Annotated in this window: 207 protein-coding genes and 2 pseudogenes (1 of these 209 only partly in view); 123 read left to right on the top strand and 86 right to left on the bottom strand. The window is 72.7% G+C overall.

What is annotated here, in order from left to right; translation table 11 throughout:
• The 5 genes from AAH979_RS07975 to AAH979_RS07995 form a co-directional block, all read left to right on the top strand.
• Positions 1 to 1013, top strand: partial view of an acyl-CoA synthetase gene (locus AAH979_RS07975; RefSeq protein WP_346257397.1) — the 3' portion only. The gene continues 385 nt to the left of window position 1, outside the view; 1013 of the gene's 1398 nt are visible here — the last part of the coding sequence; its start codon lies off the left edge, out of view; the stop codon is at positions 1011 to 1013.
• 270 nt (positions 1014 to 1283) lie between these two features.
• Entirely contained in the window at positions 1284 to 2588 is a 1305-nt protein-coding gene (locus AAH979_RS07980; protein WP_346257398.1) for a radical SAM protein, read from the top strand.
• A 363-nt stretch (positions 2589 to 2951) separates the two neighbouring features.
• A complete protein-coding gene (locus tag AAH979_RS07985; protein WP_346257399.1) occupies positions 2952 to 6236 on the top strand; it encodes a BTAD domain-containing putative transcriptional regulator in 3285 nt (1094 codons plus the stop codon).
• A gap of 154 nt (positions 6237 to 6390) precedes the next feature.
• Complete coding sequence (locus tag AAH979_RS07990; protein WP_346257400.1) at positions 6391 to 7911, top strand: hypothetical protein; 1521 nt, start codon at positions 6391 to 6393, stop codon at positions 7909 to 7911.
• Between the two features lie 14 nt (positions 7912 to 7925).
• Positions 7926 to 8465 carry a hypothetical protein gene (locus AAH979_RS07995; protein WP_346257401.1) on the top strand — a complete coding sequence of 180 codons (540 nt, stop codon included), beginning with the start codon at positions 7926 to 7928 and terminating at the stop codon, positions 8463 to 8465.
• A 45-nt stretch (positions 8466 to 8510) separates the two neighbouring features.
• Here the strand turns inward: AAH979_RS07995 and AAH979_RS08000 are convergent, their stop codons facing one another.
• The 8 genes from AAH979_RS08000 to AAH979_RS08035 all read right to left on the bottom strand — a co-directional run bounded on the left by AAH979_RS08000 (position 8511) and on the right by AAH979_RS08035 (position 19257).
• Positions 8511 to 10034: a serine/threonine-protein kinase gene (locus AAH979_RS08000; RefSeq protein ID WP_346257402.1), complete on the bottom strand. Its 1524-nt coding sequence runs from the start codon at positions 10032 to 10034 to the stop codon at positions 8511 to 8513.
• Between the two features lie 178 nt (positions 10035 to 10212).
• Entirely contained in the window at positions 10213 to 12516 is a 2304-nt protein-coding gene (locus AAH979_RS08005; RefSeq protein WP_346257403.1) for an APC family permease, read from the bottom strand.
• Positions 12517 to 12676: 160 nt separating this feature from the next.
• The gene (locus AAH979_RS08010) at positions 12677 to 14518 is read right to left on the bottom strand and encodes an Hsp70 family protein (RefSeq protein WP_346257404.1); all 1842 of its coding nucleotides are present in this window, start codon (positions 14516 to 14518) and stop codon (positions 12677 to 12679) included.
• Between the two features lie 154 nt (positions 14519 to 14672).
• Positions 14673 to 15158: a hypothetical protein gene (locus AAH979_RS08015; protein ID WP_346257405.1), complete on the bottom strand. Its 486-nt coding sequence runs from the start codon at positions 15156 to 15158 to the stop codon at positions 14673 to 14675.
• Between the two features lie 157 nt (positions 15159 to 15315).
• Positions 15316 to 16539 carry a phosphotransferase gene (locus tag AAH979_RS08020; protein ID WP_346257406.1) on the bottom strand — a complete coding sequence of 408 codons (1224 nt, stop codon included), beginning with the start codon at positions 16537 to 16539 and terminating at the stop codon, positions 15316 to 15318.
• A 147-nt stretch (positions 16540 to 16686) separates the two neighbouring features.
• Entirely contained in the window at positions 16687 to 17346 is a 660-nt protein-coding gene (locus AAH979_RS08025) for a response regulator transcription factor (protein ID WP_346257407.1), read from the bottom strand.
• Complete coding sequence (locus AAH979_RS08030) at positions 17343 to 18842, bottom strand: HAMP domain-containing sensor histidine kinase (RefSeq protein WP_346257408.1); 1500 nt, start codon at positions 18840 to 18842, stop codon at positions 17343 to 17345. Before AAH979_RS08030 ends, AAH979_RS08025 begins: the two co-directional genes overlap by 4 nt.
• Complete coding sequence (locus AAH979_RS08035) at positions 18799 to 19257, bottom strand: hypothetical protein (RefSeq protein ID WP_346257409.1); 459 nt, start codon at positions 19255 to 19257, stop codon at positions 18799 to 18801. Before AAH979_RS08035 ends, AAH979_RS08030 begins: the two co-directional genes overlap by 44 nt.
• Before the next feature lie 476 nt (positions 19258 to 19733).
• Here AAH979_RS08035 and AAH979_RS08040 point away from each other — a divergent pair, with 476 nt between their 5' ends.
• Both AAH979_RS08040 and AAH979_RS08045 read left to right on the top strand, forming a co-directional pair.
• Positions 19734 to 20810: an LCP family protein gene (locus AAH979_RS08040; protein ID WP_346257410.1), complete on the top strand. Its 1077-nt coding sequence runs from the start codon at positions 19734 to 19736 to the stop codon at positions 20808 to 20810.
• Positions 20811 to 20896: 86 nt separating this feature from the next.
• Positions 20897 to 22474 (top strand): sugar transferase, encoded by a 1578-nt coding sequence (locus tag AAH979_RS08045; protein WP_346257411.1) that lies wholly within the window; start codon positions 20897 to 20899, stop codon positions 22472 to 22474.
• A 42-nt stretch (positions 22475 to 22516) separates the two neighbouring features.
• On the opposite strand, the gene AAH979_RS08050 is transcribed toward AAH979_RS08045, so the two are convergent.
• Both AAH979_RS08050 and AAH979_RS08055 read right to left on the bottom strand, forming a co-directional pair.
• Complete coding sequence (locus AAH979_RS08050; protein WP_346257412.1) at positions 22517 to 23761, bottom strand: DUF1501 domain-containing protein; 1245 nt, start codon at positions 23759 to 23761, stop codon at positions 22517 to 22519.
• 1 nt (position 23762) lies between these two features.
• Positions 23763 to 25031, bottom strand: a complete 1269-nt coding sequence (locus AAH979_RS08055; RefSeq protein ID WP_346257413.1) for a DUF1800 family protein — start codon at positions 25029 to 25031, stop codon at positions 23763 to 23765.
• A 249-nt stretch (positions 25032 to 25280) separates the two neighbouring features.
• Between AAH979_RS08055 and AAH979_RS08060 the strand changes: the two genes are divergently transcribed.
• Genes AAH979_RS08060 through AAH979_RS08085 form a run of 6 tightly spaced genes read left to right on the top strand, consistent with a single transcriptional unit; the run spans position 25281 to position 33010 of the window.
• Positions 25281 to 26522 (top strand): glycosyltransferase, encoded by a 1242-nt coding sequence (locus AAH979_RS08060; protein WP_346257414.1) that lies wholly within the window; start codon positions 25281 to 25283, stop codon positions 26520 to 26522.
• Complete coding sequence (locus AAH979_RS08065) at positions 26515 to 28053, top strand: O-antigen ligase family protein (protein ID WP_346257415.1); 1539 nt, start codon at positions 26515 to 26517, stop codon at positions 28051 to 28053. Before AAH979_RS08060 ends, AAH979_RS08065 begins: the two co-directional genes overlap by 8 nt.
• Positions 28007 to 29101: a glycosyltransferase gene (locus tag AAH979_RS08070; protein WP_346257416.1), complete on the top strand. Its 1095-nt coding sequence runs from the start codon at positions 28007 to 28009 to the stop codon at positions 29099 to 29101. Before AAH979_RS08065 ends, AAH979_RS08070 begins: the two co-directional genes overlap by 47 nt.
• Positions 29098 to 30291 carry a glycosyltransferase family 4 protein gene (locus tag AAH979_RS08075; protein WP_346257417.1) on the top strand — a complete coding sequence of 398 codons (1194 nt, stop codon included), beginning with the start codon at positions 29098 to 29100 and terminating at the stop codon, positions 30289 to 30291. Before AAH979_RS08070 ends, AAH979_RS08075 begins: the two co-directional genes overlap by 4 nt.
• Positions 30288 to 31847, top strand: coding sequence for a lipid II flippase MurJ (locus AAH979_RS08080; protein WP_346257418.1), 1560 nt, complete (start codon positions 30288 to 30290; stop codon positions 31845 to 31847). Before AAH979_RS08075 ends, AAH979_RS08080 begins: the two co-directional genes overlap by 4 nt.
• Entirely contained in the window at positions 31844 to 33010 is a 1167-nt protein-coding gene (locus AAH979_RS08085) for a glycosyltransferase (RefSeq protein ID WP_346257419.1), read from the top strand. The genes AAH979_RS08080 and AAH979_RS08085 overlap by 4 nt, the downstream gene beginning before the upstream one ends.
• 25 nt (positions 33011 to 33035) lie before the next feature.
• On the opposite strand, the gene AAH979_RS08090 is transcribed toward AAH979_RS08085, so the two are convergent.
• Positions 33036 to 34568, bottom strand: a complete 1533-nt coding sequence (locus AAH979_RS08090; RefSeq protein WP_346257420.1) for a hypothetical protein — start codon at positions 34566 to 34568, stop codon at positions 33036 to 33038.
• Positions 34569 to 34758: 190 nt separating this feature from the next.
• Positions 34759 to 35337: an alpha/beta hydrolase gene (locus AAH979_RS08095; protein ID WP_346257421.1), complete on the bottom strand. Its 579-nt coding sequence runs from the start codon at positions 35335 to 35337 to the stop codon at positions 34759 to 34761.
• 176 nt (positions 35338 to 35513) lie between these two features.
• Here AAH979_RS08095 and AAH979_RS08100 point away from each other — a divergent pair, with 176 nt between their 5' ends.
• Positions 35514 to 35717 (top strand): hypothetical protein, encoded by a 204-nt coding sequence (locus AAH979_RS08100; protein ID WP_346257422.1) that lies wholly within the window; start codon positions 35514 to 35516, stop codon positions 35715 to 35717.
• Positions 35718 to 35774: 57 nt separating this feature from the next.
• Here the strand turns inward: AAH979_RS08100 and AAH979_RS08105 are convergent, their stop codons facing one another.
• Complete coding sequence (locus tag AAH979_RS08105; protein WP_346257423.1) at positions 35775 to 36185, bottom strand: four-helix bundle copper-binding protein; 411 nt, start codon at positions 36183 to 36185, stop codon at positions 35775 to 35777.
• Between the two features lie 398 nt (positions 36186 to 36583).
• On the opposite strand from AAH979_RS08105, the gene AAH979_RS08110 reads away from it, so the two are divergent.
• From AAH979_RS08110 to chvE, 3 genes are all read left to right on the top strand, one after another.
• Positions 36584 to 37129, top strand: a complete 546-nt coding sequence (locus AAH979_RS08110; RefSeq protein ID WP_346257424.1) for a DUF523 domain-containing protein — start codon at positions 36584 to 36586, stop codon at positions 37127 to 37129.
• 237 nt (positions 37130 to 37366) lie between these two features.
• Complete coding sequence (gene araA / locus AAH979_RS08115) at positions 37367 to 38908, top strand: L-arabinose isomerase (protein ID WP_346257425.1); 1542 nt, start codon at positions 37367 to 37369, stop codon at positions 38906 to 38908.
• Positions 38909 to 39041: 133 nt separating this feature from the next.
• Positions 39042 to 40169, top strand: coding sequence for a multiple monosaccharide ABC transporter substrate-binding protein (gene chvE / locus AAH979_RS08120; protein WP_346257426.1), 1128 nt, complete (start codon positions 39042 to 39044; stop codon positions 40167 to 40169).
• 68 nt (positions 40170 to 40237) lie between these two features.
• On the opposite strand, the gene AAH979_RS08125 is transcribed toward chvE, so the two are convergent.
• On the bottom strand, positions 40238 to 41431 hold the full coding sequence (locus tag AAH979_RS08125) for a transposase (RefSeq protein ID WP_346257427.1): 1194 nt from the start codon (positions 41429 to 41431) through the stop codon (positions 40238 to 40240).
• A gap of 134 nt (positions 41432 to 41565) precedes the next feature.
• Between AAH979_RS08125 and mmsA the strand changes: the two genes are divergently transcribed.
• The 4 genes from mmsA (at position 41566) to AAH979_RS08145 (ending at position 47127) form a co-directional block, all read left to right on the top strand.
• Positions 41566 to 43182 (top strand): multiple monosaccharide ABC transporter ATP-binding protein, encoded by a 1617-nt coding sequence (mmsA, locus tag AAH979_RS08130; protein WP_346257428.1) that lies wholly within the window; start codon positions 41566 to 41568, stop codon positions 43180 to 43182.
• Positions 43183 to 43188: 6 nt separating this feature from the next.
• Complete coding sequence (mmsB, locus tag AAH979_RS08135) at positions 43189 to 44451, top strand: multiple monosaccharide ABC transporter permease (protein WP_346257429.1); 1263 nt, start codon at positions 43189 to 43191, stop codon at positions 44449 to 44451.
• 272 nt (positions 44452 to 44723) lie between these two features.
• Complete coding sequence (locus AAH979_RS08140) at positions 44724 to 45200, top strand: hypothetical protein (RefSeq protein WP_346257430.1); 477 nt, start codon at positions 44724 to 44726, stop codon at positions 45198 to 45200.
• A 118-nt stretch (positions 45201 to 45318) separates the two neighbouring features.
• Positions 45319 to 47127, top strand: a complete 1809-nt coding sequence (locus AAH979_RS08145; protein ID WP_346257431.1) for a glycoside hydrolase family 15 protein — start codon at positions 45319 to 45321, stop codon at positions 47125 to 47127.
• A gap of 76 nt (positions 47128 to 47203) precedes the next feature.
• Here AAH979_RS08145 and AAH979_RS08150 read toward each other — a convergent pair whose 3' ends face one another.
• Positions 47204 to 48004, bottom strand: coding sequence for an aminoglycoside adenylyltransferase domain-containing protein (locus AAH979_RS08150; RefSeq protein ID WP_346257432.1), 801 nt, complete (start codon positions 48002 to 48004; stop codon positions 47204 to 47206).
• 140 nt (positions 48005 to 48144) lie between these two features.
• On the opposite strand from AAH979_RS08150, the gene AAH979_RS08155 reads away from it, so the two are divergent.
• On the top strand, positions 48145 to 48624 hold the full coding sequence (locus AAH979_RS08155; RefSeq protein WP_346257433.1) for a hypothetical protein: 480 nt from the start codon (positions 48145 to 48147) through the stop codon (positions 48622 to 48624).
• A gap of 84 nt (positions 48625 to 48708) precedes the next feature.
• Here AAH979_RS08155 and AAH979_RS08160 read toward each other — a convergent pair whose 3' ends face one another.
• Entirely contained in the window at positions 48709 to 49503 is a 795-nt protein-coding gene (locus tag AAH979_RS08160; RefSeq protein WP_346257434.1) for an NAD-dependent deacylase, read from the bottom strand.
• A gap of 28 nt (positions 49504 to 49531) precedes the next feature.
• Between AAH979_RS08160 and AAH979_RS08165 the strand changes: the two genes are divergently transcribed.
• The 6 genes from AAH979_RS08165 (at position 49532) to AAH979_RS08190 (ending at position 52112) form a co-directional block, all read left to right on the top strand.
• Complete coding sequence (locus AAH979_RS08165; protein WP_346257435.1) at positions 49532 to 50509, top strand: histidine phosphatase family protein; 978 nt, start codon at positions 49532 to 49534, stop codon at positions 50507 to 50509.
• A 47-nt stretch (positions 50510 to 50556) separates the two neighbouring features.
• Positions 50557 to 50925, top strand: a complete 369-nt coding sequence (locus tag AAH979_RS08170) for a hypothetical protein (RefSeq protein ID WP_346257436.1) — start codon at positions 50557 to 50559, stop codon at positions 50923 to 50925.
• Complete coding sequence (locus AAH979_RS08175; RefSeq protein WP_346257437.1) at positions 50898 to 51053, top strand: helix-turn-helix domain-containing protein; 156 nt, start codon at positions 50898 to 50900, stop codon at positions 51051 to 51053. The genes AAH979_RS08170 and AAH979_RS08175 overlap by 28 nt, the downstream gene beginning before the upstream one ends.
• Positions 51054 to 51208: 155 nt before the next feature.
• Positions 51209 to 51688, top strand: a complete 480-nt coding sequence (locus AAH979_RS08180) for a DUF2975 domain-containing protein (protein ID WP_346257438.1) — start codon at positions 51209 to 51211, stop codon at positions 51686 to 51688.
• Entirely contained in the window at positions 51688 to 51951 is a 264-nt protein-coding gene (locus AAH979_RS08185) for a helix-turn-helix transcriptional regulator (RefSeq protein ID WP_346257439.1), read from the top strand. The genes AAH979_RS08180 and AAH979_RS08185 overlap by 1 nt, the downstream gene beginning before the upstream one ends.
• Positions 51948 to 52112, top strand: coding sequence for a hypothetical protein (locus AAH979_RS08190; protein ID WP_346257440.1), 165 nt, complete (start codon positions 51948 to 51950; stop codon positions 52110 to 52112). The genes AAH979_RS08185 and AAH979_RS08190 overlap by 4 nt, the downstream gene beginning before the upstream one ends.
• A 61-nt stretch (positions 52113 to 52173) precedes the next feature.
• On the opposite strand, the gene AAH979_RS08195 is transcribed toward AAH979_RS08190, so the two are convergent.
• On the bottom strand, positions 52174 to 52611 hold the full coding sequence (locus tag AAH979_RS08195) for an RpiB/LacA/LacB family sugar-phosphate isomerase (protein ID WP_346257441.1): 438 nt from the start codon (positions 52609 to 52611) through the stop codon (positions 52174 to 52176).
• Positions 52612 to 52933: 322 nt separating this feature from the next.
• On the opposite strand from AAH979_RS08195, the gene AAH979_RS08200 reads away from it, so the two are divergent.
• Positions 52934 to 53884 carry a GTP cyclohydrolase, FolE2/MptA family gene (locus tag AAH979_RS08200; protein ID WP_346257442.1) on the top strand — a complete coding sequence of 317 codons (951 nt, stop codon included), beginning with the start codon at positions 52934 to 52936 and terminating at the stop codon, positions 53882 to 53884.
• Between the two features lie 183 nt (positions 53885 to 54067).
• On the opposite strand, the gene AAH979_RS08205 is transcribed toward AAH979_RS08200, so the two are convergent.
• Positions 54068 to 54976: a DMT family transporter gene (locus AAH979_RS08205; protein ID WP_346257443.1), complete on the bottom strand. Its 909-nt coding sequence runs from the start codon at positions 54974 to 54976 to the stop codon at positions 54068 to 54070.
• A 22-nt stretch (positions 54977 to 54998) separates the two neighbouring features.
• Here AAH979_RS08205 and AAH979_RS08210 point away from each other — a divergent pair, with 22 nt between their 5' ends.
• Together AAH979_RS08210 and AAH979_RS08215 are read left to right on the top strand one after the other, a co-directional pair.
• Complete coding sequence (locus tag AAH979_RS08210) at positions 54999 to 56393, top strand: PLP-dependent aminotransferase family protein (protein WP_346257444.1); 1395 nt, start codon at positions 54999 to 55001, stop codon at positions 56391 to 56393.
• An 80-nt stretch (positions 56394 to 56473) separates the two neighbouring features.
• Entirely contained in the window at positions 56474 to 58360 is a 1887-nt protein-coding gene (locus AAH979_RS08215; protein WP_346257445.1) for an Hsp70 family protein, read from the top strand.
• Between the two features lie 251 nt (positions 58361 to 58611).
• Here AAH979_RS08215 and AAH979_RS08220 read toward each other — a convergent pair whose 3' ends face one another.
• On the bottom strand, positions 58612 to 59388 hold the full coding sequence (locus AAH979_RS08220) for an alpha/beta hydrolase (protein ID WP_346257446.1): 777 nt from the start codon (positions 59386 to 59388) through the stop codon (positions 58612 to 58614).
• Positions 59389 to 59602: 214 nt separating this feature from the next.
• On the opposite strand from AAH979_RS08220, the gene AAH979_RS08225 reads away from it, so the two are divergent.
• The gene (locus AAH979_RS08225) at positions 59603 to 60454 is read left to right on the top strand and encodes an alpha/beta hydrolase (protein ID WP_346257447.1); all 852 of its coding nucleotides are present in this window, start codon (positions 59603 to 59605) and stop codon (positions 60452 to 60454) included.
• 145 nt (positions 60455 to 60599) lie between these two features.
• Here the strand turns inward: AAH979_RS08225 and AAH979_RS08230 are convergent, their stop codons facing one another.
• The 4 genes from AAH979_RS08230 to AAH979_RS08245 form a co-directional block, all read right to left on the bottom strand.
• On the bottom strand, positions 60600 to 60827 hold the full coding sequence (locus AAH979_RS08230) for a ferredoxin (protein WP_346257448.1): 228 nt from the start codon (positions 60825 to 60827) through the stop codon (positions 60600 to 60602).
• Complete coding sequence (locus tag AAH979_RS08235) at positions 60824 to 62029, bottom strand: cytochrome P450 (RefSeq protein ID WP_346257449.1); 1206 nt, start codon at positions 62027 to 62029, stop codon at positions 60824 to 60826. The genes AAH979_RS08230 and AAH979_RS08235 overlap by 4 nt, the downstream gene beginning before the upstream one ends.
• 209 nt (positions 62030 to 62238) lie before the next feature.
• The gene (locus AAH979_RS08240; protein ID WP_346257450.1) at positions 62239 to 62883 is read right to left on the bottom strand and encodes a response regulator transcription factor; all 645 of its coding nucleotides are present in this window, start codon (positions 62881 to 62883) and stop codon (positions 62239 to 62241) included.
• Entirely contained in the window at positions 62835 to 64136 is a 1302-nt protein-coding gene (locus AAH979_RS08245) for a sensor histidine kinase (RefSeq protein WP_346257451.1), read from the bottom strand. The genes AAH979_RS08240 and AAH979_RS08245 overlap by 49 nt, the downstream gene beginning before the upstream one ends.
• A 282-nt stretch (positions 64137 to 64418) precedes the next feature.
• On the opposite strand from AAH979_RS08245, the gene AAH979_RS08250 reads away from it, so the two are divergent.
• Positions 64419 to 66545 (top strand): MMPL family transporter, encoded by a 2127-nt coding sequence (locus AAH979_RS08250; RefSeq protein ID WP_346257452.1) that lies wholly within the window; start codon positions 64419 to 64421, stop codon positions 66543 to 66545.
• 62 nt (positions 66546 to 66607) lie between these two features.
• Here the strand turns inward: AAH979_RS08250 and AAH979_RS08255 are convergent, their stop codons facing one another.
• From AAH979_RS08255 to AAH979_RS08280, 6 genes are all read right to left on the bottom strand, one after another.
• Positions 66608 to 67432 carry an RNA methyltransferase gene (locus AAH979_RS08255; RefSeq protein WP_346257597.1) on the bottom strand — a complete coding sequence of 275 codons (825 nt, stop codon included), beginning with the start codon at positions 67430 to 67432 and terminating at the stop codon, positions 66608 to 66610.
• Between the two features lie 167 nt (positions 67433 to 67599).
• On the bottom strand, positions 67600 to 69600 hold the full coding sequence (locus AAH979_RS08260; RefSeq protein ID WP_346257453.1) for an arabinofuranosyltransferase: 2001 nt from the start codon (positions 69598 to 69600) through the stop codon (positions 67600 to 67602).
• Positions 69601 to 69692: 92 nt separating this feature from the next.
• Positions 69693 to 70592 (bottom strand): carbohydrate ABC transporter permease, encoded by a 900-nt coding sequence (locus AAH979_RS08265; protein ID WP_346257454.1) that lies wholly within the window; start codon positions 70590 to 70592, stop codon positions 69693 to 69695.
• Positions 70589 to 71554, bottom strand: coding sequence for a sugar ABC transporter permease (locus AAH979_RS08270; protein ID WP_346257455.1), 966 nt, complete (start codon positions 71552 to 71554; stop codon positions 70589 to 70591). Before AAH979_RS08270 ends, AAH979_RS08265 begins: the two co-directional genes overlap by 4 nt.
• A gap of 54 nt (positions 71555 to 71608) precedes the next feature.
• Positions 71609 to 72898: an extracellular solute-binding protein gene (locus AAH979_RS08275; RefSeq protein WP_346257456.1), complete on the bottom strand. Its 1290-nt coding sequence runs from the start codon at positions 72896 to 72898 to the stop codon at positions 71609 to 71611.
• A 497-nt stretch (positions 72899 to 73395) separates the two neighbouring features.
• On the bottom strand, positions 73396 to 73788 hold the full coding sequence (locus AAH979_RS08280) for a DUF1992 domain-containing protein (protein WP_346257457.1): 393 nt from the start codon (positions 73786 to 73788) through the stop codon (positions 73396 to 73398).
• Between the two features lie 207 nt (positions 73789 to 73995).
• On the opposite strand from AAH979_RS08280, the gene AAH979_RS08285 reads away from it, so the two are divergent.
• The 3 genes from AAH979_RS08285 to AAH979_RS08295 all read left to right on the top strand — a co-directional run bounded on the left by AAH979_RS08285 (position 73996) and on the right by AAH979_RS08295 (position 77229).
• A complete protein-coding gene (locus AAH979_RS08285) occupies positions 73996 to 75183 on the top strand; it encodes a metallophosphoesterase (protein ID WP_346257458.1) in 1188 nt (395 codons plus the stop codon).
• Between the two features lie 85 nt (positions 75184 to 75268).
• Complete coding sequence (locus AAH979_RS08290; RefSeq protein ID WP_346257459.1) at positions 75269 to 75646, top strand: VOC family protein; 378 nt, start codon at positions 75269 to 75271, stop codon at positions 75644 to 75646.
• A 107-nt stretch (positions 75647 to 75753) separates the two neighbouring features.
• The gene (locus tag AAH979_RS08295) at positions 75754 to 77229 is read left to right on the top strand and encodes a hypothetical protein (RefSeq protein ID WP_346257460.1); all 1476 of its coding nucleotides are present in this window, start codon (positions 75754 to 75756) and stop codon (positions 77227 to 77229) included.
• 152 nt (positions 77230 to 77381) lie between these two features.
• On the opposite strand, the gene AAH979_RS08300 is transcribed toward AAH979_RS08295, so the two are convergent.
• Positions 77382 to 78089 carry a GntR family transcriptional regulator gene (locus tag AAH979_RS08300; RefSeq protein WP_346257461.1) on the bottom strand — a complete coding sequence of 236 codons (708 nt, stop codon included), beginning with the start codon at positions 78087 to 78089 and terminating at the stop codon, positions 77382 to 77384.
• Positions 78090 to 78238: 149 nt separating this feature from the next.
• Here AAH979_RS08300 and AAH979_RS08305 point away from each other — a divergent pair, with 149 nt between their 5' ends.
• The 12 genes from AAH979_RS08305 (at position 78239) to iolC (ending at position 89913) form a co-directional block, all read left to right on the top strand.
• Positions 78239 to 79000, top strand: coding sequence for a 5-oxoprolinase subunit PxpA (locus tag AAH979_RS08305; protein ID WP_346257462.1), 762 nt, complete (start codon positions 78239 to 78241; stop codon positions 78998 to 79000).
• Between the two features lie 224 nt (positions 79001 to 79224).
• On the top strand, positions 79225 to 80556 hold the full coding sequence (locus tag AAH979_RS08310; RefSeq protein WP_346257463.1) for a hypothetical protein: 1332 nt from the start codon (positions 79225 to 79227) through the stop codon (positions 80554 to 80556).
• 128 nt (positions 80557 to 80684) lie between these two features.
• Positions 80685 to 81956, top strand: a complete 1272-nt coding sequence (locus tag AAH979_RS08315) for an ABC transporter substrate-binding protein (protein WP_346257464.1) — start codon at positions 80685 to 80687, stop codon at positions 81954 to 81956.
• Between the two features lie 34 nt (positions 81957 to 81990).
• A complete protein-coding gene (locus AAH979_RS08320) occupies positions 81991 to 82851 on the top strand; it encodes a branched-chain amino acid ABC transporter permease (protein WP_346257465.1) in 861 nt (286 codons plus the stop codon).
• Between the two features lie 347 nt (positions 82852 to 83198).
• On the top strand, positions 83199 to 84284 hold the full coding sequence (locus AAH979_RS08325) for a branched-chain amino acid ABC transporter permease (RefSeq protein WP_346257466.1): 1086 nt from the start codon (positions 83199 to 83201) through the stop codon (positions 84282 to 84284).
• Between the two features lie 64 nt (positions 84285 to 84348).
• Positions 84349 to 85071 (top strand): ABC transporter ATP-binding protein, encoded by a 723-nt coding sequence (locus tag AAH979_RS08330; protein ID WP_346257467.1) that lies wholly within the window; start codon positions 84349 to 84351, stop codon positions 85069 to 85071.
• Positions 85072 to 85773: an ABC transporter ATP-binding protein gene (locus AAH979_RS08335; protein ID WP_346257468.1), complete on the top strand. Its 702-nt coding sequence runs from the start codon at positions 85072 to 85074 to the stop codon at positions 85771 to 85773.
• Positions 85774 to 85808: 35 nt separating this feature from the next.
• Positions 85809 to 86495, top strand: a complete 687-nt coding sequence (gene pxpB / locus AAH979_RS08340; protein ID WP_346257469.1) for a 5-oxoprolinase subunit PxpB — start codon at positions 85809 to 85811, stop codon at positions 86493 to 86495.
• A complete protein-coding gene (locus AAH979_RS08345) occupies positions 86492 to 87376 on the top strand; it encodes a biotin-dependent carboxyltransferase family protein (protein WP_346257470.1) in 885 nt (294 codons plus the stop codon). Before pxpB ends, AAH979_RS08345 begins: the two co-directional genes overlap by 4 nt.
• 110 nt (positions 87377 to 87486) lie before the next feature.
• Positions 87487 to 87918: a VOC family protein gene (locus AAH979_RS08350; RefSeq protein WP_346257471.1), complete on the top strand. Its 432-nt coding sequence runs from the start codon at positions 87487 to 87489 to the stop codon at positions 87916 to 87918.
• Between the two features lie 170 nt (positions 87919 to 88088).
• On the top strand, positions 88089 to 88835 hold the full coding sequence (locus tag AAH979_RS08355; protein ID WP_346257472.1) for a methyltransferase domain-containing protein: 747 nt from the start codon (positions 88089 to 88091) through the stop codon (positions 88833 to 88835).
• 121 nt (positions 88836 to 88956) lie between these two features.
• The gene (gene iolC, locus AAH979_RS08360; protein ID WP_346257473.1) at positions 88957 to 89913 is read left to right on the top strand and encodes a 5-dehydro-2-deoxygluconokinase; all 957 of its coding nucleotides are present in this window, start codon (positions 88957 to 88959) and stop codon (positions 89911 to 89913) included.
• Between the two features lie 4 nt (positions 89914 to 89917).
• On the opposite strand, the gene AAH979_RS08365 is transcribed toward iolC, so the two are convergent.
• Positions 89918 to 90589: a sulfotransferase family protein gene (locus AAH979_RS08365; protein WP_346257474.1), complete on the bottom strand. Its 672-nt coding sequence runs from the start codon at positions 90587 to 90589 to the stop codon at positions 89918 to 89920.
• An 85-nt stretch (positions 90590 to 90674) separates the two neighbouring features.
• Positions 90675 to 90848 (bottom strand): hypothetical protein, encoded by a 174-nt coding sequence (locus AAH979_RS08370; protein WP_346257475.1) that lies wholly within the window; start codon positions 90846 to 90848, stop codon positions 90675 to 90677.
• Between the two features lie 1031 nt (positions 90849 to 91879).
• Between AAH979_RS08370 and AAH979_RS08375 the strand changes: the two genes are divergently transcribed.
• From AAH979_RS08375 to AAH979_RS08385, 3 genes are all read left to right on the top strand, one after another.
• A complete protein-coding gene (locus AAH979_RS08375) occupies positions 91880 to 92365 on the top strand; it encodes a DUF5994 family protein (protein WP_346257476.1) in 486 nt (161 codons plus the stop codon).
• A 166-nt stretch (positions 92366 to 92531) separates the two neighbouring features.
• A complete protein-coding gene (locus AAH979_RS08380) occupies positions 92532 to 93143 on the top strand; it encodes a dihydrofolate reductase family protein (RefSeq protein ID WP_346257477.1) in 612 nt (203 codons plus the stop codon).
• A gap of 34 nt (positions 93144 to 93177) precedes the next feature.
• Positions 93178 to 94071 (top strand): alpha/beta hydrolase, encoded by an 894-nt coding sequence (locus tag AAH979_RS08385; RefSeq protein ID WP_346257478.1) that lies wholly within the window; start codon positions 93178 to 93180, stop codon positions 94069 to 94071.
• A 79-nt stretch (positions 94072 to 94150) separates the two neighbouring features.
• On the opposite strand, the gene AAH979_RS08390 is transcribed toward AAH979_RS08385, so the two are convergent.
• From AAH979_RS08390 to AAH979_RS08415, 6 genes are read right to left on the bottom strand one after another with little or no spacing between them, the layout of a single operon-like run.
• A complete protein-coding gene (locus AAH979_RS08390; RefSeq protein WP_346257479.1) occupies positions 94151 to 95218 on the bottom strand; it encodes a PmoA family protein in 1068 nt (355 codons plus the stop codon).
• Complete coding sequence (locus AAH979_RS08395; RefSeq protein ID WP_346257480.1) at positions 95215 to 96294, bottom strand: Gfo/Idh/MocA family oxidoreductase; 1080 nt, start codon at positions 96292 to 96294, stop codon at positions 95215 to 95217. The genes AAH979_RS08390 and AAH979_RS08395 overlap by 4 nt, the downstream gene beginning before the upstream one ends.
• Positions 96295 to 96326: 32 nt before the next feature.
• On the bottom strand, positions 96327 to 97079 hold the full coding sequence (locus tag AAH979_RS08400; protein ID WP_346257481.1) for a cupin domain-containing protein: 753 nt from the start codon (positions 97077 to 97079) through the stop codon (positions 96327 to 96329).
• Positions 97076 to 97999, bottom strand: a complete 924-nt coding sequence (locus AAH979_RS08405) for a PmoA family protein (RefSeq protein WP_346257482.1) — start codon at positions 97997 to 97999, stop codon at positions 97076 to 97078. Before AAH979_RS08405 ends, AAH979_RS08400 begins: the two co-directional genes overlap by 4 nt.
• A 47-nt stretch (positions 98000 to 98046) precedes the next feature.
• On the bottom strand, positions 98047 to 98361 hold the full coding sequence (locus AAH979_RS08410) for a hypothetical protein (protein ID WP_346257483.1): 315 nt from the start codon (positions 98359 to 98361) through the stop codon (positions 98047 to 98049).
• Between the two features lie 5 nt (positions 98362 to 98366).
• The gene (locus AAH979_RS08415; RefSeq protein WP_346257484.1) at positions 98367 to 98621 is read right to left on the bottom strand and encodes a hypothetical protein; all 255 of its coding nucleotides are present in this window, start codon (positions 98619 to 98621) and stop codon (positions 98367 to 98369) included.
• A 242-nt stretch (positions 98622 to 98863) separates the two neighbouring features.
• Here AAH979_RS08415 and AAH979_RS08420 point away from each other — a divergent pair, with 242 nt between their 5' ends.
• Complete coding sequence (locus AAH979_RS08420; protein ID WP_346257485.1) at positions 98864 to 99868, top strand: LacI family DNA-binding transcriptional regulator; 1005 nt, start codon at positions 98864 to 98866, stop codon at positions 99866 to 99868.
• 82 nt (positions 99869 to 99950) lie between these two features.
• Here AAH979_RS08420 and AAH979_RS08425 read toward each other — a convergent pair whose 3' ends face one another.
• The 4 genes from AAH979_RS08425 to AAH979_RS08440 all read right to left on the bottom strand — a co-directional run bounded on the left by AAH979_RS08425 (position 99951) and on the right by AAH979_RS08440 (position 103657).
• Positions 99951 to 100874 carry a bifunctional helix-turn-helix transcriptional regulator/GNAT family N-acetyltransferase gene (locus AAH979_RS08425; RefSeq protein ID WP_346257486.1) on the bottom strand — a complete coding sequence of 308 codons (924 nt, stop codon included), beginning with the start codon at positions 100872 to 100874 and terminating at the stop codon, positions 99951 to 99953.
• Positions 100875 to 100938: 64 nt separating this feature from the next.
• Entirely contained in the window at positions 100939 to 102288 is a 1350-nt protein-coding gene (locus AAH979_RS08430) for an NAD(P)/FAD-dependent oxidoreductase (RefSeq protein WP_346257487.1), read from the bottom strand.
• Complete coding sequence (locus AAH979_RS08435) at positions 102288 to 102632, bottom strand: TcmI family type II polyketide cyclase (protein ID WP_346257488.1); 345 nt, start codon at positions 102630 to 102632, stop codon at positions 102288 to 102290. Before AAH979_RS08435 ends, AAH979_RS08430 begins: the two co-directional genes overlap by 1 nt.
• Before the next feature lie 233 nt (positions 102633 to 102865).
• Positions 102866 to 103657, bottom strand: a complete 792-nt coding sequence (locus AAH979_RS08440; RefSeq protein ID WP_346257598.1) for a BTAD domain-containing putative transcriptional regulator — start codon at positions 103655 to 103657, stop codon at positions 102866 to 102868.
• 585 nt (positions 103658 to 104242) lie between these two features.
• On the opposite strand from AAH979_RS08440, the gene AAH979_RS08445 reads away from it, so the two are divergent.
• The 11 genes and pseudogenes from AAH979_RS08445 (at position 104243) to AAH979_RS08495 (ending at position 115617) form a co-directional block, all read left to right on the top strand.
• Positions 104243 to 104584 (top strand): TcmI family type II polyketide cyclase, encoded by a 342-nt coding sequence (locus AAH979_RS08445; RefSeq protein ID WP_346257489.1) that lies wholly within the window; start codon positions 104243 to 104245, stop codon positions 104582 to 104584.
• Positions 104581 to 106374, top strand: coding sequence for an acetyl-CoA carboxylase carboxyltransferase subunit alpha (locus AAH979_RS08450; protein ID WP_346257490.1), 1794 nt, complete (start codon positions 104581 to 104583; stop codon positions 106372 to 106374). Before AAH979_RS08445 ends, AAH979_RS08450 begins: the two co-directional genes overlap by 4 nt.
• A gap of 83 nt (positions 106375 to 106457) precedes the next feature.
• Positions 106458 to 107081 carry an acetyl-CoA carboxylase biotin carboxyl carrier protein gene (gene accB / locus AAH979_RS08455; RefSeq protein ID WP_346257491.1) on the top strand — a complete coding sequence of 208 codons (624 nt, stop codon included), beginning with the start codon at positions 106458 to 106460 and terminating at the stop codon, positions 107079 to 107081.
• Positions 107082 to 107100: 19 nt separating this feature from the next.
• Positions 107101 to 108603, top strand: coding sequence for an acetyl-CoA carboxylase biotin carboxylase subunit (locus tag AAH979_RS08460; RefSeq protein WP_346257492.1), 1503 nt, complete (start codon positions 107101 to 107103; stop codon positions 108601 to 108603).
• Positions 108600 to 109427 (top strand): SRPBCC family protein, encoded by an 828-nt coding sequence (locus AAH979_RS08465; protein ID WP_346257493.1) that lies wholly within the window; start codon positions 108600 to 108602, stop codon positions 109425 to 109427. The genes AAH979_RS08460 and AAH979_RS08465 overlap by 4 nt, the downstream gene beginning before the upstream one ends.
• A pseudogene (locus AAH979_RS08470) lies at positions 109420 to 109797 on the top strand (cupin domain-containing protein); the annotation flags it as partial. The gene AAH979_RS08465 and the pseudogene AAH979_RS08470, both read left to right, overlap by 8 nt.
• Positions 109798 to 109982: 185 nt before the next feature.
• Entirely contained in the window at positions 109983 to 111254 is a 1272-nt protein-coding gene (locus tag AAH979_RS08475) for a beta-ketoacyl-[acyl-carrier-protein] synthase family protein (protein WP_346257494.1), read from the top strand.
• Entirely contained in the window at positions 111251 to 112504 is a 1254-nt protein-coding gene (locus AAH979_RS08480; RefSeq protein ID WP_346257495.1) for a beta-ketoacyl synthase N-terminal-like domain-containing protein, read from the top strand. The genes AAH979_RS08475 and AAH979_RS08480 overlap by 4 nt, the downstream gene beginning before the upstream one ends.
• A 28-nt stretch (positions 112505 to 112532) precedes the next feature.
• Positions 112533 to 112847 carry an antibiotic biosynthesis monooxygenase family protein gene (locus AAH979_RS08485; RefSeq protein ID WP_318396411.1) on the top strand — a complete coding sequence of 105 codons (315 nt, stop codon included), beginning with the start codon at positions 112533 to 112535 and terminating at the stop codon, positions 112845 to 112847.
• Between the two features lie 118 nt (positions 112848 to 112965).
• Positions 112966 to 114390 (top strand): BNR repeat-containing protein, encoded by a 1425-nt coding sequence (locus AAH979_RS08490; RefSeq protein ID WP_346257496.1) that lies wholly within the window; start codon positions 112966 to 112968, stop codon positions 114388 to 114390.
• A 147-nt stretch (positions 114391 to 114537) separates the two neighbouring features.
• Positions 114538 to 115617, top strand: a complete 1080-nt coding sequence (locus AAH979_RS08495) for a GDSL-type esterase/lipase family protein (protein ID WP_346257497.1) — start codon at positions 114538 to 114540, stop codon at positions 115615 to 115617.
• A 207-nt stretch (positions 115618 to 115824) separates the two neighbouring features.
• Here AAH979_RS08495 and AAH979_RS08500 read toward each other — a convergent pair whose 3' ends face one another.
• Together AAH979_RS08500 and AAH979_RS08505 are read right to left on the bottom strand one after the other, a co-directional pair.
• Positions 115825 to 116070 carry a hypothetical protein gene (locus AAH979_RS08500; RefSeq protein WP_346257498.1) on the bottom strand — a complete coding sequence of 82 codons (246 nt, stop codon included), beginning with the start codon at positions 116068 to 116070 and terminating at the stop codon, positions 115825 to 115827.
• Between the two features lie 96 nt (positions 116071 to 116166).
• Entirely contained in the window at positions 116167 to 116472 is a 306-nt protein-coding gene (locus AAH979_RS08505; RefSeq protein WP_346257499.1) for a hypothetical protein, read from the bottom strand.
• Positions 116473 to 116723: 251 nt separating this feature from the next.
• Here AAH979_RS08505 and AAH979_RS08510 point away from each other — a divergent pair, with 251 nt between their 5' ends.
• Together AAH979_RS08510 and AAH979_RS08515 are read left to right on the top strand one after the other, a co-directional pair.
• Entirely contained in the window at positions 116724 to 117518 is a 795-nt protein-coding gene (locus AAH979_RS08510) for a helix-turn-helix transcriptional regulator (protein WP_346257500.1), read from the top strand.
• Complete coding sequence (locus AAH979_RS08515) at positions 117509 to 117697, top strand: DUF397 domain-containing protein (RefSeq protein WP_346257501.1); 189 nt, start codon at positions 117509 to 117511, stop codon at positions 117695 to 117697. The genes AAH979_RS08510 and AAH979_RS08515 overlap by 10 nt, the downstream gene beginning before the upstream one ends.
• 51 nt (positions 117698 to 117748) lie before the next feature.
• Here AAH979_RS08515 and AAH979_RS08520 read toward each other — a convergent pair whose 3' ends face one another.
• Positions 117749 to 119458, bottom strand: a complete 1710-nt coding sequence (locus AAH979_RS08520; protein WP_346257502.1) for a glycoside hydrolase family 43 protein — start codon at positions 119456 to 119458, stop codon at positions 117749 to 117751.
• A gap of 389 nt (positions 119459 to 119847) precedes the next feature.
• Between AAH979_RS08520 and AAH979_RS08525 the strand changes: the two genes are divergently transcribed.
• Both AAH979_RS08525 and AAH979_RS08530 read left to right on the top strand, forming a co-directional pair.
• Positions 119848 to 120843 (top strand): MBL fold metallo-hydrolase, encoded by a 996-nt coding sequence (locus AAH979_RS08525; RefSeq protein WP_346257503.1) that lies wholly within the window; start codon positions 119848 to 119850, stop codon positions 120841 to 120843.
• A gap of 48 nt (positions 120844 to 120891) precedes the next feature.
• Positions 120892 to 121554, top strand: a complete 663-nt coding sequence (locus AAH979_RS08530) for a DUF4232 domain-containing protein (protein WP_346257504.1) — start codon at positions 120892 to 120894, stop codon at positions 121552 to 121554.
• A gap of 123 nt (positions 121555 to 121677) precedes the next feature.
• Here the strand turns inward: AAH979_RS08530 and AAH979_RS08535 are convergent, their stop codons facing one another.
• From AAH979_RS08535 to AAH979_RS08545, 3 genes are all read right to left on the bottom strand, one after another.
• Positions 121678 to 123099, bottom strand: a complete 1422-nt coding sequence (locus tag AAH979_RS08535) for a glycosyl hydrolase family 18 protein (protein ID WP_346257505.1) — start codon at positions 123097 to 123099, stop codon at positions 121678 to 121680.
• A 413-nt stretch (positions 123100 to 123512) separates the two neighbouring features.
• Positions 123513 to 124097, bottom strand: coding sequence for a TetR family transcriptional regulator (locus AAH979_RS08540; RefSeq protein ID WP_346257506.1), 585 nt, complete (start codon positions 124095 to 124097; stop codon positions 123513 to 123515).
• Positions 124098 to 124107: 10 nt separating this feature from the next.
• Positions 124108 to 125103, bottom strand: a complete 996-nt coding sequence (locus tag AAH979_RS08545; RefSeq protein ID WP_346257507.1) for an aldo/keto reductase — start codon at positions 125101 to 125103, stop codon at positions 124108 to 124110.
• A 259-nt stretch (positions 125104 to 125362) separates the two neighbouring features.
• Here AAH979_RS08545 and AAH979_RS08550 point away from each other — a divergent pair, with 259 nt between their 5' ends.
• On the top strand, positions 125363 to 125680 hold the full coding sequence (locus AAH979_RS08550) for a DUF6582 domain-containing protein (RefSeq protein ID WP_346257508.1): 318 nt from the start codon (positions 125363 to 125365) through the stop codon (positions 125678 to 125680).
• Positions 125681 to 125705: 25 nt separating this feature from the next.
• On the opposite strand, the gene AAH979_RS08555 is transcribed toward AAH979_RS08550, so the two are convergent.
• A complete protein-coding gene (locus AAH979_RS08555) occupies positions 125706 to 126467 on the bottom strand; it encodes a zf-HC2 domain-containing protein (RefSeq protein WP_346257509.1) in 762 nt (253 codons plus the stop codon).
• 162 nt (positions 126468 to 126629) lie between these two features.
• Here AAH979_RS08555 and AAH979_RS08560 point away from each other — a divergent pair, with 162 nt between their 5' ends.
• Positions 126630 to 127211: a sigma-70 family RNA polymerase sigma factor gene (locus AAH979_RS08560; RefSeq protein ID WP_346257510.1), complete on the top strand. Its 582-nt coding sequence runs from the start codon at positions 126630 to 126632 to the stop codon at positions 127209 to 127211.
• 57 nt (positions 127212 to 127268) lie between these two features.
• Here AAH979_RS08560 and AAH979_RS08565 read toward each other — a convergent pair whose 3' ends face one another.
• The 3 genes from AAH979_RS08565 to AAH979_RS08575 form a co-directional block, all read right to left on the bottom strand.
• The gene (locus AAH979_RS08565; protein ID WP_346257511.1) at positions 127269 to 128723 is read right to left on the bottom strand and encodes an ATP-binding protein; all 1455 of its coding nucleotides are present in this window, start codon (positions 128721 to 128723) and stop codon (positions 127269 to 127271) included.
• A 68-nt stretch (positions 128724 to 128791) separates the two neighbouring features.
• Positions 128792 to 130450, bottom strand: a complete 1659-nt coding sequence (locus AAH979_RS08570) for an FAD-dependent oxidoreductase (RefSeq protein WP_346257512.1) — start codon at positions 130448 to 130450, stop codon at positions 128792 to 128794.
• 70 nt (positions 130451 to 130520) lie between these two features.
• The gene (locus AAH979_RS08575) at positions 130521 to 131576 is read right to left on the bottom strand and encodes a zinc-dependent alcohol dehydrogenase family protein (protein WP_346257513.1); all 1056 of its coding nucleotides are present in this window, start codon (positions 131574 to 131576) and stop codon (positions 130521 to 130523) included.
• A gap of 640 nt (positions 131577 to 132216) precedes the next feature.
• Here AAH979_RS08575 and AAH979_RS08580 point away from each other — a divergent pair.
• The 10 genes from AAH979_RS08580 to AAH979_RS08625 all read left to right on the top strand — a co-directional run bounded on the left by AAH979_RS08580 (position 132217) and on the right by AAH979_RS08625 (position 143856).
• Complete coding sequence (locus AAH979_RS08580; RefSeq protein ID WP_346257514.1) at positions 132217 to 133509, top strand: cytochrome P450; 1293 nt, start codon at positions 132217 to 132219, stop codon at positions 133507 to 133509.
• Between the two features lie 485 nt (positions 133510 to 133994).
• Entirely contained in the window at positions 133995 to 134648 is a 654-nt protein-coding gene (locus AAH979_RS08585; protein ID WP_346257515.1) for a helix-turn-helix transcriptional regulator, read from the top strand.
• A 310-nt stretch (positions 134649 to 134958) separates the two neighbouring features.
• Complete coding sequence (locus tag AAH979_RS08590; RefSeq protein ID WP_346257516.1) at positions 134959 to 137505, top strand: nitrate- and nitrite sensing domain-containing protein; 2547 nt, start codon at positions 134959 to 134961, stop codon at positions 137503 to 137505.
• 20 nt (positions 137506 to 137525) lie between these two features.
• Positions 137526 to 137903: a roadblock/LC7 domain-containing protein gene (locus tag AAH979_RS08595; protein WP_318396450.1), complete on the top strand. Its 378-nt coding sequence runs from the start codon at positions 137526 to 137528 to the stop codon at positions 137901 to 137903.
• 191 nt (positions 137904 to 138094) lie between these two features.
• Positions 138095 to 139294: an ABC transporter substrate-binding protein gene (locus AAH979_RS08600; RefSeq protein ID WP_346257517.1), complete on the top strand. Its 1200-nt coding sequence runs from the start codon at positions 138095 to 138097 to the stop codon at positions 139292 to 139294.
• Positions 139291 to 140208, top strand: coding sequence for a branched-chain amino acid ABC transporter permease (locus tag AAH979_RS08605; protein ID WP_346257518.1), 918 nt, complete (start codon positions 139291 to 139293; stop codon positions 140206 to 140208). The genes AAH979_RS08600 and AAH979_RS08605 overlap by 4 nt, the downstream gene beginning before the upstream one ends.
• The gene (locus tag AAH979_RS08610) at positions 140205 to 141266 is read left to right on the top strand and encodes a branched-chain amino acid ABC transporter permease (protein WP_346257519.1); all 1062 of its coding nucleotides are present in this window, start codon (positions 140205 to 140207) and stop codon (positions 141264 to 141266) included. The genes AAH979_RS08605 and AAH979_RS08610 overlap by 4 nt, the downstream gene beginning before the upstream one ends.
• The gene (locus AAH979_RS08615) at positions 141263 to 142009 is read left to right on the top strand and encodes an ABC transporter ATP-binding protein (RefSeq protein ID WP_346257520.1); all 747 of its coding nucleotides are present in this window, start codon (positions 141263 to 141265) and stop codon (positions 142007 to 142009) included. Before AAH979_RS08610 ends, AAH979_RS08615 begins: the two co-directional genes overlap by 4 nt.
• Positions 142009 to 142905, top strand: a complete 897-nt coding sequence (locus AAH979_RS08620) for an ABC transporter ATP-binding protein (RefSeq protein ID WP_346257521.1) — start codon at positions 142009 to 142011, stop codon at positions 142903 to 142905. Before AAH979_RS08615 ends, AAH979_RS08620 begins: the two co-directional genes overlap by 1 nt.
• A 135-nt stretch (positions 142906 to 143040) precedes the next feature.
• Positions 143041 to 143856, top strand: a complete 816-nt coding sequence (locus AAH979_RS08625) for a class I SAM-dependent methyltransferase (protein WP_346257522.1) — start codon at positions 143041 to 143043, stop codon at positions 143854 to 143856.
• A 338-nt stretch (positions 143857 to 144194) separates the two neighbouring features.
• Here AAH979_RS08625 and AAH979_RS08630 read toward each other — a convergent pair whose 3' ends face one another.
• Entirely contained in the window at positions 144195 to 144443 is a 249-nt protein-coding gene (locus AAH979_RS08630) for a hypothetical protein (RefSeq protein WP_346257523.1), read from the bottom strand.
• Positions 144444 to 144446: 3 nt separating this feature from the next.
• The gene (locus AAH979_RS08635; protein WP_346257524.1) at positions 144447 to 144806 is read right to left on the bottom strand and encodes a hypothetical protein; all 360 of its coding nucleotides are present in this window, start codon (positions 144804 to 144806) and stop codon (positions 144447 to 144449) included.
• A gap of 236 nt (positions 144807 to 145042) precedes the next feature.
• On the opposite strand from AAH979_RS08635, the gene AAH979_RS08640 reads away from it, so the two are divergent.
• The 4 genes from AAH979_RS08640 to AAH979_RS08655 all read left to right on the top strand — a co-directional run bounded on the left by AAH979_RS08640 (position 145043) and on the right by AAH979_RS08655 (position 147767).
• Positions 145043 to 145840 (top strand): helix-turn-helix transcriptional regulator, encoded by a 798-nt coding sequence (locus AAH979_RS08640; RefSeq protein WP_346257525.1) that lies wholly within the window; start codon positions 145043 to 145045, stop codon positions 145838 to 145840.
• Complete coding sequence (locus tag AAH979_RS08645; RefSeq protein ID WP_346257526.1) at positions 145827 to 146018, top strand: DUF397 domain-containing protein; 192 nt, start codon at positions 145827 to 145829, stop codon at positions 146016 to 146018. The genes AAH979_RS08640 and AAH979_RS08645 overlap by 14 nt, the downstream gene beginning before the upstream one ends.
• Before the next feature lie 164 nt (positions 146019 to 146182).
• Entirely contained in the window at positions 146183 to 146488 is a 306-nt protein-coding gene (locus tag AAH979_RS08650) for a hypothetical protein (RefSeq protein WP_346257527.1), read from the top strand.
• 382 nt (positions 146489 to 146870) lie between these two features.
• The gene (locus tag AAH979_RS08655) at positions 146871 to 147767 is read left to right on the top strand and encodes a hypothetical protein (RefSeq protein ID WP_346257528.1); all 897 of its coding nucleotides are present in this window, start codon (positions 146871 to 146873) and stop codon (positions 147765 to 147767) included.
• 61 nt (positions 147768 to 147828) lie between these two features.
• Here AAH979_RS08655 and AAH979_RS08660 read toward each other — a convergent pair whose 3' ends face one another.
• Positions 147829 to 148818, bottom strand: a complete 990-nt coding sequence (locus AAH979_RS08660; protein WP_346257529.1) for a glutathione S-transferase C-terminal domain-containing protein — start codon at positions 148816 to 148818, stop codon at positions 147829 to 147831.
• A gap of 366 nt (positions 148819 to 149184) precedes the next feature.
• Between AAH979_RS08660 and AAH979_RS08665 the strand changes: the two genes are divergently transcribed.
• The 3 genes from AAH979_RS08665 (at position 149185) to AAH979_RS08675 (ending at position 151042) form a co-directional block, all read left to right on the top strand.
• Complete coding sequence (locus AAH979_RS08665; protein WP_346257530.1) at positions 149185 to 150018, top strand: C1 family peptidase; 834 nt, start codon at positions 149185 to 149187, stop codon at positions 150016 to 150018.
• A 45-nt stretch (positions 150019 to 150063) separates the two neighbouring features.
• Positions 150064 to 150414: a protease inhibitor I42 family protein gene (locus AAH979_RS08670; protein WP_346257531.1), complete on the top strand. Its 351-nt coding sequence runs from the start codon at positions 150064 to 150066 to the stop codon at positions 150412 to 150414.
• 187 nt (positions 150415 to 150601) lie between these two features.
• Entirely contained in the window at positions 150602 to 151042 is a 441-nt protein-coding gene (locus AAH979_RS08675; RefSeq protein WP_346257532.1) for a DoxX family protein, read from the top strand.
• Between the two features lie 93 nt (positions 151043 to 151135).
• On the opposite strand, the gene AAH979_RS08680 is transcribed toward AAH979_RS08675, so the two are convergent.
• From AAH979_RS08680 to AAH979_RS08715, 8 genes are read right to left on the bottom strand one after another with little or no spacing between them, the layout of a single operon-like run.
• A complete protein-coding gene (locus tag AAH979_RS08680) occupies positions 151136 to 152308 on the bottom strand; it encodes a 4-hydroxybenzoate 3-monooxygenase (RefSeq protein ID WP_346257533.1) in 1173 nt (390 codons plus the stop codon).
• 50 nt (positions 152309 to 152358) lie between these two features.
• Complete coding sequence (locus tag AAH979_RS08685) at positions 152359 to 153672, bottom strand: MFS transporter (protein WP_346257534.1); 1314 nt, start codon at positions 153670 to 153672, stop codon at positions 152359 to 152361.
• Positions 153630 to 155090 carry a benzaldehyde dehydrogenase gene (locus AAH979_RS08690; protein WP_346257535.1) on the bottom strand — a complete coding sequence of 487 codons (1461 nt, stop codon included), beginning with the start codon at positions 155088 to 155090 and terminating at the stop codon, positions 153630 to 153632. The genes AAH979_RS08685 and AAH979_RS08690 overlap by 43 nt, the downstream gene beginning before the upstream one ends.
• A gap of 54 nt (positions 155091 to 155144) precedes the next feature.
• Positions 155145 to 156746 (bottom strand): thiamine pyrophosphate-binding protein, encoded by a 1602-nt coding sequence (locus AAH979_RS08695; RefSeq protein WP_346257536.1) that lies wholly within the window; start codon positions 156744 to 156746, stop codon positions 155145 to 155147.
• Positions 156743 to 157621 (bottom strand): ABC transporter ATP-binding protein, encoded by an 879-nt coding sequence (locus tag AAH979_RS08700; protein WP_346257537.1) that lies wholly within the window; start codon positions 157619 to 157621, stop codon positions 156743 to 156745. Before AAH979_RS08700 ends, AAH979_RS08695 begins: the two co-directional genes overlap by 4 nt.
• The gene (locus AAH979_RS08705; RefSeq protein ID WP_346257538.1) at positions 157618 to 158466 is read right to left on the bottom strand and encodes an ABC transporter permease; all 849 of its coding nucleotides are present in this window, start codon (positions 158464 to 158466) and stop codon (positions 157618 to 157620) included. Before AAH979_RS08705 ends, AAH979_RS08700 begins: the two co-directional genes overlap by 4 nt.
• A complete protein-coding gene (locus AAH979_RS08710) occupies positions 158463 to 159314 on the bottom strand; it encodes an ABC transporter permease (protein ID WP_346257539.1) in 852 nt (283 codons plus the stop codon). Before AAH979_RS08710 ends, AAH979_RS08705 begins: the two co-directional genes overlap by 4 nt.
• Complete coding sequence (locus AAH979_RS08715) at positions 159311 to 160270, bottom strand: ABC transporter substrate-binding protein (RefSeq protein WP_346257540.1); 960 nt, start codon at positions 160268 to 160270, stop codon at positions 159311 to 159313. The genes AAH979_RS08710 and AAH979_RS08715 overlap by 4 nt, the downstream gene beginning before the upstream one ends.
• Positions 160271 to 160635: 365 nt before the next feature.
• Here AAH979_RS08715 and AAH979_RS08720 point away from each other — a divergent pair, with 365 nt between their 5' ends.
• The 7 genes from AAH979_RS08720 to AAH979_RS08750 are packed head-to-tail and all read left to right on the top strand — an operon-like array spanning position 160636 to position 166790.
• Entirely contained in the window at positions 160636 to 161817 is a 1182-nt protein-coding gene (locus tag AAH979_RS08720; protein ID WP_346257541.1) for a thiolase family protein, read from the top strand.
• Positions 161818 to 161830: 13 nt separating this feature from the next.
• Entirely contained in the window at positions 161831 to 162616 is a 786-nt protein-coding gene (gene pcaH / locus AAH979_RS08725; RefSeq protein ID WP_346257542.1) for a protocatechuate 3,4-dioxygenase subunit beta, read from the top strand.
• On the top strand, positions 162609 to 163271 hold the full coding sequence (gene pcaG / locus AAH979_RS08730; RefSeq protein ID WP_346257543.1) for a protocatechuate 3,4-dioxygenase subunit alpha: 663 nt from the start codon (positions 162609 to 162611) through the stop codon (positions 163269 to 163271). The genes pcaH and pcaG overlap by 8 nt, the downstream gene beginning before the upstream one ends.
• Positions 163246 to 164697: a 3-carboxy-cis,cis-muconate cycloisomerase gene (pcaB, locus tag AAH979_RS08735; RefSeq protein ID WP_346257544.1), complete on the top strand. Its 1452-nt coding sequence runs from the start codon at positions 163246 to 163248 to the stop codon at positions 164695 to 164697. The genes pcaG and pcaB overlap by 26 nt, the downstream gene beginning before the upstream one ends.
• Positions 164694 to 165626 carry a 3-oxoadipate enol-lactonase gene (pcaD, locus tag AAH979_RS08740; protein WP_346257545.1) on the top strand — a complete coding sequence of 311 codons (933 nt, stop codon included), beginning with the start codon at positions 164694 to 164696 and terminating at the stop codon, positions 165624 to 165626. Before pcaB ends, pcaD begins: the two co-directional genes overlap by 4 nt.
• Positions 165619 to 165999: a 4-carboxymuconolactone decarboxylase gene (gene pcaC / locus AAH979_RS08745; protein WP_346257546.1), complete on the top strand. Its 381-nt coding sequence runs from the start codon at positions 165619 to 165621 to the stop codon at positions 165997 to 165999. The genes pcaD and pcaC overlap by 8 nt, the downstream gene beginning before the upstream one ends.
• A complete protein-coding gene (locus tag AAH979_RS08750) occupies positions 165996 to 166790 on the top strand; it encodes an IclR family transcriptional regulator (protein WP_346257547.1) in 795 nt (264 codons plus the stop codon). The genes pcaC and AAH979_RS08750 overlap by 4 nt, the downstream gene beginning before the upstream one ends.
• On the opposite strand, the gene AAH979_RS08755 is transcribed toward AAH979_RS08750, so the two are convergent.
• A complete protein-coding gene (locus AAH979_RS08755; RefSeq protein WP_346257548.1) occupies positions 166787 to 167395 on the bottom strand; it encodes a DUF1349 domain-containing protein in 609 nt (202 codons plus the stop codon). The genes AAH979_RS08750 and AAH979_RS08755 overlap by 4 nt on opposite strands.
• A 196-nt stretch (positions 167396 to 167591) precedes the next feature.
• Between AAH979_RS08755 and AAH979_RS08760 the strand changes: the two genes are divergently transcribed.
• Complete coding sequence (locus AAH979_RS08760) at positions 167592 to 168872, top strand: Ig-like domain-containing protein (RefSeq protein WP_346257549.1); 1281 nt, start codon at positions 167592 to 167594, stop codon at positions 168870 to 168872.
• A gap of 145 nt (positions 168873 to 169017) precedes the next feature.
• Here the strand turns inward: AAH979_RS08760 and AAH979_RS08765 are convergent, their stop codons facing one another.
• Together AAH979_RS08765 and AAH979_RS08770 are read right to left on the bottom strand one after the other, a co-directional pair.
• Positions 169018 to 169365 carry an Lsr2 family protein gene (locus AAH979_RS08765; protein WP_318401017.1) on the bottom strand — a complete coding sequence of 116 codons (348 nt, stop codon included), beginning with the start codon at positions 169363 to 169365 and terminating at the stop codon, positions 169018 to 169020.
• Between the two features lie 277 nt (positions 169366 to 169642).
• Positions 169643 to 170695, bottom strand: coding sequence for a LacI family DNA-binding transcriptional regulator (locus AAH979_RS08770; RefSeq protein ID WP_346257550.1), 1053 nt, complete (start codon positions 170693 to 170695; stop codon positions 169643 to 169645).
• Between the two features lie 339 nt (positions 170696 to 171034).
• Between AAH979_RS08770 and AAH979_RS08775 the strand changes: the two genes are divergently transcribed.
• The 7 genes from AAH979_RS08775 (at position 171035) to AAH979_RS08805 (ending at position 179200) form a co-directional block, all read left to right on the top strand.
• Complete coding sequence (locus AAH979_RS08775; RefSeq protein WP_346257599.1) at positions 171035 to 171979, top strand: ABC transporter substrate-binding protein; 945 nt, start codon at positions 171035 to 171037, stop codon at positions 171977 to 171979.
• 45 nt (positions 171980 to 172024) lie between these two features.
• Complete coding sequence (locus AAH979_RS08780) at positions 172025 to 173623, top strand: sugar ABC transporter ATP-binding protein (RefSeq protein ID WP_346257551.1); 1599 nt, start codon at positions 172025 to 172027, stop codon at positions 173621 to 173623.
• Positions 173623 to 174678: an ABC transporter permease gene (locus AAH979_RS08785; protein ID WP_346257552.1), complete on the top strand. Its 1056-nt coding sequence runs from the start codon at positions 173623 to 173625 to the stop codon at positions 174676 to 174678. The genes AAH979_RS08780 and AAH979_RS08785 overlap by 1 nt, the downstream gene beginning before the upstream one ends.
• Positions 174675 to 175673, top strand: a complete 999-nt coding sequence (gene yjfF, locus AAH979_RS08790; RefSeq protein WP_346257553.1) for a galactofuranose ABC transporter, permease protein YjfF — start codon at positions 174675 to 174677, stop codon at positions 175671 to 175673. The genes AAH979_RS08785 and yjfF overlap by 4 nt, the downstream gene beginning before the upstream one ends.
• Positions 175674 to 175844: 171 nt before the next feature.
• A complete protein-coding gene (gene araB, locus AAH979_RS08795; RefSeq protein WP_346257554.1) occupies positions 175845 to 177512 on the top strand; it encodes a ribulokinase in 1668 nt (555 codons plus the stop codon).
• Entirely contained in the window at positions 177509 to 178195 is a 687-nt protein-coding gene (locus tag AAH979_RS08800; protein WP_346257555.1) for an L-ribulose-5-phosphate 4-epimerase, read from the top strand. Before araB ends, AAH979_RS08800 begins: the two co-directional genes overlap by 4 nt.
• Before the next feature lie 144 nt (positions 178196 to 178339).
• On the top strand, positions 178340 to 179200 hold the full coding sequence (locus AAH979_RS08805; protein ID WP_346257556.1) for a 4'-phosphopantetheinyl transferase superfamily protein: 861 nt from the start codon (positions 178340 to 178342) through the stop codon (positions 179198 to 179200).
• Here AAH979_RS08805 and AAH979_RS08810 read toward each other — a convergent pair.
• Both AAH979_RS08810 and AAH979_RS08815 read right to left on the bottom strand, forming a co-directional pair.
• The gene (locus AAH979_RS08810) at positions 179165 to 179944 is read right to left on the bottom strand and encodes an LLM class flavin-dependent oxidoreductase (protein ID WP_346257557.1); all 780 of its coding nucleotides are present in this window, start codon (positions 179942 to 179944) and stop codon (positions 179165 to 179167) included. The genes AAH979_RS08805 and AAH979_RS08810 overlap by 36 nt on opposite strands.
• A 132-nt stretch (positions 179945 to 180076) precedes the next feature.
• Entirely contained in the window at positions 180077 to 180916 is an 840-nt protein-coding gene (locus AAH979_RS08815; RefSeq protein WP_346257558.1) for a hypothetical protein, read from the bottom strand.
• Between the two features lie 321 nt (positions 180917 to 181237).
• Here AAH979_RS08815 and AAH979_RS08820 point away from each other — a divergent pair, with 321 nt between their 5' ends.
• On the top strand, positions 181238 to 184516 hold the full coding sequence (locus AAH979_RS08820) for a BTAD domain-containing putative transcriptional regulator (protein ID WP_346257559.1): 3279 nt from the start codon (positions 181238 to 181240) through the stop codon (positions 184514 to 184516).
• A gap of 9 nt (positions 184517 to 184525) precedes the next feature.
• On the opposite strand, the gene AAH979_RS08825 is transcribed toward AAH979_RS08820, so the two are convergent.
• The gene (locus AAH979_RS08825; protein WP_346257560.1) at positions 184526 to 184837 is read right to left on the bottom strand and encodes a hypothetical protein; all 312 of its coding nucleotides are present in this window, start codon (positions 184835 to 184837) and stop codon (positions 184526 to 184528) included.
• A gap of 108 nt (positions 184838 to 184945) precedes the next feature.
• Positions 184946 to 186025 (bottom strand): LacI family DNA-binding transcriptional regulator, encoded by a 1080-nt coding sequence (locus AAH979_RS08830; RefSeq protein ID WP_346257561.1) that lies wholly within the window; start codon positions 186023 to 186025, stop codon positions 184946 to 184948.
• Between the two features lie 280 nt (positions 186026 to 186305).
• On the opposite strand from AAH979_RS08830, the gene AAH979_RS08835 reads away from it, so the two are divergent.
• Positions 186306 to 189260: an aminotransferase class I/II-fold pyridoxal phosphate-dependent enzyme gene (locus AAH979_RS08835; RefSeq protein WP_346257562.1), complete on the top strand. Its 2955-nt coding sequence runs from the start codon at positions 186306 to 186308 to the stop codon at positions 189258 to 189260.
• 41 nt (positions 189261 to 189301) lie between these two features.
• Here AAH979_RS08835 and AAH979_RS08840 read toward each other — a convergent pair whose 3' ends face one another.
• The gene (locus AAH979_RS08840) at positions 189302 to 189913 is read right to left on the bottom strand and encodes a LysR substrate-binding domain-containing protein (protein ID WP_346257563.1); all 612 of its coding nucleotides are present in this window, start codon (positions 189911 to 189913) and stop codon (positions 189302 to 189304) included.
• Here AAH979_RS08840 and AAH979_RS08845 point away from each other — a divergent pair.
• The gene (locus AAH979_RS08845) at positions 189848 to 190705 is read left to right on the top strand and encodes a kelch repeat-containing protein (protein WP_346257564.1); all 858 of its coding nucleotides are present in this window, start codon (positions 189848 to 189850) and stop codon (positions 190703 to 190705) included. The genes AAH979_RS08840 and AAH979_RS08845 overlap by 66 nt on opposite strands.
• 221 nt (positions 190706 to 190926) lie before the next feature.
• Here the strand turns inward: AAH979_RS08845 and AAH979_RS08850 are convergent, their stop codons facing one another.
• The 4 genes from AAH979_RS08850 to AAH979_RS08865 form a co-directional block, all read right to left on the bottom strand.
• A complete protein-coding gene (locus AAH979_RS08850) occupies positions 190927 to 191379 on the bottom strand; it encodes a hypothetical protein (protein WP_346257565.1) in 453 nt (150 codons plus the stop codon).
• A gap of 79 nt (positions 191380 to 191458) precedes the next feature.
• Positions 191459 to 192274, bottom strand: a complete 816-nt coding sequence (locus AAH979_RS08855; RefSeq protein WP_346257566.1) for a hypothetical protein — start codon at positions 192272 to 192274, stop codon at positions 191459 to 191461.
• A complete protein-coding gene (locus tag AAH979_RS08860; RefSeq protein ID WP_346257567.1) occupies positions 192271 to 192765 on the bottom strand; it encodes a SigE family RNA polymerase sigma factor in 495 nt (164 codons plus the stop codon). Before AAH979_RS08860 ends, AAH979_RS08855 begins: the two co-directional genes overlap by 4 nt.
• A gap of 209 nt (positions 192766 to 192974) precedes the next feature.
• On the bottom strand, positions 192975 to 194063 hold the full coding sequence (locus tag AAH979_RS08865) for an FAD-dependent oxidoreductase (protein ID WP_346257568.1): 1089 nt from the start codon (positions 194061 to 194063) through the stop codon (positions 192975 to 192977).
• A gap of 142 nt (positions 194064 to 194205) precedes the next feature.
• Here AAH979_RS08865 and AAH979_RS08870 point away from each other — a divergent pair, with 142 nt between their 5' ends.
• Together AAH979_RS08870 and AAH979_RS08875 are read left to right on the top strand one after the other, a co-directional pair.
• Complete coding sequence (locus AAH979_RS08870) at positions 194206 to 195060, top strand: helix-turn-helix transcriptional regulator (protein ID WP_346257569.1); 855 nt, start codon at positions 194206 to 194208, stop codon at positions 195058 to 195060.
• A gap of 47 nt (positions 195061 to 195107) precedes the next feature.
• Positions 195108 to 195623, top strand: a complete 516-nt coding sequence (locus tag AAH979_RS08875; protein ID WP_346257570.1) for a GNAT family protein — start codon at positions 195108 to 195110, stop codon at positions 195621 to 195623.
• A gap of 321 nt (positions 195624 to 195944) precedes the next feature.
• Here the strand turns inward: AAH979_RS08875 and AAH979_RS08880 are convergent, their stop codons facing one another.
• From AAH979_RS08880 to AAH979_RS08895, 4 genes are all read right to left on the bottom strand, one after another.
• A complete protein-coding gene (locus AAH979_RS08880) occupies positions 195945 to 196778 on the bottom strand; it encodes a type II CAAX endopeptidase family protein (protein WP_346257571.1) in 834 nt (277 codons plus the stop codon).
• A gap of 128 nt (positions 196779 to 196906) precedes the next feature.
• On the bottom strand, positions 196907 to 197437 hold the full coding sequence (locus AAH979_RS08885) for a DinB family protein (protein ID WP_346257572.1): 531 nt from the start codon (positions 197435 to 197437) through the stop codon (positions 196907 to 196909).
• Between the two features lie 81 nt (positions 197438 to 197518).
• A complete protein-coding gene (locus AAH979_RS08890; protein WP_346257573.1) occupies positions 197519 to 198022 on the bottom strand; it encodes a GNAT family N-acetyltransferase in 504 nt (167 codons plus the stop codon).
• A 133-nt stretch (positions 198023 to 198155) separates the two neighbouring features.
• Complete coding sequence (locus AAH979_RS08895) at positions 198156 to 198731, bottom strand: Clp protease N-terminal domain-containing protein (protein WP_346257574.1); 576 nt, start codon at positions 198729 to 198731, stop codon at positions 198156 to 198158.
• Between the two features lie 336 nt (positions 198732 to 199067).
• On the opposite strand from AAH979_RS08895, the gene AAH979_RS08900 reads away from it, so the two are divergent.
• Complete coding sequence (locus tag AAH979_RS08900) at positions 199068 to 200657, top strand: amidohydrolase family protein (protein ID WP_346257575.1); 1590 nt, start codon at positions 199068 to 199070, stop codon at positions 200655 to 200657.
• A 131-nt stretch (positions 200658 to 200788) separates the two neighbouring features.
• Here the strand turns inward: AAH979_RS08900 and AAH979_RS08905 are convergent, their stop codons facing one another.
• Positions 200789 to 201841 (bottom strand): LacI family DNA-binding transcriptional regulator, encoded by a 1053-nt coding sequence (locus AAH979_RS08905; protein ID WP_346257576.1) that lies wholly within the window; start codon positions 201839 to 201841, stop codon positions 200789 to 200791.
• 495 nt (positions 201842 to 202336) lie between these two features.
• On the opposite strand from AAH979_RS08905, the pseudogene AAH979_RS08910 reads away from it, so the two are divergent.
• The 5 genes and pseudogenes from AAH979_RS08910 to AAH979_RS08930 form a co-directional block, all read left to right on the top strand.
• Positions 202337 to 202822: pseudogene (locus AAH979_RS08910) on the top strand (snapalysin family zinc-dependent metalloprotease); the annotation flags it as partial.
• A gap of 448 nt (positions 202823 to 203270) precedes the next feature.
• Positions 203271 to 204632, top strand: coding sequence for a hypothetical protein (locus AAH979_RS08915; RefSeq protein WP_346257577.1), 1362 nt, complete (start codon positions 203271 to 203273; stop codon positions 204630 to 204632).
• A complete protein-coding gene (locus AAH979_RS08920; protein ID WP_346257578.1) occupies positions 204629 to 205621 on the top strand; it encodes a glutamate ABC transporter substrate-binding protein in 993 nt (330 codons plus the stop codon). Before AAH979_RS08915 ends, AAH979_RS08920 begins: the two co-directional genes overlap by 4 nt.
• 91 nt (positions 205622 to 205712) lie before the next feature.
• The gene (locus tag AAH979_RS08925) at positions 205713 to 207029 is read left to right on the top strand and encodes a hypothetical protein (RefSeq protein ID WP_346257579.1); all 1317 of its coding nucleotides are present in this window, start codon (positions 205713 to 205715) and stop codon (positions 207027 to 207029) included.
• A gap of 61 nt (positions 207030 to 207090) precedes the next feature.
• Positions 207091 to 207270, top strand: a complete 180-nt coding sequence (locus AAH979_RS08930) for a hypothetical protein (protein WP_346257580.1) — start codon at positions 207091 to 207093, stop codon at positions 207268 to 207270.
• Here the strand turns inward: AAH979_RS08930 and AAH979_RS08935 are convergent.
• A complete protein-coding gene (locus tag AAH979_RS08935; protein ID WP_346257581.1) occupies positions 207253 to 207591 on the bottom strand; it encodes a hypothetical protein in 339 nt (112 codons plus the stop codon). The genes AAH979_RS08930 and AAH979_RS08935 overlap by 18 nt on opposite strands.
• On the opposite strand from AAH979_RS08935, the gene AAH979_RS08940 reads away from it, so the two are divergent.
• From AAH979_RS08940 to AAH979_RS08960, 5 genes are all read left to right on the top strand, one after another.
• The gene (locus AAH979_RS08940; protein ID WP_346257582.1) at positions 207590 to 209740 is read left to right on the top strand and encodes a tetratricopeptide repeat protein; all 2151 of its coding nucleotides are present in this window, start codon (positions 207590 to 207592) and stop codon (positions 209738 to 209740) included. The two genes, AAH979_RS08935 and AAH979_RS08940, sit on opposite strands and share 2 nt — an antisense overlap.
• Positions 209737 to 211617 (top strand): protein phosphatase 2C domain-containing protein, encoded by a 1881-nt coding sequence (locus AAH979_RS08945; RefSeq protein ID WP_346257583.1) that lies wholly within the window; start codon positions 209737 to 209739, stop codon positions 211615 to 211617. Before AAH979_RS08940 ends, AAH979_RS08945 begins: the two co-directional genes overlap by 4 nt.
• Positions 211614 to 212906, top strand: coding sequence for a VWA domain-containing protein (locus tag AAH979_RS08950; RefSeq protein WP_346257584.1), 1293 nt, complete (start codon positions 211614 to 211616; stop codon positions 212904 to 212906). Before AAH979_RS08945 ends, AAH979_RS08950 begins: the two co-directional genes overlap by 4 nt.
• Positions 212907 to 212910: 4 nt before the next feature.
• Complete coding sequence (locus tag AAH979_RS08955) at positions 212911 to 213672, top strand: FHA domain-containing protein (protein ID WP_346257585.1); 762 nt, start codon at positions 212911 to 212913, stop codon at positions 213670 to 213672.
• Between the two features lie 297 nt (positions 213673 to 213969).
• Positions 213970 to 215823 (top strand): Xaa-Pro dipeptidyl-peptidase, encoded by a 1854-nt coding sequence (locus AAH979_RS08960; RefSeq protein WP_346257586.1) that lies wholly within the window; start codon positions 213970 to 213972, stop codon positions 215821 to 215823.
• A 107-nt stretch (positions 215824 to 215930) separates the two neighbouring features.
• Here the strand turns inward: AAH979_RS08960 and AAH979_RS08965 are convergent, their stop codons facing one another.
• On the bottom strand, positions 215931 to 216302 hold the full coding sequence (locus tag AAH979_RS08965; RefSeq protein ID WP_130462889.1) for an FKBP-type peptidyl-prolyl cis-trans isomerase: 372 nt from the start codon (positions 216300 to 216302) through the stop codon (positions 215931 to 215933).
• Positions 216303 to 216567: 265 nt separating this feature from the next.
• Between AAH979_RS08965 and AAH979_RS08970 the strand changes: the two genes are divergently transcribed.
• The 4 genes from AAH979_RS08970 (at position 216568) to AAH979_RS08985 (ending at position 221370) form a co-directional block, all read left to right on the top strand.
• A complete protein-coding gene (locus tag AAH979_RS08970; RefSeq protein WP_346257587.1) occupies positions 216568 to 217374 on the top strand; it encodes an SAM-dependent methyltransferase in 807 nt (268 codons plus the stop codon).
• Positions 217371 to 219527, top strand: coding sequence for an EAL domain-containing protein (locus tag AAH979_RS08975; protein WP_346257588.1), 2157 nt, complete (start codon positions 217371 to 217373; stop codon positions 219525 to 219527). The genes AAH979_RS08970 and AAH979_RS08975 overlap by 4 nt, the downstream gene beginning before the upstream one ends.
• Before the next feature lie 653 nt (positions 219528 to 220180).
• A complete protein-coding gene (gene erm, locus AAH979_RS08980) occupies positions 220181 to 220936 on the top strand; it encodes an ErmE/ErmH/ErmO/ErmR family 23S rRNA (adenine(2058)-N(6))-methyltransferase (RefSeq protein WP_346257600.1) in 756 nt (251 codons plus the stop codon).
• 224 nt (positions 220937 to 221160) lie between these two features.
• Complete coding sequence (locus AAH979_RS08985; RefSeq protein ID WP_346257589.1) at positions 221161 to 221370, top strand: hypothetical protein; 210 nt, start codon at positions 221161 to 221163, stop codon at positions 221368 to 221370.
• Between the two features lie 29 nt (positions 221371 to 221399).
• Here the strand turns inward: AAH979_RS08985 and AAH979_RS08990 are convergent, their stop codons facing one another.
• Positions 221400 to 222428, bottom strand: coding sequence for a tripartite tricarboxylate transporter substrate-binding protein (locus tag AAH979_RS08990; protein ID WP_346257590.1), 1029 nt, complete (start codon positions 222426 to 222428; stop codon positions 221400 to 221402).
• A 174-nt stretch (positions 222429 to 222602) separates the two neighbouring features.
• Here AAH979_RS08990 and AAH979_RS08995 point away from each other — a divergent pair, with 174 nt between their 5' ends.
• Both AAH979_RS08995 and AAH979_RS09000 read left to right on the top strand, forming a co-directional pair.
• Positions 222603 to 224261 (top strand): ATP-binding protein, encoded by a 1659-nt coding sequence (locus AAH979_RS08995; RefSeq protein ID WP_346257591.1) that lies wholly within the window; start codon positions 222603 to 222605, stop codon positions 224259 to 224261.
• Positions 224258 to 224932 carry a response regulator gene (locus AAH979_RS09000; RefSeq protein WP_346257592.1) on the top strand — a complete coding sequence of 225 codons (675 nt, stop codon included), beginning with the start codon at positions 224258 to 224260 and terminating at the stop codon, positions 224930 to 224932. The genes AAH979_RS08995 and AAH979_RS09000 overlap by 4 nt, the downstream gene beginning before the upstream one ends.
• Before the next feature lie 31 nt (positions 224933 to 224963).
• On the opposite strand, the gene AAH979_RS09005 is transcribed toward AAH979_RS09000, so the two are convergent.
• The 3 genes from AAH979_RS09005 to AAH979_RS09015 form a co-directional block, all read right to left on the bottom strand.
• A complete protein-coding gene (locus AAH979_RS09005) occupies positions 224964 to 226511 on the bottom strand; it encodes a tripartite tricarboxylate transporter permease (RefSeq protein ID WP_346257593.1) in 1548 nt (515 codons plus the stop codon).
• A complete protein-coding gene (locus AAH979_RS09010; protein ID WP_346257594.1) occupies positions 226508 to 227068 on the bottom strand; it encodes a tripartite tricarboxylate transporter TctB family protein in 561 nt (186 codons plus the stop codon). Before AAH979_RS09010 ends, AAH979_RS09005 begins: the two co-directional genes overlap by 4 nt.
• Before the next feature lie 86 nt (positions 227069 to 227154).
• Positions 227155 to 228237: a tripartite tricarboxylate transporter substrate binding protein gene (locus tag AAH979_RS09015; RefSeq protein ID WP_346257595.1), complete on the bottom strand. Its 1083-nt coding sequence runs from the start codon at positions 228235 to 228237 to the stop codon at positions 227155 to 227157.
• Positions 228238 to 228394: the final 157 nt, after the last annotated feature.

Below are 228394 nucleotides of genomic sequence, written 5' to 3' on the forward strand. Positions count from 1 at the left end.
CCACCGCGCTGATTCTCTACACCAGCGGCACCACCGGGGCGCCCAAGGGGGTCCTGCTGGCCCGGGACGCGATCGCGCACGACCTGGACGCGCTGGCCGAGGCGTGGGCGTGGACCCCGGACGACACCCTGGCGCACGGGCTGCCGCTGTACCACGTACACGGGCTGGTCCTCGGCGTACTGGGGGCGTTGCGGGTCGGTTCCCGGCTGGTGCACACCGGCCGACCCCATCCCGACCGGTACGCGGCGGCCGGCGGGACGCTGCTGTTCGGCGTACCGACGGTGTGGTCGAGGATCGCGGACGATCCCGGATCGGCCCGGGCCCTGGGCGCCGCGCGGCTGCTGGTCTCCGGCAGTGCGCCGCTGCCGGAGCCGGTCTTCGCCCGACTGGCCGGGCTGACCGGGCACCGCCCGATCGAGCGGTACGGCATGACCGAGACCCTGATCACCGTCAGCACCCGGGTCGACGGCGACCGCCGGCCCGGACACGTCGGCCTGCCGCTGCGCGGCGTCGAGACCCGACTGGTCGACGACGCCGGTGCCGTGTTGCCGGCCGACGGGGAGAGCATCGGAGAGCTCCAGGTCCGCGGCGCCACCCTCTTCGCCGGCTATCTCGGGATGCCGGAGGCGACCCGGGCGTCGTACGCCCCGGACGGCTGGTTCCGCACCGGTGACGTCGCGACGGTGGGGCCGGACGGGCAGCACCGGATCGTCGGGCGGGCCAGCGTCGACCTGATCAAGAGCGGCGGATACCGGATCGGCGCCGGTGAGGTGGAGAACATGCTGCTCGCCCACCCCGGTGTCCGGGAGGCGGCGGTGGTCGGCGCCCCGCATCCGGACCTCGGCCAGGAGGTGGTGGCGTACGTCGTCGGTGACGGCGTGACCGCCCAGTCGTTGATCGACTTCGTCGCGTCCGGGCTGTCCCGGCACAAGCGGCCCCGCCGGGTGCACCTGGTCGACGCGCTGCCCCGCAACGCGATGGGCAAGGTGCAGAAGCGGCAGTTGCTCGCATAGGTGGTTGACGAGCTAACCAGGGGTGCCGCGGTCCGTGCTGGCGCGGTTGCGATCCCGCTCGCTGCCCGACCGGGTACCGCCGGCCGTGCCCGTCCACCCGGCCGCCTCGCCGACGCGTGATCCACTCGGTGGGTCCGGACCGGGCGCGGGTAGCGTGGTCGGGGGCACACCGCCGGGGAGGCGGTCGCCGGCCAGCCGGCGCGGGGTGCCATGGTGACGGCAGGCTCGTCGGGAGATCCGACGGCGTCGTAGCGGACCGGAGGAGCGCGCGTGCAGACCCGCACTGATCTCGTCGAGGACCTGATGGGGCGCTTCCCGCACATCCCGCGCGAGGCGGTCCTCAAGGAGGACCTGCTGCGCGGTGGCATGGCGTTCGACGACTCGGCGCTGACCGACAACGAGAACGGCGAGGTCAAGCCGAAGTCGTACTTCATCTTCTCCTTCGACCACCGGACCCTGCCCGAGCTGGGCTCGGCGGCGCTGCGCCGGCCGCCGGAGGAGATCGTCCTGACCGGCGGCCCGTACGAGCTGCGCCGCACGGTGGTGTCGGTGCGAGTCAACCCCGACTCGCCGTACCGGGTCAAGGACGGCGGCGACGGGGTGCTCCGGCTCTATCTCGACGACCGGCCGATCGCCGACGTCGGGCTGCCGCCGATGCCGGAGTACTACCGGCACACCCTCGCGGGCGGCAAGTCGGTGATGGAGGTCGCCCCGACCATCCAGTGGGGCTACCTGATCTACCTCACCGTCTTCCGGGTCTGCCAGTACTTCGGCGCCAAGGAGGAGTGCCAGTACTGCGACATCAACCACAACTGGCGCCAGCACAAGGCGGCCGGGCGGCCGTACACCGGGGTGAAGCCGGTGGACGAGGTGCTGGAGGCGATGGAGATCATCGATCGGCACGACACCCTCGGCGCCTCGAAGGCGTACACCCTGACCGGGGGTAGCGTCACCTCCAAGGTCGACGGGCTGGCCGAGGCCGACTTCTACGGCCGGTACGCGAAGGCGATCGAGGAACGGTTCCCCGGGCGGTGGATCGGCAAGGTCGTCGCCCAGGCCCTGCCAAAGGCCGACGTGCAGCGGTTCCACGACTACGGGATCCGGATCTACCACCCCAACTACGAGGTCTGGGACAAGCGGCTCTTCGAGCTCTACTGCCCGGGCAAGGAGCGGTACGTCGGTCGCGAGGAGTGGCACCGCCGGATCCTCGACTCCGCTGAGATCTTCGGGCCGCGCAACGTCATCCCGAACTTCGTGGCCGGGATCGAGATGGCCGAGCCGTTCGGCTTCACCACGGTGGACGAGGCGATCGAGTCGACCACCGAGGGGTTGCAGTTCTTCATGTCCCGGGGGATCACCCCCCGGTTCACCACCTGGTGCCCGGAGCCGACCACGCCGCTGGGCCGGACGAACCCGCAGGGCGCACCGCTGGAATACCACATCCGGCTGCTGGAGGCGTACCGGGCGACGATGGAGGCGAACGGGCTGAGCAGCCCGCCCGGGTACGGCCCGCCCGGCGCCGGCAACGCGGTCTTCTCGGTCAGCTCCTTCATGGACACCCTGCCGCCGAACTGACGTCCGCGGGCTGCCCCTCCGCCGAGCGGCGGCGCGGGCGGTCAGCTCGGACTCGGCCGGCCCGAGGCAGATGCGATGAGCCGAGGCAGCCGCCGCCGCATCTCGGCGTCGTCGCAGTCGAACGGTCCGGCCGACCGTCGGTCGACCCGCACCGGTACGACGACTCCGAAGCTTGCCGGGCTGTTGGATCATGTCATCGAGGCGTTCCCGGGGCGGGAGGAGCGGCATGGCGCAGGTGGACGGCGCGGACCGGCGTAACCGCCCTGCCGCCGACGGGCGAGCGCCGGACGACCGCCCGGGATGCCCGCCGAGCCCGCCGACGTCGCCGGACGGCCGTCTCCGGCCGGCGGATAACCTGGTGCCGTGACCACCGGTGGGGGATGGGCACCGGCTGGCGACGGGTGGCCCGATCCGGTCGTGCTGTCCAGGCCGAGGCTGATCAGGCGCCTCGACCAGCTCTCCACCCGCCGCGTCGTGGCCGTCGTCGCCAACGCGGGCGCCGGCAAGACGACCCTGCTGCGGGACTGGGCGGACCGACGGCGGAGCGCCTGGCACACCCTCGGTCCGGCCGATCGCGATCCGCAGCAGCTCTTCGCCGCCGTCGCGGCGGCGCTGCGCTCCGCCGGCATCCAGGTACCCGTCCCGAACATCCGGGACGACCCGTCGGTACTCGCCGGACTGCTCGTCGAGGCTCTGGCCGCCGCCGGCCCGGCTGCCACTGCGACCACCGGCCCGGCTGCCGGCACCACTGTCCGCCCGGCCGGGGGCAGCATGGCCGGTACGGCCGCGGCTGTCGAGACTGTCAGCGCCGGATCGGCTGCCGGCGCCGGCCCGGCCGGGTCCGTCGCCGGGGCGATCCGCCTGGTGCTCGACGACGCACACCTGCTGGACGGCGGCCCGAGCGCGAGCCTGCTGGCGGCGCTCGCCACCCGACTGCCCGCCGGCACGGTGCTGGTGGTCGCCGGACGGGGCCCGGTGCCGTTCCCGGCCGGCCCGCTGCGATCCGCCGGCCGGCTCGGCGAGGTCACCGCGGCGGACCTCGCACTCACCCCGGCCGAGGTACGCCGGATGCTGGCTGCCGCGGGCGCGGCGGGGCAACACCCGATCGTCCGGCGCAGCGCGCTCGACTGTGCCGACTCACCCGGGGTGGTCGCCGCGATCGCCGGCCTCGCCACCGAGTGCGGTGCGGGACGGGAACGCCGGGCCACCCGCCCCCGAGAGGTCGGGGCGCTGGCGCCGCCGGGACTGGGCGAGGTCTCCTCCACGCTCGACGAAGCCGACCTGGCCGCACTCTGGACACTGTCGGCGATCCGCCGGGCCGGTCCGCCCGGCCGGGGCGCCGGGGCGTACGACCGGGCGTTGCGCGAGCTGGCCGATCGGCGCCGGCTCGCCGCCGGTCATCTCGCCCCGCTCCGGGCGACCCGGCTGGTCCTCGGTGGACCGTCCGGGATACCCGACGCCGACCTGGTGCTCGCCGAGTCGGCGGTACGCGACGGGCAGCACGACGAGGCGCTGCGCCACCTGGCGGCCGTACCGGCCGGGATGCCGCTGCCGGCGGCGCTGGCCTGGCAGCTCGGCACGCTGCTGCACCGGCGCGGCGAGTTCGACGACGCGGAGGCGCTGCTCGAACGGGCGGCCCCCGGCATCGGGACGTCCGGGGGCGGGCCGTCCGGGCTGGCGGACCAGGCGCAGGTGATGGCGGGACGGGCGGCGGTGCGGTGGGCCCGGGGAGACGGGGCCCGGACCAGGGAACTCGCCGACGAGGCGGTCCGGTTGGCCGAGGAGAGCCGGGACGACGCGGCGATCGCGGCCGCGTACGTGGCCCGGGCGCTGGCCGCGTTCAGCGCCGGGGACCGGGCCGGCAACGAGCACGCGTACGCCCGGGCGCTCGCCGCGGCCGTCCGGGCCGGTGACCTCGCCCAGCAGTTGCGGATCCACTGCAACGTCGGCTCCCGGCTCGTGGAGGAGGGCCGGTACCGGGCGGCGACCGAGGAACTCGGCGCGGCGATCCGGCTCGGCGAGCGGACCGGGCAGCGGCTGCTGCTGGCGCTGGCCCTGCACAACCGCGCCGAGGCGTGGCTGGGGCTCGGCGACCTGGCCAAGGCCCGGACCGACTCCGACTCGGCGCTCAGCCTGTGGCAGCGCGACGGGTCGCCGCTGGCCGCGTTCGGGCTGCTGCTGACCGCTCGGGTGCACCGGGTCTGCGGCTCGACCAGCCAGGCGGTGGCCGCCTACCGGGCGGCGCTGGAGATGGCGGAACCCGACGGCAACGCGCAGGTGCTGATGGAGGCGTGTGCCGGGCTGGCCCGCACCCGCTACGCAGACGACCCGGCGGCGGCGGCCGAGTACGCCCGCCGGGCCCTGGCGATGCCGAGCGCCAACGGACCGACCGTGGCCGAACTCGCCGCCGGTTGGCTGGCACTCTGTTCTGGGGACGTCGCCTCGGCCCGCCGGCACGCCGAGCGGGCCCGGGCCGAGGCGGGACCCCGGCGCGACCCGGCCGGGCTGGCCGAGGCGATCGAACTCGCCGCGCTCGCCACCGGACTGGCCGGCCCGGCGGATCCGGCCGCCGGCGGAAGCGGCTCCGGCGCCGGCCGGATATCGGGCCGTCCGGCGGTGGGGCTGGTCGAGGCGGCGCAGATCTGGGCCGATGCCGGCAACGAGGTCGCGCTGGCCACGAACGCGCTGCTGCGGGCGCGGCTCGGGGCGGACCGGCCGGCCGAGGAGGTCGCCTACCAGCGGCTGCACCGGCTCGGCGTACGCGAGGGGGCCTGGCATGTCGCCGGGCCGCTGGCGGCGATCGGACCGGCGCCGGTGCCGGAGGTCGAGGTGCAGACCCTGGGGCACTTCGTGGTCCGGCTGGCCGGGGTGCCGGTACCGGCGGCGGCCTGGCAGTCCCGCAAGGCACGGGAACTGGTGAAGGTGCTGGCCGGTCAGCTCGGCCGGCCGCTGGGTCGGGAGACCCTGGCCGCCGTGTTGTGGCCGGAGACGGCGTCGGAGGTGGCGCTGCGCCGGCTGTCGGTGCTCGTCTCGACCGTCCGCGCCGTGCTGGACCCGGAGCGGCGACACCCGGCCGACCGATACCTGGACACCGACCCGGCCACGGTACGGATCAACCCGGACCAGGTGTCGGTGGACGCGGTGCGGTTCCACGACGCGGCCCGGTCGGCGATCGCGGCGGACGGTGCGAGCCCGCCGGACGGGCGTACCCGGGTGAACGGGGGCGCGCCGGTGGGGGAGCGGGACGAGGCGGGCGGCGTCGAGATACTGGGCCGGCTGGAGGCGGTCGCCGGGATGTACACCGGGGACTTCTGCGACGACGGCGAGGTGACCGGGGACTGGGTGGCCCGTCCGCGTACCGCCCTGGCCGAGTTGCACCGCGAGCTGATCCGCCGGTTGGCCCGCCGGTGCCTGCGAACGGGCCGGCCGGAGGCGGCGGTCGGCTGGTACCTGCGGCTGACCACCGAGGACGGCTACGACGAATCGGCACACCTGGGGCTGGTCACCGCGCTGTCGGCGGCCGGGCGGCACGGCGAGGCGGCCCGGCGCTACCAGGACTACCTCGACCGGATGCGGGAGATCGAGGTGCAGCCGGCGGCCTTTCCGGCGGTCACCGCCGCAGCCGCCGGCCCCCTGAACGATTCCTGAACCGCCTCCGAACATCGCCGCCCATCATGGAGCCCGGACGGCGGGGTGCCGGCCGGGGCGCCACGTCCCGGCTCCGGGTCCGGCCGGCGGCGGCTGGCGCGGCCCGCCGGTGGCGGCCCGCCCGACGCGGCGGGATCGAGCACGGAGGCGGCGGATGACCGGTTGGCGGCGGTGCGGATCGCTACTCCTGGTGGCCGTCCTGCTGGCCGGCGTCGCGGCGTGCGGCCTCCGGCCCGGCGGCGGCGAACCGGCGGGTGGGGCCGCCGCGAGCGAGGCGGGCCGCACCTACGGATACGGCCCGAGCCGCGACCGGTCGATCAAGTACCAGCCGGACGTGGTGCTCGTCGAGGGCGGACCGGAGGCGATCCGGTCGGCCAGCGCGGACGGGACGACCTGGGTACTCGACGCCGACGCGCCGGGCGCCGACGACCTCGAACCGGGCCGGATCATGTACGCCACCAGCCGAGCGGTCGGCCGGGTGGTGCAGGCGCGGCGGACCGGGGACGATCTCGCCGTCAGCCTGGCTCCGGTGACGCTGACCGAGGTGTTCCGGGACGCCCACTTCCGGACCGATCGGCGGTTCGACGAGGCTGACCTGGCGTACCAGGAGGTCCCGAACCTGCCCGGGGCGGTGAGCGTGCCGGCCGGGACGCGGTCGCCGGAGGACGCCGTCACCCCGATCGGGCTCGGCGGCGGCGCCGGGCCCCGGCCGCCGGCCGTTCCGGCTGCGCTGACTCCTCCGGCCCCGGTCTTGGCGCGGGAGGAGGCCGGCACCACCGTGCTCGCGATGAATCCCGTGCGGCTCGCCCCGGCCGGTGGCGGCCGGCTGCCACCGGCGCGGGAACGGAACTTCACGGTCAGCGTCGGCGACTGGGAGGCCCAGCCGTACCGGACGCCGGGCAAGCTCGGACTGAAGATCGGGTACGCGGCCAACGAGAACCTCAAGGTCTACATCGACTTCGCGATGAACGTCGCCGACCTGCGGATCCGGGCCGACGTGCCGATCTCGAACGGGCGGATCGGCAGCAGCACGTTCGCGGTCGACGGCATCCGGAGCATCTCGGTCGACGTCTCGGCCGGCGCCGCGAACGGCGCGGACGACAACAAGAAGGTCCGCGTCGAGGTCCCGGTCGAGATCAACATTCCGGTTCCGGGTGAGCCGCTGGTCTACAGCAACACCTGGAAGTTCATCGTCAGCACCGGCCTGAGCGGCCGGAACACCACGGTGAAGGCGGCCGGGGAGTGGGCGGTCAACGGCACCCTCGGCATGGTCGGCGGTACGTTGCAGAAGCCGACCCTCTCGGTGGTCCGCAGCATCATGGACTCGATCACCGGCATCTCGATCGGCCCCAGCGGGCTCGCCTTCGCCGTGGAGACGAAGATCCAGTTCGGCCTCGGCATCCCGGCGGCGTTCGCCGGCCCGTACGCCAAGCTCGTGGTCGACCTCGGCGTCACCAACGGCTCGGCGCTGGGCGCCCCGCTGGCCCGGTGCGTGTCGGCGAGCCTGAACGCCAAGGTCGGCGGCGGGTTCGGGATCACCGCCTCGTCGGTCGCGGTCGAGGCGCTGCAGAAGCTGCTGCCGGCGAAGCTGAAGTTCGAACTCGAGAGCGAGAAGTTGTGGCCGATCCACCGGGCGGCCCAAACCCTGCCGAACGTCCCGCTCTGCGTGGGCTGAAAGGAAGCTCCCTGATGATCGTCCGTAGCCGCCTGGTGCTGGTGACCCTGACGGCGCTCGCGCTCGCCCTCTCCGGCGGGTGCGGCCGGTTCGGTGGCGGCGACCCGCCGGCGGTCCCGCAGGACGCCCCGCCGGTCGCCACCGGTGCCGAGCCGGCGACCGAGCCGACCTCGGCGGCACCGGCGGCCGCGTCGCTGGACCCCTGTGCACTGGTCACCAAGGCGGAGGCCGAGAAACTGGCCGGTACGCCGCTGGAGGACGCCGTACCGATCCGCGAGACGTGCAGCTACACGGGGCCGGTCACCGGCCCGACCGCGCAGGTGGAGGTCTATGTCGGGGACGGGGCGAAGAAGTTTCTCGACATCGAACGCGAACTGGGGCACGAGATCTGGCCGCTGCCCGGAGTCGGCGACGAGGCGTACGCCGAGGATGGTGCCGTCTTCGTCCAGAAAGGCGGCCAGTGGGTCGCGGTCAAGCTGGTACTGCTGAACGACCCGAAGGAGAGCCGCAAGCCGCTGGAGGAGGTGGCCGGCACCGTCGCCAGCCGGATGTGAGCGGTGAGCCCGGTCGGATGGCGCATCCCGAGCTCCCGACCGGGGTCACTCCGAGGCGGTGTTCGTGGTCGATGGGACGCCGTCGGTACAGGTGACGGTCATCTGCACGGTGCGGTTGCCGTGCCGGAACTTGACCATCGTGGCCGGCGCCGGACCCGGTTCGACCTCGTCGATCCGGTAGGGGCGGTTCGGTGTCCAGGAGAGCAGCCGGGCGTCGCCGTCGGTGCAGGCCGCCTGGACCGAACCGCCGTCCGAGGTCAGGGTCTTCTCCTCCGGCGCCGGAGTCGGTGGCGGTGGGGACTCCGGCGCCGACGGCTCCGGCTCGCCCGGCCCGGTCGGTGTCGGGCCGCCCGGCTGACCCCCCGGGGGAAACCCGGTCAGCGGACCGGGCGCCCGGCTGCCGGTCGGTATCCCCGGGACGTCGGCGAGCGGCGTCAGCGGATCCGGCCATGGCGGTGGGGAGACGGAGCCGCCACCGGTGCGCCCCGACGGTCCGGTCTCGGCGGCCGGCCGGCCGCTCGGACCGGGCTCCGCCGCTCCACTGTGCCGGCCCGGTCCCGAGCCGAGCGGATCGGCGAGCCAGAGCAGCAGCGCGGTGACCGCGACGGCCGCCGCGCCGGTCGCCAGCACTCCGGCGCGGAACTGGGCGCCTCGGCTGCCGGCGGCCCGAGGCACCAGCACGGTCGAGGGTTCGCCGTCGACCGCGGCCGGGGCCAGCGAGTGGGCGAGTTCGTCGTCGACGATCCGCACCCCGGCGGCCCGGGCGAGCACGGCGGCCACCTCCCGGGCCGCCGGACGCCGTTCCGGGTCCTTGTCGAGGCAGCGTCGACACAGCTCGGCGACCTTCTCCGGTACGTCGGGCAGCGGCGGCAGCGGAGCCGGTTCGACGTACACGTGGGCCCGCAGCATCTGGGTCGCGGTCTCCGCGCTCCAGGGCGGGCGTCCCACCAACAGGCGGTAGAGCAGAACTCCGACGCCGTACACGTCGGAGGCGGGCACGACGGCGTCGCCGCTGATCCGTTCCGGCGCGAGATAGCCGGGGGTGCCGAGCAGTTCGTCACCCCACTCGTCCGCGTCGCCCGGTCCCACCGCGGCGGCGATGCCGAAGTCGACGACCTTCGCCCCGGACGGCGTCACCATCACGTTGCCGGGCTTGATGTCACGGTGCACCAGGCCACGGTCGTGGGCGGCGGCCAGCGCCGCCGCCACCTCGGCACAGATCCGGAAGACGGCCTTCGGCGGCAGCGGCCCGGCCGCGAGGCGCTGTTCGAGGGTGCCGCCCTCGACGAGCTCCATCACCACGTACGGGATGCAGGTCAGGCCGGTGACCGACTCGCCGAAGTCGTACACCTGGGCGATGTTGGGATGCGACAACGCCGCCGCGGCCCGCGCCTCGTGCCGGATCCGGCGTCGCGAGACCGGGTCCCGGGCGTGCGGGCCGGCCAGCAGCTTGACCGCGACCGGCCGGCCGAGCACCTCGTCACGGGCCCGCCAGACCACCGCCATGCCGCCCCGGCCGAGCTGATCTTCGAGCCGGTAGCGGCCGCCGAGTATCTGCTGCGCCTCCACGCGGACAAGTCTGCGCTGCCCGGCTCCGCCCCGCCCGGCCCACACGCCGACCGTACCGGCATTGTCATCGATTGGGCAGCAACTCGACCGAACGGTCGAGGGCGGAACCGGGCGGCGGTCGACGGGACGGATGCGATCGTCCGAGCGATCCCGGGTGTGCGCGATGCCCTCCAGCGTGCTATTCGGGCAGGTGGATCGGCACGCTGGTGACCACCACACCGGGTACGTCCCGCAGCGCGCGACGTAGCCGCAGCTCGGTCCGGGTGTGCAGCAGTTGGTGCCACAGATGCCGGACCACGATCTCCGGCACCACCACGGTCAGGGTGACCTCCGGGCGGACGGAGTGCAGGGCCGCGACGTACTGGGCCAGGGGTGCGATCACGGTCCGGTACGGCGAGATGATCGTCTCCAGCCGCAGGTGGTCGCCCCAGGTCTCCCACTGCCGGCGGAACCGGTCGGCCTCCTCCTGCTCCGGACTGAGATGCACGGCGAAGGCCGGCTGCCCGAGCGAGGTCGCGTACGCCAGCGCCCGCAGTGCGGCCAGGTTCAGCCGGGCCACCGGTACGACCACCAGGTGCCGTACCTCGCCCGGGCTGAGATCGACCCGCAGGTCACCCGGTCCGCTCGTCTCCTCCACCTCGTTCGGCCGGCGGGCCTCCTCCGCCGCGCCGCTCCGCGCGGTCGCACCCCCTACTCCTGACCGCGGCTGTGCGGGTTCGGGGCCGCCGTCCGGCCGGGCCGGGTCGGTGCCGGGGGCCGCTGTCGGCAGGGTCAGTGCCTGCCGCATCGCGTCGTAGTGCCACCGGATGTGCAGGCAGAGCAGCACCAGCAGCGGCACGGCGACCACCACCACCCAGGCACCCTCGAAAAACTTGGTGATCGCGGCGGTGACCAGGACCAGGGCGCAGAGCACCGCGCCGGTCGCGTTCAGCGCCGCCCGCCAGCGCCAGCCACGCTCGCGGCGTCGGCGCCAGTGCATCACCATGCCGCTCTGGGAGAGGGTGAAGGCCAGGAAGACCCCGACGGCGTAGAGCGGGATCAACGACTGGGTGTAGCCGCCGAATGCCACGAAGATCAGGGCCGCCGCCACGGCCAGCGCGACGATGCCGTTGCTGAACGCGAGCCGGTCTCCCATGTGCAGGAATCGTCGGGGGGCGTACCCGTCCCGGGCCATGAAGAAGAGCAGCCGGGGGAAGTCGTTGAACGCCGTGTTCGCGGCCAGCAGCAGGACCAGGGTGGTGGCGGCCTGGATCACCGCGTACCACGGCCCGGTGCGGAACGTCTCGCGGGCCAGCTGGGACAGCAGCGTCTCGTCGGCCCGGGGTACCAGCCCGTTGAAGTGGATCAGGAGGGTCAGCCCGGTGAAGAGCACCACCAGGATGCCGACCATCCAGGTCAGCGTCGTCCGCGCCTGCCGCCACTCCACCGGCCGGAACGCCGGGACCGCGTCGGCGACCGCCTCGATCCCGGTCATCGAGGCGGCACCGGAGGCGAAGGCCCGGAGCACCACCAGCAGGCCGAGCCCCTCGACCGCGCCGACCGGCGGTGGTGGAACCGGTTCGAATCCCCGGCCCGCCGCCCGGACCAGACCGACGACGAAGAGCAGTCCGATGGCGGCGATGAAGAGGTACGTCGGCGCGGCGAAGAGCCTGCCGGCCGCCCGTACCCCGCGCAGGTTGCCGGCGAGCAACCCGGCGATCACCAGCAGCCCGAGCAGCACCGCGTACGGGGTCAGCCCGGGCAGCGCCGAGGTGATCGCCTCCACCCCGGCCGCCACCGACACCGAGACGGTCAGCACGTAGTCGAGGAACAGCCCGGCGGCGGCGGTGAGCCCGAACCGGGGACCGAGGCTGTCCGAGGCCACCAGGTAGGAGCCGGCGCCGTGCGGATAGGCATAGACCGTCTGCCGGTACGAGGTCCCGACCGTGATCATCAGAACCACCAGCGCGGCGGCGATCGGCAGGGAGAGGTTCAGCGCGCCACTGCCGGCCAGCACCAGGATGGCGATCATCGCCTCCGGCCCGTACGCCACCGAGGAGAGCAGGTCGGAGGAGAGCACCGGAAGAGCGACCAGCTTCCGCATCCGCTCCTGGAGCACCGCCGCGCTGGCCAGCGGCGGTCCGAGCAGGGCGCGTCGGAGGGTGCCGGCGGCCCGGCCGAACCGGCTGCCGGTGGCGCTCGCCGAGCCCGTCGCGGTCAACTGCCCCGGCCGCTCGGTCGGGAACATCTCGATCTGGCCCAGCCGGTGGAAGCGGCCCGGCGCCGGCCGGTGCCGGTACTGTTCGAGACTCGGATCCAGTGGCAGTACGGCGTCCCGGGGTGGATGGTCCCGCAGGTCCGCCCGCCACCGCCGGCCGACGTCGTGCAGGGCGGCCAGCTCCGTCTCGGTCAGCGGCGGGAACTCGGCCGACGGGCTGAAGGTGATCGTCGGGTGCTCCGGCGGCGTCGCACCGGGCCCGTTCCGCTCCTGCCGCCCCACCATCTCCGCCTCAGTCCGGCACCGCTCCCGCCTCGCACTGTCACCGATCCGGCTTGCCCGGGGCATGGGAATGGCGATACTCGGCCGGAAAGTATCGGTCGAGGCGCGGGGGCGGCCCGGTGGCGGCGCCGGGTGCGGGACCGCAGTGATCCCGGTGGGGGCGCTAACGCACGTACTGCCGCCAGACGGCCAACAGGTCGTCGGCGTCGAGTGTGCTGCCGTGGGTCACGGTCAGGTCGCCGATCATCGCCGACGTGTCGTCGTCCCAGTAGATCACGAACTGGTCGGCGCGGAAGACGTACCGGATCAGGGCACCGGATCGGGGGCGGTTGGCCGTGTACGGTTCCCGCGTCCCGCCCTGATCCCTCACCCGCTGGGTCCGGGCCCGGTCCCGCTCGGTCTGGTCGGCGAGCGCCCGGAACTGGACCTCCCAGCCGTCCCCGGTGCAGGCGACGTACTCGGTGGCGGTCCCGCCATAGGTGTCCGGCGGGCGCTGTTCGCAGCCGCTCACGTCGTCCAGCCACGGGCGGGCGAACTCGCGCAGCGGCGAAGACTTGATCACCTGCTCGTTCGCCCGTCCGGTCCGGCTCAGGTCGGAGTCCGGACCGGTCGCCCAGACCGCGACCAGCACGGCGACGACCAGCAGCACCAGCGCGGCGGCGCCCGCACCGATCCAGACACTCCGGCGGCGACGCCGGTCGTCCGCGGCCGGCCCGTTCGGGGAGATCGACTTTGCTGCGTCAGCCGACCGGTCCGGCCCGGGCCCGGTCGGCGGCGGTGGGTGACCCGGCAGCGGCGGTTCGATGGTCGCCGAACCGGCCACGCTGCCGACCGTCCGCGACTCGGCGCCGGCCGCCGAGGCGGCGGGCGGGGCGCCGATCCCCGCCACGCCACCCCGCGCGGTGGTCGGGGGCGTACCGGGCGGGGTGCCGACCTCGGCGGTGAGCAGCGCGCCCTGGGCGACGACCAGCTCGGGCTGCTCGACGACGGTGGGCACGATGCCGAGCCGCCGGTGCAGGCGGGTGGCCACCAGCGGGACCCGGCTCGCTCCGCCGACCAGGAAGAGCCCGGCGATGCGCCCGGCGTCGATACCGCTGCTGGAGACCGTCGCCGCCGTCAGCGCCACGCTCCGCTCGATCGGCGCGGCCGCCGCCGCCTCGAACTCCTCCCGGGTGACGTGCACGTCACGCTCGAAGATCGGCAGGCGCAGCCCGGCCGTGCTGCGCCGGGACAGCTCCTCCTTGGCCGCCCGGGCCTCTTCCCACAGCGACCGGTGGTGCCGCAGGTCCGGCCCGGATCCCGGCTGGCTCAGCCGGCGCCACCGCACGTCGTCCGGCCCGGCCGGTACGACGGCAGCGCGGACCCGCTCGACGACGACGTCGTCCAGGTCGAGGCCGCCGAGGTCGGAAAGGCCCTGGCTGGCGGCGACGTCCCAGCCGTCGGGCCGGCGCCGGAGCACCGCCACGTCGAAGGTGCCGGCACCGAAGTCGTAGACCACCACGGCGTCACCGGTCCGCACCGGCCGGGCGAGGACCGTGGTGAAGTGCGTGGCGGCCGCAGTGGGCTCGGCGACCAGGGCCGGCGGGGGCAGCCCGGCCCGCGCGGCGGCGTCGACGAGGACCTGCCGGCGCCGGGGCCCCCAGGCCGCCGGATGGGTGAGGACGAGTTCGTGGACCGCGCCGCCGACCACCCGTACCGCCTCGTCGGCGCAGCGCCGCAGCACGGCCGCGACCAGGTCGACGACCGCCACCTCCGTCCTGCCGAGCAGGATGACGCCCTCGTCGATCCGCCGTTTCGGGTGCGGCTCCAGGCTGCCCGGCTCCGTACGCCCGGCCCGTAGCGCGTCCCGGCCGACCCGCAGCCGACCGTCGGAGTCGACGAACACCGCCGACGGAAGCAGTGGCGAGGCGTCGAAGAGGAGTGGCCGCCCCTCACCCGCCTGCCACTGGCACACCGCGACCGTGTGGGACGTACCGAAGTCGATCGCGAGCCGGGCGCTGACCACGGGTCACGACAATAGCGAACCGGCGCCCATCGCAGCGGCCCCGACCTTTCCGGCCACCGCTCGCCGGCCCTGTCCAGGGCAGCGGGCCGCTGCCCGACCAGGGGGCTGGCCGGGCCGCGGCGCAGGGCGGGCGGATGGTCTCCGCCGTGCGTGGTCAGTCGGACGAGTCGGCCGACCCGCCGGAGTCGGCGGAGCCGCCCGAGTCGGCCGAGCCGCCGCCGCTGCTCTTCTTCTTCCGCACCGGTGCCGGGGAGTCGTCCGGGCTGTCGTCCACCACCTTCGCCTTCGGCACGTCCTTCTTCGGCTTTACCACCGGCTTCGCCTTGGCGGGCGAGTCCGCCGCCGAGGCGTTGACGCTGTCCGCCGACTCGGGCGACGGGTCGACCCAGCCCGGGTCCCCGGGACTGTCGCCGGCCGAGTTCGCCGAGTCGAACGGCGACTGGTGAGCGCTGTCGGCGGACTCCGGCGAGTCGTCGACGGCGCCGGAGTCGTACTGGCCGCCCTGCAACTGGATCGGCTGGACCTTGTCCCGCAGCTCGATCCCGTCGCTGGCGGTCGCCGCACCGGCGGTGAGACCGGCGACCAGCGCGGCGGCACCCGCGCCGCCGATGACGATCTGCCACGTACGGTTGATGCGCATCTCTTCCTCCTCGATGATCTGCTCTGGTTACAGCCTCCGGCCCGCGGATGAGACAGTCCTGACGCCGGGATGAGACCTGACTCATCGACCTCGACGCTCTCCGGCCGACCCCGACGGCTCTCCGGCCGACACCTCGCCGGCCGCACGGCCCGCTCGGTCAGCCGGGCCGGCGGAGCCGTCGGGCGCTGTCCAGCCAGAGTTCGGCCAGTTCCAGCCGGGCCCGGACACCCGCCGACCAGTTCCGCTCCTGGACCCGGTGCGGACCGGTGGCCAGGGAGAGCACCACCGCCGCCGTGCGGTAGCGCAGCTCGGCGGGGTCGACGACCTGCTCGAACGCGGCCAGATAGCCGGCACCGGCCCGCTGGATCGCGGCCGCCCGGTCCCGGTGCATCAGGGCCAGCACGGAGAGGTGCCCGAGCAGGCAGCCCAGGTCGTCCAGGCGCTCGCCCGGTCCGGCGGTGTCCACGTCGAGCAGACCGGTGATCCGGCCCCCGGCAACCAGTAGTTGGCCCTCGTACAGGTCGCCGTGCACCACGGCCGGTGGACCGGGGGTCGACTCGTCGGTCAGCGCCGCGGCCAGCGCGGTGGCCTGGTCGGCCACCCTGGGCAGGGCGGTGGCGAGCACCGAGGCGTAGTGCGGAGCCTTCTCCCGCCAGGAGCGTCGGGGCCGGTCCCGGGTCAGCTCAGCCGGGAGTTGGTCGAGCAGGTGCAGCAGGGCCCGCCCCGAGGGCAGCGGCGCCCGGCCGCGCAGCGCCTGGCGCAGGCTCTGCCCGGGCAGCGCCTGGAGCACCAGCAGCCCGTCGGGGGTGTAACCCAGGCTGGGTGCGGCCGGCACCCCGGCCCGGACCAGCAGCCGGTGCCGGTCGTGCAGTTCGGACACCTGCTGGGGGCGGACCACCTTCAGGAAGACACAGCCGCCCGCCCCGACCGCCTCGATCACCGCCCGCCGCCGGGGCCGGTAGGCGCGTACCCGCAGGTTCACCGGGCCGTCGCCGAGGCCGAGGTCGCGCAGCAGGGCGGCGACGGCCCCCTCGTCGTACGCGCTGCGCAGCGCCGGCAGCGCCGGGTCGTACGGGAAGCGCCATGCCGCCACCCGGTCGGTGCCGTTGCCCAGCACCACCGTGCCGGCCGGGGCGCGTCCGGTGCAGGCGGCCAGCCGCTCCTCCCGGACCCGCCCGTCCGGCCAGCGGATCCGGGCCTGGTACGCGGCGGTGACCCGGCGGCCCGGCTGGTGCTCCACCTGGACGGTCCGCCAGTCGAGCAGTTCACCGCCGGAGGGTCGCAACGCGGCCCGGAGTACGTCCTCGGCGGCCGCTCCGGTGAGCAGGGCGAGCTGGCGGTCGCCGCTTCGCCCGGTCGGGATGGTACTGGTCGTCGACATGCCAGCGACGATCCCGCCCGGCCGTGAGGTGGCGGTGAACCGACCATGAGAATTCGCTCAGCCACCGCTCCGCCCACCTCAGCCACCCGCCGGAGACTGGGCACGCCCGAGCGGAGAGGATGGCGCCGGGGAAGGGGGCGGAGAGGATCAGGCGGTCAGCCGGTAGCCGATGCCGCGTACCGTCTTGATCCGGTCGGTGCCGAGCTTGCGGCGCAGGTATCCGATGTAGACGTCCACCACGTTCGAGCCGGGGTCGTGCGCCAGGCCCCAGACCCGGTCCAGCAACTGCTCCCGGCTGAGCACCTGACCCGGATGCCGCAGCAGCGTCTCGGCGAGCAGGAACTCCCGGCCGGTCAGCTCGATCGGGTCGCCGTCGACCGTGGCCGTACGCCGGACCAGGTCGAGCCGGACCGGCCCGGCCTGCAACACCGTCGGGGTGGCCTGGCCATGCTCGCGCAGCCGGGCCCGGACCCGGGCGAGGAGTTCCTCGAAGCTGAACGGCTTGGTCATGTAGTCGTCGGCGCCCAGGTCGAGCCCGGCGACCCGGTCCGGTACGGCGTCCCGGGCGGTCAGCACGATCACCGGCAGCCGTTCGCCCCTGGCCCGGATCTGGGCCAGTGCCGCCAGCCCGTCCTGCCCGGGCAGTCCCAGGTCCAGGATCAGCACGTCGTAGTCGCCGCTGCGGGCCGCCGCGGCCACCTCCACCCCGTTGGTCACCACCGTGGCGACGTAGCCGGCCGCCCGCAGCCCCTTGGTCAGGAACGAGGCGATCCGCGGCTCGTCCTCGGCGATGAGTACCCGGTTCACCGGTCGCCCCCGGTCGTCGGCGGCCGTACCGCGCCAGCCGGCAGCACCAGGGTGAAGGTCGACCCGGCGCCGGGCACGCTGTCCACCGCGACCGTGCCCCGGTGCGCCTCGGCGATCGCGGCCACGATGGCCAGCCCGAGGCCGGAGCCCTCGGCATGCCGTCGCGGCGCGTGCGCGGCGCGGGCGAATCTGGCGAAGATCCGTTCTCGGTCCTCGGGCTCGATGCCGATCCCGGTGTCCCGGACCGAGAGCAGTACCCGGCCCGGCTGCCCTGGCGTCCCGGCCCGGGCGGATAGCTCGATCGTGTCGCCGACGTCGGTGAACTGGACGGCGTTCTGGGCGAGCTGCATCAACGCCTGGGTGAGCCGCTGCCGGTCGGCCCACACGGCCGTCTCGGCCAGCTCGCCGAGCCGCCAGTCCCGGTCGCCCAGGGCGACCGCCTTGGCGTAGACGTCGTGCAGCATCATCGCGACCTCCACCTGCTCGGGATGCAGAAAGTCGGGCTGTTCGGCGCGGGCGAGCATCAGCAGGTCGTTGACCATCCGGTTCATCCGGTCCAGCTCGTCGGTGATCAGCGCGACCGTCTCGGCCCGCTCGTCCGGGTCGTCGTCCATCAACTCCAGGTGGCCCCGGACGATGGTGATCGGGGTACGCAGCTCGTGGCCGGCGTCGGAGACGAACGCCTGCTGGGCGGCGAACGCCCGGTGCAACCGGCCAAGCATCCCGTTGAAGGTGTGCGCCAGGTCGGCGACCTCGTCGGTGCCGGTGACCTCGATCCGCCGGGAAAGGTCGGTCTCCTCGATGGTCCGGGCGGTCTCGGTGACCGTCCGCAGCGGACGCAGCGCCCGGCCCATCGCCAGGTAACCGCCGGCGGCCACCACCACGATCACCAGCAGGCAGGCCAGCGCCATCAGGCGTACCGCGCGGTCGATCTCGGCCCGCCGTTCGGCGCCGAACTCGAGTACGACCACCTGGCCGCGTACCGCGCCGTCGATCACCACCGGTACGGCCAGCCAGCGCGCCGAGCCGGCCGGAGTGTCGGCGATCCGCCCGTACGCGCTGTCGGCCAGCCCGGTCCACCTGCCCAGCAGGGCCGCGTCGCCGCTCGGGTCGTACGGCGGGTTCGCCGTCGCGCGGTAGAAGGCGCCGTCGACGAAGACGAGTACCAGTTCACCGGTCTGCGGCTCGTTGCGCAGCAGGTAGGTGTCGGCGATGGCCCGCAGGTCGGTGCCGAACGGCTGCCCGCTGGCCGGATCCCGACCGCCGACGAGCCGGCGGAACTCGGTGACCTCCTGGCGCATGTCGGCGGCGATCCGGTTCTCCAACTGGTTGAGCAGCACCTGCCGGATCACCACCACCGAGGCCAGGCTGGCGACGGCGAGCAGCGCCAGGGCCCAGCCGAGCAGCCGGAGCCGCAGCCCGAGCGTCGGCCGCCAGCGCCGGCCCGGCGGCTCAGTTGTCCCCGTCGTCCCCGTCCCCGTCGTCGGTATCGCCATCGTCCCCGTCGTCGTCTCCGTCGGCGTCGGCCGGCTGGTTGCGCGGCGGCCGGCGGTCGTCGTCCCCGTCGTCACCACCAGCGGGTCCCCCGTCGTCGTCGCCACCACCGGTCCTGGCCGGGCCGTCGTCGCCGTCGTCGGAACCACCTCCGTCGTCCGCTCCGTCGTCGGAACCGGTTCCGTCGCCTCCGGCGTCGTCATCATCGCCTCCGCGCTCGGCTGGGCCGAGGCTCTCGTCGTCGACCGGGCCGGCCGCATCGTCGCCCCCGTCGGTCGTCGTGGTCCGGGTGGCCGGACTGATGATCTGGATCACCGGCACCCGGTCGTGCGGCAGCAGCGCCGGCAGACCGACTCCGGCGAGCAACCCGGCCAGCGCCCCCAGCCCGACTCCGGTGGCGACCTTCTGCGCGCTCATGCCGCCCAGGCTGCCGGAGTCGGATGACGTCCCGATGAGGGATGGATGAGAAGCCTCTCATCGTCGGGGCCGGGCGGGCCGGCAAACGGGGGCGGGCATGACCGGAAACTCTGCGAGCCCGTGGCCACCGGCTGCCGGTGCTGGTCCTCACCGGACGTGCCCGGGCGCACGACGTGGTGGCCTGCCCGGACGCCGGGGCTGACGACTATATGACAGGACCGATCCGGCTCGACCTCTGGTTCCGGCAGGTCACCGTGCACGGTCGGGACGTGGCGCTGACCGGCCGGGAGTTCGTGCTGCTGGATACGCTGATCCGGCACGCAAGGAGCTCGGCGGGGACGTCATCGAGACGATGCGCGGCTTCGGCTACCGGCTGCGTACCTCCTGACCTGCGACGCGGTCGCCCCGGTCGGACGGGCCGGGTACGTCCCGGATCCCGGGCCGTCCGCTGTTGCGCCGGTCAGTAGCATCGAGCCATGCCACACCAACCCCAACTCGCGGAGTCCGACTCCACCGAGGCCATCGCGGTGACTCCGGACGGGAGCTCCCCGGACGCACCGGCTCCCAGGCGGCGGCGCCGCACCAGGCGGATAATCCTCATCACGCTGCTGGTGTTGGCACTGCTCGGCGGTGGTGGAGCGGTCGCGGCAGGCATCTACGTCCACTCCCTCGAGTCCGGCATCGAACGGGTGGAAGCGTTCGACCAGGTGCCCGAGGAGTCCCGCCCGGTCAAGGTGGCAAAGGACGCCAAGAACATCCTCATCCTGGGCAGCGACACCCGCGACCCGGCCAACACCGGCGGCTCGCGCAGCGACACCATCATCCTCGCCCACCTGCCGGCTGACCGGTCGAGCGCCCAACTCGTCTCGATCCCCCGGGACACCTGGGTCAACGTGCCGAAGTCCAAGGACGGCAAGCACGGCGGCCGGGACGCCAAAATCAACGCGGCGTACGCCTGGGGCGGCATCCCGTTGATGGTGCAGACGGTCGAGAAGTTCACCGGCGTCCGGGTCGACCACGTCGCGATCGTCGACTTCTCCGGCTTCAAGGAGATCGTGGACGCGCTCGGTGGCATCCAGCTCACCGTGGAGGAGAGCTTCACCTCGACGCACTCGCTGCTGCCCACCGGCCGCCGCGAGTTCAAGAAGGGCCCGCAGGTGATGGATGGCGCAGAGGCGCTGGACTACGCCCGGGAGCGCTACGCCTTCAAGGACGGGGACTTCGCCCGGATCCGGCACCAGCAGCAGGTCATCCGGGCCATCCTGGACAAGGCCGCGTCCGGCGGCACCCTGGCCAACCCCGCCAAGCTGAACTCCTTCATCAGGGCCTCCGCCGACGCGGTCTCGGTGGACAAGACCCTCTCCCTACTCGACATGGGGATGGAGCTGCGGCACCTGCGCAGCGGCAACCTGACCTTCATCACCAGCCCCACCAAGGGCACCGGTCGGGTCGGCGACGAGAGCGTCGTGTTCGCCAAGACGGACCAGGTGAAGACCTTCTACGACGCCGTTCGGCGCGACGCGGTACCCGAGATCCTGAATGGAGCGAAGTGACCGCTCCGGCCGGTGCGGGACCCTCGCGGCCGTATCCTGCACCGGGCGTCCCGTAGGGGAGGTCGTCGTCACGGGGGAGGAAACAGATGTCGACGTGGCCGTTGGCACCGCACGATCCGGTGGTCGGCCTGCCCGACACCGGTCCGTCGGACCGGCCGCCGGCCGTGCGCGCCATCGACGCCATCGACGCCGTCGACGCCGTCGAGCCGGTGACCGACCTGCCGGCGGTGCCCCGGCCCCGCACCGGGCCCGGGTCGAGCCCGGCGGATCGGGCCCGGGCCGGCATCGACACGACCGCGGTGCTGCCGTACGCCGGGTCCCGCGCCTCGGTGCGCACCCGCCGGCTGCGGGCCTGGATGGTGACCGCCCCGGTCGACCTTGCCGCGCTGCTCGGACCGCTGCTGCTCACCGGTGACCGCTACTGGCGAGGGACCGTCTTCACCGCAGGGCTCACCGTGGCCATCTTCGCCGCCGGCGGGCTCTACCGGGCGCGTCGGCACATGAGCATCCTCGACGAGCTGCCGAGTCTCTGCGGCCGGCTGCTCGCCTCCGCCGCGATCGTCGCCATCATCGCGGCGATGCGGCACGGCTCGGTCGAATACATGACCGGGTTCATGCGGGGCGTGGCGCTCTCCGCCGGGCTGGTCATCGTCGGGCGGGCGATCACCCGGCGGGCGGTGCTGATCGCCCGCAAGCGGCGGTGGGTGGAGCACAACGCCATCATCATCGGCAGCGGTCCGATCGCCGCCGAACTCGCCCGGCTGCTGCGCCGCTATCCACAGTACGGCTTGCGCTTCGCCGGCTGCGTCGACGCCGAGGAGCGGCCCGGTCCCGCCTCGCCACCGCTGATCGGCACCCTGGACCAGCTCGCCGACCGGATCCGGATGGTCGAGTGCGACGTACTCGTCGTCGCCGAACCCGACTACCCGGAGACCGGACTGATGGAGCTGCTGGCCCGCCCGGAGTACGCGAACTGCGACATCTGGAGCGTGCCCCGGCTCTGGGGCTCCCGCTCGCCCGGAGGGCTGCCCGACCACATCGGTGCGATCCCGGTGGTGCAGATCCGGCACACCAGCCTCTCCGGTGTGCGCTGGGCAATCAAGCGCGCCTCCGACATCGTCTTCTGCGTCGTGGCGCTGGTCATCCTGAGCCCGGTCCTGCTGCTCTGTGCCCTCGCCACCTGGCTGGAGGGCGGCCGGGGGATCTTCTTCCACCAGGAGCGGATCGGCCGGTACGGCAAGCCGTTCGACGTCATCAAGTTCCGCACCATGCAGCCGGCCGACGAGCTGGAGTCCCGGACCCACTGGTCGATCGCGGACGACCGGCGGATCGGCCCGGTCGGCCGCTTCATGCGGCGTACCTCCCTCGACGAGCTGCCCCAGCTCTGGAACATCCTGCGCGGCGACATGACCGTGGTCGGCCCCCGCCCCGAGCGGCCGTACTTCGTGGAGAAGTTCTCCGCCGAGCACCCCGACTACGCGATGCGGCACCGGGTGCCGGTGGGGCTGACCGGGCTCGCCCAGGTGAGCGGATTGCGCGGCGACACCCCGATCTCCGACCGGGCCCGGTTCGACAACTACTACATCGAGAACTGGTCGCTCTGGCTGGACACCAAGGTACTGCTCCGGACGGTCATCGAGGTGTTCCGGGGTGGCGGCCGGTGAGCCGTCGTCGTCGGCGGTGAGCCCGCACCCGCGGGCGAGCGGTCATCCGGCGGGCAGGAACGGCAGCGGGGTCACCTGGTAGCCCTCCAGGTAGCGGGCCGGATCGGCGCCCAGCACCGAGCCGAGGAGGGTGCCGAAGACCTGCCGGAAGTCGACGGTCGCCTTGAGATCGCCGTCGTCCAGGTCGGTCAGGCTCGGCTGCTCGCCGTAGAGGCCGCCGGTCACCTGGCCGCCGAGCACCAGGACCGGGCCCGCGGTGCCGTGGTCGGTGCCGTCCGAGGCGTTCGCCCGGACCCGCCGCCCGAACTCGCTGTAGACCACCACCGTGACCTGCCGGCCGGCCTCGGTCTGGCCCATCCGCTCCACGAAACCGGTCAGCGCTTCGTCGAGCTGGGTCAGCAGCATCTCGTGCCCGACGATCTCGCCGGCGTGGGTGTCGAACCCGCCGAGGCTGACCGAGTACACCCGGGTCGGCACGTCGGCCTCGACGCAGCGGGCGACCAGCGCGAGCTGCGCGGCCAGCGCGCTCGACCCGCCGGTACCGGTCGCCGGGCCGGTCGGCCCGCTCTCGGCCTGGGCCGTCTCCCGGGAATGTCGCACCAGGTGCTCCACCCTCAGCAGGTCCGCGTAGGAGGCGGCGGCCCGGGCCTGCATCGCCGGCTCGCCCTGCTGCGGACCGCCCAGTGCCGCGACGAGGCCGGTGTCGATGCCGGACGGCAGCTTGAGGCCGCCGAGACTGACACAGGCGCCGGCCCGGGTCTCCCCGGCGAGCAGCGGCGGCAGCACCGGCTCGAAACTCACCGCCGTCTCCGGGGTCGCCTTGGTGCCGTCCAGCCAGCGCCCCACCCAGCCGCTGTAGATGGGCACCCCCGGCGACGCGGTCTGCCAGATGTCCATCGACCGGAAGTGGCTGCGGTCCGGCTTCGGATAGCCGACCCCGAGGACGACGGCGAGGCGCTTGGAGTCCCAGAGCCGCTTCAGCCCGCGCAGTTTCGGGTTGAGCCCGAGCGCGTCGTCGAGAGGCAGCACCTTCTCGGCCGGGTACGCGAGCTCCGGCCGCAGCCCGTGATAGTGGCGATCCGCGTACGGGATGACGGTGTTCAGGCCGTCGTTGCCGCCGTAGAGCGTGACGAGTACCAGTTTTCGGCCCGGGTCGGCCGGGGCGGCCTGGGACGACGACTTCTCCAGCAGCTCGGCGAGGCCCAGGGCGGCTCCGGTCGTCGCCAGCGCACCGGCACCGACGACACCGGAGGCGAGGAGGAAACGGCGTCGGGTCAGCGCGTCCATCTCAGGTCACCAGGTATTCCGGGCTCGACAGGCCGAGGACCAGCAACTGGCGGGGGTCCTTGACATCGCGGAGCACCTTGTAGGTCCGGTCGGTCCAGCCGTCCACGCAGAGGATGTGCGCCACGTCCTCCGGGGTCAGCCGTCCGGGTTGGTGCAGCCCGGCCAGCTTGCCGGCGAGATTCATCCTGACCTGGGCGGCGGCCGAGGTCAGCCAGGCGGTGCCGGCCGGCCACCCGCCGACGCTGGGCGGCGCGAACGGCAGCTGCCCGAGCGCGCGCATCCCGTGCACGATATCCATGGCGGTCTCGACCGGCAGGCCGCTGATCCGCAGGCCGAGCTGCCGCATCGCCCCGACCAGCCACTCCACCGGCTGCTTGACCAGGGTGTGCGCGGTCGCGCCGAAGGACTCGTCCTCGAAGAGCGCCCGCAGCATCGCCATCGGCGCGGGAAACGCCTCGGCCATCTTCTCCCGGACCCGCTCCGGAATGGGCTCGCTGTGCGAGGCGTACCGGAACCACATCCGGGTGGCGATGAACCGGGGGCACTCCGGTCGGGTCAGCAGCAGGTTGACCAGGCTGTGCGCGTCGAACTTGGCCGTCTGGCCGAGGATGGTCTTGCGGCCCGGATCGTGGCGCTTCCGGTCGAAGACCGGGGCCTCCTCCTCCAGGACCGTAAGCCAGCCGGTGAGCGCCCGGCCCGCCTCCCGGACGTCCCGCTCGGTGTACTGCCCGATGCCGAGCAGGAACAGCTCGAAGAGTTCCCGGGCGAGGTTCTCGTTGGGTGCGCCCTTCTTGTTGTGCTGCCCGTCCAACCAGTAGATCAGCGCCTGGTCGACGATCATCCGGTGGGCGAGGTCCACGATGTCACGGGCGCCGCGCAGGGTCCGGTGCTGGGTCAGCAGGTACTGGGCGCTTCGCACCTTGTCGACCGAGGTGGCCCAGTGCCCGTGCCAGAAGAAGACCAGCTTCTCCACGGCCTGGTGGCTCGCCACGGTCATCCGGTCCAGCCACCACCGTTGGATCAGCTCGGCCTGCGCCTTGCGCTTGATGTCGGCCTGGATGTGCTGGGCCCGGGTCGGATTGGGCAGGTTGGCGTGCGGATCGGGGCCGAGCTTCGGCACCGGGGAGCTGGTCGCGCCGACATCCGGCCCTAGCGGAGCCAGCAGACCGGAGAGCGTCTCCGGGTAGCCCGACTGGCGCGCCGCGGCGAGCTCGGCCGCGGTCGGACCGAACCCGGCCCGGCGCAGGAGCAGCGCGACGTCGCCGGTCATGAAGGCAACATAGGCGAGAAGCGGCGGCAGCGGCAAACCTCTGCCCGGCAACGGGATGACCAGCCGGTCCGGTCGAAACTGGATAAAGCGGAGCGCCACCGAGGCCGGCTGCCGCCGCGTCCCGCCGCTCCCCTAGGGTTCCCTGGTGCGACAGCGCGCAGCCATTGACAGAATGACTCACCCTACGGTCGATCGAGTCTTCCTCGGCAGCGTCCGGTGCGCGCTGCCCGAACAGGCCGGAAGAGACAGGTGACGACGACACGACCGCGTGGTGGCGGCGCCGGGGGCGGGCCGTCCCGGCCGACGATGCTGGTGCTGGGCACCGCCGAGTGGAGCGCGCAGATCGCGACGAACCAGCACTACGTGGTGCGGGAGTTCGCGCGGGGCTTCGAGACCCACTTCGTCGAGTCGCTCGGCCTGCGCCGGGTCCGGTTCGACGCCCGGGACCTCACCCGGATCGCCCGCCGGGTCCACAACTCCGTCCGGGGGCACGCCGGGACCGCCCACCGGCCGGTACCGGAGCGGGCCACGATCGTCTCGCCGCTGATCGTGCCGGTGCACCGCCGGCCCACTCGGCTGGTCAACCGGCTGCTGCTGGAGCGGGCCGTCGCGCGGTGGCGGGACACCCCCCGGCCCCGGGGCCTGTGGACGTTCACCCCGGTCACCTACGGCCTCGAACGGTACGCCGACTTCACCGTCTATCACTGCGTCGACCTGCTGGGCGCCTTTCCCGGGGTGGACGCGGTCGCCGTCGCGGCCGGAGAACGCCACCTGGCCGGGCAGGCCCGGTGCGCCATCGCGACAAGTGACGCCGTCGCCGCGCACCTGGCGGAGGTCGGCTTCCCGGACGTCCGTACGCTGCCGAACGTCGCCGACGTCGACGTCTTCGCCGCGGCCAGCCGTCCCGCCGCGCAGCGCCGTCCGGCGGCGCTGTTCGCCGGCAACCTGTCACCGCACAAGCTGGACTATCCACTGCTCCGTGCCCTGGCCGATGCCCTGCGCGGCCGGGGCGAGCTGCTGCTGGCCGGCCCGGTCGCGGCCGGCGGTGGTGGCTTCGACACCGAGCTGGCCGAGCTGGAACGGCTCGGCGCGCGGTATCTCGGCGTGCTCGGCATCGACGAGCTGGCCGAGGTGGCCGGCACCGCCACGGTGGGCCTGGTGCCGTACGCCCTGAACCCGTACACCGCCGGGGTCAGCCCGCTCAAGTGCTACGAATACCTGTCGGCCGGGCTGACCGTGGTGAGTACCGCCGTGCCGGACGTGGTCCGGGCGGCCCGGGGCACCGACGCGATCGGCGTCGCGGACTCCGCCGACGACTTCGTCGCCCGGGTGCTGCGCGCCATCGAGCCCGGGCCGGATCCGGAGATCGCCGCCCGGGTCGAGCACGCCCGCGGCTTCGGTTGGCAGGCCCGGGGCGAACTGCTGCGGAGCATCGTCACCGGAGCGGGCGGGGCGCGGCCGGCGCCGACGACGGGACCGTTGCATGTCTAGCCCGCTGCCCGCCGCCCGGCGGCTGGTCGACGGGCTCGCCACCGCCGCCGCCGATCCGGCCCGGCTAGCGGTGCTGGCGACCGTCGTGTTGGTCCTCGCCCTGCCACAGATCTACCCGCTGCCCCGGGGCAGCGTCGACATCGCCCTCGGCACGGCCGTCGCGCTGCTGCTCGCCCCGGTGGTCCTGCTCGCCGCCCGGGGCGATCTGGTCCGCCGGCTGCTCCGGCTGGCCCTGGTCCGGATCGTGCTGCTCCTGCTGGCGCTCCGGCTGCTCACCCTGGCCTGGTCACCCGAGCCGCGCGCCGGGTTGCAGTTCATCACGCTGCTCGGCCAGTTCGTCGTCACGCTGGTGCTGATGTCGGCGGTGGCCCGCGGAGGCACCGCACCGCTGCGCAGGCTGCAACTCTGGTACTGGCCGTGGGTGCTGCTCGAAGCCGGCCTGGTCGTCGCCTTCCGGCTGCTGCCCGGGCTGGAGGACGCCTTCCTGCATTCGATCGGCGGCTACTTCGCCGGCCAGAACACCGTCGCGGCACTCTTCGGCGACAACCCGAACAACGTGCTGGACCCGGCGAAGGCCGGTGGGGTGTTCATCAACGCGAACGTCGCCGCGATGTTCCTCGGGATCAACGGCCTCGCCGCGTTCGCGCTGGCGGCGCTGACCGGCGCCCGTCGGGTCCGGGTGGTCGGGGTGGTGGCGCTGGTCGCGGTGCTGTTCACCGGCTCGAAGTCGGCCACGGTGCTGGTGGTCGCGCTGCCGGCCGCCGCGTACGGCTTCCACCGGCTGCGCCGGTACGCGACCCCGGTGCTCCGGCGGTACCTGCTGATCGCCGCCGTACCCGTGGGCGCGGCCGTGGCCCTGCTGCTGACCCTCAACCGCGGTTTCCTCGACGCCATGCTGGAGGCGTTCGTCGGGCGTGCCGCGATCTGGCAGTTCGGCGCGGAGGCGTTCCGGGACAGTCCGCTGCTGGGATTGGGCTACGGCGGCTGGAACCTCGGCTTCGCCGCGTACGCCGACGAGCACGACATCTGGCGGGTCTTTCCGCCGCACAACATCCTGCTCGGGGCCTGGGCGGTGACCGGGATCGCCGGGCTGCTGCTCACCGTCGCGTTCTTCGTCGCGACCTTCCGGCTGGTCGCCCGGCTCCTCGCGGTCGACGGGCAGGCCCGGCAGGTGTACGTCGTCTGCGTCGGCGCGGCGCTCGCCTGGATCCTGGTGCAGGGGCTGGGGGAGAACACCGACATCTTCGGCGACATCCACCTGATCCCGATCGTCTCCCTGCTGCTCGCCTACCTGATCCGGCCCGTCACCGCCGAGTCGTCCGCCGCCGAGTCGTCCGCCGCCGAGGAGTCACCTGCCGCCGAGGAGTCCGAGGACAATGTCAGCCACCCCGACCGTGGGCGTCGTACGACACCAGCCGTTCCGGCCGTCGGAGACGTTCATCACGAGCCAGGCCCTGGCGATGCGGAGCTTCCGGCCGTTGTTCGTGGCGAGGGATCCGGTCCCGAGCCTGCTGCCCACCGGCGCGGCTAGCCCCGCGACGGGGTCCGACCCGGCCGGTGCCACTCCGCAGGCCGGACCGGCCGGTGTCGCGTCGCCACCCGACTCGGTCAGCGTCGCCGACTTCGGCCGGGCCGCACTGCTGGCGTACACGCTGACCCGGTGGTCGGCGCCGTTGCGCCGGCTGCTGGCGGAACGGGGGACCGCGCTGCTGCACGCGCACTTCGGGGTGGAGGGCGTCTACGCCGCCCCGCTGGCCAGAGCGCTGGGCGTCCCGCTGGTGACCACCCTGCACGGCTTCGACGTGACCATCACCAAGTCCCGGCTGGTCGCGTCGAGGAAACCGTCCTGGCTGAACTACGTCGCCTGGCGGGGCGAGCTCTTCGACGTGGGCGCCACCTTCCTCTGCGTCTCCGAGCACATCCGGCGCAAGGCGGTCGACTGGGGCTATCCGGCCGACCGGCTCGTCGTGCTGCCGACCGGGGTGGACGTCGACCTGATCCCGTACGCCGGGGTCGCCGAGCCGCCCCGGATCCTGCACATCGCCCGGCTGGTGGAGAAGAAAGGGACGGCGGACCTGTTGCGGGCGTTCGCGGCGGTACGCCGGGCCGTACCCGAGGCCGAGCTGGTGATCGTCGGCGACGGGCCGCTGCGGGAGCGGCTCGACGGGCTCGCCCGGGAACTCGACGTGTCGGCGGCGGTCCGGTTCCTGGGCGCGCGGTCGCACGCCGAGGCGCTCGACTGGTTGGGCCGGTCCCGGGTGCTGTGCCAGCCGAGCGTGACCGCGGCCTCGGGGGACCAGGAGGGGCTGCCGACGGTGTTGCTGGAGGCGGCGGCGAGCGGGCGGCCGGTGGTCGCGACCGCGCACGGCGGGATAGCGGAGGCGGTGACCGACGGTGAGACCGGCTTCCTGGTGGCCGAGCGGGACGTCGCCGCGCTGGCCGAGCGGCTCACCGCCCTGCTCCGCGATCCGCAGCTCTGCCAACGGTTCGGCGAGGCGGGCCGGCGGACGGTCGTCGAGCGGTACAACCTGCGCCGGCAGACCGACAGGTTGGAATCGCTGTACAGGACCCTCGGATGATCGAGTCGATACTGGTCTTCTCCCGGGCCACCCCCCGGCACCACATCGGGGGGATGGAGATCCTCTCCTGGAGCCTCGCCGCCGAGCTGGCCCGGCACGTCCGGCAGGTTCGGGTCGTCACCACCGCCGTACCGGGGGTCGACGGGCCGTTCACGGCGGACGGCGTCGAGGTGGTGCCGCTGGCCGGTACCCGACCCGGCCGCTACTCGGCCGCCTGGTGGCGGGAGTCCCGGGCCTACTGGACGTCGCTCGCCGAGCCGCCCGGGGCGGTGCTGTCGGTGAGCGCCGGGGCGTACGCGGTGGCCCGGACGCGGGCGCGGCACCCGGGTACGCCGTTCGTGCTACAGGCGCACGGCACCTCGATGATGGAGATCAGTTCGAAACTGCGGGCCGGTAGTCCCCGGTTGCTGGCCACCGCGCCGAAGAACGCGGCCTGGCTGCTGCGGGATCTGGCCCGGTACCGGGACTTCGACCGGATCGTCGCGGTCGGTGCACGGGTGGTCGACTCGCTGGCCGCCCGGCCGCAGCGCTGGTTCGCCCCGGCGGACCGGGTCCGGCACATCCCCAACGGCGTACGTCCGGCGGACCACGCCGCGGACCTCCGGGCCCGGCGGGAACTCCGGGCGGCGTTCGGCATCGACGAGCGGGTGACGGTGGTCGGCTGTGTCGGCCGGCTGCACGCGCAGAAGCGACTGGACCGGGTGCTGCGGGCCGCGGCGGTGCTGCGCGACCGGGGACACGCCGCCCGGTTCCGGTTTCTGCTGGTCGGGGGCGGTCCCGACGAGAGCCGGCTACGTGGACTGGTCCGGGACCTCCGGTTGGCGGACCTGGTCACGTTCGTCGGGCAGGTTCGGCCGGACGAGGTCGGGCGATACCACGCGGCCGCCGACGTGGCCCTGCTCACCACGGCCCACCTCGAGGTGGGGCTGCCGATGGCGATCCTGGAAGCGCTGGCCAGCGGGCTGCCCTGCGTCGTGTCCCGGGGCATCGCCGGGCCGGCGGCGCTCGACTCCGCGGTGCACCCGGTCGACACCGACGATCCCGGTGCGCTCGCCGACATCCTGCACGGCATGCCGCCGGTACCCGCACCGCGGTCGAGCCTGCTGCCGGACGAGCTGACCCTGGCGCACTGCGCCCGGAGCTACCTGGCGCTGCTCGTCGAGCTTCGAGGCCGGTACGTGGCACCGTGACCAGGATCTTCTTCCGGCTGGTCCTCGGCGGGGTGACCGGCAAGCTGCTCGGTCTGCTCCGCGAGGTCCTGCTGGCGGCGCTGTTCGGCGCCGGACGGGCGGTGGCGGCCAACCGGGTCGCGCTGACCGCCACGCTGATTCCGGTCAACTTCTTCACCGCCGACGCGCTGTCGGCCGGCTTCCTGCCGTTGTACGTGCGGTACCGCCAGGAGCGGCCGGCCATGGCCCTGGTGCTCTACCACACCGTACGGTCGCTGCTGGGCGCGTTCTCGCTGCTGCTCACCGTGGCGCTGCTGTTCGGCCGGGCGGCCTGGGTCGACCTGCTCGCGCCGGGCCTGGACCCGGAGACCGCCGCGCTCGCCGCGACGATGCTCGGGATAGCGGCGCTGTCGGTGCCGTTCTACGTCCAGTACGGCCTCTACACCCTGGTCGGACTGGCACACGACGACGTACGCCTGATCAACATCCGCCCCTCGGTACAGAGCCTCGGCCTGATCGGCGCGACGCTGCTGGCCTACCTGACCGGCGACGTCGCGATCCTGGCCTGGGGCTTCACCGTGCCGTACGTCCTGCTCTGGGCCTGGGCCGCCTACTGGGTGCGGCGCCGGGGTTACCTCGCCGCGGTGGACGATCCGGGCCCGGCGCTCCCGGCCGGCACGGCCCGCCGGCTGGCGCTGGGGATGTTCTGGCGGCGGCTCCGGCCGCTGCTGCTGATCCCCGTGATCCTCCAGGGGTCGATCGGGGTCGAACGTGCGGTCGGCTCGCTGCTCGGCATCGAGGTGGTCGCGGCGACCGAGTACGCCCGGTTCGTCGTCGACTCCTGCATGGCCCTGCTCGCCGCCCCGCTCGGGCTGGCCGGCCTGGCGTCGTTCGCCCGGATGGACCCGGCCCAGGTGGCCGGCGGGCTCCGGCGGCTGCTGCCTCCGGTGGTCTTCGTGACCGTGCCGCTCTCGTTGATCCTCTGTCTCAACAGCACCGGCATCGTCACCCTGCTGTACGCCCGTGGCGAGTTCGACGACCAGGCGGTCCGGATCTCCGCCACGCTGCTGCTGGGCTTCGCCCTCGGCATCTGGGCGCAGGTGATCGGCTACACCCTGGTGAAGGTGCTCAACGCCCGGGGCCGGAACCTCCAGGTCGCGATCGTGATGGCGGTCTCGTACACCGCCGCCGCCGGGCTGAACCTCCTGCTGTTCCGGCACTGGGGGGCGTTCACCCTGGGCGCGGCGGCATCGGTCGGCGGACTGCTGATGTTCCTCGTCTCGGCGCGCCTGCTCGGGGTGCTCGGCTACAGCCTGCGGCTGGTCGCCACGCTGCTGCCCGGGGCGGTCGCGGCCGCCGGGCTCGGATACCTGCTCGCCGGTCCGGGCCTGCTGCGGCTGGTCGGCTCCTGCGTCGGGATCCTGCTGGTCTGGGTGGGCCACGCCGCGCTGGTGCCGGCGCTGCGCCGGACCTACCTGGTGGGCATCTGGGCCCGGGCACGCGGGCTGGGTGTGCGGGACAGGCCCGGAAAACCCCGTGACCGTGACCGGACTCCGTCGGATGGAGCATCAGCATGAGTGCCGAAGAGGTACGCGACCGGCAGGCGCGATCCGCCCCGGACGGTGCCGCCGTCGACGGGCCGGTGTCGCTCGACCATCTCGCCGACCGGTCGGTGGCGGTGGTGCACGAGTGGTTCGGCGCCACCGGCGGCTCGGAGAACGTCTTCCGGCAGATCGCGGCGCAACTGCCGCACGCCGAACGGTTCGTGCTGTGGAAGGACGAGGGAGTCGACGAGCCGGACCTTCGGGAGTCGTGGCTGGCCAGGACGCCGCTGCGGCGTACCAAGGCGGTGGCGTTGCCGGTGATGCCCCTGGTCTGGCGGACGCTGAGCCGCGAGCGGTTCGACGTCGTCGTCTCTTCCAGCCACGCCTTCGCGCACACCGTGCGGCTGGGCGTACCGGAGCGGACCCGCTACCTGAGCTACGTCCACTCACCGGCCCGGTACCTCTGGAGCCCGTCCTTCGACGGTCGCGGCGCCAATCCGTTGCTGGCCGCCCCGAGAAGGATCCTGCAAGCCGTCGACCTGCGGCTGAGTCGGCACGTGCACAGCTACGCCGCGAACTCCCGCGAGGTGCGGGACCGGATCCGCCGCTACTGGGGCCGGGACGCTGTGGTGATCAATCCGCCGGTGGACACCGACTTCTTCTCCTCTCCGCCGGAGCCGGAGCGCCACCAGTCCCGGGAGTACCTGCTCGGGGTGGGGCGGTGGATCCCGTACAAGAACTTCGATCTGATCATCGCGATCGCCGGGGCCGCCCGGCTTCCGCTGGTGGTCGCCGGGTCCGGGCCGGAGGAGGCGAACCTCCGGCGCGCCGCCGCCCGGGCCGGGGTCGCGGTCAGCTTCGAGGTCCAGCCCGACCGGGAGCGGCTGCGGCAGCTCTACTGGGGCGCGAAGGCGCTGCTCTTCCCGGTCCACGAGGACTTCGGCATCATCCCGGTGGAGGCCCAGGCCTGCGGCACGCCGGTGCTGGGGCTGCGCCGGGGAGGTCTGCTGGAGACCGTCGTGGACGGCCGGACCGGCCTCCTCGTCGATTCCGTGACCGCGGCCGACTACCTGCCCCTGCTCCGCCGCCTCGACGAGCTGGACCGGGACCGGCTGGTGGCGCACGCCGCCGGCTTCTCCCAGCAGGCGTTCTCGGCTCGGGTGCGCCGCTGGATCGCCGAGCAGACCGCTCGGTGAGCGGCCGGCGGGCGGCGAGGCCCGGTCAGAAGACCAGCGTCTCGCGCAGGTAGGTCGCCACCCGACGCAGCTCCTGGGCACCGTTCTCCGGGGCGGTCATCCGGAGCACCAGTTGGCGGTCGACCCTGTCCTCGCTGGTACCGCTCTGGAAGTACGCCACCACGACCAGCCCGTGCCGCTGCTCGCCGTTCTCCTGCAGCGTGTTCGTCTCGAGGAACGCCGAGTTCTGGCCGCTGCGGATCCACCGCTTGCCCCAGGCCTCCTCGGCCTGCCGCATCGCGACCTGCTGCGCCTCGTCACAGGGCTGCGCGCAGTCCCGTACGACCAGCTCCCCGCCGTACTCCGGCTTGTCGCTGCCCGGCGGCACCCCGCAGTTGTACTTGGTGAAGCCCTGCGCCCGGCCGGAGAGCACGCACTGCCAGCTCGCCGGCACCTTGACGGTGAACGTCAGGCCCTCCAGGTCCGGCAGGGTACGCACGTTGTCCCGCTCGGTGAAGGTCGGCCACTTCGCCGGCCACGCCCCGGCGGTGGGCGGCTCCAGACCCGGCTGCAACGGCGGGTTGGTCGGTGCCGGCGGCGGCAGGCTGCTCGCGGTCGGCTTCGCCTCGGGCGGCGGGTCGTCGCCGCCACCGCCCGAGAGGCTCACGGCGAGGATGGTCCCGCCACCGGCCAGCACCAGCACGATCACCGCCGCGATGGCAATCCAGAGCCAGTTGCGCCGCGGCTTCGGTTCGGAGGGGACGATGTGCCGCACCGGTGAGTAGAGCGGGTCGTGCCCGGACGCGTTCGTCGACAGGTCGGCCGGGTATGCCCGCGGCATCTCCGGCAGCGGCTGCGGCGGCCCGGAGACCGAGTCCGGCGGCACCGAGATCTGGTACGGCGGTGCCGAACTCTGGTCCGGCGGCACCGAGATCTGGTATGGCGGTGCCGAACTCTGGTCCGGTGGCACGGAGACCTGGTGCGGCGGTGCCGAGGTCTGGTGCGGCGGTGCCGAGGTCTGGTGCGGTGGCGACGACGTCTGGTGCGGTGGCAACGACGTCGGGGTCGCGTTCACCGGCGGCGCCGGCTGCGGGGGCCCGGCCTGCCACGGGTTGGGCGGCGCCACGCCCGATGTCAGCCTGGTCGTGGGGGTGGCCAGTTCGTCGTCGTCCGGCACCGAGGAGCCGTTCGCCGTTCCGGCGGCCGTCGGCGAGGAGACGGCGGTGGTCTTCATGGTCGGGGAGTCGCCGTCGCCCAGTCCCTCCTGCGCGGGCCGGCACTCCATGCCCAGCGCCGCGAAGAGTCGTTCGCCACCCTCGGTCTCACTGGCGGCGTAGGCGACCCAGGGTGCGGGCGCGGCGAACTCGGCGTGCACGTAACGAGGACCGCCCGCACCGGGCTGCGCCAGCGCCTGGGCGGTGCCGACGAAAGCGTCCCGCCAGCGTTGGTCACCCGCGACGGCGGCGTCCAGCACGGCCACCGTGTACGAGTTGCCCTGCCCGTCGATGGCGGACCAGACGCTGCCTACCTGGCACAGGCTGACCGCCTCGATGAACTGGTACGGACCCACTGGCTGCATCCCAACCCACTTCCGCTTCGCTCTGTGCGGATCCTAGCGAGGCGAGACCAGTGCACCCGAGGCCCCTCCGGAGGCCCGGTGGTCGTGTCGTGCCCGCCGCAGTCGTCCGGTGATAGTACATGAGTACTGACTCAGGGTGTCGGGCGCCACAGGAGCGATGTGGACAGTGCCGGGAAGGTCGCCGAGCTGCTCAGCCCGGTTCCTGGTGGAGTTCGGCGAGCAGCCGCTCACCGGCGGGCCAGGGGCCGTGTCCGCTCGCGGTCTCGACATGTCCGACGTCGCCCGCGTCGAACAGCTCCGCACCCCAGTCCTCGGCGTACTCCATGAACTGTGCGAACGTCGTGTACGGGTCGGTACGGCTGGCCACCATGATCGACCGAAACGGCAGCCGGGTACGCGGTACCGGGCCGTAGACGCTGTCGTCCGGTGGACGGTTCGGGTCGGGTTCCCAGGCCGGGTCGAGGTAGGGCGGGGTGACGAGCAGGGCCCCCCGGACCGGGCCGGTGTGCCGGGCCGCCCAGGCCGCGACGGTGAGGCAGCCGGCGCTGTGTGCCACCAGCACCGCCGGGTCCGGTGCCGCGCAGACGGCCTCGTGCAGCGCGGCGACCCGGTCTGCCAGGGTGAACGGCGGACCGGGCGGATAGGGTGCCCACCGGTATTCCGGATGTGCGTCGGCCCAGCGTCGCAACCAGTGTTCCGGCTTCGGGCGACCGCGTCCGGGCACCAGCAGGGTCCGGGTCAGCGTCCGCATTCCAGGGTCGGTAGTCACACCGCCAAACTAGTCCTGGCTATCTCGGTGGCTCACGCGGCGCCGAACGGGGCAGAATGACCGGCATGACCGCGCCGACTCCAGACTGGATCCGCGTCCTGGCGTTCGAGAACACCGGTCGGCTGCACCCGGCGGCCGCGCTGCGCGGTTGACTGCGTGACCGGGGCATCGACTGGATGCCCTTCGACTCCGACGACGTCCGGTGCGGGTTGGCCTGCGGCCCCGGACCGGACGGCCGGTGGCGTGGCTGGTACGACGTCCGGGTGCGGGCGGAGGCCCTGCGCCGGCTCGGGTTGCATCCGGACCAGCCGACCTCGACGGTCACCGGAGCGTCTCCACCAGCGTGGTGGCACGCCGCCGCCGAGCGGGCCGCCCGCTGACCGGCGACCCGGACTGACGCGCGAGGGCCGCTGACCGTCGTCGGGCCGTCGGTCCGCTCAGCGGCTCATCGCCGCCAGCACTTCCCGGGAGGCCCGTTCGGCGACCCGGCAGGCCTCGGCACAGATCCGGCAGTGCTCGTGCATCTTGGCGTGCCGATCGCACTCGTCCGCACAGGACCGGCAGGCGGTCGCGCACGCCTCCAACAGGCTGCGGCTGAGGTTCGCGTCGTAGCCGGTGTGCCGGGACAGCACCCGCGCGGTGGTGGAGCAGACGTCGGCGCAGTCCAGGTCGGTCCGGATGCACTTGACGAGCTGGGCGACGTCCGCCTCGCTCAGGCAGGAGTCCGCGCACGAGGTGCAGGCCTGGGCGCAGGCGAGCAGCGCGTCGATCGACCTGGCCAGCAGGTCGCGGTCGAGGTTGATCTCTCCCGGGTACGTGGCCAGCATGGGCCGGGTGGCGGCAGTCATTTCGCGTCTCCTCGCGTCGGCGGTCGGCTCCGCGTTCGGTGGCCGTCCATCTGCCGATACCCGGTGCCGCCGAGGTCCATTCGGGCTTCGGCCGACCGGTCGGCATCCCCGTGGCGCACTGTCGAGCTGCCCCGTTTGGGTGCCCGCCGACCCCGGAGCCGCGCTCCGCCCTTCGGTGTCCCGTCGGTGCCGCCTGCTCCCGCCCGGTGTCGCCTGCTCCCGCGCTGTGCCGCCCGGCCCGCCTGTGCCCGGTGCCGCCCGGGTTCCGCGCGCTGTGCCACCCGGTTCCGCTTTCGGTCGGGCGCCTAGACTTGGGTCCGTAGCGCCATGTTCCGGACTTCTCTCCGGAGGCGCCGTGTTCCGCGCCGATCTGCCGGCGACTCGCGGAGGAGGCGGATATGGACGCCGCAACGGGTGGTACCGACAACACCCCGTCCACCTTCGCCCAGGAGGGCAGGGCACTGTTCCTGATGAGCGCCTGCCTGGCCGGGACCCGCTGCGCGTACGACGGTGGCGCCGCGAAGGAGGAGGTGGCGCCCGGCGCCGACGCCCGGGTCCGGCTGGTCTGTCCGGAGGTGATGGGCGGGCTGCCGACCCCGCGCGACCGTGCCGAGATCGTCGGTGGGGACGGATTCGACGTACTGGACGGCCGCGCCCGGGTGCTGACCCACCGGGGCGAGGACGTGACCGAGGCGTACCTGGCGGGTGCCCGGCGGACCCTGCGGATCGCCCGGGCATCCGGGGCGGTCGGGGCGGTACTCCAGGACTACAGCCCGTCCTGCGGCTGCCGGCAGATCAGCGACGGGACGTTCCGACGGAACCGGATCGCCGGCCAGGGGGTCACGGCGGCCCTGCTGCTCCGCAACGGGTTCCAGGTCGTGGCGCACCACGAGTACGACGCGTCGGCGCCGTTCCCGTCCGCTCCGGCGGCGCCCCCGGAGTGAGCGCCGTGCCGCGCACCCGACAGGCGCCCCGGCAGGCGACCGTCGCGCGGCACCGGGTCGGAGGCGGCGACCGTTCGACGTTCCGGACCGACCGTTCGACGCCTCAACGCACGACCTGCGGATCTGCGCGCTCCCGTTACTGAAGCGTTACGGTGTACGGTTTGACTGCTCCAATGTTAGCGGTAACACTCGGCTCGCGACGTGATCGCGACCAGACCGTCGGGGCTGGCAGGAGCCATGCCCCAAGTAGGAGAGGTGGACATGCCGCCGGCCACGCATCCGCAGATCTGGTTCCTCACCGGGAGCCAGCACCTGTACGGTCCGGAGACCCTCGACCAGGTCGCGTCCCAGTCGCAGCAGATTCTGCGCACGCTCACCGGCTCCGGTCAGATCGTCGCGGACATCGTCTGGAAGCCCGTACTGACCGAGGCGTCGGCGATCCGCGCTGTCCTGCTGGAGGCGAACGCCGACCCCGGCTGCCTCGGCGTGATCGCCTGGATGCACACCTTCTCGCCGGCCAAGATGTGGATCACCGGCCTGGACGCGCTGCGCAAGCCGCTGCTGCACCTGCACACCCAGCTCAACGAGGCGCTGCCCTGGGAGTCCATCGACATGGACTTCATGAACCTCAACCAGGCCGCGCACGGCGACCGCGAGTTCGGGTTCATCCAGACCCGACTCGGACTGGCCCGCAAGACGGTCGCCGGGCACGCCTCCGACCCGACCGTGGTGGCCCGGATCGACGAGTGGGCCCGCGCCGCGCTCGGCCTCGCGCACCTGCGCAACCTCCGGCTGGCCCGGTTCGGCGACAACATGCGCGACGTCGCCGTCACCGAGGGCGACAAGGTGGAGGCGGAGCTGCGGTTCGGCGTCTCGGTCAACACCTACGGGGTCAACGACCTGGTCGAGGTGGTGGACCGGGTCGCCGACCAGGAGGTCGAGCGGCTGGTCGGCGAGTACGCCGACACCTACCGGCTCGCCCCCGAGTTGGCCAAGGACGGCGACCGGCACGAGTCGCTGCGGTACGCGGCCCGGATCGAGGCCGGGCTGCGGGAGTTCCTCGCCGAAGGCGGCTTCGGGGCGTTCACCACGAACTTCCAGGACCTCGGCGGGCTGCGGCAACTTCCCGGGCTCGCCGTGCAGCGGTTGATGGCCGACGGCTACGGCTTCGGCGGCGAGGGCGACTGGAAGACCTCGACGCTGCTCGCCGCGGTCAAGGCGATGGGCGTTGGGTCTTCCCGGGGCACCTCGTTCATGGAGGACTACACCTACCACTTCGGACCGGGCGAACCGAAGATCCTCGGCGCGCATATGCTTGAGGTCTGCCCCAGCATCGCGAGTGGGCGCCCGTCGTGCGAGATCCACCCGCTCGGCATCGGCGGCCGCGAGGACCCGGTCCGGCTCGTCTTCGACGCCACTCCCGGTCCCGGGGTGGTGATCGGGATGGCCGACCTCGGCGAGCGGTTCCGCCTCGTCGCCAACGAGATCGAGGTGGTGCCGCCGGACGAGCCGATGCCCCGGCTCCCGGTCGCCCGTGCGGTGTGGAAGCCGGCGCCGTCGCTGAGCACCTCCGCCGAGTCGTGGCTCACCGCCGGGGGGCCGCACCACACCGTGTTGACCCAGGCGGTGGGCGCGGCCACGCTGCGCGACTTCGCGGACATGCTGCACACCGAGCTGGTGCTGATCGACGAGCGGACCACGACCGCGGACTTCCGGGACCGGCTGCGCTGGAACCAGGCATACCACCGACTCGCCCAGGGGCTGCCCGGCCGGGGCTGACCCTGACCCGCAGGGCCCGCGCCGGGGCAGCATCGCCCGGGCGGGCCCGCCCCGCCACCTCGCCGGCCGTCCCGTGACCCGGGCCGGCGGCGGACCGGAAACCCGCACGCCGTACCAGGAAATGGAGGACCAGATGAAATTCGTCCGGCTCGCGGCGGTGGCCAGCGCCGCCACGCTCGCCGCCGCGCTCACCGCGTGCGGATCGAGTACCAAGACCGTGGACCAGGAGGCCGGCTCCGGCGACAACGCCGGGGCGCTCGTCGGGGTCACCATGCCGACGAAGTCCTCCGAGCGGTGGATCCACGACGGCAACAACGTCAAGGCGGGCCTGGAGAAGCTCGGCTACACCGTCGACCTCCAGTATGCCGAGAACGACATCCCGGCCCAGGTGAACCAGATCGAGAACCAGATCACCAAGGGCGCCAAGGTGCTGATCATCGCCTCGATCGACGGCACCGCCATCACCACCCAGTTGCAGAACGCGGCGGACAACAAGATCCCGGTCATCGCGTACGACCGGCTGATCCGGAACAGCCCGAACGTCGACTACTACGCCACCTTCGACAACTTCAAGGTCGGGGTGCAGCAGGCGACCTCGTTGCTGGTCGGGTTGAAGCTGAAGAACGAGGACGGCAGCGACGGCACCGCCAAGGGACCGTTCAACGTCGAGCTGTTCGCCGGCTCGCCGGACGACAACAACGCCACCTTCTTCTTCAACGGCGCGATGTCGGTGCTCCAGCCGTACATCGACAAGGGCACCCTGGTGGTCAAGAGCGGGCAGAAGGACTTCAAGACCGTCGCCATCCTGCGCTGGGACGCCGGTACGGCGCAGCGCCGGATGGAGGACCTGCTGACCAAGACGTACAGCGGCGGCACCAAGGTCGACGGGGTGCTCTCGCCGTACGACGGGCTGTCGATCGGCATCCTGTCGGCGCTGAAGAGCAACGGCTACGGCACGTCCGGGCAGCCGTACCCGGTCGTGACCGGGCAGGACGCCGAGGTGGCCTCGGTGAAGTCCATCATCGCCGGTGAGCAGTACTCGACCATCTACAAGGACACCCGGCAGCTTGCCGAGGTGGCGGTCAAGATGGCCGACGCGGTGCTCAAGGGGAGCAAGCCCGAGGTCAACAACGAGAAGGACTACGACAACGGCAACAAGGTCGTGCCCTCCTTCCTGCTCGATCCGGTGATCGTCAACAAGGCCAACTACAAGGCCATGCTGATCGACACCGGGTACTACAAGCCGGAGCAGCTCCAGTAGTACGGTCGCGGCGGTCGCCCGGGGTGATCCCCCGGTGCGGCCGCCGCGCCTGGAGGCGATCCGTTGGCTTAGTGCTTCCCCATGGTTGGTAGCCGGGGGATTCCTGGCTCGGACCGCACCCGACCGCCCTCTCGGAAGGAGGTGATCGCATGTCTCACGTCGTCGGCACCAGCACGGTCACGCTCTGCCGTGGCGAGGATCGTCCTCGCGGCGTTCCGGTCCCGACACGCGGTGTACCCGCAGGTGTCGCACCGGAAGACTCTGACACCCAACCCGAGGCGTTCCTTGGCTCTCGTACCGCACTGCGAGCAGGTCATCGTGGTGTAGGCGGGCGGTACCAGCACCACCTTCCGGCCCGCCCGCATGCCACGGTCGACCAGTTCCCGCTTCGCCGTGCCGATCGCCGCGTCAGCGGCCTTGCAGGCCATCCGGGATTTGGTGAGGAATGTCGGCTTGAAGTCCTCGACGGCGATCAGGGCGTGGTTGTCGACGATCTTCTTCGCCCAGACCCGGGCGTGGTGGGTGTTCTGCCGGGCCGCCTTCTTCGCCAGCTTCGCCGCCTGGCGCTTGGCGCGCAGGTAGCCGTTCGACGGCGGGGCGCCCTTCACCCGTCGGCGGCGTGCCATTCTCCGTTGGAGTTTGGCGAGTTCGGCGGCGCAGCGTTTGCGGTGGCCGTGGTGTGGCAGGTCATAGGCGGCATCCGTCGTGGTCGCGGTCGTCGTGACACCCCAGTCGACACCGATCGCCCCCTGAACGTCGGGTGCGGGTGTGATCTCGCGGCGGACGACGAAAGAGGCGTACCAGTGCCCGAGGCAGTCCTGGTAGACCCGGACGCTGGTCGGATCGGACGGCAGCTCGCGGGACCAGACGACCGGAATGGTGACGCCGCCGGGCAGCCGCAACCGACGGTCGCGGACCGAGAAACCGCGCGTGGTGTATTCGAGGCTGGGCAGGGAGTCCTTACGCCGCTTCGGTCTCGGCCTCCCTCGACCCTTCACCCTGAACGAGTGCTGGAGGGCGAGAGCGTAGGTACGCAGCGTCTGCTGCTGCGCGACCTGGGACCCTTCCCGCAACCACGACGACCGCGCCCGCGCCTCGGTCAACAGCTTCGACAACGTGCCGAAGGTCGGCCTACGCCCGGTCCTGTACTGGTGGACGGCCTCGTTCCACAACCAGCGACACCGCCCCCACTCGGCCAACAGCGCGGCCCGCGCGGTCGCGCAGGGACGCAACCGGTAGGTGTACCGCACCACCTCTTCCACACCCGCGAGCATCCCAGCCGCATCCGACAGTTCTGGCCCCGCAGAGGAGTCGACGCCATGCCGACAACCAACGCAACGCCTGACCGCCCATTCCTTCCCATGGCCGAAGCCACGGGTTTCCCGGGCGGCTCTTGATGACCGACGACATTCTGCGGATGCGGGACATCACCAAGACCTTTCCCGGGGTACGGGCGCTGCACGAGGTCAGCCTCTCGGTGCGCCGGGGTGAGATCCACGCGATCTGCGGCGAGAACGGCGCCGGGAAGTCCACCCTGATGAAGGTGCTGTCCGGGGTCTATCCACACGGCTCGTACTCCGGGGAGATCTTCTTCGACGGCGAGCCCTGCGAGTTCGCCGACATCCGGGACAGCGAGCGGCGCGGGATCGTCATCATCCACCAGGAGCTGGCGCTCTGCCCGCAGCTCTCGATCGCCGAGAACATCTTCCTCGGCAACGAGCGGGCCAGCCGTGGCCTGATCGACTGGAACCGGACCAACCACGAGGCCGCCGAGCTGCTGGCCCGGGTCGGGCTCTACGAGAACCCGGTGACCCAGGTCAGCGACATCGGCGTCGGCAAGCAGCAGCTCGTCGAGATCGCCAAGGCGCTCTCCAAGCGGGTCCGGCTGCTCATCCTCGACGAGCCCACCGCGGCGCTCAACGACCGGGACTCGGCGCACCTGCTCGACCTGCTGCGCGGCCTGCGCGACCAGGGCATCACCTGCGTGATCATCTCGCACAAGCTGAACGAGATCGCGGCGATCGCCGACCGGATCACCATCCTGCGGGACGGCCGGACGATCGAGACCCTGGATCCCGAGTCCGACGAGGTGACCGAGGACCGGATCATCTCCGGGATGGTCGGCCGGGACCTCGACCACCGGTTCCCGCCGCGCGAGCCGCGGATCGGCAGCGAGGTGCTGCGGATCGAGGACTGGACGGTGCACAGCCCCAGCCAGCACGGCCGGGTGGTGGTCTCGAACGCCAACCTCACGCTGCGGCGCGGCGAGATCGTCGGGCTGGCCGGGCTGATGGGCGCCGGCCGTACCGAACTCGCGATGAGCGTCTTCGGGCGCTCGTACGGCACGAACATCTCCGGCCGGCTGGTCAAGGACGGCCGGGAGATCGCCGTACGGTCGGTGCGGGACGCGATCCGGCACGGCATCGCGTACGCGACCGAGGACCGCAAGCGGTACGGCCTCAACCTGATCGAGGACATCAAGCGGAACGTCTCGGCCGCCGGCCTGACCAAGCTGGCCCGGCGCGGCTGGGTCGACGACCACCGGGAATACCAGGTCGCCGACGAATACCGGGCCAGCATGAACATCAAGGCGCCGAGCGTGTTGAGCGTGACCGGCAAGCTCAGCGGCGGCAACCAGCAGAAGGTCGTACTCTCGAAGTGGATCTTCACCAATCCCGACGTGCTGATCCTCGACGAGCCGACCCGGGGCATCGACGTCGGCGCCAAGTACGAGATCTACTCGATCATCAACCGGCTCGCCGACGAGGGTAAGGCCATTCTGGTCATCTCGTCGGAGCTGCCCGAACTGCTCGGCCTCTGCGACCGCATCTACACCCTCTCCGCCGGCCGGGTCACCGCCGAGGTGCCGCGCGCGGAGGCGACCCAGGAGTACCTGATGCGGTACATGACCAAGGGCCAGGCCGACCACGGCGACGCCCGCACCAGCTCGGACGACCCGGGTCCGGCGGACGCCGCCGGCCGGCCGGGCGACCCGACGAACGGACAGGAGTAGACCTCGATGAGCGCCACCGCACCCACCAACGCCGACGTCGCGGTGAGCGGGCCCGGTCTCGGTGAACCGTCCGCCCCGGCCGGCGGCTCCGGCCGCCGGCTGTCGGTGAACCTGCGGCAGAGCGGCATCTACGTCGCCTTCGCGCTGATCGTGCTGCTCTTCTCGGTGCTGACCGACGGGGCGCTGCTCCAGCCGCAGAACATCTCCAACATCGTCGTACAGAACTCGTACGTGCTGATCCTGGCGATCGGCATGATCCTGATCATCATCGCCGGGCACATCGACCTCTCCGCCGGCTCGGTGGTGGCGGTCACCGGGGCGATCGCGGCGGTACTGATGGTCGAACACGACGTACCGTGGCCGCTGGCCCTGCTGATCACCCTCGTCGTCGGCGGGCTGATCGGTGCCTGGCAGGGCTTCTGGATCGCCTACTTCGGCATCCCGGCCTTCATCGTGACCCTGGCCGGCATGCTGCTGTTCCGGGCGCTCACCCTGACCGTCCTGGGCAACCAGGGCATCGGCCCGTTCCCGGACCCGGTGCGTACCCTCGCCAACGGCTTCACCGAGGGCTACCTGGGCAACGTCGGGCTCGGCCCGCTGGGCGGGGCCGACCTGTTCAGCCTGCTGGTCGGGATCGTCGCTATGGCCGGCATCGTGCTGGTGCAGTGGCGTAGCCGGGTGGCCCGGCTCGGCTACCAGCAGAGCGTCGAGCCGCTGCCGCTCTTCGTCCTCAAGCTCGCCCTGGCCGGCGTCGTGGTGATGACGGTGATCGTGCAGCTGGCCCGGTTCAAGAACCTGCCCTGGGTGCTGATCCTGCTCGCGGGGCTGATCCTGGCGTACTCGCTGCTGACCAACCGGGCCGTCTTCGGCCGGCAGATCTACGCCGTCGGTGGCAACCTCCAGGCCGCGACCCTGAGCGGCGTCAAGGTCAAGTCCGTGATCTTCTGGATCTTCGTCAACATGGGCGTACTGGCCGCGCTTGCCGGGGTCATCTTCGCCGGCCGGCTCAACCAGGCCGGGCCGACCGCCGGCAACGCCTTCGAACTCGACGCCATCGCGGCGGCGTTCATCGGCGGGGCGGCCGTGCAGGGCGGCGTCGGCAAGGTGGTCGGGGCGATCACCGGTGGCCTGATCATGGGCGTCATCAACAACGGCATGTCGTTGATGGGTGCGCCCAGCGAGCGGGTGATGCTGGTCAAGGGCGCGGTACTGCTCGCGGCGGTGGCCTTCGACGTCTGGACCAAGCGGCGCGCCGGAGCCTCCCGGTAGTACCGGCTTCTCGTCGATCGGGCAGCGCGCTCGTCGTCGCTCCGGCAGCGCGCTCGTCGTCGGTCCGGCTCGTCGTCGGTACGGCGAGCCGCGCGGCGTCGGAGGGCCATGGCGCTTACGGTGGAAATCCGGACGAACCATCAGGATCGTGGTGGCGCCGGAGCCGGGCGTGCCCGATGCCGTGCGACCCACTCGGGAGTCGGGAGGCGGGCCGGTGGCCGATCCGGGACGCGCCCCGGCGAGCGGGCCCGCGCCGGGGAATCCCGACTGAGATGGACTGGGCTGGATGGGCACTGTTCGGTGTGGTGGCCACCGCCGCGCTGACCGCGGCGATGATCACGGCGCAGCTCGCCGGGCTCACCCGGGTCGACCTGCCGCTGATCCTCGGCAGCCTGGTCACCGAGGACCCGGACCGGGCCCGGGTCGCCGGGTTCTTCCTCCACCTCCTGGCCGGTCAGGGATTCGCGCTCGGCTACGCCGCGACGTTCGCCCTGCTCGGGCGGGCCACCTGGTGGCTCGGAGCGCTGCTCGGCGTACTGCACGTCGGCATCACGCTGACGGTGTTGCTACCGCTGCTTCCGGGCGTACATCCCCGGATGGCATCGGCGCGGGCCGGTCCGTCCAGTACGGCGGTGCTGGAGCCGCCGGGCCTGCTGGCCCTCAACTACGGCGTGCAGACTCCGCTGGTCACGGTGGCCATGCACGTCCTCTACGGGTCCGTCCTCGGCCTGCTCCTCCAGGCCCGGTGAGCCGGACCCCGGCCGGAGCGGCCGTGCACCGCGCCGACGGCGGACCGGCACGCCGGGCCGACGGCGGAGCGGCACACCGGGCCGACGGGTTCCGGTCGGGGTGCCGGCGAGGGCCGCGATGACCAGCGAACCGGCCGCCGACCCGGGGCTGCCACCGATCGCGGACTACGGGCTGCTCGGGGACACCCGCACGGCGGCCCTGGTCTCCAGTGCCGGTGCGATCGACTGGATGTGCGTACCCCGGTTCGACGGCGCGCCCCTGTTCGGCCGGCTCGTCGGCGGCGCGGCGGCGGGCACCTTCCGGATCGGCCCGGCCCGACCGGCCGAGGTGGTCGAGCGGCGGTACCGGCGGCACACGGCAACCCTGCGGACGACCTGGGCGGTCGGCGACCGGCGGCTCACCCTCACCGAGGGGATGGTGGCCGAGGTCGCCGGACGGATGCTCCCGGCGATGCTCCTGGTCCGACGGCTCCACGCCGCCGGAGGTCCGGCCGAGGCCGTCGTCGAGTTCGACCCCCGGCTCGGCGCCGACCACCGGCCGCCGCGGGTACGCCGCCGCCGGTCACTGCTCGTCTGCGAATGGGGCTCGCTCGCGGTGTCACTGACCTGCGCTCCCGGGCGCCTCGTCGAACCCGGCCGACCGGCCCCGGTGACCGTCCACCCGGACCGACCGGTCACCTTCGTACTGGTCATGGCGCACCGGGAACCACTGCTGTACGTCGATCCGGAGGCGGCCTGGGAACTGCTGCGCGCGGACGAGGCGCACTGGCGGGCATGGATCGCCGACGTCGATCCCGACCTCCCGTTCCGGGACGCGGTGGCGCGCAGCCTGCTCACGTTGCGGCTGTTGACGTACTCGCCGTCGCATGCCCCGGTCGCCGCACCGACCACCTCGCTGCCGGAGCAGCCCGGCGGGGTACGGAACTGGGACTACCGCTACGTCTGGCCCCGCGACGCCAGCATCTCCGTCGCCGCCTTTCTCGGCGTCGGCAAGCCCGACCAGGCCCGCGGCTTCCTCGCCTGGCTGTTGCGGGCCAGCCGGTTGCAGCGACCGCGGCTACCGGCACTGTTCACCCTGGACGGACTGCGGGTGCCGGGGGAGCGGCGGCTCGACGGCTGGCCCGGCTACGCCGGCAGCACCCCGGTACGCCTCGGCAACGGCGCGGCCGGCCAGCACCAGCTCGACGGCTACGGCTGGGTCGTCGACGCCGTCTGGGTGTACGCCCGGGCCGGACACCGCCTCGACGCGGAGACCTGGCGGGCCGTACGCGGCTTCGCCGAGGTGGTCGCCCGGCGGTGGCGGGAGCCCGACGCCGGCATCTGGGAGCTGCGGCACGCCACCCACCAGGTGCACTCCAAGCTGATGGGTTGGCTCGCGCTGGACCGGGCACTGCGGATAGCCGAGACCCATGCACTTCCCGAGCGGCAGCGGCGGCGCTGGCGCGACGCCCGGCAGGCGATCGCCGACGACGTGCGGGCGCACGGCGTCGACCCGGAGCGGTCGAATCTCGTCCGAGGCTACGGCTCCCGGGAAGTCGACGCGGCGCTGCTGGTGCTACCGCTGCTCGGCATCGAGGACGCCGGCTCGTCCCGCGTCACGCGCACCATCGAGGCCATCCGCAGCGACCTGGACGCGGGCGGTCCGCTGCTCTACCGCTACCCACCCGGCCGCGACGGCCTGCCCGGCGCGGAGGCCGCCTTCCTGCCCTGCTCGTTCTGGCTGGCCCAGGCCCTCGCCGCCACCGGACGGCGGATCGAGGCGGTCGAGCTGTTCCAGGCACTCCTCGACCGGGCGAGCCCGTTGGGTCTCTACGCCGAGGAGATGGACCCGGCCACCGGCGCCCACCTCGGCAACTATCCGCAGACCCTGACCCACGCCGCGCTCGTCCAGGCGGTGCTCGCGATCCGGTCCGCACCGGCCGGGTAGCCGGGGCACCCCCGCCGATCCGCTCTGTGCCGGCCTTCGGGCGTCGCCGACGGCCGGGCATTCGGTCGGTCGGGGTTCAGCCGCCGGATCGACCAACCGTGCTTGCGGCGGGGCGGTGCTGGCCGAGCCGGTCGAGGACGAAGGTGAGAAAGGCGTGCACCTGCACCTCGTCCAGCGTGTCGCCGGCGGTCCGGCCCCGGGCGTAACCACGCAGTGCCGCCTGGATCAGCGGACCGAACTCCGGTGCGGCTCCGGCCGCCCACTGCGCCGCCGGCCGCTTCGCGTACCACCGGCGGTGGCTCGCGTACCGCAGCGAGCGGCAGCCGTTGAGCACAGCGTTGTCACCGAGGTCGAGGTCCGCGTGCAGCCGCGCCTCGACCGACTCGACCAGCACCGGCAGCAGCGCGTCGAACGGTACCGGCGCCAGCAACGTCGCGGGCGGCGGACCGAGCAGCGCGAGGCCCTGCTGGCTGCTGATCGACCGGTCGATCGGGTACCAGAACACCGCCTCGTCCTCGCTCGCCCCGAAGCCGACCTTCGGCGGCAGTTCCCGTCCGGTGTTGAGGTTGAGCGCGAAGCCCGCGCCGCTACCGGCGCCGGCCACCGCCGACCGTTCGTACAGTACGAACTCCAGGCCGGTGGCGGGGCAGGGCAGCACGTCGTGGGACAACTCGGCGGCGAGCGTCTCCAGTACCGCCGGACCGGCGCGCTCGACCACGGCGATCAGGTCGATGTCGCTGCGCCCCGGCGAATAACCGTCCAGCGCCAGGGATCCGGTCGGGTAGACGCCGAGCAGCGCGTCCCCGAGTACGGTGCGCAGCCGGTCCAGCACCCGGGCGAGGTAGGCGCTCACGTCGGACGGAAGGGTCGATGTCACGGCGATACCCTGCCATCCCGGCAGAGCGCCTCGCCCGCCCGGGTGAGCCAGGCGTACGGCGAGGGGCCCCGGGGGTGCGGAGGTTTCGTACGATTCCCCACATCCGACGACCGCTCGCCCCCCAGACCCGAAGGAACACCGTGGACTCGTCCCTCGCGATCCTCATCGGCGGCACGGCCCTCTGCGCCGGCGCGGTCGCCTACCTGGTTCTGCTTCGCGACCTCGGCCCACGGCGCGCCGCCGGGGCCGCCGGAGCCGTGACGATCGGCGTCACCGCGAGTTTCCTGCTGATGCTCTACCTCGCCACGCTCGCCCTTCCGGCCGTGCTGGGTTTCGTCGCCGTCTTCGCCGCCGGTGTCGCCTACCCGGTCTTCCTGCGCGACCTCGGTCCACGCCGGGCCGGTGTGGCGGCCGCGGGTGCGGCCGCCGTCGTCACCGCGAGTTTCCTGCTCGTGCTCTACCTCGCCGTGATCGCCTTCATCGCCGCCATCGGCGTGTACCTGCTGCTGCGGGTCCGGATCCGGATCGCCCCCGCGCTGGTCCTCATGGCGACCACCCTCGGCGGGCTGCTCGCCGCCTCCGGGCTCGTCTTCTGGGTCAGCCTCACCTACGTCATGTGACTCGCTCACCCACGTCATTGACGCTCACCCACGTCATTGACGCTCACCCACGTCATGTGATGCCGGCCCGTCCCGCGCGGCGGATCACCTGTTCCCGATGGCCTGCCGGGCGGCCGCGACGAGGGCGGGGAGCACCTGGGCGGCGGTCCCGCGCAGGTTGATCGCGCAGACCTGGTCGAGCGGTGTCGGTTCCGGGTTGACCTGGATAACGGTGGCGCCGGAGCGTGCCGCGATCCGGGGAATCTCGGCGGCGGGATAGACGACACCAGAGGTACCCACCGTCAGCAGGACGTCGCAGCCCACGGCGGCGTCGACCGCCGCCGTCAACGCCGCCTCGGGCAGGGCCTCCCCGAACCACACCACGCCGGGACGCACGAGTGCGCCGCAGCGGGCGCAACGGGGCGGTGGCACCCGGCCACCCTCGTCCGGTTCGACGGTCTCGCTGTGCTGCGTCGTCTCCGGCAGGGCCGCCGGGTGAGCGGCCTCGGCGATGCAGCGGGGCGCGAAGAGGCTGCCGTGCAGATGGACGGGGGACCGGGAGCCGGCCCGCTCGTGCAGGTCGTCGACGTTCTGGGTGACGACCACGGTGCCGGGGATCAGAGCCTCGATGGCGGCCGTGGCGAGATGCCCGGGATTAGGGTGGGCTCGGCGTACCCGGGCGCGCCGCCATTCGTACCAGCCCCAGACGAGGTCGGGATCGGTGTGGAACGCCTCCGGGGTGGCGAGTTGCATGGCGTCGAAGCGGGCCCAGAGCCCGGTGAGATCGTCACGGAAGGTCGGCACACCGCTTTCGGCCGACATCCCGGCGCCGGTGAAGACGACGACCCGACGTGCCTGGCCGAGGCGTGCGGCGGCATCGGGCGGCAGGACGTACTCCATCCGCGAGATCTTGCCATCACTCGGCCGTGTGCTGTCTGCGGCGGCGGGTATCGACTTCGCGACCCTGGTTCGGGCCGGGTCGACGCCGATCGGCGACGATCCGGACGGGGCGGACGCCGCCGGCCCGGAGCGAAGTGTGCGACGCTGGTCTGAATACGATCCCGGCCCGTCGGCCGTCGCTGGTGGCGAGGTGGTGTTGGACGAGGCGCGGCCCCCACTCGCGTCGACGGACGGCGTGGACGCGGGCGCGTCCGGCGGCCCGGCGGCGGGCCCGTACCCGGTCGACGACCGCCGGATCCGCGGTCTCGACCTGACGGTGGTGCGGCACGGCCAGAGCACCGCGAACGTGGCGTTCGCCGCGGCCGAGGTGGCCGGTCGGGCCGAGACGGGTCTGGTCGGCCGGGATCGGGACATTCCGCTGTCGCCGTTGGGCGAGCGGCAGGCCGCCGCGGTCGGGCGGCGGCTGGTGGGACTACCGGCGGGCCGGCGGCCGGAGGTGGTGATCTGTTCGCCGTACCGGCGGGCGCGGCAGACCTGGCGGTTCGCGGTGGCGGCGGCCGACGCGGCCGGTGTCCGGCTGCCGGAGCCACTGGTCGACGACCGGTTGCGAGACCGCGAGATGGGCGAGCTGGAGCTGCTGACGAGGGCCGCGATCGGGGTACGGTTCCCGGCCGAGGCCGCCCGGTGGCGGGAGACGGACGAACTCCGGTACCGCCCGCCCGGCGGCGAATCCCTGCTCGACGTCGGCGCCCGGCTCGCGCCGCTCCTCGCCGACCTGCGCACCTCCCACGCCGGCCGGCGACTGCTGTTGGTCGCCCACGACTCCGTGGTACTCATGCTGCGTCACCTGATCGAGCGGCTGTCGCTGGCCGAGCTGCGCGCCGTGGTCGCCGCCGGTCCGGTCGCCAACGCCTCGTTCACCGCCTGGTCCGATGTGGACGGGGACGACGGCCCGGTGCTGGTGGAGTACGACGTCGTCGACCATCTGCAGGCCGATCCCTCCTGACGGCTGCCGGCGACCCGGTTCGGCGGAGGTGCCGGCTCGGGACAGAGGTGTCGGGTCGGGTACGACTTTTCGGCGGCTCGTCGGTCGGCGGCCGTAGGCCCGGTCGTCATGGCTTCCGCATCTACGTCGACCTCGTGCTGGCGCTGACCAAGGCCGCCGGGGCGGCACCGCCTCCGGGCACCGTCCGGGCCGCCGCCATCGCCGGGACGGCGCGCGACCACCTCGCCGCGCACCTCGACCAGAACGTCACGCTGGCCGCGCTGGCCGGAGTGACCGGCACCAGCCGGTTCGGCGTCACGCGGGCCTGCATCGCGCACTTCGGACTGCCGCCGCACGCGTTGCGGCTGCGGCTGCGGCTCGATTACGGCTGCGGGCTGATCGGCGCGGCGTGCCGCTGGCCGAGGCGAGCGTGCTGACCGGCTTCCACGACCAGGCGCACTTCGCCCGCACCGTCGCCCGGACGTACGGGATGACTCCCCGCCAGTTCCGTGACTCGTGGACGGGACGGCCCGGCCCGTACCGGAAGCAGGTCCGCCGGCTCTGAGCGTGGGGATGCCCGGAGCGGGTCACGCCGCCGGTCTGACGCCGGGCGTCGTTCCTGACGCCGTGCTGGCCGGCGGCACGGCAGAACGGCCGCAGCCCGGTGGTGACTGTCGCTAACCTATTGACAATCGATAGGTAACGAGTGATAGTCGATGTATGTTTACCGAACATCGGGCGGTAGCCCAGCTCCGAGTACTCCTGGTGTTGCTGTTCGGGGTCCTGGTCATGTTCCAGACCTTCTCCCTGCCCGGACAGTTCGCGCACATGGCCGAGGAGTCCCCGGACCTCGCGTACCTGCGGTGGCCGATGACCGCCGTCTCGGTGTTCTGGGTGCTGTGCGTCCAGGTGGTGATCGTGGCCACCTGGAAGCTGCTCACCATGGTCAAGAACGACCGCATCTTCAGCGAGGCGTCGCTGGCCTGGGTGGACGCGATCCTGTGGGCCATCGCCGCCGGCTGGGTGGTGCTGGTGGGCGTGCTCCTCTACGTCGGTTTCAACTCGGACGACCCCGGGCTGCCCCTGCTGCTCTTCCTGATGTCGATCGGTGTCGCCGTGCTCGGGCTTCTGATGGTCGTGATGCGTGCACTGCTGCGTCAGGCCACCACGCTGCGTACCGATATGGAAGCGGTGATCTGATGCCCATCGTCGTGCGCATCGACGTCGAACTGGCCAAGCGCAAGATGAGCGTCGGTGAGTTCGCCGAGCGTGTCGGGCTCACCCCGGCGAACGTGGCCGTGCTGAAGAACGGCCGGGCCAAGGCTGTCCGGTTCAGCACCCTGGAAGCCATGTGCCGGGTGCTCGGCTGCCAACCCGGTGACCTGCTCGAGTGGGTCGAGGAGGAACCAACCCCAACCGTCGGACCCGGTGCAGGGTCCGGTGCCGGAACGGAGATCCCATGAAGTACCTGCTCGTCATCGGCGCCATCGTCGCCGTCGCGATCGGCGCCGCCGGAATCGTGTACGGGGGGTACGACGACTCGCCCGGCCTCCAACTCCTGAGCGCCCTGCTCATCATCGGTACGCTCGCGTACGGCGTCCGGGTCGTCCGGCGCAGCCGGTAGCGGTACAACCGTCGACGTCGACCGCCGGGGGCGAACGTGTGCCCGGCGGTCGAGTGCCGGGTCATCGCGACGAGTCGCGCCCCGGCTCCAGTTCCGAGATCCGGGCGATGTTCTCCGCTTCGTCGGGATCGGGCCGGGGCGTCTCGAAGAACGCCCGGGCGACCTCGACGGCGACGTCGGGCGCCAGCCGCTTGAGGCTCAGCGCGAGCACGTTCGCGTCGTTCCAGAGCCGCGCGCCGGTCGCGATCCACGGCTCCCAGGCGAGTGCCGCCCGTACCCCGGGGATCTTGTTCGCCGCGATCGCGGTGCCGGTGCCCGTCCAGCACATCACGACGCCGAAGTCCGCGCGTCCCTCGGTCACCGCCCGGCCCACCGCCGCGCCGATCCTGGGCCACGGATCGTCGCCAGCCACCCGAACCACCTCGCCGAGCCCGGACAGGTAGTCGAGCACCGCTCTGGTCGCCTCGTTCTCGTCGTCGGTGCCGAAGGCGATTCGCATCCGGTCAGCATAAGGGCCGCTCCGGCTCGGCCGGATGCCGTGCGGTGACCGGTCGAGCGGAACGTAGGTCCTGGTCCAGCGGCCCCTGTGGCACCCCGGCCGCCGTCCTCCCCGCTGGCCCTGGTCGGCCCGTTCCCAGGTGAAAGCGGACTGTAAGCGGCTTCTGGAAGTGTCGTCCCCAGGTCGAGGAGGTGCCCCGGCACCGACCGGGTCGGGACGAGGCCCACGTGACGGCGCACCCACGGCGGATCGGGGCGTGCTACTCGACGCCGCGCTCGGCATCCTCGTCCCCAGATCCGCCCGGTGGTTAGGAGCAGAACCGATGCCGACATCCTCCCCGTCCGTCATGCCGCAGGCCCGATTCGACGACGCCTTCTACGACGTGCCGAACCAGCGCCCGGCGGTACCGGTCGCGCTGCGGGCCGTCTCCGTCCGTAACCAGCAGGTCCTGCTGCACGTCACCGACGAGCTGGTCGGGGGTACGCTGCCGCTGCTCTGCGACGTGGACGTCCGGGTCTCGCTCCGCGCCGAGCAGCGCGGCATCCACATGTCCCGCATCCAGACCGCGCTGGCGACGTCGGCTGGTCGCCCGCTCACCGACTTCGCCGTCGAGATCGCCGAACGCGTCCGGGACAGCCAGCAGCAGGAGGTGGTCGAGGTGCGCCTGCGGGCCCGCGTCCCGCTGAGCACCCGGACCCGGGTCAGCGGCCTCTCCTCACCCGACACCGTCGAGATCTCGGCCGGCGCGACCGCCGGAGCCGAACCCGAGGTCCGCCACGGCGTCACCGCCACCAACATCACCGCCTGTCCCTGCATGCAGGGTTACGCGCTGACCGACCTCATCGAGCAACTCGGCGTCAGCCCGGAGCGCGGCGTAGACCTGCTGCGGCAGGTGCCGATCGCCACGCACAGCCAGCGAGGCAGCGTCCGGCTGAGCGTGCTGGCCCGCGACACGACCGGACTGCCCGGCTACCCGCACCTGTACCGGGTACTGGCCGAGCAGACCACGCTCACCCAGGAGTTGCTGAAGCGGCCCGACGAGTACGACCTCGTCCGCCGCGCGCACCTGGCTCCGCAGTTCGTGGAGGACGTCGTACGCTCCGTCGCGAGCGGGTTGGTCCGGTCGCTGCCATCCGAGGACGTGTCCCGGCTCGGGGTCGACGTGACGGCGGAGAGCTACGAATCCATCCACGGACACGACATCGCCGCCCGGCTCAGCGCCCCGGGCCACGAACTCGCCGGTCTGCTCGCGGCTCCCGCCCGGGACGCCTGACGACGGCGGCGCACGGACCACACCCATCAGGACGACGGCGCCACGCCCGCCAGCAGCAGCGGGACCGCGAGAGCCAGGAAGCCGGCAGAAAGGGGCGCCGGGCCGGGTCCCCGATCGCCCATCCCACCGCCTCCACATCGGACTGCCGCGTCACGCTCCGCCGCCATCCATCTCGGTTGGCTGTCATCGGCCGACCACGGTCGGTACCCGGGGCCGGGTACGTTGGATCAGCACGACGCAGGCCAGTACCACCAGCGCCGCCCCGATCGAGGCCGGGGTGACCGTCTCGGCGAGCAGCAGCGCCGACCAGACCAGGGTGAGCACCGGCTGCGCGAGCTGGATCTGGCCGACCTGTGCGATGCCGCCCCGGGCCAGACCCGCGTACCAGGCGAAGAAGCCCAGGAACATGGAGACCAGGGCGAGGTAGCCGAACGCGAACCAGGTCACGGCGTCGGCGTGCGGGGGATCGGCCAGGGCGGCGACGACCGTGACGGGGCCGGTGACGGGCAGCGAGAGCAGCAGGGCCCAGCAGATCGTCCGGGCGCCGCCCAGCTCCCGGGCGAGTACGCCGCCCTCGGCGTACCCGAGGCCGCAGAGCACGACCGCCGCGAGCAGGAACAGGTCGGCCGGGGACAGGGCACCCTGCACCGCACCGCTGGCGGCGAGGAAGGCGAGCACCGCCAGCAGCCCGGCGGCGCTGGCGACCCAGAACAGCGGCGGGGGGCGCTCGCCGGCCCGCAGTACCGCGAAGACGGCGGTCATCGCGGGCAGCACCGTGATGACGACCGCGCCGTGCGCGGAGGTCTGGGTGACGAGCGCGAGCGAGGTGAACAGCGGGAAGCCGACGACGACGCCGAGGGCGACGATCGACAACCGCCGCCACTGGCCGCGGGTCGGCCGCGGCGCGCGGGTGACCCGCAGGTACGCCCAGGCCAGCAGCGCCGCGCCGACGGCCCGGCCGAAGGCGACGAACCACGGATCGAGCTGTCGCACCGCGACCCGGGTGGCCGGCAGCGACATGCTGAAGGCGAGCACGCCCAGGGCACCGAGGGCGAGGCCGACGACGCGATCCGCCGTTACCGCAGTCTTCACAGTAGCGCTACTCTGAACCTTCATGAACCACGGTAACGCTGCCGAACGCGTTGTCCAAGATCTGCGTGGCCTCGTGGCTGTCGCGGCCCCCGGCACGCGGCTGCCCTCGGTCCGCGACCTGACCGCCCGGCACCAGGCCTCGCCGGTCACCGTGGCCCAGGCGATCCGGCAACTGGTGGCGGAGGGGCTGGTCGAGGCGCGATCCGGCAAGGGCACCTTCGTGGCCGCCCCGCCGCACCGGCCACCCGCCCCCGACCTGTCCTGGCAGACCGTCGCGCTCGGCCCCCGCCGGCCCGGCGAGGAGGAGATGCAGGCGTTACTCGCGTTACCGCCATCGGGGGCGATCCCGCTCTCCGGCGGGTACCTCGACGCCGATCTCCAGCCGGCCGCCGCGCTCGGCGCCGCGCTCACCCGCGCCGCCCGGCAATCCGCGTCCTGGCAGCGCGGACCGGCCGAGGGGCGCGAGGACCTGCGCGCCTGGTTCGCCCGGGAGGCCGGGGCCGGGCTGCGCGCCGACGACATGGTCATCTGCCCCGGCGGGCAGGCCGGGCTGTCGACGGCGCTGCGCGCGCTCAGCACACCCGGCGACACCCTGCTCGTCGAGTCGCCGACCTACCTCGGCGCACTGGCCACCGCACAGGCGGCCGGCCTGCGGGTGGTGCCGGTACCCGCCGACGCCGACGGCGTACGGCCCGACCAGCTCGCCGCCGCGTTCGCCCGTACCGGCGCCCGGCTGTTCTACTGCCAGCCGCTGCACGCCAACCCGCACGGCGCGACACTGGCAGCCCACCGCCGGGCCCGGGTCGCCGAGGCGGTACGCGCCGCCGGGGCGTTCCTGATCGAGGACGACTACGCCCGCGACCTCACCATCGACGGGGAGCCCCCGCCGCCGCTGGCCGCCGACGACCCCGACGGGCACGTCGTCTATCTCCGCTCACTGACCAAGTCGACGGCTCCCGGGCTGCGCGTCGCCGCCATCGGCGCCCGTGGCCCGGCCGGTGCCCGGCTGCGTACCGCCCGGCTGCGCGACGACCTCTTCGTCGCCGGTCCGCTGCAACAGGCCACCCTGGAGTTCGTCAGCGCACCCGCCTGGGCACGGCACCGCCGGGCCCTGCGCACCGCGCTACGGGCCCGCCGGGAGGCGCTGCTGACCGCGCTCCGCCGGCACCTGCCGGAACTCGCCGAGCAGCCGGTCCCGCGCGGTGGCATGCACCTGTGGACCCGGTTGCCCGAGGGCACCGACGACGTCGGGCTGGCCACCGCCGCGGCCGCCGAGGGGGTGGTCGTCTTTCCCGGCCGCCCCTGGTACGCCGCCGAACCACCGGCCCCACACCTACGCCTCAGCTACGCCGCTGCCCCGCCCGAACTGATGGACGAGGCCGTCCGCCGCCTGGCCCGGGCCCTCAGGGCCTGCTGAGCCGCCGACACCGCTCATGCCATGCGACGTGCCCCACGCGGGCCGGGCCGCGCTGTTCCGCCATTGATACCGTCCGGTGGGTGTCCGCCACGCCAGCCGCCCTCGGCATCGACTTCGGCACCTCGCACACCGTGGCCGCGCTCCGGATGTCGGGCGACCGGATCGAGTCGCTGCTCTTCGACGCGTCGCCGCTGCTGCCCTCGGCGGTGTTGGCGCAGCCGGACGGTCACCTGCTGGTCGGTCACGACGCGCTGCGCGGCGCGCGGCTCGATCCCGGCCGTCTGGAGCCCAATCCCAAGCGCCGCGTCGACGACGGGACACTGCTGTTGGGCGATGTCGAGACACCGGTCGGAGAGGTGGTCCGAGCGGTGCTCGTCCGGGTGGCCCAGACCGCGCAGCGCGTGCTCGGCACCGTACCCCGGCCGGTGGTGCTGACCCACCCGGCGAGTTGGGGTGTCCGGCGTCGTGCGGTACTGGCGGAGGCCGCGACCGGGGCGGGGCTGGGCACGGTCCGGCTGGTGGCCGAGCCGGTCGCCGCGGCGCTGTACTTCACCGAGGTGCTCGGCCACCGGGTGAAGCCGGGCAACACCCTGATGGTGTACGACCTCGGGGGCGGGACGTTCGACGTCAGCGCGGTGCGACGGACGGCCGACGGCGGCTGGGCGGTGCTGGCCACGGCCGGGCTGGACGATGTCGGTGGGGTGGACGTCGACGCCGCGATCGTCGACTGGATGGTCGCGCACGCCGGCATCGAGGCTCCGGCGCACGCCACCGCACTCGTCGCGCTTCGTTGGCGACAGCTCGTGCAGCAGGAGGCGCGGGCGGCCAAGGAACAACTCAGCCGGGCCGCCACGGCACCGATCGTCCTGCCTGGACTGGATCGCGACATCCACCTCACCCGGGACGAGTTCGAGCAGTTGGCCCGGCCGCTGCTGGAGCGGACGGTGGCCCTGACCACATCGACGCTCGTCGCCAGCGGCGTCGCCGCCGATCAACTGGCCGGGGTCTTCCTGGTCGGCGGGTCCAGCCGGATCCCGCTGGTCGGCACCATGCTGCACCGGGCACTCGGGGTGGCGCCGACGGTCATCGACCAGCCGGAGCTGGTCGTCGCCCACGGCAGCCTCCGGGTTCCCTCCGATGTAGACGCCGCCGCACCTCGTCCGCCGCTGCCGGTCCAGACCCAACCGGCACCGGCCAGCGCGGCGCCCGTCGTGCCGCCGCCGACAGCGGTCGTGCCGCCGACGGCACCGGTCGTGCCGCCCGGTGCGGGGGCCGCCTCGCCGCTGGCAGCGGCCGTGCCGGGTGCGGCAGCCGCCACCCCGACCGCAGGGCGGCCGGCCACGGCCGACCCGCCCTCGCCGGCACGCCGGCCAGCGGTCGCCCTCGCCATCGTGCTGCTGCTCGGCGCCCTGGTGGGCGCCGCGATGATGGCTTACCCGCTCGTTGCCGGGTTCGACGATCCGATCCCCCACTGGACACGCCGGTACGCCTGGCAGCTCCTGCCCGTGGCGGGCCTGCTGGCCGGGCTCTGCACCCGTCGGCGTGGCACCGCCTTCGCCGCGCAGGCAGTCGCCGGTGTCGTCGCCGGGTTCGTCGGCATCGCGGTGGCGCGGTTCGACCAGAACGACGAAAACAACTTCGACCTGCCGTGGGGGACTCCGGTTGATCTCTACTACTGGGAGCACAACCCCGACATCTGGTTCGTGACGCTGGTCGGCGGTTGCCTCGCCGCCGGTCTCGCCATCGAGGCGGCGCTGGCCGCGACCACCCGGCTGGGCAGCCGCGGCACGATCGTCGCCATCGCCGTCGCCGCCGGCATGCTGCCGAGCCCGCTACTGCACTGGATCTTCGACTGGTACGCCCATCCACCGCTGAGCCGGGCGGTGGTCGACACGCTGTTCGCGTACCCCTTCCTCCTGCTACTGGCCTGGCCCGCGGTGTGGCTCGCCAGGCGGCCGTCGCGGTGAGGTATCAGTAGCATCGGTGAGGGATCAGGAGCCTTCGGGACGATGGCGGTGGGCCGGTCAGGGCACGACGATGCTCGCGGACGAGGCGAGCGCCCCGAACGGGCGTACACCTCGGTTTGCAGCAGGCCCGGGGATCAGGCTGAGGTCGAAATAGCGAAGGGTGGCGGTCCAACCGTTCCGGCGATCGGTCCGCCCGCTCCGCTGTCCGACCCCGCTCCCGGTTCGCTGTCTGGCGAGGCAGTGGCCGGGGGTCAGCGCGTGCCGGACTGCGGCAGGGTCTCGCGGAGGAAGTCGACGAGCAGGGCGGCGACCTCGGCGGGTCGTTCCAGGCTGGGCAGGTGGCCGGCCCAGGGGAGTTCGAGGTGCCGCGCCTCCGGCAGCAGCTCGGGCAGCCGGGCGGCGATCTGCCGGAAGTCTGGCAGGTCGTGGCGGCCGGAAACGGCGAGGCAGGGTGCGGTGATCTGGCCGAGGTCGGGCTCGCCGAGATCGAGACGCGGAACGTCCTCGGCGGCGGCGAGTTGCACCTCGAAGGCGTGCCGCTGCATGTCGCGTACCCGATCCCGGGTCGCCTCGTCGGCCTCCGGCCCCAGCCAGGTCGCGACGTTGAGCTCGACGGCGGCCGCGAGGTCGCCGGCCTCGATCAGCTCGTCCTCGCGTTGGTCGAAGTCCGCCAAATCCGGGCCTGGCCGATGCCCCGGCATGCCGGGGCAGAGCAGCGCCATGCTGCTCACCCGGTCCGGCCAGCGGGCGGCGACCTCCAGCCCGACCCGGCCGCCGAACGAGGCGGCGACCAGCGCCACCCGCTGCACGCCGAGCGCGTCCAGGAGGTCGCGCACGTCCCGAGCCTCGGAGTACGGCCGATCCGGCACCGGCGTCTCGCCGAAGCCCCGGAAGTCGCAGCGGATCACCTGGTATCCGGCGTCGCGCAGGGTGAGCCACTGCGGATCCCACATCCGGCGGTCGCAGACCGAGGAGTGCAGCAGTAGTACGGCCGGGCCGGCGCCGTCGACATCGTGGCAGAGGGTCATCGGGGGACACCCTAGGCCGACCGGCTCCGCAGTCACCAGCGAATATCGCCATCCCGTCGGTCTGGTCCGGACCGGCTCGCTAGGCTGGCCGGGGACGGCAAACTCGACAATTCACGCAATTGTCGGCGAGGGTGGGATGCCCTCGTCCGATGCGTGCCGGTCGACGCCACCCGCCGGCAGCGGCGGGCGAATCACGGGGGAAGGGGAGAGTCGGGTGCCCTATCTGACTGTCGGCGTGGAGAACTCCGCGCCCATCGATCTGCACTACGAGGATCATGGCGCCGGGCAGCCGGTCGTGCTCATCCACGGCTTTCCACTCAGCGGTGCGGCCTGGGAGAAACAGATCAACCCGCTGCTCAACGCCGGCTACCGGACCATCACCTACGACCGTCGCGGATTCGGCACGTCGAGCCAGCCGGCGGTGGGCTACGACTACGACACCTTCGCCGCCGACCTCAGCATCCTGATGAACGAGCTGGACCTCACCGACGCCATCCTCGTCGGCCACTCGATGGGTACTGGCGAGGTGGCGCGCTACATCTCGAACTACGGCTCCGCCCGGGTGAACCGGGCCGTCTTCATCGCGCCGATCCCGCCGTTCCTGCTCAAGACGGAGGACAACCCGGAAGGTGTCGACCAGAGCCTCTTCGACGGCTTCATGCAGAGTGTGATCACCGACCGGGCCAGGTACCAGACGTCGTTCCTGAACGACTTCTACAACCTCGACGAGAACCTCGGCAAACGGGTCAGCGAGGAGGTGGTCCGGATGAACTGGAACGTGGCGGTGAGCGCCTCGCCGATCGGTACGCTGGCCTGCATCCCCGCCTGGCTCACCGACTTCCGCCAGGACCTGCCCCGGATCGACGTACCGGCGTTGATCATCCAGGGCGACGCGGACCGGGTACTGCCCTATCCGGTGACCGGGCAGCGGATGCACGCGGCGATGCCGAACAGCCAGCTTGTCACCCTGAAGGGTGCACCGCACGGCATCCCGTGGACCCATGCCGACGAGATCAACCAGGCGTTGCTCGACTTCATCAGGACCCCCGTCGACGCGCTCCTCTGAGCAGGTCCGTCCCGGGGCGGCCGTCGTCCGGGTCGACCCGACCGTCCGGCGCCGCGCGGCGCCGGACGGTACGTGCCACGACCCGGGCGCGACGAGCGTCGAGAGTCGAGGGCGGTGGGCCGTCAGGAATCGGCGCGGTCGGCCGTCACGGCTCAGGGGCGATGAGCCGCTGGTCGCTCGCGTCCCGTACCAGGATCGCCTCGACCGGGCAGGACTCGGCCGCGTCGACCACCGGGTCGGCCGGGTCGACGGTCTCGGCCAGCGGGGTCGAGAACCCGTCGACGAGCCGGAAGTGCCCGGGCGCCATGCCGGCGCAGATCCCCGAGCCGATGCAGCGGTGCGGGTCGACGCTGACCCGCCAGGCGGTGCTCACCAGGTCACCGGCAGCGCGAGCGGTCCGCGTACCAGCAGGCCGCTCTTCCACGGCACCTCCGGCTCCGGTACCGCCAGCCGCAGGCCGGGCAGGCGGCCGACCAGGGTACCGATCGCCACCTGCAACTCCATCCGGGCGAGCTGCGCCCCGACGCAGTGGTGCACGCCGTGGCCGAAGCCGACGTGCGGATTGACTTCCCGGCCCAGGTCGAGCCGGTCCGGATCGGCGAAGACCGTGGCGTCCCGGTTGGCCGAGCCGACCGCCGGCAGTACCGGCTCGCCGGCCCGGACGAGTACGCCGCCGAGCTCGATGTCCTCGGTCGCGTACCGGGGGAAGGCGGCCGCCGCCCCGAGGGGTACGTAGCGCATCAGCTCCTCGACGGCGCTCGGGATCAGCGTGGGATCCGAGCGCAGCCGGGCCAGCTCCGACGGGTTCTCCAGCAGTACGTAGACGAAGTTCGGGATCTGGGTCACGGTCGTCTCGTGCCCGGCCGCGAGCAGGCCGGCGGCGAGCTGCACCAGCTCCTGTTCGGTGAGCCGGTCCTCGTTCTCGTCCCGGGCCCGGACCATCGCGCCGAGCAGGTCGTCGATCGGCTCCCGGCGGCGGACCGCGACCAGTTCCCCGATGTAGCCCCAGAGGCTGTCCAGGTATTCCTGGATCTGCTCCGGGCTCAGCGAGGTGGTCGAGACGATCGCCTCCGACCAGGTGTGGAACCTGTCCCGGTCGGCGAACGGGACGCCGAGCAGCTCGCAGATGACCTGGATCGGCAGCGGGGTGGCGAAGTGCTCGACCAGGTCGACCGGTGGACCGGCCTTGACCATCTCGTCGACCAGGCCGTCGGCGATTTCCTGGGCACGGGTCCGGAGCAGTTCCACCCGGCGCGCGGTGAACGCCTTCGCCACCAGCCGGCGCAGCCGGGTGTGGTCGGGTGGGTCCATTCCGAGCATGCCCAGCTCCGGCTGCCGGGGCATGGTCCGGGGCTGGTCGCGCCCGGCCCCCGCAGCGCGGCTGAACCGGGCGTCGCCGAGCACGACCCGGACGTCCTCATAGCGGGTGGCGAGCCAGGCCTCCTCGCCGAACGGGAGCTGTACCCGGACCAGCGGCTCGTCGCGGCGCAGTCGGGCGTAGCGCGGGTCGAGGTTGAGCCGGTCGGGGGCGGCGAACGGGTACGGGCGGGCGGTGACCTGCCGGCTGTCCGTCATCTCGGATCCCTCCGTCGAGCGGGCGCGGTCGGCGCGACGGTCGGTGACGATCGGCTTGACCCGTGGTGATCAGTACGACCGGACCATCGGCGCCGGGTAAGGCACTGATGGCGGATAGTAGCGAATTACACTGATCAATTCCATTGGTCACATTGGACGATCATCCGCCCGGTTCCGTCCGCCAGTCGTGGCGGACCGCCGCTGACCCGTCAGGCGTTCAGGTACGTCAGCACGGCCAGCACCCGCCGGTTGTCGTCCTCCGACGGCGGCATGCCCAGCTTGCTGAAGATGTTGTTGATGTGCTTGCTGACCGCCTTCTCGGTGACGAAGAGCCGGCCCGCGATCGCCGCGTTGGACCGCCCCTCCGCCATCAGGCCGAGTACCTCCCGCTCCCGGGTGGTGAGTGCGTGCAGCGGCTCGGCGCCGGAGCGGTTGGCCAGCAGCTCGGCGATGACCTCCGGATCCATCACCGTGCCGCCGGCGGCCACCCGCCGCACCGCATCGACGAACTGGCCCACATTGGAGACCCGGTCCTTGAGCAGGTAGCCGATCGCACCGGTCCGGTCGGCCAGGAGTTCCCGGGCGTAGAGCTGCTCGACGTGCTGGGACAGCACCAGGACCGGCAGGCCCGGGATCCGGGTACGCGCCTCGATCGCCGCCTGGAGCCCCTCGTCGGTGAAGGTCGGCGGCAGCCGTACGTCGACCACCGCCACGTCGGGGCGGTGGTCGAGCAGCGCCGGCAGCAGGGCCGGTCCGTTGTCGACCGCGGCGACCACCTCGAAGTCGAACGCCTGGAGCAGCCGGGTCAACCCGTCTCTGAGCAGGGCGAGGTCTTCGGCGATGACAACTCGCACGGCAGCTCCATGGTCACGGTCGTGGGCCCGCCGGGCGGGCTGGCCACGAACATCGTGCCATCAAAGGCGGCGAGCCGTCGTTCGATCCCCCGCAGGCCGCTGCCGCCGGCCGGGTCGGCCCCGCCGACGCCGTCGTCGCCGACCGCCATGACCAGCCGGCCGTCGCCGTGCCGCAGCCGTACCCAGGCGGTGCGCGCGGCGCTGTGCTTGGCGACGTTGGCCAGCAGTTCGGCCGCGGTGAAGTAGACCGCCGACTCGACCGGGGCCAGCGGCCGGCCCGGCAGGTCGACGTCGACCTCCACCGGCAGCGGCAGCTTCAGCGCGAGCGCCCGGACCGCACCGGCCAGCCCGCGCTCGGCGAGTACCGGCGGATGGATGCCCCGGACCAGGTCCCGCAACTCGCCCAGGGCCTGCCCGCTGGCCTCCCGGGCCTCCGCCATCAGCCGTTGGGCCGCCTCCGGATCCCGGCTCATCAGCTCCTCGGCGAGCCCGATGCTCATGCTCAGCGCCACCAGCCGGGCCTGGGCCCCGTCGTGCAGGTCCCGCTCGATCCGGCGCAGCTCGGCGGCCTGCGCGTCGACGGTCTCCGACCGGGTCTCGGTGAGCTGCCGGACCCGCTGGTGCAGCGCGGCCGACGCGGTCGGCGCCAGCAGCGCCCGGGTGAAGCCGGCGTGCATCCGGTGGATCAGGTCGCCGGTGAAGACGCCGAAGAGCAGGATCAGGGCACCCTGCGGCACCGCCAGCAGCGCCTTGCCCAGGCTGTCGGCCGGCCAGACCGCGCCGTAGCCGTACCAGGCGTCGAGGGCCCAGAGCAGCACCGGCACCCCGAGCAGCCCCTCCAGGCCGTAGACCACCAGGCAGACCGGGAGCAGCCCGAGCACCAGCCCGGCCGGTATCGACGCCAGCAGCCAGAGCAGGTCCCGCCAGGTGGCCGGATCGGTCACCACCCACCGGTACCGGGACCAGACGGTCATCCGCTCCGGCGGCGGCCGGTACGGGCTCGGCACCTCCCGGCCGGTCCACCACCCCGCGATCCGGCGGTTGAGGCCGGCGAGCTCGCGTACCGCGGCGGTCACCGCCGGGAAGGCGAAGAAGCCCGCTCCCAGCACGGTGAAGCCGAGGGAGAGCACCGAGAGCACCAGCAGGGCGATGTTGGCGCTGACCGAGAGTACGGCGAGCAGCAGCGCCTGGCCGGCCTGGATGAGTCGGCGCCGGAGCCCCGGTGGTAGCCGGGCGGTGGTCGCGGAGTCCATGGGCCCATTCTGGTCGACCCGTCCGACTCCGATCTGTGGTGTTAAGACCACCGTCGTTCGGGACGTGCCACCCCTGCCGCCGGCCCCGCCAGCCCGTTGGATCGATGGCATGACCGATCGGGCCCGATGCCCGCCGCGACGCCAGCCGGTCGAACCAGCAGCCATACCAGGTTCCGGGAGGAACATGCCATGTCCAGGCACCGATTGACCCCTTTTCCGGCTGAACCGCGCGACGCTCGCGCCCCGCGTTCGACCTCGCGGTCCACCGGACCGCAAGGGGAGGTGGAAAAAGGTTCATTGGCCGGCGTCGTCGCCGGTCGGCGCGCCAAGTTCGCGATGCTGGCCCTCTGGGTGGTCATCGCCGCGGTCGTCGGCCCGCTCGCGCTCAAGCTCACCGAGGTACAGCAGAACGACAATCTCGGCGCGCTGCCCGGCGGTGCCGAGGCGAGCCGGGCGGCCGCGCGGGCCGAGGCCGCGTTCCCCGGACCGGACGCGCTGGTCGCGGTCGCCGTGTACGCCCGGGACACCGGCCTCACCGGGGCCGACCGGGCCAGGGTCGCGGCCGACCGGGCGGCGTTCGCCCGGTACGCGGTCGACGGGATCGTCCCGCCCGAGCTGCCCAGCGACGACGGCCGGGCGCTGCTGCTCTCCTTCCCGCTCGCCGGCACCGACGAGGCGCAGTCGGCGGCGGTCGGTGAGATCCGGCAGCGGCTGGGCGACGGCGGGCCGGACGGCCTGCGTACCGCGCTGACCGGCTCGGCCGGGGCCGAGGGGGACCTCTTCGACGCGTTCGGCGGGATGGACAGCACGCTGCTGTTCGCCACGATCGGCGCGGTGGCGCTGCTGTTGCTGGTCACCTACCGCAGTCCGGTGCTCTGGTTGATCCCGCTGCTCACCGCCGGGCTGGCCAGTCAGGTGGCCAGCGCGGCGGTCTACCTGCTCGCCGAGTACGGCGGGCTCACCGTCGACTTCCAGAGCCAGAACATCCTGACCGTGCTGGTCCTCGGCGTCGGGATCGACTACGCGCTGCTGATCGTCGCCCGGTACCGGGAGGAGTTGCGGCGGCACGAGGATCGGCACGAGGCGATGGCGCTGGCGCTGCGCCGCTCCTTCCCGGCGATGTGCGCCTCGGCCGCCACGGTCGGCGCCGGACTACTCTGCCTGCTCGCCGCCGAGCTGCCGTCGACCCGGGGTCTTGGCCCGGTCGGTGCGGTCGGCATCGCCGCCACCCTGGTCGCGATGGCCACCCTGCTGCCGGCGGTGCTGGTGCTCTTCGGCCGCTGGGTGTTCTGGCCGTTCGTGCCCCGTTACACGGCAGGCCTGGCCGGGCACGACGTCGCCGAGGACCACCGTGGCTGGGCCCGGGTGGCCCGGTTCGTTGAGCGCCGGCCCCGGACCACCTGGATCGGCAGCACGCTCGCGCTCGGGGTACTCGTGCTCGGGATCGGCAACCTCAGCATCGGCCTGCCCGGTGACGAGTTCTTCACCCGGGAGGTCGGTTCGGTCACCGGTCAACGGATGGTCGAGACGCACTGGCCGGCCGGCCAGCTCGGGCCGGCGGAGATCGTGGCCGGTGCGGGCAGCGCCGACCAGGTGGCCCAGGTGGCCCGGGGCGTCGACGGGATCGCCGAGGTCGGCCCGGCGGAGCGCTCCGCCGACGGCCGGTGGGTACGGATTCCGGCGGTACTGGCCGACGACCCGGGCACCGAGGCGGCGAAGGAGAGCGTCGACCGGCTGCGTACCGCGCTGCGGGCGGTGCCCGGTGCAGACGCGCTGGTCGGCGGCGAGACCGCGTACCAGTTGGACACCGACCGGGTCACCGCCCGGGACGACCGGGTGGTGATGCCGCTGATCCTGCTCGTCGTCTTCCTCGTGCTGGTGGTGCTGCTCCGGGCACTGGTCGCGCCCCTGCTGCTGATGGCCAGCGTGGTGCTGTCGTACATCGCCGCGCTGGGTGCGGCCGGGCTGATCCTCGACGCGCTGGGCCACCCGAGGCTCTGGGTGGCGCTGCCGTTGCAGACGTTCCTGTTCCTGGTCGCGCTGGGCGTGGACTACACCATCTTCCTGATGACCCGGGCCCGGGAGGAGGTCGCCGTGCTGGGGCACCGGCGGGGCGTACTGCACGCGCTGACGGTCACCGGGGGAGTGATCACCAGCGCCGGGGTGGTGCTGGCGACCACCTTCGCCGCGTTGAGTGTGATGCCGCTGGTGCCGTCGGTGCAGACCGGGGTGATCGTCGCGGTCGGCGTACTCATCGACACGTTCCTGGTGCGCAGCCTGCTGATTCCGGCGCTGGCGCTCTCGGTCGGACCCGCCACCTGGTGGCCGGGCCGGCTGTCCCGGCGCGCGGCGCCGCCGACCGCGCCGACATCGGGCGATCCGGCCCCGGCGGCCGTGGTGTCGCGCTGACCAGTGCTGCCGCCGACTGCCGGCGTCGCCCGGCCGACCACCTCCGTCACGGGGGAGGGAGGTCAACCGGGCGGCGCCGGTCGGGCGCGTCGCTGCCGGGCGGCCTCGTAGAGCGCGACCGTGCCGGCGGTCGCGGCGTTCAGCGAACTCGCCGAGCCGGCGATCGGGATCCGGAGCATCCGGTCGCAGGACTGCCGCCAGGCGGCGCTGAGCCCGGAGGTTTCGTTGCCGACCAGCAGCACGGTGGGGCCGGTGAGGTCGTGTTCGGCGATCTCCACCTCGCCGGCCTCGTCGGTGCCGAGGACCTGCACCGGCAGCCCGCGCCCGCGCAGCGCCGTCACCCAGTCGAGCACGTCGCGGTGCGACCCGGTACGGACCACCGGGATCGCGAAGAGCGAGCCGGTGCTGGCCCGGACCGCCCTCGGGTCGTACGGGTCGGCGGCGTGCCCGACCACCACCAGCCCGGCGGCGCCGAACGCGTCGGCGGAGCGGACCAGCGTGCCGATGTTGCCCGGTGCGGTGGGCCGGTCGAAGACCACCACCAGCGCGTCCGGTCCGGTGGGGATCCGGTCCAGCCGGTCCGCCGGCAGACCCACCACGGCGATCAGTTCGGGCTGGTCCTCGTCCTTGCCGCCGAGTTCCCGCAGCAGGTCGGGGGCGACCGCGACCCGGCTGCCGGTGGTCTGGTCGAGCAGGTCCCGGGCCCACCGGGACAGCGGCACCCCGTCCAGGTGCAGCAGGGCGTGCACCGGCCAGCCTTGCCGCACCGCCAGGCTGATCGGCCGGACACCCTGCACCAGGAACTCGCCGGCCCGCTGCCGCTTCGTCCGGTTGGTCAACAGCGCCGACCACTGCTGGAAGCTGGCGTTGCGGGTGGTGACCCGCAGCGCCCTTCCCGCCCGCGCCGAGCCGGCCCGACCGGTCGACCCGGCTCGGTCGGTCTGGCCGGCTCGGTCGGGGGAGTCGGTCCGCGCGGAGGTCCGTGGCCGGCCGGCCGGGCTCCGGCCGACGCCGTCTGCACGCACCGGACGACGATACCGCCGGCCGCCCCGGCCTACGACCGCAGTACCGCGACGAGCGTGTCGTTGACCGTGGCCACCTCGAAGTGCTCCGGCGTCACCAGCCTGCGCGGGAAGCTGATCTCCTGGCGGGCGGTGCCGAACGGGAAGTCGTCGGCGTGGAACCTGAAGACCAGCCGATCTTCGACGACGTGCAGCACCACCACGTCGATCCGGTCGTACGGGTTGTCCCGGAGCCGACCGGCGAACTCGGCCGGGGTGCCCGACCGGGCAAGCTCCGTAAGGAAGGTGATCCGTCGGTTGAACTGGGCGGTCGGGTGGCTGTAGTTGGCGTTCCACTGCACGAACCCGTAGTACGGGTTGAGCGCCATCAGGTCGGAGTGCCCGGTGAGCACGACCGGATGCCCGGTGCCCCGGTACCGGCCGTCGATGAACGCGCTCAGCTTGGCCGGCGGCGTTCCCCACGCCTTCGCGTCGGGCTCGTGGAACGGCGGCAACTCGCCGTTCGGCAGGGCACGGTTGTGCGCGTTGCCGATGTCCGCCAGCACCAGGTTGACGAAGCGGTCACCGGCGAAGATCGCCAGCAGTACGCCGAGGGTCGCGGCTACCCGCCAGACGTGCTCGGCGGAGAATCTGCCGGCGGCGTACCGGACCGCCCGGACCGCAGCCAGCGCGGCCGCGGCCAGCAGCACCGTCGGCACCAGTTCGCGCATCCGGAACGACATCAGCGGCGTGCCGGCGACCAGGAACAGGAAGCCGATCACGTGCCAGGCGTACAGCGCGAGGAGCACGGTGAGCAGTGCCCGGGACAGTGCCTCCCGGGCGGTCACCACCAGGAAGACGAGGCCGACCAGGCACAGCACGCCGAGCACCGACGGTTCGAGCATCGGCAGGGCCAGCTTGCCCGAGTTCAGCGTGATCCACCGGTTGTTCAGCGACTCGAAGTGCGGCGCGGTGAGGAAGTTCCAGGCCAGCGGCGCCCAGTACGGCGACGAGCCGAGCGCGGCGATCCCGAGGATGCCCATCGGGCGGCCGACCTCCCGCCAGTTGACCCGGCCCTGCCAGCGGGACCAGGCGAGTTGCAGGAGCAGCACGATCGGCAGGACGAAGAAGAAGTAGTAGTAGACGGTGAACAGCACCGCGCCGATCGCGCCCAGCAGCAGCGGGGACCAGCGCCGCAGGCCCGGCCGGGTCAGTCCGGGCCCGATCTGGAGCCACCACGGCACCAGGGCGACCAGGACGAGCCAGGCGTACGTCTCGGTGAGGTTGGGGACGATCAGCGGTGTCGCCGAGATGAGCGCGGCGACCCGGGCGGTCACCACCCGGCGCCACAGCAGGTACGAGACCAGCGGTGTGAGGAACGAGACCGCGATGCTGCCGTACTTGAGCATCCACCACGGCGGCAGCCCGGCGAGGTCGGCGGCCCGACCCAGCACCCAGAAGTACGCCGGTGCGTAGTACGCCGGCAGGCCGCGGTAGGTGTAGTCGGCGCCCCACCACGAGTCGGCGAACCGGGTGACCGCCTCGGTCCGGAACATCTGGTCGCCGTCGAGGGCGTACAGGTCGTACGGGGTGCCGTGCAGGCCGACCACGACGGTCAGCGCGCCGAGCCCGCCGAACAGTGCCGGGAGCAGGTCGGAGTCCCACGACTGTCCCCGGCGCCGGGCCCACCACACGGAGCCCGCGGCGAGCACGGCGACGACGATCGGAGCGGCCCGCATCCCGTACTGGACCCGGCCGGAGTACGGGTTGAAGTTGGCGGCCTGGGCCAGCGCCTCGGTCGCCAGCACGAGAATCCCGACCGCGGCGGCGAAGAGCAGCGGTCTGACCGCGACGAGCCCTCGGCGTACCCCGGTCCGGGCGGGCGGGACGGCGCCGGTGTCCGGTCCGCCCGGGGTGGCCGCCGGCTCGTCGACCTGGTGCGGCGCGGAGTCCGGAGCGGCCCGGCCCCGGTCGGCGTCGGGCTGCTCCGGGCCGGTAGTGGGGTCGACCGGCTGCTCTGGAGATTCGACCGGATTGTCGAGGGCGCGCTGCATGTGGGCTCCAGCAGGAGAAGTCAGGGAGAGGAGAGCCCTCGTAGGGTAGCGGGGTGATCAACTCCCGAGCCGCTCGTACCCGGTGGCCGAGTTCATTTGGTCGCGCCGCTGGTGAACCCGTTGTAGATGAAGCGCTGTAGCAGCAGGAAGACGATCAGCGTCGGGACGATGACCAGGATGACCCCGGCCGAGATGACCTCCCACTGCGCCCCGAACGGTCCCTTGAACCGGAACAGCGAGGTGGAGATGACCCCGAGGTCCCGGTCCGGCATGTAGAGGAACGGGATGTAGAACTCGTTGTACATGGTGATCCCCTTGATGATCACGACGGTCGCGATCGCCGGCTTCAACAGGGGAAGGATGATCCGGAAATAGATCGTGAGATGGCCGGCGCCCTCGATCGCGGCGGACTCGTCCAGGTCCCGGGGAATCCCCCGGAGGAACTGCTGGAAGATGTAGATCGAGATGATGTCGGTGCCGAGGAAGAGCACGATCGCCGACCACCTGGTGTTGAACAGGCCGAGATTCTCCACCACCTGGAAGGTCGCCACCTGGGTGGTCACCCCGGGCACCAGGGTGGCCAGCAGGAACAGCAGGATGATGGTCTTGCGGAACCGGAACTCGAACCGGTCCAGGGCGTACGCCGCCATCGAGCCGATCAGCACCGTACCGGCCAGCGACACGGCCAGGATGATCGACGTGTTGACGAAGGCCCGGAGCATGCCGCCCTGGGTGAACGCCGTGACGTAGTTGTCGAGGTTGAACCAGTTCCCCGGCGGGTCGAACGGCGCACCGTTGATGAATTCCTCGTTGGTCTTCAACGAGGCCATCAGCAGCACCAGCAGCGGCGCCAGCACCACCAGGGAGGCGACGACGAGGGAGGCGTACTTGAGGGTCAGCGCGATCCGGGCGCCGAGCGTACCCAGGCCGGTGGCGGCCCGGGCCCGTCGCCGCGGTGGTGTGCCGGGGGAGCGGAGGGCGGGCAGGCTCACGACAGGTTCACCTTCTCGTCGGGCACGACCCGGCGCTGGATCCAGGTAAGCAGCAGGATGATCAGGAGGAGTACGACGGCCATCGCCGAGGCCAGCCCGACCTTGTAGTACTTGAACGCCATGTCGACGGTCTGGATCACGAACGTCTCGCTGCCGTTCGCCCCGCCGGTCATGATGTACGGGATCTCGAAGACCGACAGCGATCCGGAGACCGCCAGGACGAACGACAGTCCGACGATCGGCCGGATGCCGGGCAGGATCAGGTAGCGGAACTGGTGCCACCGGTTCGCCCCGTCCATCTCGGCCGCCTCGTAGAGCTGGGCCGGGATCGACCCGATGGCGCCGAGGAAGAGTACGAAGTTCAGCCCCAGGTAGCGCCAGATCGACGTACCGGCGAGCGAGTAGTTGATCACGTCCGGGTCGCCGAGCCACTGCTGCGACAGGTCGCCGAGCCCGAAGACCCGCAGCGCCGAGTCGAGGGTGCCGCCGGGCTGGAAGAAGTAGAGGAAGACCATCGCGATCGCGACGCCGTTGATCAGGTAAGGGAAGAAGATGATCCCCTTGAAGAGGTTGCGGAACCTGACGTTGAAGCTGAGCACGGTGGCGAAGTAGAGCGCCAGCGCGATCTGCAGCACCGACGCGCCGACGTAGTAGAGGCTGACCCGGAGCACCTCGAAGAGTTCCGGGCGGGTCGCGATCTCGACGTAGTTGTCGACGCCCACGAACTCCTTGCTCGGGCTCAGGCCGTTCCACGAGGTGACGCTGTAGCCGAACATGTTGAGCACCGGGACGTAGGTGAAGACCGCGAGCAGCGCCACCGGCACGAGCAGGAAGAGGTACGGGGTGAGGGTCCTGCGCCGGCGCGGCACCGGCCGGCGCGGGCCGGTGGGACCGAGCCGCCGCCGCGGCAGCGCACCGGTCGACCCGGAGAACCGACTCGCGGTGTTCGTCGGAGTTGCCATCTAGGAAAACAAACCTTCCGGGTCGGACCGGGCCGTTCGTCGTCGCGCCGGCCGCTACCCGACCTTCGACCTCGTCTCCGCCCACTTCCTGTTCAGGTCGGCGAAGATCTGTTCCTTGGTCTCGTTCTTCGCGCCGCGCGCCGCGTCCACGATCCGCTGCCGGTACGTGCCGTCGTAGAGCGCGATCTCGGCGGCGTTGCCGACCTTCTCGGCCAGCCCCTCCTCGCCCGTCGGCGCCGGGTTGAATTCGATGAACTCGGTGCCGGCGGCGGTCAGGTCGGCCAGGGTGCTCGGCATCGCCTGGTCGATCACCGGTGAGATCCCGCCCTGGTCGACGGCGTAGTTCGACTCGTCGGCGAACCAGTCGACCCAGGCCCGGGCGGTTGCCTTGTTCTTCGAGTTGACGTTGATGCCGTTCTTGTAGTCGCCGCCGATGACACTGTGGAACGTGCCGTCGACCTGGGTCGGGAACGGCAGGTAGCCGATGTCCGCCTTGGCGGTGGCGGTGTCCTGCATCTGCACGATGGACCAGGAGCCCAGCATCATCGTGGCGATCTTGCCGGTGCCGAGCATGCCCTTGGACTGCTCCCAGTTGGTGGTCGTCGGGTCCGGCTCGGTCAGCCCGCGCTGTACGGCGTCGAAGAGCAGCGAGTCCATGATGTGGTGTTCCTTGCCGGGCGCCCACGGGGCGTCGTCCTTGCCCAGCTTGATCGCCGCGTCCGGGTCGGCACTGATCCCGCCGCGATTGCCCTCCCACTGGCCCAGCGGCCACTTGTCCTTGTAGTTGGTGTAGAGCGGGATCGCGTCGGTCTTCTCCTTGATCGCGGCCAGCGCGCCGAGGAACTCCTCCGGCGTCTTCGGCGGTGCGGTGACGCCCGCCTGCTGCCACACCTTCTTGTTGTAGACGAAGCCCTGCGCGTTGCCGGTGATGGCGAGACCGTAGACCTTGTCCTCGAAGCGCTGCTCGGTGCGGACGAAGCGGTATTTCTTCTCCAGGTCGGACACTGTGCCGAGCGGCTCGAAGAAGGTCGGCAGCAGGTCGGCGGTGACCGAGTTGGGGATGGGGAGCACGTCGCCGTACTCCTTGGTGTTCATCCGGATCCGGACCTCGCCCTCGTAGTCCGTGATCGCCTCGAACTTGACCGTGGTGCCCGGGTACTTCGCCTCGAACGTCTTCTTGTAGTCCTGGAAGACGGTGTCGACGATGTCGGTGCGCTGGGTCAGCACCGTGATCTCGCCGGTGACGGCGCCGTCGCTGCCGCCCTCGTCGTCGCCTCCGCCGCAGCCCGTCGCCACGGCCAGCACGAGCGCGAGGGCGGCACCGGCGATTCCGTACTTTCTCATATGCGCGTCCCACCTTTCGGTGTCCACATTGACATTGCACGGGCGTAGTGGCGCGCCTCGGGGAGGGTGGGATAGGCGTCGCGACTTGCAGGGAACGTACACGCGGGTTACAGCCGTGTCAACGACGTGACAACGCCTTAGGGGAGCTGAACTGTTAAGTGGATAAACCGGTTCAGGCGGAGCCTCCGATGTATACCGCGTGACCAGCGAGGGAGACCCGGAAACCCCGGTCCACAGGGGCCAGGCAGGCTTCGGGCAGGCTCGCCGTGAACCGGTTTAGGGTGCGGCCGCCGGGCCGCCTCGCTGGACGGTCCTGAGAGAGCGGCGCAGATACCCGGACTCAGCGACGGCCGACGCTATGTCTTTGCCCGTTGGTCGGGCCGACAAGGCGACCGTAGGGGTAGCTAATGTGGCGGTATCGGCGCCGGTGGGCCCCAGGCAGAAGTGACGCCGAATGGTCCGTCGAATCGTCCGGCGGGTGACGCGGTAGCGGGGCGCTAGCCGCTGGCGCCGCGTTGCCGGCGCCAGGTCTCGACGACCCGCTCGACGTCGAAGGTCGGCAGCACCACCGGCGGTCCGTCGACCAGGCCGCGCCGGGCCAGCACGATCCGTTCGTTGAGCGCGGTCACGATGGCCCGGACCGCGGGCTCCGACGACTCCCGGGCCAGCCGCTGTGGCAACTGTTCCGCCTCCTTGCGGATCCGCAGCGAGGCCGGCCCGATGTCGGTCAGGTTCTCCCGGCGTACCCAGTCCCGGATCCACCAGTTTTCGTCGTACGTGCCGCCGTGTCCCGGTAGCGGCTTGCCGGCCCCGGGGAGGTTGTCGAACTCGCCGCGCTCCTGGGCCTCGCGGATCTGGCGTTCGACCCGGGACTCGTGTCTGCTCGACATCGATCGTCCTCCCGTCCCGCCCCCGTCGGCCGGGGCAGATGTCCTCGCACCAATCCTAGGCCGGCCCGGCGGAACACCCCTTTGCTGTGCGCGGGCTCAGCAACGTGGTCGATGCGGCCCCGCCCGTGTCATGCTGCACCCACCCGGGGCGGCGATGTCGTCGGCGTACCCGGAGATCCCGCCGACCGAGCTGAGGAGTCCCCCGCCGTGTCAGCCAGCGAAGCGGCACCTGCGGTACCGGTCGCACCCGCCCGGCGGTTGCTGCGACCACTGCTGTTCGGCCTGACCCTGACCGCCGTCCTGGCGCTGCTGTTCGGGGTGCCCTGGTGGACGCTGCTCGCCGCCGGCGCGCACTGGCCCACCCCGCTTTTCGCCGCCGGCACGGCGCTGTTCGCCGTGGCCCTCGTCGCGTTTCCGGTGCTGATGTACCTCGGGCACGGCCGGGGGCGGGACTGGGCGGCCCGGACCGGCGACACCCTGCTCGGCGTGGTCTGGGTGCTCTTCGTCTGGGCGGCGCTCGGCAACCTGCTGCGGGCTGGGCTGGCGGTCGGCGGCGTCGCCGACCCGGCCCGGTCCCGGATCACCGCCGCCGCGGTCGCGGTCGTCTCGGTGGTGCTGCTCGCCTGGGGGTACGTCGAGGCCATGCGGCTGCCCCGGGTCCGCCGCGTGGAGGTGCCGATCGGTCGACTCGGCCCGGGGCTGGACGGTCTCCGGATCGTCCTGCTGACCGACACCCACTACGGGCCGATCGACCGGGCCGGCTGGTCGGCGCGGGTGGTCGCCGCCGTCAACGAGCTCGACGCCGACATCGTCTGCCACACCGGAGACATCGCCGACGGCACCGTCGCGCAACGCCGGGCCCAGGCCGCGCCGCTCGGGCAGGTGCGCGCCCGGCTGGCCCGGACGTACGTGACCGGGAACCACGAGTACTTCGGCGAGGCGCAGGGCTGGCTCGACCACATGCGGGACCTGGGGTGGGAGCCACTGCACAACCGGCACCTCGTGGTCGAGCGGAACGGCTCCCGGCTGGTGGTGGCCGGGGTCGACGACGCGACCGCGGGCTCGTCCGGCCGCCCCGGACACCGTCCCGACCACGCCGCCGCGCTGGCCGGGGCCGACCCGGACCTGCCGGTGGTGCTCCTCGCCCACCAGCCGAAGCAGGTCGGTGCGGCAGTCGCGCACGGCGTCGACCTGCAACTGTCCGGGCACACCCACGGCGGGCAGATCTGGCCGTTCAACCTCCTGGTCCGGCTCGACCAGCCGGCCGTGCGGGGGCTGAGCCGGCACGGCGACCGGACCCGGCTCTACACCAGTCGCGGCACCGGCTTCTGGGGGCCGCCGTTGCGGATCTTCGCACCGAGCGAGATCACCCTGCTGACCCTGCGCCGCCCGTGAGCCGCCCGGTCGCCCCCGGCATGACGGGCGGCCCGTCGGGGTAGGAGTCGCACCGACGGAGTTCCTCACCGCCGGAGGTGGCCCGGTGACCAGTCGCATCGCCCAGTGGACCCTCGACGTGCGCGACGTCGACCTGATGGCCCGGTTCTGGTCCGAGGTGCTGGGCTACCGGATCGAGCCACGGGACGACGGCAGCGCGAAGCTGTGGCCTCCGGACGAGGCGCCGATCACGGCGCCGAGCATCTGGCTGCAACCCACGGCGCCGGAGAAGGTCGGCAAGAACCGGCTGCACGTCGACCTCGGGATGGACCGGGGCGACCCCGTCGCGGAGGTCGAACGGTTGATTACTCTCGGTGCGAGGCGGGTGGACGTGGGGCAGCGCGGAACCGAGCCGTTCGTCGTACTGGCCGATCCGGAGGGCAACGAGTTCTGCCTGCTCGACCGCCCGACCCGCCGTGCCTGACCCGAGCGCCCAGCGGGTGGTGGTCGAATTGCCCATAGATTGATGCTGGTGTATTTTCCCTGGCAGGATCCGACCGGATTTGGGCGGACCCGGCAGAGGGAGCGCGCATGTCCGTATTCGGCACATCCACCCTACGTCGGGGACTCTGCGTGTTCGCACTGGCGGCGATCTGTGCCTGGAGCGCCGCGCCGCACGGGTCGGCCGCCGCGACCACCCCGTCGTTGCCGGCCGCTTCCGATCACGCGCTGTACGCGACGCTGCTGCCCGCCGCCGGGGAGGTCGAGACCCCGCAACTCGCCGTCCGGTGGCCGGGCCGGCCCGGTGCGGCGTTGAGCGTCTCCCTGGGCAACGCCGGGCGGTACACCCCGCTGGTGGCCGACCGGGTGCTCGACACCGGCGCGAACCTGGTCGCGCTGCCGCTGCCCGCCGAGGCGGCCGGCGCGATCCGACTGCTGATCCGGGACGTCACCGGGGCGGTGTTGCACCGTTCGACCCGGGACCTCGGCGCACTCCGGCAGACCTCCGCGTTCGGCTGGCCGGCCGGCGACACCCGGGCGGCCGCCGCCCCCGGCCTGTACGCGGGCGGCAACTTCACCCAGGCCGGCGGCGCCGCGGTCGACCGCCTCGCCACCTGGAACGGCTCCGCCTGGTCGAGGCTGGGCGCGGGGCCGGACGGCTCGGTCACCGCACTGGTCGTCTACGACGGCGACCTGATCGCCGGCGGCAGCTTCCTCACCGCCGGCGGGGTACGGGTGAACGGCATCGCGCGCTGGGACGGCACCACCTGGTCGCCGTTGACCGGCTCCGCCGGCACCGGGGTGATGACCACCTCGCTCGACTTCGTCGACGCGCTGACCGTCTTCGACGGGGACCTGATCGTCGGTGGCCAGTTCCTCCGGGCCGGCGGGGTGACCGTCAACCACATCGCCCGGTGGGACGGCGCCGAGTGGTGGCCACTGACCGGGTCCGGCGGCACCGGGGTGGACGTACCCTCGGTCTGGGACCTGACCGTGCACGACGGCGCGCTGATCGTCGGCGGCGGGTTCAGTCAGGCCGGCGGCACGGCGGCCAACCGGATCGCCCGGTGGACCGGCAGCGCGTGGTCGACGCTCGGCACCGGCTTCAACGGCGACGTGCTGGCGCTGGCCGTCTTCGACGGCGCGTTGGTGGCCACGGGTGGGTTCACCCAGGCTGGCGGCACCGCCGCCGGCTACGTGGCCGAGTGGACCGGCGGCGGGTGGGCCGCCCTCGGTGCCGGGCTGAACGCGGAGGGGCGGGCCCTCACCGTCTTCGGCGCGGCGCTGGTCGTCGGCGGCACCTTCACCGAGGCGGGCGGGGCGGCAGCGAACTACCTGGCCCGGTGGGACGGCTCCGGGTGGTCCGCGCTGGGCGGTGGCACCGAGGACATCGTGCTGGCCCTGGCCGTCCACAATGGCCGCCTGATCGCCGGGGGCTTCTTCACCCGGGCCGGCGGGAGTGCGGTGAACCACGTCGCGGGCTGGAACGGCAGCGCGTGGTCCGCCCTCGGCGGCACGGCCGGAGTCGGCACCGACGCCGGGGTGTACGCGCTGCACACCGTCTGACCGCCTTCCCCGGCCACCCCGCCGACGCGGCGGTCCCACCCGCGCGGGCATCGGCGTTTCGGCGGTGATCCCACGAGTCAGTCCTGACAACTCGGTGGTATCACGCTCATCGGACATCTGCCCGCGCCCGGAGAGCCGTGGCCGAGGGGCGCTCAGCGGCGCGCGGCCACGCTCTCCGGCACTCCGTCGGCGTACGCGTCGACGAGCTGCCGCTCGGCGGTGCGCAGGTAGTCGTCGAGCGCGGCGTGCGCCCGTTCCACCTCGCCACCGCGGATCAGCTCCAGCAACTCCCGGTGCCGTTCCAGATAGGGCTGGTGGAAGGTCTGCGGCGCGGCCATCACGTGGAACGCCAGCCGGATCTCGGCCAGCGCCTGGCGCATGATCTCCTCGATCCGGGGACTGCCGGTCAGGCCGGCGATGGCCTGGTGGAACTGCATGTTGGCGGTACCGACGTCGAACCACCGCTGCTGCGCGGCCGCCTGCTCGCCCTCCACCAGCGCGGCCTCCAGCGCCTCCAGCGCCTCGGCGGAGCTGTTGCCGGCGTTGCTGATGGCCGCGCACTCCAGCACCCGGCGGACCCGGTAGATGTCGACCACGTCCTGCACGTCGAGCACCCGGACGAAGACGCCCCGGTTGAGTTCGTGCACGACGAGCCGTTCGTGCATCAGTAGTCGGAACGACTCCCGCAGCGTGTTGCGGGAGACCCCGAGCGCCGCCCCGATCATCTCCTCGGAGAGCCGGGTGCCCGGCAGCAGGGCCCCTTCGGTGATCCGCGCCCGGAGTATCTCCGCCACCCGCTGCGCGGTGCTCGCCCGGGTGATCAAAGAGCGGTCGTCCTGGAGCTTCGCCAGCCACGTCACCCGGTCATTGTCCTTCATGCCGTCGGGCCCACAATCGAGAGAAGGTCCATGATGCGACGAGGGTACAAGTCAACATGACCATTGACGGATTGTTCAACAGTCTGCCAACCTGAACTCACGGCGTTCACCACAGTCCCCCAGGAGGTGCGATGTCGGTCATCCTCGATCTGAACAGTGACCTCGGCGAAGGCTTCGGGGTCTGGCAGCTGGGCGACGACATGGCACTGCTCTCCGTCGTGACCAGCGCGAACGTCGCCTGCGGCTTCCACGGCGGCGATCCGACGATCATGCGCCGGGTCTGCGCCGAGGCGATCAGCCGGGACGTCTCCATCGGTGCCCACGTCGGCTACCGGGACCTGGCCGGCTTCGGCCGCCGGGCCATCGACATCGAGCCCGACCGGCTCTCCGACGACGTGCTCTACCAACTCGCCGCGCTGGACGGGATCGCCCGCAGTGAGGGCGGCCGGGTCCGGTACGTCAAGCCGCACGGCGCGCTCTACAACCGCACCGTGACCGACCAGGCGCAGGCCGCCGCGGTGGTCACCGCCGTCTCCGCGTACGACCCGAGTCTGCCGATCCTCGGCCTGCCCGGCTCGCAACTGCTGCGCCAGGCCGACGAGGTGGGGCTGAAGACCGTCCGGGAGGCGTTCGCCGACCGTGGCTACCAGGCCGACGGCAGCCTGGCCAAGCGCGGCAGTCCAGGGGCGCTGGTCACCGATCCGGACGCGGTCGCCCGGCGCTGCGTCAAGATGGCCACCACCGGGCAGGTGACGGCCGTCGACGGCGCCCCGGTGTCGGTACGCGCCCGGTCGATCTGCGTGCACGGCGACACCCCGGGGGCGGTCGAACTGGCCCGCCAGGTGCGCACCGCATTGCAGGAGGCGGGCGTGAGCCTCGCCTCGTTCGTCTGACCTTCCGCCGAACCACCAGCACGCCCGCTGGATCGGTGACCGTCGGCCCGGCTGCCACCGCGCCGACGGTCACCGGCTCCCGCACCTCAACGGCTGCCGCCCGATGCCGCGGGCGGCCGCCTCAACCAAGTGATGCGCCGGCTCCACCTTCCGGTTGGCCTTCCAGATCCGGAACCGGCGCGGCTATCGAGGAAAGGTCGAAGATCACCTTGGATGTGCAGAAGTTGACTCAGAGTGTACGCGGCCGGCTGAGGCTGATCACCGCCACGGGCATCGGTGCCGCCCTGCTGCTCATGCCGGGCACCGCCGGAGCGCAGCCCGCCGGGGACGCCGGCCCGGCGGGGGAGTGCTACGACCGCACCCGCCCGACGACGTACGAGGAGACCCGGATCGACACGCCCGCCCAGCCGGGCGGGGTGCAGGTGCCGAGCACACTGATCGAGGTCGGTGGCTTCACCCCGTTCGTCACCCGGCTCACCGCCGAGCTGTGCGGGGTGCGGTCGGTTGACCAGGCCGACAAGCTGCTCAGGTCCCGCGGTGCCGAGCTGTGGCGGACCGCCGTCGAGCGCGCCCAGGGCACGCGCTGGATGGGCAGCATCGAGCGGTACGACGACCGCCCGCTCTACTGGTCGCGGCTGACCGCCACCCGTGACCTGCGACAGTGGACGCCCCGGTTCCGGCTCACCGACACGATCCGGGCGGCCCTGCTGAAGACCTTCGAGTACGCCTCCCGGGGCATCTCGTCGACCGACTTCTCGACCAGCCGCTCGGTGACCCGGGTGCTGGTCAGCGGCTTCGACCCGTACCAGCTCAACGGGGAGATCCGCCGGTCCAACCCGTCCGGCGCCTCGGCGCTGCAACTGGACGGGCAGGAATACCGGGTCGGTGACCGGACCGTGCAGATCCAGGCCGTCTCGCTGCCGGTGACCTGGAGCGGTTTCGACCTCGGCTACGTCGAGGACGCCTTCGGGCCGCACCTGACCCGGAACAGCCGGGAGCGCGCCGACCTGATCATGACGATCAGCCAGGGCGGCCGGGCCCGGATGGCCATCGAGCAGTGGGCCGGGGCCTGGCGCGGCGGCAGCCCGGACAACAACAACGAGGGCACCGCCGAACTCGTCCCGCAGGTGACCAACTGGCCGCAGCCGGCCACCGATCCCGAGTTCATCGAGACGACCCTGCCGCACCAGCAGATGATCGACGCCGGCACGACGCCCTGGCCGACCGCGCTCAACCCGCGGATCTGCGAGTGGACCGGCAACACCCGGCCGGACCCGACCAAGGTCTCCTGCCACGACAACGGCCCCTCCCCGGACGCGCAGGCGCAGGCCGGCGGCGGCGGAAACTACCTCTCCAACGAGAGCATGTACCGGTCGAACCGGCTGCGACTCGCCCTCGGTGCCACCCACGTCCCCGGCGGGCACCTGCATATCTCCTCGCTCGTGTATCCGCAGAACCCGCTGGACATCATCGACGCGCCGTTCGCCGCCGACCGCGCGCAGACCATCGAGCAGACCGTCGCCCTGGTGAAGGCCGCGGGCGCGGCCGTCTCCTGAGCCGTCGGCCGGGCCCGGGGTACCGGCAACCCCCGGGCCCGGCCGGCACACCTCCATCTCGAAGACCCCGCTGCGCGCCCCGAGAAGGACGGCGCCGGGCCTTCGCCATCGTCTTCGCCTAGAAAGGCATGACCATGCGCAAGATCACCAGCATCGCGGCGGCAGTCGTCCTCACCGCCGCGCTCGCCGGCTGCGGCGGATCCGACGGTGCCGGCGCGACCGACGAGGTCAAGCTCGCCGGACTGTGGCCGCTCAGCGGACCCAACGCCACCCAGGGCACCGACGTGCTGCACGGCGCCGAACTGGCGGTCGAGGTCATCAACGACGACCACCCCGGGCTGGACCTGCCGCTCGGGCCCGGCACGGGGTTGCCGGGGCTGGGCGGCGCACCGGTGAAGCTGATCACCGGCGACACCCAGGGCAAGCCCGAGGTGGGGGCCGGAGAGGTCGACCGGCTGGTCACCGGCGAGAAGGTGGCCGCGGTGATCGGCTCGTACCAGTCCGGGGTGACGCTGACCGCCAGCCAGCGGGCCGAGCGGCTCGGCGTACCGTTCGTCAGCGAGGCGTCCACGTCGGTGGCGCTCACCGAGCGGGGCCTGAAATGGTTCTTCCGGACCGGGCCGACCGACGAGACCTTCGCCCGGTCGATGTTCGACTATCTCAAGGCCCGGCAGGCGGCCGGCGCCCAGGTCCGCTCGGTCGGCGTCTTCCACAGCAACGACCAGTTCGGCAACGACGGCGCCGGGGTGACCGAGAAGGTCGCCGCCGAGGCCGGCCTGCCGGTGACCGTCAACGTCGGGTTCGACCCGACCGCCGCCGACCTGGGCTCCCAGGTGGCGCAGGTGCGCGGCAAGAACCCGGACGTGCTCTTCGTGCTCGCGTACACCGACGCGGCGATCAAGCTGATGAAGACGCTGGACCAGTTGAACTACTACCCGCCGGCGCTGCTCGCCTACGGCACCGGGTTCGCCGACCCGGCGTTCGCCACCGGCCTCGGGGCACTGGCCAACGGTGCGTCCACCCGGGCGGCCTGGTCCGGCGAGATCGCCGAGAAGCGGCCGGCCGCCAAGACCGTGGCAGACCTGTTCCAGCAGCGGTACGGCGCCCCGATGACCGAGAACTCGGCGCGGGCCTTCACCGCCGTACTGGCGCTGGCGCAGGCGATCGACACCGCCAAGTCGGTCGAGCCGGCGAAGATCCGGGACGCGTTGCGCGGGCTGAACATCCCCGGTGAGAAGACGATCATGCCGTGGACCGGGATCACGTTCGACGACAAGGGACAGAACACCGGTGCCGCCGGGGTGGTGGAGCAGATGATCGAGGGGAAGTACCGGGTCGTCTTCCCGGCCGAGCTCTCCTCGGTCGCGCCGATCTGGCCGATGAACCGGGCCCAGCAGTGAGCCGGCGGACCGGCGGGCACCCCGGGGAGGCGGCATGACCGACCTGCTCCAGTCGGTGGTCAACGGGCTGCTGATCGGCGCGGTCTTCGCGCTGGTCGCGGTCGGCCTGACCCTCATCTACGGCGTGATGGACGTGATCAACTTCGCGCACGGCGAGATGGTCATGCTCGGCATGTACACCTCGTTCTTCGCCTGGTCGCTGCTCGGCCTCGACCCGCTGCTGTCGATCCCGCTCGCCGGGGTGTCGATCGCACTCACCGGCGCGCTGATGTATTTCGGCGCGGTCGGCCGGGTGCTCGGCAAGTCCCCGCTGGCCCAGGTCATCGTCACCTTCGGGTTGCAGGTGTTCCTGCGCGGGCTGGCCCAGTTCCTCTGGACCCCGAACACCCGGACCGTGCCCCGGCCCTGGGCCGCCGGGCTGCGCTGGGAGATCGGCCCGGTGGTGATCGGCGGACCGCAGGTCATCATGGCGGTCGGCGCGTTGCTCGCCACCGGCGCGGTCGCGTACTTCATGAACCGGACCCGGCTCGGCGGCGCCGTACGGGCCGCCGGGGAGGATCCGGCGGCGGCCTCGCTGATGGGCATCGACCCGCGCAAGATGTACGCGCTCTGCTGGGTGATCGCCGGCCTGGCCACCGGCGTCGCCGGAGCGCTGCTGATGAACTCCTACTCCGCCTCGCCCACCGCAGGGGTGAGTTTCGTGCTGATGGCCTTCGTGGTGGTCGCGTTCGGCGGCTTCGGCAGCATCACCGGGGCGGCCCTGGCCGGCCTGCTGGTCGGAGTCGCCCAGGGCGTCGTCGGGCTGTACGCCCCGAGCTACACCCTCGCCGCCGCGCTCGCCCTCTATCTGGTGGTCGTACTGCTGCGACCGCAGGGACTGCTGGGGACCAGATAACGCTTCCCGACGGCTGAAAGCCGGGGGATTCCTGGCTCAGACCGTACCCGACCGCCCTCCTGGAAGGAGGTGATCGCGTGTCTCACGTCGTCGGCGCCAGCACGGTCGCGCTCTGCCGTGGCGAGGATCGTCCTCGTGGCGTTCCGGTCCCGACACGCGGTATATCCGCAACTGTGGCACCGGAAGACTCCGAAGGTGCACCACGTCTTCCGCGCCCGCGAGCATCCCAGCCGCATCCGACAGTTCTGGTCCCGCAGAGGAGTCGACGCCATGCCGACAACCAACGCAACGCCTGACCGCCCTTTCCTTCCCATGGCTGAAGCCAGGGGTTTCTCGGGCGGCTTCTGATGAGCGCCCCGACCGTACTGGACCGGCCCTCGCCGGCCCGGCTGCCCGTCGCGGCGGCTCGGCGACTGCCGTCCTGGAGCACCGCCGTGCTGATCCTGGCGGCGCTGGCCGGGTACCCGCTGGTCTTCGCGGACTCGGCGGCACACAACATCGGCATCCTGGCGCTGACCTTCGGGATCGCGGCGACCGGCTGGAACCTGCTCGGCGGCTACACCGGGCAGATCTCCTTCGGGCACGCGCTCTACTTCGGCACCGGCGCCTACACCACCGCGCTACTGGTCCGGCAGGGCTGGTCGCCCTGGCTGGCGATCGCGCTCTCCCTGCCGCTGGCCGCGCTGCTCGCCGCCGCCGTCGGCTGGCCCTGCTTCCGGCTGCGGCACCACTACTACTCCATCGCGACCATCGCGGTCGCCGAGATCGTCTTCATCCTGGTCACCAACCTGCCCGGGCTCGGCCAGGCGAACGGCTGGGAGCTGCCGGTGGTCGAGCAGTCCCTGGCCAACCTCCAGTTCTCGCTGCTGGACAAGCGGCCGTACTACTACGTGGCGCTCGGCTTCTTCTGCCTCGCCGCGCTGGCGGTCTGGCTCTTCCTGCGCGGCCGGGCCGGCAACTACGTCCGGGCCATCCGGGACGACCAGGAGGCCGCGGCGGCGGTCGGGATCAACGTGCACCGCTACAAGCTCGCCGCCGCGGCGCTCTCCGGCGCGGTCACCGCGCTGGCCGGCGGCTACTACGTGATGTACGTGCTCTTCGTCGACCCGCCCTCCGGGCTCGGCCTGGACCTGTCGGTGTCGTTCACCCTGATGGCGGTGCTCGGCGGGGTCGGCCGGTTCTGGGGGCCGCTGCTCGGCGCCTGGGTGCTGGTCTTCGTCCAGGACGTCACCCGGCAGGAATTCTCCGGCAGCGGCCGCTCGATCGACCTGCTGCTCTACGGCGCGCTGATCGTGCTGGTCTCGATCACCGAGCCGGGCGGCCTGCTCGCCATCGGGCAGCGGCTCTGGGCGCCGATCGCCCGGCGGCTGCGCCGTACCCGTGCCGGGAAAGCCGCTCCGGAGCCGGCCGGGTCTGCTGAGGTGAAGTCGTGACCAGGTGCGGCGGGAACAGCGGGTGGCCGGGGCACAGCCCCGACGGGTCCGACGAGGTGGGGCGATGACCGGAACGCTGCTGAGGATCGACAACCTCTCCTGCCGGTTCGGCGGCCTCTGGGCCAACCGTGACGTCAGCTTCGAGGTGGCGCAGGGGGCGATCGTCGGGCTGATCGGGCCCAACGGCGCCGGCAAGAGCACGCTCTTCTCGATGGTGGCCGGCGCCCAGCGGCCCACCTCCGGCCGGTTGGAGTTCGACGGCCGGGACGTCACCGGCTGGCCGCCGCACCGCGCCGCCCGGGCCGGCGTGGGACGTACCTTCCAACTCATGCGGGTGTTCGGCTCGATGAGCGTGCTGGACAACCTCAGCACGGCGGCGTTCGCCCGGCGCCCCCGGCTGCGCGACGCCCGGCGGCGGGCCGGCGAGGTCGCCGAGCTGACCGGGCTCGGCCCGGTGCTCGACTCGCCGGCCGCGTCGCTCACCGCCGCCTGGAAGAAGCGCCTGGAGATGGGGCGGGCGCTGGCCACCGAGCCGAAGCTGCTGCTCCTCGACGAGGTGCTCTCCGGGCTGACCCCGACCGAGGCGCGCGAGGCGGTCGAGATCGTCCGCACCATCAACCGGGGCGGCGTCACCATCCTGATGGTGGAACACGTAATGGAGGTCATCATGCCGCTCTGCCACCGGGTGGTCGTGCTGCACTACGGGCAGAAGATCAGCGAGGGCACGCCGGAGCAGGTGGCGCACGACCCGACGGTGGTCGAGGCGTACCTGGGGAAGGCGCTGTAGATGCTGACCGTGCAGGATCTCCATGTGGACTACGCCGGGGTCGTCGCGCTGCGCGGCGTCGACCTGCGGGTCGAGGCGGGTGAACTGGTGGCGCTGGTCGGCGCGAACGGGGCCGGCAAGAGCACTCTGCTGGCGGCGGTCTCCGGGCTGCACCGCCCGGTACGCGGCAGCGTGACCTTCCTCGACGAGGACGTCAGCGGGCTGCCGGCGTACCGGATCGCGCGCCGGGGTGCGGTGCTGGTGCCGGAGGGGCGGCGGCTCTTCGGCCACCAGACGGTGGTGCAGAACCTGCTGCTCGGCGGCTACCACCGCACCGCGCCGGAGCGGGAGGCGGACCTGGCCCGGGTCTACGACCTCTTCCCGGTCCTCGCCGAGCGCTCCGGCCAGCGCGCCGGGACTCTCTCCGGCGGCGAGCAGCAGATGGTGGCGCTCGGCCGGGCGCTGATGAGCCGGCCCAAGCTGCTGATGCTGGACGAGCCCTCCCTCGGCATCTCACCGAAGTTCACGAAAATGATCTTCGAGGTGCTGGCCGAGATCCGTCGCGCCGGCACCACCATGCTGCTGGTCGAGCAGAACCTGCGGGCCGCGCTGGAGCTGGCCGACCGGGCGTACGTGCTGCAGACCGGCGAGGTGGTGATGTCCGGCCCGGCCGACGAGCTGGCCGCCTCCGACGAGGTACGGCGCTCGTATCTCGGGCTGTGAGTTGGGTGAACTGGTACGACGGGGAGTGTGCGACGGTGCGGATCATTCCGGTGGGGCTGCGTGCGCTGCTGGTGGAGGTGACCGATCCGGCGCACACCGCCGCGCTGGTCGCCGAACTGCACCGGCGGCGGGACCGGGGCGAACTGGCCGGCGTGCAGGACGTCGTACCCGGTGAACTCACCGTGCTCGTCGACGGGCTCGACGATCCGGCGGAGCTGGCCGGGCGGCTCGCCGGCTGGCAGCCGGCCTCGGCCCGGCCGCCGGACGGGCCGCTGGTCGAGGTGCCGGTCCGGTACGACGGCGCCGACCTGGCCGAGGTGGCCCGGCACTGGCAGGTCACCGAGGCGGAGGTGGGGCGGATCCACAGCGCGCCGGAATACCGGGTCGCGTTCTGCGGCTTCGCCCCCGGCTTCGGCTACCTGACCGGCCTGCCGGAGCGCTACCACCTGCCCCGGCGGGCGGTGCCCCGGACCCGGGTACCGGCCGGTTCGGTCGCGCTGGCCGGCGGCTACGCCGGAATCTATCCCCGCGACTCGCCCGGCGGCTGGCAACTGCTCGGCAGCACCGACCTGGTCCTCTTCGACCCGGACCGGGACCCGGTCGCCCTGCTCACCCCGGGCGCCCGGGTCCGGTTCCGGGACGTCGACGCCGTCGGCGGACGGGACGGGTGGGCCGGTGCGCGGGCGCGGCACGGCGCCGGGCGCGGCGAGACGCCGGCATGACCGGACGCTTCGTCGAGGTGGTCCGGCCCGGCGTACTCAGCACCGTGCAGGACCTCGGCCGGCCGGGACACGCGCACCTCGGGGTACCCCGCTCGGGCGCCCTCGACCTGCCGGCGCACCTGCTGGCGAACCGGCTGGTCGGCAACCCGCCCGGGGCGGCGACGATCGAGACGACCGTCACCGGCGTCGCGGTGCGGGTCGACCGGGCCGGCACCGTGGCGGTGACCGGAGCCTGGGCGCCGGTCACCGTGGACGGGCGCCCGGCGAGCTGGTCGGCCCCGGTCTCGGTGCCGGCCGGAGCCCACGTCGAGGTGGCCGCCGCCCAGCGCGGGTTGCGCAGCTATCTCGCCTTTGCCGGTGGGATCGCGGTCCCGCCGGTACTCGGCAGCCGGTCGACCGACCTGCTCTCCGGGCTCGGCCCCGCGCCGCTCGCCGTCGGCGACCGGCTGCCACTGGGCGAGGTGCCCGGGCCGCCCGCACCGGTCGACGTCGCCCCGACCGGCGCCCTGGCCGAGGAGCTGACCCTGCGGGTCCTGCTCGGCCCCCGGGCCGACTGGTTCACCGACGACGCGGTACGCATCCTCGGCGCCGAGTGCTATCACGTCTCCACCCTCAGCAACCGGATCGGGGTACGCCTCGACGGGCCCGCGCTGCCCCGGCGGATCGGCGGGGAACTGCGCAGCGAGGGCGTCGTCCTCGGCGCGGTGCAGGTGCCGGTGGCCGGCTCGCCGGTGATCTTCCTCGCCGACCATCCGACCATGGGCGGCTACCCGGTGATCGGCGTGCTGCACCCCGACGACCTCCCGCAGGTCGCCCAGGCCGCCCCGGGCAAGCCGGTGCGGTTCCGGGTCGTCGCGCGGCGCCGCCCGCCGCGGCGCTGACCGGAGGAGGCTGTGCGGGTGAGCCGGAGAACCGCCGCCGGGCCCCGGGGACAAGATCATGCTTGGATTGCGGGAGAGGCCGGGTCGCACCCGGCGGAGAGGAGCTGACGATGACCGTGGCCACCCGTCCCGGCTTCCACCTGGCGATCCCGGTCGACGACCTGGCCCGGGCCCGCGCCTTCTACGGCGGCGTGCTCGGCCTCGCCGAGGGACGTTCGGCGGACGCCTGGGTCGACTGGGACTTCTACGGCCACCAGGTGGTGACCCACGTCGTACCGGCGGCCCGGCAGGCCGACGCGGGGCGCAACCCGGTGGACGGGCACGACGTACCGGTGCCGCACTTCGGGCTGATCCTCTCGATCGACGACTTCCACGCCCTGGCGGACCGGATCCGGACCGGCGGCGGCGAGTTCGTGATCGAGCCGTACCTGCGGTTCGCGGGCGAGCCGGGGGAGCAGTGGACGATGTTCTTCCGCGACCCGGCGGGCAACGCCCTGGAGTTCAAGGCGTTCCGGGACGAGTCCCAGATCTTCGCCAAGTGAGCCGAAAACCGCTGGACAGCGTACGGCGGCCGGCCTAGCGTCTGCCGCGTCCGTGCCGATCCCGACGTGCGAAGAGGTGCATTTCATGAGGGTCCTGCCCGCCCCGAGCGGCAACTCCGGGACGACCGCACCAATCCTCATCACCTCTTCGCACGTAAGGAATATCAGGAGTGGACCTACCGCGTAGCTTCACCATCCGGGAGAGCGGCCACCGCATCCACAACCCGTTCGACAGCACCAAGCTGGCCACCCTGGGCGAGGCGCTGCGGCTCCCGCCCGGCGCCCGGCTGCTCGACCTCGCCTGCGGCTCCGGCGAGATGCTCTGCACCTGGGCCCGGGACCACCGGGTGACCGGCACCGGGGTGGACATCAGCACGGTGTTCCTCGCCGGGGCCGAGGCCCGGGCGGTCGAACTCGGCGTCGCCGACCGGGTCGAGTTCGTGCACGGCGACGCCTCCGGGTACGTCGCCGACGCCCCGGTCGACGTCGCCGCCTGCCTCGGCGCCACCTGGATCGGCGACGGAGTCCCCGGCACCGTCGCACTCCTTCGCCGCAGTCTCCGCCCCGGCGGGATGATGCTGGTCGGCGAACCGTACTGGCGGCGCGAGCCGGCCGACCAGGCATGCGTCGAGGCGTGCCACGCGACCAGCCGGGACGATTTCCTGCCGCTGCCCGAGACGGTCGAACGATTCTCCGCGCTCGGCGCCGACGTGGTGGAGATGGTCCTCGCCGACCCGGACAGCTGGGACCGCTATGCCGCGGCACAGTGGCTGAACCTCCGGCGCTGGCTCGACGAGAACCCCGACGACGAGCTGCACGCGGAGCTGCGCGCGGAACTCGACACGGCTCCGGTGCGGCACGTCCGATACCAGCGGGAATATCTGGGCTGGGGCGTCTTCGTGCTGATGGACCGCTGAGTCCGGGCGGGCCGTGCTCCGGCGGCGGAGCACGGCCCGACGGGCGGGGCGCCACGCCCGACCGTCGTTGCGGGTACGACAGATATTGACCGTCCGGGACGCACCGGGGTTACATGATTCGGTGACCTCGTTCGAGGTGATCAGTATGGGGCGGGTGGGGGTGGACATCTATCCACTCCAGACCAACGCCCGGCTGCCCGACGTCGAGACGTTCGGAAAGTTCCTCGGCGGCAGCGCCACCAACGTCGCCGTGGCGGCGGCCCGGCACGGCCGGCGGGTCGCCATGGTCACCCGGACCGGCGCCGACCCGTTCGGCGACTACGTGCACCGCGCGCTGCGCGAGTTCGGCGTGGACGACCGCTGGGTGAGCGCCGTCGCCGGGCTGCCGACCCCGGTCACCTTCTGCGAGATCTTTCCGCCCGACGACTTCCCGAGCTACTTCTACCGCTATCCCAAGGCGCCCGATCTGGAGATCCGCCCCGAGGAACTGGACCTGCCCGCGATCCGGGCGGCCGGAGTCTTCTGGTTCAGCGGCACCGGGCTCTGCGAGCTGCCGAGCCGGGACGCCCACTTCGCCGCCCTCGGCGCCCGGGGACGTGCTCCGAACACCGTCTTCGACCTGGACTACCGGCCGGGATTCTGGTCCTGCCGGGAGGATGCCCGGGCGGCGTACGAGTCGGCGCTGCGGTACGCCACCGTCGCGGTCGGCAACCTCGACGAGTGCGCCACCGCGGTGGGGGAGCGCGAGCCGCACGCGGCGGCCGAGGCGCTGCTCGCCCGGGGCGTACGGCTGGCGGTGGTGCGGCAGGGCCGGGCCGGAGTACTCGCCCGGACCGCCGACGAGCTGGTCGAGGTGCCGCCGGTGCCGATCGAGGTGGTGAACGGGCTCGGCGCCGGGGACGCCTTCGGCGGCGCGCTCTGCCACGGGCTGCTCGCCGGCTGGCCGCTGGACCGGACCGTCCGGTTCGCCAACGCGGCCGGCGCGCTCGTGGCGTCCCGGTTCGCCTGCTCCGCCGCGATGCCGACCAGTGCCGAGGTCGACGAGCTGCTGGCCGAGCCCCGGCACCCGGTCGGTTAGCCGGTCAGGGCTGGGCGCGCAGCCCGGCCGGGTCCGCGAGCCGCTCCCGGAACGAGGCCGTGGTGTTGAGCAGTGGGAACGGCTCCGCCGGCACGTCGACGCCGAGGAAGTCGCAGAGCGGCTCCCAGCCCTGCGCCACGTCGAACTCTCCGAGCCGCTCGGCCGGTACGGTCGCGCGCACCTCCGCGACGTGGTCCGCGTAGACCTTCAGGGCGTGCTCCCGGTCGTCGAACCGGCCGCCGAAGGTGCCCTGCCAGACCAGCGCCTCCGTCAGCTTCGGCTGGTCCAGCAGCTCCGGATGGGCCGCGAACGCCTCGCGCAGTCCCGGCGGCGCGGACTCGGGGTCCATGGTCCGGGACCGGTAGATGGTGCTGTGGACGCTGTCGTACCAGCGCTCCGGATCGCGTACGGTCAACAGCACCCTGGCCTCGGGATAGACCTCGATCAGCTCCCGCCAGAAGTAGACGCTCGGCCAGTCCACGGTGCTGTGGTAGCCGTCCAGCAGCCTGGACCAGTCCACCGGCCCGCCCTGGGCCGCCCGCAGCCAGTCACCGATGGTCCGCGGGTGTTCGAACAGCTCGGCCATGTGGTGGCACGGGCCGAAGCCGAGCAGTTCGAGCGCCTCCTTCGTCGACCTGGTGCCGGTACGCCCCAAGCCCACCCCGATGACCCGCACCTCGCCGCCTCCCTGTCCCAGCCGTCCGTACCGTCCCAGTCAACAGGGTCGGCCGGTCGAGCGGAACGACCGGCCGGACGCGATTTCAGGGCGCCGGCCGGTCCGCCAGGTCGGCGGGATCGACGCCGAGGGTCGAGAGCAGGCCCGCGTGACGGAGGGTGTCGACCCGGTCCGGTAGCTCCCGGTCGATCCAGTCGGCCCTGACATCCTGACCACGACCACGCAACCACTCGATGATCTTCAACTTGTCGATTTCCACTGGTCCCTCTCCTCGTACGCGATTTCGGTCGGCTGCCGTAGATCATGGGCCGGATCTTGTCCGGCCCGCCGCCGAGGGCAGCCGCCGGTCTGCCATCGAGCCTGATCCGGCCGGTGCTGAGCTCCGACGTTCCGTCACGAACGGGTGAGCGCGTTGGCGGGCCAGGCTCAAACAGTACGCCGTGCCGGAGCGTCGATGGGCGGCGTGGATCCGCCGGCGGCGGCGTACCGTACCGAGCCGGCCGGAGCGACGGTCGGCGGATCCGGTGGCCGGGTACGCCGGCACGGCCTACCCCGGGCGCCCGGGCGCGTACCCCCGATCGCCGCGAAAGCGGCACTGGCCGGCCCGTTCTCCGGCCGACGACGAATTCCGACATTGCGGGCGTACGGGGAATCTGGTTCGGGGCTAGGCTGACGTGGTTCCTGGACCCCGGCGCTACGGGTTTACGAACTCCGCGCACCACCGCCGAGATGAGGGTCCAGCGATGACACGGTTCGCCATCCCGGCGCGGTCGAACGGCACCGAATCGGCTCCCTGAGCCCCCTGGACGGCCGTCGGCGGAAGCCTTTCTCGCCACCCGCCCCGGCCCGGCGGCTTACGCCATCGCGACCGCCGAGCACCCTTCGGCCCCCACAGCACCGGCCCGGACTCAGCACGCCAGCCGCCCGGGTCGGACGGTACGGGATCCTGGGCTTCGGTTCGAGGCCCAGGATTCCGCCACCGTCGTCGCACCCGGGCGAGCCCGCCGGAGGACCGCCGGCATCCGGCATCCGGCTGTCGTCCCGAGCCCGCCCGTACTGATCGACAGCCTGGTAGCGGACCGTCGGCCGGCGAGCCGGCTCGCCGACGAGGCACCAGCCGCCGGCCGAGCGTCGGCGAACCGGGCCGGCGTCCGCCAGCGCCCTCGGTGGCGTGCGTTCTGTCGGTGAGCAGGACGCCGGGCCACGCCCGGCCAGTGCCGCCGGGACGACTGCTCGGATACCGGCCGGGCGCCCCTACCGCACCCCTGGACCGAGAAGGATGGCTTGAAGATGCTTACCGCAGCTCAACGCGAGACGAGGGTTCCCTCGGCACCGCCCTCGACACCGCGACTGTCGCTTCCGCCCGCCCGAACCCGCCAGGCGGTCCTGGACGGCGGTTGGTGGCCCCGGTCCTGGGATCCGGTGGCTGAGCTCCCCGGACTTGTGCTGGCTCTCTCCGCCCGCTACGGACGGATCCGGAACGTGGTACTCAACAGCGGAGCATGGGACACGCGGTTCCGCCGACTCGCGGCCGGCGACGACGTCGTCCGGGTGGGCTGGTTCAGCTCGCTGGATACCGCACTGCTGATCGCCACCACCGACCGTGGAGACCAGCTCGACCTGCTCGTCGTGCCGCCCGGCACCACGGCTGCGGCGGCCGAGCGGGCGATGGCCACGGCAGCCGATCCGACCAACACCATGCACGCGCCGGCGATCCTCGCCGAGGGCGCCGGTGGGGCTCCTCGAACGGAGAGCACCGGGCCACGAGGGCGGTGACAAGCCGGGCGGACCATCACGGGTCCGCCGACGGGCGGGTCACCCCGTGCCGACCGGCGCCGCCCGTCCAGGCGCCCGGTCGAAGGTCCGCCTCGCGATGTCGAGCGGCGGCCGTCGGCTCCGTCTGTCTCGGGAGAACCTTCCACACCCAGGACGGGAGACGACGATGAGCAGAGTGTTCTTCACGGTGGGCATGTCCCTGGACGGCTATCTCGCCGGTCCGAACGCCCGGCCGGACAACCCGCTCGGCGACGGCGGTACCCGGATCCACGAGTGGGTCTACCGGACCGCGACCTTCCGGGAGCGGCTGCGGCTCGGCGGCGGTGGCGGCGAGACCGGCAGCGACGACGACCTGGTCCGGAACACCTTCGCCCGGACCGGGGCGAGTGTGATGGGCCGACGGATGTTCGACGAGGGCGAGGTCGCCTGGCCCGAGGAGGCGCCGTTCCGGTGCCCGGTCTTCGTGGTCACCAACCGGGCCCGCGAGCCGTGGGTCCGCAGCGGCGGTACCACCTTCACCTTCGTCACCGACGGCATCGAGAGCGCCCTGGCACAGGCCCGGGCGGCGGCCGGCGACCGGGACGTCCGGATCTCGGGCGGCGCCAACCTGATCCGGCAGTACCTCGCGGCCGGCCTGGTCGACGAGTTCGACGTCGACCTGGCGCCGGTGCTGCTCGGCGGCGGCGTCCGGCTCTTCGACGGCATCCCCGGCGCGGCCGGACTCAGGATCGAGGCCACCGAGCGGGTCGCCCACCTCCACTACCGCGTCGCGAGCTGACCCCGGACCCCGAAAGCCGAAGGAGTACGACGAGATGACCAAGACCGACACCCTGGCCGTACCCGGCGCGACGCTGTACCACGAGGTGCGCGGCACCGGCCCGGTCCTGCTGTTGATCTGCGGCGGCGTGTACGACGCCGCCGGCTACGCCGCGCTGGCCGAGTCGCTCGCCGACCGGTACACGGTGCTGACCTACGACCGGCGGGGCAACTCGCGCAGCCCGCTGGCCGGGCCGCGGCAGCCGCAGCGGATCGAGGTGCACGCCGACGACGCGTACCGGCTGCTCACCGCGGTGGGCGTCACCCCGGACGCACCGGCGTACGTCTTCGGCAACAGTTCCGGCGGGATGATCGGGCTGGACCTCGCCGCCCGCCACCCCGACCTGGTACGGGTGCTGGTCGCCCACGAGCCGCCGGTATTCGAACTGCTGCCCGACCGCGACCGCTGGCGTGCGGTGCTGCGGGACGTGGCGGACGCCTTCGCCGGGCGGGGGCCCGAGGCGGCGAACCAGGTCCTCTCCGCCGCGTTCGCCGCCGACCGGCCGGCACCGGAGTCGGCCGCTGCGGAGCCGGCCGCCCCGGAGCCGGAGCGGATGCCCGGTGGCGCGGAGCGGCCGGCGGGCGAGCCGGATCCGGAGACCGCCGCGATGCTGGCCCGGATCGGTCGGAACCTGGAGTTCTTCATCGGCTACGAGGTGCCGCCGTTCGGCGGATACGTCCCGGACGTCGATGCCCTATCCCGCGGATCGACCCGGGTCCGGCTGGCGGTGGGCGAGGAGTCGACCGGCGAGCCGCCGTACCGGACGGCGGTGGCGGTGGCCGAGCGGCTCGGCGAGGCGCCGGTGGTCTTCCCGGGCGACCACGGTGGCTTCGGCGACCGGTCCGGCGCGTTCGCCGCCCGGCTGCACGAGGTGCTCACCGCCGACTGACGGGGTGCGGCGCTGGCACCGTCCCGGTGCCAGCTTCCATCGCGCCCCGCTCCCACCCGGCCCGGCGCCCCGGCCCGGGCTACCTCTCCCCGGCCGGGTCGGTCAGCAACTCGGTCGCGCCGGCCCGTTCGGCCAACCGGGCGCAGCCGGCCGGGTCCCGTTCACCGTCGGCGACCACGACGTCGTAGCGGAGCCGTAGTTCGGTGCCGGGTGCGAACGGGTACTCCCGGTCGAAGAACGGGGCCGGGCCGAGACAGCCGTACGGCTCGGTGCGGACGAACCACCGGGTGGGTGCGCCCGGATTCGCCGGATCGTCCCGGAAGACCAGCGTCGACGCCAGGGTCTCGGCCGGCCCGATGCCGTCGTGCCGGCCGACGAAGCCGAGCCACGGACCCCGCCAGCCCATCAGTTCGTCCGCGCCGACTCCGGTCGGGGTCACCACCTGGCCGCCCCGGAACGAGCGCGGTCCCTGCCAGAAGAGTCCGCCGTAGCCGGCGTTGTCCCGGCCCTGGGTGGTCGGGCTGCCGATCGTGATCACCGTGTCGCCGTCGTTGCGCAGTACGGTCTCGAACCGCAACCGCCACGCGCTCTGGTTGGCCCACACCGCCACCGCCAGTCGACGTCGCTCGGAGACCACCGGGCGGCCGTTTCGGCCCACCCAGCGCAGCCGCTCCACCAGGCGTACGGCGTCGGGGTCGCAGCGTAGCGCCGGGAAGTCGAGGTGCTCGACCACCCCGATGTTGTCGAGCTTGCGGTACCCCTGGCCGCGCAGATAGGTCGACCCGCCCCAGAAGTTGTCCGGCCCGACGTGGGAGATGCCGAAGCAGAGCCCCTTGTGCCAGAGGTGGTCGTGCGGCCGGTACAGGCTGACGACGTTGCCGGCGAGGGTCCGTAGTGGGTGGAAGTAGGGTCGCGGCGCCTCCTCCCGGGGCTCGGCGGGGGTGTAGACGTAGTGGAACAGCTCCGCACCGCGCCAGCCGACCCGCACCGACCGGCCGACGTCGTGGCTGACGGCCAACCCGCTGCCCGGACCGCCGGCGGTCCCACCCGCGTCCGGGCCGGTGGCGGCGGGCAGCGGCGGGCGGGCCGCCGGGACGGGTACGGCCGGTGGCGGTGCGGCCGCGGCGGGCACCGGTGGACTGCTCACCATCGCGGTCCGTCCCCCTGCATCCGCCGGTAGAACGGCGAGTTCTCACCCAGGTCGTCCGGCCGGACGGGTCTGCGGGTGAACGCCGACGCGTACACCCCGGCGACGAGTCGCATCGTCCGCCAGGTCTCCGCCGAGGTGACCGGCGGCGGGGTACCGGCACGCAGGCTCCGGACCACCTCGGCGAACTGCGCCTGGTGACTGCTGCGGACCCCGGCGGCGCCGGTCCGCCAGGCCGCGAGCACCTCCTCGGCGTACTCCGGTGCCGGGGTGATCCGCCAGTCGTCGTCGCCGTAGCCGTACAGGTGGGTCAGCTCGACCGTGGCCCGCTCGAAGTCGAACCGCAGGTAGCTCTCCTCGCGGATCGACAGCAGGCTGTTCACCACACTGGCCACCGCGCCGTTGGCGAAGCTGACGTGTGCCATGCTCAGGTCCTCGGTCTCGGACCGCCTGGCCTGCTGCCGGGCCAGGGCGGAGACCTCGGTCCAGTCGCCGAGGATCGCGCAGAGCAGGTCCATCTGGTGGATGCCGTGGCCCATCGTCGGCCCGCCGCCCTCGGTGTCCCAACGCCCGCGCCACTCCACGTCGAAGTAGGACTGCGGGCGGAACCAGGTGGTGTGGCAGACCGCCATCAGCGGCCGGCCCAGCACGCCTGCGTCGAGCAGGGCGCGCAGCCGCAGCGCGCCGGTGCCGAACCGGTGCTGGAAGACGGTGGCCAGCGCCGCCCCGTACCGCTGCTCCGCCTCGGCCAGCTCGTCGAGTTCGCCGAGGTTCAGCGTCGGCGGCTTCTCGACCAGCACGTTGGCGCCGGCCCGCAGACCGGCGAGGGCCAGTTGGTGGTGCGAGCCGGGCGGGGTGCAGACGTGTACCAGCTCGGGCTGCTCCTTCTCCAGCAGGCTGGCCACGTCGGGGTGCCGGGCCGGTACGTCGTACCGGTCGCAGAACGCCGACAGCCGGCCGGCGTCGGTGTCGACGGCACCGACGAGGCGTACCTCGTCGCCGAGTTGTCGCAGCCCCTCGGCGTGCAGCCGGGCGATGTTTCCGGTTCCGACCACGGCGACGCGGATGGGTTCCACAGGTGCTCCTTAGCGAGGTGGTGCAAGGGTGCTCAGTCGCGACGGGCGCGCAGCGGGTCGTACGGGGAGAGGAAGCCGCACATGCCCAGCGTCGTCTGTTCGGGTGGGACGATCCGGGTGACGGTGGCGTCGGCGAGGTGGCTGTGGTCGCCGCGCCGCAGCGCGTCGAGCTGCGCTCCGGTCTGCCGGCTCACCGCCGCCGGTCCCTGCTCCCAGCGCTCCTGCCAGCCGTCGAGCTGCGGGCGTACCAGGGCGGCGGCGGCCGCGTAGAAGTCGTCGAGCGCGGCGGTGTCGCCGGCCGCGCACCGGCGGCGGAGTTCGGCGAACCCCTCGATGGCGAGGTCGCGCCGGGCCCGGGCCCGTTCGGCCGAGGGCGGGTCGGATCCGTCCGGCCCGGTCAGCGAGACCGCCCGCCGGTACGTCGGCACATCGGCGAGCTGTTCCGGTGGCAGGGTGAGGACCGCGTCGCCGGCCTCCGGCAGCCCACTGTTCTGCATGATCACGACGACCTGGAGCGCGCCGTCGTCGTTGACCGCCCGGTGGATGGTGCCCGGGGTGAACCAGAGCACGTCGCCCGGGGTCAGCGGCGATTCCTCGAAGCCCCGCCGGGTCAGGGTCTGTAGCCGACCCCGGCCGCCCACCACGACGTAGCACTCGGTGCAGCACAGGTGCACGTGCGGCGTGCCGCCGTGCAGGCCGTCGTCGGTCTGCCAGGGATAGACCCGCAGGTTGGTGATGCCGACGGCGCCGGGGAAGGGCGGCGGTGTGCCGTCGTCGGCGGTCACGGGGCGTGCTCCGCGGCGAACGCCTCGATCTCCGCCCGCTGCCAGGCCCGGTCGGCGAAGACCACCCGGTGGTTGAGCCGGAGGGTCTCGTCGGGGGCGAGGACCACCTCCTCGTCGAAGGCGGGCGAGGGGTTGACGGCCGGGAACGGGGTGTTGCGGACGAACCACTTCAGCGGTACGGCCGCGCTGGAGGTGCCGGCGAAGACGAGTACGGTGCCACCGCCGTCGACCTCGTCGTGCTCGGCGGTGTACGCCAGCCACGGGGACTGCCGCCCCATGGTCTCCGGGCCGCCGCCGTCGGCGGTGATGATCTCGCCACCGGTCCAGCCGCGCGGCCCCCGCCAGAAGAACCCCGTGTAGCCGGCGTTCGGCCGGCCGTGCGTGGTCGGGCTGCCGACCCGCAGCTCCGCGCCCCGGATGTTGCGCAGTTCGGTACGGAAGTCGAGCGTCCAGGTGCCGCGCCCGGGGTCCACCCCGTGGATCCGCAGTTCCCGCCGCTCCGCGACCCAGTCTTCGTCGGTCGAGGTGATCCAGGTCAGCGACTCCCGCAGGGTCAGCTCGGTCGGGCTGACGTCGACCAGGTCGAAGGCGTCGTGCCGCATCCGGCCGACGTTGTCCCGCGCGCGGTAGCCCTCGCCGTGCACGTACGAGTTGCCGCCCCAGAAGTTCTGCCCGGACAGGTGCGAGATGGTCATCTGGAGCCCCTTGTGCCACCGGTGGTCGTTCGGCCGGTACGCCGAGACCAGGGCTCCGTCGAGGGTGCGCAGCGGGTGCAGGTAGGGCTTGCGTGATTCGAAGGCCGGCACCGGGGGGTCGTACACATAGGTCGCGATGTCCACGCCGTCCGCGTTGACGACGATCTGACGGCCGTGCTCGTGCGTGACGGTGAGCCGGCCGGTGGTGTTGGACGCGGAGGTCATGGAAGCGACGGTGCCTTTCGGTGGCGTGCGGTAACCGCTTTCCCGAGCTAACCGCCTTCCCTCTGCAACGTCAAGATCCAGCTCGGCCTGAAAGACTTTCGGCCGCCGCTCGGTCTCCGGTGCCGGCCGGTCCGACCCGCGCAGGCGGCGACGACGGGCGTACGGTGTCCGGCCGTCACCGGCCGGGTGGTGCGGTGGTAGCCGGTGGCCGCCACCGCCAGCGTGACGCCCCAGGCGAGGAAGACCAGCTCGGTCCCGGCCTCCGCCCAGCCGGCGCGTAGCTCCGCCCAGGTGGTGGCCCCGGTGGCCAGCGCCCCGGCCAGCATCCCGATGCCGATCAGCCCGTACGCGATCAGCGCCACCGCCGTCACCCCGGCCGGCACGAAGGCCAGCGCGGGCGGTACCCGGCGCCCGGCCAGCCCCGGAACGGCAACGTCGCCAGCCGCTCCGCTCCGCATCCGTCGGCGAGTTCCGCCGGCTCCGGTGAGCGGGTACGGTCGCACGCGGTGTAACCCCACCGGCCACCGGCCGCCCAGGAGAGCCGGAGCAGCCCGTACCCGAGGGCGAAGCCCAGTGCGACCAGCGCCCTGCCCCGCCGTCCGATCCTCGATGTCGCGATCATGCCTCGACTGTGCGGCAGGCGGCGCACGGCGTCCTCCCGCGCCGGAGGGAACCGGTCCCCCACGCCGGGGGAGGGGCGGCCGGAGGAAGGAGTACGGGCGCCGCGACGCCACTGTGGACCGGATCGCGCCGGCCCGGCGGTAGGGTGCGGATGCCGGGCGGGGTCGCCGGCCCGGACGCCACACCGACCACCTCTTCGGGGCCGCCACCATGACCAAGCGATCGTCCGGAACCGTCACGCTGATGGATGTGGCCCACAAGGCCGGGGTGTCGGTGGCGACCGCGTCGCGGGTGCTCAACGGCAGCGGCACCCGACAGGTGCGGGCGGACCTGATGGACCGGGTGCTCGCCGCCGCCGCCGCGCTGGACTATTCCGCCAACGCACCCGCCCAGGCGATGGCCCGGGGCCGCACGAACGTGGTCGGGCTGCTGGTCCACGACATCGCGGACCCGTTCTTCTCGTCCATCGCGGCCGGCGTGATGCGCGCCGCCGAGCGGCACGGCAGCATCGTGATGATGTACAGCACCACCGGGCGGACCGAGCGGGAACTCGACTACCTGGCGACCCTGCGCGGCCAGCGGCCCCGCGCTGTCATCCTGGCCGGCAGCCGAACCGCCGACCGGGCGCTGCGGGACCGGCTCGGCGTCCAGTTGCGGATCCTGGAGGAGGCGGGCGCCCGGGTCGCGCTGATCAGCCAGCACGTCCTGCCGATCGACACCGTACTGTTGGAGAACCGGGAGGGGGCCAGACTGCTCGCCCGGCGGCTGGTCGAGCTGGGGCACCGGCGGTTCGCCGTGCTCGCCGGACCGCGGCACCTGCTCACCGCCCGGGACCGGCTCGCCGGGTTCCAGGCCGGACTCGCCGACAGCGGTGTCACGCTGCCGAGGACCCAGGTGGCGTACGGCGAGTTCACCCGGGACGGCGGTTACGCCACCATGCGGGAGCTGCTCGCCCGCGATCTCCGGGCCGGTTGCGTCTTCGCGGTCAACGACGTGATGGCGGTCGGCGCCATCTCGGCGCTTCGCGACCACGGGGTGCCGCTGCCCGGCGGGATGGCGGTGGCCGGCTTCGACGACATCGTCACGCTCCGGGACGTCACGCCGTCGCTCACCACGGTGCGGCTGCCGCTGGAGGAGGTCGGCGCCGCGGCCCTGGAACTCGTCATGCAGCCCCGGACCGCACGGCCCCGGCTGCGCCGCATCCGTGCCGAGGTGGTCGTCCGGGCCAGCACTCCCGCGCTGCCCTGACCCGCCGGGCAGGGGAGCGTGGTCGTACCGCTCGGCGCCGCCCCGCTGCCGGCGGCGACCGGCCGGTGCGCCGGTCGACCGTTCAGAGCTGTCGCCACCAGGTCTGCTCCACCAGGTCGTGGCCGAAGCTGTGGTGCGGAGCCTGTTCGCGCAGCTCGAAGCCGGCCTTCTCGTAGATCCGCCGGGCGTCGGCGAGTACGTCGTTGGTCCAGAGCATGATCTCGCGGTAACCGGCCCGGCGGGCGAAACGCAGGCACTCGTCGACCAGCCGGCTGCCGATGCCCAGCCCGCGGGCCTCCGGCTCGACCAGCAGCAGGCGCAACTGGGCCACCGCGTCGTCCCGGCGGACGCAGAAGACGCAGCCCACCGGCGCGCCGTCCAGCTCGGCGATCCAGGCCTGCTCGCGGCGGGGGTCGCGCCCGTCGACGTACTCGGCGACGATCCGGGCGACCAGGGCCTCGAAGGTGATGTCCCAGCCGTACTCCTCGGCGTACCGGACGCCGTGCCGGTGCACCACCCAGCCGAGGTCGCCGGGGCCGACCGGCCGCAGCAGGTACGCCCGGGGTGGCACCGCCTCGCCGAGCAGGCTACGGATCGTGCGCATCGCCTCGACCAGCCGTTCCCGGTCCGTCCCCGACAACCGGGTCAGCAGGCTCTCGATCTCGGTCTGGGTCCGCTCGTTCAACAGGTCGTACGCGGCCCGCCCGGCCTCGGTCAGCGTGATCACCTGCCGGCGGGCGTCGACCGGTGACTGGCTGCGCTCCACCAGTCCGTCGGCGGCGAACCGGGACAGGATGCGGCTCAGGTAGCCGGGGTCCAGCGCCAGTTCGCGGCGGAGTGCCGGCACCTCGGTCGCCGGGCGCTGGGCCAGCTCGTAGATCACCCTGCCGTCGGTGAGCGAGAACGGCGTGCGGACCATTCCCTCGTCGAGCACGCCGATGATCCGGGTGTAGAAGCGGTTGAAGTCGCGCACCGCGCTCGCCTGCGGGGCCAGAGGGGACGTCATATGCCTATTTCAACAAATCCTTTGCCGATGTCAAGCGTTATCTCTGCTCCAGTCGGACGGCCGGTCAGGTCTCCGCGCCCCGGTAGTTGTACAGCTCGTCGACGAACCGGCGGCGCAGCGGTGGAAGTCGGCTGGTCACGCTGAAATACCCGCGCGCGGCAAGCATCGCGAACCGGCCGATGACCGGCTTGTAGATCGGGTCGTCGCCGTTGGTGCCGTTGGTCCGCAGCGAGTCGGCGACCCGGGCGAAGCCGTACCGGATCATCTCCGTCTCGTAGTCCGCGATGCTCCCGAGCAGCGGCTTGGCGCCGGCCGCCGCCGCGACCAGTTGCCGGTGCAGCAGCGCGGCGTCCCGCAACGCGGTGTTGGCGCCCACCCCCCGCCCCGGCGTCATGGTGTGGATCGCGTCGCCCAGCAGGGTCACGTTGCTGCTCGGCCAGGGCTCGACCGGTACCGAGGTGGCGACCCTGATCGGGATGACGCTGCCGGTGTCGCTCTGTCGCAGCAGCTCACGCAGGTTCGGATGCCAGTTCCGGGTCAGGTCCCGGGCGACCTCGGCGAGGCGCTCGCCGCGCAACTCCAGCACGTCGGGCGGAAAGCGGTCGGCGGCGCTCCAGATGATCAGGTTGATGCAGTCCCGGGTGTTGTCGAAGAGCAGCCCGGGCCACTGCCCGATCAGCCGGGCGTCGGTGACCCCGACCCCGGGCTTGACCGAGCCGCGCTGGTCCCACTTGAACTCCATGACGTGCAGTACGCCCATCACGCCGCCGGCACCGAAGATCAGTGAGATGCCCCGGTGCATCTCCTCGGTGAGCAGGCTCCGGGTCTGCTCGGTCAGCGGGATCTTGCTGGCGATGTTGATGCTCCCGGCGTCCCTGACCTCGGCGTGTGGCAGGTACTGCCGGCGTACCGCGGAGTGCGTGCCGTCGGCGGCGACCAGCAGGTCCCCGGTGGCCGAGGTGCCGTCGGCGAAGTACGCGGTGACCCGGCCGTCGTCGTGCTGCGCGTAGTGCGTGAACGTCTTGCCGAAGTGCACCACGTCGTCCATGCCGGTCAGCAGCACCTGGCGCAGCGTCATCCGGGAGACCGACTGGTCGATGCTGGTCGGGTCGGCCTCGGGGCGCAGCGCGAAGGAGGCCGTACGGTGCAGTTGCTCGGTCAGCACGTTGAAGTACCGGGGCGCCTGGGCACAGGTGGCGAGGAACGTCGTGAACAGTTCCGCCGGCAGGCACTCGCGCAGCGCACGGCAGCCGGTCGGATTGATCCCGACCCGGTAGCCGAGCAGGCCGTCGCCACGGTCGCGGTACCGCTCGTAGACGGCGACGCTGATGCCGGCCCGCCGGAGGCCGTGCGCCAGGCACATGCCTCCGGTACCGGCACCGATGACGATCACATGTATCGGGCTGGTGCGCATCAGGTCCCTTCCGCGGCCGTCGCGTCCGGGCCGTCCCAGCGGTAGAAGCACCGCGCCATCGCGTCGCGCGGCGACCGCCAGTTCGGCGAGTACGGCGAGATGTACGCACCCAGCCGCTGTTGCACGCTGACGAAGAGCGGATGCCGGTTCGCCTGCTCCAACCGGGCCGGCGCGGAGTCGTCGGTCTCCATCAGGTGCAGGCAGAGATCGTCGAGGTGGTAGAGCGAGCGGTGCCGCACACCGGTGACGGTGTGCAGGTCGGTGTTGTCGGACTCCGCGAGGATCTTCGCGATCTCCTCCTCGGTGCCCGGGACGATCCTGCCCACGATCAGTACGCGATTCATTGGACTCCTTAGCTGGCTGGCCCGGACCCGGGCCCGGTGCGGCCCGGACAACCCGCCGGCCGTCTGATCGGGCCCGATCACCATGCCGGCGGTGACGTCACCCGACCGTCACCGACCGCCGTCACCGTCGCCGTCCTCTGTGACGCTGCGGTGACGCCGCCGCGCCAGGATGGCGCGCCGCGCCGGCGCGCCGGAGAGACCGGCCGCCGTGCGGGGGACGGCGGGGCTGGGGATCAGCGCCGCACCGGCATCGCCGGCAGTGCCGACCGGTCGGGGTACGCCGCCGCGCGCCCCGGCGACGGCCGGGCACCCGACAGGCGGGCCCCCCTCGGCCGGGCGATGGGTGCGAGCAGGTCACTGAGCAGGGCGGACATCGCCTCGGACGGCTCTAGCTGAAGTTCGCGGAGCAGCAGGTCACGGTAGACGTAGAAGGCCTGGAGCGCCTCGTAGGCGTTGCCCTCGTCGAGGTGGATCTCGACGATCAGGCGGTGCGGCGTCTCGCGCAGCGGTTCGGCGCGGACCGCCTCGAGAGCGGCCTGCAACGCCTCGCCGTGCTGCCCGGCGTGCAGGTGACCCCGGGCGATGTCCTCCAGCATGTGCAGGCGGAGCTGGCGCAGCCGCTCCCGCTCCAGCAGCACCCACTCGTCGTACCAGCCGGGGAGCAGGTCGTGCCGCCCCGCGCTACGGAGCTTCGCCGCCCAGCGGGGGTCACCGCCGTCGCGTACCCGCTCGGCGGCCCGGACGAGGTCGTCGATGTCCAGCCGTACCGCCGGATCGAGCCGGACCGTGTCGCCGGTGGTGAGCACCGGGCAACTGCCCTCCTGACGAAGCCGCCACAGCGCGGTACGCAGGGAGGACATCGCCCGCTCCTCCGGAGTGTCCGGCCACAGCAGGCCGGCCAGGTGTGCCCGGGTCGCGCCCGGCCGCAACCCGACCAGCGCGATGATCCGTTGCAGTCCACGGGGTACGACCACCGGAGTCCCGTCGTGCAGCAGGTTGAAGCCGTCCAGCAGGAACAGGTGGATCGTCCGGCCGAACTGGCGCGGTGACGGGTGGGCCGGTGCCCGGCGTGCCCCGTCGCGCGGCTCGCTCTCGTCAGGAGTCACGGCCCACCCTCCTGCACCCGGAACCCGTGTCCCGAAGTCCGCCCTGCCCGGACCGCCCCGCCCAGCTCTCCGGTATGCCGATGCCGCTCGGGGGGCGCCGTGCCCGTTCAGGCACCGACACCGCAAAGCGTGACGAACGTTATCAATCGCCGTTACGCTCGGTCAATCCGCCGGTCGGCAATCCGACCTAGCCGTTCGGTCCCTGCACAACGGCTCTGAGCTGGGCATAAGCGGTCGCACTCGGGTCGCCGCAGCGCCCGTCCGGGCCGTTCCGTCCCGGCAGGGTGGGGCATTGTGCCCGACCGCCGTCACCAGAGCGTCACCGTGTCGGGGAGCAGTCGTACGCGATCGGGTGACATTCCGTTGACACCCGGTGGGCAGGGTGGTCACCAGTCGTTCGGACGAGGTCGCAGTCGGGGGAGAAGCCGGGGGAGAGGCTCTTGTCGCGGCCGGGTGCCGGAGTCACCCATCCGGATCGCGGGAATCGCCCAGGGAGGCTGCGTCATGGATCGCTCACTGATCGTCGCGAAGGTCGTGCCGGCCGCCGAAGGACAGGTCGCGCAGATCTTCGCCGAGTCGGACCGGACCGAGCTGCCCCGACTGGTGGGCGTACGGCACCGCTCGCTCTACCGGCTGCACGACCTGTACGTGCACCTGATCGAGACGGAGAGTCCGGGTTCCGCCGCCGTGGAGAACGCCCGCCGACACCCCGAGTTCGTCCGGGTCAGCGAGCGGCTGGCCCCGCACGTCACGCCGTACCTGGCGAACTGGCGGGTGCCGGCGGACGCCATGGCGCGCTGCTTCTACCGCTGGGACGCCCCGACCCACCTGGGGGTACGGCGATGACCGGGGACACGCCGACCGGCACCATCCCGCGCCGGAGCGGGTACGCCGGCCTCGACCAGCAGCCGTGGACCCGCTGCCGCTCCTGCCCGGCGCTGCTCTACCGCAAGCGGCTGCGGCGCAACCTCGACGTCTGCCCGGAGTGTGGTGACCACCGCCGGCTGGACGCGCCCGAGCGGATAGCCCAGCTCGTCGACCAGGACACGTTCCGGCAGTTGCCCGGTCCGGCGACCCAGGTCGACCCGATCGGGTTCGTCGACTCGATGCCGTACCCGCAGCGCCTCGCCGCCGCCCGGGCGGAGACCGGCCTGGCCGAGGCGGTGCTCTGCGGTACCGCGACGCTCGGCGGGTACGGCCTGGTGCTGGCCGTGATGGACTTCCGGTTCCTCGGCGGCAGTCTCGGCTCGGTCACCGGGGAGCTGATCACCCGGGCCGCCGAGCACGCCCTGACCAACCGCCTGCCGCTGTTGCTGGTCACCGCGTCCGGTGGCGCCCGGATGCAGGAGGGCGTGCTGGCGCTGATGCAGATGGCCACCATCAGCCAGGCGATCGCCGCGCTGCGCGAGGCGGGGCTGCTGACCGTCAGCCTGGTCACCGATCCCACCTACGGCGGAGTGGCCGCGTCCTTCGCGACCTGCACCGACATCGTGCTCGCCGAGACCGGTTCCCGGCTCGGCTTCGCCGGTCCCCGGGTGATCCGGGAGACCATCCGGCAGACGCTGCCGGCCGACTTCCAGACCACCGACTTCCTGCTCCGGCACGGCCAGGTCGACATGGTGGTGGAGCGGCGGGCGCTGCGGGCCAGGCTGCGCTGGCTGCTCGCCGCCGCCGCGCCGGCCCCGGGCCGTCCGGCCCGGACGGCGCCGACGCCGGACCGTGCGACCGGAGCGCCGCCGCCGAACGGCCTGGCGGGCGCCGCGGCCGGCCCGGCCGCCCGGGCGTGGCGCGGGGACACCGGCCCGGACGACTGGACCGACGCCTGGCGGATCGTCCGGTCCGCCCGGCACACCGGCCGGCCGACCACGCTGGACTACCTGGCCACCGCCTTCGACGGGTTCGTCGAGCTGCACGGTGACCGGCTCGGCGTCGACTGCGCGGCGATCGTCGCCGGGCTGGCCCGGCTCGGCGACCGGTACGTCGCCGTGGTCGGGCACCAGAAGGGACACCAGCCGAGGGAGCTGCGGGCCCGCAACTTCGGGATGGCCAGCCCGGCCGGCTACCGCAAGGCGATGCGGGTGATGCGACTCGCCGCCCGCCTGGGACTGCCGGTGGTGACGCTGATCGACACGCCGGGCGCCTACCCGGGGGTGGAAGCCGAGCAGCAGGGCCAGGCCGCCGCGATCGCCGAGAGCATTCTCGCGATGACCGGGCTGCCGATCCCGGTCGTCGCGGTCATCATCGGCGAGGGCGGCAGCGGCGGGGCGCTCGCGTTGGCCGTGGCGGATCGGGTACTGATGCTGCGCAACGCGGTCTACTCGGTGATCAGCCCGGAGGGCTGTGCCGCGATCCTCTGGCACGACCGGGCCGCCGTGCCGCAGGCCGCCGACGCGCTCCGGCTGACCGCACCCGATCTGCTGCGGCTCGGGGTCGCCGACGAGATCGTCGGCGAGCCGTCCGGGGGTGCACACCGGGATCCCGCCGCCGCGGCCCGACTGCTCCGCCGGGCGCTGCTGGAGAACCTGGCGCCGCTGCTCGACGTGCCCGCCGGGGAGTTGGTCCGGCGTCGTCGTCGGCGTTTCCGCCAGTACGGTGCGGCGGCCAGCGTGCTGCCGTCGGAAGCGGGTCCGGCGTGACCGCCGCGGCGATCCCCGAACAGCCGGGCCCGGGCGGACCGGCGCGACCGGCAGCGGGAGAGCGGGCCGCCGGCGACGGACGCGTGCCAGGGCCGGACGTCCCGGACAGCCGCCCGGTACGCCCGGACGCCCCGGACGGCGCGCGGGATCGGGGCGACGCCACCGGGCAGTCCGACCGGGGCACGGAACCGCCCGTGCCGGCCGACCGGCGGGCGGAACCGGCCGTGCCGGCCGACCGGGGCACGGAACTCGCCGAGCTGCGCCGGCAGGCGGGCCGGCTGCTGGCCGAGACGGCCGGACCGGTACGCCGGATCCACCTGCGCAGCGGCGACACCGTGCTGGAGATCGAGTGGTCCGGCGTACCCGGTTCGCCGGGACCGGCCGACGCACCCGGCCACGCACCTGCGGACGCCGCCACCCGTACCGCGTCGCCCACCGGCGTCGATGGGATCGCCGACGGTGACAGCCGCCGGACCGTCGTCGCGCCGATGGTCGGCACCTGCTACCGGGCCGCCGAACCCGGCGGCGCTCCGTTCGTCGAGGTTGGGGACAAGGTGGAGCCCGGTCAGGTGGTCTGCATCGTCGAGGCGATGAAGCTGATGAACGAGGTGGTCGCCGACCAGGCCGGCCGGGTCGCCGAGGTGCTCGTCCGGGACGGCGAGCCGGTCGAGTTCGGGCAGCCACTGATCGCCCTGCTACCCGCGTGACTTCCAGGACGGTGCGGCGGTGTTCGAGAAGATTCTGATCGCCAATCGTGGCGAGATCGCGCTCCGGGTGGCCCGAGCCTGCCGTGAGCTGGGCGTACGTACCGTGGCGGTGTACTCGGTCGCGGACCGGGACTCGGCCGTCGTCCGACTGGCCGACGAGGCGGTCTGCATCGGGCCGCCGGAAGCCCGGCAGAGCTACCGCAACGCCGCCGCCATCGTCGAGGCGGCCCGCCGGACCGGGGCACAGGCCGTGCACCCGGGTTACGGGTTCCTCTCCGAGGACGCCGACTTCGCCGAGATCTGCGCCGACAACGGGCTCGTCTTCATCGGACCGTCGCCGGAGGTGATGCTCGCACTCGGCGACAAGGCGCGAGCCCGGGCGCTGATGCGGGAGGCCGGGCTGCCGCTGCCACCGGGCAGCCTGGCGACCGTCGAGACGGCGGCGAGGGCGCGCGACGTCGCCGACGAGATCGGCTATCCCGTGATCATCAAGTGCGCCGCCGGAGGCGGTGGACGCGGGATGACGGTGGTCTGGTCGGCCGACGAGTTCGGCCCGGCGTACGAGCGGACCAGGATCGCCGCGCAGGCGGTCTTCGGCGACGACCGGGTCTACCTTGAGCGGTACCTCGTCCAGGCGCGGCACGTCGAGGTGCAGGTGCTCTGCGACGGATACGGCAACGGCGTACACCTGGGCACCCGGGACTGCTCGGTGCAGCGGCGGCACCAGAAGCTGGTCGAGGAGGGCCCGGCGCCCGCGCTGTCGGCCAATACCCTCGACGCGCTCGCCGGGTCCGCGCTGGCCGGCGCGTTGCGCGCCGGGTACACCGGGGCCGGGACCTTCGAGTTCCTGGTCGACGAGGCCGAGCGGTTCTCGTTCATCGAGGTCAACTGCAGGATCCAGGTCGAACATCCGGTCACCGAGATGATCAGCGGGGTCGACCTGGTGCACGAGCAGTTGCACATCGCGGCCGGGGTGCCGCTGCGGCTTCGCCAGGAGGACGTCCGGATCTCCGGTGTCGCGGTGGAGTGCCGGGTCAACGTCGAGGACCCCGACCGGGGGTTTGCGCCAACCCCCGGCCGGTTGAGCAGGTTCGTCCCGCCGAGCGGGCCGTTCACCCGGGTGGACACGCACGGCTACCCCGGCTACCTGGTGGGGCCGTACTACGACTCGCTGCTCGCCAAGGTGGTGGTCTGGGCGCCCGAGCGGGATCTGGCGCTCGGCCGGATGGAACGGGCGTTGCACGAGTTCGACGTCGAGGGGCCCGGCGTACGCACCACCATCCCGTTCCTGCGCCGGGTGCTCGACGACGCGGGCTTCCGCAAGGGGAGGTACTCGACCGGACTGGTCGACCGGCTGCTCGGCGGCGCCGAACCGCCGCCCGACCCGGTCCGGGCCGGTTCCGCCGTTCCCGAAGCCTCCGCCGCCGCTGCCGTTCCCGCTGCCGCTGCCGTTCCCGCTGCCCCTGCCGTCGCGCGGAGCGCCCTACCCACGACCGCCAACCATCCGAGGAGGAGCAGATGAGTGTGAGGCACGAGGAACCGACGTGGACCGGGCCGACCCAGCGGGAGCCGGTTCCGGCGCCGGTGACGGCGGCGGAGATCAGCGCGATCCTGGTCCGGCACTGCGGGCTGGACGGCGCCGCCGCGGCCGCCGCGCCGAACGCCTCGCTGGAGGAACTCGGCATGGACTCGCTGGCGCTGCTCGAATTGCAGGCGGTGGTGGCGGACCGCTACCGGGTCCAGCTTCCCGAGGAGGCCGGGCGGCTCAGCATCGTGGAGGTGGCCGAGGTGGTGGCCCACCAGTACCAGCCGGCAGCGGCTCCCGCGCCCGGGGCCGGCCGGCCGGGCCACACCGAGAACGACGTGCTGATCGCGGCCCCGTTGCCACTCGTGTGGGAGCTGACCAACGACGTCGCGGGCTGGACCGGGCTGTTCACCGAGTACCAGTCGGTGGAGATCATCGAGCAGCGCGGCGGCACCGTACGGTTCCGGTTGACCATGTATCCCGACGAGAACGGGGTCACCTGGAGCTGGGTCAGCGAGCGTACCGCCGATCCGGTGCGCCGGGAGGTGCACGCCCACCGGGTGGAGACCGGACCGTTCGAGTACATGCGGATCCACTGGCGCTACGCCGAGGTGCCGGGCGGCACCCGGATGACCTGGACCCAGGATTTCGAGATGCGCCCGACGGCGCCGGTGACCACCGCCCAGATGACCGACCGGATCAACGCGAACAGCCGGGTCCAGTTGGACATCATCCGGGACAGGATCGAGCGGATCGCCGCCGAGCTGGAGGCGACCGCGCCGGCACCGGCCGCGTCGACCGCCGGGGCCGGCGATGAGTGAGCCGGGCCGCCGGTTGGTGGCCGCCCGCGACATCGCTCCGGACCGCCGCCGAGGTGGCGAGATCCGGGTACTGCTCGGCCCCCGCACCGTGGGCAGCGCGTCGGGTTTCCTGGGGGTGGCGAACCTCGCCCCCGGCGAGCGGATCGCCGAGCACTACCACCCGTACAGCGAGGAGTTCCTCTACGTCGCCCGGGGTGCGATCGTGGTGGACCTGGACGACGAGCCGGTGCCGGTCGGCACCGGGGAGGCGCTGTACGTGGCGGTGAACGTCCGGCATCGGCTGCGCAACGTGGCCGACGAACCCGCCGAGGTGGTCTTCCAGCTCGGTCCGCTGGCTCCGCGCCCGGAACTCGGGCACGTCGACACCGAACCGTCCGCCGCCGAACCGTCTGCCACCGACCCGGCGGCCGGTCGGCCCGGGGCCGGTGTCCTGGCGGCACGGCCGGACGGTGCCGACCGGATGGCGCGGAGAGCTGGCGTGGAGCGGGTGGCGCGGCCCGACGGTGCGGGCCGGGCGGCGGCGGGCGCGGTGGCCGCCGGGCCGGAGACCGGGCCGTGACCCGGCGCCGCAGCGTGGTGACCGGGATCGGAGTGGTCGCGCCGGGCGGGGCGACCCGGGACGAGTTCTGGGCGGCCATCACCGCCGGGCGCACGGCGACCCGCCGGATCAGCTTCTTCGACCCGTCACCGTTCCGCTCCCAGGTGGCCGCCGAGTGCGACTTCGACCCGGTCCGCGCCGGGCTCGGCGTCGCCGAGCGACAGCGCGCCGACCGGTACGTCCAGTTCGCACTGGCGGCCTCGATCGAGGCGCTGGCGGACAGTGGGCTGGAGCTGACCGACGCGCTGCGGGAGCGCACCGGAGTGGTGCTCGGCTCGGCGGTGGGCGGCACCATGCTGCTGGAGCGGGAGTACGTGCAGGTCAGCGACTCCGGTGCGGACTGGCTGGTGGATCCGAACCGGGCCGGCCCGTTCCTCTACCAGGCCCTGATGCCGAGCAGTCTCGCCGCCGACGTCGCCTGCCGGCACGGTACGCACGGTCCGGCCCAGGTGGTCTCCACCGGCTGCACCTCCGGCATCGACGCGATCGGCTACGGCCAGCAGCTCATCTCCGACGACGAGGCGGACGTGGTGCTGGCCGGCGCCTCGGACAGTCCGATCTCGCCGGTCACCGTCGCCTCGTTCGACGCGATCAAGGCGACCACGCCGGACAACGACGATCCGGCGCACGCCTCGCGGCCGTTCGACCGGGACCGGCACGGGTTCGTACTCGCCGAGGGCGCCGCCGTGCTGGTCCTGGAGGAGGCGGAGCACGCCCGGCGGCGCGGGGCGCGGGTCTACTGCGAGGCCGCCGGATACGCCAACCGGAGCAACGGCTACCACATGACCGGGCTGCGTCCGGACGGTGTGGAGATGGCGCTGGCCATCGACGACGCGATGGCGCAGGCCCGGTGTGATCCGACGGACGTGTCGTACGTCAGCGCGCACGGCTCGGGCACCCGGCAGAACGACCGGCACGAGACGGCCGCCTTCAAGCGGGCGCTGGGCGCGGCGGCGTACCGGGTGCCGATCAGCTCGATCAAGTCGATGGTCGGGCACTCGCTCGGGGCGATCGGTGCGATCGAGATGGCGGCCTGCGCGCTGGCGATCGAGCACGGCGTGGTGCCGCCGACCGCGAACTGGGCCAACCGGGACGCCGAGTGCGACCTGGACTACACGCCGAACACCGCCCGGGAGCTGCCGGTGCGGGTGGCGCTCTCCGTCGGTAGCGGCTTCGGCGGATTCCAGTCGGCGATGGTCTTCACCCGCTTCGACGGGCCGGACCGGTGACCGGTCGGGCGGGCGGGGACGGGGTACGGCGGGCGGTGATCACCGGGATCGGCGTGGTGGCGCCGAGCGGGATCGGCGCGGACGCGCACTGGAAGTGTGTGCTGGCCGGGCAGAACCGGATCCGGCCGATCACCCTCTTCGACCCGGAGCGCTATCCCAGCCGGCTGGCCGGTGAGGTGGCCGACTTCGACGCGCTGCACTACGCCGACAACCGGCAGTTGGTGCAGACCGACCGGTGGACGCACCTCGGGTTCGCGGCGGCCCGGCTCGCGCTCGCCGACGCCGGACTGCCGGAGACGGCCGACGATCCCTACGGGTACGGGGTGACCCTGGCCAGTTCCTCCGGCGGCAACCTCTTCGGGCAGCGGGAACTGCAACGGCTCTGGCGCGGCCCGGCCCGGACCGTCGGGGCGTACCAGTCGATCGCCTGGTTCTACGCGGCGAGCGTCGGTCAGCTCTCGATCCGGCACCAGTTCAAGGGCCCGTGCGGGGTGCTCGCCGCCGAGTCGGCCGGTGGGTTGGACAGCCTGGCGCACGCGGTACGGCTGGTCCGGCGCGGTACCCCGGTGGTGCTGGCCGGCGGCACCGAGTGCCCGCTGAGCCCGTACGCGCTGACCTGCCAGATGCGCAGCGGACTGCTGAGCACCTGCCCGGAGCCGGCGTTGGCGTACCGGCCGTTCGACGTGGCGGCCAGCGGCTACGTACCGGGGGAGGGCGGGGCGGTCTTCGTGGTGGAGGACCTGGCGCACGCCCGGGCCCGGGGGGTGCACGGCTATGCCGAGGTGGCCGGCTGGGGTGCCAGCCACGACGCCCGGCACACCGACCGGCTCGCCGCCGGAGACCCGGTGCAGTACGCCCGGGCGATCCGGCTCGCCCTCGACCGGGCCGGGGTGGCGCCGGCCGAGGTCGACGTCGTCTTCCCGGACGCGCTCGGCGTGCTCCGCTACGACCGCAGCGAGGCCGAGGCGCTGCGGGCGGTGTTCGGGACGCGGCCGCCGCCGGTGACCACGCAGAAGCCGCTGACCGGTCGGGCGCACCAGGGCGGGTCGGCGCTGGACGTGGCGACCGCGCTGCTCGGCATCCGGCACGGGGTGCTGCCGCCGACCGCCGGGCTGGACCGTCCGGCGCCCGGTTGCGAGCTGGACTTCGTTCGGGAGTCCGGACCCCGGCGGGTGGACGTGGCGCTGGTCGGGGCGCGCGGATTCGACGGTTTCAACAGCGCCGTGGTGGTCCGGCGCGGCCCGGCGTAGGCCGGGGAGCTTGCAGAGGAGGACCGGGATGTCGAAGGCCAGGGTGCTGTTCCTGATCCGGGTGCCGCGCGAGCGCACCGAGGACTTCCTGAAGGCGTACGAGCAGATCCGTTACCAGGTCGCCGAAGGGGTGCCGGGGCATCTGGTGGACCAGGTCTGCGAGGCGTCGAGCGATTCCGAGCAGTGGCTGATCACCAGCGAGTGGGAGTCGCTGGCCCACTTCGAGGCGTGGGAGCGCAGCCCCGGGCACCGTGAGCTGGCCGCGCCGCTGCGCGCCTGCATCACCGAGGCCCGGTCGATCCGGTTCGTGGTCCGGGAGGAGACCTCGGCCGGCCGCCGCTGACCCCGGCCACCCTCGTGCCGGGTGGGCGGGACCGACAGCTTTCAGATTGATGGATGTAGATGTAAGTTGAATCCATTCATCTGAGAGCGCCCGGTGGCGCCCGGCGCGAGGAGAAGCCATGCCCGTCCCGTCGTCCCGTCGGGCCGCCCTGGCGGTGTCACTCGTCCTCGGGGTCGCCGTCGCGGCGGCGGTCCCGCCGGGCCCGGCGGTCGCGGCGGCCCCGGGCGTGACCCGGCTCGGCGACACCCAGCTCGACCCGAGCGCGCTCTACTTCGTCTCCTACGACGGGCTGGTCAACAACAACTCGTACGGCGACGGCATCGTCAGCCACGCCGGCTACCAGTACGCGGCCTGGTACACCTCGACCCGCAACGCCGTCCTCGCCCGCCGGCAACTGCCGTCCGGGGCGTGGCAGACCCTCCAGTTGCCGCACCGGTTGACCACCAACGACTCGCACAACTCCATCGCGCTCGGCATATCCCCGGGCGACGGCCGGCTGCACGTCGCGATGGACACCCACGACAGCGAGATCCACTACGTCAAGTCCGAGGCCGGGCTGGTCTCCGCGCCGGGCTCGCGGAGCTGGCTGGCCAGCCGGTTCGGCAGCGTGCAGCGCAGCCTGGACGGGGTCGGGCTGGGCGCGATGACGTACCCGCAGTTCCGCCTCGCGCCCGGCAACCGGCTCCAGTTCAGCTACCGGACCGGGCGCTCCGGCAACGGCACCAACGAACTCGCCGAGTACGACGGCTCCACCTGGCGCCGGCTCGGCCGCTGGCAGTCGGCGACCGGCTCGTACAGCGCGAACGGCGCCACCAGCACCACCCGGAACATGTACCTGCACGGACTGACCTACGGTCCGGGTGGCCGGCTGCACGCCGCGTTCACCTGGCGGGAGGGCAACTCCGCGGTCACCTGCAACAGCGGCGGCCTGACCAACCACGACACCGGGTACGTCTACAGCGACGACCAGGGACGGACCTGGCGCAACAACGCCGGAACGGCGGTCGGCACCACAAACTCGGGCAGCCTGGTGTCGATCTCCAGTCCGGGGCTGGTGGTCGACCCGCTGCCGCCGAACTACGGGCTGATCAACCAGGAGAGCCAGGACGTCGACTCGACCGGCAACCCGCACGTGATCATCAGCTACGTACCCGGCCGGTTCACCTCGTGCGTCACCTCGTACGCCTCGGCACGCCGGGCCAACGGCCGGGCCTTCCACCTGTTCCGCAACTCGTCCGGGGCCTGGCGCAAGACGGAGATCCCGGTGCCGCTGAACGCGACCGGCCGTTCCCAGATCGTGCTCGACGCTGCCGACAACGCCTACGTCGTGCTGCCGTACGGCCGGATCGTCACCGCCAGCCGGGCCAGCGGCTACACCGACTGGACCGTACGCTTCGACGGCGCCGGGCTGAACGCCTTCGGTGAGGTGATCGTGGACCGGACCCGGGTGGAGAGCGACGGCGTGCTGTCGATCCTCTACCAGCGCGCCTCCAGCGGCACCACGCCGTCCCCGATCCGGGTGGTCGACTTCCGGCTCGGCTGACGCCAGCGGCCGTGACCCGCCGCTCGCCCGTTCGGCGCACCTGACGGCGCGTTCGCCGCTGCGGCGTGCGCCCGACCGTCAGGCGCGCACGTCGGCACATTCAATGGAATCGATCGAAGGTGATGGATGCATTGGAGGTGGGTGCCCATGTCGGCGACCCTGCGCCGGTGTGCCGGTGTGCTGCTGGCAGCCGTACTGGTGACCGTGGCGATCCTGCTGCACACCGGCAACCGGGTGGAGGCGGCGGCCGGGGTCCGGGTGCTGCCGCTCGGCGACTCGATAACCGACGGCTTCAACGTGCCGGGCGGATATCGGATCGACCTCTGGCAGAAGGTGGTGGCCGGCGGCTACACCGTCGACTTCGTCGGTTCCCAGGCCAACGGCCCGGCGAGCCTCGGCGACCGTGACCACGAGGGCCACTCCGGCTGGCGGATCGACCAGATCGACGCCAACATCGTCAACTGGCTCAACACCTACCAGCCGCGCACCATCCTGCTGCACATCGGCACCAACGACATCTTCCAGAACCGCGACCTGCCCAACGCCCCGAACCGGCTGGCCGCGCTGATCGACCGGATCACCACCACCGCGCCGGAGGCGAAGCTGTTCGTCGCCACCATCGTCCCGGCCGGGTCCGCGAGCACCGACGCCCAGGTGCGCAGCTTCAACGCGGCCATCCCGCAGATCGTGCAGACCCGGGCGAACGCCGGCCGGCAGGTCTACCTGGTCAACATGTACGCCGCGCTGACCACCGCCGACCTGGCCGACGGCGTGCACCCCAACGCGACCGGTTACAGCAAGATGGCCACCACCTGGTACAACGTCCTGCTGGCGGTGCCCGGCAGCCTTACCGACGGCGGCAGCACCCCGACCCCCACGGCCACGCCCAGCACCCCGCCGACCGGCGGTCCCACGACCCCGCCGACCAACCCGCCGGCCGGCTGCACCGCAACGGTCTCGCTGAACTCCTGGAACGGCGGCTTCGTCGCGACGGTACGGGTCACCGCCGGCTCCGCCGGCACCACCGGCTGGACGGTCAACGCCACCCTGCCGTCCGGCACCACGATCACCAACGCCTGGAACACCCAGCGCAGCGGCAGCAGCGGCGCCGTCCAGTTCACCAACGTGAGCTACAACGGACGGATCGCCGCCGGGCAGTCGACGGAGTTCGGCTTCCAGGGCACCGGCAGTGGCGCCGGTCTGACGCCGAGCTGCGTCGCGAGCTGACCGCCGCGCGAGGCGCCGGACACCGGTTCCGGACTGCTCGTCCGAACCGTGTCGATCGCGACCCGCCGGCGTCTCGACCCGACCCACCTGTCCCGGGCAGGACCCGGGGCAGGTGGGTCGTTCGTGCGAGCCGTCACCGGTGAACCCTTCGAGTTCCCCGTCCGGTCCGCCCTGGCCGGAGTTGATGTTGGTTCAGGTGGAGAGTGGTCAGTCTGGTGGGATCCAGTCGAGGAATCGGGCGGTCAGCGCCGCCGGGTCGGCGCGCGGCTGGTCGGTCAGCGCGACGACCAGCCGGCTGGTCAGATGATGGCGCAGCCCTCCCGGGTTGTCGCGGTACATGGCCAGCAGCACCAGTCGGGCCCGGCTGCACGGCCACGGTGCCCCACAGGCCCGGCACCGGAACAGCGGACGGGTGTGGGTGTGCGCCCGGAATCTCGCGTACGGCCGCAACATCACGAGTCGGCCCGCCCCGAGGATGGTGAGCTGATCCGTACTCCTTCCAGGCGGCTGAGTTCGACCGCTGCCGTCACCATGCCGGGCACGGCCGGCTCAGCCCGGCACGCGTCCGGCATGTCGTGACCGGGCGGCCGGCGGGGCCGCCAGCCGGGCGTTCCGGCCCGCCCTCCGGCCGACCGGCCGCTGGTTGCCGGCCCGGACCCGGGCCGGCGGCACCGCCGACACCAGGTCGGTTTCCGGGTACGCGGCGCGGTCCAGCGGCGGCACCGTCGGCGCGTACGGCACCGGCACCAGGTCGACCGAGTCGGGACAGCGCCAGCGGTAGCCGCAGCGGCAGTACCGCCACAGTCGACGCCAGTCCCGTCGGTGTTGCGGACTGATCCGGTGTGCTCGTTTCATCTCGTCTCCCGTCGCCGAATGGGAAACGGGGGCGGCGTCGTGATATTTCCAGCGCCCCGACACCGCCCCCGTCGGCAACACCCGCCCGTCCTTTGATTGTCTCGGCTTTCCGGATCCGGCCGGGTGTGCTCTCCTTCCACCCTGGACGACCAGGCCGTAGCCTCGGTAGCGAAATCGAGTCATCGGGGTGGGCTCGACAACCTGCGGGGAATCGCGCCTCCCGATCGGGGAATCCTGGGGGAATCATGGGAATGTCGCCGCTGGAATTTCTGCTCCGCGAGTTGCGACGGCGTCGGGTGGCCGCCGGCCTGACCCAGACCGCACTCGGTGAACGGGTCCATTTCTCCGACACGCACGTGAGCGCGGTGGAGACCGGCACCAAGCCGCTCAAGCCCGACTACCTGCGGGCGGTCGACGCCGAACTCGGCGCGGGCGGGCTGCTGGTCGAGATGTGGGAGGAGCTGGTCCGGGACGGCACGGCACCGGCCTGGTTCCGCGACTGGCTGGAGATCGAGCGCCGCGCCATCGCCCTCCGCTGGTTCGGACCGGCGTACGTCCCAGGACTGTTCCAGACCGAGGCGTACGCCCGCGCCACCCTGGCCGGCGAGCGACTCACCCCGGACGAGGTGGACCAGCTCGTCGCCGCCCGGCTGGACCGGCAGTCCATACTCACCAACGAGCGCCCGCCGCTGATCACCGCCGTCCTGGACCAGGCGGTGATCGAGCGGGGCGCCGAAGAGGCCAGGCCGATGATGGCCGAGCAGTTGGCCCGGATCGTGGCCTGCGCGCAGTTGCCGAACGTGCAGCTCCAGGTGGTGCCGACCCGGGTCGGCATGTATCCCGGCTACGGCGGGCCGTTCATCCTGGCCGACCTGCCGGACAACCGGCGGGTGGGTCACGCGGACAACCAGCTCGCCGCGCGAATCGTCGACGGGGCCGACGAGATTGCTACCCTCGTCGGAAGATGGGAGCAGATCCGGGGTTACGCGCTCCCGGTGGACCAGTCACTAGAGCTGATCAAGAAGGTAGCGACGTCATGGAGCTGACCGGCGCCGTCTGGCGCAAGAGCACCCGCAGCGGCAACAACGGCGGTGATTGCGTGGAGGTGGCCCGCAACCTGCCCGGGGTGGTCGGCGTACGGGACAGCAAGGACCCGCAGGGGCCGGCGCTGGTGTTCGGGTCGGCGGCCTGGCGCGGCTTCGTCCAGGGCCTGTCGGCGCGCTGACCGCACCGGGGGTGCGCCGGTCCCCGTGCTCGCTGGCGTTGTCGGCGAGGATCAGCCAGGCTCGACGACCCTCCGGTACGTCGCGTCGTCGAAGTCGGCGTACGCCCCGTCGGCACCCAGATCCTGCACCCAGAGCCCGACGAAGGCGCCGGTGAAACCCCACGCCTCCGGCTCGCCCTCCCCGGTGCTCCTCGACGTGTACTCGTCGGAGAGGATCGTCGCGTCCAGCGCGACGGGGAGTCCCTGCCACTCGTCGCCGGGCTCGGCCCCCTCCGATGTGGAGCGGAACGAGTAGCCGAACTTGACGAGCGGGCCGTCGAGGTGCACGCGCAGGCGTACCCGGTCGACCCCGGTGGCGTCGACCCGGCATCCGGGGTGCTCGACCAGTCGACCCGTGTCGCAGGAGAGCACGTCCAGCACCCGACGGCCGTCGTCGGCCACGCTCAGGTAGAGGTAGTGCCAGTTGCCGCTGTTGTAGTACGCCGTGATGCCGGCGAGCTGCCGGAAGGTGCGCGGCCGGAACTCCATGGTGGCGTCGAACACGCAGTGTTTGGCGGTTACCCGGCGGGCGACGATGCTCGGGCGCTGCCGGCCCACCGGGGACTGCCCGCCGTAGACGCGCAGGTGCGACGGCCGGGCGTCGAGCCGTACCCAGTCGGGGGTGGCCGGGCGGCGCAGGGTCGACCAGTCGGGTCCCAGCACCGCAGCGTCGAAGTCGTCGCGCGCGACGTACCCCTCGGGCCGGTCCCCGGCGGTCCCAGCCGGACGGTGGCCGGACGTCGTCGCGCCGACCGGTGCCGGCACGGTCTCGGCCGGAATGCCACCGTCGATGCGCGGCCAACCGGCCTCGTCCCAGGTCACCGACTGGATCGCCGTCTCCCGCCCGAGCACGCACCGGCCCAGCGGCGAGTACGGCCGCGCGACCAGGTGCGCCATGAACCACTGCCCGTCCGGCGTGCACACCAGGCTGCCGTGCCCGGCCTTCTGCAACTCCAGGTCCGGGCGCCCGGCGGAGGTGAGCAGCGGTCCACCCGGTGCCACCTGGTAGGGGCCGGTCAGCGCCCGGGACCGGGCGACGGTGACCTGATGCGTCCAACTGGTGCCGCCCTCGGCGGTGACCAGGTAGTACCAGCCGTCCTTGCGATAGATCCGCGGCGCCTCGGTCAGCCCGGCAGCGGTACCCTCGAAGATCATCCGCTCCTCGCCGACGAGCCTGCCGGCCGCCCGGTCGTACCGCTGGAGCTGGATGCCGGCGAACCGGTTCCGCCCCGGGCGCCAGTCGGCGGCCATGGAGAGCAGCCAACTGCTGCCGTCCTCGTCGTGGAACATCGACGGGTCGAAGCCGCGCGCGTGCAACGCCACCGGGTCGGACCACGGCCCGGCGAGGTCGGTGGCGGTGGTCAGGTAGTTCTGCGAGTCCCAGTACCCCCCGGCGAAGCTCGACACGTCGGTGAAGACGAGATAGAACATGCCGTCCCGATAGCTCAGGTCGGGTGCCCAGACCCCGGCCGAGTCGCCGGCACCGCCGAGGTCGAGCAGCCGGCGTTCGGTGAGGATGCCGCCGAGCGGTCGCCAGTGCACCAGGTCGGTGGAGTGGTGCAGGCGTACCCCCGGATACCACTCGAAGGTCGAGGTCGCGATGTAGTAGTCGGAACCGACCCGCAGGATGCAGGGATCCGGGTGGAAGCCCGGCAACACCGGATTGCGGATCAGGCCCTGCTCGCGCAGCACGGCCCCCGGTTCTGTTCTCGCGGATGTCATGTCGTCCCTTCCCCGTGGCCGGAGTCCTCGTCCGGCGTCAGCCAACCGCAATCATGCACATCAACATCCAGGAATGGGATCCCGCCGCCGAGACTTCGACAGCGCCGTCGCGGCGGGTCGGCCCGGAGGGATCGACGACGTTCCGTTCCGGGGCTGGCCGGGCGTGCCGGATCGGCGCGACCCTCCGACGATCTTCCGAGCCGCTGACGGCTTTCCACACCGCCGCTACCAGCGCTGATATCCGAACAGATATCGGCGGATCGCCCGATGGTCTTGGACGGCGCGGGTCGGCCGGTGATTGGGTTTCCGCACTCGACCGCCCGGTCGGGGCGTGACCGCGCTGCCCAGGCGCACGCACGCCCGGCCGGGCCCGATCGGAGGGGAAACTCATGCCCGAAACTCGACTCGACCGCCGGGGCCTGCTCCGGACCGCCGCCGTCGGTGCCGCCGCGACCGGGCTCGCCGCCACCGCCTCGCCGGGACTCGGCACGGCCGCCGTCGCCGCGCCACGCCCGGCTCCGGCCGGTCGCACCAGGTCGCGGGGTGCCCGCGCCGCCGCGACGTTCCGCTGGTTCGGTACGGCCGGGTGGCGGATCGACATCGGCACCCGGACGGTACTGGTCGACCCGTACCTGAGCCGGTACAAGACCGGACTCTTCGAGGGCGGGGCGGACCTGGCCACCCCGCTGACCGTCGCCACCGCCACCGTCGACGAACACGTGGGCCGGCCCGAGACGGTACTGGTCACCCACTCGCACTGGGACCACTTCAACGACGTACCGCACATCGCGACGACGACCGGGGCGCGAGTGCTCGGCACCATGACGACGTACCAGCTCGGCCTGGCCTCCGGCATCCCGTCCGGGCAACTGGGGCTGGTGAAGGGCGGCGAGGTGCTCGACTTCGGTGACTACACCGTCGAGGTGGTCGCCTCGCTGCACAGCCGGAACGCGGCGTACTCGATCGGCATCCCCGGACTGCGACTGAGCCGGCCGCCGAAGCCCGCCACCGTCGCCGACCTGCCGGAGGGCGACACCCTCGCCTATCAGTTGACCGTCAAGGACGGTCCGGCGGTCTTCTTCCTGGGCGCCAGCGACTTCGTGGAACGCAACGTGACCGGGCTGCGGCCCGACATCGCGATGATCGCGATGGCCGCCAGCACCTCCACGCACGAGTACCTGCCCCGGCTGCTCGCGGCGCTGGACTATCCCGAGATCGTGGTGCCGGTGCACTGGGACAACTTCGAGACCGAGTTGCGGAATCCGCCGCCGATCGCGCCGGCCGACCGGCCGCGGTTCGAGGCGATGCTCACGGCGATCCGGAGGGCGGCGCCGAGGAGCCGGATCGTCGTTCCGGAGTACCTGACCGGCTACACCTTCGGCTGACCGGTGCCGCGCGCACGCACCCGCCCATCCGCGATATCGGGATTGATATTGTTCCTGCTCAGCAGCCTGCCCGCACCGAAACAGGAGCCCGGCGGCGTACTCGACGAGACCCCGCAGGGGTCAGGAAGGCAGCGCATGACGATCGGCGTCCCGCCGTCCCACCCCGGGCGGATGCGCCGGCTCGGCACACTGCTCGGCGCGGCCGCGCTACTCGCCGCGTGTGGTACGCCGAGCAGGCCGCCGATACCGGAGCCGACCCTGACCGCCGATCCGTCGCCGACCGCCGTCGAGTGTCCCGACGGCTTCCTGATCACCGCCGGTGAGGTGGAACCCGCGCTCGGCCTGCGGGCGCTCGGGATCGAGCTGCGCAACTGCGGCACGGCTCCGTACCGGCTCGACGGTTATCCGGCGGTGCGGGTGCTGGATCAGGAGCGGCGGGCGCTCGATGTCACGGTCGGCAACGGGTCGGCGCCGGTGAGCAGCCCGGACAGCTACGACGTGCCACCCCGGCCGGTGGTGCTGCGGCCCGGCGAGACGGCGAGGGCCCGGGTGCTCTGGCGGAACACCGTCACCGAGTCCACCGAGCCGGCCACGAACGCGAGCTATCTGGAGATAACGCCCGCACCCGGCTCACCGGCCCAGCTCGTCGCGCCGCGGGGCGGGATCGACCTGGGCAGCACCGGCCGGCTGGCGGTGAACGTCTGGCGGTGAAGTCGGGCGGTGAAGTCGGGCGGTGGACCTCTGGCGGTGAACCTGCGGCGGCGCGGGACAGGACCGGCTGGACACCATCCGGCCCGGCCGCTTGTGGCGACCGGGCCGGATGCGGTGCCGGGATCAGGCCGGAAGCCGCCAGACCTGGTTGGCGCCGCCGAAGCAGTCCCAGATCTGTAGCCGGGTGCCGTCGGCCGAGCTGTTGTCGGTGGCGTCCAGGCACTTGTTCGAGGCCGGGTTGCGCAGGGTGCCGTTACTCTGCGCCTGCCAGACCTGCGCGCCGGTGCCGTTGCAGTCGTAGAGCTGCACCTTCGCGCCGTTGTTGGTCGCGGCGGCGGTGATGTCGGCGCACTTGCCGAGCGCCCGCAGGGTGCCGTCGGTGCCGACCGTCCAGCGCTGGGCGTCGCTGCCGTTGCAGGTGTAGAGCTGGATCGCCGTGCCGTTCGCGGTGGAGGCCGCCGCGACGTCGACGCACTTGCCGCCGATGCCGGTGATCTGGCCGGTCCGGCCGCTCGGCGGCGGGTCGCCGCCGCCCATCACCGTGTCGTAGATGGCGCTGACCAGCGAGGTCGCGTTGTTGGTGTCCTGGGACAACTCCCAGTTCATCATCCCGCCGGCATTGGCCATCGCCCACTGGGTCTTGCGCTTCACCGTCGGGATGCCGTTGTAGCACTGCTGCGCCCCGCCGGCCGTGGTGCAGTCCCGGTTGGCGTTGGCCGGGTCCATCGCGACCAGAGCGGAGTAGGTGTAGTAGCCGGGCCGGCTGTAGAACGGTACGCCGAGCACCGCCTTGCTGGCCGGCAGGCCGCGCGACTTCCAGCCGTTCACCGCGTTGATCGACCAGTCGTAGTTGGCGTGCGGGCTGCCGCCGTCGTACGCCATGATGTTCAGCCAGTCGACGTAGCCGAAGACGGCCGGCTGCACCCCGTTGACGGTACCGCCCTCGGAGACCACCGCGGCGGTGAGCAGCTTGCCCCGGCTGCGGAGCTGCCCGCTGAGCTGCTGCATCAGCGCGGTGAAGTTGTTCGCCGAGGTGCCGGAGTCCGGGTACTCCCAGTCCATGTCGACACCGTCCAGGTTGTACTGTGTCACGAAGCTGATCACGCTGTTCACGAACGTGGTCCGGCTGGAGGCGTTGGACGCGAGTGCCTCGAAGGCCGAGTCGTCCCCGTTGTTCCAGCCGCCGATCGCGATCGACACCTTGACGTTGCTGCTGTGCGCCCGCGACACCAGCGAGGAGAGCTTGCTCGGGTTCTCCACGGCCCGCAGCGTGCCGTTCGCGTTCGGCAGTACGAACGCGTAGTTGATGTGGGTCAGCTTGTTGTACTGGATGGCGTTGACGTCGCCGGCCCAGCTCGGCAGGTAGCCGACGCTCTTGAAGTTGTTGGGCAGCACGACGGCCTCGGCGGGGGCGAGCGGTGCGAGCGCGATGGCCGTGCCGGTCGCGGCGGTGGCGAGCGCGAGTGCTCCGGTGAACAACCTGGACCGGATGCCGGGGCGGCGTCCCGGCGGGCGGACCCGCTCGGCGCTCAGGGTAGGTGACATCGACGTTCCCTTCTGTCGCAGGCGCCTCAGCGGCTCGATCCGACCTGGTGGGGGTGGGGTCGCTGCGACACCGGCGGGGCGGCAGCGAGATGCGGCGCCGGCACCGGGCGAAGCGGGATCGGGATCGATGTTGCTGAGTTGCTGAAACATTAGGAAAGTTAACTAATAAAGTCAATGCACCGTTTCAGGTGAGCCGAGGGCGTTCGGCTGGTCGGGTGACTGGGGACCGCTGCGCGTCGCTCGGCGGGCATCCGTCCCGCCGTCGCTCAGACACTCACCCCGTCCGGCCCGTGGTGAGTGTCTGGGTGCGCCCGAGGCCCGCCGTGCTCCTTGCCGGGCGCATGGACGGGGCAGCTCGACAGTGTGCCTACCAGGTTCGGCACCGGGGCGGGGACGCCGGGCCGGGCGGCGGTTCAGCGCGGGCGGAGGCCGTCGAGCAGCAGGTCGCAGACGGCGTCGAGCTGCCGCTCGATGTCCGGGTCGGCCCACTGGGCGCAGTGCGTCGGATCGTGGAACCGTACGGTCGCGTGCAGCACCGCCCGGGCGGCCCGCGGCACGTCGTCGACGGCGAAGTCGCCACCGGCGACCCCGTCCGCGATGATCCGGGAGAGCTGCGCGACCAGCCCGTCCAGCGCTGCGGCGATCACCGTGCTGGCCTCGCCGACCAGCACGATATAGGTGGCGAAGAGTTCCGGGTCGTCGAGCGCCGTCACGCGCTTCGCCCCGTGCAGCGTGTGCAGCCAGGACCGCAGCCGCTCGGGCGCCGGCGCGGTGCTGGCGGTCACCCCCGGCAGCTCGGCGTGCACCCGGTCCAGCCAGCGGTCGGCCACCGCCTCGCGCAACGCCGTCTTGCTGGCGAAATGCCGGTAGACGCTGCCGTGGCTCACCCCCAGCGCCCGGGCGACGTCCACCACGGTCGCCTTGGCCGGGCCGAAGCGGCGGAGGACCTCCTCCGCCGCTTCGAGGATCCGTTCCGGGGTCAGCGTCGAGTCGGCCATGGGCACTATTTCACCGTTCGCTGTCCAGGTGCTCCATCAGGGGGGCGGCGTAGCGTGCGCCGGCGGCGGAGTCGACCGGTACGGCCCGCTCGATGGCGGCCAGGTCGTCGGCGTCGAGCTTCAGGTCGAGCGCACCGAGCGACTCGGCCAGCCGGTCCCGGCGCCTGGCCCCGACCAGCGGCACGATGTCGTTGCCCCGGCTGAGCACCCAGGCGATCGCGACCTGCGAGACGGTGGCCCCGCGAGCCTGCGCGACCTCGCGCAGCGCGTCCACCAGCAGCAGGTTCGCCTGGAGGTTGTCCCCGCTGAACCGGGGGCTGAACGAGCGGAAGTCGCCGGGGGAGAGCTGGCGGTCGGCGGTCCAGTGCCCGCTGAGCAGCCCTCGGGACAGCACCCCGTACGCCGTCACGCCGATGCCCAGCTCGCGACAGGTGGGCAGGATCTCCGCCTCGACCGTCCGGGACAACAGCGAGTACTCGATCTGGAGGTCGGCGATCGGATGTACGGCCTGGGCCCGCCGGATCGTCGCCGCGCCGACCTCGGAGAGGCCGATGTGGCGTACCCGGCCGGCGGTCACCTGCTCGGCGATCGCGCCCACGGTCTCCTCGATCGGCACCGCCGGGTCGAGCCGGGAGAGCCGGTACACGTCGACGTAGTCGGTGTCGAGCCGGCGCAGGGTGTACGCGAGGAAGTTCCGTACCGCCTGCGGGCGGCCGTCGATGCCGCCCCAGCCGCCCTCCGGGTCGCGCAGCGCGCCGAACTTGACACTGATCGCGACCTGGTCGCGGTCGCGGTCGCGCAGCGCGCGACCGAGCAGCATCTCGTTGTGCCCGGCGCCGTAGAAGTCGCCGGTGTCCAGCAGCGTGACTCCCGCGTCCAGGGCCGCGTGGATCGTCGCGACGCTCTCCGTCTCGTCGGCGGGCCCGTAGAGGTCGGACATCCCCATGGTGCCGAGGCCGAGGGCGGAGACCGTGGGGCCGTTGCTGCCGAGTGTCCGGTTCTCCATGTTCTGCTCCTGTCCGTGGTTGCCGGCCGCTGCTCCGGCGGGCCGGCTGCCGGGTTCCGGCGATGTCTGGGTGCGGCGACTCCAGGCTGGCCGGTGACCGGGCCGGGCGCCGCCGCTTCAGCAAGTATGGACTAACGGATGACAGAATCCAAATTTTGTCAGCCCCCTCGCGCGACGCTGGTCTGATCGGCCGGTTATCGGTCCAGGGCAGGGGTAGGAGAACTTCGGTGGGGGGAGACGCCTCGGTCAGGAGGAAGCCATGAAGACCACCTGGAAGCCCGTCGACCAGCACGGAGTCATCAGCAGCAAACAGTCGCGGGAACTGCCGGACAGCGCGTTCGCCTTCCCTGGCAAGCGCAAGGAGCCGCTCACCGACGCGTCGCACGTGCGCAACGCGATCGCCCGGTTCGACCAGACGCACGACGTCAGCGACGCCGAGCGGGACCAGGCGTTCGCGAACATCCTCGCGGCGGCGAAGCACTACGACATCCAGGTCGCCGAGTCCGACTGGCGGCAACTGGGCACGCGTCCGCACACGCCGAACCCGGCACACGGCGGACGCAGCTCGCGCGGTTGAGCAGCGCGGGCATCGCCCGGTGCGGTCAGGCCGCCCGGTGGTGGGTGCGCGCCTGAGCCGTCCCGGGCCGGGCCCGGACCAGCCGCAGGCGCGGCGGTGCCGGTGCCGGCTCCTCCTCGAACGTCGCCCGCCAGCCCGGCCCGGTCCGCTGTTCGTGCCGGGTCGGCGGCTCGCCCGACTCGATCGCCGGGCGGGACAGACCGAGGATGATCAGATAGCCGGCCAGGATCAGCCCGTGACTGAGGATCCGGTTGGGGTCGACCCGGCCGGCGATCGCGTCGTTGACCGAGAGCAGGGTCAGCACGGCGACGAACGCGGTCAGCGTGGGTACCAGGCCCAGCGGCCGGGTACGGCGCAGCGCGATCCAGGCGAATCCGGCGCCGAGCGCGACGTTCCAGGCTGCCGACTCGTGCCACAGGTGGTCGGGGCCGCCGCCGAGCACGACCTCAAGGCCGTGCGGATGCCCGGTCGAGCCGATGCCGGCGATCTGGGCCGCGCCGAGCAGGAACTGGGCGACGCCCACCACCCCGAGCGCGAGCCGGAGCGTACTGGCCAGCCGGGTCGCCCGACCCGGCCCGGGAGCGGCCGCGAGGAGCCGGTCGTCGATCTCCATCGGTGGCGGTACGACGCTGGTCCGGGCGAGCCTGTTCAGCGCCGTCGCGCTCTCCCACCAGCTCCGGCACTCCGTGCAGCCGGCGAGGTGGCGGTCCAGCCCGGCCCGCTCGACCGGATCTTCCTCGCCGTCCAGCCGGGCCGACAGGGCTTCTCGATACTGTTCGCACCGCACACACTCATAGTCGGGCCTGACGGTCCGCCGGTTCCCCCGGGGGTAAGCATTCCGCCGCCGACCTTGCTCGACCGGGGCCTCAGCAGCATGATCGACCCGTTCGGCGATCAGATGCCCACCGGGGGTATTCGAGGGGGACACCGGTACCGGTAGCTTTGGGGCATGCCTCCCCCCGGCGTCGAGAGCGACGAGATCACCAGGCTTGCGCTGGCCGCCAAGGCCGGCGACCGCTCGGCGGCAGCGGCCTTCATCCGGGCGACCCAGCACGACGTGCAGCGGTTCGTCTCCCACCTGGTGGGTGCCGGCGAGGCGGAGGATCTGGCCCAGGAGACCTACCTGCGGGCGATGCGCGCACTGCCCCGCTTCGCGGCCAGGTCGTCGGCGAAGACGTGGTTGCTCTCGATCGCCCGGCGAGCCTGCGTCGACCACGTCCGGACCGCCATGCGCCGTCCCCGGGTCGCGTCGCTGCCGGACTGGCAACTCGCCGCCGACGCCGAGCTGGCCCGGGGCAGCACCGGCTTCGAGGGCGCCGTGGAACTGGCCCGGCTGCTGGCGGACCTGCCGCCGGACCGCCGGGAGGCGTTCGTCGCCACCCAGGTGGCCGGACTGAGCTACGCCGAGGCGGCGGAGGTCTGTGACTGCCCGGTCGGCACGATCCGCTCCCGGGTGGCGCGGGCCCGGGAGGACCTGGTCGCGGCCATGCGCGCCGACGGCTCCGGCCGCCGGCTCCGCTCGACGAGCTGACCCGCTCACGCGACCGCCCGGTCCGCCGCCGTAACCGGCGGGGTGCCGGCCACCGGATCAGGACAGCGCGGCCTCCACCGCGCCGGGCTCGGGTCCGGAGATCGGCAGGCAGACCCGGAAAGTGGTACGCCCCGGCTCGGACTCGACCCGGATGTCCCCGTGGTGCTTGTTGACCACGATCCGGTACGAGATGTCCAGCCCCAGCCCCGTGCCGTCGCCGATCGGCTTGGTGGTGAAGAACGGCTCGAAGATCCGGGACCGGACGGCGGCCGGGATGCCCGGTCCGGTGTCGACGATCTCCACCACGATCGAGTCGGCGTCCCGCCCGGTGCGTACGGTCAGCACACCCTCCTCGCCGATCGCGTAGAGCGCGTTGTCGACCAGGTTGGTCCACACCTGGTTGAGTTCGGCGGCGTAGACCGGGATCGCCGGCAGGCTGCGGTCGTACTCCTTCACCACCTGGAGACCGGGCTTGACCTTGGCGCTGAACATCGCCAACGTGGCGTCGAGCAGGTCGTGCACGTCGACCGTCCGGTGCGGGGCCCGGTCCAGTTGCGAGTACTGCTTCGCTGCCCCGACCAGCCCGGTGATCCGGCTCAGCGCGTCGTCGATCTCGCCGAGCAGCAGTTCGGTCTCGACGGTGTAGGTCAGCCAGCGGATCGCCGGTTCCAGGTCGTCCGGGCGTACCGCCGTGCCGACCTGTTCCAGCCAGGGCACGTCGATGCCGCCGGCGGTCAGCGTCGGGGCGAGGTCCCAACCGCCGGTGACGTCGTGCTCGTCCAGCCAGTCGGCCAGGGCGTCCTCGGCGTCGCTGGTCTCCAGCGGGGAGAGGGTGGGCGCGGTGGCGGCCTGCTTGACGGCGGCCTCCTGGAGTTCGACCAGGCGTTGCAGCCGCTCCCCGTCGAGCCGGCCGTCGGCGATCATCGCCAGCTTGTGCCGCATTCCGGCGACCCGGTCCCGGAGCACCGAGGTGGCCCGGACGGCGGCGGCGGCCGGATTGTTCAGCTCGTGGGTCAGCCCCGCCGACAGCGAGCCGAGGGCCAGCAGCCGTTCCCGCTCGCCCACCACGGTCTGGGTGGTCCGCATGCCGATGAAGAGCCCGTCCAGCAGGTGCATCGCCATCGGGAACCAGCGCCGCATCGCCGTGCTGATCACCTCGGCCGGCAGCACGAAGAGCGTCACGTCGGTGATCGCCCGCATCCCGTTCAGGTAGGTCTGCACCCGCTGCTCGTTCAGGTACGGCTGGGTCGCCCCGCCGTACACGCCGCGCTGGTCGGTGCGGGTGATCTCGACCTGGTCGCCCTGCACCAGCCGGATCAGCGAGACGGTGCCGTCGAGCAGCACGTAGAAGCAGTTCGCCTCGGCGCCCTCGACGAAGACGTCGGCCCCGGCCGGCAGCCGCTGCACCCGGCCGTGCTCGTGGATGTAGCCGAGCTTCTCCTCGTCCAGCGACTCGAACAGGAACAGCGTACGCAGTTCCTCGATCGCCAGCCGTTCGTCCGATCCGGTCATCTCGTCACCCGATTCGTGTTCGTGAGCCGTCTCCCGCCCGAAAGAGCTTCACCGCGCGGCCAGATAGCTCACTGTGCCGCCAGATACTGGTGGGCCAGGGAGACCACCATCGCACCCTCGCCGACGGCCGAGGCGACCCGCTTGATCGAGTCGGCCCGGACGTCCCCGGCGGCGAAGACCCCGGGCAGGCTCGACTCCAGCGGGTACGGGTCGCGGGGCAGCGACCAGCCGGCCGGCCGCCGGCCGTCGCTGCTCAGGTCGAGCCCGGTCAGTACGTAGCCCCGGGCGTCCCGGGCCACCACGTCGGCCAACCAGTCGGTACGCGGTTCGGCGCCGATGAAGACGAAGAGCCAGGACGCCTTCACGGTCCTCCGCTGCCCGGCCCGGTTGTCGCAGATGACAAGCTGCTCCAGGTGGTCGGTGCCCTCGCCGCCGACCACCTCGGAGTGCGGGTGCACCTCGATGTTGTCGATCCGTTCGATCTGCTCGATCAGATAGTGCGACATCGAGCGGTGCAGGTCGGGGCCGCGTACCAGCAGGTGCACCCGGCGGGCGTGCCGGGCGAAGTAGACCGCCGCCTGCCCGGCCGAGTTCGCCCCGCCGACGATGTAGACGTCCTGACCGGCGCAGTTCGGTGCCTCGGTCGACGCCGAGCCGTAGAAGACGCCACGACCGGTCAGGTCGGCCAGTCCGGGCGCGGTGAGCTGACGGTAGGAGACCCCGGTGGCCAGCACCACCGTGTGGGCGGCGATCGACGAGCCGTCGCTGAACCGGAGCAGCCGGGTCGCGCCGGCCGCCTCCAGCCCGATCACGTCCCGGGCGGCCAGCAGCTCGGCGCCGAACTTCAGCGCCTGCCGGCGGGCCCGGTCGGCGAGCTGCGATCCGGAGACTCCGTCCGGGAAGCCGAGGTAGTTCTCGATCCGGCTGCTCTGCCCGGCCTGACCGCCGGTCGCCTGCCGCTCGACCAGCACCGTGCGCAGCCCCTCGGAGGCGCCGTAGACCGCCGCGCCGAGCCCGGCCGGGCCGGCGCCGACCACCACCAGGTCGTAGAAGTCGGCGGCCGGGGTGGTGGAGAGCCCGCACCGGTCCGCCAGTTCGGCCTCGGTCGGCTTGACCAGCGCGGTGCCGTCCGTGGTGATCACCACCGGCACGTCGGCCGGGTCGGCTCCGGCGGCGGCCAGCAGCCGCCCGCCCTCCGGCTCGTCGGCCAGCAGCCAGCGGTACGGCACGAGGTTGCGGGCGAGGAAGTCGCGGACCTCGAACGACGGCGCGGACCAGCGGTGGCCGATCACCCGTACCTCGTCCGGGGCGGCCTCCGGGGTCGCGGCCCAGGCCTCCAGCAGGCTGTCCAGCACCGGATAGAGCTTCTCCTCCGGCGGATGCCAGGGCTTGAGCAGGTAGTGGTCGAGATCGACGACATTGATCGCGTCGATCGCCGCGTTGGTGTCCGCGTAGGCGGTCAGCAGCACCCGGCGGGCGGTCGGGAAGAGGTCCATCGCCGCTTCGAGGAACTCGATGCCGTTCATCTGCGGCATCCGGTAGTCGGCCAGCAGCACCGCGACCTGGTCACCACGGAGTTTGATCTCGCGCAGCGCGGCGAGCGCCTCCTCGCCGGAGGAGGCGCGGACCACCCGGTACCGGTCGCCGTAGCGCCGCCGTACGTCCCGGGCGACCGCGCGCGACACCGCCGGGTCGTCGTCGACCGTCAAGATCACCGGGTTCGCCATGGCACCAATGAAAGCATCCGGAACGGGCCTTGACGAACGTCGATAGCGACCCGTCGGTAGCGTCGGGCGGTCAGTCCCGATTCGGTTGGATCAGCCGGATGCCGCCGACCGGCGGCCGGTCCAGGGTGGCCAGCGCCGCCGGTGCCTCGGCCAGCCCGATCGTCTGGGTGACCAGTTCCGCCGGTCGGAGCACCCCGGCGCCGACCAGCGCCAGCAGTTCCGGGTACGCGTGCGCGGCCATCCCGTGGCTGCCGCGCAGCTCCAACTCGTACGCGATGACCCGGTCCATCGGCACCGCCGGGTGCCCGTTCGTGGCCGGTAGCAGCCCGACCTGTACGTGCCGGCCCCGGCGCCGCAGGCTCTCGATCGACCCGGCACAGGTCGGCGCGCTGCCCAGCGCGTCCAGCGACAGGTGCGCGCCGCCGCCGGTCAGCTCGCGGACCGCCCCGGCCACCGCCCGCGGGCCGGGCAGCGTGCCGGCATCCAGGCAGGCGGTGGCACCGAACCGGCGGGCCAGCTCCAGCGCGGCCGGGCTGACGTCGACCGCCACCACCCGGGCGCCGCAGGCCACCGCGATCATCACCGCGGAGAGTCCCACCCCACCACAGCCGTGTACCGCCACCCACTCGCCGGCGGCCACCCGGCCCTGCGCGACCACCGCCCGGAACGCCGTGCCGAACCGGCAGCCGAGCGCGGCGGCAGCAGCGAAGCTCAGCTCGTCGGGGAGCCGGACCAGGTTCACATCGGCGTGCTCGACCGCGACGAGGTCGGCGTACGAGCCCCAGTGGGTGAAGCCGGGCTGGGTCTGCCGCTCGCAGACCTGCTGGTCCCCGGCGAGGCAGGCGGGGCAGGTGCCGCAGGCGCAGACGAACGGGGCGGTGACCCGGTCACCGGCCCGCCAGCCGCGCACCGCCGGACCGACCGCCGCAACCACACCGGCGAACTCGTGTCCCGGCACGTGTGGCAGGCGGATGTCCGGATCGTGCCCCTGCCAGCCGTGCCAGTCGCTCCGGCACAGCCCAGTCGCCCCGACCTCGATCACCACGCCCGCGGGGCTCGGCACCGGATCGGGCACGGTACGCAGCTCTGGTCGCCCGCCGAACTCCTCGAAGACCACTGCCCGCATGTCGATCATCCTCACACGCGTCGACCCGGACACGGTCGGGCCCCGGCCATCAGCTCGCGACGGACAGGGGGCCGGCTCGACCGGATCGAGCTCAGGAGCGGCGCTGGTCAGGATGGACCGCAAGGGGAGGCCGAAAAAGGCTCGTCGGCTGGCCAACGGGACCTCCTGGCGGGTCGTCGAGGTGAGTGGTTACACATCAGTGAACATTTAGTATTGGCGAGGATCTACCCAAACGAGCGCTCAACTGGCACCCTTTCACCGCAATTATCCGGTCCGCTGGGGACGTCGCAGTCTACCGGGACCGGACGCGGAGACCTCGCCGCGCGACGCGGCCCGGATCGGGGTCGGTGACGCGGCGTGACGGTCTGCCAGCGGCTGTGACCAGGCGGCAAGGTGCAGGTGGCAACTTGCAATCTGGCATCTTGCCGGCCTCCGGCCGCGGGTGGCCGACGTCGCGCCGGAGCGCCAATACAATGGCACAAACCGATACCTTGACTTACCGTCTGCCGCAGCGCATCGTGAGATTCCAGATGTCGTTGAGAGTTACGGGACAGCTCATTCCCAGTGGGCCAACTATTGCCACCGGGGCCCTGCCATCGGAACCCTGCGACAGCGCCCGAGCGTGGGCCAGGAGGCGGCCATGGAACTCAGCCCGTTCGCTGGTACCTATCTGACCGACCCGGCCACGGTGTGGCGAGATCTGCTGGACCGCCCGGAGAGCGTGCACTACGCCGAGGACCTGGGCATGTGGTTGATCAGCCGGCACGAGCACGTCCGGCAGGCGTTCGGGGACGCGGACAGTTTCGGCAACGCCCTCACCCTGGCCCCGGTCTACGAGATGTGTCCCGAAGCCCTCGCGATCGTGATGCGGCTCGACGTGCCGCCGACGACGGCCGCGGCCGACTCCCCGGTGCACACCCGCACCAGGCGGGCACTGCGGGCCACCTTCGCCAACACCGGCCCCCGGGTCGCCGCCCAGTACGGGCCGATCGTGCGGCGCCGGGTCGACGAACTCGTCGCCGCCATCACCGCCCGCCGGGGCGAGGTCGTCGACCTGATCGGCGAGTTCACCGCCCTGCTTCCCCTGCTGGTGGTGCTGGACATCCTCGGGGTACCCGACCGGGACACCGCCCGGATCCGGCAGTGGGCCGACGGGCAGATCGCCCTCGTCTGGGGCCAGCCCGAACCCGCCGAGCAGGTACGTCTCGCCCAGGGCCTGCTCGACTTCTGGCACTACTGCCAGGACCTGGTCAACCAGCGCGCCGAAGGCGACCTCGACGGCGACGACTTCATCTCCCGGGCCCTGCGCTACCGCGACGGCGACGACGAGATCCTCACCGTCGCCGAGGTCGCCTCCATGGCGTTCAACCTGCTCGTCGCCGGCCACGAGACCACCGCCGGACTCCTCGCCCACGGCCTGGAACAGGCACTGTCCGTGCCGGGCCGGTGGGAACGCATCGCCGACGACCCGGCCAGCGTCCCGGCCTTGCTGGAAGAGGCGCTGCGGTTCGGCCCCGCCATCGACGGCTGGCTGCGGGTGACCCTGCGACCGGTCACCATCGACGGCGTCACCATCCCCGCCGGGCAACGGTGCCTGCTCCTCATCGGCGCCGCGAACCGCGACCCGGCGACGTTCACCGGTCCGGATCGGTTCGATCCGGACCGGGACGACGTGAAGGATCATCTCTCCTTCGGTTACGGTCCGCATTTCTGCATCGGTGCCGCACTCGCCCGCCTTGAGGCCCGGATCGCGCTCGTACGGCTCGCGGAGGCAATTCCCGGGCTGCGTCTGGTGCCGGGGCACGTAAGTACCTACAAGCCCAATGTCGCGTTCCGTGCGCACCGGGTGCTGCCCGCGGTCGTCGATATCGGCAGTGTGCCGAGGGAACGGCAGGAAGATCCACCGGACACGCTTACCGCCCGCGCCGCCTAGCCGATCCCGTGCCGACCGGCTAATTCGCGTCCCGAGTCCGGCCCGCCGATACCGACCCCGCTCGACGGCAGGGTCGGTTCAGGGCATCCGGGTACGCCGGACCGGGGGCGTCGGAGCCGGCCGGCCCGGATCACGCTCTGTCAATGAGCCGCGAGGGATCGATCGACGTCGTCACATCGACGGATGACCGGAGTCTCCGGTCTCCGACCGATGATTGCGGAGTGTCGCCATTCGCCGCTCGCGGCGGAAGGGATGAATCCGGGCAACCGGTGGTGGTCCGTTCCCTTGTAGATCGTTTTCGTACCGTCAAGTAGATCAGCGTGCGAGGTTTTTCACTTACCGTCAACGATAGGTGGCGCGTAAGGCTTCACACTCGTCGCTCCGGAGGTAAGAATTGGCCCCGGCAAATGCCGGGTCATGATCTGTTCCGCGCGTCTCATGATCTGGTGCGAGTGATCGGATCGCTGACCAACGAAGGTGAGCAAATGGACGCTGCGTCGTCAGGTACCGCCGAGTCGATGGCCACCCGACAGTTCCAGCGCGAACTGCGCCGCTGGCGCACCCGCAAGGGGCTGACCCAGCGCGCCCTCGCCGACCGCGTACGGTTCAGCCGGGAGACGGTGGCGGCGGTGGAGGCGGGTCGCCGGTACGGCAGCCAGGAGCTCGCCGTGCGCTGTGACGACGTACTCGGGACCGGAGGTCTGCTCACCGCGCTCTGGCCGCAGGTGGCGGTCGAGCAGATCGCCGCGGACGGACGGCGGGGGCCGCGCGGCGCCGCGCCCGTCCGCGCGGAGCCGGCCGGGGCCGACCCCGAGCCCACCGTCGGGGAGCGACAGTCCGTGGTGGACGCGATCGACGAGCTGCGGGACCTGATCGACCAGATGTTGCGGGTGCACTTCCCGGCGGAGTCCGACCGGCGGCCGGAGGAGGCGCACCGGCTCACCGAGGAGGCGCACCGCCTCGCGGCGCAGGTGCACCGGTTGCACGGCGACGACGCCGGTCATCCCGACGCCCCGCCGCCAACAGAGGAGCCCCGGCCGCCGGTGGCCGAGGGCCACCGACCGGCCGGCGAGGCCCGGCGGCCCTTTGCCGAGTCGCACCGGCGAGGTCGGGTCGGCGCGCTGCGCCGCCGGCACTGAACCGCTCCCACCTGACTGTCGTGCACCACCAGACGCGGGTCGGCCAGCGCGTCGACCGACCTCCCGGGTATCGCTTCCTGCGGAAGTAACTGCCTGTTCATCGGCGGGTACAGATAGTGGTACGAGCTGTTTGTACCACGGTTAACCCTGTTGTTCGGCCCCGCCGGTCCGGCGCAATGGGACTTGCTAACTGCAAGATGCAGATCTCCTCGATGACGAGCCGTGGGAGTCAGTCTTGGCCTCGACCACCCGATCCCACGCGGCCCGACCCCAGCCCGTACGCCGGCGCGGCTGGAAGATCGCCTCTCGGATGCGCATCATCGTGGCCGCGCCGTTGGTGGCGGTCGTCGGGTTCGCCGGACTGGCGCTGGCAGACAGCGCCCGGCAGGCCGAGCAGGCCAGCGACCTCGGCGTACTGGCCCAACTGGGCACCGAGGCCGGCCGGCTGGCCTACCAGCTCCAGCGGGAACGGGCGGCCGCGGCCGACCTGTTGACCGCCGCCACGCCCCGGCAGCAGGACACCTACGCCCGGCAGGCAGCCGCCACCGACGAGATCGTCGCGCGCTACCAGCGGCAACGGGCGCTCGCCCCCGAGCCGGCCGCCGGGCCGGGCAGCGTACTGGCCCGGATCGACAACGCACTGGCCGACCTGTCGCCGCTGCGGACCCAGGTGCGTACCGCCGCGCACGCGGCCGTCTCCGCCACCACGTTCAGCTACCGGATCATCATCGCCGACCTGCTCGCGTACCGGGAGTCGATCGCCCAGGGCGTCGTCTCGGCCGAGGTCGCCGACGGGATCCGGGCCGCCGCCGCGCTGTCGAAGACCGCGGAGGCGCTCGGCCAGCAACAGGTGGCGGTGCTGCGGGCGATCGCCGCCGGCCAGCTCACCCCGGCGATGCAGCAGGACATCACCGCCGCCCGGACCGGCTTCACCGAATCCAGCCTGGCCTTCCTCGGTCTCGCCCCCGGCCAGTGGCAGGTCTGGTGGGAGCAGGCCGGCAGCGGCAAGGAGGCGCTCACCCTGCAACGCCTCCAGGACCAGGTCTCCCGGGCCGAGATCGGCGCCCCGCTGGAGGTCGAGACCAACGCCTGGATCGGTGCCACCCAGGGCTGGGCCGCCCGGCTGTTCGAGGTGCAGCAGCGGGTCGACTCCGCCGTGCTGGCCGAGGTGGACGCGGCCCGGGTGGAGCAACGCTGGCGGGCCGTCGCCGAGGGCGCCGCGATGGCGGTCGCGCTGCTGCTGACCGTACTGGTCACCTGGGCGGTCGCCCGGCAGATCACCCGGCGGCTGCGCCGACTGCGGGACGCGGCGCACTCGGTGGCGTACACCGAGCTGCCGGCGATGGTCGCCGAACTGCGCAGCCTGGACAGTGCCGGCATCCATCCGGAGGCCCTGGCCCGGGCGTCCGGCTCCACCCTGGAGGCGTCCAGCGGTGACGAGATCGGCGAGGTGGGCCAGGCGTTCGCCGCCGTACACCAGGCGGCCGTGCGTACCGCCGCCGAGCAGGCGGTCATGCGGGCCAACACGGCGGACATCTTCGTCCACCTCAGCCGCCGCGAGCAGCGGCTGGTGGATGCGGTACTGGCCCAGGTGGACAAGGTCGAGCAGGACGAGACCGACCCGGAACGGCTACAGCAGCTCTACACCCTGGACAGCCTGGCGACCCGGATGGGACGGATCAACGCCAGCCTCCTCGTGCTCGGCGGTGTGGGCGTCGGGCGGGTACGCCACGAGGACGTACCGATGCAGAAGGTCGTGCAGGCGGCGCTGTCGCAGATCGAGCACTACACCCGGGTCCGGATCGGCGTCGTCGACCCGGACGTGGCGGTCGCGGCCGACAAGGTCGACGAGGTGGTGCACCTGCTCGCCGAGCTGATGGACAACGCGACCGCGTACTCGCCGCCGGAGACCGAGGCATGGGTGACCGCGCGCAGCCTCGGCGACCGGGTCATCGTGCAGGTCAGCGACGAGGGTGTGGGGCTCTCGCTGCAACGGCTGGCACAGCTCAACGACCTGCTGGCCCGGCCGCCGGCCACCGACGTGGCGGCGGTCCGGGCGATGGGTCTGGTCGTGGTCGGCCAGCTCGCCGGTCGGCTCGGGGTGGCGGTCGAACTGCGGCCCGGCCCCAAGCTCGGCACCATCGCCGAGATCTCGCTGCCGGCGACGCTGATCCGCCCCGTCCCGCCGGAGACCCAACTGCTGGCGCCCGGCCGGCTGTCGACGATGCCGGAGGGCCGGGTACGCGGCACCGCCGTACCGGTCTCCTCGTCGACCGTCACCCCGAACGGCCCGGCCCGGCGGCCGACCTCGGAGCGGGCGCTGCCGTCCGGGTCGGTCTTCCGGCCGACCCAGCGGGCCGACCGGAGCGACGACCCGACCCAGGAACTGGTCATCTTCGAGCAGGTCAACAACTGGTTCCGCACCGACCGGTCGGGCACCCCGGTCGGGGCGCCCCCGGGCAACGGTGCGGGCAACGGCGCGAGCAGCCCAGTGGGGGGAAGTCCCGAACCGGTCGGCCCGCCGGTCGGTGCCGCCAAGGGTACCGGCGGATCCAACGGTGGCTACGCCACGACGGGCTGGCAGACCCGGGGCGACGAGGGATGGCGGGCCGCCACCGGGCTGGCCAACCCGGACATCTCCGGGACCACCCCGTCCGGGCTCCCGATCCGTCAGCCGCAGCGGCACCTCGTGCCGGGTGGCGTCGCCCCGCCACCCGAACAGCAGCCGGTCTCGGAGCACCGCGACCCGGCCGAGGTGGCCAACGCGATGGCCGCCTACGCCCGGGGCGTGGCCGCCCGCCGTCCCAAGCTGGTGAACGCCTCGGCGACAAGCGACGCGACAGGGAGTACTACGTGAACCAACGAGATCTCGGCTGGATGCTGGACAGTTTCGTCGAGCGGGCCCCGGAGGTCAGTCACGCCATCGCCATCTCCAGCGACGGCCTGATGGTGGCGTCCACCCGGAACCTGCCCCCGGACCGGGCCGACCAGCTCGCGGCCACCGGCAGCGGCCTGGTCAGCCTGCTCCGGGGCGCCGCGGGCTTCTTCGAAGCGGGCGCGGTGATCTCCAACGTCACCCAGCTCGAGGGCGGCTTCATGTTCTCGATGGCGTTCAACGACGGTGCCTCGCTGCTGGTCCTCGCGGCGCCCACCTGCGACGTCGGCAAGGTCTCCTACGAGATGACGGAACTGGCGAACCGGATTGGAGACGTACTGACGCCGGCCGCCCGCGCCGCGGTGGCGCAGGGACGCTGACGGCGGCGCGGCGCCCGGTGTGCGGAGCCAGTTCCGACACACCGGGCCGCCGCACCGCCCGGTGGCCGGGTCGGCCTCCCGCGAAGTCGTCGTCCCGGCACCCCCTCCGGCCGGCTCCGCCAACCCGGCGGCCACCACCCCACGACCACACCTTCCCCACAACCTTCCCTCACCCCTCGACTGGAGAAGTCATGCCTTTCCCCACCGGTACGAGCCGGCGTCGCGCCCTGACCGGCGCGCTGCTCGCCCTCGGGTTGACCGTGGCCGGCAGCGCCTGCAACAGCGGCGACGACGCCGGCGGCACGCCGGGCACGATAAAGATCGGTCTGCTCGCCTCACTGTCCGGCACCTACGAGGCGGTCGGCACGGAGATCCGCGACGGCTTCGAGCTCTACCTGCGGATGCACGACGGCAAGCTCGGCGGCCACAAGGTCGACCTGATCGTCGCCGACGAGGGCAACGGCGCGCAGACCGCCGTACCGGCCGCCACGAAGCTGATCAAACAGGACCGGGTGCAGGCGCTCACCGGCATCGTCGGCGGCGGCTCGGTGGCCGGGGTCGCCCCGGTGCTCGCCGAGGCGAAGATCCCGTTCGTCGGTTCCAACGGCAACCCGGGGCTGAAGGACGTCTCCCGGTCCTGGTTCACCTCCTACCTCTCCGACGAGCCGGGCGCGGCGATCGCCGAGTACGTCCGGGACAACGTCAAGGGCGAGGTCTTCGCGATCGGCCCGAACTACCAGGGCGGCTGGGACGAGCTGCGCGGCTTCACCGACACCTTCAAGGAGATCGGCGGCAAGCTCGCCAACCCGGACGGCAAGACACTGTGGACGCCGTTCCCGCAGACCACCAACTTCCTGCCGTACTTCGCGAAGATCAAGGCATCCGGGGCCGAGGCGGTCTTCACCTTCTACGCCGGTACCGCCGCCGTCGACTTCGTGAAGCAGTACGCCCAGTCGGAGATCAAGGACCTGCCGCTCTACGCCGCCGGCTTCCTCACCGAGGGCGGCGTGCTGAACGCACAGGGCGAGGCGGCCCGGAACATCTACTCCGTACTCAACTACTCGCCCGACCTGGACAACGCCGAGAACCGCTCCTTCGTGGCGGCCTGGAAGGAGAACCACGACGGTTCGCCCACCACCTACGCGATGGCCTCGTACGACGCGGCGGCGGTGCTGGACAAGGCGATCGGCGCGGCCGGCGACAACCCCACCCCGGAGGAGATCAACAAGGCGATCGCCGGGCTCGGCCAGATCGACAGCCCGCGCGGCACCTGGCAGTTCTCCAAGGAGACACACTCGCCGGTGCAGAAGTGGTATCTGCGGCAGGTCCGGCAGGACGGGCGGGCACTCTCCAACACCGTCGTCGGTGACCTGGCGACCGTGGGCGGATGATGCTCCAATCGGCGCGGGTGCTCGGCCCGGTCGACCCGTACCTGATCCCGGCTCTGGACGGTGTCGCCTACGGGTTGCTGCTCTTCGTCGCGGCGTCCGGGTTGGTGTTCTGCTTCGGCGTGGCGAACATCCTCAACCTGGCGCACGGGCTGCTGTACGCGATCGGCGCGTACCTCGCCGCGGCGTTGCTGGACGGCGGCTGGGGCAGCCTGCTGCTCGCCCTGGGCGTGGGGACGCTGGCGGCGGCCGGTGCGGGAGGTCTGCTCGCGGGCCTGCTCGCGCCGGTCGCCCGGCGTGACCACCTGACCCAGGCGCTGCTGACCTTCGGGGTCGCGTTGGCCGGGGGCGCCCTGCTGGTCACCGCGTTCGGTCCGGACAGCCTTCCGGTGCACATCCCCGCCGCGCTGGACCGTTCGGTGGAGGTGGCCGGGCACCGGTACGCGGCGTACCGGCTGGTCTTCATCGGGGTGGCCGCGCTGATCGCGGTGCTGCTCTGGCTGGCGGTGGCCAAGACCCGGGCCGGGATGCTGGTCCGGGCGGCGGTCGACGACGCCGACATGGTCGCCTGCCTCGGGGTGAACCCGGCCCGGATCCGGCTCGGCGTGCTCGCCGCGGCCGGCGCGCTGGCCGGCGCCGCCGGGGTGCTCGGCGCGCCGATCATCGGCCCGGCGCCGACCACCGGCGACACCGTGCTGCTGCTCTCCCTGGTCGTGGTGGTGCTCGGCGGCCTCGGCTCGGTCCAGGGCACCCTGGTGGCCGCCCTCGCCGTCGGCGAGATCCAGAGTCTCGGCGTCGCGCTGGCGCCGACGGCCGCGCCGTTCCTGCTCTTCGCGGCGATGGCCCTGGTGCTCGCCGTCCGGGCCCGCGGGCTGCCCGGCCGGTTCCTGCGGCTGCGCCCAGGGGGTACGACGTGAACCCGGCCGCCCGGCGGTGGCTGCTCCGGGCCGGGGGAGCCGGACTGCTCCTCGTCGCCGTCGCGGTGCCCTGGTCCGTGGACGCCTACACCACCTCACTCCTCGCCCGAACCCTGGTGCTGGGGCTGGTCGGGGTGAGCGTGGCGCTGCTGACCGGGCTGGCCGGGCTGCCCACGCTCGGCCAGACCGGGCCGTACGCCGCCGGTGCGTACGCCAGCGCCCTGGTCGCGATGCACGTCTCGTCGGTCGGGGTGGTGCAGGTGCTCACCGGGGCGGCGGCCGGCGCGCTGTTCGCCCTTCTCACCGTGCCGCTGGTGGTGTACGCCCGAGGCGTGGTCGTCCTGATGATTACCCTGGCCATCGGTGAACTGACGGTGACCGCCGCCGGTCGGTGGACGTCCGTCACCGGAGGGACCGACGGGCTCGCCGGAATCCCGGCGATCCAGCCCGTCTGGGGCATGGCTCCGCTGGCCAGCGACCGCGCACGCTATCTGTACACGCTGGTCGTCGTCGGGGTGGTGATAGCGGCCATGGTGATGCTGTTGCGTACGCCGGCAGGGCTGCTGTTGCGGGCCAGTCGGGACGACGAGGCGCGGACCCGCGCCTCCGGACACCGGGTCACCGGCTACCTGGCGGTGACCTTCGTCGGGGCCGGCGCGGTGGCGGGGGTCGCCGGATCCCTGCTGATCACCGCGCAGCAGTACGTCTCGCCGGCCGACTTCGGCTTCGACGTCTCCGCACTGCTGCTGCTCGGCGTGGTGATCGGTGGTGCGGCGTCGATCGGCGGCGCGATCGTCGGCACCGCCCTGGTGATCGCGGTACGGGACTGGCTCTCCGGCCTGCTGCCCGGGTACGCGCCGCTGCTGCTCGGCGGTCTCTTCGTGCTGACCGCCTATCTCTTCCCCCGTGGCGTGGCCGGTTTCTCGACCGAGCTCGCCAACCTGGTCAGGTCCCGTTCGCGGGGCCGGACCGGGCCGGGGGATCGCCCCGGGACGGGAATCCAGGGCCGCCCGTCCCGGGGCGAACCCGTCGCGGCGGCGGGGGAGGGGACCCGATGACGACACTGCTGAGCGCCGAGGCGGTGATCCGCCGGTACGGCTCGCTGGTCGCGGTGGACCGGGTGGACCTCCGGGTCGCCGACGGCGAGCGGCACGCCCTGATCGGGCCGAACGGTGCCGGCAAGACCACCCTGCTCGACCTGATCGGCGGGGCGACCCGGGTCGACGGCGGGCGGATCCGCTTTGCCGGCCGGGACATCACCCGGCTCGGCCCGGCCCGGCGGGCCCGGATCGGGATCGGCCGGATCCACCAGCGGCCGGCCGTCTGGCCGTCGCTGACCGCACTGGAGAACGTCGTGGTCGCCGGCTGGCATCAGGCCGGCGGGTTCTGGGGCGTACGCACCCGGAACCGGTTCCGGCGGCGGCTGCGCGAGCCCGCGCTGTCCCTGCTCGACCGGGTCGGACTCGCCGGCACGGCGTCGACCACGGCGGCGCACCTGTCGCACGGCGAGCGGCGCCAGTTGGAGATCGCCATGGCGTTGGCCGGTCGTCCCCGCCTGCTGCTGCTCGACGAGCCGGCCGCCGGACTCTCCGGTGTGGAGGTGCACCGGCTGGCCGAGCTGCTGGCGGAACTACCCCGGGACGTGTCGGTGCTGCTGGTGGAGCACCGGCTGGACCTGGTGTACGCGCTGGCCGACACGGTCACCGTGCTGCACGACGGCCGGCTGGTCGCCAGCGGCGAGCCGGACGAGATCCGCCACGCACCCGCCGTCCGGCGGGCATACGCCGAGGCGGTGCGGTGATGCTGCGGGTGCAGGGCCTGCGTGCCGGCTACGACGGCGGTACGGTGCTGCACGACGTCGACATCGAGGTGCCGGCCGGTACGGTGCAGGCGCTGGTCGGCCGCAACGGCGCCGGCAAGAGCACCCTGGTGCACGCCGTCGCCGGCCTGCTGCGGCCGTACCGGGGAATCGTCTCGGTCGACGGCGCGGACCTGGCCGGCAAGCCGGCGCACCGGGTGGCCCGGGCCGGCGTCGGCCTGGTGCCGCAGGGACGCCGGGTGTTTCCCCGGTTGACCGTCTCCGAGCACCTGACCCTGGCCGCCTCGCTGCGCCGCCGCGGCACGGCGCAATCAGGTCCGAACTGGACGGTCCCCGGGGTGCTGGAACTGCTGCCCCGGCTGGCCGAGCGGCTGGGCCACCGGGGCAACCAGCTCTCCGGCGGCGAGCAGCAGATGCTCGCCATCGCCCGGGCCCTGCTCACCCAGCCCCGGGTGCTGCTCCTCGACGAACCGGGCGAGGGGCTCGCCCCGGATCTGGCGGCCCGGGTCCGGGAACTCGTGACCCGGCTCGCCGGGGCCGGGTTGTGCATCCTGCTCGTCGAACAACAGCTCCAGCACGCGATCGAGGTCGCCGACCGGATCGCGGTGCTGGACTACGGCCGGCTGGTCTTCGCGGACTCGACGGCCGCCGTGCGCGCCGACCCCGCCCCGGTAGAGGCGGTACTCAGTGTGGCGGGCGCGGCCACGCCGGCAGGGACCGGACCGGTCCCGTCCGGCCAGGAGTCGACGGCCCCGACCGGGCCGGACTCCGCCCGCTCCGGGCCAACGGGAGGCCCGGGCACGCTCGTGCCTGATTCCGACCCCTCGGCAGACCCCAGGTCCGCCCCGACCACATCCTCTTCCTCATCCGCACCCTGAGAACCGTCGGATCCCGACGTTCGTCGCACCGCTGACTCCGTGTCGGCACCGGTACCCCCATGTTCCTCCGGTGCTGACGCGCGATGACGTGTGCCCGGATAGTCGTCACAGATCATCACGAAGGAGGTACCGATCGTGACTGCCACCCCTGTCAAGAGCAGCTACGCGTTCGACAACCGCTCTCCGGAGGCCGAGGCGCAGATGCGGGCGCTGGAGTCGTTTCTCGATCCGATAACGGCGGAGCGGCTCGCCCCGGTGCTGACCCCCGGGGCGAGGTGTTGGGAGCTGGGTGCGGGCGGCGGTTCGATCGCCCGGCACATGGCCCGGGTCGTCGGCCCGACCGGACTGGTCATCGCGACCGACATCGAACCGTCCCGGCTGGAGCCGGAGGGCAACCTCGTGGTACGCCAGCACGACGTGCGGACCGGAGCGCCGGAGGGCGGCCCGTTCGACGTCATCCACGCCCGACTGGTCCTGCTGCACCTGCCCGAGCGGCGGCGGGTACTCGCCGAGCTGATCGGTGCGCTGGCGCCGGGCGGCTGGTTGGTGGTCGAGGAGTTCGACTGCACCGCCGGACTGCGGGTGCTGGCCGCCCCGACCGACGACGCGGCGAAGCTCTTCCAGCAGGTGATGGAGGCGACCCTCGACATCCTCCAGGATCGGGGCGCCGACCTGGCCTGGGCGCAGGACGTACACACCGAGATGGTGCTGGCCGGGCTGACCGACGTGGACACCATCACCCACTCGCAGAGCTGGCCGGGCGGGTCGACCGGGGCGTCGCTGCACGAGACGAACTCCCGACAGCTCGAACCCCGGCTGCTCGCCACCGGGCTCTCCCCGAACCAGTTGGAGGGGTTCCGGGAACTCGCCAAGGACCCGGCCTTCGCCTCGCTGTCGTACCAGTTCGTCTCCACCCGGGGCCGGCGGCCGGGCCGGGGCTGTGTGAACTGAGCATCTTTCCGCGCCAGCGGGCGGCGGGTCGGGGCCGACGGCGGCCGCTCCCTCCCCGGCGGCATGACCGCAGGACCCGCCGACCCGGCTGGCCGGTCCGGCGGTCGACCGGAGCGCTACGGTCGACCGCCGGACCACCGCCCTCCAGGAGTGCTGGATCCTCCAGGAATGCTGAGGGCGGAGGCGCTCCGGACCGAGGTACTGTTTCGCAGGCTGTCGAGCTGCCCCGCCTGTGCACCCGGGTCTGCGTGGCACCGACTGTCACCGATCAGAGGCCCGCCCCGGGGCGCCGAAGGGGAAGCGGCGACCCGAGGCGGGTCGGTCGGGTGACGAGGTGGTCAGCGGCGGCGGGGCACCCAGTAGAGGATCTGCCCCGCGAGCAGTGCGGGATGCGTGTCGGGCAGCTCGCGCAGCGCGCGGGCGAGATGCGCGCCGAGGTACACCATCAGGCCCACCCGGTCGTGGCGATACGCGGTCACCAGCGCCAGCCGGGCGGGCCGGCAGGGCCACGGGTCGGTGCACCTGCGGCAGCGGTACGACGGGTGCGTCGGGATGTGCTTACGCCAACGCTCCTGCGGGCCGATCACCGGTCACACCCGCGCGCCCTGCCGAGCGCGGTACTCCTGCGCGGGCGTCAGCCCGCCCGGGCGACCGTTCGCCAGGTACGACCAGGTGGGCGCGTCCCATTGGGGCCGACGGTTGCTGGCCCGAGCCCGGGCCGGCGGCGGGTCCGGGGTGACGGGTGGCGGCGTGGCCGACAGAGTACGGATCTCGGCCCGCTCCACCTCGGTCAACTCGACCGGGGGCGGTGGCTGGTAGGGCGTGGGTACCAGTTCGAGGGAATCCGGGCAGCGCCAGCGCCAACCGCAGCGGCAGTACCGCCAGAGCCGGCGCCAGTCCCGGCGGTGGTAGGGCCGTGGTCCGGTCAGGTGCCGGAGCAGCCTCTTCATCACAACCTCCTCGGGGAGTTGGAGGGGAGCCGGTCCCGGTGGGGGGGCGAGACCGGCTCCCGGGGCGAGTTCCACCCGGGCGCGTGGCGGTCACCGAGCAGTTCTGCTGAGTGACACTCTGCTGTGGACGGCACTAGGCTCGGAAGGCGATCGAGCAGGTCACGGCGTAGGTCTGCTGAGCCGCCGGCGACGCCTGGTGACCACCTGGTGATCTAGACAGGCTTTCTGGAGGTCCGATGGAACACGAGGACGCATTCGCGTTCATCCGCGACCAGCTCCGCCGGCAGCGAGCCCTGCGCGGCCAGTCGCAGGACGAGTTCGGCAAGCGGACGAACTACTCGGCCTCGACGGTGTCCGCTGTGGAGACCGGTACCCGAGCGATCGACATGCCGTACGCCACCCGGGCCGACGAGATCCTGGAGACCGGCGGCCTGTTCGTGTCCCTGCTCAAAGCGGCGCAGCGGGACGCTGAGCCCACCTGGTTCAAGCGCTGGCTGGACGCCGAGCGCACCGCCACGCAGCTCCGGTGCTACCACCCCAGCCTGATCCCCGGACTGCTCCAGACCGAGAACTACGCCCGCGCGGTGCTTCGCCTCGAACCCACCCGGCCCGAGGCGGCGTTGGGTAAGCTGCTCGCGTCCCGGCTCGAACGGCAGGAGATCCTGACCCGCGACCAGCCACCCCTGCTGATCGCCGTGCTCGAAGAATCGGCGCTGCGTGTCCGGGACGCCATCATGGCCGAGCAGTACAGGCACCTGCTGCGGATGGCCGAACTGCCCCACGTCCAGTTGCACCTGATTCCCGCCGACGCTGGGCTGCACGTCGGCCTCAACGGACAGCTCTCCCTGGCCAGGTCCGCCGACGGCAACTGGGTGGGGAACATCGAGAACCAGCTCACCGATTTCGTCGCCGACGACGAGGAGAGCATCGCTACGCTCCTTACACGGTGGGAGGGTGTGCGCGGCGTAGCCTTGCCGGAGAGCCTGTCGCTCGCCCTGTTGAAGGAAGTGGAGAGCCAACATGCACCTCAGTAGCGCCCGGTGGAGGAAGTCGACCCACAGCGGCACCAACGGTGGCGGGTGTGTCGAGGTGGCCGACAACCTGCCTGGCGTGGTTGCCGTACGCGACAGCAAGGACCCGGCGGGTCCGGTGCTGACCTTCGGGCCGGAGGCGTGGCGAGCTTTCGTCAGCCTCGCTGCCCGGGAGGGCTAGGCGTACTGCCCGCAGACGTTGGATCGGCGCCTAGCCGTGTGCTCCACCATGGACAACGGTATGGTGGCCAGATTTTGGTGTCCGACTGGCCAATGCCAGCACGCATCGTCGTAGCTGAAGATTTACGTCAGTCGATTTATCGCCCCGTCGCCGCAAGGAGAAGCATGCGAAAAGTCACTTGGCTCCGCCGGCTCGGTGTCGTCTCAGCGGCGGTGGCGGTCGGCCTGTCAACCGCGCCCGTGGCCGCGCACGCCGACGAATATGACACTCCCCGCAGCGCCACTGCCGATGGGGCGGGCAACAGCTACGCTGCCGGGATCAGTGCAGCCGAACAGCGGGCCCGGGCCGCCGTCCTCGCGGTCGGACGAGACTGCACCCCTGGGACCTACAACACCTTTATGATCTACATGTCTCCGGGTGGCGGCACATGGGTTTTCAGGTCGACCCACGAAGCGATGTGCGTCGACTGATCAAGTTTCAACCTGATCGGCCTCCGCCGGGTTGCCGGGGCTGGTAGCCCCGCTGCCCGCAGCGGAGGCCGTTCCGCATTGGCGCGCAGTCCATATCCGGGACCTTCTTGTCGAGAAGATGCCTGCCGCGCTGGTTGTCGAGAGATCCGCGCGGATGTGGCTCAGCCGGTCGACGAGGTCTGCGTTATTCCAACCGACTCGTCCTCCTCGTGGTGACCACGGGCGCCGTGTCATGGCGATCACGCAGGCCATCCTCGTCCCCGAACCGCCGACGACGCCCGCCACCCACGACGAAGATAGCTTCATGAAGTGGGGCTTGGCTGTTGATCGTGGGACGGCCGGCGGCGTGGAACCGACCGGTACCCCGGCCCGTCTTATGGGCATGAGAACGTGGCGAGGTGTCCGGATAACCTGTGTCGGCGCACTGCTCCTGCTGGCCGCCGCCTGTGCCCGCGAGGGCACCGGCTCGGGTGGTGACGGACCGGGCGGAGGGTCGGGCGGCGACTCGGGTCCCGCCGACCCGAACGGTGTAGTGCTCCGGGTGGAACAGGTCGGCGGATTCCTGGCGCCGGCCTCCCGGCTGACCCGGGTGCCGATGGTGACCATCTACGCGGACGGCCGGGTCATCACCGAGGGTCCCCAGCTCGCCATCTATCCCGGGCCGGCGCTGCCGAACCTCCAACAGCAGCGCCTCACGCCGGAGCAGGTCGACCGGCTGGTCGAGCAGGCCCGGGCCGCCGGGGTCGGCACCGCCACCGATCTCGGCCGACCCTCCGTCACCGACGTCCCGTCGACCCGGTTCACCGTGTCGTCCGCCGCCGACACGGACGAGCTGGAGGTGTACGCACTTTCCGAGGGCGGGCAGAACGCGTCGGGGCTGACCGAGGCGCAGCGGGCCGCCCGGGCCGAGTTGCAGAAGTTGCTCGCCGCGCTCACCGACCTGGCCGGCTCGCTGGGCCAGGACAAGGTCGACCAGCCGCAGCCGTACCGGGCGGAGGCGGTCGCGGCGGTGGCGATCCCGTGGCGCCCGGACGACAACGGGTTGGCCGCCCCACCGGAGATCGCCTGGCCGGGTCCAGCGCTGCCGGGGTCGCCGCCGTCGTCGGGCCTCGACCAGGGCTGCGTCGAGGTACGCGGCGCCGAGGCAACCGCGCTGCTGGGCGCCGCCACCAAGGCGAACGCCCGTACCCCGTGGACCTCCGGCGGCGAGCGCTGGCAGGTGGGCCTGCGGCCGTTGCTGCCGGACGAGACCGGCTGCGCCGACCTCGCCGTCGACTAGGGCCACCCCGGCGGGGAGTCGTCTGGGAGTCGGCCTTGGGCGGTTGTCCCGGCGCCTCCGGTCACCGGCCACCCGTCAGGGTGGCCCGGCCGTGTGGCGCCGTCCAGTCCAGGTCGGGTCCGGCCGGAACGATCCGGGTGGGGTTCAGCCAGGGGTGGGTGACGAAGTAGTGGCGCTTGATCTGCGCGAAGTCGGTGGATTCGCGGAACGCCGGTCGCTGGTAGAGGTCGCGGGCGTACGCCCACAGGTGGGGGTAGTCGACGATTCGGCGCAGGTTCGCCTTGAAGTGGGTCGCGTAGACCACGTCGAACCGGGCCAGGGTGACCCAGAGTCGTACGTCGGCCTCGGTGAGCCGGTCGCCGAACAGGTAGCGTTGCCCCGCCAGCCGTGCGTCGAGGACGTCCAGCGCCTCGAACAGGTCGCGCACCTCCCGCTCGTACGCCTCCTGTGAGGGGGCGAACCCGCACCGGTAGGGGCCGTCGTGGACCCGGGTGTAGAGGAACTCGTGCAACTCGTCGATCTCCGTACGCAGCCCAGCCGGGTAGAGGTCGACGTCCTCCGTCGCCCACTCGTCGAACGCGGTGGCGAGATCCGTACTCAGCACCCGGTAGTCGTTGCAGACGATCCGGCCCGTCCTCCGGTCCCAGAGCGCGGGTACCGACACGTGGCTGTCGTACTCCGGATCCGTGGCTTCGTACGCCTCCGACAGGTAGGCGAAGCCGTTCACCTCGTCCGGGCCATGTCGCTCCCCTTCGCGGAACGCCCAGCCCCGGCCATCCCGGATCGGATCCACCAGCGAGACCGACACGACGTCGGTGAGGCCCTTCAGCCGCAGGACGATGGTCGAGCGGTGGGAGAACGGGCAGGGCGCCGCCGCGTACAGGTGGTAGCGCCCCGGCTCGGCGCGGAACCCGCTCGATCCGTCCGTGGTGATCCGGTTGCGAAATGCCGGCTCGGCCCGTTGCAGCGGCTGGCCGGCGCGGTTCTTCGGCAGGTAGGGACCGAACTCGTCGAAGTCGACAGGGCTGGCGGTGCGGACGGCGACGGACATCGCGGGAACTACCTCCGGTGGTCGTGCGGAGCGGGCGGCCATGCCGAACCGGCGCCCGTGCGGGGCGGCGGAATGTCGGCCCGGCGGCCGGGCGTGGACGACGGTGTCCAGCGGGGTACGGGTCGGCGGGCGGCCAGCACGTCGGGCTGGCCCTCTCCGACGATACGACCTCGCCTCGGGCTGACGACGACGCCCGTGGACACGCCGTCAGGCCGGCGGACTCGCCGGATCGGACCCACGGAATTGTGCCCAGGGCGCACAATGGGTGCCGCGGCGGCTACGGGACGGGTTCTGCGGCGATGTCCGGGCTGGGCCTGACGCCGTCGGTGTCCACCCGCCCGTCAGGGCCCGGCCGGAGGCGAGTCGATGGAGCAGCAGAGACGTTTCGCGGTGGATCCGCCGGAGACGAGCGCGAGCAGCATCCCCGGTCCGCAGTTGCTCGGTCGGCTCTACCGGCCCGATCCCCGGGACTGGGACATCCCGCGCCTGCTGGAGATCGCCGAGCCGGCCGAGTCGATCCGGCAGATGACGGTGGAACAGGTGCTCACCGAGACGCCGTACTTCTCCGACTGGCGGGCATACCTGGTCTTCTGGCGCTGGTTGCGCAGCCAGCGGCAGCCGACGGTGGCCCCGGCGGCGGCCCGGGACAGGGCGCCGGCCTGGGAGTTGACCGTCCAGCTCGACCAGGGCCAGACCGGGCACTGCGTCGGGTTCGGCTGGGCGGGCTGGGTGGACGCGATGCCGGTGGCCGGCACGTACCAGAACGCCGACGGCCACGCCCTCTACTACGAGGCCAAGGTGATCGACGGCGAGCCCGGCAAGGAGAACGGCTCGACGGTCCGGTCCGGAGCGCTCGCCGTCCGGGAGCGGGGCCGGCTCGCCGCGTTCGCGTTCGCGCACACCACGGCGGAGATCGACGAGTGGATCGACAACCAGGGTTCGGTCGTGGTGGGCACCGCGTGGACCGCCGACATGTTCAACCCCGACGAGAACGGGTTCGTCAAGCCGACCGGCCAGGGAGCGGGCGGGCACTGTTATCTGATGCTCGACCGGATTGAGTCCGAGGACGCGTACCTGTTCCAGAACTCCTGGGGTGCGGCGTGGGGCTGGGGCGGTCGGTTCAAGATGAAGCGCGGCGACTTTGACGGCCTGCTTCAGAACGAGGGAGAGGCGTGCTGTGCGGTGGAGCTGCCGCACTGACCGGCCGGGGCGGGCCGCCCACCGCACCCGGGATCGGAGACTGGCATGGCGCGCGTTGACTTGACCGAGGCGGACGGCGGCCGGTCGTACCCGGCGGCGCCGGGGGACCTGGTGGTCGTCCAGCTCACCGAGACGCCCAGTTCGGGCTACCGATGGCAGCTCGACGCGGTGGACACCGCCGTGCTCGCGCCGGCCGGGGACGCGTTCCGGCCGGGGCAGCAGGGGTTGGGTGGGGCCGGGACCCGGCACCTGCGGTTCACCGCCACCGGGACCGGCCGGACGGCGCTGCGGCTGGTGCTGCTGCGCGGCTGGGAGCCGGGGGAGCGCGCGGCGCGGCGGTTCGAGGTTACCATTCACGTCACGGGTGCCGGACCGGTCGTATCGCCGACCGGCTGAAATGGAACTTTTCCAATTTGCGCAGCGCGGCGCGTTTACCGCGCCTTTCACCTGCGGGTCGGGACGGACCGCAAGGGAAGCCGAGAAAGGCCCAATGGAAGCCTATTGACAGACATCAATGTAAATGGATAGCGTGACTCTGCCGTGGGACCCAACAGCTATTCCTGCCAGTCGCAAGGAGAGTCCCATGTCCAATGCCCGAGTCACCGACGTCGTCACCACGCTGTTCCGGATCGTGCTCGGCCTGCTGTTCGCCATGCACGGCGCCGCCTCCCTCTTCGGGATCTTCGGCGGTAACCGGGGAAGCGGCGAGGCGGTCGCGATCGGCACCTGGCCCGGGTGGTACGCCGCCCTCATCCAGCTCGTCGGCGGACTGCTGGTCCTGGTGGGCCTGAGCACCCGCCCCGCCGCGATCATCTGCTCCGGCTCGATGGCGTACGCGTACTTCGTGGTGCACCAGCCCGACGCGCTGCTGCCGCTGAACAACGGCGGCGAGACCGCGGCCCTGTTCTGCTGGTCCTTCCTGCTGGTCGCGGCCCTCGGCGCCGGACGGTGGTCGCTGGACGCCGCGCTCGCCCGCCGTCGGGGCGTGGCCCAGGAGCCGGCCACGGTGGCCGCCACCCGCTGAACCTTTTTCAACCTCCCCTTGCGGTCGCACGAACCGCAAGGTCGGACGCGATGCGTGAGCGCCGCGCGGTTCAGGTTGAAAAAGGTTCACCGATCAGACCTCGGGGAGACCGACGTAGTTCTCCGCCAGGCTGGTGGCGTACGCCCGGGACGAGGTGACGTAGCGCAGCGTCGAGAGCTGCAACTTCGCCTCGTACGGGTCGTCGGTCCGCAGCCGGTGCAGCAGCGAGGTCATCCACCAGGAGAAGTGCTGGGCCCGCCAGACCCGACGCAGCGCGGTGTCGGAGTAGGCGTCCAACAGGTGGTCCCGACCCTCCCGGTAGAAGGCGGCGAACGCGTCGCCGAGCAGCGTGACGTCGGCCAGCGCCAGGTTCATCCCCTTGGCGCCGGTCGGCGGCACGATGTGCGCCGCGTCGCCGGCCAGGAAGAGCCGTCGCCACCGCATCGGCTCCACCACCAGGCTCCGCATCCCGGTGAGGCTCTTCTCCAGGATCGGCCCCGTGTTGAGCGTCCACCCCGGGACCGTCTCCAGCCGGGTGCGCAGCTCCGACCAGATCCGCTCGTCGGGCCACTGGGCGAGGTCGGTCTCCGGCTCGACCTGGAGATAGAGCCGGGAGATCTCCGGAGAGCGCATGCTGTAGAGCGCGAACCCCCGGTCGTGATGGGCGTAGATCAGCTCCTCGGTCGCCGGGGCGGCCGCAGCCAGGACCCCGAGCCAGGCGAACGGATAGTCGCGGTCGTACTCGGTCAGCTCGCCGGCCGGTACGCTCGGCCGGCTCACCCCGTGCGAGCCGTCGCACCCGGCGACGAAGTCGCAGTACAACTCCTCGGCACGGCCCTGGTGCCGGAACCGGATCACCGGCGAGTCGGAGTCGAGCCCGCCGAGGCGTACGTCCGAGACCTCGAACCGGAGGTCGCCGCCGGCGGCCGTACGGGCCGCGATCAGGTCCTTCACCACCTCCTGCTGGCCGTAGACGGTGATCGCCCGCCCGGTCAGCTCGGTCATCGCGATCCGGTGCGCCGCACCGCCGAAGCGCAGCTCGATGCCCTCGTGCCGGAGCCCCTCCCGGTCCAGCCGAGCACCGAGCCCGGCACGCCGGAGCAGGTCGACCGAGCCCTGCTCCAGCACACCGGCCCGGATCCGGTGCTCGACGTACTCCCGGCTGCGGCACTCCAGCACCACCGACTCGATGCCGGCCCGGTGCAGCAGGTGCGACAGCAGCAGACCCGCCGGCCCGGCCCCGACGATCCCGACCTGGGTACGCATCATTCACTCCCTGACCTCTCGCGACTTTTCCGAACCACCGGGCCGGCACGTCACACCTGCCGGTCCCGGCCCGCGCCGAGCGCGCTCACCGTCATCACCGCCGTCACCACCGCCAGGGCGGCGAGCGGCAGGCCCCACCCGGTGGCGACGTCCCGCAGCGCGCCAACCAGCACCGGAGCGGTGGCACTGAGTAGATAGCCGACCGACTGCACCGCGCCGGAGAGTTCCCGGGCCGACCCGGGGGTGCGGGCCCGGAGCACCAGCAGGGTCAGGGTGAGGCTGATCGCGGCGCCCTGGGCGAGCCCGGCCGACACCGTCCAGAGTGGATACAGCGAGGGGAGGGCGAGCAGGCCGAGCACGCCGACCGCCCAGCCGGCGCAGATCACCAGCGCCAACCCCCGCTGGTCCGGCCGGCGGACCGCCAGGGTCGGCACCACCAGCGCGGTGCCGATCCCGAGCAGGTTGAACATCGCGAGCGCCGCCCCCGCCCGGGTCGGCTCGACGCCCTGGTCCCGCAGCATGCTCGGCAGCCAGGTGAGCAGCGCGTAGTAGAGCATCGACTGGGTAGCCATGAAGACGGCGAGCTGCCAGGTGACCCGGGACCGCAGGACGCTGCGCCGGGATCGGGGCGGCTCCGGGACCGGCGCGGTGTGCCGGCGGCGTACCTGGGGGAGCCAGCCGAGCGCCGCGACCGCGGCCAGCCCGCCCAGCGCGAGCAACGAGCCCCGCCAGCCCAACCCCACCGTGTACGCCAGCGGCGCGCTCACCGCCGCCGCCAGCGTCGCCCCGGTGGTCAGCGAGGCGGTGCTCAACCCGGTGGCCAGGCCCGGCCGGCTCGGAAAGTGCTGCTTGACCGCACTGGGCACCAGGACGTTGCCGACGGTGATCCCGGCGCCGACGATCGCGGTGCCGAGCAGCATCCAGCCGGCGTGCGGCAGCGTCCGGGTCAGGCTGCCCAGCACGATGCCGAGCATCGCGGCGAGCAGCGCCAGCTCGATGCCGATCCGGCGGCCGAGCAGCGCGGCGAGCGGGGAGAGCAGCCCGAAGCAGAGCACCGGCAGAGCGGTGAGCAGCCCGGCCGCGCCCCGGCCCAGGTCGAGGTCGACCTGTAGCTCGGGCAGCAGCGGCGGGACCGCCGCGATCGCCGCCCGCAGGTTCAGCGCCAGCAGCACCACCCCGAGCAGGGTCAGCCAACCGCCCCGGCCCAGCCCGAACCGGCCGCCGGCCGGAGCGGCCGAGCCCGCGTCGCTGCCCCGGGCGGCCGAGCCCGCGTCGCCGCCTGGCTCGGCGGCCCGGGTGCCGGGGACCGGAGACTCGTGGTTCAGAAGGGGTACCTCGTGATGTCGCCCTGCACGGTCACCCACTGGGTCTCGGTGAACGCGGCGAGGTTGGCCGCCGGCCCGCCCAGCCGGGGCCCGTTGCCGGAGGCGGCAACCCCGCCGAACGGGGCGACCGCCTCGTCGCTGACCGTCTGGTCGTTGATGTGCACGATGCCGCTCGGTACCCGCTCGGCGAACGCCATCGCCTTCATCACGTCCCGGCTCAGGATGCCGAGCGAGAGGCCGTACTCGCTGTCGGCGGCGAGCTTCGCGGCCTCGTCCAGGTCGCCGAAGCGCAGTACCGGGGCGACCGGACCGAAGACCTCGTGCGCGTACGCCGGGGTGGCCGGGGTGACCCCGGAGAGCACCGTCGGCCGGTAGAAGAGGTTCTCGTACGTCCCGCCGGTCACCAGGGTCGCCCCCGCGTCGACGCTGCCGGTGACCAAAGAGTGGATCTTGTCCCGTTGCCGCTCGTCGATGATCGGCCCGAGCGCGACATGCTCCCGGGCCGGGTCGCCGACCGGCAGCTGCGCCGCCTTCTCGGCCAGCCGGTCGACGTACTCGTCGGCCAGCGACTCGTGCACCAGGTGCCGGCCGGTGGTCATGCAGATCTGTCCCTGGTGCAGGAACGAACCCCAGGCACCGGCGGAGACCGCCAGGTCCAGGTCGGCGTCGTCGAGGACCACCAGCGCCGAGTTGCCGCCGAGTTCCAGCAGTACCCGCTTGAGGTGCCGGGCGGCGGCCTGCCCGACCTGGCGGCCGGCCGACGTCGAGCCGGTGAAGCTGATCAGGCGTACGTGCGGATCGGCGACCAGCGCCTCGCCCGCCTCCGGCCCACCCGGCAGTACGTGCAGCACCCCCGGCGGCAGGCCCGCCTCCTCGAAGATCCGGGCGACCGCGACCCCACCGGTCACGGCGGTCCGCGGATCGGGCTTGAGCACCACCGCGTTGCCCAGGGCCAGGGCCGGGGCGACCGAGCGGACCCCGAGGATGATCGGTACGTTGAACGGGGAGATCACCCCGACCACCCCGACCGGCAGCCGGCGGGCCAGGCTGAGCCGGGGCTGTGCGCTCTGGATGATCTCGCCGAGCGGGTGCGAGGCGAGCGCCGCCGCCTCGTAGCACTCCTGCGCGGCGGTGTCCGTCTCCAGGGTCGCCTTCGGCGGCACCGAACCGGTCTCCCGGACGATCCAGTCACCGACCTCGGCCGCGTGTTCCTCCCACAACTGTCCGGCCCGGCGCAGCACGGCGGCGCGCTTGTCGTAGGGGGTCGCGGCCCAGTCGCGCTGGGCCTGGGCGGCGCGGGCGGCGGCCCGGGCCACGTCGGCGGCGTTGGCGATGCCGGTACGGCCGATCTCGTCGCCGGTGGCCGGTTCCCGTACGGCCGCGTCGCCGCCGTCGGCCCGGACCCAACCGTCGCTGTATATCCTGCCGTGCCAGTCGGCCGAGTCGAGAAGAGTCACGGGAAACCTCCTTGGGGTGGTGGCGGTGCGCCGCCTCGTCGGGCGGACAGGGGGTCAGGGCGCGAAGTGCGGCTTCGGGCTCATGGCGATGTCGAGCAGCAGCGGTTCGGTCCGGTCGGCGAGGGTCGGCACCACCTCGTCCAGCACGGCGAGGAGTTCCGGGTGGGTCCGGATCCGCCGGGCGGGACAGCCGAACGACCGGGCCAGGCCGTGCACGTCGACCTCGTCGAACGCCGGCCAGGGCGGCTTGCCGCCGTACTGCTCGGTGAGCTCGTCCAGCACCGCGTACCGGCCATTGGAGAGGACCACGTAGAGCACGCCGCAGCCGTACCGGACGGCGCTCCACAGCCCCTGGACGGCGTAGAGCGAGGCGCCGTCGCCGAGGATCGCCACCACCGGGCGGGTCGGGTCGCCGAGCCGGAGCCCGGCCGCGGCGGGCAGCCCGAACCCGAGGCCGCCCATCGCCGCGCTGACGAAGCCGCGTGGCTGCCGGGCCGGCAGCATCCGGTGCAGGTCCGGCCGGGTGGACGGGGTCTCCTCGACAAGTACGACGTCGGCCGGCAGCCGCCGGGCCAGCGCGGCGAAGACGTGCGTCGCCCGGAGCGGCTCGCCGGGCGCCGGTGGCGCGACCGGAGCCGGGTCCGGGCGGCCCGGGGCGGGACGGTCCCGCTGCGCCACCCGGGTGGCCAGCGCGGCGCAGCAGACGGCCGGGTCGGCCAGCACCGCGAGGTCCGCCTCGCTGCGGTGCACCTCCTCCGGCTCGGCCGAGACCACCGCGACGGTCAGGCCGGCGGGCACCAGCGGGCCGGGCTCGTAGACGTACTGCCGGAAGGCGGCGGCGCCGACCACCAGGGCCAGGTCGTGCCCGGCCAGCGTGGCGCGGAGCTGGGACCGGGCGGCCGGCAGGTGACCGGCGAACCGGGGATGGTGCTGCGGAAATCCGGCCCGGGCGCCGAACGCCTCCTGCCAGACCGGCGCGCCGATCCGCTCCGCCAGTGCGGTCAGCGCGTCCCAGGCCGCCTGGTCGTCCGCTCCGGCGCCGACCACCAGCACCGGGGCGGTGGCCGCGTCGACCAGCCGGGCCAGCTCGTCGACGGCGGGACCGGGCGCGGGGGCCGGCGCGCGGACCTGCTCCGGTGCGGCCCGGCCGAGCGACGGGTCGACCTCGGCGGTCCAGTCGTCCATCGGCACCACCACCAGGGCCGGGCCGCGGCGCAGGGTCGCCTCGTGCCAGGCCCGGCGTACCGCCGCCGGCACGTCCTGGGCCAGCACCGGCTGCTCCACCCACACCGGGTACGGGGTGCCGAGCTGGTCGAGCCGGCCGGCGAGGAACGGCTCGGCGGCCAGGTGCCGGCGGTCCTGCTGCCCGACGAGCACCACCAGCGGCGCCCGGTTGACCCGGGCGGTGGCGAGCGCCCCGACGGCGTTGCCGAGTCCCGCCGTGGTGTGCAGGTTCACCACCGCCGGCCGCCCGGTGGCCAGCGCGTAGCCGGTGGCCATCCCGACCACGGAACCCTCGTGCAGGGCGAGTACGAAGGTCAGGTCGTCGGGCAGGTCGGCCAGGAACGCCACCTCGGTCGAGCCCGGATTGCCGAAGACCCGGTCCACGCCGTACCGGCGCAACACCGCCAGGGTGGCGTCCCGGACCGTGGTCATCGGGTACCGGTCGGCTGGCGTGCTGGCGTGCCGGTCGGGGCGTCCACCGGGCCGGGGCCGGTGGTCCAGCCGCTCTTGGCCCGTTGGATCTGGCCGAACACCTGGGCCCGCAGTTCGGCGAAGCGGGCCGACGACCGGGTGCCGAGCTGGTCCCGCTCGGCCGGCAGGTCGATCGCCACGTCGTCGAGTACCACGGTCGGCGACCCGGAGAGCACCAGCACCCGCTGGCCGAGATAGACCGCCTCGTCGATGTCGTGCGTGACGAACAGGATGGTCACGCCGAGCCGCTGCCACAACGACCGGACCAGGTCCTCCAGGTCGGCCCGGGTCTGCGCGTCGACCGCCGCGAACGGCTCGTCCATCAGCAGGATGTGCGGCTCGTACGCCACCGCCCGGGCCAGCGCCACCCGCTGCTGCATGCCGCCGGAGAGCTGCCACGGGTAGGCGCCCGGCACGTCAGCGAGGCCGACGGCGGCGAGCGCGGTGTGCACGAGTTCCTGGCGGCGGGACCGGCTCAGACTCTTCTTCTGCTTCAGTGGCAGCTCGACGTTGCGCTGCACGGTCATCCACGGGAAGAGGCTGCGGCCGTACTCCTGGAAGACCACGGCCATGCCCGGCGGCGGACCCTGCACCGGGGCACCCTCCAGGACCAGCTCCCCGGAGGTCGGCGGGAGCAGGCCGGCGATGCACTTGAGCAGGGTGGTCTTGCCGGCGCCGGAGGGGCCGACCACGCAGACCAGTTCTCCGGCACCGACGGAGAAGGTGAGATCCCGGACCGCCTCGACCGACCGGCCGCGTCCGGTGTAGACCTTGCGCAGCCCGCGGATGTCGAGCAGCGGTGCGGTGTCACCCTGGGGGAGGTCTGTCGAGTTCATCGCTGCCCATCGTCTCGTTGTGACTGCCGGAGGCCGAGGTACCAGTGCAGGGCCGACCGCTCGAAGAGCCGCAGCAGCATGGCGAGCAGGAAGCCGAGCAGACCCAGCAACAGGATGCCGGTCCACATGTCGGTGACCGCGAAGGTGCGCTGGAACTGGATGATGGTGAAGCCCAGCCCGTTGTTCGCGGCGAACATCTCGCTGATCACCATGAGGATGATGCCGACCGACAGGGCCTGGCGTAGCCCGGTGACGATCTGCGGGGAGGCGGACCGGACCACCAGGTGCCAGAGCCGGGCCGGACCGCGGATGCCGTAGCAGCGGCAGGTCTCGGTGAGCACCTCGTCGACCGCCCGCACCCCCTCCACCGTGTTGAGCAGGATGGGCCAGACGCAGCCGGAGAGCACCACCAGCACCTTCATGGTGTTGCCGAAGCCGGCGAAGAGCATCAGCACCGGCACCAGCACCGGCGGCGGGATGGCCCGGAGGAACTCCAGCACCGGTTCGCAGAATGCCCGGACCCGCCGGAAGGAGCCGATCAGGACGCCGAGCCCGACACCGACGGCGACGGCGAGCAGGAATCCGGCGGTGAGCCGCAGCAGGCTCGGCAGCACGTCCGCGCGCAGCCGGTCGCTGCGCAACCAGACGTCGTCGAAGCTGGCCAGGATCTCCGACAGCGGGGGGAGGTAGAAGGTCTCGCTGTCGGCCGAGAGCACCCACCAGAGAGCGAGCAGCCCGAACGGCAGGCCGAAGACGGCGGCGGTCCACCACAGGGCCCGACCGAGGGTCAGCACGATCCACCGCCCGGCGCCCGGTCGCTGCCGTCCGAACGCGCCACCGCTCACCGGGTGCCCTCGCCGCGTACCGAGGGGTGCCAGGAGAGCACCGCGCGTTCGAGTTGCCGGGCCAGTACGTTGACCGCCACCCCGAGCAGGCCGGTGACGATGATCAGGGCGTACATCGAGTCGACCGCGCCGCCGGACTGGGCCCGGTTGATCTCGTTGCCCAGCCCCGGCGCCCCGATGATCAGCTCGGCGGTGATGGCCAGGATCAGCGCCACGGCGGCGGCGAGCCGGACCCCGGTCAGCAGGTACGGCAGCGCGGTCGGCCAGAGCAGGTGCCGGATCCGGGCCCACCGGCCCAGCCCGAAGGTGTACGCGGTGTCCCGGGCGACCGGGTCGACGTCCCGGACCCCGTAGAGCACCTGGACGAGCACCTGCCAGAACGCCGCGTAGACCACCAGCAGCAGCACGGAGCGCAGGTCGGTGCCGAAGAGCAGCACGGCGAGCGGGATCAGCGCGACCGAGGGGATCGGCCGGAGGAACTCGACGGTCGAGGCGGTGAACTCGCGCAGCACCGGTACGGTGCCGAGGACGAAGCCGACCAGCACGCCGAGCGCGATCGCGATCGCCAGGCCGAGGAACCAGCCGCGCAGCGTGTCGGTGACCGCCGTCCAGAACCGGGACTCGCCGAGCAGTTCGCCGAGGGCGACCGCGATCTCGCTGGTCGGCGGCAGGTAGTTCGCCGAGACCAGCCCGAGCCGGGGCACCGCCTCCAGCACGAGCAGGAAGGCGGCGAAGCCGAGTAGCCCGAGCAGGGCGGTGTCGCCGCGCGGCCGACCGGTGCCGCCGGACCGGCCGGCCGGGGCCGGTGCGGTCGCGGCGGGCGGCGGTACGGTGGCGGCTCGGGTCACGGGAGCAGTTCCGAGACGTCGACCTTCTCCTTGATCAGCCCGTCGCTCAGCATCAGGTCCGCCAGGGTCTGCACCGAGTCACGGTTGATCTCGGCGGGCCAGGCCGGCAGGGTGATCTTCGCGGCCACCGCCGGGTCGATCTGGGTGTACGTCTGCAACACCTGGCGGGCCTCGTCCGGGTGCTCCTGGGCGTACTTCAGGGACTTGTCCATCGCGGCCTTGAACCGCTTGGTCAGGTCGGCCTTCTGGTTGATGGTCTGCTCGGTCGAGAAGTACGCCGCCACCGTCATGTTCGGGATGGCCTCGGCGAAGTTGTAGGCGACGACCCGGGCGCCCTGGTTCTGCGCGATGGTGAAGAACGGCTCGACGACCATCGCCGCATCGACCCGCTTGCCCAGCACCGCGGCCGGCATCTCCGGGAACGGCAACTCGGTCCACTTGATGTTCGACGGGTCGCCGCCGGCCTTGCGGATCGACGCCCGGGTGGTGGTGTCGGTGATGTTGTTCAGGTTGTTGATCGCGATGTTCTTGCCGGCCAGGCCGGCCGCGTCGGTGATCGGGCTGTCCGGCGGCACCACGACGCCGCCGAAGTCGGCGCCGGGCTTTCCGGTGGAGGAGTTCCCCACCGTGATCGCCTTGACCGGGATCTTCTGCGAGCGGGCGGTGATCAGCGAGACGACGTTGCCGAAGGCGAAGTCGAACTGCCCGCTCACCACGCCGGTCACCGCGAAGGAGCCGCCGGTGGTGTTGACCACCTCGACCTCGATGTTCTGCTCCTTGAAGAAGCCCTTGCTGTTGCCCAGGTGCAGCGGGGCGACGTCGACGATGGGGATCGCCCCGACCTTCACCCTGTCCACGCCGCCGGGGCCGCCACCGGACGGGTCGTCGGAGGAGCCGCAGGCGGCGACGGCGAGCAGGGCGGCGAGGGCGGTGGTGGTGGCGGCGAGACGGCGCATCGGGTCTCCCGGCGTCCGGCGGTCCTGTCGGGACCGGGCTGAATGGCTCACGGCGGAGCCTCGGGGGTGGTGTGGTCGCTAGCCGAACGAATGTTCTCATTTGGAACGTTGGCACAGTGACCGAGTTCACGTCAACAAGCGCCCCGCAACTTCTCCGCAACGTCGCCGAGCGGTGCGCCGAGCGGCACCGGGACCTCGTTGACGGATCGGGGGACGGGGATTACGTTCGTCATAAGCACGGGAGTCCGCATATCGAACGTGTGTTGATTGGTGGACCGGACGCGACGAGGGGCACCTGACGACCCGCCGTCCCGCCGCCGGTAGCGTCGGGTCGGCCCGGCGATCGGCGGCAGTAAGGAGACATGGTGACCAACGACGTTTACGTCCTCGACGCCGTACGGACCCCGATCGGGCGGTACGGCGGCGGCCTCGCCGGAGTACGCCCCGACGACCTCGCCGCGCACGTGCTGCGGGAGGTGACCCGGCGCAGCCCCGACCTCGACCCGGCCCGGATCGACGACGTACTGCTCGGCAACGCCAACGGCGCCGGCGAGGAGAACCGGGACGTGGCGCGGATGGCGGTCCTGCTCGCCGGGCTGCCGCCGACGGTGCCCGGCGCGACCGTCAACCGGCTCTGCGGCTCCGGCCTGGAGGCGGTGATCGGTGCGGCCCGGGCGATCGCGGTCGGCGACGCCTCGATCTGCGTCGCCGGTGGCGTCGAGTCGATGACCCGGGCCCCCTGGGTGCTGCCCAAGCCCGAATCCGGCTACCCGCGCGGGCACGAGACCCTGCACTCCACCACGCTCGGCTGGCGGATGGTCAACCCGGCGATGCCGGCCGAGTGGACCGCTTCGCTCGGCGAGTGCACCGAGATCCTCGCCGAGCGGTACGGCATCTCCCGCGACGAGCAGGACGCCTTCGCGGTACGCAGTCAGCGGCTCGCCGCGCGGGCGTGGGCCGACGGGGCGTACGCCGACGAGGTCAGCGCGGTACCCGGCACCGAGGTGGAGACCGACGAGAGCATGCGCCCGGGTACCAGCACCGAGGCGCTGGCCCGGCTCAAGCCGGTGTTCCGGCCCGACGGCACGGTGACCGCCGGCAACTCCTCCCCGCTCAACGACGGGGCGAGTGCCCTGCTGCTCGCCGACCGGGCCGGTGCCGAGGCGGCCGGCCGGACCCCGCTGGCCCGGATCGTCTCCCGCGCGGTCGTCGGCATCGAACCGCAACTGTTCGGCATCGGCCCGGTGCGCGCCGCCGAGGAGGCGCTGCGGCGGGCCGGCGTCGGCTGGTCGGACCTGGCGGTGGTGGAGCTGAACGAGGCGTTCGCGGCCCAGTCGCTGGCCTGCCTGGCGCAGTGGAAGGAACTCGACCCCGAGATCGTGAACCCGCAGGGCGGGGCGATCGCCCTCGGCCACCCGCTCGGTTCCTCCGGATCGCGCATCCTCGGCTCGCTGGCCTGGCAACTGCACCGCCGCGGTGGTGGGCTGGGCCTTGCCGCCATCTGCATCGGCGTCGGCCAGGGCCTGGCCGTCGTACTGGAAGCCTGACGGGAGGACGGCCATGACCACCGAGCACATCCGTTCCGCCGAGCCCGAGCTGCCGGCGGGCGGGCCGACCAGCCCCGGCGGGCTGGTACTGCCCCGCTACCGGCACGACGACCCGGACACCCACCCGCCGATGCTCTTCCCGGACTACGGCTCCACCAACCTGCGCGCCCCGAAGCAGCCGCTGGCCCTGCTGCCGCAGCGGCTGACCGAGGTCACCGGTCCGCTGCTCGGCGAGGGTCGGCTCGGCGAGCTGGACCACGACCTGACCCGGCAGCACGCCGGGGAGCCGCTGGGCCAGCGGATCATCGTGCACGGCCGGGTGCTGGACGGCAACGGCCGTCCGGTGCCGCACACCCTGGTGGAGATCTGGCAGCCGAACGCCGCTGGGCGCTACCGGCACGCGGGCGACAACTGGCCGGCACCGATCGATCCCAACTTCACCGGGGTGGGTCGGACGCTGACCGACGCCGACGGGCACTACCGGTTCGTCACCGTGCAACCGGGCGCCTATCCCTGGCGGAACCACCCGAACGCCTGGCGGCCGGCGCACATCCACTTCTCCCTCTTCGGCCAGGCGTTCACCCAGCGGCTGGTCACCCAGATGTACTTCCCCGGCGATCCGCTCTTCTTCCAGGACCCGGTCTTCAACTCGGTCCGCGACCCGCTGGCCCGGGAACGGCTGATCTCCCGGTACGACCACTCGGTGACCGAGCCGGAGTGGGCGCTCGGCTTCGAGTTCGACCTGGTGCTGCGCGGCCGGGAGGCCACACCCTTCGAGGACGGCGACGACGATGACTGAGCACACCGACCTGACCCCGACCTTCGGCACCGGCCCGGCCGTCGACACCACTGCGGCGCCGGCCGCCACGGCAGCACTCGCCCCGGCGCCGCCGCTCGGCTCGACACCCGCGCAGACGGTGGGGCCGTACCTGCACATCGGCCTGCTCTGGCCGGACGGCCCGGACGTGGTGCCGGAGGGTACCCCGGGAGCGATCTGGATCCGCGGCCAGGTCTTCGACGGCGCCGGGGCGGTGGTGCCGGACGCCCTGGTGGAGACGTGGCAGGCGGACCCGGACGGCCGGTTCGACCATCCGGACGATCCCCGGGGAGCCCGGCCGCCGGCAGTGCCCGGATTCCGGGGCTTCGGCCGCAGCGCCACCGACGCCGACGGCCGGTACGAGATCCGTACCCTCAAGCCCGGCGCCCTGCCCGGCCCGGACGGCGAGACCGAGGCACCGCACCTGAACCTGTCGATCTTCGCGCGTGGCCTGCTGCACCGGCTGGTGACCCGGCTCTACTTCCCGGACGAGGAAGCGGCGAACGCCGCCGACCCGGTGCTCGGCACGATCGACCCGGCCCGCCGCGCCACCCTGGTGGCCCGGCCGGCCCCGGACGGGCTCTGCTTCGACATCCACCTTCAGGGCCCGGATGAAACCGTCTTCTTCGCGGTCTGAGCCGGAGCCGACGCACGGCGCCGGCAGCGGCTCGGCGATCGGGGCGCCCGTCGCCGGCAGCGGCTCGGTGACCTGGGCGCGCGGCGGGCTGCTCAGCGGGCTCTCCGGCGCCGCCGAGGTGGACGCCGAACTCACCGACCGGGCACTGCTGACCGCGCTGCTCGACGTGGAGCGGACGCTCGCCGAGGCCGGCGCCGAGTGCGGCGTCGTGCCGGAGCCGGCCGCCGAGGCGATCGCGCGGTGCTGCCATCCGGACCGGTTCGACCTCGCCGCGCTCGCCGAGGGGGCCGACGCCGCCGGCAACCCGGTGGTGCCGCTGGTCCGCCAGCTCACCGAGGCGGTACCGGCCGCCGCCCGGCCCTGGGTGCACCACGGCGCGACCAGCCAGGACGTGCTGGACACCGGACTGGTCCTGCTCGCCAACCGGGCCGGTGAGCCGCTGCTGCGTCAGCTCGACGCCGCGCTCGACGCCGCCGCCGGGCTCGCCGACCGACACCGGGACTCCGTGCTGCTGGCCCGTACCCTCGGCCAGGCCGCCGCGCCCACCACCTTCGGGCTGAAGGCCGCCGGCTGGCTGCTCGCCCTGCTGGACGCCCGGACCCGGCTGGCCGCGGCCCGGTCCGCGCTGCCGGCACAGCTCGGCGGGGCGGTCGGCACGCTCGCCGCGCTCGGTCCGGCCGGGCCGGAGGTGACCGCCCGGCTCGCCGCCCGGCTCGGCCTCGCCGCGCCCCGGCTGCCCTGGCACACCCGGCGGCAACCGCTGCTCGATCTCGCCGCCGCGCTCGGCAGCCTGCTTGCCGCCGCCGGCAAGGTCGGCCTGGACGTCGGGCTGCTCGCCCAGACCGAGCTGGCCGAGGTCGCCGAGGGCGGCGGCCCGGGCCGGGGCGGCTCGTCGGCGATGCCGCACAAGCGCAACCCGGTGGATGCCGTGCTGCTCGGCGCGGCCGCCCGGCGCGGGCCGCACCTGGTGGGCACGCTCTTCGCCGCCGCCGTCCAGGAGCACGAGCGGGCCACCGGCGGCTGGCACGCCGAGTGGGAGCCGCTGCTCGACCTGCTCCGGCTGGCCGGCGGGTCGGCCGCCCGGACCGCCCGGCTGCTGTCCCGGCTCGACGTGCGCCCGGAGCGGATGCGGCACAACCTCGACGCGCTCGGCGGCCGGGTACTCGCCGAGGCGGTCGCCGCCCGGCTCGCCCCGGCGCTCGGCCGGGCCGACGCGCACGACGTGGTGGCCCGGGCCGTCACCGCACCGGACTTCAAGGCCGCGCTGCTGGCCGACCCGACCGTCCGGACCCACCTCGCCGAGCGGGAGCTGGACCAGGCGCTCGACCCGACCAACTGGCTCGGCTCGGCCGGCACCTTCGTGGACCGGGCGCTCCAGGATTACCGGGCGTCCGGGGTGGACCGGAAATCGGAGAATTCGACATGACATCCCGGCTGCACGCCTGCGTCGACGGGCCGGCCGCCGCGCCGGTGCTGGTCCTCGGCAGCTCGCTCGGCACCTCCGGAGCGATGTGGCAGCCGCAGTTGCCGGCGCTGACCCGGCAGCACCGGGTGGTCCGGTACGACCACCTCGGGCACGGCGACTCCGACGTGCCGGCCGGCCCGTACACGATCGCGGATCTCGGGCACGCCGTCCTCCGGCTGCTGGATGACCTCGACCTGCCCCGGGTGTCGTACGCCGGACTCTCCCTCGGCGGGATGGTCGGGATGTGGCTCGCCGCCAACGCGCCCGACCGGATCGACCGTTTGGTGCTGCTCTGCACCTCGGCCCGGCTCGGCCCGGCCCAGGGCTGGCGGGACCGGGCCGCCGCGACCCGGTCCGGCGGGGTCGAGGCGGTCGCCGACACGGTCGTGGGGCGCTGGTTCACCAGAGGTTTCGCCGCGATCCGGCCGGAGGTGGTCGCCGCGTACCGGTCGATGCTCGCCGCGACTCCGGCCGAGGGGTACGCCGGCTGCTGCGAGGCGATCGCCGAGATGGACCTGCGCGACGACCTGGCCCGGATCACCGCGCCGACCCTGGTGGTCGCGGGCGCGAACGATCCGGCGACTCCGATCGAGCACGCCCGGGTGTTGGCCGACCGGATTCCCGGCGCCGGGCTGCGGGTGGTCGGCGACGCCGCCCATCTGGCCAATGTGGAGCAGCCGGACCGGGTCGGCCGGCTGATCCTCGACCACCTCGGCGGCGGAGCCGACCCGGCCGGGGCCATGCCGACCGGGATCGCGTCGACCGGTGCCGACGCGGTCGGGACGGTGCCGACCGCGTCGGACCCGACCGGGGCAGACCGGAGCGGGGCGGACCGGAACGGGGTCGAGCAGCCGGAGCGGAGCGGGTGGAAGGAGCGGGCGGATGGATGACCGGGACCGGCACGCGGCCGGCATGGCGGTCCGGCGCGAGGTGCTCGGCGACGCGCATGTGGACCGTGCCGTCGCCGGCACCGACGAGTTCACCGCGGACTTCCAGGACCTGATCACCCGGTACGCCTGGGGCGAGATCTGGACCCGGCCGGAGCTGGACCGGCGCACCCGCAGTTGCATCACCCTGGCCGTGCTGGCCACCCTGCACCACGACGAGGAGCTGGCGATGCACGTCCGGGCCGCGCTGCGCAACGGGCTGACCCGGGAGGAGGTCCGCGAGGTCCTGCTCCAGGTGAGCGTCTACGCTGGCGTTCCAGCGGCGAACCGGGCATTCAAGGTCGCCCAGGAGACTCTGCGGCAGGAGGACGGGTGACCGAGGTGACCGAGGAGACGGCCCGGACCGGTGAATTCGTCCAGTCGTTGGAGCGGGGACTCGCGGTCATCCGGGCGTTCGACGCCGACCATCCGCAGCTGACCCTGAGCGAGGTGGCCCGGGCGACCGGACTGACCCGGGCGGCGGCCCGACGCTTCCTGCTCACCCTGGTCGAGCTGGGTTACATGCGTACCGACGGGCGGCTCTTCTCGCTGCGCGCCCGCATCCTCGAACTCGGGTACGCCTACCTGTCCAGCCTGAGCCTGCCCGAGGTGGCCCAGCCGCACATGGAGAGCCTGGTCGCCGAGGTACACGAATCCTGCTCGATGTCGGTGCTCGACGCCGACGAGGTGGTCTACGTGGCGCGGGTGCCGACCAAACGGATCATGACGGTGGCGATCAGCGTCGGCACCCGTTTCCCGGCGTACGCCACCTCGATGGGGCGGGTACTGCTGGCCGCCCAGCCGGCACAGTGGCTCGACAACTACCTCGACACCGCCGAGCTGCGCCCGCTCACCCGGCGTACGGTCACCGATCCGGCGCGGTTGCGGACCATCCTGAACCGGATCTGCAACCAGGGCTACGCGATCGTCGACCAGGAACTGGAGGAGGGGCTGCGGTCCCTGGCGGCGCCGATCCGGGACGCCGACGGCGCGGTGATCGCGGCGCTGAACGTCTCCGCACACGCCAGCCGGGGCAGCTCCGAGGTGATCCGCAAGGAACTGCTGCCGCCGCTGCTCGCCACCGCGAAGCGGATCGAGGAGGACCTGCGGGGCGGTCAACTGCGCTAGCGGCCGTCCCGCAGGTCGGCCAGGCGGGTGGCGGAGAAGCTGATCTGGTCGAACCAGACCGGGCAGCCGGCGCCGGTCGGCGACTGCGCCGAGAGGCCGAACCGCAGCGGTGTCGCTGCCGGGTCAAGCCGGAAATGCCGGACGAACTCCCACCACGTCCCGTCGGTGCTGGCGTGGAACGCCCAGGCCGGGCCGAGTCGGGAGATCCGCAGCCAGAGCGGGGCGGCGTCGTCGACCACGAATCCGTTGGCGTCGTCGGAGACGTCGCGGCTGATCACCGACACCACCATGGCGGCGCCCTGCGGTGAGCGTTCGTACGCGAGTTTGGCCCAGTGCCGGGGCCCGGAGTAAAGCAGTAGGCAGCCGGCGTCGTAGCTGTCGGCGAAGCCGACCCTGACCCGGGCCGAGAACTGGAAGTCGCCCTCGGGCGCCGCGGTCAGCAACCGGGGAGCGGAGAGCACGGGCTCGCCGCCGGCCGGGTCGACGAAGAGGTCGGTCTGGGCCGGTGCGCTGACGGTGAGCCCGGTGATGCCGTCGCGTGCCCAGTCAGGCGGCGCGACCTCCCAGTCCAGCGGTGTCGGTAAGCCGAGGTCGATCTGCTGCATCCGAGCAGGATGCCAGAAACCACCCACCTGGTGGGCCCGGGCGGGTGCGGGTCGGCGGAAAACCACCGCTCCGCCAGGGTTTACCCCTTGGTTGAGCGGCGATTCCCCGGGTAATGGCGGTTCTCGCCGCGACGCGGCGTGACCATCCAGGGCGAAAGTCTCGGGACAGGAGCGGAGGGAATGGGGTGGGGGGAGCATGGTACTGAGGCGTCGAGCGGTGTTGTTGGTGATGCTCGTGATGACCGCCATACCACTGGTTCTGGCGGGCTGTACGGGCAATCCGTTTGAGCGGGTCGGTCGGCCGGCACCGCCACCACCGAAGCTGGCGATTACCCCCGCACCGGATAGCCGGGATCTGCCGACGAGCGTCGAGATCGGTACGGCGGTGACGGACGGGAAGGTCGCCAACGTGGTCGTGACCGATGCCGCCGGCACCCGGGTCGATGGCGCGATGCGCGCCGATGGTACGAGCTGGATGCCGAGCAAGGCGTTGGCGAACAAGCAGACCTACACCGCCGAGGTAACCGCCAAGAATGACGCCGGGAAGGCGGTCACCCAGAAGACGACCTTCAGCACCATGGACAAGCCGGCTAAGCGGACCGTGACCAACCTTAATCTGCAGAGTGACCAGACCTACGGCGTGGCGATGCCCATAACGGTGTCATTCGACTCCGACGTCCCGAAGGACGCCCGTGCCGGGATCCAGCGACGGCTGCTGGTCAGCACCGACCCGCCGCAGCCGGGCGTCTGGTCGTGGGACGAGAACGGCCGGCAGGTCTCCTACCGCGCTCCCGACTTCTGGCGCCCGGGGACGACGGTCACCGTCCGGGCCGCGCTGGACGGGGTACCGATGGGTGGGGGGAGCTTCGGCGACACCGACCGCTCCGGTACCGCGAAGATCGGCAACCGGGTCTTCCTGGAGATCGACAACGCCACCAAGCAGATGTCGGTGTTCAAGGACGACGTGCTGGTCAAGAAGATCCCGGTCAGCCTCGGCAAGAGCAGCACCCCGACGTCGAGCGGCAAGATGGTGATCATGGAGAAGCACGAGTCGACGGTCTTCGACACCACGGGTTCCCCGGACCCCTATGTGGTCACCGTCTCCAACGCGCAGCGACTGACCTGGGGTGGCGAGTTCATCCACGCGGCCCCGTGGTCCGTTGGCGAGCAGGGGGAACGGAACGTCTCGCACGGCTGCACGAACGTGTCGGACGAGAACGCGGAGTGGCTGATGGAGACGACCAGGATCGGTGACCTGGTGACGATCAAAGGTACCGAGGTCACCCTCGACCAGGGCAACGGCTGGACCGCCTGGAACGTGAGCTGGGACGAGTTCGTCAAGGGCAGCGCCCTGCCGGTCCCCGCCGACCTCAAGCCGGCGTCACCGGCTCCGGGGGGACCGGCGAACGGTGGACCGCCGGCCGCCGACAAGCCGCCCGCGTCGCCGACCCCGTCGTCGAGCAGCGGCGGCCGGTAATCCGGCCGAGGCAGCAACCCGGGCGCCACCGACGACGGTCGTCGTCGGTGGCACCCGACGTTCCGGCGGGTGGCCGGGTCGGCGGTGCCCATTCCGGCCGGGCGTACCGGCGGGAATCGGGACGCCGCACCCGGCCCCCGCCCGCTCACCGGCTGTTGTACGCCTGCACCACGTTCGACGGAATCCGACCCCGCTCGGAAACCTCGTAGCCGTTCTGCACGGCCCATTCCCGGATGGCGCGGTTCAGGTCGCGGTCACTTCGCGTCGGGCTCGTGGCGGCGCCACGCCGACCCGACCGACGGCTTTCGACCGAGCCGCGTCCAACCCGGCTGCCCGCGTGGATGTAAACGTCCAGCGCCTTCCGGAGCTTGCCGGCGTTCTTATCCGACAGGTCAATCGTGTAGTTGACGCCGTCCAGGCCGAACTCGACAGTGCGGTCGGCCTCGCCGCCGTCGAGGTCGTCGGTCAGAAGTGTGATTACCTGCTTCGCCATGGTCGATTACTCCTCGTGAACATTTATTGCTAGGAGTCGAGTTTGACTGATCGCATGCCAATTCTGCAAGACATTGGCTATTTCTCGCGCGTCGGCGGCGACCGCCGGGACTTCAGTTCTGGCGTGACGCGCGCGGTATCCCGCCCGGGAAGGCTTCCGTGGTATACCGGTGGAGCACCGTCGCGGCAGGTGGGAGCCCTGTCATTGCGGGCCGGGCGCGCTATGTCGATTAATCCGGCCGTACGCATTCCGGGTGCCGGCGCTGCCGGCGCGCCGCTCAGCCGGGCGCCGGTCCGGAACTCGTCCGGGCGACGAACCGGGGAGTCAACGAGATCCGGCGGTTGGTCCGGACGCCGCTTTCGAGTTGTTCGATCAGCAGCTCCAGGCTGCGCCGGCCGAGTTCGGCGAAGTCCTGCCGGACCGTGGTGAGCGGCGGCAGGAAGTAGCTCGACTCCGGTACGTCGTCGAAGCCCACCACGCTGACCTCCTGCGGCACCCGGCGGCCGGCCTCGTGCAGCGCCCGCAGCGCGCCCAGGGCGATCTGGTCGCTGCCGCAGAAGATCGCGGTGACCGTCGGATCGGTGGCGAGCAGTCGGCCGTGTTCGTAGCCCGCCCGGGCGCTCCAGTCACCGGTTCGGGGTGCGGGCACCGGGGCGCCGGCGGCGTGCAGCGCCGCCCGCCAGCCGTCGGTCCGGTCCCGCGCCTCCGGCCAGTCGGGCGGGCCGGCGATGTGTTGCACGGTGGTATGCCCGAGTCCGAGCAGGTGCCGGGTCGCCATCGCGGCGCCGGTGGCGTTGTCGATGCAGACCATCGGCACGTGTTCGCCGCCGCCACCCACCCCGACCACGGCCAGCCCGGCCGGTGCCTGGGCCAGCGCGGTGCCCACACTGCTCTGCGGGGCGATCGCCACGATCCCCTCCACGGACTGTTCGCAGAGCCGGTCGACCGCGTCCAGCACCGACTCCCGGTCCAGCGCCCGTACGCTCGCCACGCTGACGAAGTAGCCGGCGGCCCGGGCGGCCTGTTCGAGGCCGTACAGAGTGGAGGCCGGGCCGAAGAGCGTGGTCTCGTAGGCGATCAGTCCCAGGGTGCGGGACCGGCGGGTGACCAGGGTGCGGGCCGCCGAGTTGCGCCGGTAGTTCAGTGCCCGCATCGCCGCGAGCACCCGGTCGCGGGTCTCCGGCCGGACGTTCGGATGGTCGTTGAGGACCCGTGAGACGGTCTGGTGGGAGACCCCGGCCAGGCGCGCGACGTCGCGCATCACCGAGCCCCGGGTACGGGGCGGCGGGCCGCCGGGCTGGTCACCGGCGTCGATACGGTCAGCTGTCAACGGCCGCTCCTTCGTCTCGGCCGGCCGTCTGGCGGTGTAGGTCCGGCGACGTCCAGCATCACGGATCCATACCGTCGCCGGAAGTACCCCTTGACGGCCGGCATGAGAACGTTAACACTCACGAAACAGGAAGCCCTGTGGATCGTCCGGCGTGCCCTGAAGGTCGGCGTTCTCCGTGGCAGACTGGGCCGAATCCAGCAAACTCCGGCATCGCGCAGGTGGTGGCGAGGGGTGCCGGTCGGTCTTGCGTGTGAACGGTAACTACGACAGACAACGATGTTCCCAGGCGAGGAGGAAACGGTGCTGAAAAAGATCTCCGCCGTTGTACTCGGCGGACTGATGGTGACCGCGTTGGCCGCCTGCGGAGGCGACGGCGGCGCGGGCAGCGGCTCCGGAAACGACGATGGCAAGATCACGCTGGGCTTCGCCCAGGTGGGCGCCGAGAGCGGTTGGCGTACCGCGAACACCAAGTCCATCCAGGACTCCGCCAAGGAGGCCGGGATCGACCTCCAGTTCTCCGACGCGCAGCAGAAGCAGGAGAACCAGATCAAGGCGATCCGGTCGTACATCACCCAGAAGGTCGACGTGATCGCCTTCTCGCCGGTGGTGGAGTCCGGTTGGGACACCGTGCTCCGCGAGGCGAAGGACGCCAAGATCCCGGTCATCCTGACCGACCGGGCGATCGACTCCCCGGACAAGACGCTGTACAAGACCTTCATCGGGTCCGACTTCGTGCTTGAGGGGAAGAAGGCCGGTGAGTGGCTGGTCGCCGAATACCAGGGCAAGACCGAGCCGGTGAACATCGTGGAGTTGCAGGGCAGCACCGGATCGGCGCCGGCCAACGACCGCAAGTCCGGCTTCGCCGACGTCATCAAGGCGGACCCGAAGTTCAAGGTGATCGCCTCGCAGACCGGCGAGTTCACCCGGGCCAAGGGCAAGGAGGTCATGGACGCGTTCCTCAAGGCGCACAAGGACATCGACGTGCTCTACGCGCACAACGACGACATGGGTCTCGGTGCGATCGAGGCGATCGAGGGCGCCGGCCTGAAGCCGGGTGTCGACATCAAGATCATCACTGTCGACGCGGTGAAGGACGGCATGCAGGCGCTCGCCGACGGCAAGATCAACTTCATCGTCGAGTGCAGCCCGCTGCTCGGCCCACAGCTGATGGACCTGGTGAAGAAGGTCGTCGCCGGTGAGACCGTGCCGGATCGGGTGGTCACCGAGGAGACCACCTTCACCCAGGAGCAGGCCAAGGCCGCGCTGCCGAGCCGGCAGTACTAGCCGAGGATCCCGCACCGCGACGACGCGACGGACGGAGGAGGGCGGATGGAGACGTCGGGGGAGCCCCGGGCGATCCTGACCATGGCCGGCATCGGCAAACGGTTCCCCGGCGTACGGGCACTCGACGAGGTCGACTTCCGGCTCTTCCCCGGCGAGGTGCATGCGCTGATGGGTGAGAACGGCGCCGGGAAGTCGACACTGATCAAGGTGCTGACCGGGGTGTACGACGTGGACGAGGGCGAGATAGTCCTCGACGGCACCCCGGTCCGCTTCGCCGGCCCGTTGCAGGCGCAGCAGGCCGGGGTCAGCACCGTCTACCAGGAGGTCAACCTCTGCGCCAACCTCTCCGTCGCGGAGAACATCCACATCGGCCGGGAACCGCGCCGCTTCGGCGCCATCCACTGGAGCGAGCTGCGGCGTCGTTCCCGGCGACTGCTCGACGGGCTGGGGCTGGACATCGACGTCACGGCCCCGCTCGGCAGCCTCTCCCTGGCGGTGCAGCAGATGGTCGCGATCGCCCGGGCCATCGACATCTCCGCCAAGGTGCTGATCCTGGACGAGCCGACCTCCAGCCTGGACGCCGACGAGGTCGGGCAGCTCTTCCGGGTGATGCGCCAACTCAAGGGGGAGGGCATGGCGATCCTGTTCGTCAGCCACTTCCTCGACCAGGTCTACGAGATCTCCGACCGGATGACCGTGCTGCGCAACGGTCGCCGGGTCGGCGAGTACGCCACCCGGGAGCTGAGCCAGCTCGACCTGGTCAGCGCGATGATCGGCAAGGAACTCGCGGCGCTGGAGGAGTTGGAGGAGCAGCCCCGGCGCTCGCTGGCCGTCCTGGAGCGGGGTCAGCCGGTGGTCGAGGCGGCCGGGCTCGGCCGGGGCGGCGCGATCGCCCCGTTCAGCCTGTCCATCCACCGCGGCGAGGTGGTCGGGCTGGCCGGGCTGCTCGGCTCCGGGCGTACCGAAGTGGCCCGGTTGCTCTTCGGCGCGGACCGGGCCGACGCCGGAGAACTCAAGGTGGACGGCGAACCGGTGGCCATGCGCGGCCCGCGCACCGCGATGGCCCGGGACATCGCCTTCTGCTCCGAGAACCGGCGCACCGAAGGGCTGGTCGCCGACCTCACCGTCCGGGAGAACATCATCCTGGCCCTCCAGGCCGCCCGGGGCTGGTCCCGTCCGCTGCCCCGGCGCCGGCAGGACGAACTGGTCGACAAGTACGTCAAGGCGCTGCGCATCGTGCCGGCCAACCCGGAGGCGCTGGTCGGTCAGCTCAGCGGCGGCAACCAGCAGAAGGTGCTGCTGGCCCGCTGGCTGATCACCGAACCGCGGCTGCTGATCCTGGACGAGCCGACCCGGGGCATCGACGTCGGCGCCAAGGCCGAGATCCAGCGGCTGGTGGTCACGCTCTCCGACGGCGGGATGGCGGTGCTCTTCATCTCCGCCGAGCTGGAGGAGGTGCTCCGGCTCAGCCACAAGATCGCCGTCCTGCGGGACCGGCGGATGGTCGACGAACTGGCCAACGACGACGAGGTGACCGCCGACCGGATCATGGCGATCATCGCCAGTGGCCACGGTTCGGCGCCACCGGACGAGGCTGGCCAACCGCACGATCCGGACGTGACCGTCGTCCGGGAGGAGGTGTGATGGCCAACCTCGTACGGCACCGGTTCTTCTGGCCGGTGCTGACCCTGGTGGTCCTGCTGGTCAGCAACCTGTTCTTCACCCCAGACTTCTTCGCCGTCGACGTCCGCCAGGGGCACCTGTACGGCAGCCTGGTCGACATCGTGCGGTTCGGGGCGCCACTGATCCTGGTCTCGCTCGGCATGACCCTGGTGATCGCCACCGGCGGCATCGACCTCTCGGTCGGCTCGGTCGTGGCCATCTGCGGCGCGCTGGCCTGCCTGCGGATCAGCGAGCTGGGTGACCAGAACAGCGTGCTCGGCGTGCTGGCCGCAGTCGGACTCGCCCTCGGGCTGGCCCTGCTGCTCGGTGCCTGGAACGGCCTGCTGGTCGCCCAGTTCGGCATCCAGCCGATCATCGCCACCCTGATCCTGATGGTCGCGGGCCGGGGGCTGGCCCAACTCATCACCGACGGGCAGATCATCACGATCAACAGTTCGCCGTACAAGTTGATCGGCGGCGGCTACTGGCTGACCGTGCCGTTCTCGATCCTGGTCGCGCTGCTGGTCTTCGGGCTGGCGTTGCTGCTCACCCGGCGTACCGCGCTCGGCCTGCTGATCGAGTCGGTGGGCGGCAACGCCGAGGCGAGCCGGCTGGCCGGCATCCACGCCCGCCGGATCATCTTCACCGGGTACGTCTTCGCCGCCTTCTGCGCCGGGGTCGCCGGTTTGATGATCAGCTCGAACGTCTCCAGCGCGGACGGCAACAACGCCGGCCTCTGGATCGAGCTGGACGCCATCCTGGCGGTGGTGATCGGCGGTACGTCACTGGCCGGTGGCCGGTTCTCCCTCGGCGGTACGGTGCTGGGCGCGTTGATCATTCAGACCCTCACCACCACGATCTACACCATCGGCATCCCGCCGGAGACCACCCTGCTGTTCAAGGCGCTGGTCGTGACGATCGTCTGCCTGCTCCAGTCGCCAGCCTTCCGGGCCAAGGTCTTCGGCCGGCGCCGGAGACCACCACTGCCACCCGCTCCGGAGCGCGAGTCGCAACCGAAGGTGGAGGTGCCGGCATGACCGCCGTTCCGGGTACCGTGCCGAACGGGCGGGCGCGGATGCTGCGGCCGCAGCAGAAGTACCTTCCGCTGCTGGCCACCTCCGCCCTGCTGATCCTGATGTACAGCGCCGGGGTGCTGCGCTACGAGGGCTTCTCCGACACCCAGGTGGTGCTGAACGTCTTCGTCGACAACGCGTTCCTGCTGGTGGTCGCGGTCGGCATGACGTTCGTGATCCTGACCGGTGGCATCGACCTCTCGGTCGGTTCGGTGGTGGCGTTGACCACGATGCTCTCCGCCTCGCTGCTGGAGGAGCGGGGCTGGTCGCCTTATCTGGTGCTTCCGCTGGTGCTGTTGCTCGGCGCCCTGCTCGGCTTCGCGATGGGCTGCATCATCCACTACTTCGAGATCCAGCCGTTCATCGTCACCCTGGCCGGCATGTTCCTGGCCCGTGGGCTCTGCTACACGATCAGCACCTCGTCGATCACCATCGACGATCCGTTCTGGACCTCGGTCGCCCAGCAACGGATCCGGTTCGGCGGCTTCTTCATCTCCATCAGCGTGGTGATCGCGCTGGTGGTGGTGGCGATCGGCATCTACGTGCTCGGCTACACCCGGCTGGGCCGCAACACGTACGCGATCGGCGGCAACCCGCAGTCGGCGCTGCTGATGGGCCTGCCGGTCGGGCGTACCCGGATCGCGGTCTACACGATCAGCGGGTTCTGCTCGGCGCTCGGCGGGCTGCTACTCAGCTTCTACATGCTCTCCGGCAACAACGGGCACGCGGTCGGCCTGGAACTCGACGCGATCGCCGCCGTGGTGATCGGCGGCACGCTGCTGACCGGCGGCTCGGGTTACCTGGTCGGCACGGTGCTCGGGGTGCTGGTGCTGGGGCTCATCCAGACCATCGTCACCTTCCAGGGCGATCTCAGCTCCTGGTGGACCAAGATCGTGATCGGTGTGTTGCTGTTCGTGTTCATCGTGCTGCAGCGCACCGTGACCCGGCGGCAGACGTAGGTGTGACCCGCCCGGCCCGGCGGGCGCCGGCCGACCCGACCCGGCCTGGTGGTAGCGCTAACACCATGGTTGGCTGGCGGGTAGCGGGGGCTCCGGTGGGGCGCAGCGAGCCGGTCCACCGGGCGCGGGCGGCCGGTGAGGGAGAACAGGGAACGTCCAGGAGGGACACGAGTGAGCGCTAACGGTGCGGACCGGTACGTGGTGGGTGTCGACTTCGGCACGCTCTCCGGCCGGGCGGTGGTGGTCCGGGTCTCGGACGGCGCCGAACTCGGCTCGGCGGTGCACGAGTACCAGCACGGGGTGATCGACGACCGGCTGCCGGAGACCGGGGCCCAACTGCCCGGCGGCTGGGCGTTGCAGATGCCGGAGGACTGGCGGTCGGTGCTGCGTGAGGCGGTGCCCAAGGCGCTCTCGGCCGCCTCGGTGGCCCCGGAGGCGGTGATCGGGATCGGTACCGACTTCACCGCCTGCACCGTGCTGCCGACCCTGGCCGACGGCACCCCGCTGAACGAGGTCCCCGGGCTCGCCGACCGGCCGCACGCGTACCCGAAGCTGTGGAAGCACCACGCCGCGCAGCGGCACGCCGACCGGATCAACGACCTGGCCGAGCAGCGCGGCGAGCCGTGGCTGCCCCGGTACGGCGGCCGGATCTCCGCGGAGTGGCAGTTCGCCAAGGCCCTCCAGGTGCTCACCGAGGATCCCGAGGTCTACGCCCGGACCGAGCGGTGGATCGAGGCGGCCGACTGGATTATCTGGCAGCTCTGCGGCGAGGAGACCCGCAACGTCTGTACCGCCGGCTACAAGGGCATCCACCAGGACGGGCAGTACCCGTCCCGGGACTACCTCGCCGCACTGCACCCCGACTTCGCCGACTTCGCCGAGACCAGGCTCGCCCACCCGCTCGCCCCGCTCGGCGGGCTGGCCGGCCGGCTGACCCCCGAGGCGGCGGCCGCCACCGGGCTGCCGGCCGGGATCGCGGTCGCGGTCGGCAACGTCGACGCGCACGTCACCGCCGCCGCCGCGAACGCCGTCGAGCCCGGCCAGTTGCTGGCCATCATGGGCACCTCGACCTGCCACGTGATGGTCGCCGACACCCTCGCCGAGGTGCCCGGGATGTGCGGCGTGGTGCAGGACGGCATCGTGCCGGGCCGGCTCGGCTACGAGGCCGGACAGAGCGGCGTCGGGGACATCTTCGGCTGGTTCGTCGAGCACTGCGTACCGGCCGGCTACGCCGAGGAGGCGGCCCGGCGGGGGATCGGGGTGCACGAGTACCTGACCGAGTTGGCCGCCGCGCAGCGCCCCGGCCAGCACGGTCTGGTCGCCCTGGACTGGCACAACGGCAACCGCTCGGTGCTGGTCGACCACGACCTCTCCGGAGTGATCGTCGGGCAGACCCTGGCCACCCGGCCGGAGGACCAGTACCGCGCCCTGATCGAGGCGACCGCCTTCGGGACCCGAACCATCGTCGCCGCCTTCGTCGACGCCGGGGTGCCGGTGACCGAGTTCATCGTCGCTGGCGGCCTGCTCAAGAACGCCTTCCTGATGCAGGTCTACGCCGACGTGCTGCGCCGGCCGCTGTCGGTGATCGACTCCGACCAGGGGCCCGCGCTGGGCTCGGCGATCCACGCCGCGGTGGCCGCCGGGGCGTACCCGGACATCACCGCCGCGGCCGCCGCGATGGGCAAGGTCCGGCGAGGCGTCTACCAGCCCGACCCGGCCAGCGCCGACGTGTACGACCGGCTCTACGCCGAGTACGAGCGGCTGCACGACTACTTCGGCCGGGGCGGCAACGACGTGCTGCACCGGCTGCACGCGCTACGCGAGGAGGCGCGCCGATGACCAGCGGCGGACTCACCGGCACGATCAGCGACGCCGTCGCCCGGATCCGTCAGGAGGTGTGCCGGCTGCACGAACAGCTCACCCGCTGGGAGCTGGTCACCTGGACCAGCGGCAACGTCAGCGCCCGGGTGCCGGGCGCCGACCTGATGGTGATCAAGCCCAGTGGGGTGTCGTACGACGACCTCACTCCGGAGTCGATGGTGGTGACGACCCTGGACGGGGACGTCGTCGACGGCAACCACTCGCCGTCGAGCGACACCGACGCGCACGCGTACGTCTACCGGCACATGCCGCGGGTCAACGGGGTGGTGCACACGCACAGCCCGTACGCCACCGCCTGGGCGGCCCGGGACGAGGCGATCCCGTGCGTGCTCACCGCCATGGCCGACGAGTTCGGCGGGGAGATCCCGGTCGGCCCGTTCGCGCTGATCGGCGGCGACGACATCGGCAAGGGCATCGTCGCCACCCTGGAGGGACACCGCTCACCGGCGGTGCTGATGCGCAACCACGGGGTCTTCACCATCGGGGCCAGCGCCAAGGCGGCGGTGAAGGCGGCGGTGATGTGCGAGGACGTCGCGCGTACCGTGCACATCGCCCGGGCCGGCGGCCCGCTGGTGCCGATCGAGCCCCGGCACATCGACGCCCTCTACGAGCGCTACCAGGGGGTCTACGGTCAGCGTTGACGTCCGGGCGGCGGCGGAGTCCGGGGCGGTCGCGCCCGCCCCGGGCTGGTGCGCCGGCCGCCGGACTGGCATGCTCGCGCCAGAATGTTCCCCGGGCGGGCGCGCCCGTGCCCGCCGTCCACCCGCGACCCCTGGTGGTGCCTGTTGACCGGATCCCGTCGCCCGTCCGACGACCTGCCCGGGGCGGTCGCCCCGACGCCTGCCGGGGCGGGCGTCCCGGTGCCGCCGGTGCCGGGGGAGTGCCAGGTGTGGCGGCTGCCGATCGGTCCGGCGCACTGGGCCGGGCTCGACGTGCTCGACGACGAGGAGCGGGAGCGGCACGCCCGGTTCCGGCGGATCGCCGACCGGGACCGCTACCAGGCCGCCCATGTCGGGGTGCGGATGCTGCTCGGGCACTACCTCGGTGTGCCGGCCGGGCAGCTCGGCTTCTCCCGGCACTGCCGGCACTGCGGCGCCGGGCACGGCAAGCCGGTGGTCGACCGTCCCGCCACCAAACTCGACTTCTCACTCACCCACTCCGGCCAGTGGGTCGCCGTCGCGGTGGCCACCGACCCGGTCGGCCTGGACGTGCAGGAGCTGACCGACGGTACCGACGTGGCCGCGTTGAGCGGTAGCGTGCTGTCGCCGGCCGAACTGCGCTGGTGGACCGAGCAGCCGGCGGAGTCCGCCCGACGGGCGTTCTTCGGGTACTGGGCCCGCAAGGAGGCGCTGCTGAAGGCGACCGGGCACGGGCTGGCCGTACCGATGAACCGGATCACGCTGACGCCGCCGGACGAGCCGGCCCGGCTGGTCGACTGGGCCGCCGAGCGTCCCCTCGACGGCCCGGTGCAACTGCACGACCTCGACGCCGGTCCGGACTACACCGCCGCTGTCGCGGTGCTCTCCAGCCTGCCGGTCCGGATCAGCCGGGCGGAGTTCCCGGCGGCGCTGGCGGCCGGCCCGGCCGCACCGGGCGCGGCGGGTGCCGGATCAGACCGGTGGACCGGTCTCGATCTGCCGGCGTAGCCGGGCGAGCCAGTCACCGTCCGGGCTCTCCGGGCCGACCACCAACCAGGTGACCCCGGCGGCGGCGTACTCCTCGACCGGCACCGCCGGATCGTGCGGCACCACGATGTCCCGGTCCGGCCCGAGTACGGCGCGCACCTCGACCACCTGCGCCGGGGTCAGCCCGCCGACCGCGTCGGGGCCGAGCGCGAACACCCCGTCGTACCGGGCGGCCCGGTCGAGCGGGCGCCGGTGCGGCCAGGTCGCGGCGACCCAGATCGGCGGCCGGGGTCGCTGCACGGTGTCCGGGCCGAGCCGGGCCCGGACCCGGAACAGTGGACCGTCGTGTGCCACCTCGCCGCCGCGCAGCAGCCCGTCCAACACCACCAGTGCCTCGTCCAGTGCGGCCGCCCTGGCCCGCGGGTCGGCCGACTCGCCGAATCCGGTGAAGTCGGTCTCCGGTACGCCGAGGCCGACCCCGACCACGGCCCGGCCCGCGCTGAGCTGGTCGAGCGTGATCACCTCCTTGGCCACCTTCCACGGACGCCGCCGGGCCAGCGGGGTAACCATCGCACCGATCCGGACCCGTTCGGTGGCGGCGCCGATCGCGCCGAGCAGTACCCAGGGATCGTGCATCGGCGTGCCGTCGGCACCGAGGTGGTCCCAGAGGAAGAAGCCGTGCCAGCCTGTCCGGTCGGCCGCGACCGCGGCGTCGATCAGGTCGGCCGGCGATCCGGCGGGCGGGAGGGATATCGCGTACCGCATGCCATAGGTCTACCGGTCGGCGCCCGCCCTGTCTGCCCCGTCGCCCAGCGGCGCGACGGCGCCGCAGCGGTGGGCCGCTGCCCCCGGCCGTAGGCCGGGGGCAGCGGAGGTGTGGTCCGCCATCGGATCGCGTCACGCCGAACAGATCGCGTACGCCGTGACGGTCCAGTTGCCGGCGAAGGCGCCGTTCTCGGCGCCGGTCGCGGTGGCGGTGGGCAGGCCGACGTTGGGGCGCAGGTCGTCGATGACCACCGCGCCGACCGCCCCGTTGAGTTCGGCGCCCACCCCGTGTGCCCGGGTACCGGCCGGGCAGGCCGCGGTGGTGACCGACGCCGCGACCGGCGACCCGGCCGCGCTGGTCGCGACCCTGCGCACCATGTTGGCCGAGGCGTTGCCGCAGATCGCGTACCCGGTGATGTTCCAGTTGCCGGCGAAGGCGCCGTTCTCGTACCCGGTCAGCGTCGCCCCGGTCAGTGCGGCGTTCGGGGTGAGATCGTCGAGGAAGACGTTGCCGCCGGCACCGTTGAGTTCGGCACCGAGGCCGTAGAGCCGCAGGCCGGCCGGGCAACCGGCGAAGACCGACTTCGGGCTGACCGAGTTGGTCGCACTGGTGAAGTGCACGCGTTGCAGGTTGAGCGTGTTGACGCCGCAGATCGCGTAGCCGGTGACGTTCCAGTTGCCGGCGAAGGCGCCGTTCTCGACGCCGGTCACGAGCACGTTGGTCAGGGTGAGACTCGGGGTGATGTCGTCCAGGGTCACGTTGCCCCCACCACCGGTGATCTCGCCACCCGCACCGTAGACCCGCTGCCCGGCCGGGCAGTTGACCACGACGCTCTTGCTCGCGATCGAGTTCGTGGCGCTGGTGACGGCGATGCGGACCGGGGCCGCCACCCGGGTGCCGGAGTCGGCCGCCCGGGCCGGACCGGCGGCGCTGATCGCGCCCGCCACCATGATCAGGGCAAGGGTCGACACGACACCGCGCCGAACCCTGGTGTTATTGACAGCCATCGCTGCGGATCTCCCTTCGTCGCCCGCCGCCTGAGCTGGCGGTGGCGCACGGTCCAGCCTGGTCAGACCCGTCACGGTGCGGTCCGGGTCCGATCAGGGCCGGATCAGGGCGGGCGGTCACCGGGGCGCGACGTCCGTGCGGGGCGGCCACGGCCGCACCCGGCGCCCCGAGGGTCCGTGTCGGGATTCCGACTTTCGCTGGCATATGCCCGCTCTGTGCCGACATGCTGGCGCCCGGAGCCCCCGACCGTGTCACGTCCGGTTACCGGGGGAGGTGCAGCAGGGTTGCGTACGCCGCCCCGGCAACCGCCGATCCGTCCGCTGCCCGCCGGCCACCCGTCGATCTGGCCGCCGACCGCCGGCCAGCCGCCGGCCCGGGGGACGGCGCCACCTCCGCCATGGTCGCCGGGCTGGCGCTGCGTCCTCGTCGCGGCGGCGGCCGGCTACGGCAAGACCACGGCGGTACGCCGGATGCTCGCCCCGGACACCAGCCGCTGGTACACCAGGGCGGAGTGGACGCCCGTGCTCTGCGGTACCGACGGCGGGCCGCTCCAGGTCGACCTGAGCAGGCTGCCAGGGTCCACCGACGGGCCGGCCGGCGACGACCGGTGGCTGGTGCTCGACGGCGTGGACCCGCTGCCTCCGCCACGGCTGCGGGCGCTGCTGGCCGCGGCGTACCGGTTGCCCGACCGGGTCCGCCTGGTGGTGATCACCCGTCGCCCGCCCGCGGCGGCCCTGGTCGGCGGTGGGCTCCGCCGCGGCGACCTGGGCCTGCTCGGGCCGGTGGACCTTGCGCTGTCCCGGGTGGACGTGGCCGCGCTGTTGCGGGACCGCTACGACCTGCCGGATCCGGCGCTGACCCGGGCGGTGCACCGGGCCACCGCCGGCTGGCCGGTACTGGTGCACCTGCTGGCCCAGACGCTGCGGGACCTCGGTGACCGGGACGACGGGCCGCCCGGGTTTGCCGCCGCCGCTGCCGGAGCCGTGGCGTACCTGGCCGGCGAGGTCTTCCGGCAATTGCCCGCCGACGCCGCCCGGGTGCTCCGGCAGGCGGCCCGGGTCGACCCGGCGCATTCCGACCTCCTCGCCGGATCCGACCCGCGCCGCACCGGTCGCCTGCTGCGCTGGTTGGCCGCCGCCGGTCTCCTCGGCCCGGAGCGGCCGGACGGCGCCGGGCATCCCGCCATTCCGCTGGTGACCGAGGCGGCGCGCCGGCACTTCCCGCTGTCGCCCGCGCGGGCCGCCGCATTGCACGACCGGGCGGCCGACTGGTACGCCGGGCGCGGACTGCCGGCACCGGCCCTGCACGGCTACCGGGCGGCCGGACGGGTCGGCCCGACCGTCCGACTGCTCCGCCGGTACGGCGCGCGGCTGCTGGCCGACGGCGAGGCCGCCCTGGTCAGCGCCGCTGTCGGTACGCTGCCGCCGGCCCGGTGCCCGGCGCCGTTGCGCCAGTTGCACGGCGACGCGCTGCGGATGGCCGGCGCGGCCGCGTCGGCGATCGAGGTGTACCGGTCGCAGACCGCCCGGTGCGCCGCCCTGCCCCCGGCACTGGCCTGGCGGTACGGCCTGGTCCACCTGCTGCGGGGCGAGCCGCTGGCCGCGATCGCGGTCTTCGACCGGGCGACCACCGGGGCTGGCCGGACCCCCGACGAGGCGCTGCTGCTGGCGTGGGCCGGGTGCGCGTACGCGCTCTCCGGCGACGTGGCGACGGGGCGGGACCGGGCCCGCCGGGCGTTGGCGGCGGCGTCCGCCATACCGGGCGCGGGTCGGCTGGGCGAAGCGGCAGCGGCCCGGCCACCGGCACCGCCCGGCTCCGTACCGCCGCCCGGTTCCGTACCGCCGTCCGGGCCGGACCTACCGGTCGGGTCGGCGTTGCGCACGGCACAGGCGGTGGTGACCGCCGCAGTGGCGGCCGGCCTGACCGCGCGGCTGGCCGGCGACCGGGCGACCGGGGCCGGACAGCTCGCCGAAGGAGTGCGGCTGGCCGACGCCGCGGGTGATCTCGGCCTGGCCGCCTGGGCGCGGCTCAACCTGGCGGTGGCCCACTCCGGCGCGGCCCGCTACCGGGAGGCGGCGACGGTGGCGGGCGAGGCCGTCGAGCTGGCCGAGGAGGCCGAGTACCCGGCGATGCTGGCGCTGGCGCTGGCGGTCCGGGGCACCGCGCTGGTCCGGCTCGGGCGGCTGGCCGAGGCGGTCGCCGAGTACGAGCGCTCGGTGGCCCTGCACCACCGGCTCGGCTCGGCGTACGCGGCGGTGCCGCTGGCCGGGCTCGGCCGGGTGCACCTGCTCTGCGGCCGGGACAGTCTGGCCCGGGCCGCCTACCAGGAGGCGGTGCAGGTGAGCGAGCCGACCGGGAACGTGTTCGCGCTGGTACCCGCGCTGGCCGGGCTGGCCCGGGTCACCGCCGGGACGGATCCGGCCCGCGCCACCGCGCTCGCCGAGCGGGCCGTCCGGCTGGCTCCCGGCCCGGACGGCGGCCCGGCCCGGTGCGCGCTGGGCTGGGTTGCGGTGGCCGGCCGGGACCTTCCCCGGGCGGTGCTGCTCGCCGCCGAGGCCGAGGAACACGCGCGGCTGCACCAGGACCGGGCCGGGCTGGCCGAGGCGCTGCGGCTACGAGCGGCCGCCACCGCCGACCCGTCGTCGGCCCGGCAGGCGCTGGTGGAAGCCGGGGCGATCCTGCGGGAGGCCGGGGCGGGAGTCGACGCGGACCGGGTCCGGGTACTGCTCGGCCGGTTGCCCGGGGCCAGCGTGGAGGAGCGGATCGACGCCGAGATCGCCGCCGCCCGGCTCGTCGAGGTCGAGGTGGTGGTTCCGGCACCGGCCGTCGCCGCCGGGACGGTGGCGGTACGCACGCTCGGCCGGTTCGAGGTACGCGTCGACGGTCGACCCGTGCCCACCTCGGCCTGGCAGTCCCGCAAGGCCCGGGACCTGCTCAGGATCCTGGCCGCCCGGTGGGGTCGACCGGTCTCCCGGGAGCGGCTCGGCGAACTGCTCTGGCCCGGGGAGCCGCCGGAGCGGCTCGGCCATCGACTCTCGGTGCTGCTCTCGCTGCTGCGCGGGGTGCTGGATCCGGACCGGCGCGGTCCGGTCGACCGGTACGTGGTCGCCGAGCGGGCCAGCCTCGCGCTGGACGTCACGCACGTCGATCTCGACGTGCAGCTCTTCCAGGCCGAGGCGCTGCTCGGGCTGCGCCGGTTGGAGCGCGGGGATCGGGTTTCGGCGCAGGACGTACTCGCACTGGCCGAGCGGCGCTACCTGGGCGACTTCCTGGCTGACGACCCGTACGACGACTGGGCGGTGCCGGTCCGGGAGGAGATGCGCCGGCTCTACCTGCGGGCGGTCCGGACCCTGGCCCAACTGGCCCGGCATCGGGGCGACCCGGAGCAGGCGGCGCACCACTTGCGGCGGGCCCTGGAGATCGACCCGTACGACGAGCGGACCCACGAGGAGCTGATCTCGGTGCTGAGCGCGGCCGGCCGGTACGGCGAGGCGGACGAGGCGTACCGGCGCTACCGGCGGGCGATGGCGGTGCTCGGCGTACCGGCCCGGCTACCGCGTTGACCCGGCGGTTCAGAGCCCGAAGACGTCCTCCTCGGCGCCCTGCCGGACACCGTCCACGAAGCCCCGGAAAGCCGGGTCGTCCCGGTCGGCGGTCACGCTTGTCACCTGTTCACCGGTCGCCTCGGCGACGGCGTCCACCAGCGGGGGATAGCTGAGGTCGAGGTCGGCCAGTTCGTCGTCGTCGGCCTCGGCGAGATTGATCACGTCCTGGAGCTCGTCGGCATCGGTCTCCGGGTCACCGGCCCAGGCTTCACCCAGCTCGTAGCACTCGTCGTACAGCGCGCGCTGGTCCTCGGTCCAGTCGTCGTCGTAGTTCCTCACGCCGTACTCCCTTCCCCGCCCACCACCTGAGCATGCCCCCACGGGTGCGGAAGGGTCCCCTGTTATCGGTTTTTGCCCGTCCGACCGGGCCGGCGGCGCCCGGCGGGACTATCCGCGGTCGGTCTGGGTAACCGCGTCGGTCCGGGTGGCCGAGCGGGCGGCGCCGAGCGAGGCGACCGGGCCGGTCGACTCCCGGACGACCAGCCGGCAGGGCTGCCGGATCACCCCGGCGGCCCGTTCGCCGTCCAGCGCGGCGAAGAGCTGCTTGACCGCGGTCGCGCCGAGCTGTTGCAGGTTCAGGTCCACGGTGGTCAGTGGCGGCCGGCAGTCGGCGGCGAAGACCTCCCAGTTGTCGTACCCGACGATGGCCACGTCGTCCGGGATCCGACGGCCGAGGTCGAGCAGGGTCTCGGCGACCCCGGTGGCGATCTGGTCGTTGCCGCAGAAGACCGCGTCGATGTCCGGATCGGCGGTGAGCAGCATCCGGCCGGCGTGCCGGCCCCAGCGCTGGGACCACTCGCCGTAGAGCGGGTCGCCGCCGGCCAGCGGCAGGCCCGCCTCGGCCAGCACCGCGTGCAGGCCGGTCACCCGGTCGCGGGCGGCGCGGTAGGTCTCCGGGCCGGTGATGTGCCCGATCCGGCGGCGGCCGAGGGCGACCAGGTGCTCCACGGCCAGCCGTGCCCCACCGGCGTCGTCGGCGAGCACGGAGAGGTCGTTCGGGTCGTCGGACTCGCCGTAGACGTAGACGACCGGGACCGGGATGTCCCGGGTCAGCGAGGGGCGGATGTCGTTCGAGTCGCCCAGGATGATGAAGCCGTCCACCTGGCGGGCCAGCAGCGTACGGATGTAGTGCCGGCGCCGGATCACGTCCCCCCGGGCGTCGCAGAGCAGTACGCACATCTGCTCGTTGCCGAGCGCGTTCTCGATGCCGAGCAGCACCGGGAAGGCGAACCGCTCGCCGAGCTCGTCGGTGAGCAGCCCGATGGTCCGGGTGCGTCCCGAGATCAGCCCCTTGGCCAGGGCGTTGGGGTGGAAGGAGAGTTCCTCGGCCGCCTCCAGGACCCGGCGGCGGGTGGCCGGGGCGACCTCGTCCCGGGCGTTCAGCGCCTTGGATGCGGTGGCCACCGAGACCCCGGCCCGCCGCGCCACGTCGGTCAGGGTCACTGATTGAGAGCGTTGTCTGACCACCGAAATCCTTTCGGAGCGTCTTTCGAAAAGGCCGAGCAACCAGGATTGTAGTCTAGGCCCACTACGCCGCAATTTGCCCCTTCGTGGGAAGGGTCGGCAGCCGGGCGGTCTACTCGCTGTCTTCCGAAAAGGTTTTCGGATGTGGCTTCGGCCGACCCCACCACACCGGTCGACCACCCGGGCGGCCCCGCCTCCCGGTGCGCCCGACCGAGTCGACCGGACGCCCGAAGGCACGAGCCGGTGTTAGCCGGCTGAAAGCCGCGTGCGGTCTACTTGAGACGTGACCTGGGGGGAGCGTTCGGCAGTCGCCGTGGTGGGGATGGCGTGCCGCTTTCCGGGAGCGGACGACGTCGACGGGTTCTGGGCGCTGGTCCGGGACGGTCGGGTGGCCACCGCGCGGGTGTCGCCCGGCCGCTGGCGGCACGAGTACCTGCATCGGCCCGACGATCCGCGGCACGCCGACTCGGCGTACACCGACGTGGTCGCCCACCTGTCCGACGTGCGGACCTTCGACGGCCAGCGGTACGGGTTGGCGCCCCGGCGGGTGGAGGTGACCGATCCGCAGCAGCGGCTACTGGTCGCCCTGACCGACGCCGCGTTGCGGGACGCGGCCCTGCCGGAACTGCCCGTCGAGCGGACCGGTGTCTACGTCGGCGCCTCGGTCAGCGAATACCGGGAACTGCTGACCAGCCGGCTCCGGGCCGGACAGATGGCGGCCGGTGACCTCGGCGAGCCGCTGGACCCGGCGCTGGCCGAGGCGGCGGTGGGTGGAGTGGTGCCGATGCGGGCGTTCACCATGGCCGGATCGATGTTGAACATGGCGGCGGCCACGGTGAGTTCGGTCTTCGACCTGCGCGGGCCGAGCCTGGTGGTGGACGCCGCCTGCGCGTCGTCGCTGCTGGCGGTGCACGAGGCGGTCGGACACCTGCGCTCGGGCCGCTGCGACCTGGCCGTCGCCGGTGGGGTGTACCTGAACCTCGTCCCGGACAACCTGGTCGCGTTCTCCCGGATCGGCGCCCTGTCCCGCTCCGGGGTGTGCCGGCCGTTCGACCGGCGGGCGGACGGGTTCGTGCTCGGCGAAGGGGCGGCCGTGGTGCTGCTCAAGCGGCTCGACGACGCGCTCCGGGACGGCAACCGGGTGCACGGGGTGGTCCGGGGGGTGGGGTGCGCCAACGACGGTCGGGCCGACGGGCCGATGACGCCGCGCCTGGCGGGACAGGTGTCGGCCCTGCGCCACGCATACGACGACGCGGGGATCGAGCCGTCCGGGATCGGGTTCGTCGAGTGCCACGGCACGGCCACCCCGACCGGCGACGCGGTCGAGCTGGCCGCGCTGCGCGCGGTGTTCGGCGAGGACGCCGAGCCGTACGTGTCGTCGGTCAAGGCCAACATCGGGCACGCCATGTCGGCCTCCGGCATCGCCGGTCTGGTCAAGGCGCTCCTCGTGCTCGGGCACGGCGTCGTACCGCCGCAGGTCGGTTGCGAGGAGCCCGTCCCGGGACTCGGCGCGCTGCGGCTGGTCGGCCGGCCCCACCCGTGGCCCGCCGCGCCGGACGTTCCCCGGCGGGCCGCGGTCAACTCGTTCGGCTTCGGCGGCACCAACGTGCACGTCGTACTCGAGCAGGGCCGGCCCGGTGCGCTGGCCGCCCGACCGGCGCCCATCGGTGGGTCCGGGCGGGCGCTGTGGGCGGTGACCCCGGGACCGGACCCCGGCCGGGGCCGGCCCACTCCGGCGACGGGCGTGCCGACCCCGGCCCACCCGCCGGACGACGACCTGCTGGCGGCGATCGCCTCGGTCAGCGACCATCCGCGCGATACGCTGCGCGCCGGGCAGTCCCTGGTCGCGGACCTCGGGTTCGACTCCCTGATGCTGGTGGAGCTGGAGGAGAAGCTGGCGCAGCGGTACGACCTCGCCGGTGAGCTGCCCGCGGAACTGCTCGGCTGGGGCACCACCATCGCCGACCTGCACGCCTCGCTGGCGGCCCGGGACCGCCCGCCGCCCAGCTCCGGCGCCGGGGCCGGAGCACTGCCCAGCTCCGATGCCGGGGCCGGAGCGCTGCCGGAGCTGGCCGCCCTCGCGCATCGCCGCGCCCTGCTCGACGAACTCGGCCTGCCCAACCCGTACTTCGTCGCGCACGACGGTGCGCTCGGCGCGACCACCACGGTCGACGGGGTCGAGCTGGTCGACTTCTCCGGATACGACTACCTGGGCCTGGCCACCGACCCACGGGTGGTGGCGGCCGCACAGCGGGCCGTGGCGCGGTTCGGCACCTCGGTCTCGGCCAGTCGGGTCGCCTCCGGCGAACGGCCGCTGCACGGCGAACTCGAGACCGAGCTGGCCCGGCTGCTCGGCACCGAGGACGCGCTGGCGATGGTGAGCGGCTACACCACGAACCTCAGCGTGCTGGGCCATCTGCTCGGACCCGACGACCTGGCCGTGCACGACGCGCTCGCGCACGACAGCATCGTGCACGGCATCCGGCTCTCCGGTGCGACCCGCCGGCGCTTTCCGCACAACGACCTGGCCGCGCTGCGCCGGATCCTCGACGCCGACGCGGGCCGGTACCGGCGGGTCGTCGTGGCGGTGGAGGGCGTCTACAGCATGGACGGTGACCTCGCCGACCTGCCGGAACTGGTCCGGCTGCGCCGCCGGTACGGCTTCCTGCTCTATCTGGACGAGGCACACAGCATCGGCGTGCTCGGGCGTACCGGCCGGGGCGCCGGCGAGCACTGGCAGGTGGAGCCCACCGACGTCGACCTCTGGATGGGTACCCTGTCCAAGGCGCTGGCCAGTTGCGGAGGGTACGTGGCGGGCCACGCGAAGCTGGTCGACTATCTCCGGTACACCACGCCCGGTTTCGTCTACAGTGTCGGGATCCCGCCCGCCGCTGCGGCCGCCGCGCTCGCCGCCGTGCGGGTGCTGACCGCCGACACCGGACCGGTCGCACGGCTGCACCGCAACGCCGCGCTGTTCCGGGCCCGGGCCACCGCCCGAGGTGTCCGGACCGGCGGTGCCGGCACCCCGATCGTCCCGGTCGTCACCGGCGGCTCGGCCCGGACCCTCCGGCTCGGCGCGCGGATGCGGGAGCGGCGGATCAACGTCCAACCGATCGTGTACCCGGCGGTCCCGGAAGCCGCCGGACGGCTACGGTTCTTCGTCAAGGCGGCACACACCGCCGACCAGATCGAGGCGGCCGTCGACGCCCTGGCCGCCGAGCTCGGAGATACCCAGTAGAGCCGCGGGACCGCGGCGGCCGGTCTGCTTCGAGCACTCGATCAGCCACGGTCACGGTGGTGAACTCCCCCGGTGTCGGCGAGCTCGGTTGCCACCTCCCGGATGGTTGTCCGCAGCCAGCGGTGTACCGGGTCGAAGTCGAGGCGCGGATGCCAGGTCATGTAATACAGCATGGTGTCGATCTCGGGCGGCGCGTCGAGGATCCTGATCGCGCAGGTCTCGGCGTAGATGCCGACGAGCCGGCTTGGCATCGTCAGGATGAGGTCCGTGCCGGGGAGCACGAGCGGGCCGGTGGCGTGGAGGGGCAGGGTCAGCCCGGCCCGGCGGGGGGTGCCGTGTGCGGCGAGGACGCGGTCTATCGCCGGTTGCCGGCCGTTGACCAGGTCGATGATCAGGTGCCGAGAGGCGAGGTATTCCTTCAAGTCGATGCCTCCCCGATCGGCGAGGGGGTGGGCGGCGGAGAGCATGCAGACGAAGCGGTCGGTGAAGAGTCGTTCGCTGCGTAGCTGGTCCGGCGCCTGGGTGCCCAGAAAGGCGAGATCGACCGCGCCGTGCTCCACCTCGGTGAGGATGTCGCGGTGCCACGCGTGGAACTGCAACGTGGATCCGGGCGAGCCGGCCGCGATCTTGTGGGCGAGGCCCGGCCCGAGCACCGCCTGAGCGTAGTCGGAGGCCGCGAGCTTGATCAGTTGGGCGGTCGTGGAGGGGGCGAAGTCCTCACCGGCGAAGATGTCCTCCAGTTGTACGTCCTCGGTGGGCTGTCCGGTGGCGCGTCCTGGGAGGCGGTCGGGAACAGTTTCGTGTTCGACCCGGCGACGAACCGATGGAGTTCGCTGCCGCCGATGCCGGCCGATGTCCTGCGGGGCAGCGCGGCCATCGGCGTCTCCGGCAGCAAGATCTACCTTGCCGCCGGGATGCGGACACTGACCCCCGGCCCAGGCGGGTTGCAGGACACCGTGGCGACAGTGAACTCCTACGACGTCGTCACCCGCCGCTGGGCACGGCTGCCTGACCTGCCGGAGGCCCGCGACCACGCCGGCGGTGCCGTCGTCGGCACCACCTTGTTCGTCGTCGGCGGACGCGACCGCGGGCAGGTCAACGTCCGTGACACCGTGTTCGCCCTCGACCTTCGCGGCGGCAGCTGGAACGCTCGGGCCTCAATGCCCACCGCCCGAGGCGGCATCGCCACCGCCGTGATCGGGACCACCATCTACACCTTCGGCGGAGAAGGCAACGTCGTCGACGGCGTCAACACCGTTTTCCCGCAAACGGAGGCGTACGATGCCCGCCGTGACCGCTGGCAACGGCTGGCGCCCATGCCGATTCCCCGCCACGGCGGCGCGGCGGTCGCCGTGGGCGACAGCATCTACCTGCCCGGCGGCGGCAACCGCGGCGGCGGAGCACCGATGGACGTCAACGACGCTTTTCGGCCCGGTCATAGGTGACCACCGTGCATGACAAAGGAACGACGTCGAGCGGAGGCCATCCGGGTCACGCTGGATCGTGTCCGGCGTGGCGTACGCGACGCCTCTGACGTCAGCGGAGAGAAACCGCACAGGCTGCCCGTCGAGCGGCCCGCCGACGCCGGCCTTCTCGAACACGCGCACGCCCTCCGTCAGATCGACCTCGGATTTTGCGTGCGTCTCGCGGGTGAGCACGTCTGAGCTCAGGCGGAGCCGGCCGCCTGCTGGTTCCACATCGTGATCACGACGCCGACGACGAAGACCTGCACCGGCAGCGGCAGGCCCGGCAGGTCGGCGGCGACGTCACCGCGCCAGAAGCTCGTCTGCCGCACCGAGCCGACCCGGCGGCCGGCGGCGTGCAGTTCCTGCTCGCTGCTGAACAGCGAGGCGCGCTGGAAGTGGTACGTCTGCCCGTCGGCCTCGACCGTCCACCGCCTGCGGCCGACCCGGTCCGCCGAGGCGACCACACCGCCCGCCGCGTCGAGCAGGGTGTAGCGGTTTCCCCAGGCGTTGCCGCGCACCTCGTAGCGCCGGCCCTCCAACTCGAAGTCGCCGCCGTTGCGCCAGAAGGCGTTATCCCAGGTCGTCACGGCCCGGTCCCGGACGCTGATCTCGTATCGGCTGCGCCACGCGCTCACCCTGCGGGCCTTCAACACGTCGTCAGGCTAACCCCAGTGGGCGAGCCCCAACCGGCAGCGCAGCGGCTGACCGTCAGGCTGGACAGCACCCCGTCCGTCAGCAGGCCGTGGTGGCCACGCAGAGCCGGCTGGCGGTGCGTTTCGCCAGCTCCCGCAGGCGCTGCGGATCCTCGACGTAGAAGCTCGTGATCGCGACCAGGTCGGCCACCCGGACGACCGCGGCGAGCACGACCTGCCGGTCGAACACCTCTCCGGTGGCGGTGTCCCGATCGTCGATCTGGGTTCGGACCATCAGCGACTCCTCACCGGCGAAGTTCCGGTCGATCACCGACGCGGAGCGCTCCGCCTCGGCCGGGCGGCTCGGCGTGGAGTTCTCGGTCGCGGTGCGGTAGACCGCGCAGGCCGAGACCGTCCGGGTCACGTCGGTCATCACCTGCCGGGCGACCTCGCCGGGAAACCGTCGCGCCTCGGTGAAGACGTACGTGTGCCCCTCGTCGTCGCCCTTCCTGGCCACGATCTGGCCGCGCATGAACAGGTACGTCCGGTAGGCGTCGATGTTGAGCGAGGCGTACCGGGGGCACGCGTCCTCCTGGGCGAACTGCCAGGTCGGATACTCCCCGGCCAGATAGGTGTGCGCGTTGTCGATCTCGAAGTCCGGCCCGACGTCGGAGGGTTGCAGCATCGCCTCGATCGGGATCGCGTCGCCCTGGAATTCGACGTCCGGTCCGACCGGCTGCGGCCGAAGCAGCGTCCAGGCGCTCCCGAGCAGGGCGACGACGGCAAGCGTCGCGCCCGCCACGGCACGGATCCGCCGCCGCGTACCGCGCCGCCGGATCCGTGCCGCCTCCGCCCAGTACAGCGTGGACAGTTCCCGGTCCAGCCGGCCCGCCAGCTCGTCCAGCCTGTCGGTCATGACACCGCACCTTCCGGCTCGTCGGTCAGCAGCTTCGCCAGCGTCGCGCGGCCCCGGGACAGCCGCGCCTTGACGGTTCCGACCGGTACGCCGGTCTCCCGCGCCGTCTCCGCCACGCTCAGGCCGAACAGGTAGTGCAGGGCGAGCGCCCGGCGCTGCGCCTCCGGTAGCTGTCGCAGCGCCTCGACGATCTCCAGGGTCTCGGTGGACGGCGCGGCTACCGGCACGGGCGGACCGTGCCGGACATGTGCCCGGATCCGGCTGCGCAGGCCACGCCACCGGCTGATGGCGAGCCGGGTGGCGACGACGCGTACCCACGACTCCGGGTCCTCGTACCGGCCCACGGTCGACCAGCGCTGCCAGGCCCGGACGAATGCCTCGTGGACGACGTCCTGCGCCTCGGCGAGGTCGCCGGTCATGACGTACACGAATCCGACCAGGCGTTGCCGGGTGCTCCGGTAGAAGTCGTCGAAGTCATGGCCGTCACTCACCCGGTCCTCCGCGAAAATGCATGCGGGTTATACGCGCATGCCCACCCGGGAGGTTGCGTCGCGACGTGAGGTTTCCGGCCTGCCCGGCCGAGCCCGAACCACGTCCCGATCTCCCATCGGCGGTACCGGGCCGAAGTCACCGGCGAACACCGGTCGATCCCCTCCGGTCGAGCCCGGGGCGCTGGTCGACGCTGCTCCGCCGGTGTCGGTCAACGCGCGGCGACCGCGCCGAGCAGTTCGAGGTACACGTCGAGGAAGAGCCCGCCCTTCAGCTCCGCGCTCGGGCCGGCGCCGAGGAGGCCCACCTCGGGGTCGTAGGTGACCCCGCCCTTCGGACCGATCGGGAGGACGATGGCGTCCGCCGCCGCCCGATAGGTGGCCAGGGCGCCGCCGCCCCGGATCAGCGTCCGGATGTTCGCGGCGACCACCTCGGCGTGCTGCTGGGCGGCCCGGGCCTGCTTCATCTCCGGTACCGCCGTGACGTCGCCGACGGCGAACACCGTCTCCTGTCCGGGCAGCCGCAGCTCCGCGGTGACGGCGAGACGGCCGTCGGGGTGCCGGGCCGGGCGCAGCTCCGGGCCGAGGTAGTCGCTGTCGACGGTCCCGCCGTAGCAGGGAAACCAGATGTCGGCGCCGATGCCGACCCCGGCCCGGGTCGTCACGGTGAAGCCGCCGGCCTGACCGGGACGGGTCTGCGGCAGCTCGCGCAGGGACGTGCCGAGCAGCAGTTCCACGCCCAACTCGTCGAGCTGGGCCCGGAGTTCCGCGCGGAACGCGTCCGGAAAGCGGCCGGACACCAGGTCGGCGGCCGGGTCGACGACGGTGACCCGCTTCTCCGGCCAGACCGCCTTGATCTCGCCGGCGAACTCCAGCCCCACCGGCCCGGCGCCGAGCAGCAGGATCCGGCCGGCGCGGGCCAGCGGCGCCCGCGTGCCCCGGAGCTTGGCGGTGGCCGCGGCGGCCTCCTCGACGTCGAGCTTCGCCGGGTACGGCGAACGCGAACCGGTGGCCAGCACGAGGTAGTCCGCCGTGAGCCGCCGGCCGGAGCCGAGCTCGACCGCGTTCGGGTGCACCCGGACCGCGCGGTCGCGGAGCACCCGGCCACGGGTGAGCAGACCGTCGTACGGAATGAAGATCCTTTCCGTCCAGTTCTGATCGACAACCGCGCGCAACGCGGCGACGTTGTGCACGAACGTGTCCCGGGGTTCGACGAGTACGACGTCGGCGACGTCGTCGAGCGCCTTCGCCACGCTGATTCCGCCATATCCGCCGCCGAGCACAGCCACAGTGGGAGCCACAGCACACCTTCCGGGGAGTTGGTCGCGGTCGTATCTCCGCGTCACCGACTCTGCGGGCCGCGACGAGGGGTAGGAAGGCCGGGCCGATGGTGGTAGGGACAGGGATACCGTCCGGGCGCCGTACCGCTGTTAGGTTCGACGAGTGAGCGACAACGAGCTGGGGTTGTTCCTCCGGTCCCGCCGTACCGCGATCACTCCGGCCGAGGTGGGGCTGCCGGCGGGTCCCCGGCGACGCACCTCGGGACTGCGCCGGGCCGAGGTCGCGATGCTCGCCGGAGTCAGCGTGGAATACCTCATCCGGCTCGAACAGGGCCGGGACCGGCACCCGTCGCCGCAGGTCCTCTCCGCCCTCAGCGAGGCGCTGCGGCTGACCCCGAGCGAGCGGGTCCACCTCCACCGGCTGAGCAAGGCGTCCGGCGGCGGCTTCAGCTGCATGGGCGACGCCGTTCCCGGACGTGACGTCCGGCCCACCGTGCGGGCGCTGCTCGAACGACTGGAACCGACCCCGGCGATGCTGCTCAACCGGCTGAACGAGATCGTCGGCCGGACCGCCGGCTTCGAGCGGTTGGCGGGGCCGGTCGGCCTGCTGGACGGTGCCATGCCGAACTTCGCCCGGTACGTCTTCGCCGACCAGCGGGCCCGCACCGCGTACCCGGACTGGGACCACGTCGCCGACGAGCAGGTGGCGATGCTCAAGCAGGGCCCGTTCCGGGCGGACCCGCACGTCGCGGGTCTCGCCGACGAGCTGACCCTGGCCGCCGGGGACGCGTTCACCCGCCGGACCGGGACGGTGCCCGGGCTGCCGAGGTCGAACGGCATCGTCCGGTGGGTGCATCCGGAGGTGGGCGAGCTGCGCCTGGCGTACGAGATGCTCGACCTCGCCGCCGAGGACGACCAGCGGCTGGTGGTCTACCTGCCCGCCGACGCGGCGACCGGCGGCGCGCTCGACCGGCTGCACCGTGGCCGGCCGCACGGCCTGCGGGTCGTGTCCGGCTGACCCTGCGCGTGGCGGAGCGCCGAAGGGCCGGCTGGAAGAATCCTCCCATGATCCGAATTCGACCCACCGGTGTCGCCGACGCGGTCGTGCTGGCCGAGGCGTACCTGGCCAACCGCAGCTTTCTGGCCCCCTGGGAACCCGTCCGGCCGGAGAGCTTCTTCACCCCCGCCGGTCAGCGTGCCCGGCTCGAACAGGCGACGGCAGACCGGGAGAGCGGCACCGGCTACGGCTGCGTGATCGAGTACGACGGGCAGGTCTGCGGCACGATCACGCTGTCGTCGATCCTGCGCGGGCCGGCACAGTCCGCGAACCTCGGCTACTGGGTGGCGAAGTCCGTCAACGGGCGCGGAGTCGCGACCCGGGCGGTGGGTCTGATCCTCGACATCGCCTTCGGCGAACTGGACCTGCACCAGGTGATGGCCGGAACACTGCTGCACAACACCGGGTCACAGCGGGTACTCGGGCGCAACGGGTTCGACCGGATCGGCGTCGCCAGGGCACACGTCGAAATCGCGGGGGAGTGGCAGGACCACATCCTCTTCCAACGCCTGACCGACCGCTGATCCGGCCCCGCCTCAGGCCCGGCGACGCCACCGGGGCGGGCCAGGACACCGCCACCGGTCGCGCGTGGCGATGGTGGTGACCGTACTCACCCGGCCACTCGATGACCAGCAGGTATCAGAAGCACTCTCGCCCGCTCCTGAGCCGAGCGGCTCGGCGAGCGAGGCCCCGGGGCGCAGCTCGGCGTGGGAGGTCTGGGACGTCGACTCCCACATCCGGATCGTCAACCGGCAAATCGAGCAGGCTCGGGCGATCGGCAACCTGTCCATCCTCCCGGACGCGTCGAGCACGCTGGCGGTCCGCGTCTCACATCGATATCGGTGTCATTGCCTGGCGTCACCGGAAGTGGTGGAGGCCGTTACACGTGCCGGCGACAACCGGCCGGTGAGCAGGATCCAGGCGCAGATGGCCGCGAGCGGGACCAGGCCCAGCAGGTCGGCGGATGCCGGGTCGAGGCCGCCGGCGTCGATCAGCAGGGCGGCGGAGAGCGTCCCGATGACCATGTTGTTCCCGGCGTGGGCAAGGCAAGCGACCCAGACGCTGCCGGAGCGCAGGAACAGCCAGGCAAGGATCACGGCCTGGGCGACGATCAGGAGAGTCCAGGTGACGATCCCGAGCAGCGGGCTCGCGTAGCCGGCGTAGTCGGTGAAGACCAACGGGTAGTGCCACGCGGCCCAGACGAGACCGGTGATGAGCGCGGCGCGGGCGGGGCTGCGACCGACCCGCTGTTGGAGGTAGCTTCGCCAGCCGAACTCCTCACCCCAGAACAACGGAGTCAGGACGACGGGGGCCACGAGCACCAGCAGCGTGGCGGGGCCGGGGAGGTCGGCCAGGTCGGGCTCGTACAGCCCGAGGGTGGTGGCCAAGCCGACGGTCACGGCCAGCACCAGCACGGGGCCGATCCAGGCGATCAGGTAGTAGCGTTTCGCGGCCCGCAGACGCGGCGCCAGGCCCGCGTCGGCGAAGCCTTCCCTGGTGACCCAACGGCGTACGACGACGGCCGCGATCGCCGGCCCGAACGCCATCGGAAGCCCCATGGTCAGCTGGGTCACCGGGTCGGCTATCGACCAGCCGAGCACCGCGTGCGCGACGAAGACGGCCGCCCACGCCAGTCCGAAAGCGATGAGGAGATAACTGAGCACACCCTTGGATCCCATGGCCTGGAAGGCAACCACCGATCCACGCCGGACGTCGTCACACCAAAGGGCCAAGACGCCGTCATACCTGAGAGCTACGGTCACCCGATCGGGCGCACCGGCAGGCGACGACCACGAAGGGACCAGGGTCAGGCCGCCGCCCGCGCGTCGTGCAGCAGCCGGAGCTGGCCGAGCTCGGCGACGTTCTTCATCAGCTCCGCGTTGACCCAGGCGACCATGTGCGCGACGGTGTGCGCCGGGTCGCCCTGCCACGGGAACGGGGCTGTCTCGTCGAGGTCCGCCTCGGTGAGTCCGTCGAGCACCGACAGCCATTCGGCGCGGAGGGCGCGCAACCAGGCGACCGTCGCCACGGCGTCGCCGGGCCAGTCGACCTCGGCGCGGTCCGGTGGGGTCCGCCCCCGTGCGTGGTCGACGGTCACGCTCCACCACCAGCCGATGTGCCAACTGAGCCAGCCGACGGTGGGAACCGGGACCGGATCCGGCTCGGTGTCCGACCAGTCCGGCCGCCATCGGCCGGCGCCGTCCGGACGTACCGTCCAGAAGTGTGCGGCCGGCTGCCACAGCAGGTGGGCGGGCTCCAGCCGCTCCAGGTGGTATTCGAACAGCGACCAGGTCAGGTCGAACTGCCAGCGCAGCAGTTCGGAACGGGACGTCGACACCCGGGCGATCCTCGCATCGCGGGGGCGGTGGGGCGAGCGGTTATCCCACCGGTACATCCTTCGGTGCCGGCGGATGCCGGTTCAGAGCGGCTTGACGTACCGGTGGCAGGGGACCGGAATCGTGCCGTCCCCGACCACCGCTGGATAGTCGAACAGCCCGTCGTCGATCCAGCCGGACCGCTGGTAGAACCGTCGGGCCCGGCTGTTCCCGGGGACGACCGCCAACCAGGCCCGCCGGTGACCACCGGCGGCGACCAGCCGCTCGGCCTCGGCGAGCAGCCGGCCGGCGACACCGCTGCCGCGATGTGACGCGGCGACGTACACCTGCTCGACCTCCTCGCCGACCACCATGACGAAGCCCGCCACCTGCCGGTCCGGGCCGGCGACCGCCACCACGGTGTCGCCGACGCGCTGCGCGGCCCGTGCCCGGAACGACTCCGGGGTACGCACCGCGACGAGAGCCTCCGGCACGTGCCCCAGATGCCCGTCGCGCCAGCCGGCCGCCCAGATCGTCGCGACCGCCTCGGCGTCTGCGGCGGTGGCCGGACGCAGGTCGATCTCCGGTATCGAGTCGATCTCCGACATCGGGCGAGGGTAACAGGAGTGTCCGGGGGCGCCGGTGGCGTCGCCGTGGTGAGCGCACCTGGTGAGGTACCTCCGGAGACCGTCGACCGGGCTCCACGACCGGCGGGCCGGTCCACCGCCGGCGACGCGCGGGTCACCCTGGATGGTGCAGGGCGAGGATCACCCGGCGCCGGGCGTCCCGGTACGTGACGCCGGCCCGGCTCAGGGTCGTTGACACCGAGCCGGGCAGGCGGTCGTGGCGGAGCAGCGCCAGCAGCAGGTGTCCGGAACCGATCTCCCGGTGCCGCAGGGCGATCGCCTCGCGCAGGCACAGTTCGACGACCTTCCTGGCTCCCGCGTCGAGCGGCCCGGCGAGCCAGCCGTGCCGGCGCGGTCGCTCCGGCGGTCCCGGGCGGTCGAGCAGCGCGGCGGAGCCGAACTCCTGCTCGATGCGCCGGAACACCTCCTCGGCGTCGACGCCGACGGCGCGGAGAGCGCAGATCTCGTCGTCGGTGAGCCGTCTCCGGCCGGCCGGTCGGCTCACCGCCGCCCGGAGCACGGTGGTGGTGACGCCGTAGCCGGCCAGAATCCGGGCACCGGTGCCCCGGCCGTCGGCGGCGAGGCCGAGCAGCAGGTGTTCCGGACCGGCCCGGGCCGCCCCGGTCTCGGCCGCGATCTCGACGGCGGCGGAGAGGGTACGGCGGGCGTCCGCGGTGAACCGCTCGAACATGTTCCGCTCCCACGGGTTGGCCGGTCCGGGTGTTCCAGGTCTCTCGGACGGAGGCCCGACAGGTGATGCCGGAGGCGCCCGCCGCGCCCGCCGGCGGTCGGGTCCGGTCGGGCGCCGCGGGTCCAGCGGCACCCGGCAACGCTGTCAACCTAGATTGACAGCATCGTTTCTGTCAACCGGGGTTGACGGAACGGGTGGCCTCGTGACCGCCGTGGCGGCCCTGGACCCGCTCCCGCCGGCAGCGGTCAGTCGCGGGGCGGAGGTGGACCTAGGACCACCCCGCTCCGGGTGGCAGGACGTGTGACCGGCCGCCCGGTCGGCGCGACGATTCCAGGTATGACAACGAAGCTTTCCCGCCGCAACGTGCTCGTCGCCGGTCTCGCCGTCGGTGCCACCGCCGGTACCTCGCTGGCCGCCGGCGCGGCGACCGCAGGCCCGGGCCGGGAGTCCGCGCACTCCGGATCCGCCGCACCGGAGGCGGTGATCGCGTTCACCGCCGCCACCGTGATCGACCCGGCGTCCGGGCGGGTCCGACCTGACACGACCGTGCTGGTACGCGGCGACAGCATCACCGAGGTCGGCCGGACCGGCCAGGTCCGGGTGGCGCACGGCGCCGCCGTGGTCGACCTGCGCGGCAGGTTCCTGATCCCCGGCCTGGCCGACATGCACACCCACGGGTACGCCGAACAGATCGATCCGGCGCTCTGCGTGGCCAACGGGGTGACCACGGTCCGGGAGATGTCCGGTACGGCTGCCGTGCACGACTGGCGGCGCCGGATCGAGGCGGGCACCCTGCTCGGCCCGCGCTACACGATCGGCAGCCGGATCGTCGACGGTGCACCGACGATCTGGGATCCGACGATGCTCAGCGTGCTCTCGGTGGCCGACGCCGAGCAGGCCCGGCAGGCGGTCCGCCAGGTGGTGGCGGAGGGGGCAGATTTCGTGAAGGTCTACTCCCGGCTGTCGCCGTCGTCGTACCGGGCGATCGCCGCCGAGTGCCGTCGGCTCGGTGTCGAGTTCGCCGGCCACTGCCCGGACGAGCTGCCGATCACCGAGGCGGCCACGCTGGGGCAGGCGAGCGTCGAGCACGTGTTCTGGGCCGCCATCGACACGTCGAGTGCGGAGGAGCAGCTCCGGGCCCAGATCGGACGGATCCGGCTGGAGACCGGCGACTACAGCGGCTGGTTCGCCGCGATCCACCCGGTGGAATGGCTCGCCGCGCACACGTTCAGCCCGGCCAAGGCGCGTCGGGTGTTCGCGCGGCTGGCTGTTCGTCGTACCCGCCAGGTGCCGACCCTCGCCATGCACCACGGGCTGGACAACGCGCGCACCCTCGACCTGTACGCCGATCCGCGCGTCCGCTACCTGCCCGCGCCGATGCTCGCCGGCCAGCAGTACGCCCTCGACGAGCTGTATCTCAAGGACCGCTCTCCGGCGGAGGACCCGGAGTGGGCGGCGATGTTCGCGCACCGGCTCCGGATGGTCGGCGAGCTGCACCGGGCCGGGGTACCGCTGATGGTCGGCACCGACGTCGGCACCTGCGGATTGTTCCCGGGCTTCTCGGTCCACGACGAACTGCGGTACCTGGTCGAGGCCGGGCTGAGCCCGATGGCCGCGCTGTACGCCGCGACCGCCGAACCGGCGAGCTTCCTCGGTGCCCGTACCGGCCGCATCGCCCGGCAGGCCGCCGCCGACCTGGTGGTGCTGGATGCGAATCCGCTTACCGAGATCGGCAACACCCGGCGGATCGACGGGGTGGTGGTGCGGGGCCGCTACCTCGACCGGGCGGCGCTGGACGGTCTGCTGCGCGGGGTCGAGGAGGCGGCCGCCGCGATGTCCGAGGAGGCGCCGGGTGGCGCGGTCGCGGCGGTCGGCTGCCCCTGTCACGGCGCCGCCGCGACCGGGGCGCGGACCCGGGCGGCGTGACCCCCGATGCCGTCGGCCTGGCCATGTCGCCGGCCTGGCCGGGGCGACCGCGCGCCCGGTCGGGCCGGCCCGGCACGGTCAACCCAGCCGGTGTCGGTGCGCTGCCGTCCGGACCGGTCGGGCTCGCCCGGTCAGCTCCGGCCGGCCGGCGGCGCGGCGGTGCTCTGCCGGATCACCAGGGTCGGCTCGATCGGCGTGGCGCTGTGCAGCACCGGGACCGGCCCGCCCGTCCGGCCGGTGGCGTCGAGCAGTTGCAGCAGGGTCGCCATGCCGCGCCGGCCCACCTCGTCGAAGTCCTGCCGGACGGTGGTCAGCGGCGGCAGCATGAACTCCGCCTCCGGGATGTCGTCGAAGGCCACCACGCTGATGTCGGCCGGTACCCGGACGCCCCGCTCGTGCAGGGCGCGCAGCAGACCGAGCGCCATCTGGTCGTTGGCGACGAAGACCGCGGTGACGTCCGGGTTGCCGGCCAGCGCGGTACCGGCCGCGTACCCGGACCGGGCGCTCCAGTCCCCGGAGATGATCGGCGGTACGGCGGCGCCGGCCTCCTCCAGCGTCTGCCGCCAGCCGATGATCCGGTCACCCGCCTCCAGCCAGTCGCTCGGGCCGGAGACGTGCCACACGGTGCGGTGTCCGAGTTCGAGCAGGTGCCGGACGGCGAGTCTGGCCCCGGCGACCTGGTCCACCGAGACGGACGGCAGCCCGCTGTCCTGGCCGGCCTCGACGGCCACCGCCGCCATGCCCTTGGGCAGGCTGTGCAGCGCGGCGGCGGCCGCCATCTGCGGCGCGATGATGATGACCCCGTCCACACCCTGACCGTCCAGCGCCTCGACCGCGCTGAGTACGCCCCGGCGGTCGACCTTCTCCAGCGTGACGATGCTGACCCCGTAACCGGCGGCCCGGGCGGCGCGCTCGATGCCGAGCAGTGTGGAGGCCGGGCCGAACAGGATGGTGTCGAAACTCACCACTCCCAGCACCCGGGAGCGGCGGCTGGCCAGGGCCCGGGCCATCGCGTTCGGCCGGTAGCTCAGCTCGGCCATCGCCCGGACCACCCGGTCCCGGGTCTCCGGCCGGACCCGTGGATGACCGTTGATCACCCGGGAGACCGTCTGGTGCGATACTCCGGCGAGCCGGGCCACGTCGGTCATCACCGCCGGGCGCCCGGTCCGCGACGGCGTGGTCACGTGGTTCTCCTCCGCCAGCACAATCCCGCTACCACCTTCCACCCCCGCCGGCGACGCCGGACGTTCGATCCAGGTTAGCCCTATCACCCTGGTCGACGTTCGCGACGGCGCGTCTTCGGCCAGGTTACGTTTCGGGTCCACCGGGCGATGTCGATCTCCGGTCCGGCGGAGTCGTCGGCGCCGCCGATCCCTGCCGCCCGCCCGCCGGCCCCGCCCCGAGCGGTCGGCAGCACCAGGTCGGCCCGCCGGACCGCGCCACCCCCGCGCTCGCCCCGGGCGCTCGACGGCTCTTCCCGCGGCCGCGCGACCGGCCCGGTCGCCACTGCGGCGTGCCCGGCGTGCCGGTGCTCCCCGGCTGCCCGGCGGTGCCGGGCTGCCCGGCTGCCCGGTATGAGGCAACTGCTATGCGCCGGCCGGCGGGTCGGGGACCTAGATTAATGAGCATCGATCGAGGGCGTCGGATCCTCATCTTCCCCGCTCCCATAAGGAGTCGTCATGCTCAGACGCCACCTCCTCCGGGCCACGCTCGGCCTGCTGACCCTGGCCACCTCGCTGGTCGGGGTCCAGGTCGCCGCCGCGCCGGCCACCGCCGCGCCGGTGCGCACGGTCTACTACGACGCGAGCCGGGCCGGGGAGTTCACCACCAACTTCACCCAGGCCGCCCAGATCTGGAACAGCAGCGTCAGCAACGTGCGGCTGGTCGCCGGCACGCCGGCGACGGTGACGATCTACGTCGACAGCGGCTGGCCGCGGGCGTACGTCACCGGGCTCGGTTCCGGACGGGTCTACATGGGTTGGCAGGCCGTGAACCAGGGGTACGACCGGACCCGGATCGCGACCCACGAACTCGGGCACATCCTCGGGCTGCCCGACCGGCGTACCGGACTCTGTTCGGATCTGATGTCCGGCAGCAGCGCCCCGGTCTCCTGCCGCAACGCGTACCCCAGCGCGGCCGAGGCGGCCCGGGTCGACGCGCTGTTCGCCGGCGGCCTCGTCCCCGGGTACGCCGGCGGCGCGGCGGCGACCGTCGCCGGAACGTACGTCTGGACCACCGGCTGACCGTCGGGCGGGCCGCGCCGCAGCACCCGGCGCGGCCCGCCCGGGTCGACTCCCGGTCCGGGCGGTCCGGCACGCCGCCCGGGCCGTTGCCGTGCCCGGCTCTCCGGGCGGGCACCTGGACCGGTCCTGGCGGGGCCCTGGCCGCCGGGTCTCCCGGAGCGGCACCGCGGGAGTTCCGGATCCGAGCGACTGGCTACAGTGGACCGCGCACGAGGTGGTCGTCGGTGGCGGCCGGTAGGGTCGCCGACACCGGCGGGCCGCCCCCCACCGGTTGAGCCGATTGGTTACCTTGAAGCCGGTCGTTCAAGATCTGACCGCCTGGGCCACGTCCGGTCGGCTGGTTCCCGGTGCGGTGTTGGGGAGGTTTCGGGTGGGTTCGCACGGGTCGGCGGTGGCTGTCCCGCCAGGCCGGTTGGCCGTTCCGCCGCAACCCCGCCCGCCGGACATGCTGCGCCGGATCACCACGCCGTTGCGCCGCACGCCCGGCCGGTTCACCGCGATCCTGGCCGGAGTGGTCGTGCTGGGCCTGCTCACCGGCGTGGTCGCGTTCGTCGGCGTACGGCAGCGCGCGGACCTGGTCCGCGGCGTCACCGCCCGCAGCGGCGAGCTGGCGGTGGCGGCACAGAGCCTCTACCGCGCGCTGTCCGACGCCGACGCCACCGCCGCGAGCGCCTTCCTCTCCAACGGTCTCGAACCGCCCGCGCTGCGCGACCGCTACCAGCGTGACCTGGCCGACGCCGCCTCGGCGCTGACCGTCGTCTCGGCCGCGGTCTCGGACGACAGCCGGGGTGCCGCGGCGGTCGCCCGGATCACGGCACGGCTTCCGGTCTACAGCGGGCTGGTGGAAACCGCCCGCACCTACAACCGGCAGGGCCTGCCGCTGGGCGTCGCCTATCTGCAGGAAGCCTCCGGCCTGATGCGCGACGAACTGCTGCCCGCCGCCCAGGAGCTCTACGCGACCGCCTCGACCGAGCTGGACGAGGCGCGGGACCGGGCGGCCGGCTTCCCCTGGGTGGCGGTGCTGCTCGCCCTGTTCACCCTGGCGGCGCTGGTGCTGACGCAGATCCACCTGACCCGGCGTACCAACCGGCTGCTCAACGTCGGGCTGCTCGTCGGCACCGGTGCCACGGTACTGCTGATGGCCTGGCTGACCGGGTCGGCGCTGGTCGCGGCCGGAAACCTGCGGGACAGTAGGGACTCCGGTTCGGCCCAGGTCAACCTGCTCGCCGAGGCCCGGATCGCCGGTTTGCAGGCCCGTGCGGACGAGGCGCTGACCCTGGTCGCCCGAGGCAACGGCGCGGCGTTCGAGGAGAACTACGGTGTCGTGATGGAGCGACTCGCCGGCGCCGACGGCTCGGGCGGACTGCTGGCGCAGGCCCGGGCGGCCGCTCCGGACGACACCACCCGGCAGGCGGTCGAGGCCGCCATCGCCCGGAGCAGGGAGTGGTCGGCGGCGCACCGCAACGTGCGGACCCTCGACGACAGCGGCGAGTACGCCAAGGCGGTGGCCGCCACGGTGGGCACCGGCGAGCAGACCACGGCCGCCATCTTCAACCAGTTCGACGAGGCGCTCGCCCTGGCCATCACCCACAACGGAGACCGGTTCGAACGCGAGGCGGTCAGCGCCGGCCGGGCCCTGACCGGGGTCGACATCGGTATCGTCGGACTGAGCCTCGTCCTGCTGATCGGGGCCGCGGTGGGCATGCAGCAGCGGATTGTGGAGTATCGATGAGACACCGGCATCTCGCCGGCCGGTTCCTCGCCGGCATCCTCGTGGTGGTGGCCACGGCGGGTCTCGCCGGATGCGGCACGGACGAGCCGACGCTCCCCGACAGCCAGATGCATGCCGACCCGCCCCGGCCGGTCGGCATGCAGGACCCGGCGGTCGTCCCGACCGGTCCGGCGGCGTCGTCCGGCTCGTGCAACCCCCGGGCCAGCCTGCGGCCGTCCGGCACGCTGCCCCGTCCCCGGCAGATGCCGTCCGGCACGGCGATGGCCGAGATCGTCGAGCGTGGACGGTTGATCGTCGGCGTCGACCAGAACAACTACCAGTTCGGGTTCCGCGATCCGCGGACCGGTCAACTCACCGGCTTCGACGTCGACATCGCCCGGGAGATCGCCCGGGGTCTCTTCGGCGACCCGGGCCGGATCCAGTTCCGGGCGATCAGCTCGGCCGACCGGATCAAGGTGGTCAAGGAGGGCACCGTCGACATGGTGGTCCGGACCATGACGATGAACTGCGAACGCTGGCAGGACGTCAGCTTCTCCACGGAATACTTCACCGCCGGCCAGCGCGTCCTGGTCAACCGTGGCTCCGGGGTGAAGACCATCGAGGACCTGCGGGGCAAGAAGGTCTGCGCGGCGGCCGGCAGCACCTCGATCCGGAACATCGCGGAGAAGGGCACGGTGCCGGTCTCGGTGGTCAACTGGACGGACTGCCTCGTGCTGCTCCAGCAGAACCAGGTCGTCGCGGTCTCGACCGACGACAGCATCCTGGTCGGGCTCGCCGCGCAGGACCCGAACACCGAGGTCGTCGGCCCGCGGTTCAGCGACGAGCCGTACGGGGTGGCGATCTCCCGCGAGGCGCCGGAACTGGTCCGGTTCGTCAACGGCGTACTGGCCAAGATCCGCTCCGACGGGACCTGGACCCGGCTCTACACCCGATGGTTGACGTCGCTGGGCCCGGCGCCCGCGCCACCGGTCGCGCGTTACCGGGACTAGCGTGTCTCGTGGACCTTCCGGCGCAGTGGCGGGGCATCGGCGGTCACCCGTCGGCGCCGGCCGGCACCACGAGAGGCGGTTGGTCGCGCCGATGACCGTGCCGCCGCCGTCCCCGATGGGCCGTGCCGAGGTCGACCGGCTGCTCGGCGCGCTCGGCGCGGCACACGAACGGGCCTCGGCCGCGCTGTACGCCCTGGACGGCCGGCCCGAGCTCGCCCTGCTGCGGGACACCCGGCCGACCGGCGAGACCGCCCGGGTCGGCGCCGACGTGCTCGCCCGGACCGGCGCGCTCTGGTCCCAGTTCGCCGCCTTCGGTGCCCTGCTCGGCCAGGCCCGCGAGGTACGCGCCCGGCGGTCCCGGCCCGGCGACATCGAGTTGCGGGAACTCGGCGAGTTGCTCGGTGCCCCGCTGGTCGCGCTCGACGCCGACGGGACGGTGCTCGACGACCCGGCCGCCGTACCGGCACAACGGATCCGGTTGTCCGCACTCGCGCGCCGGATCGAGACCGAGGCGGCCGCACTGGCCGGCACCCTCGCCCGGCTGGAAGCCGCGCGGTCCCGGCTCGCCGGATGGTTCGGGCAGCTCACCGACGCGCTGCGGCGGCTGCGGGCGGAGGCCGTCGCGCTGAGCGGGGCGGAGCGACCCGGCGATCTGGGGGACGCCCGCTGTCCGGCCGCAACCGATGCCGCGCCGTCGTCGCGAGACGAACTCGACCGGCTCGACCGGGCGGTCGAGGAGGCGTACCTGGGTGCGCTCGCCGACCCGCTCGGCGTGACCGGGACCGGACCGACCGCGACCGCACTTCGGGACCGGTTGCGGCGGTTCGAGATCGAGGTCGCCGCCCTGACCGGTCGGCTCGCCGAGCTGACCGAGGTACGCGACGGCTACTCCGGACGGGCCGCGCGGTTGGCGACCGAACTGGACGAACTCGCCAGGGCCGCCGCCGAGACGGCCCGCACGCATGCCCTGGCGCAGGACAAGATCGCCAATTCGGCGCTGCCGGACCCGTCGCCGGATCCAACTCCGGCGTTGCGTGCCCAGTTCGCCCAGCTCGGCCAGGTGCACCGGGAGCACCGGTGGAGCCAGGTCGGCACGGAACTGGCCGCGCTCGAACGCGGCGTGGCGGCCGCCCGCCGCCGGATGGCCGAGTCGCACGAGGCGGCGGACGGGCTGCTGCGGCGGCGTGCCGAACTGCGGGGGCGGCTCGACGCGTACCGGGCCAAGGCGGGTCGACTCGGCCTGATCGAGCACCCCGAGCTTTCCGAGCGGTACCGGCGGGCCCGTGACCTGCTCTACACCAGCCCGTGCGATCTGTCGGCGGCGACCCGGGCCGTGGTCGCGTACCAGCGTCATCTCAACGATCTCGCCGAGCGCCCGGCGCCCGGTGCGAAGGGAGCCCTTCCATGAGCACCCGCTGCCTGCGGCCCGGTTGCCCAGGCTCCTACCTGCCCGACGGCTACTGTGACGAGTGCGGTCGGCGCGCACCGGCCGGATCGGCGGCCGCACCCGAGAACACCGGCCCGGCGGCTACCGGCCCGGCGGCTACCGGCCCGGCGGCTACCGGCCCGGCGGCTACCGGCCCGGCGGCTACCGGCCCGGCGGCTACCGGTCAGCCCGGGACGGCTACCGGTCAGGCCGGGACGGCTAGCGGCCAGGTGGCGGCGTCTGCCGGTACCGGCCGGTCCGTGGCGCCCACCGGGGCGGGCCGGGCGTCGGTGCCGACCGGAACCGGCCGGGCGTCGGTGCCAGCCGCCGCAGTGGGCGTCTCCACGGGCACCGGCCCGGGACTCGCGCCGTCCGGGCACGGCTCGGTGCCGGGACAGGCCGGGGCGCCGCCCGGCCAGGCGCCGATCTCCACCGGCCCCCGGCCCGGGCCAGCGTCGACGGGGCAGGGACCGGCATCGGCCGGACGGGGCCCGGCATCGACCGGCACCGGGCGGGGACCGGCCTCGACCGGGAGCAGCACCATGCCGAGCCGGGGCACCTCGAACTCCGGCTCGCGGGGTTCCAGCCGCTCCCGGAGTGCGTTCCGGGGTGGGCTCGGCGCCGGCCTGGTCGACATCGCCCGGGTGCCGCTGCGCGACCCGGCGACAGCGGTGATGGCCGAGCCGAAGGTCGCCGAGTCGCGACGGTACTGCGTGAGCTGCGAGAAGCCGGTGGGACGGGGCCGGGACGACCGCCCGGGTCGGGCCGAGGGCTTCTGCCCGCACTGCGGCACCCAGTTCTCCTTCCTACCCCGGCTCGGCCCGGGCGACGTGATCAACCGGCGGTACGAGATCCTCGGCGCACTCGCGTACGGCGGGCTGGGCTGGATCTATCTCGCCCGGGACCGCAACGTCAGTGATACGGTCAGCGACCGCTGGGTGGTGCTCAAGGGACTGATCAACACCTCGGACGAGGACGCGATGGCCTCGGCCGTGGCGGAGCGTCGCTTCCTGGTCGAGCTGGACCACCCCAACATCGTCAAGATCCACGACTTCGTGGAGCACCCCGACCCGCGCACCGGCACCCCGGTCGGCTACATCGTGATGGAGTACGTCGGCGGCCAGTCGCTGCGGGACATGCTGCTGGCCCGGCGCCGGGACACCGGCCAGCGCGCCCTGCCGTTGCCCGAGGTGATCGCGTACGGGATCGAGATCCTGCCGGCGCTGGACTACCTGCACGACCGCAACCTGCTCTTCTGCGACTTCAAGCCGGACAACGTCATCCACGCCGAGGAGCAGCTCAAACTCATCGACCTGGGCGCGGTACGGCACGTCGACGACAGCGCCAGCGCGATCTTCGGCACGCCCGGCTACCAGGCGCCGGAGGTCGGCACCCTCGGTCCCTCGGTCGCCTCCGACATCTACACCGTCGGCCGGGCGCTGGCCGTGCTCAGCCTCGACTTCCGGGGCTTCTCCACCACGTACGCCAACCGGCTGCCGGAACCGGCCGACGCGCCGCTGTTCGCCGCCGAGATGTCGTACCACCGGCTGCTGCGCCGGGCCACCCACCCCGATCCGGACCGGCGCTTCCAGAGCGCCGGGGAGATGAGCGAGCAACTGCTCGGCGTGCTGCGTGAAGTGCTCTCCGCCGCCGACGGTGTGCCCCGGCCGGCGGTGTCCCGGCAGTTCACGCCCGAGCGGCGTGCCTTCGGCACCGAGGCCGGCGAGGTCGGCCGGGCGGTGGCGGGCCGGGCCTGGGGCGCCGGGGGCGGTGTCCCGCCCGGTGCGATCGCCCCGGCGCCGCCGGTGGTCGCCGCCGCGTTGCCGCTGCCGCAGGTCGACGTGCTCGACCCGGGCGCCGGCTTCCTCGCCTCGCTCGGCGCGACCGACCCGGCGGAGCTGGTCCGGCAGCTCACCGCGGCGCCGGTCCGCAGTGTGGAGGTGGCGCTGCGGCTGGCCCGGGCCCGGATCGAGGGCGGCGACCTGGCGGGGGCCGCCGCGGACCTGGACCGGCTGGCCGCGGCCGACCCGTTCGACTGGCGGGTGGACTGGTACCGGGGCCTGGCGGCGCTGACCGCGAACCGTCCCGCCGAGGCCCGGGTCGCCTTCGACGCGGTCTACGACGTCCTGCCGGGTGAGCCGGCGGCCCGGTTGGCGCTGGCGGTGAGCGCCGAGTGCACCGGCGACCGGGAACTGGCGACCCGGCTCTACGACCGGGTGTGGCGGGTCGACCACGGCTACCTGAGCGCCGCGTTCGGGCTGGCCCGGATCCGGTTCCTGGTCGGCGACCGCGCGGGTGCGCTCGCCGTACTGGACCAGGTGCCGGACAGTTCGAGTCAGCACGTGGCCGCGCAGGTCGCCGCCGTCCGGGCCAGCCTGCCCGGTCTGGCGGCGGGCACCACCGGGCCGGACGACCTGCTACGGGCATCCGCCCGGCTGGAGCGGCTCGGCCTGGACGTGGAACGGCAGACCCGGCTCACCATCGAGGTGCTGGAGGTGGCCCTGGCCTGGGTACGCAGCCGGTCGGCGCCCACCTCCGCGGCTCGGGTGCTGGGGCACGAGCTGTCCGAGCGCGGCCTGCGGTTCGGGCTGGAACGGGCGTACCGGACACTGGCCCAGCTCTCCCGCGACCCGGAGCTGCGGATCGCGCTGGTCGATCACGCGAACGCGGTCCGACCGAGGACACTGGTGTGACCGCCGTCGGAGCCGGCGCCGCCGGAAGCATGCCGAAGCCCTGTCCCGAGCACGGCGCGCCCGACGACCCGGCACACCGGTACTGCGAGGTCTGCGGCCGGGAGTTGGAGCGCGTACCGCTGGGGGAGCCGACCGGGTCGTCCGGCTGGGCCGCCCCGGCGACCGGCTCGTTCGCTCCGGCCGAGTCGCCCCGGTCGGCCACCGCGACCACGACCGGCCGGGCGGAGGCATCCGGCTCGGTCGAGGTGCCGGAGTCGACCGAACTGCTCCGGCTGGCCGACCTTTCCGGGCCGACCGCGCTGTCCCGGCTGGAGGCGCTGGCCGGGCCGACCGGATCGTCGAGGCCGAGCGGACCGAGTTCCACCGGATCGTCGAGTCAGACCGGATCGTCCGCGCCGTCGAGTCCCACCGGCCCGTCCGCACCGTCGGGACCGCCCGGAACCGATGGGCGCGATCGGGCCCCGGTACCGGCTCCACCAGCCGCCTCCGACTGGCGCGCCGATCCGGGCGGTCAGCCGCCGACGACGAGTTGGAGCAGCGCGTCCGGTGTCGCAGCGGTACCGCCGGCGAGCCGGGGTGCGGCCACTCCGTCCGGTGCACCGGGCTGGGGTGCGTCGACACCGTCCGGCGCCCAGAGTCAGCCGGGGGAGCGGGGTGGGTTCGTACCGCCAGCCGCGCACCCCGGTGCGGCCGGCCGGGCCGTACCCGCACAACCCGGCGCACCGGAAAACCAGGCCGGCTATCCGCCGCCACCCGCGCCGCCGGATTGGGCGGGGCCACCGGTGCCACCGGCCCCGCCCGGTTGGTCTGGACCGCCGGCACCACCGGCCCCGCCCGGTTGGTCCGGGTCGCCGGCACCATCCGCCCCGTCCGGCTGGACCGGCCCGGCCGCACCGGCCGGTTCATCCGGGTGGACCGGTGCGGCGCCGTCGCCCGGCCCGGCCGCTCCGCCCGGCCCGGCCAGCCCACCCGGCACCTGGCTCTCGTCCCGTGCGGTCGGCCAACCATGTCCGGGCTGCGGTACCCCACCCTCCGGCGACTCCGGTCACTGCGACCACTGTGGACGGCGCTCGTCCGTGGGCCGGGACCGTGCCGACCTGGATCTGGGGTCGGTCGCCGCCGTCACCGACCGGGCCCGGCGGCGGCGCAATGAGGACGCGGTCACGGTCGGCCGACTGGGCCAGACCATCGCGGCGGTGGTCTGTGACGGGGTGTCGACCTCGCTCCGCGCCGACCTCGCGGCGCACGCGGCAGCGGAGGCAGCTCTGGCCACGATGCTCTCCGCACTGGGCAACGGCGCTGCCGCACCCGATGCCGTGGTGGCCTCCGGCCGGGCCGCGGCCGAGGCTGCCCGGGCAACCGCACTGCACGACGACGGGCAGGTGCCGCCGAGTTGCACCTTCGTCGCCGCCGTCGTCACCGCGGGCTCGGTCACGGTCGGCTGGATCGGTGACAGCCGGGCCTACTGGCTGGGCCCGGACGGCGCGGTGCACGAGGCGGTCTGCCTGACCGTGGACGACTCGGTGGTCGGCCAGATCCGGGCCGGGCGGCCAGTGCCGCCCGGCGCCGAGCAGGATCCGACCTCCAAGGCGCTGATCCGGTGGCTCGGCGCGGACTCCAGCGACGCCGAGCCGCAGGTGGTGACGTTCCAGCCGGGGCGGCCGGGGCGGCTGGTGATCTGCTCGGACGGGCTCTCGCACTACCTGCCGAACGCGGCGGCGTTGGCGGCCCGGATACCTGGACCGGGCGGTGCCACGCCGATCGCGATCGCCCAGGACCTGACCAGGTTCGCGGCGGAGGCAGGTGGACACGACAACATCGCCGTCGCGGTCCTGCCGTTCCCGCCCGCCGCAGGTTCGGGGGGAGCGGGCGGGTGACCGGGGTACCGCAGTTCGTCGCCGAGGTGGACCACAACGAGTACCTGCCGGCCGGCGGCCAGGTGGTGGATGCGATCCTGACGGTGACCGCGTCCGGTCCGGACCTGCGTAATCCGGCGACCGTCCCGACGGCGGCGCAGGTGATCATGATCGACACCTCGGGATCGATGGCGATGCCGCCGACGAAGCTCGCCGAGGCGAAGCGGGCCACGGCGGTAGCGATCGACACCCTGCGCGACGGCGTGGCCTTCGCGGTGGTCTCCGGGAGCGCGGTCGCCCGGATGGTCTACCCGGTGCAACCGGGGATGGTGCCGGCGAACGCGCAGACCAGGGCGGCGGCGAAGGCGGCGGTGGCCGGGTTGCGGGCCGACGGCGGCACCGCCATCGGCCGCTGGCTGGACCTGGCCAACTGGCTCTTCGCGAGCCGCCCCACCGAGGTACGACACGCGATCCTGCTCACCGACGGGCGCAACGAGCACGAGACGCCCGAAGACCTGCGCCGGATGCTGGCCGTCTGTGCGGGCCGGTTCGTCTGCGACAGCCGGGGCATCGGCAGCGGCTGGGTGGCCAGCGAGCTGCGTACCATCGCCTCGGCCCTGCTCGGCACGGCCGACGGGCTGGAACACCCGGCGCAGTTGCCGGCCGCGTTCCAGGCGATGACGGCGGCCGCGATGGGCAAGCGGGTGGCGGACGTCGCGCTGCGGATCTGGAGTCCGGCCGGCTCGACCGTACGCACGGTCAAGCAGGTCTTTCCGCACGTGGAGGAACTCACCGCACGCCGCTTCCCGGTCAGTGCCCGGATCGGGGACTATCCGACCGGCGCGTGGGGAGCGGAGACGCGCGAATACCACATATCCGTGACCCTCGAACCCGACGCGGTCGGTGAGGAGGTGCTGGCCGCCCGGGTCAGCCTGGTCGCCGCCGGCCAGGTGCTGACCGAGCGGCTGATCCTGGCCAGGTGGACCGACGACACCGCGCTCTCCACCCGGATCAGCCCGCAGGTGGCGCACTACACCGGGCAGGCCGAACTCGCCGCCGCGATCCAGGAGGGGCTGCGGGCCCGGGAAACCGGCGACGTGGACGCCGCGACCGCCCGGCTGGGACGGGCCGTGCAGTTGGCCGCCGAGTCGGGACACGACGAGACCGCGATGCTGCTCGGCCGGGTCGTCGACGTCATCGACGCGCCGACCGGCACCGTGCGGCTCAAGCGGCAGGTGGCCGCGCTGGACGCCGAGCTGGCCGACGTGCGGTCGGTGAAGACCGTGCGGGTGAAGAAGGAGCAGGGGTGAGCCGGTGACGGCGGCCACCTGCCCCCGCGGACACGAGTCGTCCACGGTGGACTACTGCGACGTCTGCGGCGTACCGATGCCGCGTCGCGGCGCCGGCCCGGCTCCGGACGGCGCCGCAGGGCCGCTTCCGGCGCCGGAGGTCGGCGTACCGGTGGAGCCGGCGGGCGGTGCGGCGGAAGCCGCGCGGGAACCGACCCCGGCCGTGCCGTGCCCGGTCTGCGGCACCCCGCAGGTGGGGCGGTTCTGCGAGGAGGACGGCTACGACTTCCTGCTCGCCCCGCCGGTCGTCCCCGCATCGGCCGGTACCGCACCGGAGGCCGGCAGCGAGGCGCCCGGGCCGGGCGCCGGCTGGCAACTGGTGGTGGACGCCGACTCCGAATACTTCGACCTCGTCCGATCGTTCGGCGGTACGGACGCCGGAAGCCTCACCTTCCCCCGCTTCGTCGTGCCTCGCCGGTTCACCCTGGAACCCCGGCAGTTGCTGGTCGGTCGCCGCAGCCGATCCCGAGGCGTACACCCGGATATCGACCTGATCGGCCCGCCCGTGGATCCCGGGGTCTCCCACCTGCACGCGCTGCTGCTCCCGCAGCCGGACGGTTGGGCCGTGGTGGACCTGGAGTCCGCCAACGGCACCTATCTGAACGATCCGTCGACGCCACCGATCGTCGCGAACGCCCCGGTCCCGCTCGGTGACGGCGACCGTGTCTACCTCGGTGCCTGGACCCGATTGACGATCCGGGCCGACCAGGCGAACTCTCTCCCCTGAACCGCGCGAAAGGTTCACTGACCGGCGGCCCCACCGATCGACGTATCCGGCTGGGCTATCTAGGATGGGCCGTCAATGTTCCCACCATCGGCAGTCTCTTGTCCGTCGTAGTCAGCCGTTCTCGGCGCGGCCCGCCCGACCATTCCGACAACCCTGGAATGCGCTACTCCGTCCGGTGAGGACGGTGCTTCGCTCCGACGACCGCGACAACCGGTCCGCCGGGCCGGCAGCGCGGCGCCGGGCGCCAGCCCACGAGGACTGGTCGAGAGGAGCAACTCCATGCCATCAGCAGGTCCCGTGAGGATTCTCGGGGCGTACGCGGTCGGCCTGGCCCTGGTCGCGGCACCGGTACCGGCCCGCGCCGCCACGGCCGCGCCGCCGCCGGGCATCGTCGTGCAGGACGGCATGACCCAGCCGGTCTTCTCGTTCGAGGAGGCGATCGAGGAGCGGGTGTGGGTGGAGACTCCGCTCGACACCGACCACGACGGCCGGCGCGACCGGGTGGTGGCGGACATCTCCCGGCCCCGGGAGACCGACACCGAGGGCCTGCGGGTACCGGTGATCCTGGAGCACTCGCCGTACTGGAAGGACACCTGGGGCGACGTCCCCTATCCGAGCGTCCTCGTCGATGACCTGCCGCAGAGCGCGTCGCCCGGCGCGCCCGCCCGGCGGGCCGAGCAACCGGGCATCCTGCGGGCCAAGGCGAACCTGCCCGGCCAGCTCGACGACTACTACGTGCCGCGTGGCTACGCGGTGGTGCTGGGGCAGAGCGTCGGCACCGGTGACTCCGACGGCTGCCCGACCAGCGGTGACTCGGCCGAGACGCTGGGTACCAAGGCGATTATCGACTGGCTGGGCGGGCGGGCCCGGGCGTACGACGCCAGCGGCGCACCGGTGCGGGCCGGCTGGACCACCGGCGCGGTCGGGATGACCGGGGTCTCCTACAACGGGACCCTGCCGAACATGGTGGCGACCACCGGCGTCGAGGGGCTCAGGACCATCATTCCGGTCGCCGCGATCAGCAACTGGTACGACTACTACCGGGCCAACGGCCTGGTGGTGGCGCCCGGTGGATACCAGGGTGAGGACGCCGACATCCTCACCATGTACACCGCCGGGCGGGCCCGCTCGGCGGGGACCTGTGCCGACGAGATCGCCGAGATCGCCGAGGAACAGGACCGGGTCACCGGCGACTACACCAGGTTCTGGCGGGAGCGCGACTACCTGCCCGGGGCGCGCAAGGTCCGGGCCAGCGTCTTCGTCGTACACGGGCTCAACGACTGGAACGTGAAGACCGGGCAGTTCGCCGACTGGTGGGACCAGCTCGACCGGTATGGCGTGCCGCGCAAGCTGTGGCTGCACCAGGGCGGCCACGGTGGACCGGGCAGCGCCGCCACGGTGACCCTGCCGGACGGGCGGTCGTGGACCTACAAGCAGACCGAGAACCGCTGGTTCGACTACTGGCTGTGGGGCGTCGACAACGACATCATGGCCGAGCCGAGGGCGGTGGTGCAGCGCGAGGACCGGGTCTACGCCACGTACCGGGACTGGCCGGACCCGGCTGCCCGGGAGGTGTCGTTGGGGCTCTCGGCGAGCGACGCGACCGCGCCGGGCCGACTGGTCGGGCACGGTGGGCGGGGTCGGGCCGCGCAGAGCCTGGTCGACTCGGGACGGACCGTCACCCCGGCCGAACTGGTGGCCGGACCGGACACCGCCAACCCGAACCGGCTGGTCTACACCTCCCCGGCGCTGGGCCGGGACGTCCGGATCTCGGGCCGGCCGGAGCTGCGGGTACGGCTCTCCGTCGACAACCGGACGGCCGCGAACCTGACCGGCTACCTGGTCGACTACGGCCCGGTCGGCTCGACCGAGGCGCCGGTGGTGGTGAGCCGGGGCTGGCTGGACCCGCAGAACCGGACCAGCGAGGCGCACAGCCGGCCGCTCCGGCCGGGGCGCCTCGCCGACTACCGCTGGACGATGGAGCCGAAGGACTACGTGTTCCGTTCGGGGCACCGGTTCGGTCTGGTGATCTTCTCCAGTGACCAGGAGTACACGCTGCTGCCGCTGCCCGGCACCCGGCTGACGGTGCTGGCGACGTCGAGCAGCCTGACCCTGCCGGTGGTGGGTGGCCGGACCGCGCTCGGTTTCTGAGCGCGGTCCGGGCCGGGGTCACCGGCCCCGGACGCCGACGGCGTCCGGGGCCGGTCTGCCGGGGTGGACGTGCCCCGACCGGGTCGAAACGGGTCAGAACCCCGGGGTCAGAACTTCACGTCGACCAGGTCGACCACGAAGACGAGGGTGGCGCCCGGCTTGATCCGGTTGCCGACACCCTGGTTGCCGTACCCGAGCTGCGGCGGGATCACCAGCTTGCGCCGGCCGCCGACCCGCATCCCGAGTACGCCCCGGTCCCAACCCTCGATGACCTTGCCGCCACCCACCGGGAAGCTGAACGGCGAGCCGCGGTTCCACGATGAGTCGAACTCGTCGCCGGTGTCGAACGAGACCCCGACGTAGTGCACCACGGCCCATTGGCCCGGCTGGACCTCCTGGCCCGTGCCGATCGTTATGTCCTCGATGACGAGGTCGGCCGGCGGCGGACCGTCGACCAGACCCACGGTGGGCTTTTCCATCCGGGTACCTTAACGCCGGACCGGGACCGTGATCACTTTACCCGGTGGAGTGTCGCGGCAGGTGAGCGCCGCAACCGCCGTCGGGACACGGATCGTCGGCACCCGGGCCGGGCCGGAACGTGGCGTGTCTCGATGTCCGGGTTCGCCAACCGGTCCGCGGTCGGTACGCTGTCGGCTCGGGAAACCGGTGCGGACACCAGGCTGGCCAATACGAGTGGCCGGGGTCGGGCCGGGACGGCGAACACCGAGCTGGCGGAGTGTGACGGTGACACAACCGGACTGGACGTCCGACGACATCGATATCGACCGCCCCAGTGCCTCACGGATCTACGACGTGTGGCTCGGCGGATCGCACAACTTCGAGGTCGACCGGGAGATCGCCCGGAAGACCGAACTGGCCTGGCCCGACGCGGTCCGGTACGCCCGGGCCAACCGGGCCTTCCTGGGCCGGGCGGTGCGGTTCCTTGCGGCGCAGGGCATCCGGCAGTTTCTGGACATCGGCTCCGGCATCCCCACCGCGAACAACGTGCACGAGGTCGCCCGGCACGTCGACCCGGAAGCCCGGGTGGTCTATGTGGACATCGATCCGGTCGCGGTGGCGCACAGCCGGGCGATCCTGGCCGGCGACGACCGTACCGCCGTCCTCCAGGCGGACCTGCGGCGGCCGCAGGACATCCTCGACCAGGTCCGCGACGGCGGCCTGCTCGATCTGAGCCGACCGACCGCGCTGCTGCTGGTCGCGCTGCTGCACTTCGTGCCGGACGCCGACGACCCGCACGGGGCGATAGCCCGGTTGACCGAGGGGATGCCGTCGGGCAGCTATCTGGTGGTCACCCAGGGCGCGCACGGGGCCAGCGAGGAGTCGGACGAGGAGATCAGGGAACTCTACCGGCGTACCCCGACGCCGTTGACCGCCCGGGACCGGGCCGAGACCGAGCGGTTCTTCACCGGCTTCGAGCTGGTCGAGCCGGGGTTGGTGAACCTGCCGGACTGGCGTCCGGACCCGGCCGAGACGGTCGACGACCGCTACCGGGGCGCCCTCATCTACGCCGGAGTGGGACGCAAGCGGTGACCCAGCCGGGCCAGGTGCCTGGGCCGGCGTCCGCCGCCCTCGACGAGTTCGCCCAGCACTGGGCCCGGGCGATGGCCCAGATCAGCTACGTCCCGGTGCGCCTGGACGAGCTGCGGCAGGTGCTGCTCGGCTACGCCGAACGGATGGCCGGCTCGCCCGACGGCCCGGCCGCGGCCCGGGAGGTCGGTGCCGCGCTGGTCGCCGACGGCTACACCAACGTGTCGGCGTTGCACGCCACCGTCGCCGCCCTGGCCGCACACTTTCCACCCCACGACGCCGGGCCGGAGCTGCCCGGCGAGACGCCCGATCGGGTCGGCCGGACCGAGTTGCTGGGCGCGGTCGCCGCCGGGTACGCCCGGGCGCTGCGCGAGCGGACCCAACGCGAGCTGGAGTCGATCATCAGGGCGGTGCTGACCGCCCGACGTACCGCCGAGCGGGCCTGGGCGGCCAGCGAGGCGCGGTTCGAGGCCCTCTTCGTCTCCTCGGCCAGCGGGATCTGCGTCGTCGACCCGGAGAACCGGATCGTGCAGGCGAATCCCGCCCTGGCCCGGATGCTCGACCGTCCGGTCGCTGAACTGGTCCGGCGGCGGCTGACCGGGCTGGTCCAGGCCCCGCACCGGGCGGCGGTCGGCCAGGCGCTCGACGAACTGCACGCCGGCCGCCGGACGCACGCCGAACTCGACGCGGCCTTCGGCCGTCCGGACGGCGGCACCGTCTGGCTGCGGCTCTCGCTGGCCCCGGTGCCGCACGGCGAGGTGACCCATCTGGTCGTCACGGCGCAGGACGATACCGAGCGTTACCACCTACAGTCCGCGCTCTCCCATCAGGCGCTGCACGATCCGCTGACCAACCTGCCCAACCGGGCCCTGGTGCTGCGCCGGCTCGACGAGCTGATCGACGGGCTCGGCCCGGACGAGCACGTCGGGATCTGCTACCTCGACCTCGACGGGTTCAAGACGATCAACGACTCGTTCGGGCACGCGGCCGGCGACGACGTGCTCCGTACCGTCGCGGCCCGGCTCGCCGGGTGCGTCGCCGGCCCCGGCTGGCTGGCCGGCCGGCTCGGTGGCGACGAGTTCGTCATCGTCGCCGCCGACCCGGACCCGACCCGGCTGGTACGGGTCGCGGAGCGGGTGGTGTCGGCGGTCCGGCAGCCGATCCCGGCGGCCGGACACCAGCTCTCGGTCTCGGTCAGCATCGGGGTGACCGACGACCGGATACCGCACAGCCAGCCGAGCGATCTGATGCGGGCCGCCGACATCGCGTTGTACTGGGCGAAGGCGGCCGGCGGCGACCGCTACGAGATCTACGACGCGAACCGGCACGACGCGCAGGCGCTCCGGTCGACGCTCGCCAGCGGGCTCCGCTCGGCCCTGCACCGGGACGACTTCACACTGCGGTACCAGCCCATCGTGCGGCTCGCCGACGGGGTGCCGATCGGCGCCGAGGTGCTGCTGCGGTGGACCCATCCCGAGCACGGTCCGGTCGCCCCGGAGATCTTCATCGATCTCGCCGAGGAGATCGGCCTGATCGGGCAGTTGGGTCGCTGGGTGCTGACCCGCGGCTGCCAGCAGGCCGCCCACTGGTACCGGGATCTCGGCGAGCGGGCGCCGTTCGTCAGCGTCAACCTCTCCGCCCGGCAACTGCATGACGTCGGCCTCGCCGACGAGCTGCTGCGTACCCTCGACGAGGTCGGGCTGCCGGCCTCACAGTTGCAGCTCGAACTGACCGAGAGTGCCCTGCTCGGACCCGCCCAGGGACCGGCCGACGCGCTGAGGGCGCTGGCCGCGCACGGCGTACGGGTCGCGGTGGACGACTTCGGCACCGGCTACTCGAACCTCGCCTACCTCCGTCGACTCCCGGTACGGGAGCTGAAGATCGCGGGCGCGTTCATCGAGGGCCTCACGCCCGGGCACCCCGGTACGCCGGCCGACCGGCAGATCGTGGCCAGCGTGATCGCGCTTGCGCACGGGCTCAACCTGACCGTCACCGCCGAGGGGGTGGAGACCCGGGAGCAGGCCGAACTGCTTCGCTCGATGGGCTGTGACCACGCCCAGGGCTGGTGGTTCGCCCGGCCCGGTGAACCGGACGTACTGCACCGGATGGTCGTCCGGGAGGGCGGAAAACCGGTTGATCCGGTCCCCACGTACTGAGCTAGGGTGGCGGGGTGTCTGGCACCTTTCACGCCCTGATCCGCGGGTCCCTGACCGGGACGTGCACCGCCGACGGGGCGCCCCTGCTCCTGATCCGCCCTCGGGCCGGCCGCTCCGCCCTGGTCGGCTGAGCGCGGGAGCATCCAGGTTCGATCGCCGACGCCGCTGACGCGGCGCGGTCGAACGCCAGTTCCGTCCTTCCGGCGGCGCGCCGCGCCGTGACCCTCCACCTGTCCGCCCGACGTACCGCGTCGTCGCGGCCGGTGCGGGTCACCCGCGTCGACGACCTGTGACGCCGTTCGCGTCGACAGCCCGTGACGCCGTTCGCGTTGATTGACGCGCGGCGCCGTTGCCGTCGACGACGCGTGACGCGGCTGCTGTCGAGGACGCGTGAGCGCGCGGCGCCGGCATCTCCGCACGTCCAGGGTCACCCGAGTCCTGATCCATCCGGGACAGGTCGTGGCCGCTGCGCGCCCGCCTGTCCCACAGACCGGCCCGGAGTGCCCGGGCGGGAGGACACGGCCGTGCCGCATCACCATCCCAATCGAGACAACCGTCCCGGCGCCCGCCGGGCGAACCCGCCGGTCCGCCGGCAACCCGACCGGCCCGTCAGGCCGGCGGGGCCGCGTACCGGGCAGGACCGGTCGCGCCGGGTGCTCGGGCAGAACTTCCTGCGCGACGAGCAAACCATCGCGCAGATTCTCGCCTCGGCCCGCCCGGACCCGGCCGGGCTGATTCTTGAGGTCGGCGCGGGGCAGGGGGCGCTGACCAGGGAGCTGGTCCGGCGGTGCCGGCGGGTCGTCGCGTACGAGATCGACCCGGCGCTGGTCGCCCGGCTCGGCGAGGAGTTCCGGTCCGAGCCGGGGCTCCGGCTCGTGCACGCCGACTTCGTCGCGGCCCGGCCGCCCACCGAACCGTTCGCGGTGGTCGGCAACATCCCGTACGCCTCGACCAGCCGGATCGTCGACTGGTGCCTGGGCGCCCCCCGGCTGACCACCGCCACCCTGGTCACCCAGCTCGAGTACGCCCGGAAGCGCTGCGGCGACTACGGCCGGTGGACGCTGCGTACCGTGCAGACCTGGCCGTGGATGAACTGGCGGCTGGCCGGCCGGATCCCCCGGGAGCGATTCCGGCCGATGCCCCGGGTGGACTCCGGCATCCTGCGCCTGGAGCGCCGGGCGGTGGAGCTGCTGCCGGCGCACCAGCTCGCCGACTACGAGCGGTTCGTCGCGCTCGGCTTCAGCGGGGTGGGCGGCTCGCTGCGGGCCTCGTTGCACCGTGGCTATCCGGCGCGCCGGGTCGACGCCGCGCTGCGGGCCAACCGGGTGCCGGCCGACACCCTGGTCGGGTACGTCTGGCCGGAGCAGTGGATCGCGTTGTTCCAGGCGATCCATTCGGCCCGGCGCTGAGCCGGTGGCCGCGGCCGGGCCGACCACCCGGACGAGCCGGTGCGGTCGGCGCGCCACTCCGTTGGCCGTACCGACCCCGTGGCGTCCGCCCGGCCGCGGCCACCGGCCCCTCCGGTCGTCGGCTCGGGCCGCCGACGGCCCGTCCGGGTCGTCGGCCGGTCAGTCCAGGCAGCGTACGTGCACGGCGATGTGCTGCGGTCGCGCTCGACTGGCTCGAGGTACGGGTGGACGACGGTACGGCCTCCGAGCTGCTGCCGCAGGTGGCACACCGGTTGCGGCAGGATGCCGGGACGGGGCGGGCGGCGGCGGACGCCGTGCGCCGCGCGGTCGGGCAGCTCGGCGCCGGGCTGGACCGGCATCCGGCGGCGTCGGCCGAACAGCGGGCGAGCCTCGAAGCCCACCGGGACGCTCTCGCCCGCCTCGCCTCCGGGTGAGCCCTGCCGCCGGTCGAGACACGCGTCGGTTATCGGCCGGCCTTCGGCCCCGAGGTGCCGGCCGGGCTCAGGCCGAGCCCGTCGAGTGCGTGGGCGAGGCGGTCGTTCTCGGCCCGGAGGAAATCGCCGAACCCGGCACCGTCCAGGTACGCGTCGGTCCAGCCGTACTTGGCCAGTACCGCCCGCCACTGCGCCGAGCCGTGCAGCCGGGCGACCATCTCCCGCATCGCCGCGACGTCGTCCCCGTCCAGTCCGGGCGGCGCGACGATGCCCCGCCAGTTGCTGAAGACGACGTCGACTCCGCGCTCCCGCAGGGTCGGCGCGACGGTGCCGGTGAGCCGGAACTCGCTGGTCACGGCGAGTACCCGGAGCTGGCCGGAGGCGATCTGGTCGGCGTACTCGCTGCGGCCGGAGACGCCGAAGTCGACCTGGTGGTCGAGGATCGCGGCGAGCAGGTCGCCGCCGCCGTCGAACTGCCGGTAGCTCACCTGCCGGGGCGGGATGCCGACCGCGTCCGCGATCAGCATCGGGGCGAGGTGGTCCGGCCCGCCGGCAGACGAGCCGCCACCCACCGGCACCCCCGCCGGATCGGCCCGCCAGGCCGCGATCAGCCCGCCGATGTCCCGGTACGGCGAATCCCGGGTCACCACCACGATGGCGGGCTCCTCGATCAGCCGGGCGATCGGGGTGGTGTCCTGGAGCGTGAACCGGGCCCCGGAGGCGTACTGGCTGCCCACCACGCCGAGCCCCATCAGCATCATCAGGTCCGGGTTCCCCCGCTCGTAGCCGAGCCGCCGTAGCCCGACGACGCCACCGCCACCGGGCAGGTTGAAGACCTCCACGGCACGGGCGATCCCGGCGTCCGCCAGTGCCTTGGCGGCGGTGCGTGCGGTCACGTCGTAGCCGCTGCCGGGCGCGTTGGGGACGAGCAGCCGCAATTCGGTGGTCCCGTCGGCGAGGCGTCCGGCGCAGCCCGACACGGCGATCAGCACCACGGCGAGGCCGGCGGCGACCGCACCGGCCAGCCTTCTCGCCGTCGGATATCTGGTGCGGGCCATCCGCCGATCCTGGCCGGCCGGCGCCCGGTTGTCACCACCCGTGACCGGACCAGTTTGCCGGTTGACGTCGGGGCTGGTCAGGTGAGAGCTTCCCGGTTGCCCGGCCGGATGCCGTGGCGGGGCCGGCGAGGGCGTCGGAACCACCCCGGGGAACGAACCGGACGAGGAGGAGCGATGCGGCAGCGGATGTCCCTGGCCGGTCAGTTCCTGCTGCTGCAACTCGGCATCGTCCTGCTCGTCGTCTGCACCGTGGCGGCCGTCTCGATCGCCGAGTCCGACGCGGCGTTCCGCCGGGACGAGGGCTCCCGGCTGCGCTCCGTCGGGGAGAACGCGGCGATCAACCGGACCGTACGGATGGGCATCGGCGACCCGCACGGTCAGGAGGCGCTGGCGGCGGTGGCGGAGAGCGCCCGGGCGGTCTCCGGCGCGACGTACGTGCTGATCGCCGACGCCACCGGCAAGCTGGTCACCGGCCCGGACGCCGGATCGCCGATGGTGCTCGGCAGCAGTGACGGCCTCGCCGGCCGGTCCTGGGTCGGTGTGGTCGACGACGGATCCAAGGCGCTGGTCGCGCACGTGCCCGTGCTCGACGAACAGGACGGCCGGTTCCTCGGCCTGATCGTGGTCGGCCAGACCTATCCGACGCTGCCCGAGCAGCTCGCGGCCGGCCTCACCAATCTGCTCACCTACCTGCTGCTCGGCGGGGTGCTCGGGGTGGCCGGGTCACTGCTGCTGGCCCGGCGGGTGAAGCGGCAGACGCTGGGGCTGGAGCCGCGCGAGATCACCGGCCTGGTCGAGCACCGTGAGGCGATGCTGCACGGCATCAAGGAGGGCGTGCTCGGCACCGACACCGCCGACCGGGTGACCCTGGTCAACGACGAGGCGGTCCGGCTGCTCGGGCTGGCGGCCCTGCCGGTGGGCCGATCGCTGCACGCCGAGCCGATGGAGCCCCGGCTCCGGGACGTACTCACCGGCAAGGTCACCGGGGTCGACCAGATCGTCCTGAGCGACGACCGGGTACTGGTGCTCAACCGCCGGCCGGTACTGGTCCGGGGCCGCCGGGTCGGCTCGGTGACCACGCTGCGGGACCGGACCGAACTGACCGCGCTCCGCCGGGAGCTGGACGCCAGCCGGCACACCACCGAGGCCCTGCGGGCCCAGGCGCACGAGTTCTCCAACCGGCTGCACACCATCGCCGGACTCATCGAACTCGGCGAACACGACGAGGTGATCCGGTACGTCACCCGGGCCAGCCAGGTGCACGAGAAGCTGAACCGGGACGTCACGGAGCTGGTCCGCGACCCGGCGCTGGCCGCGCTGCTGATCGCCAAGGCCAGCCTCGCCGCCGAGCAGGGTGTCCGGCTCGCGGTCTCGCCGGAGTCGGACCTGCCCGCGGTCGACGAGCAGCTCGCCACCGACCTGGTCACGGTGGTCGGCAACCTGGTCGACAACGCGCTGGATGCGGCCGGCTCCGGTGGCCGGGTGGAGGTCGCGCTCGCCCGGGTCGACGCGGAGGTCGTGGTCCGGGTCGACGACTCCGGCCCGGGAGTGCCCCCGGAACTGGTCGAGGCGGTGTTCCGGCAGGGTTACAGCAGCAAGGATCCGGCCCGGGGTCACCACGGGCTGGGGCTGGCGCTGGTCCGGCTGATCTGCCAGCGCCGGGGCGGCAGCGTCGAGGTCGACGGCGCGTCGTTCCGGGCCCGGCTGCCGCTGCCCACCAGGGACCCGGGCCGAGTGGCCGCGCCGCCCGCTGAGGACCTGGCCCAGGAGGCCACGCCGCCCGGCGGCGACCCGGTCCGGGACGCTTCGCTGCCCGGGAGGGCGCCGGCGTGATCCGGGTACTGGTGGTTGACGACGACTTCATGGTGGCCCGGGTGCAGCGGGGCTTCGTCGAGCGGACGCCCGGCTTCACCGTCGTCGGGGTGGCGCACACCGGCGCGGAGGCGCTGGACGCGGTGCACCGGCTGCGCCCCGATCTGGTACTGCTCGACATCTACCTGCCGGACCTCTCCGGGCTGGAGGTGCTGCGCCGGCTGCGCGAGGGCGAGGTGGTGGTGGACGTCCTCGCGGTGACGGCGGCCCGGGACGTCGACACGATCCGGACCGCACTGCGCGGCGGAGTGGTGCACTACCTGATCAAGCCGTTCAGCTCGGAGGCGCTGCGCGACCGGCTGGAGCGGTACGCCGCCGCCCAGCAGCGGCTGGCCGGCTCGGGAGAGGTGGCCCAGGAGGACGTCGACCGGCTCTTCGTCGCGCTCCGGCCGGCCCCGATCGACCTGCCGAAGGGGCTCACCCAGCCGACCGCCGACCTGGTCGCCACGGCACTGCGGTCGACCGACGGCGATCTGTCGGCGACCGAGTGCGCCGACCGGGTCGGGCTGTCGAGAGTCAGCACCCGGCGCTACCTGGAGCACTTCGTCGGGGCCGGCAAGGCCGGGGTGAGCCTGCGGTACGGCTCCGCCGGCCGACCGGAGCGACGCTACCGGTGGACCGGCGGAACCTGAGAGGCGTGCGGGGTGGCACGCCGAACGATGCCTAGTCGTCCTCGCCGAAGGCGAGCCGTCGCGCGCTGGTCGGCCGGCCGCGCAGCCGGGCGACGATCCGGGGCAGGAACGGCACCAGCACCGCCGCCACGACCAGCCCGAGCAGTACGGCGGTGAGCGGCCGGGTGACGAAGACGCTCAGGTCCCCGTTGGAGAGCACCAGCGTGCGGCGGAACTGGAGTTCCATCATCGGGCCGAGGATGGCGCCGAGGATGACCGGTGCGATCGGGAACTCGAAGTGCCGCATGAAGAACCCGACCACCCCGATCCCGTACGCGATCAGCACCTGGGTCACGCTGTTGGTGGCCGCGTAGACGCCGAGGGTGGCGAAGACCAGGATGCCGGCGTAGAGGATCGGCCGGGGGATCTGGAGCACCTTCACCCAGAGCCGGATCAGCGGCAGGTTCAGCGCCAGCAGCAGTACGTTGCCGACGTAGAGCGAGGCGATCAGCGCCCAGACCAGCTCCGGGGACTTGTCGAAGAGCTGCGGCCCCGGCTGCACGTTGAAGATCTGGAACGCCGCCAGCATCACCGCCGCGGTCGCCGAGGTGGGGATGCCGAGGGTGAGCAGCGGCACGAGTACCCCGGAGAAGGCCGCGTTGTTCGCCGCCTCCGGCCCGGCGACCCCCTCGATCGCCCCCTTGCCGAACTCGGCCCGGTTCTTCGCCCGGTGCCGCTCGTAGGTGTACGACAGGAAGGTCGGGATGTCGGCGCCGCCGGACGGCAGCGCGCCGAACGGAAAGCCGACGGCAGTGCCGCGCAGCCACGGCCGCCACGACCGCGCCCAGTCCTGCCGGCTCAGCCAGCCGAAGCCGCCCCGGGCCGGTTCGAGCGGGGTGACCCGGTCGGGTAGCTGTCCCAGCCGGCTCGCGACGTAGAGCGTCTCGCCGATGGCGAAGAGCCCGACGATGATCACCACCACGTCGATGCCGTCCAGCAGTTCCAGGGTGCCGAAGCTGAACCGGGCCTGCCCGGTCAGCTCGTCGAGCCCGACCAGGCCGAGCAGGAGGCCGAGGCAGAGCGAGATCAGGCCACGGACCAGCGAGCGGCCGACCAGGGCGGTGACCGCCACCATCGCCAGCAGGGCCAGCGCGAAATAGTCCGCCGCGCGGAACTCGACCGCGAGCGCGGCCACCGGCTTGGCGAAGAGGGTCAGCAGCAGCGTCGAGATGGTGCCGGCGACGAACGAGCCGATCGCCGCCGTCGCCAGCGCCGCCCTGGCCCGGCCGCGCCGGGCCATCTGGTACCCCTCGATCGCGGTCGCCACCGAGGCGGACTCGCCCGGGGTGTTCAGCAGGATCGACGTGGTGGAGCCGCCGTACATGGCGCCGTAGTAGATGCCGGCGAACATGATGAACGTGCCGATCGGGTCGTCCAGGTTGAAGGTGACCGGCAGCAGCAGGGCGATGGTCAGTGCCGGGCCGATCCCGGGCAGCACCCCGACGAAGGTGCCCAGGGTGACGCCGATCGCCGCGTAGAGCAGGTACTGCGGCTCCAGGACGGTGCCGAAGCCGCCGAGCAGGTCGCCGAAGACGTTCACAGCGGCAACACCCCGGCCGGCAGCGTGATGTCGAGTCCCTGGGTGAAGCCGTAGTAGACGCCGACCGCGAGCGGGACCGCGACCGCGACGTCCCGGAGCCAGTGCCGGCTGCCGAGGATCCGGGCGCAGGCCACGAAGAAGACCGCCGAGGCGAGCACGAAGCCGGCCGGGTCGAGCAGCAGCACGTAGCCGAGCAGCGCCGCGCTGAGCAGCACCGGCGGGAGCCAGCGTACGGCCGCCGCCGGCTCGGCATCCCGCTCGGCTGTGCCGGTCTGGCCGGCTGTGGCGTCCCGCTCGGCTGTGCCGGTCTGGCCGGCTGTGGCGTCCTGGTCGGCGGTGGGGCCATCGAGGGTGCCGGGGGAGCGGTGCGGGGCCCCGGCGCTGGTCGGCTCGACCCGGGCCGGTGTGCGGAACTGGGCGGCCAGATACCACCCGGCCAGCACCACCCAGCCGGTCGTCACCACCAGCGGGGCCAGCCACGGCCCGGAGACCGAGTAGTCCCCGTCGGCCGCCCGGTACGCCGTCCAGAGCAGGAACAGCCCGCCCGCCAGCAGCACGCCGCCGAGGATCCGGGCTCCCCGAGGGGCCGGGACGGGGGCGGCCGGCTCGACCGCCCCCGTCCCGGCCTGCGACTCCGACGGCATCAGCCGGCCAGGCCGATCTCGGTCAGGACCTCGGTGATCCGCTTGCTCTCCTGCGCGAAGTACGCCTCCGCCTCGTCGCCGCTGCGGTAGAAGTCGTCCCACTTCTGTGCGGCCAGCGTCTGCTTCCACTGCTCCGAGGCGTGCAGCTTGTCGACCAGTTCGATGATGGCGGCCCGCTCGCCGTCGGAGATGTCCGGTGCGGCGACGAGGCCGCGCCAGTTCATCAGCTCGACGTCGTACCCGGACTCCTTGATGGTGGGGGCGGGCTTGCCGGCACCGACGTCGATGCCGGTGGCGCCGGAGACCGCGAGGGCCCGGACCTGGCCACCGGCGACCAGGTCGGCGTACTCGCTCGCGCCGGAGACCGCCGCGGTGAGGTCACCGGAGAGCAGCGCGGCCTTCGACTCGCCGCCGCCGGAGTAGGCGACGTACTTCATCGCCTTCGGATCGGCGCCGGCCGCCTTGGCGAGCAGTCCGACGAGGATCTGGTCGGTGCCACCGGCGGAGCCGCCACCCCAGTTGATCGACGCCGGGTCGGCCTTGGCGTCGGCCATCAACTGCTGCAGCGTGGTGTACTTCGAGTTCGCCGGTACGACGATGACCTCCTGCTCGGCGGTGAGCGTGGCGATCGGGGTGGTCTGCCCGAGGTTGACCGGGGACTTGTTGGTCAGCACGCCGCCGATCATCACCAGGCCGGTCACCATCAGGTGGTGGGCGTCGCCCCGGTTCTTCGTCACCAGCTGGGACAGGCCGAGGGTGCCGCCCGCACCGGTCACATTGGTCACCTCGACGGACTCGGTGACCAGCTTGCCGTCGGTCAGCGTCTTCTGTAGCGCGCGGGCGGTGCTGTCCCAGCCGCCGCCGGGCGCGGCCGGCGCCATCAACTGGATCGTCCGGGTCGGATACTTCACGGCTGCGGTGTCGCCGCCCCCGTCGCGGCCACAGCCCACCGCGGCGAGCGCGATCAGCGGTACGCAGGCGAGCGCCGCGACCCGCCGCCGGCCACCCGTACCCCGCCCGGGGGCACCCGGCGGGCGGGGGCCGCCCCGGAGCCGGCCCGGCGCGTTCCGAAGGTCTGTCATCGGTCTCTCCTCGACATGCGTAGCTGTTGCCGCAGCGTTACCGCTGGGTTGCGTAGATGCTTCCGGTCGAGGTGACGGCCGTCACCGTTACGGTCATGGAGTTCGTTGTGGTCTTTGTGGTCCCGCGCCGCTCGCACTCCGGGGCGGGCGACACCGG

Origin of the sequence: Plantactinospora sp. ZYX-F-223 (genome assembly GCF_039649625.1) — a bacterium.
Lineage (GTDB): Bacteria > Actinomycetota > Actinomycetes > Mycobacteriales > Micromonosporaceae > Plantactinospora.

Bases quoted from the DNA above. Each gene is read 5' to 3' on its own strand.
- AAH979_RS08940 (WP_346257582.1), top strand. From the start codon at position 207,590: ATGCCGAGCCGGGGCACCTCGAACTCCGGCTCGCGGGGTTCCAGCCGC.
- mmsB (WP_346257429.1), top strand. From the start codon at position 43,189: ATGAGCGCCACCGCACCCACCAACGCCGACGTCGCGGTGAGCGGGCCC.
- AAH979_RS08715 (WP_346257540.1), bottom strand. From the start codon at position 160,270: ATGCGCCGTCTCGCCGCCACCACCACCGCCCTCGCCGCCCTGCTCGCC.
- AAH979_RS08660 (WP_346257529.1), bottom strand. From the start codon at position 148,818: ATGTCCGTCGCCGTCCGCACCGCCAGCCCTGTCGACTTCGACGAGTTC.
- AAH979_RS08325 (WP_346257466.1), top strand. From the start codon at position 83,199: ATGAGCGCCCCGACCGTACTGGACCGGCCCTCGCCGGCCCGGCTGCCC.
- AAH979_RS08050 (WP_346257412.1), bottom strand. From the start codon at position 23,761: ATGGACGCGCTGACCCGACGCCGTTTCCTCCTCGCCTCCGGTGTCGTC.
- AAH979_RS08655 (WP_346257528.1), top strand. From the start codon at position 146,871: ATGAGAACGTGGCGAGGTGTCCGGATAACCTGTGTCGGCGCACTGCTC.
- AAH979_RS08505 (WP_346257499.1), bottom strand. From the start codon at position 116,472: ATGAAACGAGCACACCGGATCAGTCCGCAACACCGACGGGACTGGCGT.
- AAH979_RS08525 (WP_346257503.1), top strand. From the start codon at position 119,848: ATGCCCGAAACTCGACTCGACCGCCGGGGCCTGCTCCGGACCGCCGCC.
- AAH979_RS08110 (WP_346257424.1), top strand. From the start codon at position 36,584: ATGGACGCCGCAACGGGTGGTACCGACAACACCCCGTCCACCTTCGCC.
- AAH979_RS08430 (WP_346257487.1), bottom strand. From the start codon at position 102,288: ATGCGCACCAGCCCGATACATGTGATCGTCATCGGTGCCGGTACCGGA.
- AAH979_RS08200 (WP_346257442.1), top strand. From the start codon at position 52,934: ATGCCGACATCCTCCCCGTCCGTCATGCCGCAGGCCCGATTCGACGAC.
- AAH979_RS08665 (WP_346257530.1), top strand. From the start codon at position 149,185: ATGGAGCAGCAGAGACGTTTCGCGGTGGATCCGCCGGAGACGAGCGCG.
- AAH979_RS08800 (WP_346257555.1), top strand. From the start codon at position 177,509: ATGACCAGCGGCGGACTCACCGGCACGATCAGCGACGCCGTCGCCCGG.
- AAH979_RS08575 (WP_346257513.1), bottom strand. From the start codon at position 131,576: ATGCGGGCAGTGGTCTTCGAGGAGTTCGGCGGGCGACCAGAGCTGCGT.
- AAH979_RS08380 (WP_346257477.1), top strand. From the start codon at position 92,532: ATGAGCAGAGTGTTCTTCACGGTGGGCATGTCCCTGGACGGCTATCTC.
- AAH979_RS08585 (WP_346257515.1), top strand. From the start codon at position 133,995: ATGGACGCTGCGTCGTCAGGTACCGCCGAGTCGATGGCCACCCGACAG.
- AAH979_RS08425 (WP_346257486.1), bottom strand. From the start codon at position 100,874: ATGACGTCCCCTCTGGCCCCGCAGGCGAGCGCGGTGCGCGACTTCAAC.
- AAH979_RS08450 (WP_346257490.1), top strand. From the start codon at position 104,581: ATGACCGGGGACACGCCGACCGGCACCATCCCGCGCCGGAGCGGGTAC.
- AAH979_RS08570 (WP_346257512.1), bottom strand. From the start codon at position 130,450: ATGGCGAACCCGGTGATCTTGACGGTCGACGACGACCCGGCGGTGTCG.
- AAH979_RS08510 (WP_346257500.1), top strand. From the start codon at position 116,724: ATGTCGCCGCTGGAATTTCTGCTCCGCGAGTTGCGACGGCGTCGGGTG.
- AAH979_RS07990 (WP_346257400.1), top strand. From the start codon at position 6,391: ATGACCGGTTGGCGGCGGTGCGGATCGCTACTCCTGGTGGCCGTCCTG.
- pcaD (WP_346257545.1), top strand. From the start codon at position 164,694: ATGACATCCCGGCTGCACGCCTGCGTCGACGGGCCGGCCGCCGCGCCG.
- AAH979_RS08500 (WP_346257498.1), bottom strand. From the start codon at position 116,070: ATGTTGCGGCCGTACGCGAGATTCCGGGCGCACACCCACACCCGTCCG.
- AAH979_RS08565 (WP_346257511.1), bottom strand. From the start codon at position 128,723: ATGACCGGATCGGACGAACGGCTGGCGATCGAGGAACTGCGTACGCTG.
- AAH979_RS08640 (WP_346257525.1), top strand. From the start codon at position 145,043: ATGGAACACGAGGACGCATTCGCGTTCATCCGCGACCAGCTCCGCCGG.
- AAH979_RS08055 (WP_346257413.1), bottom strand. From the start codon at position 25,031: ATGACCGGCGACGTCGCGCTGCTCCTGCGCCGGGCCGGGTTCGGTCCG.
- AAH979_RS08810 (WP_346257557.1), bottom strand. From the start codon at position 179,944: ATGCGGTACGCGATATCCCTCCCGCCCGCCGGATCGCCGGCCGACCTG.
- AAH979_RS08875 (WP_346257570.1), top strand. From the start codon at position 195,108: ATGATCCGAATTCGACCCACCGGTGTCGCCGACGCGGTCGTGCTGGCC.
- AAH979_RS08615 (WP_346257520.1), top strand. From the start codon at position 141,263: ATGACGACACTGCTGAGCGCCGAGGCGGTGATCCGCCGGTACGGCTCG.
- AAH979_RS08100 (WP_346257422.1), top strand. From the start codon at position 35,514: ATGCCCTTCGACTCCGACGACGTCCGGTGCGGGTTGGCCTGCGGCCCC.
- AAH979_RS08245 (WP_346257451.1), bottom strand. From the start codon at position 64,136: ATGGACTCCGCGACCACCGCCCGGCTACCACCGGGGCTCCGGCGCCGA.
- AAH979_RS08590 (WP_346257516.1), top strand. From the start codon at position 134,959: ATGCGCATCATCGTGGCCGCGCCGTTGGTGGCGGTCGTCGGGTTCGCC.
- AAH979_RS08160 (WP_346257434.1), bottom strand. From the start codon at position 49,503: ATGGAGTACGTCCTGCCGCCCGATGCCGCCGCACGCCTCGGCCAGGCA.
- AAH979_RS08880 (WP_346257571.1), bottom strand. From the start codon at position 196,778: ATGGGATCCAAGGGTGTGCTCAGTTATCTCCTCATCGCTTTCGGACTG.
- AAH979_RS08435 (WP_346257488.1), bottom strand. From the start codon at position 102,632: ATGAATCGCGTACTGATCGTGGGCAGGATCGTCCCGGGCACCGAGGAG.
- AAH979_RS08605 (WP_346257518.1), top strand. From the start codon at position 139,291: ATGATGCTCCAATCGGCGCGGGTGCTCGGCCCGGTCGACCCGTACCTG.
- AAH979_RS08485 (WP_318396411.1), top strand. From the start codon at position 112,533: ATGTCGAAGGCCAGGGTGCTGTTCCTGATCCGGGTGCCGCGCGAGCGC.
- AAH979_RS08775 (WP_346257599.1), top strand. From the start codon at position 171,035: ATGGTGACCGCGTTGGCCGCCTGCGGAGGCGACGGCGGCGCGGGCAGC.
- AAH979_RS08275 (WP_346257456.1), bottom strand. From the start codon at position 72,898: ATGAGAAAGTACGGAATCGCCGGTGCCGCCCTCGCGCTCGTGCTGGCC.
- AAH979_RS08445 (WP_346257489.1), top strand. From the start codon at position 104,243: ATGGATCGCTCACTGATCGTCGCGAAGGTCGTGCCGGCCGCCGAAGGA.
- AAH979_RS08520 (WP_346257502.1), bottom strand. From the start codon at position 119,458: ATGACATCCGCGAGAACAGAACCGGGGGCCGTGCTGCGCGAGCAGGGC.
- AAH979_RS08235 (WP_346257449.1), bottom strand. From the start codon at position 62,029: ATGACGGACAGCCGGCAGGTCACCGCCCGCCCGTACCCGTTCGCCGCC.
- mmsA (WP_346257428.1), top strand. From the start codon at position 41,566: ATGACCGACGACATTCTGCGGATGCGGGACATCACCAAGACCTTTCCC.
- AAH979_RS08895 (WP_346257574.1), bottom strand. From the start codon at position 198,731: ATGTTCGAGCGGTTCACCGCGGACGCCCGCCGTACCCTCTCCGCCGCC.
- pcaC (WP_346257546.1), top strand. From the start codon at position 165,619: ATGGATGACCGGGACCGGCACGCGGCCGGCATGGCGGTCCGGCGCGAG.
- AAH979_RS08550 (WP_346257508.1), top strand. From the start codon at position 125,363: ATGAAGACCACCTGGAAGCCCGTCGACCAGCACGGAGTCATCAGCAGC.
- AAH979_RS08220 (WP_346257446.1), bottom strand. From the start codon at position 59,388: ATGACCCTCTGCCACGATGTCGACGGCGCCGGCCCGGCCGTACTACTG.
- pcaG (WP_346257543.1), top strand. From the start codon at position 162,609: ATGACTGAGCACACCGACCTGACCCCGACCTTCGGCACCGGCCCGGCC.
- AAH979_RS08185 (WP_346257439.1), top strand. From the start codon at position 51,688: ATGCCCATCGTCGTGCGCATCGACGTCGAACTGGCCAAGCGCAAGATG.
- AAH979_RS08635 (WP_346257524.1), bottom strand. From the start codon at position 144,806: ATGAAGAGGCTGCTCCGGCACCTGACCGGACCACGGCCCTACCACCGC.
- AAH979_RS08180 (WP_346257438.1), top strand. From the start codon at position 51,209: ATGTTTACCGAACATCGGGCGGTAGCCCAGCTCCGAGTACTCCTGGTG.
- AAH979_RS08190 (WP_346257440.1), top strand. From the start codon at position 51,948: ATGAAGTACCTGCTCGTCATCGGCGCCATCGTCGCCGTCGCGATCGGC.
- AAH979_RS08890 (WP_346257573.1), bottom strand. From the start codon at position 198,022: ATGTCGGAGATCGACTCGATACCGGAGATCGACCTGCGTCCGGCCACC.
- AAH979_RS08650 (WP_346257527.1), top strand. From the start codon at position 146,183: ATGCGAAAAGTCACTTGGCTCCGCCGGCTCGGTGTCGTCTCAGCGGCG.
- AAH979_RS08065 (WP_346257415.1), top strand. From the start codon at position 26,515: ATGTCTAGCCCGCTGCCCGCCGCCCGGCGGCTGGTCGACGGGCTCGCC.
- AAH979_RS08900 (WP_346257575.1), top strand. From the start codon at position 199,068: ATGACAACGAAGCTTTCCCGCCGCAACGTGCTCGTCGCCGGTCTCGCC.
- araA (WP_346257425.1), top strand. From the start codon at position 37,367: ATGCCCCAAGTAGGAGAGGTGGACATGCCGCCGGCCACGCATCCGCAG.
- AAH979_RS08375 (WP_346257476.1), top strand. From the start codon at position 91,880: ATGCTTACCGCAGCTCAACGCGAGACGAGGGTTCCCTCGGCACCGCCC.
- AAH979_RS08780 (WP_346257551.1), top strand. From the start codon at position 172,025: ATGGAGACGTCGGGGGAGCCCCGGGCGATCCTGACCATGGCCGGCATC.
- AAH979_RS08620 (WP_346257521.1), top strand. From the start codon at position 142,009: ATGCTGCGGGTGCAGGGCCTGCGTGCCGGCTACGACGGCGGTACGGTG.
- AAH979_RS08670 (WP_346257531.1), top strand. From the start codon at position 150,064: ATGGCGCGCGTTGACTTGACCGAGGCGGACGGCGGCCGGTCGTACCCG.
- AAH979_RS08760 (WP_346257549.1), top strand. From the start codon at position 167,592: ATGGTACTGAGGCGTCGAGCGGTGTTGTTGGTGATGCTCGTGATGACC.
- AAH979_RS08405 (WP_346257482.1), bottom strand. From the start codon at position 97,999: ATGACCTCCGCGTCCAACACCACCGGCCGGCTCACCGTCACGCACGAG.
- AAH979_RS08350 (WP_346257471.1), top strand. From the start codon at position 87,487: ATGACCGTGGCCACCCGTCCCGGCTTCCACCTGGCGATCCCGGTCGAC.
- AAH979_RS08035 (WP_346257409.1), bottom strand. From the start codon at position 19,257: ATGAGCGCGCAGAAGGTCGCCACCGGAGTCGGGCTGGGGGCGCTGGCC.
- AAH979_RS08515 (WP_346257501.1), top strand. From the start codon at position 117,509: ATGGAGCTGACCGGCGCCGTCTGGCGCAAGAGCACCCGCAGCGGCAAC.
- AAH979_RS08920 (WP_346257578.1), top strand. From the start codon at position 204,629: ATGAGACACCGGCATCTCGCCGGCCGGTTCCTCGCCGGCATCCTCGTG.
- AAH979_RS08305 (WP_346257462.1), top strand. From the start codon at position 78,239: ATGTCGGTCATCCTCGATCTGAACAGTGACCTCGGCGAAGGCTTCGGG.
- AAH979_RS08385 (WP_346257478.1), top strand. From the start codon at position 93,178: ATGACCAAGACCGACACCCTGGCCGTACCCGGCGCGACGCTGTACCAC.
- AAH979_RS08645 (WP_346257526.1), top strand. From the start codon at position 145,827: ATGCACCTCAGTAGCGCCCGGTGGAGGAAGTCGACCCACAGCGGCACC.
- AAH979_RS08210 (WP_346257444.1), top strand. From the start codon at position 54,999: ATGAACCACGGTAACGCTGCCGAACGCGTTGTCCAAGATCTGCGTGGC.
- AAH979_RS08420 (WP_346257485.1), top strand. From the start codon at position 98,864: ATGGATGTGGCCCACAAGGCCGGGGTGTCGGTGGCGACCGCGTCGCGG.
- AAH979_RS08680 (WP_346257533.1), bottom strand. From the start codon at position 152,308: ATGCGTACCCAGGTCGGGATCGTCGGGGCCGGGCCGGCGGGTCTGCTG.
- AAH979_RS08855 (WP_346257566.1), bottom strand. From the start codon at position 192,274: ATGACCGACAGGCTGGACGAGCTGGCGGGCCGGCTGGACCGGGAACTG.
- AAH979_RS09015 (WP_346257595.1), bottom strand. From the start codon at position 228,237: ATGACAGACCTTCGGAACGCGCCGGGCCGGCTCCGGGGCGGCCCCCGC.
- AAH979_RS08270 (WP_346257455.1), bottom strand. From the start codon at position 71,554: ATGGCAACTCCGACGAACACCGCGAGTCGGTTCTCCGGGTCGACCGGT.
- AAH979_RS08925 (WP_346257579.1), top strand. From the start codon at position 205,713: ATGACCGTGCCGCCGCCGTCCCCGATGGGCCGTGCCGAGGTCGACCGG.
- AAH979_RS08935 (WP_346257581.1), bottom strand. From the start codon at position 207,591: ATGGTGCTGCTCCCGGTCGAGGCCGGTCCCCGCCCGGTGCCGGTCGAT.
- AAH979_RS08490 (WP_346257496.1), top strand. From the start codon at position 112,966: ATGCCCGTCCCGTCGTCCCGTCGGGCCGCCCTGGCGGTGTCACTCGTC.
- AAH979_RS08320 (WP_346257465.1), top strand. From the start codon at position 81,991: ATGACCGACCTGCTCCAGTCGGTGGTCAACGGGCTGCTGATCGGCGCG.
- AAH979_RS08090 (WP_346257420.1), bottom strand. From the start codon at position 34,568: ATGCAGCCAGTGGGTCCGTACCAGTTCATCGAGGCGGTCAGCCTGTGC.
- AAH979_RS08545 (WP_346257507.1), bottom strand. From the start codon at position 125,103: ATGGAGAACCGGACACTCGGCAGCAACGGCCCCACGGTCTCCGCCCTC.
- AAH979_RS08595 (WP_318396450.1), top strand. From the start codon at position 137,526: ATGCTGGACAGTTTCGTCGAGCGGGCCCCGGAGGTCAGTCACGCCATC.
- AAH979_RS08260 (WP_346257453.1), bottom strand. From the start codon at position 69,600: ATGCAGCGCGCCCTCGACAATCCGGTCGAATCTCCAGAGCAGCCGGTC.
- AAH979_RS08995 (WP_346257591.1), top strand. From the start codon at position 222,603: ATGCGGCAGCGGATGTCCCTGGCCGGTCAGTTCCTGCTGCTGCAACTC.
- AAH979_RS08535 (WP_346257505.1), bottom strand. From the start codon at position 123,099: ATGTCACCTACCCTGAGCGCCGAGCGGGTCCGCCCGCCGGGACGCCGC.
- pcaB (WP_346257544.1), top strand. From the start codon at position 163,246: ATGAAACCGTCTTCTTCGCGGTCTGAGCCGGAGCCGACGCACGGCGCC.
- AAH979_RS08020 (WP_346257406.1), bottom strand. From the start codon at position 16,539: ATGTCGACGACCAGTACCATCCCGACCGGGCGAAGCGGCGACCGCCAG.
- AAH979_RS08335 (WP_346257468.1), top strand. From the start codon at position 85,072: ATGCTGACCGTGCAGGATCTCCATGTGGACTACGCCGGGGTCGTCGCG.
- AAH979_RS08695 (WP_346257536.1), bottom strand. From the start codon at position 156,746: ATGACCACGGTCCGGGACGCCACCCTGGCGGTGTTGCGCCGGTACGGC.
- yjfF (WP_346257553.1), top strand. From the start codon at position 174,675: ATGACCGCCGTTCCGGGTACCGTGCCGAACGGGCGGGCGCGGATGCTG.
- AAH979_RS08415 (WP_346257484.1), bottom strand. From the start codon at position 98,621: ATGATCGCGACATCGAGGATCGGACGGCGGGGCAGGGCGCTGGTCGCA.
- AAH979_RS08765 (WP_318401017.1), bottom strand. From the start codon at position 169,365: ATGGCGAAGCAGGTAATCACACTTCTGACCGACGACCTCGACGGCGGC.
- AAH979_RS08330 (WP_346257467.1), top strand. From the start codon at position 84,349: ATGACCGGAACGCTGCTGAGGATCGACAACCTCTCCTGCCGGTTCGGC.
- AAH979_RS08755 (WP_346257548.1), bottom strand. From the start codon at position 167,395: ATGCAGCAGATCGACCTCGGCTTACCGACACCGCTGGACTGGGAGGTC.
- AAH979_RS08600 (WP_346257517.1), top strand. From the start codon at position 138,095: ATGCCTTTCCCCACCGGTACGAGCCGGCGTCGCGCCCTGACCGGCGCG.
- AAH979_RS08085 (WP_346257419.1), top strand. From the start codon at position 31,844: ATGAGTGCCGAAGAGGTACGCGACCGGCAGGCGCGATCCGCCCCGGAC.
- AAH979_RS08030 (WP_346257408.1), bottom strand. From the start codon at position 18,842: ATGGCGATACCGACGACGGGGACGGGGACGACGGGGACAACTGAGCCG.
- AAH979_RS08965 (WP_130462889.1), bottom strand. From the start codon at position 216,302: ATGGAAAAGCCCACCGTGGGTCTGGTCGACGGTCCGCCGCCGGCCGAC.
- AAH979_RS08075 (WP_346257417.1), top strand. From the start codon at position 29,098: ATGATCGAGTCGATACTGGTCTTCTCCCGGGCCACCCCCCGGCACCAC.
- AAH979_RS08005 (WP_346257403.1), bottom strand. From the start codon at position 12,516: ATGGTGGGGCGGCAGGAGCGGAACGGGCCCGGTGCGACGCCGCCGGAG.
- AAH979_RS08045 (WP_346257411.1), top strand. From the start codon at position 20,897: ATGTCGACGTGGCCGTTGGCACCGCACGATCCGGTGGTCGGCCTGCCC.
- AAH979_RS08295 (WP_346257460.1), top strand. From the start codon at position 75,754: ATGTCCGTATTCGGCACATCCACCCTACGTCGGGGACTCTGCGTGTTC.
- AAH979_RS08495 (WP_346257497.1), top strand. From the start codon at position 114,538: ATGTCGGCGACCCTGCGCCGGTGTGCCGGTGTGCTGCTGGCAGCCGTA.
- AAH979_RS08145 (WP_346257431.1), top strand. From the start codon at position 45,319: ATGACCAGCGAACCGGCCGCCGACCCGGGGCTGCCACCGATCGCGGAC.
- pcaH (WP_346257542.1), top strand. From the start codon at position 161,831: ATGACCACCGAGCACATCCGTTCCGCCGAGCCCGAGCTGCCGGCGGGC.
- AAH979_RS08015 (WP_346257405.1), bottom strand. From the start codon at position 15,158: ATGCGCATCAACCGTACGTGGCAGATCGTCATCGGCGGCGCGGGTGCC.
- AAH979_RS08105 (WP_346257423.1), bottom strand. From the start codon at position 36,185: ATGACTGCCGCCACCCGGCCCATGCTGGCCACGTACCCGGGAGAGATC.
- AAH979_RS08785 (WP_346257552.1), top strand. From the start codon at position 173,623: ATGGCCAACCTCGTACGGCACCGGTTCTTCTGGCCGGTGCTGACCCTG.
- AAH979_RS08675 (WP_346257532.1), top strand. From the start codon at position 150,602: ATGTCCAATGCCCGAGTCACCGACGTCGTCACCACGCTGTTCCGGATC.
- AAH979_RS08560 (WP_346257510.1), top strand. From the start codon at position 126,630: ATGCCTCCCCCCGGCGTCGAGAGCGACGAGATCACCAGGCTTGCGCTG.
- AAH979_RS08140 (WP_346257430.1), top strand. From the start codon at position 44,724: ATGGACTGGGCTGGATGGGCACTGTTCGGTGTGGTGGCCACCGCCGCG.
- AAH979_RS08700 (WP_346257537.1), bottom strand. From the start codon at position 157,621: ATGAACTCGACAGACCTCCCCCAGGGTGACACCGCACCGCTGCTCGAC.
- chvE (WP_346257426.1), top strand. From the start codon at position 39,042: ATGAAATTCGTCCGGCTCGCGGCGGTGGCCAGCGCCGCCACGCTCGCC.
- AAH979_RS08580 (WP_346257514.1), top strand. From the start codon at position 132,217: ATGGAACTCAGCCCGTTCGCTGGTACCTATCTGACCGACCCGGCCACG.
- AAH979_RS08280 (WP_346257457.1), bottom strand. From the start codon at position 73,788: ATGTCGAGCAGACACGAGTCCCGGGTCGAACGCCAGATCCGCGAGGCC.
- AAH979_RS07995 (WP_346257401.1), top strand. From the start codon at position 7,926: ATGATCGTCCGTAGCCGCCTGGTGCTGGTGACCCTGACGGCGCTCGCG.
- AAH979_RS08990 (WP_346257590.1), bottom strand. From the start codon at position 222,428: ATGGCCCGCACCAGATATCCGACGGCGAGAAGGCTGGCCGGTGCGGTC.
- AAH979_RS08345 (WP_346257470.1), top strand. From the start codon at position 86,492: ATGACCGGACGCTTCGTCGAGGTGGTCCGGCCCGGCGTACTCAGCACC.
- AAH979_RS08195 (WP_346257441.1), bottom strand. From the start codon at position 52,611: ATGCGAATCGCCTTCGGCACCGACGACGAGAACGAGGCGACCAGAGCG.
- AAH979_RS08315 (WP_346257464.1), top strand. From the start codon at position 80,685: ATGACCATGCGCAAGATCACCAGCATCGCGGCGGCAGTCGTCCTCACC.
- AAH979_RS08040 (WP_346257410.1), top strand. From the start codon at position 19,734: ATGCCACACCAACCCCAACTCGCGGAGTCCGACTCCACCGAGGCCATC.
- AAH979_RS08465 (WP_346257493.1), top strand. From the start codon at position 108,600: ATGAGTGTGAGGCACGAGGAACCGACGTGGACCGGGCCGACCCAGCGG.
- AAH979_RS08540 (WP_346257506.1), bottom strand. From the start codon at position 124,097: ATGGCCGACTCGACGCTGACCCCGGAACGGATCCTCGAAGCGGCGGAG.